A 230,686-nucleotide genomic window follows, 5' to 3' on the forward strand; every position below is an offset into this window, starting at 1 on the left:
ATCGCGTACTACCACGAGGGGCTGCGCGTGCTGGACGTCTCCATTCCGCCCCAGCCGAAGGAGATTGCCCACTTCAACACCTTCCGTGAGGACGACCCGGAGCGCACCGACAGCCTGCTCGAGGGCGCCATCGGCATCCGCGTGCCGGGCGACGGCCACGTGTACGTCGTGGACATCGCGCGCGGGCTGCTCATCTTCAACGAGCCCTGAGTCCTGGCTGCCGCCGGAAGAACGACGCCTGTCGGAGCTGACCGTGCACGCGGAGGTGTCCTTCAAAAAGCAGGAAGCATGACCAGACCTGAGGACTGCCTTCGTAGAGCACCTGTCGACCCGCTCGGGCGCGACACAGGCAAGCAGAACCTCCCCCTCATGACAGGAGCAGAATCCGTGCGTGTCACCTCCTCCCTCGCATGCATCACCCGCTGGCTCATCCTGGGGCTGAGCCTCTTCGGCGCGAAGGCCTTCGCGGGCTACGTCTCCGCTCCGGATGGCTACATCCTGCTCGGCATCGAAACGTCGAACCGCTACTACGTGGCGGGCGGGGCGCGCTTCTTCATCCCGCCCGCGCAGCACAGCCTCTACTCGGGCCGCTCGTTGGTGCCCCTGCCCCAGGCCACCATCGACTCGTATACCGAGGTGCCCATGGACGGCACGCTCTTCCGTCAGATGGGGAGCGCCTCCATCTACGTCGTCGTCGGACAGCGGCCCTGGTGGATTCCCAACCCCACGGAGCTGGATGCCTGGGATGATTGGACGGTCGTCCACGACATCCCGAACAGCAACTGGTCCGACCGCTTCATCGATTTCACCTACGCCATGAGTCTCCTGGTCCAGGAGCGCACGACGAGTCAGGTCTATCTGTGGGTTGCCGGTGCCAAGTACCTTCTCACCGACCCTTCGGACATCGCCTATTTCGGTGGCTACAGCAGCGTGAAGACGGTTCCGCTGGGCACGATGGCGAGCATCTCGAGCGAGCCGTGGTGCGGCGCGGTCCTGCGTGAGCGCTCCAGCACCACCCTGTACGCGGTGGGGTACATCAGCAGCATCTCCGGCTTGCTCAAGAACGTTACGACCCATCCGACGCACGGGGTGGTTCCGGATGGGGCGCTCTCGGCGTTCCCCACCATGTCCGTCAGCTCCCTGGCCTGCATCTGGTAGCACGCAAGGGGGCTCCCCTTCCAATGCCGCCGTTCAGAGCCTCGTGTTGAAGCCTCCCTCGGGAAACGCCTGCTTCGCGAGGTCCTGCATCACCGGGAAGCCGTCCAGGAAGCCCGCCTCGGAGCCGGGGATGGGTTTGCCGCTCGCGTCATGGAAGGCGATCTCCCGACAACTGAAGCAGGCCACCGCATCCACCCACGTTGTGCCAATCCAGAAGCGGAAGGCGATGTCCGGGTTGAATCCACACTTCCTCGGAGGATAGGACACCGGGTCCTTGGCGGAGACCCAGATGTCCGCCAGGGCCCGGCGTTGCCTCGAGCTCAGCTCGGGACCTTCCTTGGAGAGGAGGAAGTAGCCGCTGCGAGGGATGGTGTCGTCGCTCGCGGGTCTCATGTCCCACTCCTGGTCCATGTCCGCGAGGAAGATTTGCACGCGGTCCGGGCGGCGGAAGAAGTCCTCCAGGGTGGGAGGGGTGGAGCGCCCCGCGGCGGTACATGCGGTGGCGGCCATGGAAGACAGGACGAGGGCGAGGATGGCGGTGCGCATTCACCCAGCCTACCCCTGACCGCGTCAGGGGCGCACGACCTCAATGTCGCGGATGTCTGTGATTTGTTGGAACGAGGCTTCCCGACAACTTCTGTAGACCGAGAAGTTCTCCAAGTGGGGGCGGAAAAATCGAGGGGAGATGGAGGCCCGGCGAGAGTGACTGCAAACGCACGCGGCCTGATGACGACCCATCTGGTGTCTCAACCATCCGGTGAGGTACAGGGTGCACCAGCCCGCGGCGGTTGCACTGACACAGGGTGAGCAACGGACCGCGACGAAGCGGGCCCGGAGTCTTCACCCCCTCTCCCCTGGAGGTTCTGATGTCCCCCGAGTCCCGTCCCCACCGCCGATTCTCCCGGCGCGCCCTTCTGCATGCCAGCGGCGTCGCGGCCGGCTTCGCCGCCTTCCGTGGGTCTGGAGCGCTGGCCAGCATCGCCCTCGCCGGCGAGGTCATCATCAACCCGTTCGCTGGGTACTCGACCTCGGATGGGTGGTGGGACCACATCAACCGTGGCTCCTTGGGCGGCATCGACTATGTGATGGGGGTTGGCACGCCGCTCCGGGCCTGCGCCTCGGGGCAACTCCTTATCAACTGGAACAACGGCACGGGCGGATACACCGCGACCGTCGTGATGGCCAACGGCATGAGGAGCCAGTACCTCCACTTGTCGGGCTTCAACGGGGGCGAGCGCCGGGTCCAGCAGGGCGAAATCGTCGGGTACTCCGGCGGTGCCGCTGGTGCGCCCGGCTCCGGGTCCTCGACGGGTCCTCACCTGCACTGGCACCTGGTGACCTCCGGCGGCACCCGGGTGAACCCGCTCGACTACATCGGCTCCAGCAGCGGTGGAATCGGTGGCGAGCCGCCGCTGGAGGACCGACGCCTCGGTCATCTCGGCACCGCGGGTGGCTGGGTCCACATGCTCAGCAACCTGGTCCTGCCGGGCAACACGACGTACGGGGCGTTCTCGCCGGGCGCCGGGCAGTCGCCGCGAGCCATGGCGAATGTCGATGGCGTGATGAAGCTGGTCTACGCCGACAGCAGCGGCTGGACCACGATGAGCAGCGGCCTGGCGATGGCCCCGGGGGCTCCGCTCACCGTGCTGAGGACCCCGGCCAATGCATCACCCCAGATCTTCACCCTCGAGGGCGGACGGCTCTGGCACACCTTCGACGGCGGCGGCTGGAGGAAGCTCCCGTCGTCCGTGACGGTGTCGGGCAACTGCACCTTCTCGATGACAGCCAACGGGACTGACGTTCATGGCCTGTTCAACGACAATGGTCGGCTGTTCCATGTCTGGGCTGACAGTTCCGGCTGGCACAAGGGCGACACCGGGGTGAACCTGCAGCCCGGCGCCGACCTGGTCGCGGTCATCCAGCCAGAGGGCAGCTTGCAGGGCCTGTCGCTGGAGTACGACCGGGTTCACCACATCTTCGGGGCGAGCGGGAAGTGGAACCGGATACCGACCCCGGCGGCCTTGCCGACCGGGACGCCGATTGCCGGTCGTGCTGGCCACGGCTGGCCGCAGCTGGTCGCCAACAACCAGGGGAGTATCACCCACGTCTGGGGCACCTCGTCGGGCTGGAAGTGCGTGCCGACCGGAAGGACGGTGAACCCGGGACGGAGGATCAGCCTGGTCGAGGATGTCGCCTCAACCCCGTTGGTCGGCCTGACTCTCTGAGTCGCTCAGCCGGACAGGGCGCCATCGCTGTCGAGGATTCATGACTCTAAATCAGGCTGCGAAGAAATGGACGAAACGCAGAATCTTCAAAACCATCTGGTTCAGCCTGGCCATGGTTTTTTGTGGCTGGAACTGGTGGACCTTTCAATCAAGGGGGCTCCCGGACAACACCTTTGACAGCTCCGAAGGGGTTACGGTGACTCCGTCCAGCGACATGATCACCTTCCAGGCCGATAGCTCAGGCACGAAGCCGGAAGTCATTTTTTTCCAGGGTGGCCTGGCCGACCCCAAGGCGTATGCGCCGCTTTGCAGGCAACTGGCCAGAAACGGTTATACCTGTCACTTGATGAAGATGGACTGGAGGATGCCGCAATATGACTACAGAAAGACGTTGAAGTTGGTCGATCTGAAAGCGGGTCGCTATGTAGTGGGCGGGCATTCACAGGGTGCGAAAATGGCGGCGCAGATTGTATATGAACGCCCGGATTTGTTTAAAGGCTTGTTCCTGATGGGCACCTCCCATCCGCGGGACATTGACTTGTCTTCGCTGACCACTCCGGCGATGAAGATCTACGCCGAGAATGACGGCCTGGCGAGCGTTCCCGAAGTCATGGGAAACAAAGACAAGCTCCCTCGTGGTGCCAGGATGGTTTTGATAAAAGGTGGCAACCACTCACAGTTTGGCTACCTCGGAAGGCTGTTCATGGACAGCGGTGCGGCTATTTCCCTGGAAGAACAGCAGCAACAGACATTGAGCCATGTTCTTGAATTTCTAAACGGACTTCCAGGCGGCGTGTAGCACCTGTGAGAGCCCCGCATTGGAGCGAGCGGATCGCCAGCTGCCTGACAGCTCCATGCGAGGTGGAGCTGAAGCTCCGAAGAACGGCATCTTCATTTCGCCCGACGGGTGCGAGTCTTTCCCGGCTGTTTCTTCTGGGGCGTCCTCCGCGGCGTGGACCGCTTGCCAACACCGAGCGGGCGGGTCTGCTGGGGGGAGGCTGGCTTTGCTCCGGGCAGCACCTCGAAATTCTCCTCGAAGAACCTTCGGACGAAGGTCATTGCGTTCATCAGCGAGTCCACGGGTCCCATACCAAAGATCGGTCTGAAGCGAGGTTTGGTGTAGCCCTCGATCATCACCGGGCAATACCAGAGCCCCCGCTCGGGGTAGTGCACCGGGCGGCCCACCACGAGCCTCGAGATACGCTGCTTGCCTGAGGGGGTAAGATACTCCCAGCAATCCTCAGCAATCGGGTCCTCAATGCGCCTCAGTTTCGGACGCCAGTTCTCATCCTTCTCAGGCATGGATCGTGACTTCATGGCTCCCTGGGAGGACCAAAGTAGGCCCGGCAGAATACGAGGCATGCGGCCTTGCCCGCGTAGCACGAGCCAAAGCAAAGGGCCTTGAGCTTCTGCTGTCGCTTCGTCCCTCCTGGAAGGTTCTCGCAGAACTCCTCCATCTTATGACTGCCTGCCTGGCATGCCTGGATGCATGCGAAGGACTTCCATGGGTCCGCTGTGGTCTCGGCCTCCCCAGGCGCAGGGGCAGGCAGCGGCTCCAAACAGGCTTCCGGGTTCAGCGCGCAGAACGACGCCACATGCCCCTCGGTTGGCGGTGGCAGAACAGGGCCAGAGACAGGGGCCGCTTGGTAAAGCTCCCCTCGGCGTCCGCCGCCGGTACGCCCACCCGCGCGCTCCTCCACCTGTCCCTCCCCAGCCACACCTCGCCAGGGCTCACGCTGCGGAGGGGCTCCCACGGGCTTCCTTGGACGAGGCGCGACCGGGACAGCTTCCGAGAGTTTATGAAGCAGGGCGAATGGACCCAGCTGGGTTCGCTTTGGAGTTCGTCCGGATGCACGCCGGGCCGCCCTACGCCAACTCTCCCAGGAGGACAGTCTCCTCCTGGGAGAGCTCGAAGCATCGCGGAAGGCCGCTCCTCATTCAGGAGCGCTCTCCACCCTCCGCGATTGACTGCACAAGCCCTCTGTTAGAGCCCGTACTTCGACAGGTCCGGCGAATTCAGATGGTTGATCTTCGAGAGCGCGGTAGCGCTCGGGGCGGGCCAGCGCCACCCGCTGAACACGGCCGTCAGGTTGGTGTTCGCCGCGAGGCTGGTCGCGACGATGAAGTTGTCCACCGTCTGCGACGTGGTGCTGGCGTTGGGCTGGGCGTCCGCGTACTTCCACACCAGGTTGATGAACTGCCGGTCCGGGTGTGCGTTGGCCAGCCTCATCACGAAGGACGCGAACAGGTCCGCGCCGCCGTAGACGTTCGGGATGCCCTGGTCCTGGGCCAGGGTGTTCTGCCAGGTCAGGCTGGTGTTCGCCAGGTACGTGTCCACCAAATCGTAGACATTCTGCTTGAGGGTGGGGAAGGGCAGGCTCCCGAAGGGGGCGCCGTCCACATTCACTGCGTCCATCGAGTAGAAGCGCATGGCGACCGCGTACCCGGTGACGACGCTGCCGCCGTTGCCCCTCTTCGAGCCGTCGGCGTTGGTGAGCTGGTCCTTGTAGGCAAGCTCCGAGTCGAAGAGCCAGAAGTTGCGGCCCAGCTCATAGAAGACGGCCTGGTCGAAGGTGGGCCGGGGATACGTCGTCGGGTTGGCGAGCGAGTCGCGGACACCCTTGTAGAGGGCCTCGTACGTCGCGCTGGACAGCTCGATGCCGGTGCTGCCCAGGCGCCCACAGGCCGCGCCGCAGTTGGGCTCGATGACGGTGAAGGTGAGGCGGCTCTGGTAGAGGTTGCCGGGAGAGGGCGTGCGGCCCGTCGTGTCCGCGTACCAGTCGTAGGCGGCATCCAGCACCTGGACAATCTTCGCCATCACCGCGGGGTTGTTGTCCGAGGAGGCCGAGGAGTTGTAGTGCCCGTTGGCCCGCGGGGTCTGGATGGCGACCTTGCGGCCGGCCCACGGGTAGAAGGTGCCGCTGGCGCGCGTCGCCCCAACTCCATCGGGCAGGTGCATGGAGACATAGCTGAGCGTCTCGGACTGAGTGGCGGGCAGGCCCAGGTTGTATGAGTACGCGCCCAGGCTCGCCGTGACGGGAGCGGTGCGAGGCTTGCGGCAGCGCCACAGGGACGAGGCGTTGTTGCCCTGGGGCGCGCCGGTCAGCTTCGCCTCGTAGCCGCTGCCTGCATAGGTCGAGCAGTAGCCGCCCAGGTTGGGCCCGTTCGGCAACTTGCTGGTGACGTTGCTCGGTGCCCAACACGCCCAGGTGTAGGCGTCATTCACGTTCGTCACCCGCGCCTGGGAGTTGGTGTTGCGCAGCGTGCAGGCGGTCTGCATCACCACGGGCGCCTCGTTGGGGTATCCGCGGCACATCCACCTGCTCGCCGCTCCCGGGCCCGTCTGCGGGCCATCGAGGAAGGGCGTCGCGGTCGAGTGTCTGTCGAGGCAGGCGGCCTCGAGGTTCGGGCTGCCGACGCGCGTCCCCACGGAGACGGCGGGGTTGTAACAGCCCCAGGTGTACGCGTCGTTGACGTTACTGGCTCGGGCAAAGGAGCTGGCGCCGTTCCGAATCTGGCAGGCGGTGTTCATGATGAGGGGCTGGTCGGAGTAGCCCGACTTGCGGCAGACCCAGTTGTACGAGGCATAGGAGCCAACCTGGGGGCCGTTCAGGGTGGGGTAGAAGCCCGAGCCCACCCGCTGCGTGCAATAGCCATTCAGGTCGGGATCCACCACCCTCGTCTCGGGCAAGGCGGTCGTCCGGAAGCAGCCCCACGTGTAGGCGTCATTGGCGTTGGTGGCGCGCCCCTCGACACCCGAGCCGAAGTTCTTGGTGCACGCGACGTTCATGTCCAGCGTGTAGGTCTGGGGCTTGCGGCAGATCCAGTTGTACGCCGCGTTCGTCGCGAGCTGCGGGCCCTTGAGGTGGGGCACATAGCCACTGCCCTTCGTCGCGCAGAAGGCCTCCAGGTTCGGCCCTCCCACGTTGTCGTCGGGCGCCCGGCTGAAGCACTCCCACGAAAACGCGTCGTCGGAGGCGCGGGCCCGCGCGTCCGCTCCGGGAGTGCCGCTGTTGCTCATGGTGCACGCGGTGGTCATGTTCAGGCCGGCCTCGTCGAACGACGGGTCCGAGGCGACCGTGTAGATGGTGTGCGCCTGGCCGTCCCGGTCCTGCAGCGGGAGCTGGAAGCTGAAGCCCCGGTTGCCGGGGATGCCCTGCGCCTGCGCCGCGGCACTGAACTCATTGGCCTGCACGGTGCCCAGCAGCGGCCCGTTGGCGCTGTCCAGGTAGAAGCGCACCTCGGCGGAGCCCGACGGGACGTTGGGGGAATAGGCCCAACCCCTCACGTACCCATCCGATGAAATGCTCTGCACCGTCCCCATGGGCGCCGCCGCCAGCGCGACCCCCGGTAGGAGCGCCAGTCCCGCGCACAGCGTCCCCAGACCCAACCGCACACGTAGCCTGGCAGGGACGCCCCGCAATGCGGGCGCCCGCCTCGTCTCAACTTGCTTCGTCATGATGGAACTTCCCCCTCTGATGAGCACCCGGAACAACCTGTCGGGTGTCATTCCATATGACACTGTGGGATGTGCTGAGTCTAGAATTTCACAGGGAGTATGAACGTGTGAGGACGTAGTCCGTTGGGGCATTTCCGACTTGGTGGGTAAGGCGCGACATCGGCGGTGCCGCTCATCGGTAGACCCGAGTCGCCGCGGCGCGTCCGCTGCTCAACGCTTCTTGTCTGACAGTTAAGTCAGTTTATTCATGTTTTGCTGCTTGTCGTACGGTCCTTGCGGCCCCGGTCGCCCGGAGCCAGGGCCTCCCTCCGCCCACCCCTGGCGTGGAGCGCCCGAGAAACCCTCGACCGCAAGGAGCACAAGCATGTCTGGCAAGTTCGTTTCACGCAGTCTGGCCCTGCTGGGAATCTGTGGGGGCCTGAGCGCTCTGGGAGGCTGTGACAGCGCCGAGCCAGCGCCCGTCGCCCTCGAATCGGTGGGGCAGGTGGAAAGCGCCGCCATCGTCGACACCATCACCGAAGGCACCTACGTCATCCGTTCGGTGATGACCAACAAGTGCATCGACATCGACTCGTCGAGCACGGCGGACGGCGCCAAGGTGCAGCAATGGGATTGCAATGGAACCAACGCACAGCGCTTCCGCGTCACGCCCACGTCCGGCGGCTACTTCAGCATCATCAACGTGAACAGCAACAAGGGGCTCGACATCAAGGAGGGCAGCACCGCGGCGAATGCGCTCGTCCACCAATGGGGCTACGGCGGTGGGACGAACCAGCAGTTCCGCTTCGTGAAGGAGGTGGGCAGCGAGTTCAGCATCCGCGCGCGCCACACGGACATGGCCATTGACGTGTACTGGGGCAACACGGCCAACGGCACGGAGTTGGTGCAGTACCCCTACGAGCAGCGGACGAACCAGCGCTGGACGTTCGACCGCATCGACGGAGGTGGCGGCACGGGACTGGCGGCCATCCTGAGCGAGTCCACGTTCAACGCCATGTTTCCGAACCGTAACCCCTTCTACACGTACAGCAGCCTCATCGCCGCCGCGAGCACCTTCCCGGCCTTCGCCAACACGGGCTCGCTGGAGACGCGCAAGCGCGAGGTGGCGGCCTTCTTCGCCAACACAGCCCACGAGACCGGGAACTACGTCTACATCGAGGAGATTGCTCGCGGCCCCTACTGTGGTTCCTGGGGCCCGCCGGGCTGCAACTGCGTCCCAGGCAAGCAGTACTACGGACGTGGGCCCATCCAGTTGTCCTGGAACGGCAACTACTGCGCGGCCGGAGCCGCGCTGAACCTGCCGCTGCACACGAATCCCGACCTGCTGGCCCAGGACGCGAACGCCTCCTGGCGCTCCGCCTTCTGGTTCTGGACCACTCAGGCTGGCGCCGGAACCATGACCGCGCACAGCGCCATGGTCAACGGGCACGGCTTCGGTGAGACCATCCGCACCATCAATGGCACGCTGGAGTGCAACGGTGGAAACCCGGGGCAGGTGCAGAGCCGCATCCAGAAATATCAGGACATCGCCAACATGCTCGGCGTGAGCCCTGGTGGCAACCTGGGCTGCTGAGGCCCGTCACCAGGCAGGGGACTGTTCGCCCTCCCTTCCCACACACGGAACGCCGGGCGGCCACCTGCGCCAGTCCGCCCGGCGTCGGCCCCACGCCCCGTCAGCCCACGCGTCCGGAGCCGGACAGCCCCTGCGAGCCGGTACCGAGCACGACTTCGTCCCCGGGCAGTCCGGACAATCCTCACCGTCGAGATGTTGTTGATGTTCAACTCGGCGCCTGGCTGTCCGTTCGTCCGGGACGGGGTAGGCTCGTTCGATGACTACCGTGGACGCCGCCGAATCGCTGCCCATCTGGGTCTTCGCCCTGTTGTTCGTGGTGCTCTTCCTGGTCATCGCGTTCTTCATTCCGATGCTGAGTGGCTGGAGTCAGTTGGTGGAGCGCTACCGCGCGGTGGGCTCCGCGCCCGTGCCCCTGAAGCACAATGTCGAGGGGCGGGTGGGTTTCATGAACTACGGCCACGGCCTCTCGGTGGGAGGAGATGAGCGGGGGCTCTATCTCGAGTCCACGCTCCTCTTCGGGCTCTTTCACGCCCCGGTGCGCATCCCCTGGGCGGAGATTCGCGCAAGGACGCAGGAGAGCTTTCTCTTCTCGCAGACCGACGTGTTCCAGGTGGGCTTCGACGGCGTCGAGATTCGCCTCCAGGCCTCCGCGACCGAAGCGCTCGAGTCCTACTTCCCGACCTCCCGCTGATTTCAGCGGCGAGGGGCGAACACGTCGAACGTCCGCTCGCGCCGCTACATGGCGCGGGGACGCCCTCTTCGCTCGGCGAGCGTCGCTCGAAGGCGAGGCGTCGCCAGCTCCACGAATGCGCGGACCTTCGCCGTGCGCGCGCTCGTCGCGGGGTAGACGAGGTGCACCGGTACGGGGGGCGGCGCGAGGTCGGCGAGGAGCACGACGAGCGCGCCGGAGCGGACAGCCTCGGCGACCTGATACGAGAGGACGCACGTCACGCCGACGCCGTCCGTCGTGGCGCCAATCGCGGCCTCCGCGAGGTTGACGCTCAGCACGGGCGTCACTCGCACCTGCCTGGCACGCTCCCCTTCCCGACGCGCGCCGAACGTCCACGTGTCGTTCGGTGTCACGCCAGTACAGACGATGCAGCGGTGCTCCGCGAGCGCCGCCGCCGAGGTCGGTCGCCCGTGCCGTGCGAGATACGCGGGGCTCGCGACGACGACGCGGCGCACGCTCCCCACGGTTGTCGCCATGAGCGCCGAGTCGGCGAGCTGGCCGATGCGTACGGCGACGTCGATGCCCTCCTCGACCACGCTGACGACACGGTCCAGCAGGAGCAGTCGCGCGCGCACCTGCCGGTTCGCGGCGAGGTATTCGCTCACGAGCGGACGCACATGAATCGAGCCGAACGAGTTGGGCGCCGTCACGGTGAGCAACCCCTGCGGCTCGGCCGCCGCCGCGCCCGCGAACTTCTCCGCGTCGTCGAGGTCCGCCAGCACGCGGCGCGCGACGACGAGGTAGCGCTCGCCCGCCTCCGTCAGCCGGAGCGAACGCGTCGTGCGGCGCAGGAGCGTCGTCCCCAGGCGCTGCTCCACCGAGGCGATGGCGCGGGTGACAGAGGCAGGAGAGCGTGAGAGCGCTCGCGCGGCGGCGGACAGGCTGCCCTGGTCGACGGCGACGATGAAGGCGCGGAGCGAATCGAGGCGGTCCATGATTCTTCCAGAATACGCAAAGATGGATTGCATCGACCACGCATTCTCATCGGCACGTCAAGTCGGCATGTTCCTGGGGTGGCGACGATGGGCGTCGCCTTTCGGACCTCAAGAGACGTCCAGAAGGGGATGGGAACGATGCGTGGCTTCTCGGAAATCGCCTTCACTCCCAAGGTGAAGGCCGCCCAGGAGAAGATGGGGAGTCGGCGCTCATACGCGCGCTTCGAACGCGGCCCGAGCACCCCCGACACACTCGGCGAGGACGAGGTGGGCTTCCTCGGCGAGCGCGACAGCTTCTACATGGCCAGCGTTGGCGAGTCGGGCTGGCCCTACATCCAGCATCGCGGTGGACCCAAGGGGTTCGTGCACGTCCTCGACGAGCGAACCCTCGCCTTCGCCGACCTGCGAGGCAACCGGCAGTACATCTCCGTCGGCAACGTCGAGAGCGACGAGCGTGTCGCGCTCATCTTCGTCGACTATCCCAACCGTGCACGGCTCAAGGTCCTGGCACGCGCCAGGACGGTGACGCGCACCGATGACCCGGAGACCTTCTCACGCGTCGCGGGGGACACCCCGGCCGAACGCATCTTCGTGCTGCGTGTCGAGGGGCTGGACTGGAACTGCCCCCAGCACATCACCCCTCGCTACACGGAGGACGAGGTGCGCGAGATGGTGAATCCCTTGATGGAGCAGCTCAAGTCCCTGGAGCGCGAGAACGCATTGCTCCGCGAACGGCAACCCGGCCCTCGACCCCCCGGAGTGGCGCGAGGGCCAGGTCGCTGAATCACCAAGGCGGGGAGGGTGCTTCAGCGGAGCCCCCGCGAGAGGTGTCCTGGGCTCAAGGGACCGCGGCGTCGGTGATGACGTAGCCCACCGAGCCACTGCAGGTGGTGGTGGCATAGCAGCCCACGCGAATCTCCGACTCGCCGGCACCTGTATCCGGAACGGTGTAGGTGAAGTTGGAGAGGCTCCCTCCGCAGGCATCGTCGTTGAAGGCGACCTGGGTGCTCGGGGTGGCGGGGCCGAAGAGGCGCACGAGGGTGTCGCCGACGCCTGATGCGCCCGCGACGCCGCACGTGCCGAGCTGGATGCGCTGGCCCGGGCGCAGGTAGAGCTTCCGGTTGAAGGTGTTGATGGTGGCGTTCTGCGTCTTGGTGGCGGTGAAGTTGAACGCGCCTGCGATGGTATAGGCCGCCGTTCCGTTGCAGGGGTTGTTGGCGAAGCAGCCGACGCGGACCTGGTAGGTGCCGGTGGTGGCGGCGGTGAACGTAATCTTGGAGAGCAGGCCGCAGCTGTCATCGTTCTGGGCGACCTGCGTGCCGGCGGGGCCGAACAGCTTCATGTTCGTGTCGCCGACGGCCGAGGCGCCCGCCACGCCGCACGTCCCCACGGTGAGCGTCTCCCCCGCGCGCAGGTAGATGGCCTGGTTCGCCGTGTTGACGGTGGCGTTGTTGGTTCCGCTGACCCTGAAGGGCAGGGTGTTGCCACGCGTCCCCGCGTACGGAACGGGGCACGACGTCGCCCGGGCGCAGGGATAGGCCGTGTTGGCGTCGTTGGCGCGCCGGTACTCACCGCCAGAGCGGGCGGCGAGCGCGGAGAAGAGCTGGTCGTCGCAAATCCAGTAGTTGGCGGTGGTGCAGGCCGGCGCGGCGGACGCGAGCGCCTCGAATTGTCCGGGCCACAGCTCCAGGTCGGTGGAGGACACCCAGTAGGAGGTGCTCGTCTTCACCAGGCTGGCATTGGCCTTCGTGAAGACCTTCCCATGCCAGCTCGCCAGGTTCGACGTCGTCCCGTTGGGGCCCGAGCACGCGCCGGTGCTCGAGTTCTCCTCGCCGTCCGTGGCGATGTAGAGATTGGTCGTGAAGCCCGGGTCCTGCACGGACAGGTCGTCGATGGCCCAGCACATCGCATCCGCCAGCGGCGTCACGCCCGTGCAGCCCTCGGGCGCCAGGGATTCGATGGCGGCCCTGGCCGTGGCGTAGTCCACATAGCCCACGGTGATTTTGTCGACGACCGAGCCCGCGAAGCTCCAGACGGCGACGTGCGTGCGGTCCAGGTCGTTGGGGTCGAAGAGTCTGTCCAACTCCAGCAGGGCCTGCTTCCGGGAGTCATAGCACCGGGTGTTGCCCGTACTGGCGCGGACCGTGGTCATCGAGCCCGAGCGGTCCATCAGGACCAGGCCGTAGCGGTTGGGGCCCAACCCCTGGACCTCCGGACCCGCGAAGGAACGCTCCGCCTGGACGAGCCGCGTGGGCGTCCGGGGACCGTCCCGGCTCACGTCGTCATTCACGCGCGCATCCGCCACGAGCGAGAGGGCCTGCCGAGTCTCTTCCGGGGCCGGAGTGGAGGACAGCTCGGTCCCCAGGTCGGGTCCACAGGCGATGAACGCCGGCATCACCAGGGCACACCACAGCATCTGCTTGAGAGAGCGATTCACGCGGGCTCCAATTGACGGGGTTGCTGGCAGATGAATCGTCTGACGCCCTGAAAGAGGGACATTTCATTTCAGGCGGTTGTTATTCAGGCCCGCGCGGAGAATTACCATCCAGGCGTGTGCCGCGCTTGCGTGCGCGAGTCACGAAGCGCTTGAGCAGGCTTCTCACCGTCTTGGGTGACAGTGATAACTCCTTGCCGACTTCCGTGAGGCTGCGTCCCTCGACGAAGTGGAGGATGGCGACAGTCATCGTCCGGGGAGACTCGCCCCGCGTGAGCATGGCGAGGTCCCTGGCCGCCTCGACGCGCGCCAGGTTGCCGGAATGCGAGGGCTCCATGTCCGGGTCGGGAGCAGGGGACGGGGACAGGGATGGGCCATGGCGCGCCCGCCGGAACCGCCGACGCAGTCGGTCGATGGCCAGACACGTCGTCACCTCATACAGCAAGGATGGCGTCTGGCGGGGGGCGTGTCGTGAGGCCAGGGCGACGAAGACGTCCTGTGCGACGTCGCGCGCCTCGTCCGCGTCGCGCAGGAGGAAGAAGGCTCGGCGGTAGATGGTGGCGCCATGCCGTTGGTACAGCGTCACGAGGTCGGGTGGCACTCCACGGGCAACGGTCCTTGTGGAGAGCAGCGAGCCCTTGCGCTGGACGGCCATGTCTTTCCCCCCGGACAGGATGGACGGATGCCAGACACGTAAGGGTTTCCCCTCGGGTCAGGTGGCCCATGTGAAAGGACTGGCGCGGTGGCGTCTCGCCGACGCATGTCCGCCCAAAGGCGAACGCGGAGGTGCCGGAGTCTTCGTTTCTTGCTTGATATCCCGTTGTACGAAATGTGTGCGCCACGAGTCAGGTGACTCCCGTGGTGCGACAAGGGCGGCGTCCCTCTGCGGCCAGGACTCCGTGGGAAGTCAATCGCCACCCATTGTGAATGAAAACACAGGCGGTCAGGCTGCGAGTGCAACCCGTTGACAGAGGTGAGCCATGCATCCCCCGCGTGCACCGCAGTCTCCGAAGTCCGCCCTCCTCGCTGGTGTGGCCTTGCTGCTGGGCCTGCTCGCGTGGAGTCCTCCCGCCCAGGCCCAGGCCCAGACGACGGGCTTCCTCGGCTATGCGACGTTCAGCCATCATGGCACGGAGCCGAGGTTCCAGAGCTTGTGCGAGTACACATACCCGCTCAAGTGCAACTGCCGTTGGGTCGGCGAGGGGCCCTGGTTCGACACCGTCGTCGGTTGTTCCAACACGAGCGAGCTGGATGCCAAGGCATCGGCGGGCATGGCCTGTTGGGACCTGTGCAGGAAGGTGGGCCAGTCACCTGGCGCGACAGGCGGCACCATCGCCCGCTTCACGCCGTCCTCTGCGCACCAAGGCGTCACCCTCGAAGGCGCGGGCACCATCTTCCAGGTGGAGCCGGGAAGCTACCTGGGCGTCCCAGCCTCGGGCGAGGGCACCGTGGGTCCCTTCCACGCGCTTGAGTCCGTGGGTGAGCAGCTCACCGCTATCACCGGTGCGGCGTGGAACTGGCTGGTGCCCGGCGATGAGCCCATCGTCTGGAGCGACCCCTCCTACACGGCGGCCTTCGTGCAATCCTTCCGGATCTCGGATGGCGGCCCGCCCGAGCCCATCGGCGAGTGCTTCTATTCCTTCGAGAAGTCCTGCGAGTTCGCTGACCCGCGGTGGGGTGACCGCCTCCGCATCTGCTCGAACCAGGACTATTACGACGCCTGGGTCGTGAGCGAGACGGCGTGCACGGCGATGCGCCACGAGGCCTGGTTTCAGAGCCTCCAGCCCTGGGGCACCTACAGCGTGACGCTCGGGGAGAATGCCCGCAGGGCTGCCTCTGGCCTCATCGTCTCGACGGCCGACGGGGGCTTCGTGGGCTACCTCCCGGGCTCCTCCTCCCCCTCCTTCATGGCCTCGGAATGGCAAGCCATTGCTGGAGCCATTTCCCACGCGACGCAGGGTGCTCCCGTCTGGCTCGCCGGCCCCATGGAGCCCTACGAGTACCAACCGTGACGTGACGCCGGAGCTCCCGGCCCAGGAGGGAGGTCAATCCCCGCCATCCCGGGAGCCCGGCGTGTCATGACAACACGCGAAGGGGCGGCGCAGGGCACGCACGCGTGTCCGCCTTCGTGTTCAGAGTGTGTCCATGCCGGGCAGGTCCCACCACCAGATGCCCGTGCCTTGCGCCGCGCCGACCGGCTCGGAGCGGGTGTCGACCAGTTGGAGCTGGGACGCGAAGGAGGCCGTGTCGCCGAAGGCGCTGTAGCGCGGCGTGGAGAGACTCCAGTCCAGATTGGACCGCACCCAGAGCCCGATATTGTCGATGTAGTGTGTCAGCTCGCGAGAGGCTGTCGGCCTGGCCGTGTCACGCAGCCGCAGGTAGAGCTCCATGATGTGGTTGCGGAGGGTGATGATCTTCTTGGCGGCCTCGTCCGGAGAGATGGCCGCCTTGGTGGCGAGCGCCTCCACGGTGTTGACCATCGCTCCCTTCTCGAGTTCCTTCTCCCGATCATAGGACAGCAAGTCATTGTCGATGGACAAGAGGGCGCAGCACGCCTGGGTGGCGGCCTTCACCGCCGGGGTTGCCAGCTCATGGTCGGAGAGCTGGTAGCCGTTGAGGTATGGGATGAGACTGAGATAGGACTTGGCTCCTGTCGTGTCCATCCGCAGCCGCAGGCTCTCCCGGAAACCCGGCCGGGCGCCGGCCTTTCCGAGCGAAACCTCGCAGGCGAAGCTGACGAGCATGTCGCGGGTGAGGGCGGCCCATCGGTCGAGTTCACCAGGGCTGCTCAGCGTCTCCATCTTCGTGCGGATCTCCAGCAGGGCGGCATCCCAGGAGCCGGTTTCCGGCTGCGCATAGTCGAGGGATTCAATCAGGTGCAACAGCGGCAGGATGAGGTTGCAGGCCCCGGCGGGGTCGTCATGCATCTGACCGCCATCGAAGAAGTGGTCGTCGAAGGCGTACTCCCACAGCCAGAGGTCCGCGACCGCGCGCAGTCGGTCCGGTATCGCCTCCGGCGAGGCCATGGCCAGCAAGGTCATCGGGCGGGCCCGCTCCATGGTCGACAGGTACTGTTCGGGGCACAGCTCGTACGCGCGGAACTTCCGGAAGGCCACTGGGTCGAGGTCCAGGGCACGCCGCGGATCGGTCGGTGCGATGGGGCAGACGAGGCTGTAGGGGTCGCTCACGGTCGAGGTCCTTTCCGGAGGGTCTGTGTGTTGTTCCGCGGGGTCATGGGCCCAAGGTTCCGGCTTCAGCCGGGAGCCTGAACGGCTTCGTGGATGACACGGCCTGTGAGCATTCAATGGTCCCGTCGGGTGATGAGCTGCGCTAGCGCCACGGCGTCGGCGGTTGCCGACGGGTTCGGGGCCGCGGCCGAGATGCACGCCAAGGCGTCGCGGAGCTGCCGGTCGGCTTCCTGGAGCGCGAATTCCCTGCCACCGGCGGCTTCTATCAGGGTGGCGAGGTGCGCAAGGGCGGCGGTGTCACCGTCGTGGGGCTGGCCGTAGAGCGCCTCCAGTGGGCCGGCGAATCGGGTGCCGGAGGTCAGCGCGGCGACCACCGGCAGCGACTTCTTCCGGCGGGCCAGGTCCGAGTACACCGGCTTGCCGGTCACGGTGGGGTCCCCCCAGATGTTCAAGACGTCGTCTGCGAACTGGAACGACAATCCCAGATGCATGCCGAACTCCGCCAGCAACGCACACCCACGGGCGTCAGCGCCACCGGCCAGGGCGCCGAGTTCGCAGGCGCACGCCAGCAGGGCGCCAGTCTTTCCCGCCGGCATGACCCTGCACTCGGCGAGGCTCACGTCCGTACGCTGCTCGAAGTCCAGGTCGGCGGACTGCCCGACACAAAGTTGCATCAGTGTCGTGGTGAGGATCTTGATGCGGGCCTGTTCGGCAAGCAGCTCACAGGCCAGCGCTTGCAGCGCATCTCCGGTCAGCAGTGCCGCACCAATCCCGAAGGTCATCCACGCCGCGGGTCGGTGCCGCCGAGTCGCATCACCATCCATGATGTCGTCATGCAGCAGCGTGAAGTCGTGCACCAATTCGACCGCGACCGCTTCACGCACCGCCGCCATGGGGGGACCGCCGACCGCGGACGACGCGGCCAGCACCAGGGCCGGGCGCAGCGCCTTGCCGCCGCTGGTTTCGGGTTCACCCGACGCGCTCCACCACCCGGCATGATATCCGGCGATGTGGCGCAAGGGCTCGGGGAGGACGTCGATGGCCGCATGGTGAGCCGGCCCGACTGCCTGCCGCGCATCGGAGAGAATCTGCTGCACCGTTCTGGGAGAGGAGGCGGGGAGGGTGGTCATCGGTCTCCTGGGGGGCTGGAATCTCCAGGTTCAGGGCCCGGGCCCAGGTGCGCCCGGAGCCATGCCTGCCTTTCCGACCCGGAGAGTCGATGGAGGCCGGAGGGCGAGGGCCCGTCGCGAGAGGCGCGCGACGCTTCGACGGCGGAATCCAGTCGATACATGGGCATCACCTCGCGGAGCGCATGACACGCGGTGCCGGGTCCTCAAACCTGGGGCGACGAGGCGGGTTGTGCAACGTTTGTCCGGGGGCGGAAGTGCCCCGGTACGAGCCCTCGTTGAGGGCGTCCGACACACGGCGCGGCCGGCCAGCCACACGGGGTGTCTCCAATGGACTCGGGGCGCTGTCGTTACGCTGGTTTACGCGGAGCAAGTGGGCTGGCCCGGGTGGTGCAATCGGGTGCGGCCATGAACGCCTTTCGCTCCGCCTCCCGCTCGTGTGCTCTCGCCGTGGTGTTGTGGGCGCTGCCATCGTTCGCGGACGAGCAGACGACCTTCCCGCCTCGCGCGGCCATTCCCGATGCGTTCCTGCGCAACGTCACGGACGTGGTCTGCGTCGAGTTCTCGAAGGACACGACGAACGAGGTGCCGGTCTACACACGAGGCCGTGACGGCTTCTCCTCCAGCGGTTTCCTCCGGAAGGAAGGGACGCGCCCCTTGAGCCTCACGCGGGAGGGAGGCGTCTTCGAGGGATACTGCTACCCGGCGGTCGAGCGCGTCGAGCTCGCGGGCTCTCCGGCGCAACCCGGGGCGGAGGTCTATGCCCGCGTCATCATCGACATCCGGAACGGGAAGCAGGTCTGGCTTCGAAAGGGCTCGCTGGACAGCCCCACGGCGGCGGTGGTCACCGTCGAGAGCCTGGGAACGCTGGACGCCTTCCAGGACCGGGGCGTCGAGTTCCAGGCCCTCCGCCACGGTGGCCAGGAGTTGGTGTTGCGCCAGGCCCCCGATGACTCAGCGGCCGTGGTGGACGGCATGCTCTTCGAGACGGTGGTCCTGGGACGGCGCGTGGGCGACTACGCGGAGGTCCTGGACTACGTGCCCGAGGAGGCCGGGCCCGTGGCGGTCGCCTCGCGTCGGCAAGGCTGGGTGCGCGTGGTGGACTCGAAGGGCTTGCTGCTCATCTGGCCTCTCTTCGTCGACTTCGAGGGGTGCTGAGCATGGGGTTCCAGGCGCGAGGAGGCGTGATGAAGCATGTCCTGTCGCTCTGTCTTTGGCTCGTGAGCATGGCGGTCCTGGCGTCCTCCTCCGAGCCACCCTTCGAGAAGGGCACGGTCCTGGTCGAGAGACCCGACGACCCCTTTTCGAATACGGGCTCTGTTCAGCGCATCAGCTGCGAGGGGCGCTTCTGTTTGTGGCGCGTGGTCGATGAATTGGGGGCGTGTACCCAGGGGTACTGCTCGAACAAGCTCATGGTCCTGTCGGACCTGCAGGGAAGGTTCGTGGGGGCGATGCACGGGCTCCACGGCTGGTCACCGAGCGTCTTGCGATTCATTGACGCGGAGCATGTCGAGGTTGTCACCCGGAGCAGAGACGAGCCCGCCACCGTCCCCGACGTTGGAATGGACCCGACCCGGGTCTACCGGCAGGTCTTGAAGGTTTCGCGGGATGGCTCGCGTTTCACCAAGGTTCCCAGCCAGGCGCCGACGTGGACGATGCCCGACGCTCGCCGTGAGGACGCGCGAGCTGTCTCGAATCCTCCCAAGCCGCGGCCGGTGAGTGACAAGCTCCTCGCTCAGGCTCGCGCCCGGTGTCTGTGTCCCGAGGGCGAGTGTCGCAAGGGCGCGCGCTTCACTCCGGTGGAGTACGTCTGCCAGGGCGCGGCGTGCATGCTGCTGCTCTCCGCGTTCGAGCCCTCACCTGACGGCCAGGATGCGTCCTCGGCGCCGGAGGGGAGCGTCGAGGGGCCGCTCTGTGGCGTCCTGGTGAAGGGAGGCGAGGTCCAATCGGTCCTGATCGACTCCTACCCGACCTATGTCGTCGTGTCCCCCGGGGCGTACGAAGTCATGGGTCCCGTGGGTGTCCGTGGCGCGACGGAGCTCATAAGGAAGCTCGACCGCGGCCGGCCGGGATACCTGATTTTCAGCGACACCGTGGGGGCGACCGTCGAGGGAATCAGGCCGTACCCCGTGAGGTTCGCACAGTCCGCCGAGGACGCGCTCTCGCTGGCGCCCACGGTCCAGGCCTACACACAGGCCCATGTCTCCTGGGGGCTTGCTGGCTGGAAGGACGCGGACGACCTGGCGTTCGCGTGGCGGCTGGCGCGCGTGGGCGAGGCGCTCGCCCTCCACGTCGAGGTGCATGACGACAAGGTGGTTGCTTTGGGGACGGGCACGGGCCTGCACTCGGACCACCTGGAGCTCACCGTGTGGCAGACAGGGGCTTCCGGTCCGCGCGCTGAGCTCAAGCTGGGGCTCCTGCTCGTGGCGGGAGGAACGGTCAAGGCGCGCGACTGGACGGGAAATGCCGACAAGGCCCTTCCTTCCATCCAGGGCACCTGGCGCAAGCGTCCTCGTGGCTACGAGATGACGCTCACGCTCTCGCTGGCGGACCTTGGCGTGTCGGAGCCGTTGCGCACCCTCGGCGTCGAGGTGGCGGTCTCGGACGCGGACGCGCGAGGCAAGCAGGAGACGCTGATGAAGCACGACGGGGTGCTGCACTTCTGGGAGGAGTACCCGCCGAGCGTCGCCGAGTACGACGGCCACGCCCCCATGGAGTGAGTGCTGCTCCTCCACCCGCTTCGCGCGGAGCGGCGGAAGGGATTCGAACGCTCGCCGCAGCGCCGTCGAGGGCATGAGACGCTCCTCCCCGAGCGCGACCCATGTGCGATTTCGAGACGGCGTGGCATGTGGCGCCAGCGGGCAAGACGGGTGCGGACCGTGTACTGGTGCGGTGCGACGCGGCGCAGGTGGACTCGGGACAGGGAGGGGAAACCACCGCAGTGGTCGCCGTCCCTGCCCTCGTCCTGGCACTTCAGGGGTTGCTCAGTCGGGAGCGAGGGTGCAGAAGATGCCCGAGGTCGCCCTGCCACAGCCGTCCGCGTGTCCATCCCCATTGACGTCGGCGAAGGTCACCGTCGAGCCATACGCCGCCTTGCCCCAGTTGAGCGAGTCCGAATAGTCGCTGGTCTGGACGTAGTGGTAGGCCTTGAAGGAACTCCCCGTGGAGAAGGCGCAAACGAGCCCCATGGCATTCCGCCCGCAGATGTCCGCCAGGTCATCGCCATTGATGTCGGCCAGGCTCAGCGAGCCATAGCGGGCCGCGGCGACGCTCCAGCCGTCCACATCGGAGAACTCGCTCGGGAGCGACCACGGCGTCGCGGGACCAAATCCGCTGCCCGTGGAGAGCGCGCAGAGCATCCCATTCGGGCCACGCCCACACACGTCTGCCATCGAATCGGAGTTCAGGTGCCCGAATCGGAGGGTCAGTCCTTGCTGCGGACGGTTCCATCCAAGCGCATCCGAGAACGAGGCCGTCTGCCAGTCCACGGCGGCCTGGAATCCGGTCCCTGTCGAAATGGCGCAGAGGATGCCCCGGATGGCTCGGCCACACAGGTCCGCCTTGCCGTCCCCGTTCACGTCCGCCAGCTGAATCGAGCCGTAATAGGTGCTGTCCAGCCCCCAGCCATCGGCGTCCGAGAAGTCCACCCCCGCCGACCACTTGCTGAGGTTGATGAAGCTTCCCTCGGGATGCTCGGGCGTCGCCACGGAGGACCCCACCGCGCACACGATGCCGGACGCCGCTCGCGCACACACGTCCGCCAGGCCATCCGCGTTGATGTCCCCAAACCGGAAGGTCGAGCCGTATCTGGCCGGCAGCCATTGCGGCTGTATCGCCGACAAGGCCGCGGGTGAAAGCCAGGTGGTGGCGGAATTGAAGCCCGTGCCCGTCGATTTGGCACAGACGAGACGCCCCGGAGTTCCACTCGGACCTCCATCCGTTGGCTTCCACCCACAGACGTCCGCGAAATCGTCCGTCGCGTTCAGTTGGGTGAAGCCAAGGGAGTCATAGGCGCTCGGTTCGACGCTCCAGCCGTTGGCATCCGTGAATTCGGAGGTCAGCCAGAAGCCGGGCGTGCCGAAATCCAGGGTGCCAGTCACCGTCGGAATCGCATCCAGGGGAACGAACGTGTACCCCCGCCGCCGCAGCTCCGGCACCAGGTACTGGGCCATCCGCAGCGCGTGTTCCTGACCGACGTTGAACTGGAGCCGGTCATGGAGCTGGATGATGCCGCGCCCTTGGTGCATGGCGTCCAGCTGGGTCAGCACCTCGTTGCCACACTCCACGGCCGTGCCCCCGAGCTGGAAGCACGACCAGTCATTGCCTCCCACGTCGAAGTAGATGGGGCCGGCGATGCGGTCGAGGGAAGGGTCGCTCCGAACCTGGCTGTAGACGCTCGCGCTCCAGCCGTTGTGAGGCGCCCGCAGCAGGTAGAACCCATCGTCAATCAGGGGGTCCAGGTAGGTCGTCTGCAGGTATTTGATCTGCGCGACACTGGCGCCCGGATAGGTGTCCAACGCCACATGGTCTTCCGTGTGGTTGGCGATCCGGTGTCCGGCGTTCACCAGCGACTGCAGCACACTCGCGGGATACTGCTCCGCGGTGGGGTCGCAATTGCTGGTGCCGGAGTGCGGCGAGGGAGAGCCTTGAATCCGGCACCCGTTGACGAAGAAGGTCGCCTTGACGCCCTGTTCTCTCAGGTACTCCGCGAGCGCCACGGTGTGCTCGTCCGGTCCGTCATCGTAGGTGAGCGACACGGTTCTCTCCGCGAGCGCCATGCCCTGCACGCCACACGTCCCGTTGCAGTTCTGGACGACCTCCTGGGCCCTCGTAAGCGCTGGTCCCGCCTCCCCAGGAGGAGCCTCCCCTTGCTTCGTGCATCCCACGGCAAACAGGCCCAACAGAACCGCTGCATTCCACTTCCGCATCGATGCTCTCCCACTGCGCGGGAGGCTCCGACAGCCTCCACGCATCCGCGCTGACTCCTCTCATACGTCGTCGAGGGGCCAGTCTGGCTGTAGCTCACGCACGGCCAGCCACGCGGCGGGAATGTCGCCCTCTGTACCGCTCTGGGTTGATGAGAAACCCCGAACCTGAAGCACGGTGACCGCCACGTCCATGTGCCCATCCCGGTCCCGGTCCGCCGAGAGCAAGGTGTCCACGGTGTAGTTGGCCGTCACTCGCACCGAGACTCGGGGCGCGAACCGTCCGCGTCACTCCGCCCCGCGTCGGTGGGCTCTGCGGAGGACTTTCCACCGCAGCTCGTGGCCCCGAGACCGACGAGTGTCGCTGCCAGGAGGAGGAGGACGGTTCTCATGGTGTCCGTGCTCTCCCGAGGTCCGGGAAGTCAAAGCGGCGTTGTCCTCCTCCAACAGCCCCTCCTGGAGAATGTCGCGAGGAAAAGGCACTTCCTCCCGGCACTCCTTCTCCACGCGTCGTCGCGCGGGGAAATGAGTGATGGCGTTGTTGTAGTCATTGAGACACGAAAAGTGTTTCTCAAGCAGGTATGGACGGAGCGCGACAGGATTGCGCAAGGGTTTGACCGCGAGAGGCTTGCTGTCGTCGACCGTCCAGCGACGGGTCCTGCCCGTTGCCGCCCCGCGCCATCGAGTGGGCGGGCACGAGCGACCCAGGGTGAATCGTCGACTGCCCGACACTTACTTGTCCTTTGGGGCATACCCGGAGTGTGTGCTTCTTCACTTCTTCATTACGGTGTCCTCGCCGTGCCGGCCGGCGCCAGTCCTTGGTCCCCGGCCGCCGTAAACGCAGCCGAGGAGAACCTGTCATGACGATGAGGAATTGGTGTCTCGCAGTCCTGGCGCCCGCGGTGCTTTCGTTCGGGTGCCTTGAGGGTCCCGCGGTAGACCCTTCGCAGAAGGCACCTGGGGAGGTGCTCGAAGGGACGGTGTCGCAGGACCTGGCGACCTTCACCGGCACCGTGGTGGACCCTAGCGGCCAGCCGATTGCCGGCGCCACGGTGGTCATCAACGGCATCAACCGGACCACGGACACGGCCGGCAAGTACTTCGTGTCCGTCACCAACACGAACGGCTACATCATCAGCGTGAGCAAGTCGGGCTTCGCGCCGGACACGGATTACCTGAGCGCGGGTCGGCTCAACATCACCCACGTCCTGCCGCGCGCCCCCATCAGGCAGTTCAGCGCGACGCAGAACATCGTCCTCGAGACGGGTGGCCTGGTGGTGAACATCCCCGCGGGCTCCCTGGTCAACGCCGCCGGTCAGCCGGTGACGGGAACGGTGCTTGTCTCCGCCGCCACCTACGGCCCGCGCGACATGCCCGGTGACTACACGGCGGTGAACCAGAACGGCCAGACGGTCGCGCTCGAGTCCGTGGGCGCCTTCTTCATCGGCGCGACCACCGCGGATGGCCAGGCGTTGAACCTGGCCAAGGACCGGACCGCCCAGGTTTCCCTCCGCGTCCCACAGGCGGCCGGAGGTGTCATGCCGGCCTGCGTGCTCACGGGCGCCTGCCGCGCCGCCGCGTGGCGGTTCGATGCCACCATCAACCGCTGGGTGGAGCAGCGCGCCAACTTCCGCCCGGACAGCTCCGGCAGCACCTTCACGCTCATCGGCGGGCCGGCGTCCACGCCCAGCTCGGTGGTTCCGTCCAACGGCGGCCTCGGCACCTGGAACATCGACCTGGAGTTCACCAACCCCGCCTGCACCATCGTCGAGTTCGTGGGCTTCCCCGCGAGCTGCTACGACATCAAGCTGAACCTCGCGCTGCAGAACGCGAGCAACACCTTCGTGCCCTTCACGGACACGGTGACGCCGAGCATCCCCTTCGTCGTCCTCTACAACAGTCGCCCGAACGTGGACCAGGAGGTGGGCATCGAGTTCCCGCTGGGTGCGCCCGCGTCCTGCGCCGCCACGCTGACCATCTTCTCCAGCCCCAGCCCGTCGAATCCCACCTACCCCATCTACACCCCGACGGGTGGCTTCACCCGGTTCAACTCGGGCGCGCCGTGGCCGTGGCTCCCCGGCCAGGCGGGCTTCCCCAAGTCGACCGCCACTCCGGCGAACGACATCACCCTGACGGACGTGGTGAACGGCACCCATCCGTGCAACTCGACGGTGACGTTCATCTACTAGCCAGCTGAGCTGGAAGCACCGGCGCGGCTCCACACGTGGAGCCGCGCCGGGACTCACCGAATCAAATCAGGTCGGCGTGGTGCAGGTGCAGGAGCTGGCGGGCGCGTAGCAGGCGTTGCTGCTGGCCGGGACGATGGAGTAGCAGTGCTGGCGTCCCGCCATCACCTCCGTGTCCGTGTACGTGGTGCCGGTGACGGTGGCGACCTTCGCCTTGCCGTACTGGCACGCGGCGAAGCCGTCGGACTTCATCACCCAGTACTCGGTGGCTCCGGCCACCGCGCTCCAGGACAGGGACGCCTGACCGACGCCCGGCGCCACCGTGAGGGCGGGCGCCGTGGTGGGGCCGCCCGCGCAGCCCGCGTTGATGCGGCCCGGCGAGGAGCAGGCGATGTTGTGGCGGGCGAAGGCGGCGTGGATGGCCGACATGTGCGGCGTGCCATCGACGATGTTGCCGTTGTCGTCGTCCGCGGCCAGCCACTGCATGTAGCCGTTCGTGGCGGCGCAGCCGCTCGACGTGCCGAGCGTGCAGTCACAGGCGTGCCAGTTACCGATGTTGCCGCTGCCCTGGTAGAACAGCTTGTTGCCCATGATGTTGGCCGTGTTGTCGTCGTAGCTGAACGGCGCGGCCCGCAGGTCACGCGCCACCAGGTCCCACGCCGCCTGACGGACGGGAGAGGCCGCGCAGTGGACCTGCCTGCCGCACGGGCCGCTACCACCACCGCACCGGCCACAGACGAAGTTCTGCGGCGTGGCGGGCGTGTTGGGCACCTGGGCCGCCCAGTCCGCGTCACGCACACCCGAGCAACGGCTGGCGCACCAGGGCGCACCCGTCTGGGCCTCGTTCACGTTGTAGCCCAGGCCGCCCGGCGTCATGCCGCAGCCCTGGTCGACGGTCTGGAAGAAGCCCTCGCCCACACACGACGTGGGCAGCCGGTAGATGGCCGCGATGTCCGCGTAGGCCTCGCTGGAGTTGCTCAGCGTGCCGGCCACGTCGTTGTCGTCCATGCCATGGCCCCACTCGTGGTCGAACACGGCGGCGATTTCACCCGTGTTCCGGCACCCGCCGCCGCTGCGGAAGAAGTTGACCGTCGAGCCCGTCCAATAGGCGTTGCAGGTGCTGACGATGTTCATGTTGGAGGTGAGCTGGCTGCCGAGCCACACGTTGGTGGGCAGCCAGCCTCGGGCAATCTGGGCAATCCGGTTCAGCTCGTAGAAGGAGCTGCGCGACGCGGCGGTGTTGCCGGCGGAGAAGCCCGGCGTGGTGCAGTCGTGCTGCCCGGTGACGCCGCCCAGGTCGATGGTCCCCGCCCCGGAGGCGGTGACGGGACCGCAGCCGTCCTGGATGCGGATGTACTTGCCGTTGAGCGTGGTGGTGGTGGTGCCCGTCGTGTAGTTGAAGACACCGGCGCTGTCCGTGAAGTTGTCCGGCGCCACGAAGCCGGTGTCGGCCCAGGGCATGGGCGTGTTGGCGAAGCTCACGCCGCACGTCGCCGTGGCGGTGCAGGAGTCCGTGTTGGTCAGCGGGTAGACGCCGCCCTTGATGTTCTGGTCGAAGTAGTGGTTGTCGTCCTCGAGCGCCAGCACCTCGCCGCGCGTGGCCTCGACGGTGACCTTCCAGCGCTCGTGCTCGCCCGGATTCTGGAAGCCGTAGCTCCACACGAGGCGGTGGCCGTAGGCCGCGCCGAAGCCCGCGCCCTGTCTGGCCACGGGGACGATTTCGAGCGTGGGCTGCTTCCAGAGCGTCGGCGGGCTCTCATAGATGCCGAGGCGCTCGAAGCCCGTCATCATCGCCTGCTCCGCGGCCAGGAGCGGCAGGGGAGAGATGTCCACGTTGGCCCAGGACTCGGTGCCCAGCAGGATGAGGTTGCCGTGGCTGATGGTGGCCGCCACGCGCCCGTAGCGGACGGGGATGCCCTTGAGCTGCTGGGGGATGGAGACCTGCCACAGCTGCTCGGAGATCTGCTCGATGCGCGGCTCTCCCAACTGGAGGACGTCCACCCCGAGCGCGGCCTGGTTGGACTCGATGAACCGGAGGAGCAGGTCTCCGACGACGGCTGCGTCCACCTTCGCGACGCCGCGCCCGAGCTGCTGGCGCACGCCGTCCAGCGTGATTTTGTTGCCCACGCCAGTGCCCGGGATGAGCGGGATGGCGCCCATGAGGTTGGCGGCCGTGCCCGTCTGGGCGTCGACGTAGACCTGGAAGCCTCGGCCGTTGCGCGCGAAGAAGTCCTCCCACGCGCCGGCGCTCGCGCGGCTCAGCTTCGGCAGCGCCTCCTCGAGCGACAGCTGTCCGCTGGGGATGGTGAGCTCGGGCTTGAAGAAGGCCTGGCTCGCCAGTGAACCCGGCGCGGATGGCGCTTCCGGCTTGAACGCCCACGCAGGCGCCGCCAGCAGCGCGGTAATACAGACGGCGGACTTCAAGACATGGTGCATGTAATGGCTCCCTCGGCAGTGATTGACTGTCTGGAACGAGGGATGACCGACGCCAGGGATGGCGCCAGAAATCCCCGAGTTCCTTATATTTTACACTTCACTCGGGGTGTGCCCTGGAGGGCGTGATGAGTGTCGGGCGGTGGACAGTTCCCGGTGGGTGGCCCGAGCCCACAGGTCCGGCTAACCTTGGAGGTCGCACTTCCCCGCCCATGGAGCTGGTCCGTCATGTCCGAGCAGAAGCCCCGCCTCACGCGTCCCGTGGAGAATGTCCGCGCCGAGCTGCTCGCGGATCCGGACACCCAGCGCATCGCCAAATCGGTGGGCATGGAGCTGGCGGCCTACGTGGAGCTGGTGCTCGACTACGCCACGCACCCGGAGAAGGAGCCGGTGCTGAAGGTCGTCCCGGACGAGGCGCTGAAGGCCGCCGGGTATGATCCGCCGACCCTCCAGGAGGTGGGGGAGTTCTTCAAGAGCGCCGCCCGAGGGGAGCTGGGCCTGGGGCCGCCGGCCTCCTACTCGACGGGCTTCGAGGCGAACCAGGCCGGCTCCCAGAACAAGCCCTCCCTGCGGGGCGACGAGAGTCAGCCCCGGGCCGAGGTCGATGGAGCCAAGGGCCAGGACCTCCTCAAGAACCTGCCCCAGGTGCCTGAGCTCTAGTCCGGCGGACGCAACTCTCGCGGTAGGTCCGCGATAATCAGGCAAACCTACATTTCACGAGGAAATCCCATGTCCGTCGGCGGCTCCAGTGGCGCGGGTGGTAGCAGCGGTGCGAACAGCGCGAGCAACTCCGCGAGCAACGCGGCCAGCAAGGCCGCTGACGCCGCGAGCAAGGCCGCCAGCAGCATCAGCAACGCGCTGGGCGGGATTGGCAAGGCACTGGGGGGCCTGGGTGGACTGGCCAAGGGGATTGGCGACGCGCTCGGCAAGGTCTCCGAGGCGCTGGGCAAGGTCTCCGGCCTCCTGGACAAGGGGCTCAGCGCCCTCACCGGGCCGCTGAAGGACATGATCGGCAAGGCGCTGGACTCCCTGCCGTTCGGCATTGGCCAGCTGGCGAAGCCGTTCGCGGATAAGTTCATCGACAACGGATTGGCCATGGTGGCCGGTGGCCCGCTGGCGGGCGTGAGCAGCATGCTCGGCCAGGCGCAGAACGTGGGGAAGCTGGCGGACACCGTGGAGACGGTCCGCAATGCCGCCACCACCGCGGGTGACATCGCGCAGGGCAAGTTCAACGCCCAGCAGCTCGCCGCCTTCGCGCAGTCGCAGCTGGTGCGCGGTCAGTAGGAATTGCCGGGAGCCCGCGAGGCTCTCCGTGCATCCGCCCCGGTGTTCCATGCTTCTGGCATGGGACCCGGGGCTTTTTCGTGGGATGGCGCCTACGAAATCACTCCCCGCTTCAGGGCTGCGGCAATCAGCGGGCGAACAGCCTGGAGCTTCAGCTTCTCCGCTGAATCGATATCGCCCAGGCTGAAGCCAAGGCAGACGGCCCGCCACGTCGATTCAGGTCTAATGTATTGATAATAGGAGTCGGTCCCACCCAGGACGGGGACGGTTTCATAGTGTTGAAGCTCCTTCTTGTCGAAGAAGGAGGGAATCGTGGACGGCCACTTGATGTCCGGTGGAGGCGACACGGTGCCCAGGAAGAACCACAGCTCGGGGAGGTTGGCGGCGCTCAGCTTCCACCGATGCTTCTCGGCTTGAAGATAGACCATGCAGGCCGCGAACGTGAGCATGCCAGTCTCGGGTGTGTCTTCAGGGCGCTGATAACACATCCAGGTGTGGTTCTTCTTGAGCACCAGGGCATTGGGGGACCAGGAGTACTCTTCGAGCGTCGGAAAGTCCTGGCCCTCATCACGAAGCGCCAGCTGGAAGTCCTGCCCCAGCTTGTTGAGGTCTTCGAGCAGTTGCTGCATCGCCGTATAGAGCGCCGCCGCGCTCTCCGTGACGTTCTTCATGTCGTCTCCTTCCGCTGGGCTCGGTATCGCCAGACGTCGTCAACCGCTGTGGGCCCAGGGGCCGCGAGGCTCTTGAAATAGCCACTTCGTGGTTTTTGATAGGTCCAGCATGCGTCAGGAACCTCGCCGACTTTCTGCCAGTAGGGAGGGCGAATCGCCGCTGCGTAACGCCAGCCGAGACCTTCCTGGGCGACTTCGCCGACCCGCCATCCACGGAAGCGGGATACGGCTGCTTGCCGCAGGTAGGCCAGGAGGTCCTCGGCGATGAGGCATGCGGGATGCTGCCCCTGTTGCACTTCGTTCTCGAGGATGGGCACCAATGCTGACCACGGCAGCCAGTAGATGGGCGGTGCGCGCAGGCCCAGCTTCAAAATCTCCTCCGTCGAACTCGTCACATCGTCAACGGGCACCGAGAGGTGTGCCGTGATGTAGAGCAGCGCTACGACTTCGACGCGGCCAGGTTGGTGGCGATGGTAGAAGTCGACCGTCGACCGCCACTGGCGAGCGAGCTGGTCCACGGGCTCGGCTTCGCCTTCCGGATTGAGCATCGTGGCCCCGGACTTCCCAGACCTGAGTTTGGCCTCGACGATGACGGCGGTCCGGTTGAACTCGAGCAGGAGATCTGGCTCAACCCAGCCCTTCTGTTTGACGGTGTCTTCCATTCGAGGCCAGAAGTGCATGTCTGTCAGCTCGGGGAGGCTGGCCCAGAGTGTCTTCAACTCGTGCGCCGGTCCGTTGCCGGGTTGCGCCTGTGAGAGCCATTCGCGCATGACTCGCGGTGACAGATAGCGCAGGTGACCGAAGACACTCCCAGTCAGTGGGTCCTCTCGGTCGATGCAATCCAGCTTCCCGTGAAGCGCTGCCTTGATCATGACTTCGCTCCCGTCTCGGGCGCCACGTCGCGCAGGGACATCAGCAGCACCCGGTCCCAGGATGGTTCCACGGAAGAAGCCGCCGCGAGCAGCGCGAGCGCGATGCCCGCCGTGCCCTCCAGCAAGCCAGGACGGGCCACCCACGACGGTGCACCCTGGTCGTCCTGGCTCCAGAAGGCATAGCCCCCGAGGCCCCGCTCCGGCTGTCGTTGCCGCAGGGTGTGTTCCAGCCACTGTCTCGCCGTGGAGGCGAAGACCTCTTCTCCCGTGGCTTGATAGAAGCGGTTGTAGATGTGGAGCAGCCCGGACGCCCCATGGCACAGCGGCGCGTCCTTCACGCCCGAGTCCTCCATCGGGCACCGTGTGGCCTCGCGCGCCAGCTCCAGCGCCTCGGCTTCCCAGTCAGGCTCGCGGACCGCGCGGGCCGCGGTGAACAGCGCGAGCGCCACGCCAGGGTCTCCGTAGCACCACGCGGCGCGGGTGGGCTTCGGAGTCTGGCCGGGGATGACCGCGTGGGGAAACCGACGGCCGACGTGGGGCAGGCGCTGCGCCATCACCCAGGACCAGGCGCCCCGCAGCAGGCGTCGCGCCTCTGGCTCCGCCACCCCGGCTCGGACGGCGCCCGCCAGCACGACGATGATTCCCGGCACGCCATGCGCCACGCCCAGGTCGTAGCGTCCCTCCGGCTGCTCTCGCTGCTGGGCCTCGGGCAGCCAGCGCGGCAACGTCTTCCAGGTGAGCCCTTCCGGACGCGTCTCGGCCGATTCCGACAGCCGAGCCACCACGTCCTCCAGGCAGCGCCGTGCGTCCGCGCGAGGCAGCCGCTCCAGGGCATAGACCCCCAGCCCCACCAGCCCGGCGATGAGGTCTTGGGGCGCCGTCCAGGGCGACATTGCCAGCCGCTGCGCGAGCGCCGCGTCCACGTCCTCCAGCGCGTCGCCTTCTTCCTCCGCGCCGCCGCCGTGCAAGTGCTCCACGGCCCAGGCCACGCCGCTGACGCCGGAGTGCAGCGCCATCCCCATGGGACGGGAGGCCACCGCCTCCATGGCGTCGTCCAGGAGCCCTCGCGCCAGGGCGGCGTGGTGCTCGGAGGGTTGCACACGGTCCAACCACGTGAAGAGCAGCGCCAGGCCCGTGTCTCCCGAGGCCAGTGACGCATCGGGTGCGCGGTGCGGAAGAACGTCCTCCAGTGCCCGAGCCAGCGCCTGGGCGGCCTGAAGTGTCTGTTCGCGAAGCGCCCCGTCCACGAGGGGTCGCCAGAGCGGAGCGCCGTTCATGGACTGTTTCTACGACGGCTCGGTCTTGTTGGGCACCACGAGTGGACCGAGTCCCGGTCACCTCGGCGCCCGCGGGACGGGGTGCCCAGCCAACGACCTGGCCGGCCGGGCACCCACGACCTTCGGAATGAACCTCACGGTGCGGCCTGACGGCGAAGCACGTCGGACGGCGACGTCACGCACCGTGACAGGGACGGGCGACTACGGAATGACTTCCCCGGCCTGCTCCGGCGCGGTGTCGATCACGCCACACTTGCCCGAGGGGAAGTTGGTGTAGGGGTTGGACGTGCCGGTGCCGCCGACAACGCCATCCAGAACCTGGAGCGCCCCCTCATCCATGGAGCGCAGCGTCTCGCGGTGAAGGGTGAGCTTGCGCTTCGCGGCGACCGTCTTCTTCGGCTCGTTCACAAGAACTCCTGATCAGTGAAGGGTGACGATACGGCTTTCACGTCACGAGACATGACGCGGTGCGGAATCCGCCGCGGTGGACGAACCGCCGCGATGGACAGCCTCGAATAATACCTCAATTAATGATTTCAAGAACAGGTGGGTCATCTTGGAGTGGATGGATTGACGGCGGGTGAGCGCATCCACTATCCCGAGACTCGCGACTCAGTCCGTCACCTTGAGACATTCTTGCCCGACGACGCCCGCCCCCCCTCCGTGCGGAAGGCCCCCTTCCGTCATGACGGCTTCCTCGCCATCCGCACCCCGCTGCTGCCGCTGGACGTGCTGGTGGAGTGGGCGCGAGGCCTGCGGGCGCCGGGAGCCCGTCCGGAGGAGCGCGAGGCGGCGTTGGCGGAGGACCGCGTGCTGCTGCGTCAACGGCTGCGCGAGCACGTGGAGGACCCGCTGGTCCGCGAGGCATTGTTCATCGCCTCGCCCTCATTGACAGACAGCCTCCCGACATGGCTGGAGGCGCCGGAGTCCGAGTCAGGGCAGAAGGTGGAGCACACGCTGGTGCGCTACCTGTCGCGCATGGCCGGGCGGGCCACGCCCTTTGGCCTGTTCGCGGGCCATGCGGTGGGCGGCATGGGGGAGACGGCGGCGCTGCGCATCCAGGGGCGCTCCGGCGTGCGGCGACACACCCGGCTGGACATGGACTACGTGGGCGCGCTGGTGGCGCACGTCAGCCAGACGCCGGAGGTGCTGCCCGCGCTCCACTACGTGCCCAACTCCAGCTTGTATCGGGCCGGCGGTCAGCTTCGCTACCTGGAGTCGCGGCTGCGCGGCCGGGAGCGCTCGTACCACCTGGTGGCGGTGGAGCCGGAAGCCCACCTGGAGCGCACCCTGGAGCTGGCCCGTGGCGGCGCCACGCTGGCCGCGCTGGCCGCCGCGCTGGTGGAGTCCGAGGGAGTGTCCGAAGAGGAGGCGCTCGAGTACTCGCGAAGCCTGGTGGAGACCCAGCTGCTGGTGAGCACCTGGGCGCCCGTCGTCACCGGACCCGAGCCGCTGGCGTCGTTGCTGGAGGCGGCCCGAGCCACCCCCGCGCTGGCGGCCGTGAGCGAGCGGCTGGCCGAGGTGGCCGCCACGCTGGCGGACCTGGACGCGCGGCCGGTGGGCCTGCCGACCGGTGCCTACCGCGAGCTGGCGCGGACGCTGGAGGCGCTGCCGGTGCCGGTGGAGCTGTCGCGCCTGTTCCAGGTGGACATGTTCCGCCCCGCGCACGAGGTGCGGCTACCTCGCCAGGTGCTGGACGAGGTGGCGCGCGGAGTGACGCTGCTCCAGCGCATCTCCCCCTCGGCGGGAGACGCGCCGCCCCTGGCCCGCTTCCGCCAGCGACTGATGGAGCGGTACGAGGGGCGCCCGGTGCCGCTGCTGGAGGCGCTGGATGAGGAGAGCGGCGTCGGCTTCATGACGTCGAGGGCACCCGGCGCGGGCACCGGGCCGTTGCTGGCCGGCTTCCACTTCCCGGTGAAGGGAGGGCAGGACGGCGCCCGGTGGGAAGCGCGGTGGACCCACCTGCTCCACCGGCTGGAGTCCGTGCGCCGCGCGGGCGCGCTGGAGCTGTCGCTGGACGAGGCGGACCTCCAAGCGCTGGAAGCGCCCCGCCCGGCGCGGCTGCCGGAGGCCTTTGGCGTGGTGGGCACGGTGCTGGCGGACTCCCGGGAGGCGGTGGATGCGGGCCGCTTCCGCTTCCTGCTGGAGAACGTGCATGGCCCTTCCGGGGCGCTGTACCTGGGGCGCTTCTGCCATGGGGACGCGGCGCTGGAGGCGGCGGTGCTGCGCTACCTGCGAGCAGAGGAGGCGCTGCGTCCAGACTGCCTCTTCGCGGAGGTGGTGCACCTGCCCGAAGGCCGCGTGGGCAACATCCTCTGCCGGCCCGCGCTGCGCGAGCACGACCTGGTCTTCCTGGGCCGCTCGGGATTGCCAGAGGCGTCCCAGGTCAAGGTGACGGACCTGTGGGTGTCCGTGGAGGAGGGCCGCATCGTGCTGCGCTCGGGCCGGGCGGGGCGCGAGGTGGTGCCGCGGCTGACGAACGCGCACAACTTCGACGCTCGCGGCCTGGGGGCCTACCGCTTCCTGGGCGCGCTCCAGTCGCAGGGCGTGGAGGGCTTGCAGTTCCACTGGGGACCGCTGGCGGATGCGCCCTTCCTGCCGCGCGTGGTGCACGGGCGACTGGTGCTGTCCGCCGCCAGGTGGCGGGTGCGCGGCGACACGTTGAAGGCGTGGGGCGCTGCCCGCGGCGCGGCCCGCTTCGAGGCGGTGCGGCGCTTTCGCGAGGAGGCGCGCCTGCCGAGATGGGTGTGCCTGAGCGACTCGGACAACCAGCTCCCGGTGGACCTGGACAATGTGCTGAGCGTCGAGTCCCTGGTGCAGGTGGTGAAGGCGCGCCCGCACGCGACGCTGGAGGAGCTGCTGCCCGGCCCCGAGGACGTGTGCATCGAGGGTGAGGCGGGGCGCTACACGCACGAGGTGGTCATCCCGTTCCTCCGCCAGGCGCCGGAGGCTCGGGGACCCGCGACGAGTACGGACGCGCCCACGAGGACCCGAGCCTCCGAGCCGGCCATGGCGCGCGGCTTCCCGCCTGGCTCGGAGTGGCTGTACGTGAAGCTGTATGGCGGCACCGGCACGCTGGACCGGCTGCTGCGCACCACGCTGGGCGAGGCCGTGCGCGCGGCGGTGGCGAGCGGCGAGGTGGACCGCTGGTTCTTCCTCCGCTACCACGACCCCGAGCCGCACCTCCGGCTGCGCTTCCACGGAAGTCCGAGGCGCTTGGACACGGAGGTGTGGCCGCTCCTGCGCGACGCGTGCGCGAGCGCCCTGGCCTCGGGCGAGGCGTGGCGGCTGCAACTCGACACGTACGAGCGCGAGGTGGAGCGCTACGGCGGCCCCGCTGGCATGGAGGCCTGCGAGGCCGTCTTCCAGGCGGACAGCGAGGCGGTCCTCTCCCTGCTCGGGGCCTACCCGGGAGACGCCGGCGCGGACGTCCGGTGGCGTCTGGCGGTGAAGGGCCTGGACGCGCTGCTCGAGGACCTGGGCCTGGGGCTGGACGTGAAGCTGGAGGTGATGGAGCGGCTGCGGCGCGATTTCGCCGCGGAGTTCAAGGTGAAGCGGCCCTTCGAGGACCAGCTGGGCGCCCGGTTCCGCAAGGAGGGCCGCGCGCTGGAGGCGCTGCTCCAGGCGACGCCCGAGGCGCAGGGCCCCTGGCAGCCGGGCCTCTTCGCCCTGCGGCGCCGGAGCGAGCAGCTGCGGCCCGTCGTCGAGCGACTGCGACAGGCGCAAGCCGAAGGCCGGCTCACCGCGCCAGTGGCGGTGCTGGCGGACAGCCTCCTGCACATGCACGTCAACCGGCTGTTGCCCGCCGACCAGCGCGCCCAGGAGCTCATCCTTTATGACTTCCTGGCTCGCCTGTATCGTTCACGCCGGGCCCGGACGATGAAGACATGAGCGACGCGCAACCGCCCTCGCAGAAGCTGTTCCGTCAGGAGGCGCTGGAGCACCATGCCCGTCCGGAAGCCCGGGGCTCGCTCCTGCGCATCATGCCGGGCTGGACGAACGCGGTCTGGTGGCTGGTGGTGTCGCTCGTCGTGGTGGGCGGCGTGGGCCTGGCGCTGGTGGACATCAACGACTACGCGCGCGGCCCGGTGCTGGTGCGCATCAAGGGCATGGAGGAGGTCACCGCCACCGCCGGAGGCCGCGTCAGCCGCGTGCTGGTGCGCCGGGGTGAGCACGTGCGCGCGGGCCAGCCCCTGGTGGAGCTGTACGCGGGCGACGAGACGGCGGACCGGGAGCGGGTGGAAGAGGAGTTCCGCTCGCAGCTGGCCACGTGGCTGCTGGAGCCGCTCAACACGGGCACGAGGCAGGCCATGGCCGGACTGCGGGCCGAGCTGGAGCTGAGCGAGGCCCGGATGGGTGAGCGCGTGTTGAAGGCGCCTCGGGACGGACAGGTGGGCGAGGTGCGCGTGCGGGAGCAGCAGTTCCTGGCGCCCGGCGAAATCGTCGTGTCGCTGGTGCGCGAAGGCGCCGAGGCGTGGGCCGTGGCCCTGCTGCCCGGCCAGTACCGCCCCATGTTGCGTCCGGGGCAGCCCCTGCGCCTGGAGCTGACGGGCTTCCCCTATGCGTGGCAGTCGCTCCAGGTGGCCTCCATCAGCGACGAGCTGGTGGGCCCCGCGGAGGTGCGCCGCTACCTGGGCCCCGGCCTGGGAGACGCCGTCACCGTGGACGACGGCCCGGTGGTGCTGGTGGAGGCGCGCCTGCCCCGGGAGACCTTCGTGTCGGATGGAGAGACGTACGCGTACCACCCCGGAATGGCGGGCGAGGCCTGGGTGAAGGTGCGCGCGCGCAATGGCTGGTTGACGCTGCTGCCGGTGCTGGAGCTGCTCGGGAAGCGCCGTGACTGAGCCCACCCCTCCGCCTTCGTGGTCCGAGCGCTTCCCCGCCTTGCAGCGACTGGGGGCCCGCTTCGGCCGCCGCCGCATCCCCGTCGTCGCGCAGATGGCGGCCACCGACTGTGGCGCCGCGTGCCTGGCCATGGTGCTGGGCTACTGGGGCCGCCACGTGAAGCTGGACGAGGTGCACGCCGCCGCGGGCCTCACCATTCGCGGCATCTCCGCCCGCGCCATCCTGGAGGCGGGCCGCCGCTTCGACCTGGTGGGCCGCGCGGCGCAGGTGGACATGGACCAGCTCCATTTGCTGGAGCCGGGCGCGGTGCTGCACTGGGAGTTCCGGCACTTCGTCGTCTTCGAGCGCCTGTCGCGCACGGGCGTGGAGGTGGTGGACCCCGCCTTCGGCCGGCGCCTCGTCCCGCTGGAGCAGTTCCGCAAGTCCTTCACCGGGGTGGCGCTGCTCTTCGAGCCCTCGGAGACGTTCGAGACGGCGGCTCCCCGCCGGGGCCCCAACCGCTACCTGCGCCTGTTGTTGGAGGAGCGGCCCGTGCTGCTGCGCGTGGCGGTGATGTCGCTGTTGCTCCAGTTGTTCGCCCTGGCGCTGCCGTCCCTGACCGGCGCGGTCGTGGACCGGGTGGTGCCCAGCGGCGACGTGCCGCTCCTGGCCACGCTGGGCGCGGGGATGGCGGCGCTGGTGGGCTTCCAGTTCCTGTCATCGCTGGTGCGCGCGCACCTCTTGCTGCAGCTGCGCACGCACCTGGACGCGCGGCTGACGCTGGGCTTCCTGGACCACCTGGTGCACCTGCCGTTCTCCTTCTTCCAGCTGCGCTCGGCGGGCGACCTGATGAACCGCCTGAACAGCAACGCCACGGTGCGCGAGCTGCTGACGGCGGGCACGTTGTCCGGGCTCCTGGATGGCAGCCTGGTCCTGCTCTACCTGGGGCTGCTGTTCGCCGGCAGCGCGAAGATGGGCGCGCTGGTGACGGTGCTGGCCCTGTTGCAGGGCGCGGTGTTCCTCTTCTCCAGCCGGCGTCAACGCGAGCTGATGGCGCGGAACCTGGAGGTGAACGCCTCGGCGCAGAACTACGAGGTGGAGCTCTTCACGGGTGTCCAGACGCTGAAGGCGATGGGGCTGGAGGACCGCGCGGTGCAGAACTGGTCCAACCTCTACGTGGACGTGCTCAACGTGTCGCTGGAGCGGGGCCGGGTGTCGGCGCTCACCGACTCGCTCACCGCGACGCTGCGGATGGCCTCGCCCCTGGTGGTGATGGGGCTGGGGGCGCTGCTCGTCATGGAGGGGCAGCTGACCTTGGGGCAGATGCTGGCCCTCAACGCCTTGGCGGCCGGCTTCCTGCTGCCTGTCTCCAACCTGGTGACGACGGCCTTCCAGCTCCAGCTGGTGGGCAGCTACCTGGCGCGCGTGGACGACGTGCTGGAGGCGACCGCCGAACAGCCGCCGGGAGCCCTGCGCCGCAGCCACAGGCTGGAGGGGCGCATCCAGGTGGAGGGCGTGTCGTTCCGTTACGGCCCCCACTCGCCGCTGGTGGTGCGGGACGTGTCGGTCACCATCGAACCGGGCCAGTTCGTGGCCATCGTCGGCGCGTCCGGCGCGGGCAAGTCCAGCCTGGCGCACCTGCTGCTGGGGCTGTACCTGCCCAGCTCCGGCACCATCCGCTACGACGGGGTGCCGCTTCAGGACTTGGAGCTCAAGGAGCTGCGGCGGCAGATGGGCGCGGTGCTGCAGAGCCCCTCGTTGTTCAAGGGCGACGTGCGCCGCAACATCGCCTATTCGGACCCGCTGCTGCCGCTGGAGGCCGTGCAGGACGCGGCGCGGCGTGCCCAGGTGCATGACGACATCGTCGCCATGCCCATGGGCTACGAGACGGTGCTGAGCGAGATGGGCTCCTCGCTGTCCGGCGGTCAGCGGCAGCGACTGGCGCTGGCGCGCGCCCTGGCCTCCAACCCCGCCGTCCTCCTGCTGGACGAGGCCACCAACGCGCTGGATGCCCGCACGGAGCGGGCGGTGCAGGACGCCTTGTCGGAGCTTCGCTGCACGCGGGTGGTCATCGCCCACCGGCTGAGCACGGTGCGCGAGGCGGACCTCATCCTGGTGATGAAGAGCGGCCAGCTGGTGGAGCAGGGCACGCACGCGGCGCTGATGGAGAAGGGCGGGGACTACTTCGATTTGGTGTCCGCGCAGGACGGTCCGCGGAAGGCGGCGGGGTAGGGCGATGCGCTTCGCACCGGACGTCATCATGGACCTCACGCCCCTGCCTGAAGGCACGGGCGACGTGCCCTTCACGGAGCTGCTGCACGGGCTCTTGCGCGAGGGCTTCGCGCCCGAGGGCTCGAGGCGCCTGCTGGAGGAGGTTCAGGCGCGGCTGGGCCCTCGGCTCTTGCGCCCCGAGGGCGTGGACGACGGCGGCTTCCTGGTCGAGGCGCCGGTGCTCTTCCCCGCGCAGGACGCGTGGTGGTGGGTGCTCCAGCGGGGCGAGGAGCGCTGGAGTACGCGACTGGCGGTGGAGGAGGTGGCGGTGGTGGCGGACTTCCTGCGCGCCACGGCCCTCGCCTCCACGCTGGACGAGGTGCGCGAGGCGTGGCCCTTCGACGAGGCGGGCTGGCGCGATACGCTCTTCGCCGCCGAGCCGCACCCCACGCCCTGGCGGGAGCCCTCCGTGCCGGGCATCTACCGGCGCGAGCACGCCAGCGTGGTCATCCGCTCGCGGACGACGTCGGTGTTGGTGGATCCGATTCCGCTCCAGCGGCGGATGAACCTCATCGGTCAGGCGCCGGGCAACCTGGCTCCGGGGATGCTGGGCGCGGTGGCCATCACCCATGGCCACGTGGACCACTGGCACGTGCCGTCCCTGCTGTCACACCTGACCGACGCGACGGTGCCGGTGCTGGTGCCACGGGTGCCTCGCACCAGCCTGCTGACGATGCAGGACTTCTCCCGGGTGCTGGCCTCGTGCGGCCAGCGCGCGCTCGCGCCCGCGTGGGGCGAGACGGTGTACGTGGGCGACATTCGCGTGGACGTGCTGCCCTTCTACGGGGAACAACCCGCGCCGGAGGGGCCGCCGCTCGGCGAGGGACTGCGCAGCTGGGGCAACTGCTACCGCTTCACGACCGAGGACTTCAGTTGCCTGCTGCTGGTGGACAGCGGGACGGACCCTGACGGACGCATGGAGGCGGTGGTGGAGCGCTCGCGCCAGGCGCTGGGACCGGTGGACGTGGTGCTGTCGTGTCAGCGCGAGTTCCTCTCACCCTTCTTCGGCGGGCTGAGCCACTACTGGGCCGCGCTGCCGTGGGCGCGGTTGCGCGCGCTGTATGCGGACCTCCAGGCCGGGCGGCTGCGCAGCGCCACCGCGGGTCCCGCTGGCGTGGCCTCGGTGTGCGCCGCCGCGGGGGCGCGCTGGTTCCTGCCGTATGCCAACGGCTTCGAGGGCGTGGGACGCGCCATCCGCGACGTGGGCTGGGGACTGGGAGAGCCGTCCGAGGCGGCCTGTGGCGCGGCGGTGCGTGAACACCTGGCGGCGCTCGGCGCAGGCACCCGGGTGCTGGACTGGAGCCCGGGAGACGTGGCGCGCTTCGAGCGCGGCGAGCTGCGGCTGGACGTCACACGCTGAAGGGAGTGCGCACAGGGCACCGCGCTCGGCATTGGCACGGGAACCCGGGAGACGTGGCGCGCTTCGAGCGCGGCGCGCTCAGGGCACGGTGGTGGCGCGGCCTTGTGGGCGGGAGCCGGGCTGGAGGTACACCTCCGCGACCAGCCCGCTGGCCAGCCGGCCTCGCAGCGCGTCGGGGACCTGGAGCAGGGCCTCCGCCTTCTGGTGGCGCGAGGCGGGATCCACCTCGGGCGACAGCCGGTCCACCGTGGCCGTCAGCTCCACGCCCACCGTGCTCAACAGCACCCGCACGGTGTCTCCGGGACGCAGCCCGGGGGCAAGCCGCTCCGGCACGGCGAAGCGCAGCCGCAGTTGTTCACTCACCACCCGCAGCACCGGCGTGTCCCGGGTGACGCGCATGCCGGGCGTCAGGTACTGCTCGGTGACGAAGCCGGTGAACGGCGCCTTCAACCGCGCCAGGCCCACGTCCCGCTCGGCCTGCGCCATTCGGGCCCTCGACGTGCCCAGCTGCGCCTCCGCCAGGAGGAGGTCCGCTTCCGCCATGGCCACGTCGTTGCGTGCGGTCTCCTCCGCTTGGGCGGCGGTGAAGTCACGGATGCGCTGCTCGCGCTCCAGGCGCTGTCGGGCCTGGGCTAGGACAACGACGGCACGCTGCGCGATGGCCTCGGACGCTCGCGCGGTACACTGACGCGCGGCCAGCTCCAGCCGCATGGGCTCGGAGTCCACCGAGGCGACCAGCTCGCCCGCCACCACCCGCTGGCCCACGTGAGCCTTCACCTCGCTCAGCCGGCCCTCCACCTCGGCCACCAGGTCCAGCACCTGACTGGCCACCACCACGCCTAGCAGCGGCCTTGGCGCCGACAGCACCTGTTCCGTGGGAGCCGGCGCGGGTGCCTGCGCCAGTGCGCGCCCCGCTGTCGCCAGCATCAGCCCCGTGAGGGCTCCCGACCACGCCCATCTCCGCCGGTACATCACTGCTTGCCTGGAGCCCATGCCGTTCACCGCAGTGTAGCTCAGGAGGTGGGCCTCGACACGTGGGCGGCAGGTGCCCGGAGGACAGGCTGGCGAGCGACGAGTCGAGGCGCACTCCCTGGCGTCAGGCCGCGCGCGGGGCCTCGGTGGACAGCCCGAGGGCTGCCGACCGGGACGGCTTCGCGGCTCGCCGTTCGTTCAATGACTTGCGCGCGGGTGTCTCAATCCCAGCTCACCGCGTCCGTCAGTGATTTCACAGGGTCCGGGTGCGCGGCCCCACGGTGGGCTGCACCGTCTTCGTGGGGGCGTTGTCGATGCCATCGATGGCGAGCGACACGCCGCCCATCACACCCTCCAGCTGCGGCAGCTCGGCGGATTCGAGCGTGCGCAGGGTCTCCTTCTTCAAGGTGGGCTTCTTCGAGGGTCGGGTGCTCATGGCTGGGCGCTCCTGGTCCGAGATGAGTGTTCGCACACCGCACGCCCCACGGGTCGCACGGAACATCCGAGCCTAGGTCACGCAAAACAACAGCCTCAAGAAATAACTGCACCATTGCTGTATTACGGAGCCCGAGGGTTCCCTCTCCGAAACCACAGCGGTCCGCGACATGCCTCCCCGACCTCCTCCCTCGACTGAAGCGCGTGAGAACCTGGTGGGGCGGACTCGCCCCGAGCGCATGTCTCCCTTCGTCGCCGCGGACTTCTTCGTGCTTCGCACCCCGTTGCTGCCCTTCGACGCCCTCACGTCGTGGAGCGAGGGACTGGAGGGCCCGGAGGCCGTGCCGCGCGAGCTGGAGGCGGCGCTCCAGCGAGACACGTCGCGACTGCGCGCGCGGCTGCGCCAGTGGGTGGAAGCGCCGCTCATCCAGGAGTCGCTCTTCATCGCGTCCCCGGCGCTGGTGGAGAGCCTGCACTACTGGCTGGAGGACGCCGACTCCGAGCAGGGTCGGAAGGTCGAGCGGACCCTCGTGCGGTACTTCGCGCGGATGGCGGGACGCAGCACGCCCTTCGGGCTGTTCGCGGGGCTCTCCATGGGACGGCCGGGAGCCGTGACACGGCTGCGCCTCGCGCCGCGTGAGGAGTTGCGCCGCCACACCCGCCTGGACATGGACTACGTCTGCGCGCTCGTGGAGAAGGTGCAGCAGGAGCCCGGGGTTCGCGGCCAGCTCTCGTACGTGCCCAACTCCAGCCTGTATCTCGCCGCGGGGCGGCTGCGTTACACGGAGATGCGGCACACCGGACGCGAGCGCACCTACCACCTGGTGGCCGTGGAGCCCTCGCCGTATCTGGACGCCACGCTGGCGCGGGCCCGAAGTGGCGCGTCATTGGATGCGCTGGCGGAAGCGCTCACCGTGGATGACGCCGACGTCGGATTGGAAGACGCGCGAGCCTTCATCGTGGAGCTCATCGAGTCCCAGGTCCTCGTGCCCACCTGGGCTCCGCCGCTCACCGGCCCCGAGCCCATTCCCGCGCTGCTGGCGTCGTCCGAAGGACTGTCCGCGCTGGAGCCCACGCGCGCGAAGCTGGCCAGCGCACACGAGGCGCTGGGTCGTATCGACGCCGCGCCTCCTGGTGTCCCTGTCGAGTCCTATCGGGAGGTGGCGCGGATGCTCGAGGGCTTGCCGGTGCCCGCGGAGCTGCCGCGCCTCTTCCAGGTGGACATGCTCCGCCCCGCCGAGGGGGCCACGCTCTCTGCTCGTGTGGTGGAGGCGTGCCAGGAAGCCGTCGAGGTGCTCCACCGCATCTCGGTGGACAGCGGCGTGACCTCACCGCTCGCGCGTTTCCAGCAACGCTTCGTGGCGCGGTACGAGACGCGCGCCGTGCCGTTGCTGGAGGCGCTCGACGAGGAGACCGGCATCGGCTTCACGGCGGACGGCGGCACGGGCGGTGGCACCGGCCCGCTGCTCCAGGGCTTCGCCTTCCCGCTGCTCCATGATGGCGACTGGCGTTTCCCTGGCGGGGCGCACTGGCGCCATCTGTTGACCCGGCTGGAGTCCTGCTGGCGTGAGAAGTCTCAAGAGCTGGCCCTCACGAAAGATGACCTCCGCGCGCTGGAGTCCAAGGACACGCCGCCGCTGCCGGAGGCCTTCTCCATCGTGGCGACGGTGGTGGGTGCCAGCACCGAGCAGGTGGACAACGGTACCTTCCGAATCGTCCTGGAGAGCCTCTCGGGTCCCTCCGGCGCGGTGATGGTGGGACGGTTCTGCCACGCGGACCCGGCGTTGGAAGCGGCGACGCGCGACTACCTGCGCGCCGAGGAGGCCCTGAGACCCGAGGCCATCTTCGCGGAGGTGGTCCACCTGCCACAGGGGCGCATGGGCAACGTCATCTGTCGCCCCGCGCTGCGCGAGCACGACATCGTCTTCCTGGGACAGTCCGGTGTGACTCCGGAGCATCGGCTCGAGCTGTCGGACCTGTGGCTCTCCGTCGAGCAGGGCCGACTGGTGCTCCGCTCGCGCAAGCTGGGGCGCGAGGTCATTCCCCGGATGACCCATGCCCACAACTACTTCTCCCTTGGGCTCGGCGCGTATCGCTTCCTGGGGCAGCTTCAGCAGCAGGGAGTCCAGGGCCTGTCCTTCTCCTGGGGGCCGCTGGCGCAGGCGACGTTCCTCCCTCGGGTGACGTATGGCCGCGTGGTGCTGGCGCTGGCGCGCTGGCGAGTGGAGTCGGACGTACTCAAGACGTGGGGCGCGGCGCGGGGTTCCGCGCGCTACCTGGCGCTCCAGCACTTCCGGAAGCAGGCCCGGCTGCCTCGCTGGGTCTGTCTCCAGGATGGCGACAACCAGCTCCCCATCGACCTGGACAACGTGTTGAGCGTGGACACGTTCGTCCAGCTCGCGCGCAATCGTCCCGCGGGCGTGACGCTGGAGGAGCTGTATCCCACGCCCGACGGGCTCTGCGTCACGGGGCCGGACGGGCACTACATGCACGAGGTGGTGCTCCCGTTCCGTCGACGCGAGCCCCTGGCGAGGACGCCTCATGCGCCCGCCGTCCCCACCGCGTCCGTGCCGCGCACCTTTCCACCCGGCTCCGAGTGGCTCTACGCGAAGCTCTACACCGGCACCGCCACCGCGGACCGACTGCTCACGCTCACCCTCGCTCCGGTCCTCCGGCGGCTCACCGAGACGGGCGCGGTCTCGCACGGGTTCTTCCTGCGCTACGGCGACCCGGACTGGCACCTGCGCTTGCGGCTGCATGGCGCTCCGGAGCGGCTGTATGCGGAGGCGCTGCCCATGTTGCAGACGGCGTGCGCGAGCGCGCTGGCCTCGGGTGAGGGGTGGAAGCTCCAGCTCGACACCTACGAGCGCGAGGTGGAGCGCTACGGTGGCCCCGCTGGAATCGCTCTGTCCGAACAGCTCTTCGCGGTGGACAGCGAGGCCGTGCTGTCTTTGCTGGAGGCACACCCTGGAGACGAGGGTGCCAGTCTGCGCTGGAGACTGGCGTTGCTGGGCATGGACACGCTGCTGGACGCGCTTGGCCTGTCGTTGGAGCAGAAGCTGGCTGTGGCGAGTCGCTGCCGCAAGAGCTTCGGCGCCGAGTTCCATGTCAACGCGCGCTTCGAGTCCCAGTTGGGGCAGCGCTTCCGCGAGGAGCGGCGGGAGTTGGAGCGGATGCTCGACGCAGCTCCAGCCGACGAGGGCCCCTGGAAGGCGGGGCTCGCCATCCTGGCGCGGCGCGGAGCCCGGCTGCGGCCCATCGCGGAGCAGCTCCAAGAGGCCGAACGGGAGGGCCGGCTCACGCTCCCCGTGGCCGGACTGGCCGAGAGCTTCCTGCACATGCACGCCAACCGGCTGCTGGCGAGCGACCAGCGCGCGCAGGAGCTCATCCTCCATGACTTCCTGGAGCGGCTCTATCGCTCGCGGCTGGCGAGGACCCTCAAGAGCGGCGCATGAGGTCGACGCGAGGGGCAGTCGTCGACTCGCTTCACTCAGGCCGGAAGCTCTCACCGACGCCGGGCCTGCGCTTCGGGTGGGGCGGTTCCCCATAGTCTGTGGGGAGTGGCGGGGCACCACCCCCGAAGTGCTTGCGGATGTGGTCGTCGAAGAAGGTGACGGTAATGGCCCCGAGGACGAGCACGACGGACAGCAGGATGAAGATGATTTTCAACGTCTTTTCATGACTCCTCGGAACAGAGCGCAGTCGAGTGACGACGTCGACGGACATGATTCCAGGGCCGTCCTTCAGAGTGTACGGGAAGGAGTGACCTTCCCAGCCCTGAGATGACGCTCCACTCGCCCCCGCGTTATCCTGTCGTTCCCCACACGTACTCCGCTCGGGTGGTGCGGGAGCGCATGCCCTGGAGTCGGCCGCTGACCGGACCGCCGCGACGCTCGGCTCGGGTGCGCATGCGAGGACGGGCCCCTCGTCCATCGCGGCGGCCACCTCGGCGCCTCCAGGGCTGGGACCAGGCCAGACTGTCCCGCGAAGCGTGCGCGCGCCCATGGAAGCCCGCCTCGGGTTCGACTTCTCCAACCAGGGCGAGGGGCTGCGCGGTATCTACAAGCCTGGCGGCGGCAACGACTGGGCTGATGCCCAGACGCGCGAGGGCTACCTCATCTGGATTCCCAGCCTGCGGTTCGCGCAGAGCCTCCGGGGCAAGGTCAGCTCGGGCTCCATCAGCCATGAGCTGTGGCGGGACGTGAAGTCAGCGGTGAAGGCCGCGGTGGAGTTCGTCGTCGGTGGCGCCGCCTTCATCGCGGGACTGCCGCACGGCGCGCTCGAGTCGGTGTCGGACCTGCTGACGGGACTGGTGGACCTGGGGGAACTGGTCTGGAAGGTGGTGAAGAGCCTCTTCACCGGACGGCCCTGGTGCCGGACGTGGGGCCCACCCAGTGGTCATTGGACCCCACCGGGTGGGACGGCTGGGTGCTCACGCTCTCACAGGAGGACAAACCCTTCGAGCGCGTGGAGCTCCCGGCCGCGCGTCAGGTGCTCTGGACGGAGCAGCTGACGGCGGCCGACGGCCTGGCTCAGGGCGACGACGAGTAGCAGACCTCCAGGCCCGGCCGATTGGCGACGGTCGTGCTCTCACTGCTGTAGAAGATGGAGAGCGCGGAGACAGCCGTCGCGGCGGTGTCGAGGAGGAAGCCGTTGTTCACGAGGCTTCCGGTGACCCAGTCGTTGACCAGTCCCGTGACATTCACGTTCCGCGTCGACAGGGCGGCAGGCGGGATGGTGGCTCGCACCGTGGGGTTGAACTGCTGATTGAAGCTGTTGAAGGTCACAATGAATTCGTCCCAGGCGGCAGTGGCTGCATGCACCGTGACGGCGTTGAGTTGCGCCACGGCGAACAGCTTGAGCGTGGCGGAGTCGACGGTGATGTTGGCCGGAAGCGAGCTGAGGTCGAACTTCAGGAGCGCCTCTTGCCGGGAGAGGGGGAGGAGGGGATTCAGGTTGTCCACGTTCAACTGCAGGGACCCGAAGTTCGTATTCGGAGCCAGCGAGGCAATCGTGGTGTCAGCCACCGTCCCGTTGACGCCGCGTCGGAACGTCACGCAGGTGATGGTGGACAGGGATTGATTCGAGGCGTGCTCCTCGGTGCTCGTGTCAGCGGGCCCTGTTCCGCAGGCCGACAGGAGTGGAAGGGACAGCAGGAGCAGCCAGGCAGCGGGGGAAGTGTCGGTGAGAACGTCTCGGTGAGAACGCATGGTCTTCCTCTCGGGTGACGTCCGGGAAGTCCTGAGTGCCGTATGGTTTTGGATGGCCGGAACGTCGAAGCCATCATCGACGTGTCAACTCACCGGCAATACTGTCGACAAGGACCATGGCTGTGTCCCTGAAATGACAGATGTCTTTCCCCGCAAGTCTTTGTCGATGAGCTGCCCGTGCGGGCTCGAGCGAAGCCCGCAGCGCCGCCCGAACAGGCCCGTTACAGCCAGCCCGGGTTGAACCCTCCCTCGGGGAACGCCTGCTTCGCGATGTCTTGCATTACCGGAAAGCCGTCCAGGAAGCCGGCATCGGGGATGGGATTGTTCTTGTCGTCCAGGAACATGAGCTGCCGGCAACTGAAGCAGGCCACCACGTCCACCCACTTCGTCCCAATCCAGAAGCGGAAGGCGATGTCTGGGTTGAAGCCACACTTCCTCGGCGGATAGGGCACGAAATCCTTGGGCGAGACCCAGATTTCCGCCAGGGCCCGGCGTTTTCTCCGGCTCAGCTCGGGGCCTTCCTTGGGAAAGACGAAGTAGCCGTTGCGAGGAGCGGCTTCGTCATACTCAATCCCCTGCCCCATCATGTCCGCGATGAAGATCTGCACCCGGTCCGGGCGGCGGAAGAAGTCCTCCGGCGTGGGTGGGTCGGAGCGCCCGGCAGTGGCGCTACAGGACGTAAAGGCCGTGGCGAACATGAGGAGGGCAAGGAGCGCGGGTCGCATTTTCCCAGACTACCCTGAACTCTTTCGGAGCCTCCTGGGTCCTGGGCTACTCTCGCTGGCTCCAACGACAATGGGGGTCGGCATGATGAAGAGCGGTTGGCTTCGATGGATCTCGGTGCTGAGCCTGGGGGCCCTGTGCTTCACGGGAAATGCCCTGGCGCAGACTCCCGTCACGGCCTCACCGGAGGCCCTCCGCGCCGAGCGCCGGGTGCGCCTGGTGAAGCTGTGGGGTGACGTCCGGTTCCGCCATCCTCGGGCCTTCTCCATGCCCACCGAGTGGGATGCCGCCTTCGTCTCCGCGCTGCCCAAGGTGGAGGCGGCGCGGGACGCGGAGTCCTATGCCGCCGCGGTCCAGGGCATGCTCGCGACCCTGGGAGACCCGGCCACGCGGGTGGAGCGTTTGAATCCACCCCCCGTCTCCGGCCAGGCCCCCACGCTTCGCGCGCTCAAGAGCTGGGAGAAGGACGTCCTCGTGCTCGACCTGCGCAACCTCCTGGGGGAGCAGGGGTATGCCTCGATGCAGGAACTGGAGGCGACGCTGGACGCGGACGCGGCGAAGGCTCGCGCGGTGGTGTTGGACCTCCGCATGCGCGGCCTCCAGCGCTACGGGCTCTCGTGGGTGGTGCCGCGGTTGTTGCCCCACTTCATCGACGGCGAGCTGAGTGTCCCCGGTCTGCGCGAGCCTCGCCACGCTGGCCTGCGGCCACAGGATGGCATGCAGAGCTTCTACCGCTCCGAGTTCAGGGTGCCCGCAGCGGAGGTCATCACGGGCACTCCGGGCAAGAAGCCCGCGCTGCTCATCTTCCTGGTCGACGGAGACTCCGTCCTCGACCTGCCCGTGCTGGCGCTGCGCGCTCGCGGCAAGGCGCTCCTGGTGACCGAAGGCCCGGTCGATGACGGCGCCATGAACAACCAGGACTCCATTCCGCTGGGCGAGGGATACCGCGCCCTGATGAGCATGGACGAGCCGGTGCTGTCCTTGGAGGCGGACGTGAGCCGCCCCGCGCGGGTTCGAATGGAGGGCCCGGATGAAGGCATGCGCCAGGCGCTCCTGCTGGCCTCCCGCCCTCCCAAGCCCAAGGCCTCGGCCGCGCTCCCTCGCCCCACGCCGGTCTGGCGCCCGGAGCCGAGCTACCAGGACTCACTCAATCCCTCTCGTGAGCTGCGGATATTGGCCGGGGCCAAGCTGTGGACGGTGGTGCGCTTCTTCTTCGCCTACCCGGAGTTGATGGACCGGCCCTGGGAGTCCCGATTGCCGGTGCTGCTCGAGAAGCTGGAGGCGGCGAAGGACTCGACGGCGTATGTGCTCGCGTTGGCCGAGGCGACCACCTGGCTCCAGGACGCCCATACGAGGGTGCGAGGCCATCCGGAGCTCCATCGGTTCTACGGCGTCCTCCCGCCTGTCGGGGTGACGGACCTGGACGGCAAGGCGGTGGTGGTGGAGGTGTACGATGCGGCGTCCGCGCCGGGGCTCAGGCCGGGCGACATCATCGAGAAGGTCGACGGTGAGCCCATCGACGCACGGGCGCGCCGGTTCGCCCCCTACGTGGCGGCCTCGCTGGCCAGCTACCACAGGGACCTGACCCTGCTGCTCGCGCTCGGGGGCTCGGAGGGTTCCACCGCCGTCCTCACCGTGCGCGGTGCCCAGGGGCCGAAGGAGGCGAAGGTCATCCGCACGCCCCGGTGGAAGCTGCCTCCTCCGACGGCGGCGTCCTACCAGGTGCTGGAGGGGAACATCGGCTTCGTGGACCTGGGGAGGCTGGAGGTCGAGCAGGTGCCCCAGATGTTCGAGGCGCTCAAGGACACGCGCGGCATCGTGTTCGACCTACGCGACTACCCACGCGGCACGATGTGGGCGCTCGGGCCCTACTTCGACGTGAAGGGCTCACGTCCCTATGCCTGGTATGAGCGCCCCTACGTGGGAGGACCGGACAGCGGCTGGGTGAAGCACGTCGATGCGCTGGCGGAGACGGACGTCCCCAGGTATCGCGGCCGCACGGTGACGTTGATTGACTCACGCACCATCAGCCAGGCCGAGCACACCGGGCTGATGCTGAAGGCCGCCGCGGACACCGTCTTCGTGGGCAGCGCCACCGCGGGCACCAATGGCGACGTCACCCAGGCGGTGCTGCCCGGAGGCGTCACCTTCTTTTTCACCGGCCAGCAGGTGCGCCACGGGGATGGTCGGCAACTGCAGCGCAAGGGGCTGGAGCCCGACGTGAAGCTGCGGCCAACGGTGGCGGGACTCCAGGCGGGCCGCGATGAGCTGCTGGAGCGCGCCGTCCAGCTCCTGCGCGAGGAGCCCGCCCAGAAACCCGCGGCCTCGACTCGCTGAATCAATGACAGACGTCTTCTCCCCGTGTCAGCTCCGGGCGGCGGCATGCCGCGTGGCCCAGTCGAGGGCGAGGTCCGCGACGGCCTCCCAGCCGGGCTGGGCCACGGTGTAGTGCGAGCGGCCCTTGCGCTCCACGTACTCTGTCACCGCCTTCGACTTCGCGTAGCGCTTCACGTTCTCCCGCTGGATTTTCGCCGGGAGGATGATGTCCGAGTCACCCGAGAGGAACAGCAGCGGCGCACGCTCATCGTTCTTCAGATTCACGGTGACCTGCGAGTGCGGCGTCAGGTTGGCGAGGGCACCCTGGAACAGCGCGCGGCCCGAGCCCGGCACGTACTGCGTGCGGTACACCTCGTCCGACTCCTCCTGCGTCAGCGTGTTGGTGAAGGCGTAGTGGAACTGTTCGGGCGTCATCGGCGCGGGGCGGTTGACGTTGGCGGGGTTGAGCAGCGTGGACGCCGTCGACTTGATGGTGGTGAAGGGCAGCGTGTAGACGCCCTTCACGGGCGCCGAGTGGATGGCGACGCCGGCCGCGCCCACGCCCCTGTCGAGCAGCATCTGCACGAAGGCGCCGCCGAAGGAGTGGCCCATGAGGATGGGCGGGGTGGGCAGCGCGCGGATGATGCGCTCGTAGTGGTCGACGATGGCCTTCACGCCCAGGTTCTCCAGCGGTTTCGGGTCCTTCTGGAGCGCCTCCACGCCGACTTCGAGGCCGGGCCACGACGGGGCGATGACGCGGTAGCCGGCCTTCGTGAAGCGGTCAATCCACCCCTGCCAGCTGCGAGGCGTCATCCACATGCCGTGGACGAGGACGATGGTGTCGGGCTGGGTCTGGGTCTTCTGGACGAGGGCGCCTCCATAGGAAATATGAGAATTCAAGATAAACTTGTCTTCACCCAGCAGGAAGGGCGACAGCCGCTTCGCCCACCCCTGGGCCAGTTGAACCCGTGGGGTGTCGAAGTCGACATGCCCCGGAGCGGGTGAAACACAGACCCTGATTTTGCTCAGAGTGCGGGCGTCGAGCCTGACGCCTGGGATGAAACACCTGTGAACAGTGGCCCCCAGGCGCCCGAAGGGGGGCTGGATGTTACTCCGAGTGAATACGGCCCGAGCGGGGACGAGAGGGCGGGCACAGTGAACCCCCCTCTGCCCCTCCGCACCGGCCCATTCCCTCGCTGGGCCGCCCTCTGTGTGATCGCTCCCAGAAGGCTCCCAGCTTCGGTGGAAATCCCGTATAGGGCCTGCTCGCAACGTGCGCGGCACGCGAGCGCCCCAGAGGGGGGATATCAGCCCCGGGGACTGCTCTGGAGGATTGGATGGAGTTGTCGAGTCTCGAGTCGAATTTCTGGGCAGTCGCACCGAGTGTCATCGGCGCCGTGGGATTGCTCTTCTCTGCGTTCTTCTACTTCCGGGTCAAGGCACTCCCCGACGGCGACGCGACGATGAACCGCATCGCGGGCTACATCCGCGAAGGCGCGATGGCGTTCCTCGTCCGTGAGTACAAAGTGCTCGCGGTGTACTGCGCGGTCATCGCGGTGTTCATCGGCTGGGCCCTCGGCGGTCTGGCGAGCGCGAGCTTCGTGGTGGGCGCGTTCCTGTCGCTGCTCGCGGGCTACATCGGCATGAAGGCCGCGACGTTCGCGAACGTGCGCACCGCGCAGGCCGCGCGCACCGGCTCGAAGCCCAACGCGCTCCTGGTCGCCCTGGATGGCGGCGCGGTGATGGGGCTCGCCGTCGCTGGCCTGGGCCTGATTGGCATGGGCGGCGTCTACTACTTCTTCAAGGGCCACGCGCAGCTGTCGCCCATCCTCCACTCGTTCGCCGTGGGAGCCAGCTCCATCGCGCTCTTCGCGCGCGTGGGCGGCGGCATCTACACCAAGGCCGCGGACGTCGGCTCCGACATCGCCGGCAAGGTCATCGAGAACATCCCCGAGGATGACCCGCGCAACCCCGGCGTCATCGCCGACAACGTGGGCGACAACGTGGGCGACGTGGCCGGCATGGGCGCGGACATCTACGAGTCCATGGTGGCCGCCATCGTCGCCGCCATGGCGATTGCCCTGACGGCCAATGCCACGGAGCTCTCCCGCCTCGTCGTGGACCCCTCGGCGACGGGTGGCGCGAAGGTGGCCGGCGTGGTGCTCCCGCTGGTGCTCTCCGCGGTGGGTCTCATCGTCAGCCTGCTGAGCATCTTCATCGCGCGCGCGCTCAAGAAGATGAACCCCGCGCAGGTGCTGCGCAGCGCCCTCATCATGCCCCCCGTCATCCTGGTGGGCCTGTCGTTCGTGATGATGAACCTGTTCGGCCTCTCCCAGAACATCACGGTGGCCCTGGCCGCGGGCGCCTTCGGTGGCGCCATCATCGGCCTCGTCACGGACTACTACACGTCCTCCACGCCGGTGCAGCGCATCGCCGAGGCGTCCATCACGGGCGCCGGCACCAACCTCATCCGCGGCCTCGCCGTCGGCATGGAGAGCGTGGGCATCTCCATGGCCACCATCGCCGCGGTGGCCTACATCGCTGACCAGGCGCTCGGCCTGTACGGCATCGCGCTGTCCGCGGTGGGCATGCTGGGTGGCACCGCCGTCGTGATGACGGTGGACGCCTACGGCCCCATCTCCGACAACGCGGGTGGCATCTCCGAGATGTCCGGCCTGGGTCCCGAGGTTCGCGCCATCACCGACGAGCTGGACGCGGTGGGCAACACCACGGCGGCCATCGGCAAGGGCTTCGCCATCGGCTCGGCGACGCTCACCGTCATCGCGCTCTTCTCGGCGTTCAACCTGGAGGTCAACCACACGCGCGTCGCGGCCGGTCTGCCGGAGATGAGCCTGCTGCTGACCGACCCGAAGGTCATCGTGGGCATGCTGCTCGGCTCCATCCTGCCGTTCATGGTGGGCGCCTCCACGATGCTCGCCGTCGGTCGCGCGGCGGGTGCCATCGTCGAGGAGATTGGCCGTCAGTTCCGCGAGATTCCCGGCCTGATGGAGCTCAAGGCGGACCCCGACCCCAAGAAGATCGTCGACATCGCGACCAAGAGCGCGCTGCGCGAGATGATCTTCCCGGGCCTCATCGCCGTCGTCGCCCCTCCGCTGGTGGGCTACGTGCTGGGGCCCAGCGCGCTGGCGGGCCTGCTGGCCGGTGCGCTCGTCGTCGGTGCCACCATGGCCCTCTACATGGCCAACGCGGGCGGCGCCTGGGACAACGCCAAGAAGTACATCGAGAAGGGCAAGCTGCCCGGCCACGCGAAGGGCTCGCACGTCCACAAGGCCGCCGTCGTCGGCGACATGGTGGGCGACCCGTTCAAGGACACCTCCGGTCCGGGCGTTGCCATCCTCATCAAGGTCATGAGCGTCGTCTCGCTGCTCGTGGCCTCCCTCATCGCGCTCCGGTAGGTCCGCGCGGGGGAAATGCGGCGCCTCGAAGTCGAGGCGCCGCATCGCGAGATGTAAGACAGTCAACACCTTTCCAGGACATATCAGACAGGCCGCCGGGAGTGGCGCGTGAGCACGTGATAGGCTTCACGGTGTTCCGCTGTCAGAGAGGTGTCCCATGGTCCTGGAGCTCTCCCAGCAGCAGATTCAACTCCTCCATGCCTGTCTGGCTGAGAGCATCGAGGAGCTGCGCGACGAAGTCCTCCACACAGACATGCGCGAGCTGCGCGACGAGCTGAGGGAGAAGCTCCACGGGCTGCAGGCCCTCCAGCGTCAGGTGGATGTCTTGAAGCAGCGCGAGCAGCCCTCCGTCTGACGGGAAGCGGCCCGCGCTGCCTTGGGGGTGCGGGCTTCAGGGCTGGAGCGACACGCCCGCCTCGTTCTGGCGCCGCAGCTCGTTCACGGCCTGCACCGCCTTGACGAGCATGATGACGATGTAGACGCGGATGATGAGGCCGAAGACCTGGGGCCTGCCGCCCTGGCCGACGGTGTCCATCAGCGTGATGAGCGTGTCCCCGACATACAGGACGATGGCGAGGATGGGGGCCACGCGGGTGCCGCGATAGGTGAAGAAGCCGAGCACCGCCGTCACGGCGCCGAAGAGGACGGAGCCAATCCCCATGCCCAGCGCTTCCAGCGCCTCGTTGGGAATCACCAGGGCGATGACGCCCACCAGGGTGTTGAGGCCCGCCAGGAAGTAGAGCAGGTACGCGGCGGACTTGATTCGCTGCTCGGGATCCGTGCTGGAGCCGGGCAGGGGCACCCCATCCCGCTTCACCGCCAGGTCCACTTGGAGCACGCCCGACTGGATTTGGACGTTCAGCGTGCTTCCGTCAGGGAGCCTGAAGTCCACCCCCTTCTTGAGCTCGGACTGACCGCCGTCCGTGGTCCCCACGACCTTGCCATCGAGGGTGACGGTGAACTTCTTCCAGAACAGTCCCCATGACAGCTCCAGGCGCTGAGGCCCTCCCGCCTCCAACGCCAGCTTCTTCGAACCCATGTGAATTCCCCACCTCTGACCCGGACCGGGTCGCGAGGGCGAGGCTAGCTGTCCAGACAGGAGCGATGCAAAGCAGGGGACCCGGCCATGACGCTCAGCTCCGGGCCACCCACCCCCCGCCGATGATGAGCAGCATCGCCAGGTGGAACCAGCCCAGGTTGCGCGCGAGCAGCGCCCAGCCCTCGCCCGAGCCAGGCGCGGTGCCCTGACGGATGGCCGCCAGCTCCTGGTAGCCCAGCACCAGCCCCACGAGCCCGGGGACGAAGCCGAGGAAGCCCGCGGTGGCGAAGAAGAGCGCCAGCGTCGCGCGTTGAGAGGGTTTCTCTCCCAACGCCACCGTGTGACAGCGCAGACAGAGCATGCGCTGCACCTGCCACCTTCGGCATCCCTCGCACAGGAAGGTGCCACAGCGGCTGCAGGTCCCATCAGCGGGGCGCTCGGGATGCAGGGGACATGAAGCAGCGAGCGTCGCGTCCATGCCCCTCTGTCTACCATGTCCCCAGACGCTCAGACCGCCGTCCAGCCGCCGTCGACGTCGAGCACCATGCCGGTGGCGTAGGCGCACGTCGCCAGGAAGTACGCGGCGTCCGCCATGTCGCGAGGGACACCGGGGCGCTTCAGGGGGACGTGGCTGGCGAGCGTGTCGAGGAACGCGCCCACTTGAGAGGCGGGCACGCCACCAGCAGGTCCACGCGGGGCACGGAGTCGAGCAGTCGCTGGACCTGCGCCTCGTCACCGACGTTCGTCACCCCCCCCGAGCGCCATGCCCGATTCGCGAGAGGGCTTCGTCCATGCGGCCCTTGTTGCGCCCCGCGATGACGACCTCGGCGCCTTCACTGGCGTAGCGCTCGGCGATGGCCAGTCCAATGCCAGTGCTGCCTCCAGTGATGATTGCAAGCTTCCCATCCAATGTGCCCATGGCTGCCCCCAGAAGTGAGGCCGACAGGAAAGCACGCCGGGTCGATGCGGGCCCTTGCCGTCCTCGGTGAAATGACGTGCTGCGACGTTGTTGTCGGAGCCCGGCGGGCTGGGGGGATGGGTCAGGCCCGGTGTGACACGGAGAGTGGAATCCGGTGTATTATAGGTCTCCCGGTTCGTGCCCCAGACATCCGAAGCCGCTCTTCGCGCCACCCAAAGGTCACCCGCTCCATGGATTCCTCCTCCTCGCCCAAGAACTCTCAGCGCGCCGTGGTGTGGTCCACGATGAAGTCGTACGTGAACGAGGCCGTGTCGACGGCGAAGGCGCGGCTCAACGAGCACGTTCCTCAGCTCGGCGCGCTGGAGCAGAAGTATCGGCGGTTCTGGTTCTCGCGCATCTACCACCACAACTTCTGGCTGGATGCGGAGTCGCGCTCGGGGCCGGGCTCGACGCTGAAGGCGACGGAGTCCATCCGCCGGGAGCTGCCTGAAGTTCTCCGCAAGGCGAGCGCCCGGACGATGCTGGACGTCCCCTGTGGCGACTTCAACTGGATGAAACACGTGGAGCTGGAGCTGGACCAGTACATCGGCGCGGACATCGTCCCGGACCTCATCGCGCTCAACCAGCAGCAGCATGGCAACGAGCGCCGCCAGTTCATGGTCCGCGACCTCATCCAGGATGACCTGCCGAAGGTGGACGTGGTCATGGTGCGGGACTTGTTCATCCACCTGTCGTATCGGAACATCTTCCGGGCGTTGACCAACCTCCGACGCAGCGGCACCACGCACCTGCTCGCGACGACCCACGTGGGACTGAGCCGCAACGAGGACATCGTCACCGGCATGTGGCGTCCCGTGAACCTGCGGCTGGCGCCGTTCAACTTCCCCGAGCCCCTCCATCTGGTGGAGGACCCGCACAAGGGCCGCCACATGGGCCTGTGGCGGCTCGAGGACCTGGAGCTGGGTCAGACCACCGGCTCCTGACGCGGTCAGGTCGCGCGCGAGTCCTGGACGCGGAGCGCCATCGGGAGCGGGGCCTGGAGCTGAAAGGGCTCGCCCGAGCGAGGGTGCACGAAGGCGAGGGACTCCGCGTGCAGCAGGTAGCCCCCGTCTCCAGGCAGGCCGGGGTTCTCGGCCAGTGGCAGGCCTCCCGCGGCGAAGAGCGGGTCTCCCACGAGCGGATGGCCGATGAAGGCGAGGTGGATGCGAATCTGCTCGGAGCGTCCCGTGTGGATGTCCACCTCGAAGAGGGTGTGCTCGGTGCGCCGCTCCAACACCCGGGCCGTGCTGTGTGAGGGTTTGCCGCGCGCGGTGGCGCCATGCACCTCGCCCAGCAGCGGATGGGGCACCAGTCCGATGGGCGCGCGGATGTCGTAGGTCTCCTGGGCGGCGAGTCCCTGGGCGAGCGCGCGGTAGCGCTTGTGCACGCGGCCCTCGCGCCAGTCGCTCGCCAGTCGCGCGGCGGCGTCACGGGTGCGGGTGAAGAGCACCAGGCCCGACGTTGCGCGTCCCAGGCGGTGCATGGGGACCGCCTCGGGCCATCGCGCCTGGACGAAGGAGAGCAGGGTGTTCTTGAGGAAGCCTCCCGAGGGCAGCGTCGGCAGGCCACTCGGCTTCACCACGACGACCAGCTCCGCGTCCTCGTACACCACGTCGAAGGACTGCGGGGTATCCGCCTCCTCCCAGGGTGGGCGGTGCCAGCACAGCCATTGCCCCGCCCTCAGCGGCTCCGAGCCATCGGCCGTGACGTCGTCGAGGCGCACCTCGCCCCGGGCGAAGCGAGCCCGCCATTCCTCCTCTGACGAGTGGCGATACTTGTCCGTCAGATGTGCGAGCGCGCTGCTGCCCGGTCGGCTCCCGAGCTTCTCGCGGTACACATAGCCATCGTTGAGCAGCACGCGCACACCCTACACCTCACGGGCTCGTGGAGGGAGGCGCTTCACCAGGCGCACCAGCCCCGTGACAGCTCCATGGGCTCACGTCGCGCTCCAGCTTGATTGTATGCGCTTCGCTCCACCCACCGATTGGCCGGGCCCAGGTCCCATCGACCTTGAACTGCATGACCGCCCGCATGCCTCCTCGGGCCTCGAGTGGTGGTACGTCAACGCCCACTTCGCCGTGGAGGACGGGCGCCCCTTCTCAGTCTTCGCCGCCTTCTTCCGCCACCCCTGGTCCCAGCGTGGGAAACCCAAGACGTGGGCTCACTCGGTGGTCTGGGGACTCACCGACGTGGTGGGCCGGCGCTACCACGCCACCTCCCTCCTGGACCCTCGCACTCCGGAGCTCGTGCTGAGGTGGTTGGACTCCCATCCAGAGAGCCGCGAAGGCATCGCACGGCGCGCCCTGCGCGAGATACTGCGGCGTGGTCACGTCCCCCTGCCGGATCAGCTCGCCTCCCATTCGGCACATGCGAGTGAGGACCGCCTGGAGCTGGAGCTGGAGGGCAATCGCCTCCGACGGGGACAGGGCGGCCGGTACGAGGTCGTCCTGGTGGACAGGACGCGGGACGTCCAGGTCCAGCTCCACTTCCAGCCCGAGAAGCCACCCATCCGCCACGCCGATGACGGCGTCGTGCACGGCCACGAAGGCGAGGAGATGTTCTACTACTTCATCCCGCGCTGCCGTGTCGAAGGCACGCTCCACGTCGAAGGCCGCGCGTGGAAGACTCGCAAGGGCACGGGGTGGTACGACCACGAGTTCGGCGCGGCCGGCCGGAGCGAGGAAGACGGCGCGCGAGGCTCATCGCTCTCTGCCTGGAGCTGGCTGTCGGGTCAGCTCGACAACGGCGTCGACCTGTCTGGGTTCACGATGTTCGGGCAGGCCCCACCCCACCGGCCCCTGGGACAGCGGCTGCTCCGAATCGACCCGCGCGGTGGACGCAGGGAGACGCTGGACTTCCAACTCCAACCCACCGCTCACTGGACCAGCCTGGGCACGTTCAGCGAGCACCCGGTGTCCTGGGCGCTGGACGCCCCCGACTTCGCCCTGCATCTCCATATCGAGGCGGAGCTGCCCGGGCAGGAGGTCATCACCCTGCTCTCGCTCCCTTCCTTCTGGGAGGGCCGGGTCCGGCTGAGCGGCACGATGGAAGGGCAACCCGTCCAGGGGCTGGGGTTCGTCGAGCGGAGCCGGTTCGACCGCTTCGACGCCATGGATGCGTTCTTCGCCTCCGTGGGGAGGGAGACGCGCAGACAGGTCGACCTCATGCTGCCGCGCAGGCTCGACACGGCGCGGGCCGAGAAGCTCATCGCCAGCAGGGAGCGTCGGGAGCTCCTGGAGGACGTCGACGTCTCGCGGTACGAGCGCGCGGTCGTCGCGCCCATCCGGGACATGATTGACCGGGGCGGCAAGGCCTGGCGCTCCTACGCGCTGGTCGCCGCGGTGGAGCTGCTGGGAGGAGACGCCGAGCGCTACCGGGAGCAGCTCGCCTATCCGGAGGTCCTCCAGGCGGGCTCGTTGATCATCGATGACGTGGAGGATGACTCGGAGCGGCGGCGTGGCGGACCGGCGTGCCACACGGTGTACGGAAGGTCGCTGGCCATCAACGCGGGCTCCCTGTGCATGTTCCTCATCGAGGACATCGCCTCCAGACCCTGGCTGACCGGTGAGCAGAGCGCGCGCATCTTCCAGCTCTACTTCGAGGCCCTGCGTGCCGCGCATGCCGGGCAGGCGCTCGACATCCAGGGGCTCGACGACCTGCTGCCGGAGGCGGTGGAGCGAGGCGACGGCTCCCAGCTCGAAAGGGAGCTGTTGGCGGTGGCCCGCATGAAGACCGCGGCACCTCCCGCCGCGCTCGCGAGAATCGCCGGCGTCTACAGCAATGCCCCCGAGGACCGGGTGCACGCGCTCGCCACGCTCTATGAGAGCTATGGAGTGTCCTTTCAAATCATCGACGACGTGCTGGACCTGCGGGGCTTCGAGGACGAGACGAAGCACCGGGGCGAGGACGTGACGAGCGGCAAGGTGACGCTGCCCATCGCCAAGGCGCTGTCGCGGCTGGAAATCGACGACCGTCGCTGGCTCCAGCAGACGCTGGCGGCGCGCTCGAGCGACCCGGGAACCTTGGCCTCGCTCACACGGAAGCTCGAAGCCTGTGGCGCGCTGTCTGCCTGTGTACAGCAGGCCCGTGAGCGAGTGGAGGCGGCCTGGACGGTGTTGGATGCGCTGTTCCCGGACTCCTTCACCAAGCTGCACCTGCGAGCCTTCGGCTGGTACGTGCTGGAGCGTCAGCGCTGACGTCCGCCGAGGCCAGAATCCGTGCCGCTGGGTGCCTTTCGCGAGCCCGTGTCCCAGGTTCGTTGGAGGAGGAGTCCATGGCCCGTTCCACCAAACAGCCCAGCGCGCCCTTGCCCCCCGGCACGCCCGCGCCAACCCTCGATGCCCGGGTGTCCCCGGACCAGAAGGTCTCGCTCGAGGACTTCCACGGCGCCCCGCTGGTGCTGGTGTTCTACCCAGCCGATTGGAGCCCCGTGTGCAGCGACGAGCTGGCGCTCTTCAACGAGCTGCTGCCGGAGTTCGAGCGCCACGGGGCGAAGGTGATGGGCATCTCCTGCGATGGCGTGTGGTGCCATCAGGCCTTCGCCAAGGAGCGCGGTCTCCGGATGATGCTGGCCTCCGACTTCCATCCCAAGGGAGCGCTCTCGCGCGCCTACCGCGTCTATGACGAAGAGGCCGGCGTCTCCGAGCGCGCCCTCTTCGTCATCGACTCCGATGGGAAGATCTTCTGGAGCTACGTCTCACCCGTGGAGGTCAACCCGGGAGCGGACGGGGTGCTGGATGCACTGGAGCGTCTCGCCGGAGCGTCCGGCTCCGAGGCAGTGGGTGGACAGCCCCAGCAGGAGGCGAACCCATGAGCAGGCTGCGAATCCCCGTGGGTTCCTTGGACCACATCCTGGGCCCCGCTGACGCCCCCGTCGTGCTGGTGGAGTACGGCGACTTCGAGTGTCCCTTCTGCGGACAGGCCTATTGGGAGATGAAGAAGGTGCTGGCCACCCTGGGCGGCCAGCTGCGCTACGTCTTCCGTCACTTCCCTCTCTCCCAGGCGCACCCCTTCGCGATGCAAGCCGCCGAGGCCTCCGAGGCCGCCGACGTGCAAGGCAAGTTCTGGGAGATGTACAGCCTGCTCTACGAGAACCAGCAGGCGCTCGACACCGAGTCGCTGCTGGCCTACGCGCGGACGTTGGACCTCGACATGGAGCGCTTCGCCAGGGACCTCTCCGAGCATCGCTTCCTCGACCGCATCCGCCGGGACTTCATGGGCGGGGTGCGCAGCGGCGTCAACGGCACCCCGGGCTTCTTCATCAACCGGGCGCGCTACCAGGGAGACTTCAGCGCGCCCGCGCTCATCACCGTTCTTCAGGGCGGGGGCGTCGAGACGTCCGGCGCCTTTCATGACTGAGCGCGGCGCCTCCGTGGCGTGAGGCTCACGGGGGCGCTACTCGGCGATGAGCAGCACTTCGCGGCTCGTCTGGTTCGTGGAGAGCGCGTACTGGTAGTCCCGCGCTCTCACGGTGACCTTTCGCTTGTGGCGCTGGAGCAGCCGCTTCAGCTCCTCGATGGAGGGGACTCCATCCGAGCGATAGGACACGACGAGGATGCTGTCCTTCCACCGCTCGAACACCGCCTCGAAGGCGGAGCCGATGCGCGAAGGCTGGGTCCACGGCGTCTCCACGCGCCGGTAGGGTTTGTGTTTGTAGCGGTCATCGAACCGCTTCGGCCAATCCCTGTACTCCGTCAGCCCCTCGAGGAAGTGATAGAAGCCCAGATAGTCGACGCCGACGCCCTTGGCTGAAACATACGGCGGGTCGAGATACGCCAGGTCAGCCCGGGCTTCGAGCAACACCGCGTCTCCACACGTCGCGAGATTCGCTCGGCCGTTGTCGAAGACGGCGTCACTGGCGACAGCGGCTTGCTTCGCGAGGTGGTCCGCGAAGGACCTGTCCCACGTCGCCTTGTTGCCGAAGGAGCGCTCGACGGTCGCCTCTCGCATGTAGAGGTTGGCGCGGTGGAAGAGGTTGTACGGGCGCTTCGCGATGCAGGCCTGGAACACCGCGTGGTACGCGAGGGCCCGCTGGTAGCCGTCCGGCAGCTCCACCAGGTTCTGCGCCACGACGTCGAGGAGCTGGTTCTCCTCGTCCGGGTAGTAGATGCCGCCGAAGGTCCGCGCGATGAAGTCCTCGTAGGTCCGCTTCCGTCGCACGAGGAGCGACGCCATGTCGGAGTGCTCCAGCCGCGTCGAGGGGTTCTCGATGAGCGCCTTGCCGATGAGGTGATTGGAGCGAAGACAGTCGTTGTAGTGGACCTGCTTGCCGTGCACCTTGAAGAGATAGGAGACGGAGCCCGTGCCGCCGAAGAGGTCGACCACCGAGTCGAACTCCAAGGGCCGGAGCTGCTCCCAGAGCCAGCCCAGGACCTTGAGCTTGCTGCCCTGATACCGGGTCGCCGGGAAGTTCTCGATGCCGGTCAACCTCCCTCCAGCGGGGCGGGCTTTGTCGTCTCCGTGGTCGGCACCTGGTTCGCGGGAGCGACGGCGGGCTCGGACTCCGTGGCCTCCGGCGGCTCGTGTCCGCGCAGGGCGATGGCGGGCAGGGAGACGGTCAGCACGCCCACGTCCAGGAACCCATGGAACCCCTCGTCGTCCAGCGCGGGGAGCATGCGGATTCCAGGGGGAGTCTCCGCGTGAATCGCGACCTGGGGACCCGGGGTGATGCCCATGACGTTGCAGTCCATCTCCCCATCCTGCTCCAGGTCGCAGCCCCACCGTCGGCCCTGCGCGTAGCCCACCTCCAGGACCTTCAAGTCCCGGGCGTTCTCGAGCAGGTGCTGCGACATGGGGACGAAGTCGTCGCTCCAGTCCGCGTCACCCAGTCGGGTATGGGCATTGCCGGCGAGCACCAGGAACACATCCTTGGGCCGCGAGGCGCGCGGGTTCAACACCTTGCGGGCCATGTGGGCATCACGAGCCTTCCCATGGTTCATGTCCGTGTCCATGGCCACCACGAAGACAGCGTGCCCGGCGGCGCTCAGCGCGCGGGCCCGGTCGATGAGGTCCATCACCGCGCGGCTGCCTCGGCCGTCCTGCTGCAGCTTGCGCCAGAAGTTTCCCTGCAGCAGCGCATCCTGGTCCGCGGGCTTCCCCGCGCTGGCGAGATAGGTGTTGATGCGCTCCTGCTCCTTCTCTGGAATGGCGAGTGCCAGCGTGACGCCGAGCCCCGTCAGGGCGGCCTCGCACGCCAGGTCTCCCACGGTGGTGGGAATCTCGCGAGTACCGAGCTGCTCGCCGATGAGCACCGTCAGCCCTGGCTTCAGCATCGCCTGGAAGCCGAGGACCTTCCGGTCGCACGGCTCCTGCACCTCTTGCTTCCAGCGCTTGAGGTAGAAGGTCGGGTCCCTGGCGAAGGAGTCGTCGCGCGTGAGGCGCAGCGAGCCGGTGAGCGTCTCCAGCGAGGGGCGTGATTCCAGGCGCAGGGTGAGGGCCTGCTCCAGCTCCAGGTCGCGGGTGCCCTGGACGGCGCCCTCCATCTCCATCCACGGTGCGTTGTCCCGCTCGCGTTGGGCGAGCTCCACGGGGGCGCCTCGCCTCACGAAGCTCTGCTCGAAGCGCTCCATCAGCATGAAGCGCGAGTTGAGCTCCCCCGACGCCTCGGGCTTGATTTCGACATCGTTGCCGAAGGACACGCGCTTCATGCGGAAGATTCGGACGACGGAGGCGCGCTCGGAGAGCAGCTCACCGGCCACCAGATATCGCGTGGCGTCGCCGTCGCTCCGCCAGCCCCAGGAGCTGTTGCCAATCTGCGCGGTCCGCCACTCGGTCAGCAGATACTTCGGGTCCTCGAGGGGCTTGAGCACCCAGCCCTGTTCCTTCATGAGCCTGGTGGCCTCGGCCAGGGCCTTCTCCACGGGCATCATGAAGATGTGCTCGTAGCGGGGCGTCTCCGGTGCGGGGGCCGCGGGAGGTGGAGCCGCCACCACCGCGCCCTCCGGAGGCCGGGCGGTTGTCGCACAACCTGCGAGAAGCACAGCGAGACCGACCAGGGCTCGACACATTGAAGGGCTCACTTCTCTTGAAGTCCGACAAGCGGGGCTGAAACGCCCGACCGCCCGAAGAATATCGGGAGGTGACGGCGAGCGCATTTCCTGGATGACGGTCCAACCCTGGAGGGTCCCTCACACACCTTCGCGTTGACAGTGCGAAGGCTGAATCCGAGAGTCATTCGTCATGAAGAAGAAGCACCGTCGCATCGTGGTCGACGACCGCGTCTTCGCCTGGATGAGCGACTGGTCCTACGTGAAGGGAGTGCGCGTCGTGGCGTTGCGCGCCTGGTTCCAGACCGGGGATGAGCGGCCGGTGGGCCCGGTGCTGTCGGTGAAGCTCGTGGGCCGGGGCGGAGGCATGGTCGATTGCTCGGCCGCCACGCCCAAGGACGCCCGCGCCGCCATCCTGCTCGCCGTGGGCCTTGGATGGTCTCCGGAAGGCCGTGGCACGTTCTGGATTCATCCCAGCCAGGGCCTCGCGCTCGAGCACCTGGACGTCATTGCTCCGGACTGAGGTGCCGGGCGACTCGCCGCTGTCGCTCCCATGGCCGGTGACGGGTCGTGCGGCCGAGCCGGCGGGTCGTTATCCAGACGCCCTACTTTCAGGGCAGGAGGAAGCGTCCATGAGCGGCACCTCGTCACGACCCGTCGAGAAAAGCGGAACCTTCAAGCTGGGCGGCGACCTGCCCATCCACCGCCTGGGCTACGGCGCCATGCAGCTCACCGGCCCCGGTATCTGGGGCCCTCCGAAAGACAGGGCGGAGGCCGTGCGCGTCCTGCGCCGCGCCGTCGAGCTGGGGGTGGACTTCATCGACACCGCCGACTCCTACGGCCCCTATGTCAGCGAGGAGATCATCGCCGAGGCGCTGCACCCCTACGCCAAGGGCGTCGTCGTGGCGACCAAGGCGGGGCTTGTGCGCACCGGCCCCAATGAGTGGCACCCGGTGGGCGCGCCGAAGTACCTGCGCCAGGAGCTGGAGCTGTCCTTGCGCCGCCTGAAGCTGGAGCGCATCGACCTGTACCAGCTCCACCGCATCGACCCGAAGGTCCCCGTGGAGGAGTCGCTGGGTGAGCTGAAGGCGCTCCAGAAGGAAGGGAAGATTCACCACATCGGCCTGTCGGAGGTCTCCGTCGAGGACATCGAGCGGGCCCGCAAAGTCGTGGACGTGGTGTCGGTGCAGAACCGCTACAACCTCACGGACCGCGTGCACGAGAAGGTGCTCGACTACTGCGAGCGGGAGAAGCTGGGCTTCATCCCCTGGTTCCCGTTGGCCACGGGCGGGCTGGCGAAGCCTGGTGGCGCGCTCGACGCGGTGGCGCGCAAGCACCAGTCCACGCCCGCGCAGATTGCCCTCGCGTGGCTGCTGGCCCGCTCGCCGGTGATGCTGCCGATTCCGGGCACCTCGTCCGTGAAGCACCTGGAGGAGAACCTCGCGGGCGCGGAGGTGAAGCTCGGCAAGGAGGAGCTGGCCGCCGTGGATGCGCAGGCGTCCGGACGCTGACGCGGCGAAAGCCTGAGACGGCGAACCCCGGACGCCGGGCACCCACGACAGGGGCCGGCCTCCGGGGCGCCATCAGCTCCTGCCCTGGCTCAAGGCAGGGTCCAGATGCCCCAGTTCAAGAAGAAGCTCCGGATGGACGAGCGCAAGCTGTTGGTCTGCGGCGTCCCTTGGGTCGTTCCGTAGGTCCAGACGGCGGCATGTCCATTGGGGCCATACGGGCACCGGGCCTGCCCATGGATGGCGATGGAGTGACCATTGGCCACCGATGCGGACCCGAAGTACGGGTAGGGTGACGTCGCCCGCGTGTAGCCATACGCGTCGACACGGCCTGTGCTGCCGATGTTGGACATCACCGACATGCCACTGATTTGATTGAAGGAGCCTCCCTGGCTGGCGAAGGGGCTCAACAAGACATTGCCGTCAACGCGGTAGATGCCCTGCTCCTGCGCGGTGGCGGTGCTGCCGCCGCTCGTGTAGGCGACGAACGTGGAGCCACTGACTCGCCCCTGGTGGTCGAACCGGGCCGCGCAGGTGGAGACGCAGGGGACGATTCGGGCGATGGGGAAGGGGACATAGACGACGTGGCCCCAGGGCCAGGTGATGATGACCTCCCAGTAGTAGTAGTAGACCCACTTCGTGCAGTTGAGCTTGAGCGTGACCTGGCTGATGCCCGACACGTTGCCAGCGATGCCCGTCCCATTGAGGCCCACGGCCGTCAGGGCGTGCTTGGCGCCCGGCCCGTTCCAGCCATTCAGGAGGCCCGAGCCATTCCAGCTGTTGATGCCATACCCCAGGTTGCTCGGGTTCTGGGAGTAGACGGCCTGCCACACACAGGTGCAGGGGCCGCTGAGCATGAACTTGGACATGGTGTGGGCGTAGACGAGCGCCTGGCCGAGCAGTCGGGGGTTCTTCTCCTTCACCTGCTCGACGAGGTCGAACTCCTTGTCGGGATGGGACGCCTCGATTTCAGTGATGAGCGCGTCCAGCTCTTCGCTCACGTGGACCACGTCCGAGTTGGCCCCCGCGCCGGCGGACACCGCCAGCGTGCACTCCTTGTCACCATTCTCTCCACAGTCGAGGTTGACGTTGATGGGCTGGGTGGCGATGGGCTCGCCCTTCGGGTCGTTGGGGTCCTCCAGGACGAGCCGCTGCGTCCAGCCCGTCTCCCAGGGAGTCATCAGGGCCTTGCTCAGCTTTACCTCCGATTCCTCTCCGGGCTTGGGCGTCACCTCCGCGCTGTCATTCGCGCTGTCCTTGCCGTCATAGGAGACGAGCTTCGCGGAGTTGGGGAGCGGCTGCGTCTTGGACCACAGGATGCCCACCCGCAGGCCCCCTTCATCCAGCGTCAGGCTGGTGATGGTCGCGACCGGCTCCTCCGCTGTTCCCGCATCGGGCTCGGCGGCCCGCGCTGACGGAACCAGCAGCAGCCCTCCGAGTGCGACCAGGGACAGGGACAGCGAACGCAAGGGGAGCGAGACGAGGCCGAGGAGGCCTCGTACGGAACGATATGACATGGGGAAACTCCTTACGAGACAGGAGACGCGGTCGACAGGGTTGGCGCCCGCGAATGTCTGTTTAAGCAGATCCCATGCCGGTTGGTGTGGAGTGTCTGTTTTGTCGGGGCTGACAGGAGGGCTGCCGTGCTGTGTCTGGCTTTGGACGGGTTCTTGTGGCCTGTCCTGTCACGAAACCGCCCGGGTTGTGGCGCGCGACGCTACTTGGGCTGGCCCGCACCGGAGTCTGAAGAGAGACGCCGTGGGCGAGGTCTCACCCACGGCAAACCCTTACGTCAATCTCACGGCGTGCCGAAGTCCTGCGTCCAGTAGTGCCGGTAGGTGCTGCCAGGGGCATTGAAGTAGCCGATGTGGTTGCTCGTACCAACGTGGCCGGAGGCTCCTCTAGAGCCGGCCAATCCCTTAACTCCATGACACATCAAGACTAGTCGTCGTGGAGCCAGTAGAGGCGGTTGTTGCTCGTGAGCGCGCGCGCCAGAAACTCACGGAGCGACGCGGCCACGGGCGTCACGGCCGGGTATGTGCCGTGGTACGCATCCAACAGGGGATAGGGGGGCGGCAGGGCCACGTCCACCAAGATGAAATCCGAGTCCTGACAGTCCACCAGCGTCCACCAGGACGCGGGGCCCATGGAGTCATCGTCGAGGCCGCGCATCCGAACGCGAGCGCGCTGTAGCTCTCCGAGGGAGAGGAGGCTGTAGCGCGCGTTGGGCAGCGGCTCGAACAGCTCCGCGCCATTGCACCGCGAGTAGAAGGCGCGCAGCTCGGCCCCGAGTTGCCAGCCCGCGCGCGATTCGAACGCGGCAATCTCCGCCTCGGTCGCGGGAGGGTGCGGGTAGTGCTCGCGCACCACGGTGGCCAGAAGCTGTTCCAGGGTCGGCGTCATGGGCTAGTCGCTGTAGGGGAGGTTGGGCCCTGGGGTGGACCACCGACTCCCTCGCGTGTAGCACTGCGGATAGGCGCTGTTGAAGAGCGTGTGGACAGGGTCCGGCACGGGCAGGATGTTGTTTGGGTCGGTGGGGTGCCCTCCGTGGCCGAGGTCGCGAATGTGGTGGCCCGGCCAGTTGCGGCCGGCTGTGCTGGGCCATGCGCCGAACTCCTCAATCCAGTGGGCCCGGAACGCGTCCCGCGCGTTGTCCCAGATGCCTCTACCGCGCCGGGGGTCGACGGTCGCGTAGTCGCAGCAGCAGTGAGTGAGCGGGTAGCGGGTGCCACCCTCCGCCGGGAGGAACATGAATCGCCCGACCCAGTCGCCCTTGAGGTCAGCGAGCCAGATGCAGCCCATCGGCACGCGGCCCTCGGATGCGCACTGGTGCTGGCAGCGCCCCAGTTGCCTGGCGTTGCACTGCCACGGGCCGTAGTAGATGGTCGTGGTTACCCGGCCGCCGTCGGGGCTCGGCACCGCCGGCCCGACCCATTTCGTAGTGGCGGGGGGCATGCCGACTGCGCCTACCGTGGCCGAGCCGCACGCGGCGAGGACCGACACGGTCAACGCGACGACGAGCAAACGATACTCGGAGAGGGCAAACACGCAAAAGCGGATAGCACCGCCACCGCGCCACACGCAAGGCACGCGGTGGGGCTCTCTTGGCACTGCTGCGTTAGGCGTATGAGGGGAGCGCAAGAGCGTCGAGCCCGTCGCTGCCCGCGCATACCCGAACCCTGGAAGGGCAGTAGTGTCAGGAGGCTGGGAAAGGACTTGCTCAGCTCCATGCCTCTGAAGACAGACGGACGGGTGACGCCTCCGCGTCCCCATGGGTTCGAGTTCGCCCCCGGTACGTAAGTGCGAGGTCATGGGGCGCGAGTCTCGCGCCCGCATGCCTCGGGGGGCAGCGGCGGCTCGTGGAGACGCCGCCGCCTCACCTCACGGCGTGCCGAAGTCCTGGGTCCAGTAGTGCCGGTAGGTGCTGCCGGGGGCATTGAAGTAGCCGATGCCGATGTGCACGAGCAGCGGGTTCATGATGTTGGTGCAGTGCCCGCTGCTGGTCATCCAGCCGTTGACGACCGCGGCCGGCGTCGCATACCCGGCCGCGACGTTCTCCGCGGCGCGGCGGTAGGTGTAGCCCGTGGCCGTGATGCGCTGCCACGGCGTGGAGCCATTCGAGCCGGTGTGGCTCATGAAGTTGTTGGTGCCCATGTCCTTCGAGTGTCTGCGCGCCGCACACCGCAGACTGGCGTGGTGCGTGAGCGCGGGAGCGGGGGCCTGCGTCACCCCACCACAGACCGCGCCCGCGGCCCGGCGCTGGTTGACGAGCACCAGCACCTGGTCCTCGAACGCCGCCCACGCCGGGTCCCAGGTCGCTACGTCGTCACACACCGCGCTGGCCGTGACGTTTCCGGAGGCAGTGCCTCCTGTCTCCGTGCGGACCGCGGGCACCAGCGCGCCTTCTTCCTCCGACGCGGACACGGGCGTCTCGGGACCACCACAGCCGCCGAGCAACGCGGCACCCAGCAGCAACACGGGAATGGAGCGGGAATCCATGTTGAATCCTTTCTCAACCAGATGTGTGGCCGCCTCGCGAAAGGCGGTCCCCTCATCCTGGCGAGGCTCGCCGCGATGTCGAGAGGGAAACCTGCGCCCGCCTGCTCGCGCGTGGGGCCGTGCACCCACTCCGATGCAAATGTTACCGCGACACCGTGGGGCTCCCGGCCCAATTCCTCACACGCCACCCACGGCGCCTGGGACGAACGCAATGTTCCGCTGCTCCTGGCTCGGCACTCGCCTGCTCGCACAGCGTCCTGCCGCCCATGGCTCCGGAGGCTCCGGAAGACGAATCCTCCAGGCGACTTCGCCGACAGGTGAGACCCGGGCCCTCGGCGGGGGTGGTATGGGGTACGCTGTAGGCGTCTCTCTCAGTGAAGGCACGCCACCATGACCGCGCAGCTCCGCGACACCGTCGAATACCGCAAGCACGCCTTCGAGCTCGCGGGGGTCCGTGGCTCGGGCTTGTTCGAGCCATCCGCCCACGCGCTGGCTCCCGGGGCCATGTCGACGGCCTGCCAGCGAGGCTTCCTCTGCCTCTACCGCGTCACGGACAAGAAGCTCCAGTTGGAGGAGCTGCGCATCGGCCTGTCGGCCCAGGAGGAGCAGGCCGTCCAGGAGGGCCGGGGCACGCCGCTGTTCGGCCAGCTCCCCGCCTACATCAGCGAGACGCACGAGCGGGTCGTCTACACCCGCCTGCGCGCGCCCGTGGCCTTCACCGGGGGGCTGCTGGTGGTGGACGGCTTCACCCGAGGGGTGCCCATCCACGACGGGCTCCACCCCGCCTGGAGCCGCAAGCGCATCCAGGAGCTCCTCTTCGAAGGCGGGAAGCTGGTGGAGGAGCGGGACTGCGGCGAGGTGATGACGCGGGTGCGCGAGCGGGTGCGCGAGAAGTCCCTTCAGCTGGAGCTCGCGACCCACCGGGCGCAGCTGGCGGAGTGGCTCACGGACGCGTTCCGCCTGGACTACGGCCTGGCGGCGGCGGGGGCACCGCGCGGAGGATGAACTGGGGGAGCAGCTCCTCGCGGAACTTCCTCCACAGGGCCACGTGGTTGTAGTTGCCCGCGGTGAACATCACCACGAGGTCCAGCTCGGGGACCACCATCACCAGCTGTCCGCCGTTGCCGCTGGCCTCGTACTCCGAATACACGCGGTCGCCCACTCGCACCTCGTGACGCCACCACGCATAGCCATAGGTCCTGCCGGGCTCCATCTTCGCGTGGAGCGCCGTGGAGCGGTCCACCCAGCGCTGGCTGACGACGCGCCGCTCGTTCCACACGCCTCCGGACAAGTAGAGCTGCCCCAGCTTCAGCGCGTCGCGGGGCCGCATGAAGATGCCGCCTCCCAGGTACTGCTCACCTGACGGCATCAGGTCCAGGTGGTAGCCGCGCAGTTGGAGCGGCTCGGCGACGTTCTTGGCGAAGAAGTCCGGTATCCAGGTGCGCGTGGCCTTGCTCAGCACCCCGCCCAGCAGGTTGATGTTGGCCGAGCAGTACACGCCCTTCTCGCCCGGCGCGCGCACCATCGGCAAATCCAAGGTGTACTTGTACCAATCGGGCACCGTGTCATCGAGGCGCTCCTCGTTCCCTGGCGAAGCCTCGTCGTCATCGTCACACGCGAGGCCCGTCGACATGGTCATCAGATGTTCGACGGTGAGCTTGCGCTTGCGCGCGTCCAGGTGGGCGAGCTTCCCCTTGTACTCGGGAAACAGGGAGACCACGGGCGTGTCGACGGTGAAGGGCGCGCCCTGGTCCAGGGCAATGCCAATCAAGAGGGGTGCATGTGTCTTGGACGCGGAGCGCAGGTCATGGGGCCGCTCCTTGTCGAAGCCCTGGAAATACTCCTCGAGCACCAGCTTCCCACGGCGCGCGATGAGCAGTCCCTGGATGGCGGGCGCCGAATCAGGCCCGGGCTGCTGGTCCAGGATGCGCTGTACGAGCTCGCGCAGGGGCTCGACGTCCATGCCGACGTCGCCGGGCGAGGCCGTCGTCCAGCCGTCCCGCTCCGCGATGGGCTTTTCATACACATACGCGCCCGTCGCGGGGATGCGCGGATACAGGCCCACGGCCTGGTCGCGCTCGCGCGGCGTGAAGTCGAAGGTGGCGTCCAGCGGCGGGTAGAACAGGGACAGCCGCCGGGTCTCGGCATCGAAGCGCCCCTCCAGGCGAGTCGTCCCCTTCGTGGCGACGAGCTGGACGCGGCCGTCCTGGACGCTGACGCGAAACAGCAGCCCGTTGCCGAAGTTGCGCTCCGGATTGCGGATGAATGCGCTCAGCGTGCCGTCGGCCTGCTTCTGGACGACCAGGTACAGCGAGAAGCGGTCCTCCAGCGGCGCCACCTGTCCGCGCCAGACGTGGGCCTGGAGGGCACGCAGCTCCACCGGGGTGGCGAACTTCATGCCGCTGGTGAGCACGCGCGGCTGAATCCAGTGCCCCACGATGCGCGCGCCGTCGGCGGAGACTGTCCCGCGCAGCTCACCCTGGCCGCCGGGAAGGACGAAGGAGACGGTCCTTCCCTCATGGCGCACCGGCACGTCGAAGCCCGCGATGCGCGCGCGCCAGGACTGCTCCCCGCGCGTCAGCGTGAGCTCGCCTCGGACCTGCGGCCCCAGGACCCGCTCACTTCCCCACGTGCCCACCAGGGACTCAGCCGGGTCGGCTGGCGCGGGCGCCGCACCCGTGAGCCACGGGAGCGATGCGAGGAGGAGCCAGAGTGTCGCGGGAGTCCTGGTAATCAAGTTACGGATGGAGGCCATGCCGCGAGGCAACCTAACATGGCGTGGGAAGGGGCTTGATATTGGTTGCCTGGGGGCTCTGGGGCGCTGGTAGCGTGCCGCGCATGGCGAGCAAGAAGAAGTCCACGTCGAGTGAATCCCCCGTGGCGGCCCCGTGGAGCCAGGTCGGCAAGTTCCTGGGAACGGAGTGGCCGTCGTTCGTTGAAAAGCACTCGGCTGGAAAGAAGCCGTGGTCGCGCGGTGCGTCCATCGGCGATGCGTTCGCGTCCTGGGGACAGCCCCTGCCCAAGGACTTGACCCAGCTGTTGAAGCCGCTCGAGGAGCGGGAGCCCCCGCGGCTCGCGGAGCTCACGCTCGGCTCGGATGCTCCACGGACGACGCCCGGCAACCTCATGGAGCAGCGCATCGTCGCGGCCCAGGGCTACCGGCCGCTCTGGAAGGAGCTCACGGGCGGCTTCGTGGAGATTGGCGCCACGTCCTCGGGTGACCTCTGGCTGTATGCCCGCGAGCCCCAGCGTGGAAAGGCTCGCGCCCAAATCTATCTCTTCAATCATGAGACGGATGGAATCGAGACGCCGCAGGCCGAGGACCTCGACGCCCTCGTCTTCCGCGCCGCGCTCGTGCGCGCTCAAGCGCTGGGTGAGGTCGACGCGGAGACGTTCCAGGCGGCCCGGCGGAAGCTGGACAAGTGCGTCGGACTCCTGGGCTTCGAGGAGACCCTGGCGGAGGTGAATCCCTACGTGGCCAAGGAGGAGCCGGCCTACAAGAACGACCTCCGGGCTGGCTGGTTGGTGACGTTGCTCACCGAAGAGGGGGCCTCCGACGCGGAGCTGCGCGGGGCCTTCGACGTCGAGATGAACCCGCCGCTCACTGAGGAGCGGCTGGCCACGAGCGCGGAGCGCTTCAAGACGTATCCGCCCGCGGCCTTCTACTTCTGCATGGCGAGCTTCTTCGCCGGTGACGAGGCGCGGCTCACGCAGGCCCTGGAGCTGTGTCGGCTGAGTGATGCCCCCCTGGTGAAGGACCTGGTCGCGTTGATGGAGGAGCTTCGCGCGGGCCGCAAGCAGCTGGGCGTCATCTCAGACGTCCAGGCCCTGCGGCAGCGGGTGATGGGACTGGCGTTGTGGGACGCGGAGGCGCGTGAGCGGGCAAGGCAGAAGGCGGCCGAGGAGGCGGAGGTGAAGGCCGCGAGCGCCGCGCGAGAGGGAACGCTCGACGCGCTCGCCTGGGAGGCGGTGAAGGACCCCGCGCTCGGCGCCGCCGTCCAGAAGGCCTATGCGGAGGACCCGTCCATGGCGCCCACCGTCACCCTCTTGTCGACGTGGAAGGACGAGGAGGGTTATCGCGACGAAGGGGTCATCCAGGAGCTCATCGCTCGAGGGGACCGCCGCGCCACGCCGCTGCTCATCGGACGGGTCCGGTTCGCGGAAGGTGCCGAGGGCATCATCGCGCTGGAGGTGCTCGCGGAGTGGGCCGAGCCTCGCGCCGTGGAGCTCGTCCGTGACGAGGCGTTCGCCGAGGACCGCTTCCACCTCAAGCGCCACCCGTACATCCGCCTCATCCAGTCCCTGGGAGACAGGGCGAACACGAAGCACCTGCTGGCGCTCCTGCGCATGCTGCCGCCGAAGGATGGCGACTCGGAGCGCAACCGGATGCTCGGCGCGCTCGTCTTCGCGCTGGGCGAGCTGGGGGACCCGGCGGTGGGTGACACGCTCTTGCGGTATCTGGAGCGGAAGGGGGACGACAAGGGCAAGGAGGCACCCATCTCCTTCTCGGAGGCCGTTCGCTACGCGCTGGGGGCCGTGGGAGAGACCCGCGCGCTGGCGCCCCTGCTGGCCTCCTACGAGGAGACGCCGTGGAAGCTCTCCGACTCACCCGCGACGTGCTTCGCGCTCGGTCGGCTCGCCGGGGGCGCGGACCCCGCGTCGCGCGAGAAGGCGCTCGGGTTGCTCGAGAGCAATCGCTTCTCGAAGGGCTTCTCCATCGACCTCGACAAGAAGAAGGTCCCGAACACCCTCGCCAGGCTCTTCCGCGATGTGGGAGGACTGACGGTGGCGGCGTCGGGCCAGGTGATGCTGGAGGTCTCCCTGGCCCAGCTCACCGAGGGCGCTCGGCGCGAGGAGGCGCTGGCGAACCTGCGCGAGCTGGTGACGGGCGTGCTGACGAGGTGGGAGGAGCGCTCCTCCAATTATTGGACGGGCTACGAGGGGTACGCGCTCCTGGCCTGGACGCTGCTGGCGCTGCGGGCACACCCGGAGCTGGGCCGCGAGCTGGCGCGCCCGTTCGTCACCTCCGACGTGCCGCTGGTGCGCCTGCTGGCGAAGCAAGTCGTCGGCGCATAGCCCGGAGCCGGGCCCCTCTACGGAGGGGCCTACTTCGGCCCCTCGCGGAAGATGGCGCCCGCGAGGGTGGCCGCCACCGTCACACCGGCGAACGCCACGAGCGCCGCGGAGACGAGCGCGAACAGCATGGGCAGCCCCGCGCCGAAGTGCACGACGGCGACCCAGCCCACCCCCGCCGCGACGACCATGCGCGCGGTGCCGGCGAGCACCGGCCAGAAGACGCGCGCCACGCCCTGGGCGGCGAAGCCCAGCACGAAGCCCAGCCCCAGCAGGCCGTAGAACGGCGCGACGATGCGCAGGTACGTCACGCCCGGCGCCAGCACCGCCTCGTCCTTGGTGAAGAAGTGCAGCCAGGCATTGGGCGCCACGGCGGCGAGCAGGCCGATGGAGCCCGCCACCGCGAAGCCCATCCAGGCGCCCACCCACGCCGTGCGCCGGACGCGCTCCAGGTTGCCCGCGCCCGCGTTGGTGCCCACCATGGTCAGCACCGCCGTGCCCAGGCCGAAGAGCAGCGGCACGAGCAGGTAGTCGAGTCGGGCGGCGATTCCATAGCCCGCCAGCGCCTCCACCCCGAACAGGCCCACCGCGCCCGTGACGATGATGACCGTCAGGTTGGGCTGCACCGCGCTCAGCGCCGTCGGCAGCCCCACGCGCAGGATGTCGCGAATCAGGCGCGCCTCCAGGCGCACCGGCGCCAGGCGCAGCGAGGAGCGGCCCGACGCCAGGTGTCGCAGCAGCCAGAGCGCGGCGCCCACGTAGAACAGCACCATGGCGAGCCCCGCGCCCGCGATGCCCAGCGGGGGCAGCGGCCCGGCGCCGAAGATGAGCACGGGGGAGATGACCACCAGGATGCCCGCGCCCGCCAGCGTCACCGTCGCGGGCAGCTTCACGTTGCCCGCGCCGCGCAGCCCGGCCGCCAGCAGGTTGACAATCCAGAAGGGGATGGCGCCCGCGAAGAGATAGTTCGAGTACTGGACCGCCGCGTCCAGCGCGCCCCCCGCGCCTCCCAGCGTCCGGTAGAGCGCGGGGCCGAGCAGCCACGCGAGCAGGGTGGAGGCCAGCCCCAGCCCGAGCCCCATCACCACCGCGTGCCAAACCAGCGCGTCGGCGTCCTCCCGCCGATTCGCGCCCACCGCCCGGGCGACCGCGGAGGCCACCCCGCTGCCGATGCCGCCGTTGGACATCATCGTCATCAGCATGAAGATGGGGAACACCAGCGACACCCCGGCCAGCGCGTCCGTGCCGAGGAAGCTCACGTACCAGGTCTCCACCACCCCGACGAACGCCTGCGCCACCAGCACCACCGTGGTGGGCACCGCCAGCTTCAGCAGCGTCGAGGGGATGGGGCCGTGCAACAGCGCCTCCCGGATGCCGCTCGCTCCCTGAGGGCTCGTCCCGCGCTCGCTGCTGGCCTCGGTGCTCGAGGGGACCGCGCTCTTCACCTGCATGGTTCTCAGCTCCCGCGTGACTTATGATGAGTGTAATATGGTGAGGCGGGGACGCGCGGTGAAAAACGCGAGGGGGCTCAAGTCAGCACGAAATCCTTGTCCGGGAGAAGGGGAGGGGGGAGCGGCTCTCCGGCCAGGTCCATGACTGAGCGCTCGATGGCGCGCGTCATCGCATCCAGGGGCAAGTCGTTGGGCTCGGTGCCGAAGGGGTCCTCCAGCTCCGCCGTCACCGTGTCGAGCGCGATGAAGGTGTAGGAGACAAAGACCGACACCAGCGGCGCGGACCAGCCCAGGCTGCCGGCCAGGGCGAAGGGCAGCAGCAGGATGTAGATGTACACCGTGCGGTGAAGCATCACACTGTAGACGTAGGGAATGGGCGTGCCGGCGATGCGCTCACAGCCGCCGAGCACCTCCGAGAGCCGGTCCAGGTTGTCGTCGAACGAGGCCACGAGCAGCTCGCCCAGGCGGCCCTGGTGTCGCAGGCGGGCGACCCACTCGGCCAGGCCCAGGACGACTCGCGCGGGGCGGTGCTCCGCGGCCACCACGCGCTCGCGCACGCCGGAGTCCAGCGTCTCCAGTGGCACCGAGGTGCCGCGGAGCTGGTGGTTCAGCGACACGGCCAGGGCGCGGAGCAGGTCCGTCACCTCGCGGCGCTCCTCCAAGGACAGGGCGGGCGAGGGGAGGGTGAGGGCCTGACGCGTGAAGGAGCGCGAGACAATCAGCAGCGAGCCCCATAGCTTGCGGGCCTCCCAGAAGCGGTCATACGCGGTGCTGTTGCGGAAGCCCAAGAAGATGGCCAGCGCCACGCCCAGCAGGCCCAGCGGGCCTTCCTTCAGGTTGAAGGCGTGGGGGCCCGTGGCCACCGCCAGGCAGGCGAGCAGCAGGAAGAAGCCCAGTCGGGGAAGGATGCGCGGGGCCACCGAGCCGCGCCAGACGAACAGCATGCGAAGCCAGTGCATTCGCGGACGGACAATCATGCGGCCCACTAATCACGGCTGGTGGCGCGCGTCGAGGAGGGCGCGGGTCAGGGACCTGCCTTCCAACGAGGGTCCGCCAGGAGCGGCGCGTAGTGGGGAAGCGCCGCGAGGAGCTTCTCCGAGAGACGGGTCGCGAGGTCGGGCCGCGCCTTCTCGAGGTCTCCAATCGTCACCAGGAGCGCCGAGGCGAAGTCACTCTCCACCGCGTGGGCGCCTCTCAGCTCGTGCAGACAGCGCTCGAAGCTCTCGGCTGCTTCAGCGTGGAACCCTCGAAACACGAGCTTCCTCAGGCAGTCCTTGGCGAGTCGCCGGGCGCGTCCCTTGTTCGTGATGACGATTTCAAAGGCCTCCCGGGCCAGGCCGTAGCCCGCCAGCCAAATCGCGAGGAACTCATCGAGGAGCGACCTCTCCTCCGCCTTCAGGTGGGGCCGCAGTTGTCTCCACACCACCATGGCGTCGTCCACGCGGGCCTTGGGCGACAGGGGCACCACGACAGGTGAGAAGTGAGTGCCACCGTCCGGCTTGCCCAGCAGGCGGAAGAGGAGTTCTTCGACGTGCTGACGGGAGGGCTCGGACTTCCTGGCCTTGAGCCCCTGGCGCAGCTCCGCGAGCTGGGTCTCCAACCCCTCCCGGCTCTTGGGCTGCGAGGAGACCAGGGCCTTCAGGAGGGCATCGGGTGACTTCGACTTCGCGGAGGACTTCGCGGCGGGGCGCTTCTTCGCGGGCGCGGGGACCTCCTCGACGCCGCCGAGTCGCAGGGTCTTCAGGTGCTTGAAGCGCTTTTCGTGCCGGTGGAAGGCCTCGAGCTGCTCGGTGGTGTCGGCGGGCACCGTCAGCGCGAGCACCTCCAGTTGTCGCAGCAGCTTCGAGGTCGACAGCGCCTCCGCGGCCGACATCACGCCCGCGTCCAGTTCGGCGCCTTCCACATCGAGTTCCACCAACGATGGGAAGCACGTGGGGCTGAAGAACGCATGGACCACTTCCCAGTCGAGTGCCACGCCCGCTTCATTGGGTCCGACGGCGACCTTCAGCGTCTTGACGGAGGGAAAGTCGACCTTGCCTTCCCACAGGCCCACGCAGGCTTCGCCTTCCAGCTCCAGCGCCTCCACGTGGGGATGCGCCAGTCGAGACAGGCCGAGGTGGGCGCGCACCGTCAAGGACCTCAGGGAGGGCGTCGCCGAGGCGAAGGCCTTGAGCTGGGCCTTCGTCACGGTGCGTGGCTCCTGCTCGGGGACGACGGGGGAGAACCGGGTCTGGAGAATCGACAAGGACTGGAGCTTCGGCAGCGAGGTGCCTTGCAGCCACGGCCAGAAGTGCTCCCAGTGCGCGGGCTCGGCCAGCACCACGGTGAGCGACTGGAGCTGGGCGCCGTCGATGTCCGGCGGTGACTTCACCGTGGCCTTCGAGAACTCAAGCCGCCGCGACCGGGGATTCTTCAGGGTCATTCCGACAGGGTAGACCGGGGGACCGCCAGGTACACCTCCGAGTGGAGCTTCAGGACCGCGCCTGCCCCACCATGACGCCTCCGGAAATCACCAGGGCGATGCCGATGAAGACGAGCACCAGCTCCTTGCGCGTCTTGTGCTCCTTGAGGAGGTAGACGCCGCCGAGCGTGGAGATGGTGACGCCCATCTGCGAGACGGTGAACCCGGTGGTGACGCCGACCCGCTCGTCCGCGAGCAGCAGCGCCAGGTTGCCCGTGGCCCAGATGAGGCCGGGGACGATGTTCAGCCAGGTCTTCTTCACGAAGGGCCGGCCCTCTCCGCGGAGCGCCAGCAGGAAGGCGCCTGTCACCAGCCCGAGGGCCTGGGGGAAGATGGCGTCCCAGCCGTTGATGCCGAACCACTTGGGGATGATGACGTAGGCCACCAGCCCCGCGCCGCAGAGCAGCAGGGGCCCGATGCTGGCGAGCCGGGTGGACTGATGGGACGTGTCCCGGTGCTCCTTGAACGACGTCATCGCGACGCCGAGCATCACGATGACGAGCCCCGAGAAGCCGAGCGCCATCTTCGCGGCGGTCCTCCATTCGTGGAAGACGAAGACGCCAATCAGAGACGTGCCCAGCAATTGAAGACAGACGATGGCCGGCATGGCCGTCGACACGCCGAGCAGGGTGAAGGAGCGAAACTGGTTCGTCTGCCCCAGCGCGCAGCACGCTCCGGAGGCGAAGCCCGCCAGCACCACGGTGCGCGAGAGGTGGGGGGAGATGAAGCACATCGCGACCAGCGCCAGCACCAGCGCGCCGAGGGTGCTCCCCATGACCTGCTGCTTGGGCAGCCCGCCCACCTTCGCGACGAGCAAGGGCTGGAGGCCCCAACACAGGGGCGGGATGAGCACGACCCAGTTCTCCAGGCTCATCCGCGTCCCTCGACCCCGTGGCCGTCACCCCGCCCTGGTCGAATCTAGGACCGGAGGGCCGGACGGGAAGCAGACGGAAGGGAGGTGCCGGTGTGCCGCGCCTGACAGGAGCCCGCCCCGATGCGAAGCCTCGTGCCGACGGGCGAACGACGCGCGGGGCACCACGCCTCGCTGATGGCGGAGTCCCTTCGTGCTTGTCACACGCCTTGGCGCCTACTTGCTGTCGAGCGTGAAGACGCCGTCCCAGTCCTCGGGCGGCGGCGTCACGAGCAGGGCGTCGCACCGCGCGGCGAAGCGTTGGGAGGGAGGGTCCTCGGGTGAGGCGAGGAACGCCGCGCGGGCCTCGGTGAAGCGTTGGGCCCGGTACAGCGCGAGGCCCTCGGCGAAGCGGGCGAGGTGCGGCGCGGGCGTCGTGCCCGCCGTGCCCACGAGCTCGAACACGCGGACGGGCTGCTGCTTGCCCTTGACGCGCAGCAGGTCCAGCTCACGGGCCAGCACCACGCCGTGCGCGGCGAGCAGCGTGTCCTCGGCGACCAGTGTCCGGGTGCCGTAGACCTTGGCCGCGCCCTCCAGCCGTGAGGCGAGGTTCACCGTGTCGCCGATGACGGTGTAGTCCTGGGCCGCGCTGGAGCCCAGGTTGCCCGCCACTGCGTGGCCCGTGTTGATGCCGATGCGGCAGTCGAGCCGGGGCAAGCCGCGCGCCTCGAATATCGGAGACAGGCGGTCCACCACCGCGAGCAGGTCCAGCGCGGTGAGGCACGCGCGCGCCGCGTGGTCCTCCAGCGGAAGCGGCGCGTTCCAGAAGCACATGATGGCGTCGCCGATGAACTTGTCGAGCGTGGCCCCATGCTGTGTCAGCACACCCGTCGCCTGCTCGAAGTAGGTGTTGAGCAGCGCGACCAGCTCCTCCGGGCTGAGCTGCTCGCTCATCGAGGTGAATCCCACCAGGTCACTGAAGAGGACCGTGAGCAGCTTCCGCTCGCCACCCGGCGCCGCCTTCTCCGGGTTCTTGAGCAACTCGTCCACCACCTGCGGCGCCAGGTAGCGCTTGAAGAGGCCCTTGATCTGGTCCCGCTGTCGCAGGCCGCTGACCATCTCGTTGAAGGACTGTGCCACCCGGCCCACCTCGTCGGTGCCTCGAACGGGCACCTCGACGGTGAGGTCTCCCAGTCGCACCCGCCCGGCCGCCGCCTCCAGCTCCACCAGCGGCGAGGCCAGCCCGCGCGCGAGGAAGAAGGCCGCCGCCAGCGCGAACAGCGTGATGCCCACCGCCGTGGGCACCAGCCAGTCCCGGAAGCGCTGGAGGATGGGCGTGATCTCCTCGTAGAAGTCCCGCAGGACGAACACCCGTCCCAGCGGGGTCTTGTCCACGCCTTCAAGCGTCTCCTCGCGCACCAGGTAGAGCTTCTCGCCGAGGTACACTTCGCGCACCTGTCCGGCCTCCAGTTCCGGACCGGCTAGCAGCGCCTCCAGGGGGAGCTGGGAGGCCATGGCCCCATCCTCCGCGCGCACGGCGAAGCGGGCGCTGGTGTCCGCCATCGGGTCCAGCAGCACGTCCTTCACCCACTGACCGGACAGCACCACCCCCACCACCACCCGCTTCGCGCGCGACGTGTCATAGGCGGGCTGTGCATGGACGAGCAGCAAGTCCCCTTCGCGCAGTTCGCCCGGACGAATGAAGGTGAAGGGCAGGGCGCGAAGCTGCGCGGGAGACCACAGCGCCGACGTGGGCCCCTTGCTCAGCGCCGCGTTCAGCAGGGGCAGCTCCAGGGGCTCGTTGCTCAGCGTCGCGTCCTGCAGGGGCAGCTCCATGGGCCTGTTGCTCAGCGCCGCGTCCAGCACGGGCGGCTCCATGGGCCCGTTGCTCGGTTTCTTCAAATCATCCGCGCGCGTGTAGACGAGCCTCCTGCTGGCGTTGAAGAAGGCCCACGGCAGCTCGCCGCCGAACGCGTCGATGGTCGCGGAGGAGATGACGTCGCGCGCATCGCGGATGCTGTCGGCCTCCGCCGTCTCATCCCCGAGCCCGGCCTCCGCGTCTTGGGGGTTGACCGAGAGGGACATCTCCCTGAAGGAGTGGGCCTTCGTCCGCGACTCGGCCAGGTCGCGAATGTGCACCTGGCTGGTGTGGGCGCGACTCTGGAAGACCACCAGCGTGCGCTCCAGGTCGCTGGCGATCTTCTCCTCCGCGGCAGTGTGCACCGCGAGCGTGGTGAGCACGAGCGCCGCGACGAGCGAAGTGCCTGCGAGCGCCATGAAGGCGAGAACGAGCTTCCGGGTCAGCGTCACCGGGGACGAGGATAGCCGCGCACGGGTGCTTCCCGCGAGCCTACGGGCTCTTGCCCGAGTAATCAGGCCGAGGGCCGTACTTCTTGCCGTGCTTGTCCGGGTGGGTGTCGTCCGCGCGCGTCTCGGTCAGCTCGAGCGTGGCCGTGGCGGTGCCGCCCGACTCCACGATGACCTCCGCGCGGACGATGTCGCTCTTCTCGTCCCGCCGGTGCATGGCGAAGAGCGGATGGCGTCCGGGCGGCACGCCGCGCAGCTCGAAGCGCCCGTCCTTGTCCGTCACCGCGAACGCGCGGTTGGGCACCACCACCACCGTCGCCACCATCTGCTCGTGGATGTCGCAGTACACGTCGATGATGCCCGTCTTCTTGAATGTCTCCACGTACGTCTCGCCGGGCCGGCTCTTTCCCGCGTCGAACCTGCGCGCCACCGAGCGCGAGAAGACGTTGTGCAGCACCACGTCCCGGTTGGAGAACTCCACCTTCTGTCCCGCGACGATGGGCAGCACCGAGGGGAAGAACTTCTTGTCCCGCTGGCTCATCTTCGCCACCTCGGCGGGCGGCTCCTCCGTGTAGCCGGTGAGGTAGACGACCACTCCGGAGCGGTCGGCCTTGGGCCCGGGCTTGCCGTCCGAACCGATGACGAAGATGCGCACCTCGCCGCGCACGCTGCCCGGCTCGGCGCTCGCGAGGGGCGCGGTCAACAGCAGCGACAGGAGGAGCAGCTTCACAGTGCGACCGCCCATATGAGCCTCGGCATGAAGCGCGGGGTTTCGTCGTAGAGGCCCGTCAGCCCGACGAAGGTGCCCGCGGTGATCCACATGCGCCCGAACGTCCAGGCCACGCTCGGACCGACGAAGAGGTGCGGGTCTGCGTCCAGGTCCTTCAGCCCGAACTCACCGAAGGACTCGAAGGACAGCCGCAGCTCGTCCGGGATGACGGGATAGGAGACGCCCGCGGAGTACGTCCCGCGGATGCGCACCGGAGCGTCGCCCCCGCGCAGCCCGGGGATGCCCACCTGAGCCCCCAGGTCCAGCGCGACGCGCAGCCCGCTGTCCCACTGGTAGGAGCCGACCAGGTCCACGTCTACGCCCGAGGGATTCGCCTCCCGGATGGACTGGTGCCAGACGGCGCGGATGAGCGGCTGGAAGGCGCTGTCATCGCCTCGGGGAAAGAGGCGGTAGCGGAAGTCGGCCTCGAAGGAGTCCAGCTCCGTGACGTCCCGGGTGGCGCGCACCTGGAAGGGGATGGCGAGCTCCAGGTGCTGGCTCAATCCGATGACGGGCCCCCACCATATCCAGTAGACGGAAGGGCGGTCCGGGAACGCGGGAGCGCGGCTGCGAGCCCACAGCCACTGCTCCAGCTCGACATCTCCCTTGGGCACGATGTCGGTGTCGAACGTCCAGATGAAAGGGCGTCGGCCGGCCAGGGCAGGCTCGGCCCAGGTCACCCCGAGGATGCATGCCACCAGCGCCATCCAGCGGACTGCTCGCATTCGCGCTCCCCACCCCGGGCGACGGGGTGCTCATGCTGGTGCCTAGCACACCACGCCCGGGGGTGGGACCGACAGGGGGTTACAGCCGGTCGCTGATGCGCTGCTGCAACAGCCAGTCGTAGAGCTCCAGGGTGGCGTAGGCGGTGTCCCACGTCGCCCCGTTGTGCCCGCCGTTGGGATAGATGGTGACGCGCATCTTGCTGAGGCCCTCGCCGCACTTCGTGTCGAGGTGCGTCTTGAGGTTCGTCGCGCGGCCCGGCGTGTCCTGGCCGCCGTGGAAGGCCCAGATGGGCAGCGGCTTCAGATTGCAGACGTTCGCGTCGTTCTGGGGCGTGGAGGTGAACGAGATGGGGACGATGGCCGCCACCTTGTTGGTGTAGTTCATTCCCACCTCGATGCTCGTGTTGCCGCCGCCGCTCAGGCCGGTAAGGTAGATGCGGTCCGGGTCCACGCGGTAGTCCTTCTTGGCGTCTTCGATCAACGCGAGCAGCGCGGTCGCGGAGAACCAGCCGTTGCCATTGTTGGTGAACGGGAGGCGCTGAGTGGGTGAGATGACGATGGCCTTCATCGCGGCGCGGAAGCTGGGGGAGGAGAATTGTTTGGCCAGGCCCTCCGGGGGGTTCAGCACCGCGGTGCGGTCGACGGTGAGCGTGGCGCCTACCACGCCGTGCAGCGCGATGATGAGCGGCCAGCGGGTGGCGCGGTCATCGTTGTACTGCTCGGGCAGGAAGAGGGCGTAGTCGTAGCGGACGTTGCGGACCAGCGTCTGCTGCCCGGCGGCGCATGTGGTGGGGCCGGTGGGCGCGGCGGCGGGCTTGCCCATGAGCTTCAGCTCGCGCAGTCGGCAGTGGGGTTGGTCCTTGCAGACCACCCGGATTTGGGTGGCGGCGACGGGCGTGGTGAAGGTGAGCGTCTTCTGCGTGGTGTTGAGCGGGTTGCCCTCCACCGCGGTGCCGGGAATGGTCTTCCAACAGCCGCCATTCCAGGCCTGCAGCTCGAAGGCGGACATCGCGTTGGTCGCGGTCGCCGAGTTGCCCAGGTGAAGCTCCGCGCTGAGCACCTCGTAGGCGCCCTGGAGGTCCACGTCGAGGTAATTATGCGTCTGGAATTGATAGGCGGACTCCCACCGGTTGGCGAGGTTTCCGTCCACGGCGTTCGACGCGAAGAAGCTCCCGTTGACGGAGCCTGCGGAAGCGGGCTTGTCGAGCGCCACGTTGGTGAGTACGTCCGGCGCCGCTGTCACCGTCACGCTCACCTCGTCGGAGGCCGTGGCCCCGTCGTCGTCCGTGGCGGTGAGCCGGAAGACGAAGACACCGGCGGACAGCCCCGCCACGCTCAGGCTGGCGGTGGTGGTTCCGCTCAACGTCGCCGAGGGACCGCTCACCTGCGTCCAGGCGAGCGACGTCACCGTTCCGTCCGCGTCCGTCGCTTCGCCGACCAGCGTCACGCTGGTGGTGGGCAGCGTCAGCGACCGGTCCAGCCCCGCGTTGGCGACGGGCGGAATGTTCACCTGGGGCGAGCGAGGCGTGCCGAAGACCCACAGCTCCTTCACCCGGCAGTTGTCCGCCAGCGGGTCCCTGCAGGAGAAGCGCACCTTCTTCGCCGTCACCGTCTGGGGGAAGGTGATGGACACCGCGACGCTCGTGTTGCCCGTCTGATTGGCTCCGGGGAGGGACTTCCAGCCTGTCCCGTCGTCGTAGAACATCTCGTAGCTCTGGATGGCCCGGGCGTCCCGGAAGCCGGTGTAGAGCTCCATGCGCACCAGGTCGAACGTCCCCTGGAGGTCGATGTCGAGCAGGCGTGTCTGGTTGTAGATGCCGGGGCACCAACGAGAGGTATCGGCGTTGATGTTCCCATCCACCGCGTACTCCGGAAGGAATTCATCCTGGGTGGAGCTGGCCGTGGCGGGCTTGTTCAGGGTGACGTTGATGAGCTCGTCGACTCCGGCGCGCTGCTGCGCGGGCTGGAGGGCGCGCTCGCCGCCCTCCGGTGCTCCGCAGCTCACGAGCACGCTCGCCACCAACAAACTGATGAGGGATTGAAGCCGTCGCAAGAGGTCCTCCTCGGGATGGTGAAGCGGACATCTTGCATCAGCTGTATGCCTCCCAGGCTGAAAATTGCGTTGCTTCTGTGGGTTTTCGAGGTGGGCGAAGCTTTGTCTATGCCGATGACCCATGCAGGCTGCCCATTCCATTCCCGTAGGCCCGGCTCCTTGAGCGCCCAGACGTCGCGTGCAATCATTGCCGGGAGGCTTGGTGCAAGAAACCATGCATGACGTCTTCGAAGAGCATCTGGATGAGGCGGACTTCCTGTGGGAACAGTGGTTTGGAAAATTGGCGGCATTGAAGCCTGAGGAGAATTACCGACTGGGGGCGGAGAGCTACATCGAGATTCCTGACGAGTCTCAGGACTTCCATGTCCCCCAAGGCGTCATGGACAATCTGCTTCCATACGAGACGCTGCCCAAGTGGTAGCGAGCCCCCCGCTCCTGCTCCCGAGGCATTCATGCACTACATCTTTCGCTCGGATGGACGCCGCTATCCGATGGTCTCGCTCCGCACCCCGTTACCTCGGACATATTGGCTGGATGGAGATCGACTCGACTTTCCCGTCCCCCCCCTGGAACTCGAGCTTGCCGCCGAGCGTTCGTTTCAATGGGTAGACTTCTTCATGGCCACCTCCATTCCACTCTTCTCCCCGCGGATGCGCGCCGCCCTGGAGGGCTGCGGGGTGGACAACATCGACTACTATCCGGCTCGCGTTCGCAATACCCGAACGGAAGAGGTCCGGGACTATCATGCGGCCAATGTCATCGGCCTGGCGGAGTGCGTCGACCGCGTGCGGTCTGCATTTGAGCCGTTCGATGAAGAGTCCATCCTGATTGACAGCTTCGAGCGGCTCGCCCTGGATGAGGGGAAGTCCTATGGGCTGAGGCTGTTCCGAGCGGCCGAGCACAGTCTGCTATTATTGGTTGCTGACTCCGTCAAGAAGCGACTGGAGGCGCATGGTTTGGGTGGGTTGATGTTCATCAAGCCCGAGGAATGGGATGGACTGTTGACCTGATGCGAACTGGCCCGCGTACTTGCGTCGGTGCCTCAGTCAACAGGGCGGCGGCCCTGGGCCACGAAGCCCAGCATGAGGATGGAGGCGGACGGTGTGCTGTAGAAGCGGCGGTATCCCGCGCGGACCTGCTCCAGCTCCTCGGGAGAGATGAGCCCTGCTTCCATCGCCGGGCGCAGACGCTCCGGGTCCAGTTGCCGGCGGAACGCGTCCAGCCCCAGCGCGTCGCTGTGGTACGCGATGACCTCCAGGCGGACGTCCGTGAAACCCGCGGCGGTGAGCAGCCGCACGAGCTGACGTCCGATGAAGCGATTGCCACCGCGCTGGAGCTGAAGCCGCTCCGCCTTGCGGTGGATGGACTCCAGCTCGGGAAGTGACGGCTCCGCCACGCCCCACAGCCCCGCGTCCAGCTCGCTGACCACCAGCCGCCCTCCAGGACGCAGCAACCGGAGCGCCTCTCGCGCCGCGAGCAGGGGCTCCTCCAGGTGTTGAAACACGAAGCGCGCCAGCGCCAGGTCGAAACGTGCGTCGGGAAGTCCCGAGTCCAGGACGGAAGCCCGGTGCACCCGCGCGCGTGCACCCAGGCGCGCCTCCGCGAGCAGACACATTCCCGGGTCCAGCTCCACGACATGCACCGCGCCGGAGGGCACCAGCTCCAGCAGCTTCTCCGCGACGAACCCGGGCCCGCCCCCCAACTCCACCACCGTCATGCGCTCCGTCAGCCCCAGGGAGAGAAGGAGTCGTCGCTCCTCCGGCCAGCTCAGCTCCACCTGGGACTTCAGCCTCGCCAGCTCCACTTCGAGCCCTCCCAGGGTCTCCTCCGGACGATACGAGCCGCTCATCCCGCATCCCAATGGCGCGCCCGCATCGGAAGTCCACCCGAGGGACGCAGCGTCACCAGCGCCTCCGGCTCCACGCGATGTCCTTCCACGTGCTGGAGCTGGAAGCGCTGGACGACCATGGCCAGGACGAGCCGAGCCTCCATCATCGCGAAGTTGCGACCGATGCAGACACGCGGGCCTCCGCTGAAGGGCAGATACGCATACGGATGCCGCTCCGAAGCCCGGTGGTCGCGGAAGCGCTCCGGGTCGAAGGTCTCCGGCTCGCTCCAGTAATCCGGATGGCGATGGAGCAGGTAGGGGCTGACGATGACCAGGGTGCCGGCGGGGACGTGATAGCCGCCCACACAGTCGTCCTGGCGGCAGAGGCGCGACATCAACCAGACCGGCGGGTACAGACGCATCGCCTCCTGGAGCACCTGTCCACTGAACTCGAGCGCCCGCACCCGCTCCGCCAGCACGGGCCTCTTGCCCAGCAGCGCGCTCGCCTCCTCGCGAACGCAGAGCCGTATCTTCGGATGCAGGCCGAGCAGGTGCAGGCTCCAGGTGAGCGCCTTGGCCGTCGTCTCGTGGCCCGCCATCAGGAAGGTGAAGATCTGCTCGCGCAGGACTCGCTCCCCCGCGGGCCCGTCGAGCTGACTTGGGTGCGCGTCCAGGAGCAGCGCCAGCAGGTCCGTGCCTCCGCCCGTCTCGCGGCGCCGCGAGAGGATGCGCTGGACGAGCGTGTCGATGAGCTGGCTCGCCTCGCGGAACTGTCGCAGGCCCACCGTGTCCTCGGCGTCGAAGCGGGACATGAAGGCGTTGAGGCGCTGCACCGCCCCGGCGAAGTCCGTCGTGGCGTCCTCCAGGTCACTCCCGAAGAGACAGCGGGTGACGATGCGCAGCGTGAGGTGCCCCAGCTCACGCTCCACGTCGAAGGGGACTCCCGTGCGCGCCGGGTCCTCCCAGCGGCGCAGCATGTCCTCGGTGCACTCCGCCATCACCTGGACCCACGGCTCGATGCGGCTGTGCTCGAAGGCGGGGCGGGCCACGCGGCGCTGCTCGGCCCAGGGCTCATCCTCGGTCGTCATCAAGCCCTGGCCCAGCATGGGCAGGAGCATCATCAAGTCGGGCGTGCCCTGCTTGACGTAGTTGCGCGCGTGGCTCTGGAGGACGTGCTGCGCATGGAGGGGATGGTTCACCACCACGGTGGACCAGCCTCCCGCCGTGTAGCGGAAGACGCTCCCGTACTTGCTGGCACTGTCGAGGAGGAAGCGCAGCGGCTGCGCGCGCAGCACTCCCAGGTCCGGCGCATCCGCGACCAGCGGAGGCAGGGGCAGGTTGAGGTCCGCCAGGCTCATGGCATCACCCGGGCCGCGTGCTCACGGTCCTGGAAGAGGGGATGTCGCGCCGCGCGGTACGACGCGGAGAACACGCCCTGGAGCTTGCGGTACTCCCGCATGAACTCCTCCCGAGGCATCCGCGTCCGCGTCACCGCGTGCTGCAGGTCGAAGTGCTCCCAGTGGGGCCGGCCATTCGGCTGTCGCTCCAGGATGTGCTCGAAGGACTCGCACGCGGGCGTGCCTGGCAGCGGCGTGAGCAGGGTGAAGGACGGGTAGTCGACGCCGTGCTCCCGGATGAACGTCGTCAGCTGGTCGAACTCCCGAGGCGTGTACTCCGGCTTGACGATGAAGCTGGCGAAGACGTGGATGCCCAGCTCCCGGGCCGCCTGGAGTCCCTGCAGAATCTGCTCACGCGCCTGCCGCTTGTTGTAGTCCTTCAGCTCGTGGTCGAGCACCGCCTCCAACCCGAAGAACACCCGCCGCAGGCCGATGTCCCGCCACCGGCGCATCAAGTCCAAGTCCCTCAGGAAGGAGTCGATGCGGCAGTACGCGAAGTACTCCTTCTCCAGCCGCGCGGCTTCAAGCTGCTCGGCCATGGCCCACATGCGGCGCGGGTTGACGAAGGGCTCGTCGTCCACGAGGAAGACATGGCGCTCGGGGATGGTCGCCAGCTCCGCCACGACGCGCTCGACGTCGCGCTTGTAGTAGCGGCCGTCCATGATCTTCCACAGCGAGCAGAAGTTGCACCGGAAGGGACAGCCCACCGTGGTGCGCAGCAGCGCGATGGGCTTCATCCAGTCGATGAAGTAGCTCGCCCGGTCCTCGGGCACGAGGCTCCGGTCCGGGAAGGGCAGCGCGTCGATGTCCAGCTTGGGGGCCTCGCCTCCGAAGCGGAACGTGGCTCCTCCGTCGCGTGCCCAGGCGCCTGGGATTCCCCCGAGGCCGTCGCCCGCCTCCAGCGCCTGGAGGATGCGCCGGAAGGGACGAACGCCCTCGCCGCTCACGACGCAGTCCACCTGGGGCTCGAAGAAGTCCTCCGGCATCAGCGTGGCATGGTGTCCCCCGACCACCGTGCGGACCCGGGGCAACAACGCCTTGGCCTGACGACACAGGTCCAGCATCCGGAGCACGTGCATGGAGTACCCGGTGACGCCCACCACGTCGGGCTCGAAGCTCCACAGGGTCAGCGTCAGGTCATGCGGATGCAGGCGCAGGTCCAACAGCCGCACCTCATGGCCGTCCTGGCGGGCCCCAGCGGCCAGGTATTCGAGCGCGAGCGGCTCCGCGATGGCGCCCAGGTCTCCCCAGCCGATGAGCTCCCTGCGCGCGTTGGGATAGAGCAACAGGACCTTCATGTGCCGTCCTCCTTCGCTCGGGTTCCGAGCGCGAACTCACCCACCGCGCCCTCGGCCAGCGGGGCGATTCCACTGGCCCGCGCGAACAGCTCCGAGTCGCCGCCGCCCAGCGCGCACGGCGCCAGGTCCATGGCGGTCGCCGCCAGATAGAGCGTCTGGAACAACACCCCCACGTTCTTGAGGATGAGCGCGTAGCCCATGGCCTGGTACTTCCAGAAGACGCGCGGGAAGCGGGCCGTGATGACGACGAGCACCTGCGGCCGTCCCTCCCGCGCGAGCGTGTGCCACGCGCCCTCCAGCAGTTGCTCCACCGGGCGCGTGCGCGGCGTCAGCTTGCACAGCTCGTGCTGCCCGGAGCGGTACTGATACAGGCCGGACTCCAACCCCGTGCAGCGGTCGACGACCAGGTACAGCTCCAGCTCGTACAGCGCGCCGCCTCCGGGGTAGGGACGCTCTCCCAGCTCGCCATGGTCCGTGGTGAGGACCCGCCGCGTGCGCGCCGCCCGGTACAGCAGCTCGCCGAGCTGGTGGATGCTGAGGGGAGGCTCGCCATACGTGCGCAGGGAGCGGCGTCGCTCCAACACCTCGGTGAAGGGCGGGTCCTCCAACGCGAGCCGCTCCAGGTCGGGCCGGGGAAGCGGCACCACCGCCTCGCTCATCCGAGGCTTCAGCAGGGGCGGGGGCTCCATCCGCTGCTCGAAGCGATACGTGGCGCCGTAAGGGCTCGGCAGTCGCCCCAGCCGGCTGTGCCCATGGAACAGCAGGTCCTCCGGCTCCCAGAGCGCGAGCGTGGCGTCCTCTTCCTCGGAGACGTGCACCGCCTTCGCGTCCAGGAGCATCCCGAGGAGGAGGTCCACGGCCTTCACCGGCAGCGTGGCGAAGCGCTCCGTCAGCTCGGCCAGGGAGCGCGGACAGGCCAGCTCCGGAAGCAGCGCCCCCACGCGGGCGTCATGCAGCAGCAGCCTCGCGTGGGAGGCAGGCACGTCCACCACCAGCTGGTGGTCCTCGCGGCGCACGCACGCGAGCCGTGAGAGGACATACTTCGCCGCGCGCCTCCGGGGCTCCGAGTGGCCGGGGGCCGTGCTCGGCAGCAGCGTCGCCAGCGGCGCTTCCTCCAGCAACAGGGTGCGGCACAGGAAGTCATGCCGTGCGAGGGATTGGAGCAGGTGGTCCAGCAGGAGGCGCGCGGCGGGCCCGTCATGCGGCTCCGCGACGTCGAGCAGCGCTTGTTCGGTGCCGCCTGTCTCCAGGCGCTGGAGCGCGGCGAGGGCGCCGAGAGACAGCCCCCCGAACTCCATGCCGAAGCGAGGATGGGCGACGACGCGCCGTCCATCCTCGAGCGCGTGGACCTGGATGCCGGGCGTGAGCCCGAAGGATTCATGGAGGCGCATCGCGTCCGCTCCTCAGAAGAAGATGCCGGTGGGGTTGAGCTGCTCCTCCCGAAGCGGCTGCTGGACCCAGCCCAGCCGCGCGGGCACGTCGTAGAGCCGGCCCGGCCCGAAGCGCTTCCAGAAGTGGCGCAGGCCAGGAACCATCACCTTGACCACGGGCAGCCCCACGTCGGGCTGCGTCTGGTCCACGACGAGCGTCTCCATGCCGGCGCGTCGAGCGAGCGCGACACACCGCTCCACATCCACCCGCAGGTCTCCCGAGGACAGGTCCGGGAGCGTGCGCAGGGGCCGCGCGGCGACGCTCGGGTCCGGGCGCAGGTACGGCTGGTTCTCCACCGTCGCCGTCTGCCACCAGCGCACGGCCTCGCGCTCCGGGAACCAGTAGAGCGTCCGGCCCTCCGCGTCCCGGTGCTGCACGGCGGGGAGGAACTGGTTTACCTCCGTGAGCGCCCGCAGCAGCGCGACGCGCGCGTCCAGGTGCGCGCCGAAGCCGACGACGATGTCCTCCACGGGCGCGTCCCGTCGCCGTGACACCGCCGCGAAGGTGGGGATGCCCAGGTCCGCGGTGACGTCCAGCACCCACAGCTCCCGCTGGAGCCGCCGGTAGTGCTCCCGCAGCGCGTGCACATACGGCAGGTCCACGCTGTCCAGGTCCACGGCGGGCCGCTGCGTCCGCGAGTACCACCACAGCGCCACCGAGTCGCGCTCCACCAGCTCCAGGAAGCCCTGGAGGATGGCCTCCTCCAGCGTGTTGCCCGCCGCGCAGCCATTGGAGTCGCTGGTGCAGAAGAACCACTTGCTCAGGTCCGGATGACCGAAGGAGCAGTACGCGCTCGGCACGTGGCGGAAGCGCTCGTGCGTGAGGGACCACGCGCTCGTCCAGTGGACGCGCCGGTCCGGGTCGAAGACCTCCGGGACGTGGTGGAAGCCGGAGGGATGCTCCGCGTTCCACTCCGCGCGCCGGGCGTACTGCGTGGGGCTGAAGTTCATCAGCGCGTTGGGGTGGACAGCCTCATCCCGCAGCTCGTGGAGGCTCGCCACCCGGCTCCACTCCTCGCCCCGGTAGACGCCGGAGTAGCGCTCGATGGCCTCGCACAGCGCGCTCACCTTCGCCTGGGCGTCCGTCGTGCCCTTGCCCCCGCTGCGGCCCCTCAGGTTCAGCAGGACGAAGCGCAGGTCCTGCTGCATCAGCGCGAAGTTGTGGCCCGCCGCATAGCTGTGCACCAGCCCCGCGCCGTCGTCCGCCCCCAATGGCTCCAGGTTGCGCACCACGCCGGTGATGGCGCTGACGTGCTTCTCCAGGCGCGCCAGGGTCTCCTCGGCGGACTGGGTGCGGTGGCCTCCGTCGCCGTCGAACCGCTTCGGGCAGGGCCTGGGAATGACGGGCAGGGGCGCTCGCGGCGCGGCCTCCTCGCCCGAGCACACCAGGCACTGCGGCCTGCGCACCAGCGCGTGTCGCTCCAGCTCCAGCGTCGTCAGGTCCAGCGTGACGAGCTGCTCCACGAGAGGATGCTCGGAGCCGAGCACGAGCGCCTTGGCCACCTCCAGCGCCGCCAACTGGAAGGCCGTGCCCGTGGTCGCCGGCAGGCTCGCGGCGGGCAGCACCAGGGGATGGACCCGGCCCTGCTCCCGCTCCAGGAAGGACTCGAGCTGGCGGTTGGAGCGCAAGCGCTGCGCGAGGCAGGCCCAGCAGGCCGTCGTGGCGGGACGGAAGACGGGGCCCAGCCAGAGCGTGCCGCCGACGGGCCTCGCCAGCATCCAGGGCCGCCGCGCCGCGAGCGCCTGTCGGTTGACCGCGTCGAGCGCCGGGTGCAGGTAGTCGTCGCAGAGCACCAGCTGGAAGCCCGCCTCGCCCTCGGTGCGAAGTCCCTGCGCGCGCAGGGCTTGCACCTGGCGCTCCTCCCACGCGCCCCCCAGCGACAGGATGGACACGGGCGTCTGGAGGCGGTCGGCGACGGTGGCCATGTCGATGCCGAGCGCGTGCCAGAAGGGCGCCTCCTCCAGTGCGCCGGTGCCGCCCTCGAGGATGCAGCCCTGCTCCGCGGCGACCTCCAGCGCGTGGGAGACCTCCACCAGCGACAGGCGCGAGGAGAGCGCCTGGAAGACCTCCGGCAGCGAGTGTCGTCCATCCAGCAGGGGCACGAGCAGGGGGAAGGCGCGGCCTCGCAGGAGCAGGTAATCCTTCTCGTGGAGCAGCAGCACCGTCGAATCGTCGACGCGCTCCACGCGGCAATGGCTCTTCCAGACAGGTCTCGACAACATTCGTGACTCCTGGGACATGAAGCGTGGGCACCGCTGGCGCGGAGGGACCGGAGGCCCGGTGGCGCGCGCCGCCGCCGAGCTCCGGCGATACGAGCGACACTCAGGTGCAGGTGCAGCACGGACAGCAGCAGCAGCAGACCGAGACATCCTTGGCCGCGGCGCCCGCCGTGCCACCCGGAGTCACGGTGGGCTGCGGCGGAATGAACAGGGTGATGTCTCCGTCCTTGTTGCGGTCCCAGCTCTTGAGCTGCTCGTCGTAGCCCGTGGCCGTCGCGCCGCTGTACGCCTCGGTGAAGGCCACCGACTTGGGAATGGTGTCGAAGCCGTAGACCTTCAAGAGGTCCGGGTCCTGCTCAATCTGAGCTTTCTTGCCAGGATTCGCCCAGACATCCTGGATGAGTTTTGAGTACGCCGTGCGGAAGTCCGCCATGGTCAGCCCTTTCTGCGAGTGGTGAGCGGCCCTGGATGAAGACGCCAGTACGCGAAGACACGCTCGACAGGGCCGTCATGCCGCTGTGCACGGCGCGCGCCAGAGGGGCGCGGATATTCGCTCGCGAGTCCTGACGCGAGGATGCGCTGGGGCGGGTGTCGAGACTGCCGTCCCGATGCTTGCGCACCGCAAGCATTTGCTTGTCACGGGGACGCTGGCGCACGCGGTCTCATCTGGGTCGCGAGTGAAAGGAGAGGATCTGTTGAGATGTCTGCTTGGTTGAGGTTTTGCAGACCGGTGCGCCCCGCTTCCCCCTCACCCTTGTTTGAGTTTGGAGCGGACGAATGCCGACGAGTCGAACCGACGCGTTTCTTCCGGTCATTGGTGAATCCATGTCCGGGCTGATTCAGGTCCTGCGAGTCTTCACGCAGCAAGAGGACACCATCCTCATCAGCGGGCCCACCGGCTCCGGAAAGTCGAGGCTGGCGCGGTGGAGCCATGAGCACTCGGGGCGGAAGGCGGGTGCCTTTGAAGTGTTGGATTTGATGACAGTGCCGGAGGAGCTGCAGATGGGGGCGCTCTTCGGCTGGAGGAAGGGGGCCTTCACGGGAGCGGTGCAGAACAGCCAGGGCTGCCTGGCGCTCGCCAAGGGCGGCACGTTGTTCATCGACGAAATCGACAAGCTCTCCCTGCGCGCGCAGGCGGGGCTGCTGCACGTGCTGGAGGAGCGGACGTACCGGGTGCTGGGCGAGGGCACGCTGCACCGCGCGGACGTCCGCTTCATCGTGGGGACGAACGTGGACCTCCACGAGGCGGTGGTGGCGGGGCGCTTCCGGGAGGACCTCTACTACCGGGTCAACGTCCTCCCCATCCAGATTCCGCCGCTGGACGCGCGCCGGGACGAAATCATCCCCTGGGCGCAATACATGCTCAGCCGGAGGCACCAGGAGCGGGAGAGGGAAGGCCGGGCGCTCCTGTCCCCCGATGCGCAGGCCCAGCTGCTGGGTCGGAGCTGGCCGGGCAATTTGAGGCAGCTCGACAACATCATCCGCCGTGCGTACTCCCTGTCGGTGATGTCCCAGGGAGACGACGAGCTCCTGCTGCGGGACACGCATGTGATGCAGGCGCTGGGCTACGAGGAGTCGCCCACGTCGCGCTCGCTCATCGAGGCGCTGCGCGTGGCGTCCGCGTGCTTCGTCATGGAGGCCCAGCGCGCCGCCGTGCCGTGGGATTTGGACCTGGCGGATGCCTTCCGCGGCTTCGTGCTCGGCACCGCCGTGCGGCAGGTGGGGCGCGAGGAGGCCTTCCTGCTGCTGGGCCGCAAGCGGCTGTTGAAGAATCGCAATCACTACAAGGCCCTCGAGCGGGAGCTGAAGAAGGTGGATGCGCTCGTGGAGGCGGTGGGTCAGTCCCCCTCGCCCTTCACGGACCTGGTGGACCTGACGCTCGGGAAGGTCTGAGTGAGCACCGAGCGAGAGGTGTCGAGCGCGTACGGGTCCTTCGAGGCGCTCTGGCGACAGCGCCAGGGCGCCCTGCTGCGGGTCTGCGAGCGGACGATGGGGGACTCGGACGCGGCGAGGGAGGCCTTGAGTCGCACGGCGATACGGGTGTGGCTCCAGTGGTCCCGGTGCTCCCAGGTGGACTGGCCCTGGGCGCTGCTGCGCCGGGTGGCCATCAACGTCTGCATCGACCTGCAGCGGGAGCGGCGGCGCCAGGCGTGGCGGTGGACGCCGCTCGAAGAGGAGCTGGGAGAAGGCGCGGACCTGGAGGCGGCCGGGCCTGGTGAAGAGCAGGAGGAGGAGCGGTTGCAGGCGTTGTTGTTGGAGTTGCTGGAGTCACTGCCGCCGCAGCTGCGGGCCTGCGCGCGCCTGGCCTTCGTCGAGCAGCAGGACTACGCGGATATCGCGGTGGCGCTCCGGCTGACGCCCGCGAACGTGCGCAAAATCGTGGAGCGCTCCCGCAAGCGGCTCGTCCAGCCGCTGGCCCGGGCGGGGGTGATTCGCGACGAGGCCAGCTTCCATCGCTGGCTGTCGGGGCGGCGCAAGCGGACGTCGGGCTGATGTCCTTCGGGCCGGCCCTCCTCCGTGAAGATGAGAGGGGGGCCGACCCGGCTTCAGACGAAGCCGTCGCTCACTTGCGCGCGGCGGCGATGGCGCCGGTGACGGTGGTGACCAGGGGCGCGATGAGCGCGGGCGCGGTGGTGACCAGGTGGTGGAGCACGTCCGTCCAGCCCTTGTCGGCGGCGGGCATGACGGCGGGCTCGTAGCCCTTGCTGGCGGCGGAGACGGCGCCGCCGATGGTGTTCACCAGGGGGCCGAGCAGCTGGGGCGCGGTGGAGGCGAGCGACGAGAGCACGTCCGTCCAGCCCTTGTCGGCGGCGGGCTGGTAGCCCTTGCTGGCGGCGGAGACGGCGCCGCCGATGGTGTTCACCAGGGGCCCGATGAGGGAGGGCGCGGTGGTGATGAGGTGCTGGAACACATCCGACCAGCCCTTGTCGGCGGCGGACGCGACGTCGGGCTGGTAGCCCTTGCTGGCGGCGGAGACGGCGCCGCCGATGGTGTTCACCAGGGGCCCGATGAGGGAGGGCGCGGTGGTGATGAGGTGCTGGAACACGTCCGACCAGCCCTTGTCGGCGGCGGACACGGCGGCGGGCTGGTAGCCCTTGTTGGCGGCGGAGACGGCGCCGCCGATGGTGTTCACCAGGGGCCCGATGAGCGCGGGCGCGGTGGTGATGAGGTGCTGGAACACGTCCGTCCAGCCCTTGTCGGCGGCGCCGGCCGTCGGGACGCTGGCGGGAGTGCCCAGCAGGGGGCCCATGAGCTGCGAGAGGCCCGCCAGGTTCGGCATCTGTGGATACGACGTCATCGTTTTGACTCCTTCATTCGACATGGGGACTGCGGGAGCCGTGGGCGAGCCCAGCCCGAACGGCAGGCTGACCGGGACCACGGTTTTCGGCGCTGCGCCGAAATCGGTGTTGAGGAAGACGGAGCGGGTGCTCACCCAGGTGGTGTCGGGCGTCACCAGCAGCTCGGGCGTCTGCTGGAAGCCCAGGCTCGATATCCGCGCGGCGGACTGCTGGAGGCACTCCGAATAGGAGACGTTCGGCGTCGCCCCGAGCACCTGCCCCAGGGCGAAGGTGAACACCGACAGGTTCTTGGTGAGCTGCGTGCCCGCGGCGGCCGTCTGCTCGGCGGTGCAGGCCGTCAACAGCGTGCAGTTGGCCTGGGGCGGCTCGGACGCCACCTGCGCGTCATACGCCTTGGTGACGGGCACTCCGGTGATGAGCTGCACGGGCCTGCCAAAGCCCCGGAAGGGAATCTCCCCGGAGCGCTCGTCGGAGCTGCGGTGCAGCCACGAGCGCTGGTGCGCCTTCGTGGCGGGCTGGAACGCCTTCTCCCCCGTGGTGGCGCCGAAGTCGCGCGGGTCGATGTATGCCTTCACCTTGGCCAGCTCGATGCGGCGGGTGGCGCCCAGTTGATGCAGCTTCCGGGCGAAGTCCGACGCGATGAACAGGTCCTTCTCCATGCCGCCGGAGTGGCACGCGTCCAGGACGGTGGTCATCACTCCCTCGGGGAGCTGCTGGGTCAGCTTGGAGAAGTCCTGGTCGAAGAAGAAGTCGTCGTAGAGCACCAGGCTCTCCCGCCAGACCTCGTCTATCTGCACCCGGTAGCCATGCCCGGAGAAGAAGAAGACCAGCGCGTCGTCCTCCGTGGCGCCGTCCATCAGCCAGGTCAGCGACTCCTTGATGTTGCTCAGCGTGGCGTCGGCGTCCAGCCGGACCTGGATGTCCTTGGGGGAGAACCCATACTGGGTGCCCAGCAGGCTCACCATCAGGTTGGCGTCGTTGAGACAGCTGGAGAGCTGATTGATTTGGGGGCGGTAGTTGTTGATGCCCGCGACGACGGCCTTGCGGTTGCGAATCCGCGTGCGTGGCTCGGAGGAGCCGCGCTTCGTCGTCACCTCCTTGGGCATGGCGGGAGGACTCGCGGGGGGCTTCGGGCTCGGGTCCGTGCCGCTCGGAATGGAAGAACTCATGGCGTGCTTCGCCTCCTGGGGCGCTCCAGTGGCACCGCTGAAGCGCGGTGGGTGGCGCGCCCTGAGAACGAGCCCGGGCTTTTTGAAGTGACACGTCCCCGACTCGTCTGCCCCACCCCGAGGGGCTGTCACGAGCCCGGCTCACGCACCGTCATGAGAGGTGAAGTCAAAGGCGATTCGCAAAGGAGGACGCCATGCCGAAGTATTGTCGGGAGAAGTTCGAGAACACCACCACGGGGGCGGAGGTCTGGGTTTGCTGGCAACAGGACAAGCATGTCCACGACGCCACGCTCATCACGACGATTGCCCAGTGGCTGGGCACGAATCAGGGAGGGTCCTGGCAGGTGCGGGTCAATACCTACCAGAGCAATCAGTCCTCACCGGGGTTGAATGATTTGTCGTATCCCGCGTGAGGGCCCCGGGGTGGAGGGAGGACTCTCTCTCTCCGCTCCCTCCGCCCCGGGTCTGGCTCGCGGGAGATTTCTGGCGGAAGGCTGCTTTCGACGTCGGGACTCGCTGTTTAGTGTGCGGCCGACATGAACCTTCCCGCCTGTCGTTCTTCCGTCGTCGCAGCGGCTGGGGCCTCGCGCCCTGCCTGGGCGTGTCAGCGCGCACCCTCCCGCCTCCGGCTCTCGGTGCTGGTCGCCCTGGTGGCGATGGGGGCCACGGGTTGGGGGTGCTCCTCGGATGAAGGCCCGTCGCCTGGCCCCGCCGGAGACGCGGGCTCGCGCCCGGATGCTGGAGTGCCGCCGCCGGACGCCGGCCCGCAAGAGCCGACTCCGGATGCCGGTGAAGAGCCGGTGACTGCCTTCACCCTGACAGGGCCGTCCGAGCTGTCGGTGGGCTTCGCTCCAGGGAACGCGAAGCGCTTCTCCGTCCAGGTGGTGCGGGAGGGCTCGTTCACGGGCCCGGTCGTGCTCTCCCTGGAGGGTCTGCCTACCCACGTCGGGGCGGACGCCCTGTCGCTGTCCGTGCCGGAGGGGGAGAACGTTGGCGGGTTCGTGCTCCACGTGCAGGAGGCCGCGGCCTATGGACGCTTTCCCATTCGCGTGGTGGGGGAGGGCCAGGGCGAGCGCGTCGAGCTGCCGGTGATGGTGGAGGTCCAACCGGGCCAGGGCGCGCTGGATGTCTCGTTGGGCTCGGCGGGGCTCGCGCTCCCCGCGCTGGGACAGGGACCGCTCAGGGTGAGCATCAACGCCATGGCGGTACAGCCGGATGGGACGTGGGTTCTCGCGGGCTCCACCGGCTCGACGGGCTCGAGGGACGTGCTGGTGGCGCGCCTGCTGCCGGACGGAACCCCGGACGTCTCCTTTGGTACCCAGGGCACTCGCGTCATCGACGTCTGCGGCGGTGATGACTACGTCGACGCCGTCACCGTGCTCTCGGATGGGCGCATCGTGCTCGCTGGAGGTGCCATCTCCGACACGAACAGCTGCACGGCGCGCAACTACCAGAGCCTGCTGCTCGTGCGGCTCACCGACACGGGGGCCCTGGACACCACCTTCGGGACGAATGGGGTGCGGACCTTCCAGCTCTCCGCGGGCAACGCCGCGCTGCACGCCCTCGCCGTGGACTCGAGGGACCGCATCGTGGGCGCGGGGACCGTACAGAACACGGACCGGGACCAGGTCCTCGTCCGCCTGTTGCCGACGGGGCAGCTCGACACCACGTTCAGCGGGGACGGCCTGGCGTGGGAGGACATCGGCGGGGACGACGAGGGCTTGGGCGTCGTCGCGCTTCTGGACGACGCGCTCCTGTTGGCGGGCACCACGGCGTCTCACGTGCATGGCCTGACGCTCCGGCGCTATCAGGTCAACGGTGAGAGAGACCGCACCTTCAATTACGCCCCTCCCGCCCATTCCACACCCAAGCTCACGCCGAGGACGCTGCACCTGCTGGAGGGTGGCAAGCTGCTGGTGGGCACGCGCGCCGTGTTCAGCTCGGGAGCCTCCGACACCGCGGCGGGGCTGCTCCTGGTCGGCACGACGGGCGCGTTGGAGACCTCCTTCGGCACGCTGGGCTCTCGCTACTTCGTGTCGGTGGAGGGCCAGCTGCGGGATGTGCTCGTGGGCACGGGGCTGCTGCCGGGCGGCGAAATCGCGCTGTCTACGGTGGTTCGGGACGCGGCGGGCGAGCCCGGCCTGGGCCTCATCCACGTCTCCGCGGACGGGCAGCGTGAGCTGCGCAAGCACCGCTCGGAGCTGCCCGGGAGCGAGCGGCCCACCGTCTCGCGGCTCGACGCGGAGGGCTTCTTCCGGGTGGCGGGCCTGCACACCGCGCCGGGACAGGCCGTGGAGACCCCGTTCGTGGCGCGCTTCTGGCCCTACTGACCTGACCCGCCCCGCCTTCCCGCCTCAGGGGCTGTCGAGCAGGCGGGAAGGTGGACCCGGGCCGCGTTGACTCGCCTGGGGACGCCTCCGAGAATGCGCGCTCCCCAGGCCCCGTGGAGCCCCGCTTGAACCTGCTGTCCCGCGTGAAGAAGAGCCTCCGGCACCGGGCGGCCCACCAGGCCTCCCAGCCCCTGTCCAAGCTGCTCAGCCTCACCGGCTTCGGCCGCTATGGGCCCGGGCCCCAGCTCAAGAGCCCGGAGCCGCTGCGGCAGGCGGGCATCCCCTACGAGACGTTCCGCTTCGATGTGGCCGGGCTGGAGCGCTTCTGGAACGAGCTGCAGGCGGACAGCGCCGTCCTCCGGCACTACTGCTCGCTCCAGCCCTACTGGGAGAAGCGCTCGCAGTACCACTACTCGTGGACGCAGCTGGCGCCGCTGCTGGCGCGAGAGGACGCTGTCTATGTCGACATCGCCTCCACGCTGAACAGCCCCTATCTGGAGGTCATCCGCGCGCTGGCGAAGACGCGCAACGTGTTCGTCCAGGACCTGGTGTTCGCGCCCGGCATCAACGGCCACGAGATTGGTGGCTCGGCCGCGGAGCTGCCGCTGGGCAATGCCTCCGTGGATGCGATGACGCTGCACTGCTCCTTCGAGCACTTCGAGGGCGGCGCTGACACGGGCTTCATCCGGGAGGCGGCGCGGGTGCTGCGGCCCGGTGGCAGGGTCTGCATCGTCCCGCTGTACCTGGGCGAGTATGCCTTCACGATGTGCGACCCCGCGTGGGGCTATGACATCCGCCGCGAGGCCGAGCCCGTCATCCACCTCTTCCCGGGCTGGGGAGAGCGGCACGGGCGCTTCTATGGCGTGGACACGCTGAAGCAGCGCGTCCTGGAGCCCGCGCACGCCGCGGGGCTTGCGTCCCGCGTCATCCACTTCGAGAACATCCTCGAGCTGCACCCCACCTGCTACACGCACTTCGGCCTGGTGCTGGAGAAGCCCGCCGTCGGGTGAGGCTCGCCGCGCGAGGTGGTTTCTGTGGAGTTTCTTGCGGCACCCCCACCCCTGGCGGCGGTGTCACAAGCCCCGGAGACGCGTCGTCTCGGAGGTGTGCGTTCGGGACTCCCCGGCGCACATTCTCCAACGACTCGAGTGTACCGTGCCCTTTAAGTTCCTGAAGCAGCCGAAGACGCCTCCTGACTCCAAGCTTTGTGGTTTCTACGCCCTGTATCACTTCACCAACGGCGGGCTGACCCGGGACGACTTCATCCAGAAGGCAACGCAACACTACGAGACGGCGCTCGGGCTGCAGCACAAGGAAGCAGAGGAGATGGTCATGGATGGCAATGACCCCTCCGTCCTGGGGCTGTATGGTTTGACGCAGAGCCAGGAGTCCGTGCTCGAGACGCGAGGCGTGGGAGTGATTGCCGACACCACCCGCGGCCACTTCTTCACCGTCCGCCAGGAGAACGGCACCTGGGTCAGCTACGACAGCTTCAACCATGACGCGCCGAAGGCCTACCTCACCTTCGACGCGCTCAAGAAGGCGGAGATTGGCGACAGTCAAATCTGGGTCTGAGGTCCGGCGGGGACAGCCACGGTGGGGCGTGCGAGATTGGAGCCTTTGACGAGGTCTCCGAATTGCGCGCTCGAATCCATCCGTGGAGTGCCGTGCTGTCCCTGGCCGTCGTAGTCCTGGCGTGTGCTCACCGCCCGTCCGCTCCCGAGCCCTCCTCTCCCTTGGGGTGCGCGGCGGCGGGGACGCTGTGCTGGGACTTCGAGGAAGGGCGGCTGCCCACCGGCTGGATGCCGCACCGTGACGAGTTTGACGGGCGGCTCGTCGTGGACGACACCCGTGCGCGCGGCGGCAGGTATGCGCTGCATGCCAGCCAGCTGGTGGGTGGCCGCGAGGGCGAGCAGGGGGGACCGAAGAAGACGGTGCGCTATGTGCTGCCCGACGACTTCGGTCCCGTGCTGTGGGGACGTGTCTTCGTCTACACGACGCCCGCGCGCCCGGCCTCGCACGCGGGGCTCTTCAACGCGCGGTATCCCCGGCCCGGGAGCGAGGACGGCGCGTTCGAAGCGCTCGATTGGTACGAGGTGGCCACGTATCAGGAGAAGTACATGGCCATCTGGCACCCCCCGGAGCCGCCTGGCTTCCCCGAGTGGGTGCAGGTCTCCGACACGCCGCTCGTGCTGGACCGCTGGGTGTGTCTGGAGTGGCTCTTCGACGCGGCCAACGGTGACGCCCCGGAGGCCGCCGAGCCTCGGGTCTGGCTGGACGGTGTCGAGCTGGCGTGGCCCCGGAAGTTCGTCTTCTCCGACCCGCCCACCCAGACACCGCCGAAGCGGGAGAAGGCCCGGCACTTCACGGTGCTGGAGGCGGGCGTCTTCCTCTACCAGGGGCTCTCCGTGCCCACCGACTGGTGGCTCGACGACCTGGCCGTCGGTGGGCAGCGGGTGGGGTGTTCCTCCCCGTGAAGGGACTCAGGCCCCGCCCGACGCGGCGTGAATCCTCAGCACATACAAGAAGTCCTTGATGGCGCGGCCCCGGCCCACGACCACGCCCTCGCGCAGGATGACGGTCTCCTCCAGCCCGTCCTGGAAGTGCGCCAGCGGCGCGGGGTCCTCCTGGCGATGGAAGGAGACCGGCCCTTCTCCGAGGACCTCCCAGAACCGTCGACGCGTGACGTCTTGCGGCTCGGAGCCGCCTGGGAGCTCGGTGCGAAGCGTGCCCGTGGCGAGGTCGAACAGGCGGGTGCGCTGGTCATTGGCCTGGGTGACCAGGACGTCCTTCCCCACGGACACGGCGAAGGGGAGCTTGGGGTGGGGCAGCTCATACCGGAGCGTGCCCGTCTGGACGTCGTAGAGGCGCACGCGCCTGTCGACGCCACACGCGGCCACGAGCGAGCCATCCTCGGAGAGCCCTACCGCGACGACTTCTTCGTTGCTGACCTGGATGAGCCGCAGCGAGCCCGTGGTCAGGTCGTAGACCTCCAGCTCTCCGGAGGTGCGTCCCACGGCGATGCGGGGGACACGGGTCGCCGCCGCGTACGCGGGCTGGGGGTCCAGCTGGGTGCGGGTGGTCAGGACATTCTTGCCGCCCTGCACCTCGTACACCCACACGCGGGCGTCCTCGGTATAGCCACACACGACGTGGGCGCCGTCGGGGGTGAAGGTCACCAGCGAGACGGACCCCTTCGCGCCGCGCAGCGTGTGCAGCAGGGCGCCGTCGGAGACGCGCCAGACTCGCACGCACCCATGCTCGAGCGCCGCCGCCACGAGCTGTCCGTCCGGAGAGAAGGCCACGGGCTGGGGCTCGGAGAAGCCCTTCGGCGTGGTGTTCGGCTCCAGCGGCTTGGCGAACAGCGTCTTCGCCGGAGTCAGGGTCTTCACGTCGAGCAACCGGACCCCGCGCCGCGAGGGCTTCTCCATCATGAGATGGATGCCATAGGCGGCCAGGGTCCCATCGGGGCTGAAGCGCCACGGCTGCATGGGCGTCTCGTCGAGGTCGGGAGGCAGCGTGCGAACGCCTCCCCGCGTGTCGATGACGAGCCACGCATCGTACCGCTGGGCGACGGCGAGCGCGCCCTCCGCCTGGCCCCAGAGCTGTCGCATGCGATGCGGCTCCGCCAGGAGGACCGGTGGCGCCGAAGCGTAGAGGTCGCTCACCAGCAGGCCGCCGTCGACCGCTGTCAGCGCGAAGCGCTTGCCGTCGGGTGAGAAGGCCGCGCCGCGCTGATGGCCGTCGGAGGCATAGGGCCTGGACCACAGGACGGTGCCGTCACGCACCTCCAGGACCTCCAGCCTGTTGTACGCCAGCAGGCCCAGCCGGCTGGTGCCGAGCCAGGCCACCTGCGAGTAGCGCCCGTTGCCGCGCGTGCCCGGGAGCCGGGTCCACGTGCGGGTGTCCGCCACGGCGATGCCCTCGAACACCGCCCAGGAAATCCACTCGCCATCCGGGCTGAACTCCACCGTGTCGACGTAGCCGTCGGAGTCGATGCTCGTCACCTGCGTCCACGTCGCGGTGTCCCAGATGCGCAGGGTGGAGTCGGAGGCGCCGCTCGCGAGCCAGCGTCCGGACGGGTGGAAGGACAGGCTCAGCACCGACTGCTCATGGCCCTCCAGCGTCTTCACCTTGCCGCCGGAGTCCACGTCGAACACGTGCACGAGCCACCCCAGGTTGCCGGTGGCGAGCAGGCGTCCATCCGGACTGAAGGCGACCGACGTCACCTGTCCCTCCTGTCCTGGAAACGCCTTGAGGAGTGCCCCGGTCGCCACGTCCCAGATGCGGGCGTCGTGGTCCCTGGAGCCCGAGGCCAGCCTGGTGCCGTCCGCGCTCCAGGCGATTCCGCGCACCTCCCCTTCATGGCCCGCCATCACCTGGACGCACTCGCCCGTGGCCACGTCCCAGACGCGCACGTTGTCGCCGTCGGCCCAGGAGCCGGTGGCGAGCCTGGTCCCCGCTGGGTTGTAGGCCGCGCACAGCACCTGGGCGTCGTGCCAGTAGAAGGAGTCCGCGCTCTCCAGGGCGCCGCGCAGGGGCAGCAGGGACTCCACCCAGGGCGCGGCGCCGTCCACCTCCCGCTGCCGTCGCCAGTGCTCCGCGAGCTTGAACAGGTGGGCGTCTGGCGCGCTCCAGGGGCTGGGGCCCTTGGGCTCGAAGTGGGCGGCGGCGTCGGGCGCGTCGTGCCAGCGCAGGCGGTTGTAGAGGCTCTGGAAGAGGGCCTCGGGGTGCGCTTGGAGGAAGGTGGCGTCGAGCTCGACGGCCTTGCGCAGGATGCGCAGCGTGCGCGGGCTCACGGCGGGGCCGACCTCCTTGAGCACGAGGGCGTCCGGAGGTGTGCGCGCGAGCACCTCGTCCAGGGTGGCGAGCAGCGCCGCCACGCCCTGGGTGCTCACGAGGTCTTCGAGGATGGAAAGCTCGGTGAGGGACTGAAGGTCGTAGGTCATCGGGGGTGAGACTCTCTCACGACCTCCAGCCCCAGTTGGAGCCGGTTCAGGCGTTCTTTCGTCCGCGAGCGCGCGGGGCCTTCGTCTCGGCCTCGCCGCCGGTGGGGCCTGGCGCGTCCTTCATGGCCAGGACGGCCTGGACGATGTGCTCGGCGTCGATGCCGGCCGCGCTCAGAAGCTCCTCGGGCTTGCCGGAGCCGGGCAGCTCGCGCACTGCCAGGCGCTTCACGCGAGGCAGCGGCCCGGCATCGTCGGAGAAGGCCTCGAGCACCGCGTCCGCGAGCCCGCCCTCGGCCCAGTGGTCCTCGACGACGAGGAGCCGTCCCTGGGTCTCCTTCGCGGCCTGCCGCAGCGTCTTCACGTCCACGGGCTTCACCGAGTACAGGTCGATGACGCGCACGGAGACCCCCGACTCCTGGAGCCGCGCGTGGGCCTCCAGCGCTTCATGCAGGGTGATGCCCGCGGCGACAATCGTCACCACGTCCTGGTCCGAGCGTCGGAGCACCTTGCACCCGCCAAGGGGGAACTTCTCCGTGGCGGAGTAGAGGATGGGCGTCTTCGCGCGCGTGGTGCGCAGGTAGCTGATGCCGGGCAGGTCCACCAGTTGGGCCATCAGCGCCGCTGTCTGATTGGCATCGCTCGGGTACAGCACGGTGCTGCCCGCGACGGCGCGCATCATCGCCAGGTCCTCGAGTCCCATCTGCGAGGGGCCGTCCTCGCCGATGGAGCAGCCCGCGTGGCTGCCGCACACGTGCAGCGTCGCGTTGGAGACGGCCGCCATGCGAATCTGGTCATAAGCGCGCGAGAGGAAGGCCGCGAAGGTGCTGATGAAGACGCGCTTGCCCAGCACCGCCATGCCCACGCCGCTGGACACCATGTTCTGCTCGGCGATGTACATCTCGAAGTAGCGCTGGGGATGGGCCTTCTTCAGCTCCTCCGAGTACGTCGAGTTGGACACCTCCGCGTCCAGCGCGACGAGGTCCGGGTGCGCGTCACCCAGCGCCTTCAGGACGTCGCCGTAGACCTTGCGGGTGGCCACCTTCTCGTCGGTGGGGTAGCGGGGCAGCGCGAGCGGCGTGGACCGCTCCTGGGGCGCGGGGCGGGTGGCCTCCGGCTTCTTCACCTCGATGCGCAGGTCGCGCTCGCCGCCCAGCCCTTGGATGGCCTCGCGCGCCTGGTCCTCGGACAGGGGCTTGCCGTGCCAGCCTTCCTTGTTCGCGATGGCCGGGTAGCCGTGGCCCTTCTCCGTCTTGAAGACGAGGCAGGTCGGCTTGCCCTTCGTCGCGAGGGCCTCCGCCAGCGCGCGGTCGATGGCGCCCAGGTCATGCCCGTCCACCGCCAGCGCGTGCCAGCCGAAGGCGCGGGCGCGGGCGACATAGGCCTCGTCGTTCCAGCCCAGCTCCGTCGGGCCGCTCTGGCCCAGGCGGTTCATGTCGATGAGGGCGCAGAGGGTGTCGAGCTCGTAGTGCGACGCCTTGTCGAACGCCTCCCAGACCGAGCCTTCGGCCGTCTCGCTGTCGCCCATCATCACGTAGGTGCGGAAGGGCCGCTGGTCCAGCCGCGCCATCAGCGCCATGCCCACGCCAATGGCGAGCCCCTGGCCGAGCGAGCCGGTGGCCACGTCCACGAGCGGCAGCACGTGCGGATTGGGGTGTCCCTCTAACCGGCTGCCGAGCTTGCGCAGCGTCAGCAGCTCCGCGTCGTCGATGGCGCCCGCCGCCTTGAACGCCGCATAGAGGACCGGGCAGGCGTGGCCCTTGGAGAGCACGAAGCGGTCGTTGTCGGGAGACTTCGGTTGCTGGAAGTCGAAGCGCAGGTACTTCTGGAACAGCACGGCGACGATGTCCGCCGCGGACATGGAGGAGCTGGGATGTCCCGAACCCGCCGCCGTCGTCGCTCGAATGCTGTCGACTCGAAGCTGCGCCGCGAGCTCTGCCAGTGTGTCTGCCATCGTCTCTCTCCAGGCTGTAGGGGACCTCCGTAGGGTGTTGACGGTGGAGTCCCCGGTGAAGCGGAGGTCCTCTCTTCGGGGAGCAACCCGGCGGGGGAGCCCCGGGACGCGGGCCTGCTCACGGCCTGGAGGACGTGGGCACATTGAGGACCAGGGGAGGGGTGTCCCATGGACAATCCACTGCGTCAGCTCGCGGAGTTCGGCCAGGCCGTCTGGGTGGACAACCTCCAGCGGAGCTACATCACCCAGGGCACGCTCAAGAAGCTCATCGACGAGGACGGGCTGCGGGGCCTCACCTCCAATCCCACCATCTTCCAGAAGGCGGTGTCGGGCAGCGAGGACTACGCGGACCTGTTCGCGGAGGCGCGCGCCAAGGGGCTCTCCGCGGATGAAGTCTACGAGCACCTCGCCGTGCGCGACGTCCAGGGTGCCGCCGACATCCTCCGGCCCGTCTATGACTCGCTGAAGGGGAAGGATGGCTTCGCGTCGCTCGAAGTGTCCCCCCGGCTCGCGAACCAGACGCAGGCCACGCTCGAGGAGGCCCGGCGCCTGTGGAAGACGCTCGCGCGGCCGAACGTGATGATCAAGGTCCCCGGCACGGAGGCCGGGGTGCCCGCCTTCCAGCAGCTCATCACGGAGGGCATCAACATCAACGTGACGCTGCTCTTCAGTCAGGAGCGCTACCGGCAGATCGCCGACGCGTACCTGAGCGGGCTGGAGAAGTTCGCCAAGGCCGGTGGTGACTTGAGCACGGTGGCCAGCGTGGCCTCGTTCTTCGTCAGCCGCATCGACGTGGCGGCGGACAAGGAGATCGAGCAGCGGCTCAAGGCGGGCGCCTCCGCCGAGCAGCGCAAGACGCTGGAGGCCCTGAGCGGCAAGGTGGCCATCGCCAACGCGAAGCTCGCCTATCGCATCTACCAGGAGGTCTTCAGCGGCGCGCGCTGGAAGGCGCTCGCGGCGAAGGGAGCTCGCGTGCAGCGCGTGCTGTGGGCGAGCACCAGCACGAAGAACCCGAAGCTGCGGGACGTGCTCTACGTGGAGGAACTCATCGGGCCCGACACCGTCAACACCATGCCCCCGGCGACCATCGACGCCTTCCGGGAGCACGGCAAGGTGCGCACCAGCCTGGTGGAGGACGTCGCGGGCGCCAAGGAGACGATGCGCCAGCTGGAGGCGAGCGGTGTCTCGATGAAGTCCGTCACCGAGCGACTGGCGGTGGACGGCGTCAAGCTCTTCGAGGACTCGTTCGACGCGCTGCTGGGGGCAGTGGGGGCGCAGCTGAAGAAGAAGTAGGCGCCAGCGCCTCGAAGGCCTTCCGGTGGGATGTGCCCTGGAGATAGTCCCATGCCTCGGCGTCCGTCAGCCGGCCTTCCGTCTGGGCCAGCAGCTCCAGCAGCAGCTTCACCAATGGTCCCTCGTCGCGAGGGGCGGTGTCCTTCGACGTCTTTCTCAGGGCGCGCTGGATGGCGAGGGCCACCTGCGCGGCATGTTCCTCCGAGGCACTGGCCACCCGCGCGAGCGTCGTGGACCAGCGCTTGAGGTTGATGAGCCCCGTGGGGCGCAGCTCGCGCAGCAGCTCTCCGAGCTCCTCGGCGGTGAGCCTCCCCGTGGCGAGCGCGGAGATGGCGGCGTCCACACTCACGCCGTGCTCACCGGGCTCCTTCGTCGCCAGACCCATGCCGAGCACCAGTCGGGCGATGGGGCCCAGTCGCAGCCAGGGGTGAAGCAACTGCTCGTAGGTGACGACGTTGCTCCAGTTGGCCTCGCTCCAGTCGATGTTCATGGCCAGCTCCTCCGCGCGGCTGGCGAAGAAGTCCTCCAAGCCCGAGGGCCAGAGCGTCGCCGCCCAGCGCGGGTAGGGCTTGCCGCCACCTCCTCGCCCCTTGACGAGCATCAGGCCCGGAATGTCCTGAGGCGGGAGCTTCTTGGATGAGCCAGGTTTGGGCGTCGTCGAGAGGAACAGGTCGTGGAACGTGTACTCGCCGGAGCGTCGCGCCTTGACGGCGAACGTGTGCTCCGACGCGGGTGTGTCACCTCGATGCCTCCGCGCCAACGAGACGCTCACGTCCTCCGCGGCAGGTGCGCTCTTGCTCAGCCCCAGGGCCCAGGCGACGAGCTTGAGTGCGCTGCTTCGCGAGCGGATCGGCTGCTTCAGCGGCTCCAGGGCCTTCGGGTCTTGCACGGGGGCGAGCCGACACAGGGCGAGGCACAGGTCCGAGAGCGGGGGCTCATCCGCCTCGGGCGCGCGTGAGAGCAGCCGCGCCACCAGCGCCTCCGGGGCCAGCCATCCGCCCTCGTGGGTGGGCATGGACAGCAGGCCTTCTTCGCGTCCTGTGTCCAGGGCTCGGGCGAGGTCGGAGATGCGCTCGCTCAGCAGCGGCAGGAGCACCTCGTGTCCGGGAGTGAAGACGGGCTCGGGAAGCTCGCTCAGCGTGGAGTGGGCCTCGCCTGGAGTCGCGAGCCATGCGAGCGCGAGGCCCGCGAGGCGAACCGACAGCGATTCTCCGTAGGGCTTCGCGCTCAGCTTCCGGGCGCGCTTCGCCAGGGCGGAGGTCCGCCGCGCGAAGTCGTCGGGGCGCTGTCGTCCCAGTCGCGCCACGCCATCCAGCACGCGCTCGACGTCCATCGGGTTGCCCGCGTCCTCGATGCACGCGGAGAGCGCGGAGATCAGCTCATCGAGGCTCGCGATGGGTGTCACCGCGAAGCGCGCGTCCGTGGGAGGTGCCGGCGCGCGAGGCTCCGCGGAGGGCTCCTTCCCGGTGGGTGCCTTGGGCGGCTTCGTGGCGGTGGGAGGTGTGCTCGCACCGAGCCACGCCTGGACCTGCTTCTTCAGTGAAGCCGCCACGCCCTCCACTCGCTCCTCGACGGCCGCGCGCAGGGTCGCGTCGGGCGTCTTCGCCAGGGACTCCAGCGCCTTCAGCACGGCCTTCTGTACGTCCACGGCCTCGTGCGCGAATCCGGAGGCCAGGGCCACGGTGATTCGTTCGCGAGACGCGCCGGACTCCCGCTCCGCGAGCGCCTTGAGGAGCTTCACCGCCTGCTGCGCGGTCGCCTTGTGTCGAGCCAGCAGCACGGGCTCCAGCGCGGGCAGGACGGAGTCCACGGGCAAGGGCGCGCGAGCTTCCAGCGCGGTGACGACGTCGAGCGCGAGGCTGACCGTCGCGGGGATGGAGCTGCCCAGCAGGCGCAGATAGCGGTCCGCGTGTCGCGCCAGTTCCTCGGGGGTGGGCTCCAGTCGTTCGTGGAAGCGGGAGAACCAGCCCGCGCGAAACGCCGCGAAGTCTCGCTCCAGCGCGCCCAGTGTGGCGTCCAGCAGGCGCCCTCGCTCCAGCGTGCCCTGACGCATGTGTCGCAAGAAGGCGGAGGCCCAGGTCTTGTCCTCCTGGTGGGTGTACTTGTCCTTCGCCGCGAGGCTCAGCTCTCCGTTGCCTTCGAGCTCGAACAGGCGCCACACCTCGTGCTCCAGCAGTTGCGGGTCCGTGTCGAAGGGGTGCGGCTTGAAGCGCGTGTCCACGAAGAGCATGCCCGTGATGTAGTTGTCGTGGGTGGGGCGATGGGACAGCCCCTTGCTCATGAGCATGCGCGCCACCCAGAAGTACGACGGGGCGAGCGCGACGAGCCGCTCGGCCGCGTCGTCGAGCCAGTCCGGTCTCAGCTTCGCGGCCAGGTCGGCGGCCTCCTCGGGAAGGGCACCCAGGAGGATGGGCTTCCAGTCCGAGGGCGGGAGGGTGAAGAAACACAGCATGGCCAGCACGCGGACGCGCTCGCGCCGAAGCGCATGTCCCTTGGGGGAGTCCGGCCAGTCCTCGCCCCGGAGCGCCTTGTCCCGCTTGAGTACCTCGGGGCCAAGCCGCCTTCGCTGCGCCGGAGTCAGTCCCTCCAGCAGTGTGGCGCACGCGGCGGTGCTGGGCTCGGCGAGCAGCGCATCGAGGGGCGAGGTCGTCATGAGGCGTCGGGGTCCTCGGCGCGCTGGGCGTGCAGCTGCGCCGCGAGAAGGTGTTTGCAGGGGCCGCGCTCCAAGGCGTGGCGGGAGAACCAGGGGCAGCCACAGCGCAGCGGCTCGCCGTCCGCGTCGAGCACGGCGTGGTAGGTGACGTCCGCGCCGCGCACCCAAAAGGCGCTCGGAGTGGAAGCGTCTGGCTCCAACGCACCGGCCTCCAGCAGCGCGCGGGCGTCGGAGAGGCGGGGCGCGAGGGCCTCCACCTGCTCCAGGTCGAAGGGCAGCTCCCGGTGGAAGAAGGCGGCCGTCTGCGAGTCGAAGCCCACCAGGCCCCTGACGCCGAGGACCTGGAGGCCGTGCCACACGAGGTCCTCGGGCGCGGACAGCTTGCTCGCCAGCGCGCGGGGCTCCAGCACGGCCTCCCAGCGCAGCTCCGCGCGCAGCGTGGACAGCACCTGCTCCACGGCGGGGCGCTGCGCCAGGGCCGACAGCGTCTGTCCCTCGCCGGAGAAGCCGCGCCACACCTCGCCGGACAGCGCGAGCGTGAAGCGCAGGGCGCCCAGGTCGAGCACGAAGGCGCTGGCCTGGCCCCGAGGGTCCGCGTGCAGGACGAGTCGCTTCGCGAAGGGGACCAGGTCCTCCAGCACGCGCAAGCGCTCCAGTCCGGTGAGGCGCATCGCGCCCGTCGCCGCCGTCGAGCTCAGTCGCACCGAGCGCCCCTGGGGCACCAGGTAGTGGGGAAGCCTGCCGGTGCGTGCCCGAGGAAGGCCGCGCAGGAAGCGCAGGGCCTCCGTGGCGGGCAGCTCCGCGAAGGGCGTGAGGCGGGACAGGTAGGCCTGCACCTCGGCGAAGCCCTTGAGCCAGCGAAGTGGCAGCGGCACCTTGCGCTCCACCACCCGCGCCTCGCCGCGCTGGAGCGCCACTTCCGCGTGGCCCACGGACAGCGAGAGCGGCTCCTCCGCGCGCACGGTGGCCAGCGCCGCGCGCATCGGCGCGTTGAAGTCCACGTTGGTGGTGCCGAACGCCGCGACGTCACCTTCGTAGGCCTCTGGTGTGAGGTCCACGCGCGCATACGTGCTGGCGCAGCTGGAGAACCCCTCGAAGCGGAGCATGCCGCGTCCACACGTCACCACCGGGTCTGCCTCGAGCAGGATGCGGTTCAGCATGGCGGGAGGGACGAAGAAGCGCGTCCCCACCACGCGGGAGAGGGCGCGCAGGGACAGGGCCGTCAGTCGGGGCTGAAGCAGGCGCCCCTCGAAGAAGTACGGCCGGGGCGCGCCGCCCCCGGAGGTCATGAGGCGCAGCGCCTGTCCGCGCTCCACGGCCACGAGCTCCGAGGGGCCGCTGTACTGGTAGGTGTGGCTCAGGGCCGTCACGTCGTCACCTCGTTGGGACGGGAGTGACGCTAGCGTGACGCCACTCCATGTCCAGCGACCTCTGGTTCGCTTGGAGGGTGCGTGGGGTGGAACCGGATGGCATGGTGGTCGCCGACATGACCCGACTCGCCGTGACGTTGCTCGTCTGCTGTGTCCCCTGGGTGGTCTTCGCGCAGGCTCCCGTGAAGGAGCAGTGGGTCGTCAACACGGACCTCTGGGGCAACCCGCTCTATCAGGCCATGACGCTGGAGCGGACCGGCAAGCGGATGGGGGGCGAGCTCGACGGCGACGTGCTGGAGGGCGAGCGGGCGGGGCAGGACGTCCGCTTCACTGTCACGGACTCGAACAAGGTGCTCTCCACCTTCACGGGCAAGGTGAGCGGGGACACGATGAAGGGCACCGCGGACATGCCCGACACCAACAACGCGCAGTCGAGGGTGAAGCACGCCTTCACCGCCCGGCGGATTGCCGAGCGGCCCTCGGGCCCTCCGCGCCGCCACGAGTTCAAGCCCACCACGTGGTCCAACGAGTTCTCCGCGACGCGAGAGCCCGTGCTGACGCTCTGGTCGGGTGACACGCTGAAGACGACCACGCTCGACTCGGGAGGCGTGGATGAGCAGGGCGTCACGCGGGCGCTCTTCGGCAACCCGCAGACGGGGCCGTTCTTCATCGGAGATGCTCGGCCCGGGGACATGCTGGTCATCCACCTGAAGCGTCTGCGATTGAATCGGCGCTCGGCGGACAGCCTCGACAGCATCGTCGGCAGGGCGATGACGCCCGTGCTCGCGGCGAAGGCGACGGGGCTCGGCAAGAACGTGCGCTGGACGCTGGACTGGGAGAAGGGCGTCGCGCGTCCGGAGACGCCGACGGAGCGACTGAAGGACTTCACGGTGCCGCTGCGGCCCATGCTGGGAGGACTGGCGGTGGCGCCGGGCTTCGGGATGCCGGCCATCTCCACGGGAGACACGGGGCGCTTCGGAGGGAACATGGACTTCAACGAGGTGGTGGAGGGCAACACCGTCTATCTGCCTGTCTCCCAGCCGGGGGGCCTGCTCTATGTGGGCGATGCCCATGCCGCGCAGGGTGACGGCGAGACGTCGCAGTACGCGCTGGAGACCTCGATGGAGGTGGAGCTGACGGTGGACGTCGTGCGTGGCAAGGCGCCGTCGATGCCCCGGGTGGAGTCGCCCACGCACCTCATGGTGCTCGGGCAGGCGGGCTCACTGGATGATGCGCTGCGCCTGGCGACCAGTGGCATGACGCAGTGGCTGGAGCAGGACTACGGGCTGACGCTCTCGGAGAGCGCGCAGGTCATGGGGACGAGCGTGCAGTACGTCGTCGCCAACCTCGCGGGACGAAGCGTCGGGCTGGTCGCGAAGCTGGACAAGTCGCGACTGGCGAAGCTCCGCCCCACTGAGAAGTAGCGCGGCGCCATCATCGCAAGCGCGCGAGGAGTGACGCCTTGAGTGCTCAAGGCACCGCGCGCCCGCCTATCGCTGGGAAGCGCTCATAGGCACGGAGGAGCGCATCGAGGTGGGCGGGGTTGTCGAGATCGAGCGGTGCCTCCGTGAGCTGCACGAGCCAGCCTCCTGTCGCCGTGCGCCGAGCTCGTGAGAGCAGCTCGGCGTCGCGAGTGGGGTCTGGAAACCCGATGGCGTGAGCGGCGGCTGGCGACCAGTAGTTGATCCACCCCAGGTAGTACGGAATCACAGGTGAGCCGATTTTCACGGCGAACTTGAGCGCCGGGAGGCCCCGGGGCGGAATCCCCGGCTTGTGCACGGGGTCGATTGTCTGCTGTGAGATCTCCACCCCCGCACGGAAGGGCGTCGCATGTCCCCAGAATGCCTGTGCACCCTCCGCCACGCCCTCAAGCACATTCACGGAGACCCCGAGCACGGTCTCGTCGAGCGGCAATCTGGCATGGACGTCCAGCAGCGGTTGGCCACCCGGCGCCTGGCTCGCGAGGATCTGCAACCCATAGATCGTCACGGGGAAGCGTTCGTCGCCATTGCATACCAGCGGGAATCTCCCCTTCCTCGTCTCTTCCGTGAGCCAGGCGTCGCGCTGAGGCAATGGGAGAGGCTGCCCTTCCTTGGAGAGCTTCCACTCCAGCCGTAAACCGGGAAACGCCCGTTCCATCCCCTGGACGATGGTGAGCGAGCGGCCATCGTTGTCCACCAGCGCGGGTGCATAGACGATGATGCCGAGGGTGTTGCGCCGAGTCATCGCTTGCACCCCGTGACGACGATCGTGAGTTCGCGCGCCTCGACCTTCAGCGCATCCTTGTGCTCTTCGGTGCTCACTCCCACGACGAAACCATACCCACAGGACACCGCGATGGCGTGCTCTTCCCGCAGTTCCACCACTTGATTCTCGACCACCTGCTCCTTGAGGAAGTCACTGTAGGTGTCGAACTGGTCGGTCTTGATCTCCCACAACACGCGCGCGCCGACTTGCAGGGCGTCGAAGTGCTTGGTGTCAACGAACACGTCCATCCCAGGGTAGCGGTTGGGTGGAAACCTGTCGGCGCACTGGTCATGCGCGTCGTCTCCACCGCGATGCTTGACCGGGATGGCCTTGCACCTGGGGTGGCGCTCGCGCTCCAGGGGCTCGGTCGGCACCGAGGGGAACCAGTCCTGCCCTGATGGTTCCAGCTTGGGACTCCGATTCGCGGCGAGGTCACTCGGAGCGGCCTTCGTTTGGGCCACAGGCTCCACCTCTTCCGGACTGCTTCCGCTCAGCTCATACGCCTCCAGTGCTTCCTGGATGACGAGCCCCACCACCACCGCGCCCACGACGACCACCGCGCCCACGACGATTTTGGGAGCAGCCAGGACGCAGAGGCCGAATCCCAGGACGACCGTGCCCGTGGAGGCAACAGCGCACCTGCCCGTCGGGTCGTTGAAACGGATCCGGTCATGGTTGATGGCCGGATAGCACCGCTCCGCCAGCACGGGCCAAGGCTGGGAAGCCTCGCGGACTGCGCACCGTCCTCCGTCCGTCCACGGCAACCCGGCCGCTCGCTGGAGGTTGGCGAACCGTGGGCTTCGGGAGGAGTGTCTTCTCGGGAGCGGTGTCGACGTGGCGCACGCCGCGAGGAAGAGCAGAAGTGCGGCGCAGGTATGGAGTCGCAGGGTTACGTCCTTTCGAGCCCGCGAGCTTATCTCCAGATGCTCCCATCCCACGTCCGCAGGACGTGCAGGGTGGAGCCATTCACCTGCTCATCCCAGGTCAGCACGGGGCGGTCCTCCGCGCTCCAGCTCAGCCGGGGATTGAGCGCCACCGAGTCGGGCGAGTCGACCTCGTTCAGCTCCCCACCCATGGCCAGCCACCGCTGTCCATCCCAGCGCGCCGCGCGCAGCACGACGTTGGGGAGGTGCACGCTGCGGTGCTTGAGCCACGCGACGATGGGATAGCCCCGTGCATCCACGGAGAGGGTGAACGTGTTGACGGCACTCAACGGAGGCCCGCCCAACCGCACGTCCACCGGGCCCACTCCCTCGCCGAGCATGTGGAACACCGTGGTCTGGAGCTCGGGGGCGGCGCGCTTCACATAGACGCGGTAGACGTCCTCCGCGTAGTTCGAGTTCACCTCCACGCTCTCGCCAGTGTCGCCAATCCACGCGACGACGCAGCCGTCGAAGCCCTGGTCCGAGTAGTACGCCTGAAGGACCTGCGGCGTCAGGTAGCTCCTGAGCAGCCGGCAGTAGGGAAGGTTCGAGCCCGCGTCCTGGATGACCTGCAACGTCAGCCCGACGCGAGGCGGCAGCGCGGCGAGCGCCCTGGACGCTGTCTGGAGCGTCGTGCCGTCGCCCTGCTCCTGGCCGTCGCCGCCACCGCCCGAGGTACAGCCCGCGAACAAACCCGCACACAGCACCATCGTCATACAGCCCCGGTACAGACTCCCTGGCATGAAAGCCCTGTCGCTCATCTGGCCACTCCCGTGGGTATTGGGTGGCTCAAAAGCTAGACATGGCCTGTGCGCGCATCAGGCAGGGCCGGCCGTGGATGTTCAACGGCCGACCCTGGATGGAACTGCTCACCCGCGAGCCTCGTCAGGGAAAGAAGGGCGAGCGGTCACACGAGAGGCTTCCTCCCGCGCGGTACAACATGTCCTGGTAGACGATGGTGTTGTTGATGGGGAAGGCGCTCGTCACGGACGCCACCGTGGCGCCGCCGCGCACCAGCCGGAAGGTCGGCGTGCCCTGCTGGAGCGGAACTCGGAACGACTGGATTCCCGCCGCCACGTTCGTGCGCTGCACGCTGCCCGCCAGCTCGATTTCCAGCGTCGCGGGCGCCGTCAGGAACGCGAGCAGCTCGATTTCGTTCGCCGCGGGTGCGCCATTCACCAGCCGGTAGACGGCGCTCTGCTTCGTCAGGTCCGGCGCCGCGCTCGTCGAGTGCTGCCGATGGAAGTAATACAACCCGTCCCGGACGATGGGCGGCTGCACGCCTGTCTTGAACCACGCGGTGTAATACGCCGTCAGGTCGAAGGCGGCCCACTGCGTGCCAGAGGACGGGGAGAACTCCGTCGCCTCCGAATAGTCATTCCAGGTGATGAGCTGCACCCAGTCCGCGCCGCCCTGGATGGCCGCGCTCCACAGGGCCCGGAGCGCCTGCGAGTTGTTCGCCTCCGTGTAGACGAGGTCCTTGGGCCGAGAGTCCTGCATGGCCACCGGCGCCATCCACTGGAGCCCCATGCCGTGCGCCGTGCCGGGGTTGGCCTGCTGTCCCGCCGCCCCGGAGAGCGTCCGACTGCCCCAGGTGGACGTGCCGTGCAGCGGCACCACCGCCTTGAGCGCGTTGGTCTGCGCCACCCACGGGTTGACGTACACGGGCCACAGCGCCGAGGAGATTCCGCGCGCCTGGAGGGCCTGGACGACGGAGGCCCACCACTGCGGCGTGCGCTTGTCGGCGTAGTACGGCGCGAGCAGCAGGCGCCCATCGTCCAGGTGATACACCGCCGGGTGCGAGGCCACCGAGGCGATGGAGTTCACGAACGCCGTCAGCGCCTCCGCGTCGGTGCCGGAGTAGGTGGACGTCAGGTCCGGCATGAGGACGATGCGGAACCCGCTGTCCACGTTGCTCGCGGCCTGCAGCAGCTTCAGCAGCCGGTTCCAGTGCGTGCCGGTGTGGTTGAGGATGTCGTAGGTGAAGCCGTCCAGGCCCAGCGCCGAGGCGCGGCGCACCTCCAGCTCGAAGTTCGCCAGCTCGTAGTCCACGCCAGCCGCGCGAGGCGCCTGGGGCAGGGGCCGCTGCTTGAGCAGACCGCCGCAGTACGCGAACTTGGAGTTCTCCCCGGTGGGCACCAGGTAGTGCCGCGCGTAGTAGTCGACCGACGGCTCCCGGTTGTCGAGGGAGAGCGGGTAGGGCGAGAAGTAGTGTGCGAAGACCTTCTTCGGTGACGCGCGCAGCGTGCTCAGGGCCGGCAGGTTCAGCGGCCAGCACGGCGTCGCGGGCGCGGCGGCGACGTCCGCGGTCAGCTCCAAATCGAAGCTCAGGTCCGACGAGTTGAGCGTGGACTGGTGCACCTCCACCGCGAGCACGTTGGTGCCCGAGGTGAGCAGGGTGGTGGGCACCGAGGCGCTGTGCCAGGTCAGCTCGGCGCTGTCGGCGATGACCGTGCTCGCCAGCGTCGACGCCGTCACCGTTCCCGAGGGCAGGTTGCTGCGAAGGACCTCCTGCCCGTTCAGGTAGACGATGGCGCCGTCGTCACGCAGCAGCCGCAGCACCACGTTGCTCACCCGAGAGGCTTCCGCGACGGTGAACGTCCTGCGCAGCCAGGTCGTCACGTAGCGTGACGACGTGCTGGGACCGTAGGAGACGACCGTGGCCTCGTCGCCGTCGCCGTAGCCGAGCTGCGCGGGGCCCTGCTTCCACGCCGTGTCCGCGTAGCCCACCGCCGTCCAGCCCGCGCCCGGGTCCACGCCGGTGTCGCGATATCTCCACACACTGCCCGGCGCGACGAGCGTGCTGACCTGGAGGCCCGCCTCCGTGGTCGTCGAAGGGGGTGGGGCCTCCTCGGGCCGCGGGGCGGGGCCGCAGGCTCCAAGGAGGGGCATGAACAAGGCAAGCCAGACTGCTCGACGAGGGGGTGTTGAGAGCATGTTGGTGTTGTCTTCCAGGGGGTGTGTAAAAACCGGAAGACTTCCAACTCACTGATAACAAGAGAGCCTCTGGCTTGTCCCCAGAATGTCCAGAGGCCGCCCGCTAGGGCATCGAGTCCTTGTCCATGAGGTTGTAGACCTCCTGCACGTCGCGCAGCAGCTGGGGGAAATCCAGCTCCAAGTCACGGAGCAGGCCGGTGCGCATGTCGAACACCCAGCCGTGCACGGTGGGGAAGCCTCTCTCCAGATACGTGCGCTGCACGGCGGCCGTCTTGACGATGCTGATGCACTGCTCGACGACGTTCAGCTCCACCAGTCGGGCGTAGCGGGCCTCGGGGTCCGTGAGCGCGTCCAGCTCCGCCTTGTGGAGCCGGTAGACGTCCCGCACGTTGCGCAGCCACGGGTTGAGGATGCCCAAATCCCTGGGCTGCATGGCGGCCTTCACGCCCTGACAGCCGTAGTGGCCGCAGACGATGATGCGCTTCACCGACAAGTGGCGGACCGCGTAGTTGATGACCGACATCACGTTCAGGTCGACGTTGTTGACCAGGTTCGCGACGTTGCGGTGGACGAAGACGTCCCCGGGCTCCACGCCCATGATTTCGTTGGCGGGCACCCGGCTGTCGGAGCAGCCGATGTAGAGGTACTCGGGGTTGTGTTCCGAGGACAGCCGCTCGAAGTACTGGGGGTCGTCCTTCGTCTTGGCGGCGGACCAGCGACGGTTGTTCTCGAAAATCTGTTCGTAGGAGGGCACGGACCGGTGGCATGCCCGGCCCGGCGCCCCCGCGTCAACGGGGGAATGCCGGTTCAGGTGCGCGGAGGACACGCTTCAGCGGGCGAGCTGGATGGGCCTGGCGGCCAACAGCCGCAGTTGCCGCATGTCGACGAGGATGTCGTACGCGCGAGCCTCCGGCAGGACGGGGCCCGCCGCGAAGCGATAGAGGGCCTGTGGGGAGCGCTCGTGGGGGAAGCGCTCCCGGACGACGGTGGCGAGCAGCTCCTTGGCCACCCACTCGGTGTCGACGGACACGGAGCCGAACTCGTCCAGGTAGCGCTGGGACGCGGACGAGTCGCCCTGCCGCGCGGTGAGGACGAAGACGCGCGGCTTGCTCCCGGGGACGATGGCGGCGGCCCCCTGTCGCATCAGCTCCAGCTCCCGGCCCTGGGGCTGCGCGAACAGCTCCACCGATTGCTGGTGCGCGAGCAGGGCGCTCACCGCGACGAAGCCGCCCAGCACCGCCACGGCCACGCGAGGCCCTCGCGTGGGCCACGACTCCCCCAGCTTCAGCACGGCGGCGAAGAAGAACACGCTCCACACGCCGGTGAGGGCATAGAGCGTGCGGTATGTGGGCCACCGCTCGCTGGCGAGCAGGCTGGCGCAGTACGCGACGCCCGACAGGCCCACCAGCGCCATCACCCACGTCCCCACGCCCACGCGTCCCGTGCGCCGTCCCTCGACGACGAGCCCCAGCGCGAGCACCGTCAGCGTCACACCCACCATGGGCCAGTAGCCCCACGAGGGCGCGGCGTCCGTGTCGTTGAGCGCGGTCAGCGCCAGCGCATTGGGCAGCACCTGGGTGACGAACCAGCCCGCCTTGTCCAGGAAGTGCCGCTCCAGCACCATGCGCGGCGACGGCGTGAAGACCCCCAAGAAGAACGTCAGCCGGGTGACGCCATACGCGAGCCCCAGTCCGCCGCCCACGACGAGCAGGTGGCTCGCGAGCCAGCGCGCGGACGCGCGGAGGTCGTCGAACCGCCGCGTCACCAGCGCCGCCGCGAGCAGCACCGCGTAGAACGGACCGCTCGCCTGATAGATGAGCGTCGACGCGGCCAGGGCCACCACCGCGCCCACGCACCAGGGCCAGCGCCGCGTCCCGCGCTCCGGGGGCCGCAGCCCCTTTCGCGCCAGGGCGAACGCTCCCACGCTCAAGAGCAGCGCCACCGCCTGGGGCCAGCAGATGCTCCAACTGGCGACCACCTGCGCGGAGGGAATCACGGTGAGGAAGGCGGCGAGCAGGGCCGCGGAAGCTCTCCGCCACCCCTCGGCCCGGAACAGGAAGTAGAGCGCGAGCGACAGCAGGGCCAGGCCCAGCACGCCCAGGGCCCTCAGGCCGCCCAGGCCCGCCACGCCGTCCGTCTCGCGCGTGGAGCGCTCCAGGAGCCAGCCATACAGAGGACGGCCCATGGCGCCGCACACCCGCAGAATCTTCCCGGGCTCCTCGCGGGCCTCCCGCTGAATCGCGTAGTCGTCGCGCAGGCCATAGCTCAGCGAGATGGCGCTGCCATAGACGACCCAGGGAAGCAGGAAGAGCAGGGCGGCCGTACCCAGTGCTCGGAAGGCACCTGTCGTGATGCGTGTCTGCAGGGGGAACCTCTGAAGGCTCACGAGCCTAGCAGAGTCGTATGACGCGTCTCGGTATGCGTGAAGTCTCACGGAAAAGTGAAACGCTCCACAACGACTTCACCGCCCGGCCGCCCAGGCCCATGCGGCGTGTCCATCCGGACGAATCAGCAGCCCGCCGAGGCCGTGGAGCGGTGTGGCGTCGTCGGAATTGTCGAGCTCCAGCACTTCCATCCGGGGTGTCCAGCCCGGCGCGGGCTCCCACCGGGTGGGTGCATGGGGGCCTCCCTTCGCGTGCAGCCACAGCCAATGTCCCGGGTGCAGGGCGGAGTAGAGCGGGCGCGTGCTTCCGTCGGAGAGCCGCAGGTCCCAGTTGGGAAGCCTCCGGCCCGACCAACCCGGCAGCGGGGGCAGGGCCTGGAGGGGCGAAGGCACGGGCGCGTCCGGGTAGGCGACGTCGAGTCCGCCGAGGTGCTCGGCGAGCGGGCGATTCACGGTGGGGTTGCGCAGCAGGCCGTTCATCAGCTCGCGCAGCGCGAGCGTCTCTGGCGTGAAGCCCATGAGCGCGGACTGGGCCTCCGTGTTGCGCAGCAGCGCGTGGCCCACGCGGTGGCGCTCGTGGTGGTAGGTGTCCAGCAGCGTGTCCGGCGCGCCCTCGCGCAGCACGGCGGCCAGCTTCCAGCCCAGGTTCAGCGCGTCCTGGAGTCCCACGTTGAGGCCCTGGCCGCCGGCCGGGTAGTGCATGTGCGCGGCGTCACCGGCGAGCAGCACGCGCCCCTGCCGGTAGGTTTCCGCCAGCCGCGTCTCGTTGCCGAAGCGCGACATCCACCGGGGCTCGCGCATCCCGAAGTCGGAGCCCGCCACGTGGGCGAGGCTCGCGCGCAGCTCGTCCAGGGTGAGCGGCTCCTTCAGCGGCGTGTGCTCGCGTCGGGCGTCGGTGACGACGGCCCGGTGCAGACCCTCCCCGATGGGGGCGATGAGGGCGTTGCCCCGTGCGTTGGTGATGACGAGGAAGGGGGTCGCCGGTGGAAGCTCCAACACGGCGTCTCCCAGCATCGACGTCCGCGTGGTGTCCGTGCCGGGAAAGCCGATGCCGGCGAGCCCACGGACCGCGCTGCGCGCTCCATCCGCGCCCACCACGTACCGCGCTCGGCACTGGAAGGGGCCACCCTCCGCGCTCCCCGTGAGCTCCACGCCCTCCGCGTCCTGGCGCAGGGCCTCCACCGCGTGGCCGCGCCGGAGGTCGACGCCCAGCTCCCGCGCCCGCTCCTCCAGCAGCGCCTCCGTGATGACCTGCGGGAGGAACAGCGTGAAGCGGAAGGACGTGTCCAGGACGGAGAAGTCCAGCCGGGTGTCCAGCAGCCCGAAGTGCCCGGCGGGCAGCGGCCTCCCCCGGCTCAAGAAGCGCGCCTCCAGCCCGCGCAGCGCGAGGACCTCCAGGGAGCGCGGATGCATCGTCAGGGCGCGAGACTCCCGCACGGGCGCGCTCCGACGCTCCAGGAGCCGCACCCGCACGCCCCTCAGGGCCAGCTCACACGCGAGCATCAACCCGGTGGGGCCTCCACCGACCACGGCCACTTCGACGACTTCCTTCATGGGACGCTCCGGACAGGCAATCTAACGTTGTTAGATTTCAACTAACGGCGTTAGATTCCGGCGTCAAGTCAAGTCAAGGCGAGGTCCCCGGGCGCATGCGTATCCAGCGAGAGCAGGTGGTGCGGGCGGCGTGGACGTTGGTGGATGAGGTGGGCGCGGAGGGGCTGACGATGCGCTTGTTGGCGCAGGCGCTCGCCGTCCAGGCGCCGTCGCTCTACTGGCACTTCCCGAGCAAGCAGGTGTTGTTGGAGACGATGGCGGACGCGCTCCTGGAGGACGTGGCGCGCACGCGTCCACCGGGGGACGGCTGGGAGCCGGTGGTGAAGGGCGTGGCGGAGGAGCTGCGGCGCGCGTTCCTGCGCCACCGGGACGGAGCTCGGGTGTTCGCCGGGACGTTCGTGGTGTCGGAGAACACGTTCCGGGTGAGCGAGCTGCTCATGGAGGCGCTGGGGCTGCTGGGCCTGCCGCCGAAGGAGGCGGGCTGGGCCACCTTCGCGTTGCTCGACTACGTGCTCGGGTTCACCATCGAGGAGCAGGCCTTCGGGGCTCAGCAGGGCGAGGGGCCTCCGGCGGCCGAGCGGATGCGGACGCTCGCCATGTCGCGCTTTCCCCACGTGGCCCGGGCGGTGGACGCGCTGGTCGACTCCGACTTCGACGCGCGCTTTGTTTTCGGGCTGGAGGTGTTCCTCGCGGGACTGAAGAGCCGGCGCGCGCCGAAGGCACGGTGAGTCCAAGCCAGGTTTCCGCAAGGCATTGGACAGCGACCCTGGACCGCGGAGCACCTGGGTGCGCGTGTCTCGAAACGGGAGGGATTGGCAGGTGACGTCAGGTGATGGGCCGCGTCTGCTCGTGCACGCCTGAAAGTCAGACTATTGGAAGCAGTCCTTGACGTCGCCCCGTCACGCACACACCTCCATCAGAGTGGAAGTGCTCGCGTGAAATTCGAGTCCCGGCTGCCTGCTCACAATGTGACCATCGAGGGCTGGGTGGTGGAGTGGCTCGCCCTGCACTGGCAGATGCCCGCGGCCTCCATCGACACCCGACGTCCCCTCGTCGAGCAGGGGCTGGACTCCATGGGCGCCATCTCCCTGGCCCATGACCTGGAGCAATGGCTGGGCTTGCCGCTCACCCTGTCCTTCCTCTGGGAGCAGCGCACCATCGAAGCCCTGGCGCGCGCGCTGGCCTCCCCCGAGGCCCTGTTCGCCCTGTCTTCTCCGAACGAGTCCGGCGAGGCGCTCGTGTCCTCCTCCGGAGCGTCGCCGCCCGCCTCCTCGGGCCAGCAGCGGCTCTGGCGTCTCGACACCCTCCAACCGGGCAGTGCTCGCTTCCACGTCCATTTTGGTCTGCGATTCGACGGTCCCCTGGATGTCGAATCGCTGAGACTCAGCCTCCAAGAAATCGTGCGACGCCACGAGTCGTTCCGGACGACGTTCCGCGAGCAGGACGGCCTGCTGACGCAAAGGGTTGCATCGCCGCTCCGGTGGGAGCTGCCTGTCGTGGACCTGCGCGCGGAGCTGGAGGGTGACGCGGAGCAGGCGCTGTGCTCCGCGTCCTTCCGGACACTCTTCGAGGCGCAGGGCCGCACGCCGTTCGACCTCCAGAAGGGGCCGCTGATTCGCACGGCCCTGGTGGTGCTGGCGGACCAGACGCATGTGCTGTTGGTGACGCAGCACCGGCTCATCACGGATGGGGCGTCGCTCGGGGTGTTCAGTCGGGAGCTGGCGTCCCTGTATCGCGTCTTCCAGGCGGGGGTGCCGTCGCCGCTGGCCTCGCCTTTACGTCAGTGGGTGGACGTGGCGCGCTGGCAGCGGACGTGGCTGGACAGCGAGGCGGCGGCGCGACAGCGCGAGTACTGGAGCGCGCGGCTGGAGGGGGTGCCGGCCCTGACGCTGACGTCGAGAAGGCCCGGGGTGGAGGACCCGCGGCCGGGGGGCCTGGTCTGCTTCGAGGTGCCCGTGGCCCTGACGTCGGCGTGGAAGGCGCTGGCGAGCGGGGAGGGCGCCACGTTGTTCACCGCACTCTCGGCCGCCTTCGCCGCGCTGCTGCGTCGGCATGCGGGGCAGGAGGACCTGTTGCTGGGCACGGTGGTGGCCAACCGGGGGCGGCGCGAGCTGCGCGACGTGGTGGGCTGTCTGGCCAACACCGTGGCGCTGCGATGTGACCTGACGGGCAACCCCTCGTTCCGGGAGCTGCTGGCGCGCCACCGCGTCCGCACCACGGAGGACTTGAGTCATCAGGAGCTGCCGTTCGACGAGGTGGTGCGACAGGTCCGCGATGCGCGGGGAGCGCCTCCGACGGTGCAGGTGGCGTGCGTGTTCGAGAACGCGGCCGCCTTCGAGCTGGCCATCCCCGGCTTGTGCTGCACGCTGCTGGCGGACACGCCGGATGCGTCGGTGCCTGGGACGGCCCGCCACGAGCTGACGCTGCTCTTGCGCGAGGACCTGGGGAGCCTGCGCGGCGCCTTCGAGTACGCGGCGGACGTGTTCCAGCCCGCCGAAGTCGAGCGGCTCGCGGCGAGCTTCCGCCGACTGCTGGGGCGCGTGGTGGAGACGCCCGATGCGCGGCTGGACGAGCTGACGCCTCCGGAGCTCGCCGCGACGTCGGGCTGACTCAGGCGCTGGTGTCCGAAGGTGGTGTCCCCGCGGACTGGACCTCGGGCACGGCCTCTTCCAGGGCCAGCCGGGCCTCGTCGAAGTCCCGGAGGGCCGAGTCCACGAGCGCTCCCAGCCGCTCGGTGGGCTCCTGCTGTGAGCGTGTCTCCAGCTCCTCGCAGGTCTTGGAGAGACGGGCCGCGCCGAACAGGGCCGCGCTCGAGCGCAGGCTGTGCGCGTGTCGCGTCAGCGCCTCCGCGTCCTGCTCCTCCAGGGCGAGGCGGAACGACGCCAGGTGCTTGTCGGCGTTGCGCAGGAAGTCGCGCACCAGGGTGGTCAGCTCGCTCCGGTCGGAGCCGGTGAGCAGCTCCAACCGCTGGAAGGCCGCCGTGTCGAAGGCGACGGCTGGGGGCGCTGGAGGGGGTTGGAAGCGAGGTGCCTCCGCCGCGTTCTCCAGCGCGGCAACGAGCAGCCCCACTTCCACGGGCTTGGTCACGAAGTCGTTCATCCCCGCCTGGAGACACAGCTCCTGGTCGCCCTGGATGACACTCGCCGTCATCGCGATGATGCGAGGGTTTCCATAGCGCCGTGCATCCGCGCGGATGCGCCGCGTGGCCTCCAGGCCATCCATCTGGGGCATGTGGACGTCCATGAAGACGACGTCATAGGACTGGCGCTCCAGCGCGCCCAGGGACTCCTCGCCATTGCCCGCGACGTCTGCGTCGTAGCCCAGCTTCTTGAACAGGCGCAGGCCGACCTTCTGGTTGATGGGGTTGTCCTCCACCAGGAGGATTCGCAGCGGCAGGCGCTGGCCCAGGGTGACGTCCAGCTCGGCCACGGGCCGGGTGGGCACCACCTGACCTTTCCGGAGGATGACCTCGAGCGTGAAGGTGGAGCCGACCCCCACGGTGCTCTGGACGCGGATGGTGCCGCCCATCATCTCCGCCAGCCGCAGGCTGATGGCGAGCCCCAGGCCCGTGCCGCCGTAGTGGCGGCTCGTCGACGCGTCCACCTGGCTGAAGGAGCGGAAGAGGCGGTTCATCCGCTCGGCGGGGATGCCGATGCCCGTGTCCTGGATGGTGATGCGCAAGGGCCAGCTCCGGGCCTCGGCGTCGGGGCCCGCGTCACCGCGCGAGACGTGGACGGAGACGCCGCCCTCGTGGGTGAACTTGAGCGCGTTGCCCACCAGGTTGACGATGACCTGGCGCAGCCGCGTCTTGTCGCCGAGCAGCGCGTCGTGCACGTCCGCATCCACCGAGTGGCGCAGGGTGAGCCCCCGGGTGGCCGCCTGCGGGCCCAGGAGCCCCAGGCACTCCTTGAGGTTCTGGCGCAGCGAGAAGGACTGGCTGTCCAGCTCGAAGGCGCCGGCTTCAATCTTGGAGAAGTCGAGCAGGTCATTGATGAGGTGCAAGAGCGCGTCGCCGCTGGTGTGGATGACGTCGACGCACTCCTGCTGCTCCTCGGTGAGCGACGTCTCGCGCAGGAGCTGGGCCATGCCGAGCACGCCATTCATGGGCGTGCGAATCTCGTGGCTCATGTTGGCCAGGAAGCTGGACTTGGCGGCGTTGGCGGCGTCGGCCTCCGCGCGCGCGGCGTCCAGGGCCACGTTCTTCTCGCCCATGGCGGAGAGCGCGTCCTGGGCCTCGGTGACGTCCAGGAAGGCCCACAGCCGGCCGCGCGCGGAGCCCCGGCGCGCGGGCACGCAGGAGACGGACAGCGTCTGGTGCGGAGCCTCGAAGCGCCAGAGCATGTTGCGCAGCTCGGGCTGGCTGCCGTCGAACATGCGCGCCATCCGCTCCTCGATTTGCGAGCGGTTCGTCGCGCGCTCACGCAGCGTGGCCATGGCGCGGGACATGAGGTGGGCGGGCACCTGTCCGTCCGGAAGCCCCAGCAGCGTGGCGCCCGGCTTGTTCACCCACGTCTCCACGCGGTTCTGTTCCAGGAAGACGAGGCCGCAGGGCACCGCGTCGGTGATGGCGTCCACGCGCGCGCGCAGCGTCTCCGTCGCACCTTCCAAATCACACTCGCGCGCGGCGGTGAGCAGCAGGCCGGCCAGGGCTCGCAGCGCGGCGTGCTCGGCGTGCGTGAAGGGTGAGGTGCCGTGGCGCAGGAGGAGCAGGGCGCCCTTGCGGTCATCGACGGAGTGCCACGGCAGCACCGCCATCGCCCCGCGCAGCGGCTCCGGGAGCCCGGTGGCCTGAGGGCCCGGCTCGAAGAAGCACCACTGTGTCTCGCTCAGCACGCCCCGAAAGAGGACCTCACCCAGGTGGGCCAGCCGGGGGCGCGCGGCGGGAGTACCCGCAAGCTCGAACACCGTGACAGCGTCGATGCGGCGCAGGCTGACGGCCACGTCCGCGCGACAGGCCTGACGCACCACCTCCAGCACCCGCGCGAGCTGTCCGCCGTCCCGGACGGACAGGGCCTGCACCGCGGCGACCATCAGCTCCGTCACCGAAGAATCCACGGAGGACGGTACGGAAGTCCCCGGTGGGTCGGACGCATCCTTCTGCGACAGGCTCACGAAGCGGCGAGTGCCTGGGCGATGAGCGCGTTGACCTCGTTCGGCGCGGTGAGGTGCGGCAGGTGGCCCTGGTTGGGGACGTAGTGAATCTGTCCCTTGGGGAGGCTCTTCGCCAGGTACTCGCCCACGTGGTTGGGGACGGCGAAGTCGTGGAGCGGCTGGACGACCCAGGACGGGACGCTCAGCCGGGTGACCTGCTCGCGGAAGTCGGACTCGAAGATGATGCGAATCACGCCGATGGCGATGTCGGGACGCAGGGCGATGAGGGATTCGGAGAAGTCCTTGACCACCTCGGGCGTGGCGGAGGGCCCCACCGCGGCCTGCGCGAAACCGCTGGCCCAGGCGTCGAAGTGCTTCTCGATGGTCTCGTAGAGCGCGTCGATGCCCGGCCGGTCGAAGCCGCCCAGGTAGTCGGGGGCATTGAGGTAGCGCGGGGACGCGCTGATGAAGACCATGCCGCGGAAGAGCTCTGGACGCAGCAGCCCCGCGAGCAGGCCAATCATCCCGCTCATGGAGTGGCCCACGTAGAACACGTTGCGCGCCTGGACGGCCTCCAGCACTTCAATCAGGTCCAGCGCGTAGCTCTCCAGGCCCGCATAACGATGCGGACTGTAGGCCTCCAGGTCGGAGCCCTGCGCGCCGACATGGTCGAACAGGACGATGCGGTGCGTGTCTTCGAACGCCCGCACCTGATTGCGCCAGGCTGTCTGGTTGGTGCCGAAGCCGTGGGCGAACACGAGCACGTCATCGCCCCGGCCGACGACCTGCACATTGTTTCGAGAGAGGACCGTCTTGGACATGGCCAGGCCAGTGTAACCCAGGCATCCCGCCCACGCGGACCGTGCCCGCATGCCCTCCGGTCGACCACTCAACGAAAGCGTCGCGCGGACCCACCCTGTGTCGTGGGAACCCCCGAGTGGCTCCAGGTCAGGAAACGTGGGGCGACTCCGCTAGGGCCAAGCTCGGACGGGCCATGCCGGACATTGGCCGCGTCGGCCCCGGCACAGACGGACGCGCCATTGTTCGCGTCCGCCCACCATGGTGCCGGTCGGGTTGAGAGGGATTCGGCGGGCGATGACAACCGGCGCGGGAGGGGCGCGTTCATGGGGTTGGCAATCGTCCTGACGATGGTGGGCATGATGTTGTCGGTCACTCCGGTGGTACCCGAGGCGCGTAGACCTGGAACCACGGAGTGGAAGCTGAGTCAGCCCGCCACGGGGGCCCAGCTGGAGGGGTACGCCGGAGCGACCAGCGTGCAGCGGGGTGAGTCCATCGACATCCACGTCCGGACGGACGGCGCGCGCACGGTGAGCTGGGAGCTGTACCGCATGGGCTATTACGGGGGCACGGGCTCCCGGAAGATGGCGTCGGGAGACCCCGTCACCATCGGTCCCCAGCCCACGCCGGGGGTGGACCGGACGACGGGCCTCATCGAATGCCGCTGGCCCGTAAGCTTCACCGTCCCAACGCAGGCGAGCTGGCCCAGCGGTGTCTACCTGCTCAAGCTGCGGCGCGACGACGGGCCCCAGTCCTACGTCATCTTCGTCATCCGCGCGGACGAGCGGAAGAACACGGGCGTCGTCCAGATTCCGTTCACCACCTTCCAGGCCTACAACGCGTGGGGCGGCGAGAGCCTCTACACCGACTCCCTGGGGCTGTCCGGAGGCCACGCGAAGGTCGTCTCGTTCGACCGGCCCTACGTGGATGGCAACGGCGCGGGCGAGTACTTCTACGCCACGCACCACTTCGTGCTGTGGGCGGAGTCGAAGGGCTACGAGCTGTCCTACGTCACCAACGTCGACGTGGACCGGGACGCATCGCTGCTGCTGGGACAGCGGCTGTTCATCTCCGTGGGACATGACGAGTACTGGTCCCGCCCGGCCCGGACGGCGGTGGATGCGGCGCTGGCGTCGGGGGTGAACCTGGCGTTCCTCGGCAGTGACACGAGCTGCTGGCTCATCCGCCTGGAGTCCGCGAGTGGGGGCGCGTCGCGGCGCAAGCAGGTCTGTTACAAAGACGAGGCCCGCGCGGAGGATCCGCTGGCTGGCACGCCGCTCGTCACCGTCCGCTGGCGCAACGCGCTGCTCGGTGAGCCGGAGAACGGACTGGTGGGGGTGATGTCCGACGCGTGGGGAATCATTCCCCAGCCGTATGTCGTGCACACGCCTGACGCGTGGCCCTTCGCCGGCACGGGGCTCGCGCGGGGCGACTCGATTCCCTCCGTCGTGGGCTATGAAATCGACCGCGCATGGACGAACGGTGCGGGTCCGCCAGGCTTCATCTCGCTGGCGCAGTCTCCGGCCATCAGCAACAGGGGCGAGCCCAACTGGCACACCTCGGGCCTGTACACCGTGCCCTCCGGCGCGTTCGTCTTCTCCAGTGGTGGCATCTCCTGGTCTCAAGGGCTGTCGCATCCCCAGTTCGCGGACCTCCGCGTGCAGCGCATCACCGACAACGTGATGCGCAAGGCGGGCCTGGTGCCCACGCTCGACGGGGATACGTTCGGCGCGGGGAACCCTCGGCCGGTGGACCGCACGGGCCAGTCCGCGGGCGTCTCCACGTTCGCCGGGAGCGCGTTCCAGGAGGGCCTGGTGAATGGCCCCGCGACGCAGGCGCGCTTCCGCAGGCCCGTGGGCGTGGCGGTGGACGGCACGGGTACGGTGTTCATCGCGGACACGGGCAACCACGTGGTGCGACGCATCGCCAATGACGAGGCGCGCACCGTCACCACCATCGCCGGCACGGGCTCGCCGGGCGTGGGTGAGGGGCCGGGTGCGACGACGGCGCTGCGCTCGCCGGAGTCCATCGCCATCGCCCCGGACGGCACGCTCTACGTGGCCGACACGGGCAACCACCGCATCGTCCGCATTGCCCGGGGAGGAAGCTGGACGGTGAGCACCTTCGCCGGAGCGAAGGACGGCCGACAGGGCAAGGCCGACGGCGTGGGCACGGCCGCGCGCTTCCAGACGCCTGGCAGCGCGACGTTCGCGGGCGCGGACCTGTACGTGACGGACACCTTCAACCACCGGCTCGCGCGCATCTCTCCCGAAGGGAAGGTGAGCACGGTGATTGGCACCCGGGGCTCCGGCAGCACCAACGGCCCCGCCACCCAGGCCCGCTTCCATCGGCCGACGGCGGTGGCCTTCGGCGGGGGCGCGCTGTGGGTGGTGGACACGGGCAACCGGCTCATCCGCCGGGTGGCCATGGATGCCAGCTTCACCACGTCCACCGTGGCTGGCTCCGTCACGGGTGGTTTCGCCGATGGCGCGGGCGGCGCGGCGCTGTTCCTGCCCATGCTGGGCGCGGCGTACGTGGACGGGCGGCTGCTGCTGACGGACACGGGCAACGAGCGCATCCGCGCGCTCGTCGGAGAACAGGTGCGCACGTATGCGGGGACGGGGGCGCATGGCGCGCGCGACGGCGCGGCCGAGAAGGCGACGTTCAGCCTGCCCACGGGCATCGCCGCGCTGCCAGGGGGAGACGTGCTCGTCGTGGACCAGGGCGCGTCGACGGTGCGCAGGGTGCTAGCGCCGTCGAGCGGTGGAGGGCCGCGCCCCGTGCCGCGCATCACCGGAGGCCCCTTCGCTGGAGCCGCCGCGCCGCTGGACGTGTTCCTCGATGCGACGACGAGCACGACGACGGAGCCGGGGAGCTGGATTCAGCGCTTCCGGTGGGACCTGGGCGATGGCACGACGTCCGACGCGGCGTACCTGGAGCACCGTTACACGGGCGTGGGCCGCTACACCGTCACTCTCACCGCGACGGATGCCAAGGGGGTGAGTGCGTCCACCACCCAGGTCATCCGCGTGGGCGTGTCCTCGGAGGGCACGCCCTGAGACAAGGCGGCCTCACAGCGCCATGGGCTCGAGCTGGGCGACGAAGTGCGCCAGCCCCGGGACGGGCGACTCCTGGACCAGCTTCAGTCCGTAGCGGATGGAGGCGCGTCGCCGATGCACCGCGTGGAGGGTCTCCGCCACGTACGTCATGTGATGATTCGTATAGGCGCGCCGGGGCACGGCGAGGCGGTACAGCTCCAGGCGCGGGAGCTTCCGGGCGCCGGTGTCGGAGTCCGTCTCCTCGAAGGCCAGGGCGCCGAGCCCGATGCCTCGGATGGCGCCCTCCCGATAGACCTCCACGCTGAGCACGTCCGCCGGATAGCAGCGCTGGGGAATGTGCGGCAGGAAGCTGCCCGCGTCGATGAACACGGCGTGCCCGCCGACGGGACAGATGATGGGGATTCCCGCCTCGGCCAGCAGGTCTCCCAGGTAGCGCACCTGGGCGACGCGGTGGGCGAGATACTCCTCGTCGACCATCTCCCGCAGCCCCTGGGCCAGCGCCTCCAGGTCTCTTCCGGCGAGCCCGCCATAGCTCAGGTATCCCTCGAACAGGATGGTCCTGGGCGCGAGCTGGAAGTACAGCGCCTCGGTGCGCAGGGCCACCAGTCCGCCGATGTTCACCAGCGGGTCCTTCTTGCAACTGACGATGATGGCGTCAGCGCAGTCCATCATCTGTCGGAGGATTCGCGCACAGCTCCAGTCCTGGTACGCGGCCTCGCGTTGCTGGATGAAGTACGCGTTCTCCGCCATGCGCGCGGCGTCCAGGAACAGGGGGATGCCGTGCTTGCGGGCGATGCGGGCACAGCCCTGGAGGTTCTCCAGGCTGACGGGCTGGCCACCGCCGGAGTTGTTGGTGACGGTGACCATGATGAGCGGGACTCGCTCCCGAGGATGCTGGGACAGCGTCTCCTCCAGCTTCTTCAAGTCGACGTTGCCCTTGAAGGGCGCCTCCAGCTCCGGATGGAAGGCCTCTTCGACGATGCAGTTCACCGGCGAGGCCCGAGCCTGGAAGATGTGGGCCCGCGTGGTGTCGAAGGGCATGTTCATGGGGATGATGTCCCCTTCCCGAGCCAGGGAGCTGAAGACGACGTTCTCCGCGGCGCGGCCCTGGTGCATGGGGATGACGTGGTCGAAGCCGAGCAGCTCCTGGACGGTCTCCTTGAGCGTGTAGAAGCTGTCGGCGCCCGCATAGGCCTCGTCGCCATTCATCAGCGCCGCCCACTGCGCCTTGCTCATGGCGCCGGTGCCGGAGTCCGTCAGGAGGTCCAGGTACACGTCCCGGCTCTTGAGCCTGAACATGTTGTAGTGGCTTTCCCTCAAGGCGCTCTCGCGCAGGGCGCGTGACGGCAGGGAGAGCGGCTCCACCATCCTGATGCGGAACGGCTCGGGCATGACGTGAGGCTTCATCGCGGGCGACTCACTGGTGGAGGTTGGAATTCCCGTGAAAGCAAAGATGGGGTGCCTCGGGGCTCGTGGACATCGAACCCAGGGACAGGGATGAGAGGGGACGGGCCCGCATGTCTTTGTGGGGTGCGGGTGGGGGTGGTCGCGGACGTGTCTGTATTTGAGAGGGATTTGCTCGGGCCCGAGGCGTCGACCTGTCGACAATCGTCCCGGGGGCACTGTGTCCGATATGCGTCGGGCGATGCGTGCGGGCCGACTCGGTCCGACGCGGCCTTGGACCTGGCACTAGGGTCCTCGGCCGTGGAGACAGGGGATGCGGGTCAAGAACGGAGACACACGGGAGGAGGGCTCCAGAAGGTGGGGTCCTGGTTCCGTGCGGGCGCATGGAAGAGCGCGGTGGCGCGCGTCGCCTTCGTGAGCCTGGCGTGGTGGGCCCTGTGTGACGGGGACCCGAAGAGCTTCGCCTTCGGCCTTCCCGTGGTCGTGACTGTGTCGGTGGTGAGCTTCCTCTTGAGTCCGCCCCGGGGCTACGGGTGGCGACTCACGGAGGTCATCCGCTTCGCCGGCTTCTTCCTCGCGGGCTCCGTCCATGGGGGCTTCGACGTGGCGCGCCGCGCGCTGGCGCCGAGCCTGCCCATCTCTCCGGTGTTCGTCCGCTATCGGATGCGCCTGCCCGAGGGCGCGCCCCAGACGGTCTTCCGAATCACCCTCAGCCTGATGCCGGGCACGCTGGGCGCGGACGTGCTCGGGGAGGAGCTGGTGGTGCATGCACTCGTGGACCGGGGCGCGGGCACCCACCACGAGCTGGAGCATCTGGAGTGGCGCGTGTCGCGACTCTTCGGACTCGGACTGCCGCCGCCGTCGGAGCCCGTCCATGCATGAGCTGCGCACGGGCCTGGCCTGCTTCCTGCTCTTGAACATCCTCGCGGGCATGGTGCGAGTCGTGCGCGGGCCCACGCTCACGGACCGCTTCATCGTGGCGCAGCTCTTCGGGACGACGGGCGTGGGCGTCCTCGTGCTGCTCGCGGCGGACGCGGGCAGGGACGCGCTGCGGGACGTGGCGCTCGTGTTCGCGCTGCTGGCGCCCGTCACGGTGGTGGCCTTCGTGCGCTTCGCGGTGGGGAGTGACGCGGACGGCGCCAGCTCCGGTTCGCGCCAGGAGCCGAAGCCATGAGTCCCCTCGAGCTGCTCTCCGCCGCGTTCCTCTTCGCTGGCGCCGCCTTCTGTCTGGCGGGCACGGTGGGCGTGCTGCGCTTCCCGGACGTGTACTGCCGGCTGCATGCGCTCACCAAGGTCGACAACCTGGGCCTGGGGCTGGTGGTGGTGGGGCTGGCGCTGCAGTCCAGCTCGTGGGCGACGGCGCTCAAGCTGTTCCTCGTCTGGCTCTTCGTCCTCATCTCCAGCGCCTTCACCTGTCAGCTCATCGCGCGCGCCGCGCTTCGCAGGGGGGCCGTGCCCTGGGGAGGGCGGCGGGAGCCATGATGGACGGGCTGCTGGATGGATGCCTCGCGCTGTGTCTGCCCGTGCTGGCCTACCTGGTGCTGAGGACTGAGTCGCTGTCCCAGTCGGTGGTGCTCTTCGTCGCCTTCGGCCTCCTGTCCGCGCTGGGCTGGGCGCGGCTGGAGGCCCCGGACATCGCCCTGGTGGAGGCCGCGGTGGGCACGGGCCTCACCGGCGCGCTGCTGATGCACACGTTGAGCTGGACGGAGGAGACGCCGCCCGATGTCCGCGCGCGCGCCCGGCGCAGGCCCTGGTCGCTCTTGGCCATGGCCGCGTTGACGCTCCTGCTCGGGTGGGCGGTGCTCGCGCTGCCGGCCGACAGCCCGGGGCTGGGGCTGGAGGTGGACGCCCGGCGGGAGGACAGCGGTGTGCAGCACCCCGTCACGGCGGTGCTGCTGAACTTCCGGGGCTACGACACGCTGCTGGAAATCGCGGTGCTGCTGGTGGCCGCGCTGGGGGCACGGGCGGTGAATCCGCGCAGCGAGCGCGCCTCTTCCGAGGCCGCGAAGGACCCGCTGACGGGCGAGCTGTTCCGGGTGATGACGCCCGCGCTGTTGCTGGTGGCGGGGTACCTGGTGTGGGTGGGTGACCACGGGCCCGGCGGGGCCTTCCAGGCGGGCGCCATCCTCGCGGGAGGTGGGGTGGTGGCGATTCTCACGAGCCGGATGGGAACGCCGCGCATGACGTCGCTCCGGGTGCGCTGGGCGCTGCTCACCGGGCCGTTGATGTTCATCGGCGTGGCGGTGGCGCCGCTGTTCTCCGGAGGGCGGCTCCTGGAGTTCCCGAAGAAGTACTCCGGGACGCTCATCTTCGTGGTGGAGATGGCGCTGACCGTCACCATCGCCATGGTGCTGCTGATGTTCTTTCCGGGGACGCGTCCGCCCAGGGCGGGGCCAGGGGGCGAGCGATGAATCCGTGGGTCGTCTACGCCCTGTCGGGGATGGCGCTGTTCAGCGTGGGGCTGGTGGGCCTCTTCTCGCACCAGCACGTGGTGAAGCGCATCCTCGCCTCGAACATCGCCGGCTCCGGGGTGCTGCTCGTCCTGGTCGCCCTGGCGCGGCGCGCGCCCACGGGCACGCCGGACCCCGTGCCCCACGCGCTGGTGCTCACGGGCATCGTCGTGTCGGTGAGCTCCACGGCGCTGGGCGTGGCCCTGGCGCGCCGCATGGCCCGGCTCCAGGCCGAATCGACCCACACCCCCGAGCATGAGCCCCGCTCCGACGGGGAAGGTCCATGACGAACGCGGCGGCCTTGATGGCGTTGCCGGTCATCCTCCCCCTGCTGGGCGCCGTGCTGGCGCTGCTGGTGGGGCGCCCGGGTGTGCGCCTGGTCGCGGGCGTGGCGTCGGTGGCCACGCTCACGGCGTCCGCGGTGCTCGCGTGGGAGGTCGCCACGCAAGGGGTGCTGCGCCAGTCCATTGGCGGATGGGGCGCTCCTTTGGGCATCGAGTGGCGCGCGGACGGGCTCGCCGCGCTGATGCTGCTGACCATCGCGTTGGTGGGGCCCCTCATCAGCGTCCACGCGCTGGACCACCTGCCGGACCGCGAGGACCGGGAGTTCCTCCCGCTGTGGCTGTTCGTCTGGTGCGCGCTCAACGCGCTGGTGCTGTCGGACGATGCCTTCAACCTCTACGTCACGCTGGAGCTGACGACGCTGGGGGCCGTCGCGCTCATCGCGGTGCGCAGGGACTTGCCGGGGCTCGACGCGGGCCTGCGCTACCTGCTCTTCGCGCTGCCGGGCTCGCTCTGCTACCTGCTGGGCATCGCGCTCTTGTACGGCGCCCATGCCACGTTGGACGTGGGGACGCTCGCCCAGCGCGTGCAGCCGGGGCCGGTGACGTGGGTGGCGGCGGGCCTGGTGACGGTGGGGCTGTGTCTCAAGACGCCGCTGTTCCCGCTCCACGTCTGGTTGCCGCCGACGTACACGGGCGCGCCCACGCCCGTCACGGCGCTCTTGTCGGCGCTCATCTCGAAGGGCTCCTTCTACGTGCTGCTGCGGCTGTGGCTGGAGGTCTTCGCGCCCGTCCTCGACGCGGAGGTGGGGCAGCTTTTGGGCGTGCTCGGCGCGGCGGCGGTGTTGTGGGGCTCGTTCCTGGCGCTGAACCAGACGCAGCTCAAGCGCGTCGTCGCCTATTCGAGCGTCGCGCAGATTGGCTACATGTTCCTCGTCTTCCCCATGGCGACGAGCGGGGCCCGCGCGGGAGCCATCTACCTGGTCATCTCCCATGCCGCCGCGAAGGCGTCCATGTTCGTCGCGGTGGGGAACATCCACCAGGCGGTGGGCATCACCGCGCTGGGCGGCGTGCAGGGGCTGGCCTACCGGATGCCCTTCACGTTCCTCGCCATGGCGCTGGGAGGCATCAGCCTGATTGGCATTCCGCCCAGTGGAGGGTTCATCGCGAAGTGGCTCCTGCTGAATGAGGCCATCGGCACGCGGCAGTGGTGGTGGGGGCTGGTGCTGCTCGTCGGCAGCCTGATGGCGGCGGCGTATGTCTTCCGCATCCTCCGGGGCTCGTTCCTGCCGCTCCCTCCCGGGGTGACGGTGCGCTCCATTCCCCTGGGCAACGAGCTGGCGCCGCTGGCGCTGGCGCTCATCGCGCTGGTGCTGGGGCTGGTGCCCTGGTTCCCGTTGGACTTGCTGGCCATCGGGGCGTCGAGATGATGAACACCTGGCTGCCGCTGTCCGTGCTGCTCAGCTCGCTGTTGCCGGGGCTCATCATCTTCCTGCTCGCCGAGGAGCAGCGGCGCACGCGCACGTTGCTCAACCTCCTGGCGGCCGTCACCAAGCTGCTGCTCACGGGGGTCATGGCGTGGGGCGTGTTCCAGGGGCGCCAGTACGAGACGCGGCTGACGTTCTTCCCCAAGGCGGACCTGGTGCTGAGGGCGGACTCGTTCAGCCTGCTCTTCATCACCCTGTCCGCCGTGCTGTGGTTCGTGACGACCATCTACGCGGTGGGCTACCTGGAGGGCACGGACCACCGCAGTCGGTTCTTCGGCTTCTTCTCGCTGTGTGTCGCGTCGACGATGGGCATCGCCCTCGCGGGCAACCTGCTCACCTTCTTCCTGTTCTACGAGATGCTCACGCTGTCCACCTACCCGCTGGTCATCCACCGGGGGACGCCGGAGGCGCTGCGCGCGGGCAACGTCTACCTGCGCTACACGCTGAGCGGGGCCACGCTGCTGCTGGCGGGGGTGGCGCTGCTCTACTCGCTGGCGGGCGCGGTGGAGTTCACCGAGCGAGGCGCGCTGGGCGCCGTGGCGGCGCACCGCACCGAGCTGGTGGTGGCCTTCGTGCTGTTGATAGGGGGGCTCGGGGTGAAGACGGCGCTGGTGCCGCTGCATGGCTGGTTGCCGGTGGCGATGGTGGCGCCCGCTCCGGTCAGCGCGCTGCTGCACGCCGTCGCGGTGGTGAAGGCGGGCGCCTTCGGCATCACCCGCATCATCTATGACGTGTATGGCGTCTACCTGGTGCACGACCTGGGGGTGATGCAGCCTCTGGCCCTCGTCGCCGCCGTCACCATCCTCTACGGCTCGGTGCGCGCGCTCCAGCAGAGCGACTTGAAGAAGCGGCTGGCCTACTCCACGGTGAGCCAGGTCGCGTACATCGTGCTGGGCGTCTCCATCTTCGGGACGGCGTCCACCATCGGTGGGCTGGTGCACCTGGTGCATCAGGGCGTGATGAAAATCACCCTGTTCTTCTGCGCGGGGAACTACTCGGAAGAGCTGCACGTGCACCGCGTGAGCGAGCTGCGCGGCGTGGGGCGCCGGATGCCCCTGACGACAGCGGCCTTCACCGTCGGCGCCCTGGGGATGATTGGCATTCCCCCTGTCGCCGGGTTCATCTCCAAGTGGTACCTGGGCATTGGCGCGCTGGAGGCGCACGAGCCCTGGCTGGTGGTGGTGCTGCTGACGAGCAGCCTGCTCAACGCGGGCTATTTCCTGCCCATCGTCTACTCCGCGTGGTTCCAGGCGCCGCGCGAGGCATGGAAGCCGAGCACCCGGAGGTGGGAGATTGGCTTGTTGTTGCTCTTGCCCACGGTGGCCACGGCCGTGCTGTCGCTCGCCGCGGGCCTCTTCGCCGGGGCGGAGCTGAGCCCGCTGGGCTGGACGCGGCTGCTCACCGAGCGGGAGTTCCGTCCATGAGGGCCGATGAATGGGCCTCGCTCGCGGTCATCGCGACCCTGCTCGTGCCGCTGGTCCTGACGGGGGCGGTGATGCTGCCCCTCACCCGGCGCCTGGGCATGGCGCTGGCGCCGTGGGCCGCGCTCCCGGCGCTCGGATTGGGCCTGGGCACCGGGGCGACCGTCCACTGGAAGTCGGTGCTCCTGGGGATGCAGCTGTATGCGCCGGACGAGGTGACGCGGACGTACCTGCTCTTCACCGGGATTCTGTGGCTCTTCTCCGGCCTGTTCGCGCGAGGGTATCTGCGTGAGGACGCGCACCTCGCCTCGTTCTGGGGCTTCTTCCTGGCGACGCTGACAGGGAACGTGGGCGCGGTGCTCGCGCGGGATGTGGCGAGCTTCTATCTGTTCTTCGCGATGATGACGTTCTGCGCGTACGGGCTCGTCGTCCACGAGCGCACCGAGGCGGCGGCTCGGGCGGGCCGCGTCTACATCATCATGGCCCTGGTGGGAGAGGTGCTGCTGCTGGCGGCGTTCTTCCTGCTGGTGGGGACGCGCGTCAACCTGTCGTTCGACGAGGTGCCGCGCGTGGTGGCGGAGTCGTCCCACCGCGTTGTCCTCTGCGTGCTCATCCTCCTCGGCTTCGGCGTCAAGGTGGGCGCCATCCTCCTGCACATGTGGCTGCCCCTGGCGCACCCTGTCGCGCCCGCGCCGGGCAGCGCCGTGCTCAGTGGCACCATCATCAAGGTGGGCGTGCTGGGCTGGCTGCGCTTCCTGCCGCTGGGACACGCGAGCCTGCCCACGCTGAGCACGGTGTGCGTCGCGGCGGGGCTGACGGCCGCGTTCTACGGCGTCGCGGTGGGCCTCACGCAGCGAGAGGCGAAGACGGTGCTGGCCTACTCCAGCATCAGCCAGATGGGCTTCCTCACGCTCGCGGTGGGGCTGGCGCTGGGGGCGCCGGAGGCGGCTCCCGTGCTCATCGGCGCGGTGCTCGTCTATGCTGTGCACCACGCGTTGGCGAAGGGGTTGCTGTTCCTGGGCACGGGCCTCCTGCCCGCGACGGGGCGGCGGGGCTGGCGGAGCGTGCTCGTGCTGGTGGGGCTGACGTGGTGCGCGCTGGAGGTCGCGGGGGCACCCCTGACGAGCGGGGCGCTGGCGAAGCTCTCATTGAAGTCCGCGGAGGCCGCCGCGCACGCCTCGGAGGCGCTGCCGATGCTGCTGTCCCTGGCGGCCGTGGGCAGCACGCTCATCATGGCGCGCTTCCTGGAGTGCACCGTGCCCAAGGCTTCCGAGCAAGGGAAGGGCGGCGCGGGAGGAATGCTGCTCGCGTGGATGCTGCTGCTGGCCGTGGACACGCTGCTGCTCTTCTGGCCACCGGTGGGGCGCGACGAGCTGCCGCACCTGCTCGAGGCGAAGAACCTGCTCTCCGCGGCGTGGCCCGTCCTGGTGGGTGTGCTGGTGGGCGCCGTCGTGTGGCGTTCGCGGCGGTGGCGCTCCTGGCGCGTGCCCGAGGTCCCGGCTGGGGACGTGCTGTGGCCAATGATGCGGGTGCTGTGGCCGGGCTGGCGTCTGTTGACGACGGGGGCGGACCGCGAGGAGGCCGAGAAGGCGAAGACCGCCGCGCGCGTTCAGGGCTGGTTCGAGCGGTTCCGGCGAGCCTCACTCGACGAGGTCGAGAACGCCGAAGCGGGGCTGAGCCGGCTGAGCCACGTGGGCCTCGCGCTGCTGTTGTTCCTGGGCGTCTTCATCCTGCTGTTGGTCCGGTAGTCGCGCCGTCACGCGCTCCTCCGCTCCTTGCGCGGCTCGGCGATGGACAGGACGGGGCGCAGCCGGGCGGCCTCGGCGAGGTGCCAGTCGCGGCGGGACTCGTCCAGGCCCGCGAGCTGGGTGTGAGCGTCGGAGGCCTCCCACGGCATGCCGTGGAGCTTCGCGGTGCGCAGGGCGGCCTCGAAGCCGCGCCGCGCGGACCCGGGCCTTCCCTCGGCCAGGGCCAGTCTGCCTCGGAAGAGGTGTGCGGCTGGCAGGCCGAGCGCGCAGCTCCGGGCACCTTTCTCCATCGCGCGGCGGAGTCGATGGGCGCGCTGCCTCAGGTGCTCCGCGTCCTTGTCGCCGCGAGCCCGCGCCTCGCGCCAGAGCTCCAGGAAGGTCTCCGCCAGTCCGGTGTAGGAATACACCGTCGTGATGCTCAGCGCGCTGTCCAGGATGGCTGACGTCTGCTGCTCCGCCAGCACCCGCGCGCTCGTGGCCTCTCCAGCGCGCAGCAAGGCCAGGGCGATGAGGCCGGTGATGGAGGGGTCGTGGTACGTCTCCGGGTTCAGGGACGTCGCCTGGAGTCCCTCCAGTGCTGCCTCGTGGTGCCCCGCGAGCATCATGAGGATGGCCCTGTCCTCTCGGACCCATTTGAGCGTCTGAGGGTCCTCCCGCCTGCGGCCCGACGCCTCCAGCTCCAGTGAGCGCTCCATGGCCTCGCCTGTTCGTCCCTGGAGCAGGTACACGTGAAACAGCAGGATGGTGGCCTCGTCCGCCAGTCGTTGATTCCCCAGCCGCGTGAAGCCGGTGATGCTCTCCGTGAGCGACTCCTCGCACTCGTGGAGGCGCGCCGCGTTCATCAAATACATGGACAACGACAGCCGCGAGAGGGCGACGGCCTGTCGGTTGTTCGCCTGATGCGCGAGCCTGAGGCTGGCCTGTCCGTAGGCGGTGGCCGCCCGGTGGAAGGGAGTCGTGCCCAGCACGGCTGTCAGCGAGGCGTAGGCGCGCGCCCGCAGGCTCGCGGAGCCAGACTTGTCGGCGAAGCGGGCCATCTGGAAGGAGTAGTAGCCGACGCCGCGCCAGTTCGCGGCATAGACGGCGAGCAGGGAGAGGTCCGCGCAGGTCTCCGTCAGGTCCACCATCTCCTCGAAGCGCGTTCCGATGCGCATCATCCGTCGCAGGCCCGGCACCCAGCCGAGCAGTTGCCGCAGGGCGGCCAACGCCGTCTCCAGGGCGCGCGCGGCGGGGCGCGTGGGCACCGGGTGTCCCATCAGCGTCATGGCCGCGAGGAGGTGTTGCCGCGCCTCCGCCTGGCGGCCCATCCACCGCAAGGCCCGTCCCAGCTTTCGCTCCCAGCGCGCGCGACGCGACGCGGGCACGCGCTCGGGCCCGGACTCATCCAGCTCCAGCGCCCTGGTGAAGAAGGCCACCGCCTCGCTGGGCGCATGCGTCGCCATCGCCTGCTCTCCGGAGCTCTCCAGCGCGTCCAGGGCCTTGGTCCGCACGCCCGCGCGCAGCCAGTGGTGCGCCAGTCGTGGATGGTGGGGCGTCAGCTCCGTCGCATGACGTTGCTCGTACCAGCGGGCGACGGCCTCATGGAGCTGCCGCCGCTGCGAGAACAGGAGCAGGTTGTAGGCCACCTCCTGGGTGATGACGTGCTTGAAGAGGTAGCTCAGCTCCGGGGCGCTCTCCAGGGGCAGGGCCAGGTCCTTCTCCTTCAGGCTGAGCAGGTGCGAGCCCAGCTGGGGGCGCTCGTCCGGGAGGGGATGGACGTCCCGCAGCAGCGCGCAGGTGAAGGCGCGTCCGATGACGCTCGCGGCCTTCAGCGTGAGCTGCTGCACGGGGGTCAGCCGGTCGATGCGGCTGGTGATGAGTCCTTCCAGCGTGGAGGGCAGGCCCATGGACTCCAGGTCTCCCGCCTCCGGGGTGAGGCGGCACTCTCCTCGCTCGACGAAGAGCAGGCCGTGGTCTCTCAAGGCATGGGCCAGCTCCTCGCTGTAGAACGGGTGCCCCTCCGCCTTGCTTTGGATGAAGGCGGCGACTTCAGGCTGAAGGCGGGCCACCCCGAGCCGGGCGCAGACGAGGGCTTCGACCTCCTCCCCCGACATGGGGCCCAGGCGAAGGCCCTGGGTCGCCCCTTGCCGGCGCAGCGCTTCGAGCCCGGGCGGCTCCACCGGCAGTGGACGCAGGCTCACCACGAGCAGCCAGTCCGGGAGGTCTCGCGAGAGGCGCCGCAACAACTCCCATGACGCGGAGTCCAGCCAGTGGCCATCCTCCATCAGCAGCACGCAGGGCCCGGCCTCTCCCAGCAGCATCATCATCAGGGCCTGGGTGGTGTCCGCGCGTGCCTCGTCGCGAAGCTGCTCCGTACGGTCCGTCTCCGGCAGCTCCAGCAGGAGGACGGGGTTGAGGAGCGGCGCGAGGGCGGCGTTGCCGGGCAGGCGGGCCCTCACCGCGGTGCGACGGGCTTCGAGTGAGGCGCCCTCGGGCAGCCCGAGCAGCGCGGAGAAGATGGTGCGCCAGGCGAAGTAGACCGTGTTGCCCTCCGCCGCGTCCGCGCTCCCCGACAGCACGCGCAGCCCGCGCGCCTTCGCCCCGTCCGCCGTGTAGAGGAGCAGGCGCGACTTGCCCAGGCCCGCCTCGCCTTCGAGGAGGAGGACCCCACCCTTGCGCTGGGTGGGATTCTCCAGGAAGGCGTCGAGGGTGGCCCGCTCGCGCAGCCGTCCCACGACGGGATGCACCCCGCGGTGGCCTCGCGTCTCGTCGAGGCTCCCGGGCCGGAACCGACGCACGGGCTCCGCCACGCCCTTCACCTTCACGGGAGGCAGTCGCTCGGTCCACAGCCGCTCGCCCACGGCCTGGGCGGTGGGCTCGTCGAGGAGGATGTCGTCGCGCGCCTCCTGCATCAGCCGCGCGGCCAGGTTCACCGTCCTGCCCATCAGCGCGTATTCGTAGCGGACGGCGCCGCCCCGCAGGCCACAGCACACCCGTCCCGTCGCGATGCCGACGGACGCCTTGAGCCCCAGTGCCTGGATCGAGCCCCGCGCCTGGATGGCCGCCTTCACCGCGCGCGTCGCGTCGTCTTCGTGCGCGCACGTGGGCAGGCCGAAGCCCGACACCAGCACCAGGCCCTTGTCGTCCACCAGGAGCTGGTTGACGCTGCCTCCCTGCGTGTAGACGGCCTCCTGGAGCGCGCGCACCGCGTCCGACAGCCGGGGCAGCAGCGCCTCCGAGGCCCCCTCCGGCAGTCCATCCAGGCGGAGGAAGAGGACCGTCACCCGGCGCAGCTCGGCGAGCCACTTCCGGTCATGGACCTCCAGCGCCGCCAGCAACACCCGCGACACGAAGGGCCGCAGCGCCGCCACCGCGTCTTCTCCGAGCGAGGCCTGGGGCAGGGGCCAGGGCTCGGGCGCGCGCAGCGACAGGACGCGGGCGATGCCCGAGGGCGACACCTCTCCCCGCGCCTCCGCGCCCAGCAGGTGCCAGAGCGGAGCAGACACCCGCACCTCCCCCGGCGAGGTGACGTGCTCCACCTCGCGCAGCTGCGTGAAGGGCGCTCCACGCACCAAGGCCTGCCACCGCCCCTGGAGGCCTCCGGCCATGACGGCCTGCACCTCGCCAGCGCCCAGGGCCACCCGGAGGGCCAGCGCGTGTTCCAGGAAGAAGGGCTCGCGCATCGCCTGTTGCAACGCCAGTCCACACGCCACCGCGCGCCGCGCCGCCTGGGTGAGCGTGGTCTCTTCTTCCCTCGGCGGCCACAGCGCGAGCAGCGCGTCCCCGGGGAAGTGGAGGATGTCCCCACCATGTGCGGTGACGACCTCCACCAGCGGGGTGAAGAGCCGCTCCAGCAGCCGCGACAGCTCCTCCGCGCCCGCGGAGCCCTGCTGGGCCAGCCGCTCCGTCAGGGGGGTAAAGCCAGACACATCCGCGAGCAGCACCACCGAGGCGAAGCACTCCGACTCGGGGGCCTCGGGACGGCGCGCTCCGCGACGTGCCAGCAGGGCCGGCACGCAAGGCAAGAGCTGCTGGGCGGTATCCATTCAACCTCGCGCTGAATCCTGACGCCACACTACAGGGGGCCGCGCGAGGTTTTTGAAAAGAATGCCTGCTCACCCGGTGCACGGATGAGCAGGCGTTGGGGACCTCAGGCGCGCTCCACCTTCAGGCGCGCGGGCAGTCCATTGAGCTGGACTTCCTCCTCCTGCCCGGTGAGGCCCTCTGGACCCACTTGGACGGAGACGGCCAGCGTCTCCCGGGCAATCAGCTCCCGGCCCTCTTCCGTGACGCGCTTCACCCGCGCGTCGCCGTCCACCCAGAGGCGGATGCGGTCCGTGTAGCCCAGCTCCATGTCCTTGCGAGCACCCTGCACCCGCGCCAGCAGCTCGCGCACCAGGCCCTCGTCGACGAGCGCCTCCGTCAGCTCGGTGTGGAGCACCACCACGCCCGCGCCCGTGCCCGCCGCCGCGTAGCCGGGGTTGGCCTCCACCAGCGTCTCCAGGTCGTCACCGGAGAACACCAGCGTCTCGCCCGCGAGGGTGATGGCCACCTGGCCCGTCTGGAGCAGCTCCCGGTGCAGGGCGCGGCCGTCGCCGGTGTCGAACGCCTTGCGCACCGGCGCCAGCTTGGGGCCGAGCCGGCCGCCCACCGCGCGCAGGTTGGGGCGCACGCGGAAGCGCACCACGTCCGCGTCCGGGCTGCCCGGCTCCACGAAGCGCACCTCGTGCACGTTCAGCTCCTCGGCGAGCAGGTCCTTGTACACGGCCAGCCGGTCCGTCATCTCCTTGCGCGCGAGGATGATGTCCGCGCGGGACAAGGGCTGGCGCACCTTGAGCTTGTTGTCCGTGCGCACCTTGAGCCCGGGAGACACCAGCTCGCGCAGGGCGGCCATGTCCACCGCCAGCTCCTCGTCGATGAGGCTGACGTCGGCGCGAGGGAAGGAGGCCAGGTGCACGCTCTCCGGCTGCGTCTGGGGCCAGGCCTTGCGCACCAGGTTGCCCCACATCTCGTCGGCGAAGAACGGGACGAAGGGCGCGGCCATCGCGGTGATGGTGGTGAGCGCCTCGTAGAGCGTGAAGTACGCGTCGTACTTGTCCTGCTCGAAGCCCGGCTTCCAGAAGCGCTCGCGGCTGCGGCGCAGGTACCAGTTGGACAGCGCGTCCACCAGCGCCACCATCCGCTGGGCCGCATCGTACACCTGATAGGTGTCCAGCGCCTTCTCCACGTGGCGCAGCGCGAGCTGCACCTCGGACAGAATCCAGCGGTCCAGCATCGGCCGGGCCTTCACCTCGCGCCAGCCCTGGCTCTTGCGCACGGCCTCCCAGGGGGCCTCGCTCGCGTCCGGGTTGCCCCGCGCGGGGTTGAAGCCGTCGATGTTCGCGTAGATGGTGAAGAACGAGTAGACGTTGCGCAGCTTGACCTGGAAGTCCTTCTGCGAAAGCCGCACGTTCGCCAGCGAGTGGCGCGTGTTGGACCAGGTGGGGCTCGCCGCGTAGAAGAACCAGCGGAACGCATCCGCGCCCGGGGCCTTGGCGGCGGGGTCCTTCACCGTCACGCGCTCGGACGGCGCCAGTCGAGGCACCTCCACCGGCATGACGCCCGCGCCCTTCGCGGACGGCGCCACGCCGAGTGTCTGGAGCTCCGCGGGCGCCAGCAGCACCACGCGGCGCTTGAGCTTCTTGTGCGCCTTCACCGTCGCGGTGACGAAGACCTCCGGTCGGTCCGGACGGAACAACCGCACCGTGGCGCCTTCCTGCAGGTCCAGGCCCTCCAGGTCCTCGCGGGCGATGAGCGCCACGCCCGCCTCGGCCGGCGCGCCCGCCTCCGTGGCGGACAGCACCGCGAAGTCCATGCGCACTTCGTCGAGGATGATTTCGGGCGGCGTGTAGTTGCCCTTGGACTTGGACTCCTTGCGGCCCTCCTTGTCGGAGACGTGGCCCAGGACGATGCAGCTCTTGTACGGGTGCGGCCACTCGCGCTGGGGCGTCAATCCCAGCCGGGCCTGCGTCTCCTCGTCGAAGACGAGCGTGCTCACCATCAAGAGCGAGTAGAACCAGCCACGCGTCTGGTCGATGGCCTCGGAGATGAAGTCGGCGGGGAAGGCGCGGTTGAACAGCTCATGCGAGCCGGGCGCGTGAGGGAAGCCCCACTGCGCGAAGGGCATGCAGCCGGAGTCGAACCACACGTCCACCACTTCGGGCACGCGGTTGAAGCGGCCCGGGGAGCCCGGCTTCTCGTACGTCACCTTGTCAATCCAGGGCTTGTGGACGATGAGGTGCTTCGCGTTGGACTCGTGGGGCTTGCCCTTGAGGAACACCGCGAGCTCCGCCTCCACGGCGGCCAGGTTGCTGCCGGGCTTGTCACGCAGGGCCTGGAGTGAAGGCACGGCCTCCACTTCGCCCGTCTCGGAGTGGATCCACAACGGCAGCGCCGTGCCCCAGTAGCGCTCGCGCGACAGGGCCCAGTCCACGTTGTTGGCCAGGAAGTCGCCGAAGCGGCCTTCCTTGATGTGCTCGGGCACCCAGTTGACGGCCCGGTTGTTCTCGATGGCGCGGTCCTTCACCGCGGTGGTGCGGATGTACCAGGCGGGGCGCGCGTACTGGATGAGCGGGTCGTCATCCGCGCGCCAGCAGAAGGGGTACTCGTGCTTGTACTGCTCGGTGACGAGCAGGAGCCCGCGCTCCTTGAGGTTGCGCTGGATGTCCTTGTCCGCGTCCTTCACGAAGCGGCCGGCGACGAGGGGGACTTCCTCGGAGAAGGTGCCGTCCGGCTTGACGGCGCAGAACAGCTCCATCGCCTCCGGTTGGAGGAAGCGCGTGCGGTCCTTGCGGTAGGCGTCGTAGTCGTCCTCGCCGAAGGCGGGGGCGATGTGGACGATGCCGGTGCCCGTGTTGAGCGTGACGAAGTCCGCGCTCAGCACGCGCCAGGCGCGGGTGTCGTCGCCGCCGTCGCGCAGCTTCAGCCGCGTGTCGCCTTCGCGGGCGAAGTACGTGTCGAAGGGCGGCAGGTAGCGCTGGCCCACGAGGGCGCTGCCCTTCTGGGTGGCGAGGATGGGCAGGTCCTTCTTGAGCTTCTTGGCCAGCTCCTCGCGCAGCGCGGCGGCGATGATGAGCTTGCGGTCACCGGCGTCCACGGTGACGTAGTCCACGCTCGGGTTGACGGCCGCGTACATGTTGGACGGCAGCGTCCACGGGGTGGTCGTCCACACGAGCAGCGAGGTGTCGGGCGCGTCGCGCAGGGGGAAGGTGACGTAGACGCTGGGGTCGTCCACCGTCTTGTAGCCCAGGCCCACTTCGGCGGAGCTGAGCGCGGTGCCGCCCTGGGGCCACCACCACACCACCTTGTGGCCCTGATAGAGCAGGCCCTTCTTGTGCAGCTCGGCGAGCGCCCACCACACGCTCTCCACGAAGCCTCGGTGGTAGGTGACGTAGGCCTCGTTGAGGTCCACCCAGAAGCCGATGCGCTCGGTGAGGCGCTCCCACTCGCCGGTGTAGCGAAAGACGGACTCGATGCAGCGCTCGGTGAAGGGCTCGACGCCGTAGCGCTCGATTTCGGCCTTGCCGTGGATGCGCAGCTCCTTCTCCACCTCCACCTCCACGGGCAGGCCGTGGGTGTCCCAGCCGGCCTTGCGGGGGACGTAGTGGCCACGCATCGTCTGGTAGCGGGGGAACAGGTCCTTGATGACGCGGGTGAGGACGTGTCCGTTGTGGGGCAGGCCGTTGGCGGTGGGCGGGCCCTCGTAGAAGACGAAGCTCTTGGCGCCTTCGCGTGCCTGGAGTGAGCGCTCGAAGATGCGGCGGTCCTTCCAGAAGGCGAGGATGCGACGCTCCTCGGCCGGGAAGTCCATCTCCGCGGGCACGGCGTCGAACAGGGGGGCGGGCGCTGACTCAGGCATGGTGCGGTGCTTGATAGCACCGCGAGCCTGGGAGGGAAGGGCCCCGAGGGGGTGGGTGCTCAGTCCCAGGGGAAGTAGGGCTCCAGGGTGCCCTTCGAGGTCCACCAGGCGGGGAGCTTGGCTGTCAGGACGAGTCCCACCTCACGGCCATGCCGGGTGCGCCCGGGCATGCCGGGGCCGGTGCCGCCCGGCTCGGAGAGGGGGATGCCGAAGCGCAGGCCCACCGAGCCGAAGACGAACGTCACGAAGGGCGCCAGGTGCAGGCCGGTGGTGGGGAGGTGCTCGCGGGTGCCGGTCTCGTGCATCAGCCCGAGTTCGAGGCCTCCCAAGAAGAGAAAGCCCTGGATGCCCGCGTTGAGGCGGGCGTAGCCCTCCGTCATCCACTGGGCCTGGGCGAAGACGCCCAGGGCGGTGGTGTCGTCGAGGACGTTGAAGGTGGTCTCCATGCCCAGCCCCAGCTCCGTCTGTCCCGCGCGGCGCGACACGCTGAGCAGCGGGCCCACCGTGAGCCAGCGCTCGTTGTGCTGCATGTAGGGCTGAGCCCGCGCGGACAGGGGGACTCCGAGCAACACCAGGAGGAGGAGAGGGAGGCGCGGGGGCATGGGGGTGTGGAGTTGCAACGGGTGTACCTCGGAGGCTCAGCCTGGGGCAGGGATGGGCGAGGTGCAACGGATTGCACGGTGAGCAGCGGGTGGCACGGGTGCACAGCGGGTCACCATGGCCCGAGGGGTTGGGGCGACCCTGCTGTCAGCCTTGGGTGTCACCCTCGTTGTCGTGGCCCCAGTGTGCTCCGAGCCTGGGCTGCCTCGACGGAGAGCGTGCCGCATGAGACTGCCTTGCGTTGTTGTGCTGTTGCTCGTGTCGCTGCTGACGGGGTGTGCCACGGCGCGCGGTGTGCGCCTGGAGATAGAAGATGGCGAAGTCATCGCGTTCACCCCTCGCGCCGCGGACTCCGCGCCTGTCGCGTTGGATGAAGACGAGTTCAGGAGGGCCGTGGCGTCGGTGCGGCTAGGAGTCCGTCCTCCCGTGAATGCCCCGGAGGCCGCTCGCCGCCTCTTCGCCATGGAGGCGCGAGGAGGTGTGTACCGCTTCGATGTGAGCACCCGCCGCATGACGCCGCTGGAGTCAGGTGCTCACCTGGAGGTGGAACCCACGGAGGCGGAGCGGGCCGACCCCGCCAACATCGTGCGCGTGAGCGGGCACAAGGGGCCTCATCCCAAGGAGTACCACCAACCCGCGGAGCTCACGGAATTGGCTCGGCAGCTCCGCACGGACGGCTCTCGGTTGAACAAGCTTGTGACTCGACGAGAATGAAGCAAGGTTCATCATGATGCCCAAGAGCTACGTCCGGTTGACTGACGACGTTGCCGCGCCAGGGCGCTGGCACCTCCGGAGTCCCACTGATTCGACGGGACAGGATGTGGACCCCTGGTGCTTCACGAATGGGGCACCTGTTCCCGAGCCAGGTCGTCTGCGGCTCCCTGTGGCTCGCGCTGGAAAGGCGCTCGACTTCACCTTGACGGGCCTTGCCATTCCGGTGGTTCACGTTCGGGTCGCTGCTGTTTTCCTGGAGCATGCGCCTGGAGGCGTTCAGGTCTTCCCGGTGGAGATTCAGGGGCAGCCCGATCAGTACTGCATCCTGGTCGCCACCCAGACGATACGATGCATCGACGACAAGGCCTGCCGGGAGGTGGAGCCATGGCTTCCGGAAGATGGGCGACCTGAGAAGACCGGGGAGTATCGCGACGTGGATGGGCTGCGAATCGACGTCGCGAAGGTCGGCGATGCGCAGGTATTTCGTACCTGGGGGTGGACGGTCGCGCTCATCGTTTCCGATACGCTCAAGGAGGCGCTGGCGCGAGCAGGGACCACCGGAATGTCGTTCGTGGAAGTGTAGGGGCTGCGCACTCGGGCTCAGCGCGGTGCCCGGACGAAGAGTCGCCGCGCGGTGCGCAGCAGGAGGTCCTTGTAGCGTCGCTGCGCATAGCCGCGCTCGAGCGTCAGGTGCTCCCAGTTGCGTACCGACAGCAGCGTCCAGAGCAGGTCGGTGGCCTCGCCCGGTGTGAAGTCGGGTGAGAGGGTGCCATCGGCGCGGAGCGCCTCGACAGCGGCGGCGCAGCCTTCGCGCATGTCTTCCATTCGCTTGCGCCAGGCCTCGGCGGCCTCTTCGTCGGTGTCGCCCATGGCCATCAGCGCCTTGGCCACGCCACGAATCTCCGGAATGTAGTCGGCCCAGGCTCCGACATAGGCGTCCAGGCGCTCGACGCCGCTCCTGGCCGTGCGACTGGGGACAAGCCGCGCGCGCACGTCCTTCAACTCGTCCAGATAGAGCGTGGTGGCGATCAACAGCGCCGCCCGCGTGCCGAAATGCAGATAGACGGCCTGCCGGCTGAGCCCGGCCTCCCGCGCGATGTCACTCATCCGCACCGCCTGGCCCTTGCTGGTCTCCAACAGATGCAGAGCAGCCGCGAGGATGCGGGTCCGCGTCTCGGGCGATTCACTTGACATGATGTAAAGTCGCGAATAATCAATGCCGAGTCAATTGACACGGTGTCAAGCGAGGACGGCGATGCAGAACAGATGGACGAAGACGGTTCTCTTGGTCGCGGGCGTCATTGGGAGCCTGATTGGTGCGCCCCTGCTGTTCATCCCCAAGGTCTTCCATGGCTGGAGCGGCATCGACCTGGGCGGTCAGGTCAGCCTGCTGAGCGAGGTGCGCGCTCCGGGCGGGGCGTTGCTGGCCTGTGGACTGCTCATCATGGCCGGCGCGGTCTGGACTCGAATGACCTTCACCTCGCTGGTGGTGTCGACGACGCTCTACTTGTCCTATGGCGTGTCGCGAATCTTGAGCCTGGCCCTGGACGGCGCGCCCGCGCCCGAGCTGGTCGCGGCGATGGTCGCCGAGTTGGTGATCGGCGCCATCTGCGCGGCGCTGCTGCTCTCAGCTCCGGGACTTGCGACGCGGCAACAAGTCCCTCGGGACGCCTCACCTACGCTCGAGTAGAAGCCCGGCTCGGCACCGGGCGCTTCACGCGAACCGACCGTCGAGCTTCGTGAGCTGGCTCGTGAAGCCTTCGGTCTGCATCTTCGTGAACTCATCGCTGTGCATCGCGTCCGTCGTGACCACCATCCGAACGCTGTCGCCGTTCGGAAAGAAGCCCACGGCAATCCTGCTCTCGTAGGTCGCGACTCCCGGAATGAAGTCGATGACATTCGTGAGGACGAGCCGCGAGTGTGGCACCACCTCGGTGAAGCTGGAGCGGGTTGCGTGGGAAGTCGGCTGGCCCGCCGCCTTCATCGCCGCAATCATCTCCGGAGAGTCGGCGATCATCTCGTACCGAAGCGTCCCTCCAGCACGAGGGTCGAGTTCCTGGACCTCGGCGCGGAAGCCCTGTGGCCCCCACCACGACTCAAAGCCCTCTTTCGTGGTCCAGAGCTCCCAGATGTCCTGGATGCTCGCCCGGTACGTGCGCTCGATGACGACCTTCGCGCTACCGCGTGACGTGTTCTCGTGGCTCATTCCCGCGTACCTCTCTCTTTGACTCGACGAGTCTGTTGTTTCTTCTTCTCGAGCGCGGCTTCGAAGCGTTCGAGTCGCGCCTCCCACAACTGCCGGTACTGGGTCAGCCACCCGTCGAGCTCGCGGAAGGGCTCCGGCCTCAAGGCGTAGAGGCGACGTTGCCCATCCGGTCGCATCGAGACGAAGCCCGACTCGGAGAGGATGCGCAGATGCCGCGAGACACCGGACTGGTGGATTCCGGCCTTCTCGACGACGTCACTGACCTGCTGCTCGCCCTCGCGAAGGGTCTGGATGATGAGCCGGCGCGTTGGGTCCGCGAGCACCTGGAAGACGTCGGTCTGCATATTCGTGCATATACACACTGGTGCATATGTTCGTCAACCCAGTGCGTCCGGCACAGGCCGCGCGCAGCGAGGGCTCGTTCGCGAAGCATGCTGGCGGAGGAAGGCTCCACTGCCGCCAGCGCGGTCTTGCGTCACATCGTGGGCGCCGGACTCCTTCTGGTGCCATGACCGACCACGGACCCGACGCGAGCGCCTCGGAAGGAATCAGCGCTCCAGTCCCTGTCTTCCTGCAGCGCAAGCTCCATGACTTCGAAACGCGGATGCGGCGCTGGGAGTCTCCTCGACACATCCTCGACGGACTGACACCCGGGCCGGGGGCCATCCTGCTCAACGGCAACGACTATCTCTGCCTGGCGAAACACCCCCGGCTTGCCCAGGCCGCGATGGAGGCCCTCTCACGGGAAGGCCTGGGGGTGATGATGTCGAGCGTGTTCCAGCGAGGAGCACATCCGAGACATCTGCTGGAGCGGCGACTCGCCGCGCTGCTTCGCGCGGAGTCAGGCATCCTGTGCCAGTCCGGCTACAGCGCGAACGTGGGCCTGCTGGAGTGTCTGGCGGATGAGCAGGTGCCCGTCTACATCGACCGGATGGCGCACATGTCCCTCTGGAGGGGAATCCAGAGCGCGGGCGCCACCGCAGTGCCCTTTCGGCACAACAACGTCGATGACCTGCGGCGGCGCATCACTCGCATCGGGCCCGGCGTCATCGTGGTGGACTCGGTCTACAGCACGAATGGTTCCGTCTGCCCGCTCACGGACGTGGCGGAGCTCGCCTCGCGACACGGATGCGTGCTGCTGGTGGACGAGTCCCACTCCCTGGGCACGCACGGCCCCCGCGGCGCGGGACTGGTGGTGGAGCAGGGGTTGCTGGAGCACGTTCACTTCCGGACCGCGAGCCTGTCCAAGGCCTTCGCTGGCCGGGCTGGCTTCATCGCCTGCATGAGCGGCTTCGAGCGCTACTTCGAGATGACCTCGGGCCCCGCCATCTTCAGTTCCACCGTGCTGCCCCACGACATCGCGGCGCTGCTGGCGGCGCTGGACCTCATCCGCGACGCGGACGCACGCCGTCTGCGACTGCACGCGAATGCCGCATACCTGCGCTGGCACCTGGAGGAGCTGGGCTATGACCTGGACGGCGGCGCGGCGCAGATTCTCGCCCTGCAATCCGGTCTGGAGGTGCAAACGTTGCTCCTCAAGGACGCGCTGGAGGCGCGCGGCATCTTCGGCTCGGTGTTCTGCGACCCGGCCACGCCCGTGAGGCACTCGCTCGTGCGCCTCTCCGTCCACAGCGAGCTGACGCGAGAGGACCTGGACCACGTCGTCGACGCGTGCCGGGAACTCCGTGACGAGGTGGGCCTGTCGAGCTGGGCCTCCACGCGTCGCCACGAGGCGCGGCACCCATCGGCCTGAAACGCCTCGCCGTGAACAGCCGCGCTTCGGCGAGCGCCGTCGAGGCCGCCTGCGCTAGGTTGGGCGCGAATGGGAACCAAGGAGCAGGACGCCCGGGAGCGCATCCTCCGGGCGACCATCATCTGCCTCGAACGGGATGGCCTGGACGCCACGGGCATCCGGGAGATTGCCCGCGAGGCGCAGGTGAACAGCGCGGCCATCAGCTACTATTTCCGTAGCAAGGAGCGGCTGCTGGCCCAGGCGCTCGAGGCGACGCTGGAGCAGGCCTTCGGGCATGTGCTGGTGGACTTCGAGCGGCTGCGCGCCGAAGGCCTGGGCATCCGCGAGGCGTTCGAGACGCTGTTGGAGGATGTCATCGGCAACGTGGGACGCTACCCGCGCATCGCCCATGCGCACCTGCACGACGCGCTCGTGCATCAGCGCTACGACGGCGCGGCCATCCGGGAGCTCAACGCGTTCCTGGAGGCGTTGTCGGGCAAGCTCGCGCCGGACACCGCGCACCTGACGGAAGAGCGGCGCCGGATGGCCCTCACGCAAATCTGGTCCTCCGTGTCGCTGATGTCGATGATGCCGCGCGTGTTCGACCAGCTCATCCTCCTGGACTTCCGCACGCTGGAGACGCGGCGCGCGTGGGTGAAGCAGTCCTCGCGGCTGCTCTTCCCCGCCTGAGTGCCTGCGGCGCGGAGCGTCAACTCCAGTGCAGTGGATGATTTCCCATCCACCTGGAGGCGTCAGACTGGAAGTCCTGATGACTGTTCATCCGTGGGCTGTCTAGCTCCGCGTGGGAATTGATGTTCCGGCTGGTCCGACACTTCTCGAAAGTAGCGATTTCCCTCGTCACGGCTCGCGGGCTCGACTGAGCGGGTGCTCCCAGGGGGGAGTGTCTGTCATTCGTGACTCGCGGGAGGACCGCATGCGTCTTGTGTCGAAGTGGCTAGCCTGCCTCGTGCTGTGTAGCAGCGCGCTGGCATGGGCACTCCAGCCCTCACAATCGAGCTCGTTGGCGAGCCAGGCGTTCTTCAAGCCCGAGCTGTACCTGCCTGTCTCCAATGTCTCCTTGGAGGATGCACGCTCGAAGCTGAAGGGCGCGGGGCCGGGCGTCTGGGAGGACTTCTTCGCGCGCAACGGGCGCGACTTCCATGTGTACCTGGACCCGCTCACGGGCTCGCCCACCGCCATCCAGGGCGCCATTCCGCTCATCCCCGGCAAGGGCGTGGGCAACACGGTGAGCCTGTCCACGCTGCAGCAGCAGCTCGGCCGCTCCACGGGAGAGGTGGACGCCGCGGTCGTCGCGGACGTGCTCTTCAAGTTCCTCCAGGACAACCAGGCCGCGCTGGGCGTGGACCTGCTGCAACTGGGCGGGCCCCGCGTCACGAAGGTGACCGACGTGCTCTGGCATGTGCGGGTGCCGCAGGAGGTGGAGGGCATCCCCGTGCGCCATGGCCAGCTCGTGGCCACCATCAATCACGGCAACCTGGTGCTGCTGGGCACCGAGGCGTGGAGCAACGTCACCGCGTCCACGCGGCCCACGCTGAGCCCCGAGCAGGCGCTGACGGCGGGCGGTGAGCGCTTCGGCCTGCTGGAGACGCCGGGCTCGCTGTGGCAGCCGCCCACGCTGGAAATCGCACCGATGGCGCGCGCGGAGGCGGGCTTCGGTGAGGGCTACCGCCACCAGCTCGTCTGGACGTATGGCTTCCAGAACCCCGGGGAGACGGAGCGCTGGAAGGTGACGGTGGACGCGCACTCCGGCGAGGTGCTGGCCCTGGAGGACGACAACCACTACCTGGACGCCACCATCAAGGGCGGCATCTACCCGCTGAGCAACACCGAAATCTGCCCGGCCAACACGACGTGCGGGACGATGCAGGTCGACTCGCCCATGCCCTGGGCGAACACGGGCCTGGCGGCGCCCAACAACTTCACGGACGGCGCCGGCGTCTTCAACTACAGCTCCGGCAACGTCACCACGACGCTGGCCGGCAAGTACGTGCGCGTCAGTGACACCTGCGGCTCGCCGAGCACCACCTCGGCCACCGGCAACATCCAGCTGGGTGGCACCAACGGCCAGCATGACTGCGCCACGGGCGGCGGCGGCGCGGGCAACACGCCGGCTTCGCGCTCGGCCTTCTACGAGCTGAACCGCATCGCGGAGCTGGGGCGCGGCTGGCTGCCGGGCAACACGTGGCTGCAGGGGCAGCTCACCGCCAACGTCAACATCAACAGCACGTGCAACGCCTTCTGGAACGGCTCCACCGTCAACTTCTACCGCAGCGGCGGAGGCTGCCGGAACACGGGCGAAATCGCCGCCGTGTTCGACCACGAGTGGGGCCACGGCATGGACGACTTCGACTCCGGCGGCGCGCTCTCCAACTCCAGCGAGGCGTACGCGGACATCGCGTCCATCTACCGGTTGCAGGCCTCGTGCGTGGGCTATGGCTTCTTCGCGACCATGGACCTGGGCTGCGGCAAGACGCCGGACGGCACGGGCTACAACCAGAACGAGGCGCAGGCGGGCGGCACGTGGTGCAACGCGCGCTGCTCGGGCGTGCGCGACGCGGACTACCTGGCGCACGTCAACCAGACGCCGGCCACGCCGCAGAACTTCGTGTGCTCGCGCTGCTCCTCCGGCACGGGCCCCTGTGGTCGTCAGGTGCACTGCGCCGCCGCGCCGGTGCGTCAGGCCGCGTGGGACCTGGTCGCCCGCGACCTGCAGGCGCCGCCGTTCAACTACGACTCCAACACCGCCTTCATCATCGGCAACAAGATTTTCTACCAGGGCAGCGGCAACGTGGGCTCGTGGCACGCCTGCAACTGCTCGGCGGGCACGTCCGACGGTTGCGGCGCGAGCCATGGCTACATGCAGTGGCTGGCGGCGGATGACGACAACGGCAACCTGAACGACGGCACGCCGCACATGACGGCCATCCACGCGGCCTTCAACCGTCACGGCATCGCCTGCTCCACGCCCGCCCCCACCAACGGCGGCTGCGCGACGGGCCCGAAGACGGCGCCCACCGCGACGGCGAGCCCCAGCGACGGCCAGGTGGCGCTGAGCTGGAGCGCGGTGCCCAGCGCGAGCGAGTACTGGGTGATGAAGACGGACGGCTATGCCGGCTGTGACTTCGGCAAGGTGCGCGTCGCCACCGTCTCCGGCACCACGTACACGGACGCGGAGGTCGCCAACGGGCGGCAGTATTGCTACTCCGTCGTCCCCGCCAGCTCCACCGCCTGCTACGGCCCCGCCGCCGCGTGTGTCTGCGCGACGGCCGGCGGCCCCTGCACGCCTCCGGGCACCGCCACGCTCTCCACGCCCGCGGATGGCGCGGCGAACGTCGCGCTGGCCCCCGTGCTCGACTGGGCGGACGTGTCGGGCGCCACCACCTATGAAGTGCAGGTGGCGACGGACGCGGCGTTCGGCACCGTGGTGCGCTCGGCCACGGCGCTCACCAGCAGCACCTGGACGGTGTCTCCCGCGCTGACGGCCAACACGCCGTACTTCTGGCGCGTGCGCGCGGTGAGCGGCTGCGGCACCAGCGCGTACAGCACCGCCTTCCGCTTCACCACGGCGGACACCACCTGCCAGCCCGCCGCGGCCCCCACGCTGTCCACCCCGGCGGACGGGGCGACGAATGTCGCGCTGGCCCCGGCGCTCGACTGGGGCGACGTCACGGGCGCCACCGCGTACGAGGTGCAGGTGGCCACGGACACGGGCTTCTCCAACGTGGTGCGCTCGGCCAACGCGCTCTCCAGCAGCGCGTGGACGGTGTCCTCCACGCTGACGGCCAACACGCGGTACTACTGGCGGGCCCGCGCGGTGGATGCCTGCGGCGCCGGCAACTACAGCTCGGGCTTCAACTTCACCACCCAGGCGGGCGGTGGCACCTGCACGTCTCCGGCGGTGGCCACGTATGACGCCACGCTCCGCACGCCTGTCTGCGGGAATGGCTGCGGCTGCGACACCGGCACGCTCGTCAACAGCCGGGGCAGCCAGTTCCTGGCGGCGGAGCCCAACACGCCCAACACGCTCGACGGCTGCCCGGATGGCCCCTTCGGCTTCTTCCACTACGACGAGAGCATCGACCGCGTCGTGCTCAAGAGCGTGGACGGGGGGCCCATCACCCCGGGCAAGCAGGTCAAGGTGGACGTGACGGTGTGGTGCTACGACGCCACGGACCGGCTGAACCTGTACTACGCCCCCGCCGTGTCCGGCTTCCCCACATGGACCTCGCTTGCCTCCGGCCTGACGTGCACGGGCAGCGGCGCGCGGACCTTCAGCCACACCTTCACGGTGGGCGGAAACGTGGGCCAGCATGTCGTCCGGGCGCAGTTCGTGGAAGCCTCCAGCCCGGCGTCGAGCTGCACCTTCGGCCTCTACGACGACAATGACGACGTCGTCTTCGGCGTGGCGGCGTCCGTCGCGTCCGGCCCGGTCCGGCCTCAACCCACCCAGGGACGCACGCGCGCCGCGCGCTAATCCCTACCGTCCAGGCCGCCAGCCCTGTCGCGCCGCATGCGTCAGGGCTGGCGGTGTCGTCCTTTCCCACCCAGCCCTCCAGGGTCATGCCCTCCAGGGCGACGCCGCCAACGTCTGAAGTCAGGTCATGGCGAGCCGCGTCAGGCTTTGTGTGGTGCGGGTACAGCATCTGTGTTCATTTGAATGCATGGCGGTATGCGGGGTGTGGCTGATTCGTTCCTGGGTCCAGGTAGAATTTCACTTTGCAGGCAATTCACTTCCTGCTGACCAGGAGCGCGCATGCAACAGCTTCCAGCCCCGGCGTTCATCTTCAATCTCAGCACCGGATACTTCGCCCCCCGGTGCCTCTACCTCATCGCGCAGCTCGGGGTGGCGGATGTCCTGGGCAATACACCCATGAGCAGCGAGGAGCTGGCGCGGGCGACGGGGGCGCACGGTGACTCGCTCCATCGGATGATGCGGCTGTTGGCGGCGCATGGCGTGTTCGAGCGACGCGGGGGCGGCTGGGCCCACAACGACTACTCCGAGCACTTGAAGGCCAGTCACCCGCAGTCGCTGAAGTCGCTGGTGATGATGTTCGGAGACGACATCAACTGGCGCTCGGCCGGGGCGCTGGGCGTGTCAGCGCGGACGGGCCAGACAGCCTGTGACTCCGTGACGCCGGGTGGACTCTGGCCGTACCTCCAGGCCCATCCGGAGGACGCGCGGGTCTTCGACGCGGCGATGACGGGCAAGTCGCACATGGCCATCGCGGCGGTGCTCCAGGCGATGGAGTTCCACCGCTACGAGCACATCGCGGACATCGCCGGAGGCCGGGGCCACATCCTGTCAGCGGTGCTCGATGCCACGCCCCGCTCCCACGGCACGCTGTTCGACCTGCCGCATGTGGTGGAGAACTCCCAGCCGCATCCGCGCATGAAGACGCAGGCGGGAGACTTCTTCGTGGGGCCGCTGCCGCGCGCCGACGCGTACATCCTGAGCAACATCATCCACGACTGGGCGGACCCGCAGGCCATCTCCCTCCTCCGGCAGATTCGCCAGGTGGCGCCGGCCCACGCGGAGCTGCTGGTGCTGGAGATGATGCTGCCCGAGGGCCCGGAGCTGCACCCCGCACTGGTGATGGACCTGGTCATGCTGTCGCTCGCGGGCGGGCGCGAGCGCACGCAAGTCCAATACGATGCCCTGTTCGCCGAGGGTGGCTTCAAGCTGGACCGCATCATCCCCACCCACAGCCCCTACTCCATCCTGGTGGGCAAGGTGGCCTGAGGCCAAGCCCGCTATTTCGTTGAAGATGTTACTGTGTGACAAGAGGCGACCCGGGGCGCCGCGCGCGAGTCGCGCGGAGCGCTCGCGCGAATCGCGTTAGGCTTCAGGGCTCCTTCCCCTCGGGAGCCGCACCATGATTCGGAGCCTCTCCGTCCTGTGCCTCATCGCTTGTTTCACCTCGGCGTGCTCGGGTGACTCACCCGAAGACGAGGGGCCCGACGACACCCAGACGGACGCGGGCTCGGGGGATGGCGGCACCCTGGGCGCGTGTGAGCCGTTCGGCCGCTTCGGCGTGCCCGGCAACACGCTGACGCTGCCGGGGCCCAGCGCGAACGGGGAGCTGTACATCCCGGACGTGCAGTCGCGCTATCCGTCCACGAACTGGAGCACGCTGGACAGGCTCTACATCCCCGCGGGGAGATACACGCTCATCAACCTGGGCAACCTGCCCAACCGCCCGGCGAGCCGCCCGCTGGTCATCACCAACACGGGGGGCCAGGTGGTCATCCGCCCCAACCCGGGCAGCACCCAGGGCTACATCTGGTCCATGAGCGGGGGCTCCAACTGGGTGCTCACCGGCCGGTATGACCCGGACTCCGGCACCGGCCACGTGGACTTCCCGGGCCACCGCTGCGGCGCGTATGCGACGTCGCGCGACCGCTACGGCATCCTCAGTGACGACATCTTCCTGAGCGGCGGCCACATGGGGCTGGGCATCGGCGGCGCGCACAGCTTCGAGCTGGAGTACCTGGAAATCACCCGCGCGGGCTTCGCGGGCCTGCGCATCACCCGCGCCGCCAACGGCGACGGCACGGTGCCGCCCCTCAACGATATCAAGCTGCACGACCTCTACATCCACGACACCGCCAGCGAGGCCATCTACTTCGGCTCCACGCAGGGCGCGCCCACGCCGCTGGGCTCCAACCTGAAGGTCTACAACAACCGGCTGGTGCGCACGGGCACCGAGTCCCTCCAGGTCCAGAACCTGGGCGACGGCACGGAGGTGCACCACAACGTCTTCGCGTTCGGCGCCATCGACTGGCGCGCGGCCTTCCAGACCTACCAGGACCACAACTCCCAGGCGCAGGTGCGCGGCGGCACCATCCGCTTCCACCACAACGTCTTCGTCGGCGGAGCGGGCGCGCTGCTCAACTTCTTCGCGCAGGCGGAGGCCGGGGACCTCCCGCTCAACGTGGAGTTCACCGACAACTACTTCGCCGACACGCTGTCACTGGGCATCTGGTTCGGTGGCACGTCCGGCGCGGGGGCGAAGTTCAACTGGGAGCGCAACGCGTTCCGAGGGTTGAACTTCGGCTACCAGGGCGTCTATCCGACGGCCACGGACCCGGGCGTCGTGCTCAGCAAGGCGGGGACGATTACCGCGCCCATCACCTTGAAGGAGAACCGGTGGGAGGGCAGTCGCAGGCTCATCTCCGGCCTGACGGGTGGCAGCGGCACGGTGGGCTCGGTGACGGCCACCGGCAACGTGAATGGCGATGTCACGGCGCTCACGTTCGTCAACACGGGCCTGCCCGCCGGCACCACGACGCGCCAGCTCGAGCGCTGGACGGCCAAGGCCACCCTGGCGCCTGGCTCACCGGACATGACGTACGCGGCGGGGGCCCTGGTGATGCACGACGGGCAGCTCTACCGGGCGAAGGCCCAGAACACCAACAAGCCCCCACCAGCCAACACCGCCCAGTGGGAGCACCTGCCCCTGCCCGTGGATGACCTGCGCACCGCGCCCGGCACCGAGTGGTCCCAACGCGGCGTGGGCCTCCTCGACGTCGCGCCATAGCGTGGCTTGAACCATCCGGGCGGAATCAGGCAGCTCCGCTCGGGTGGTTGTCATGGAAGTTTTCAGCAATGGCTGACACGTGATGTTGAGCCGTCTGCTTTCTCAACCTGTTTCTCCTTTTTTCCCATTTTCTGAGATAGCAGCGCTCAAGGGCGAGAGTCCTCGCCGAGCAGCTCATCGGGAGATTGGAATGACATTGAAGGTCTTCAGTCAGGGTGTTTCACGTTGGATTGTATCCGTCTCATTGTTGGCGCTGGGGGGCTGCGGTCCGCAGGAGTCCGAGGCCCCAGCGAGCGGCTCGGAGACGGTGCCCGCGGTGGTGGGCGAGGCCCGGCAGTCGGTGTCCTCGGTGAGCCACCGGGCGAGCACGACGGCGTGGGTGAAGGGCGCCACGTCGCTGACCCTCAACAAGCCGGCGGGCACCGTCGCGGGTGACGTGCTGCTGGCGCGCCTCAGCAACCGCAACAACGTGGCGGCGGTGGCGACGCCTCCCGCGGGCTGGACGTTCCTGCGCTCGGACCAGAGTGCGTCCCAAATCAAGGCGTGGGTCTTCTACAAGGTCGCCGGGGCATCGGAGCCGGCGAGCTATGCGTTCACCTTCGACGCCTCCTACTACCTCGCCGGCAGCATCTCCGCGTTCTCCGGCGCGAATCCCACCAACCCCATCGATGCGCACAGCGGCCAGAAGAACGGCAACCTGGCCACCATGGACAGCCCGGCCATCACCACGACCTCGGCCAACGGGCTGGCGGTGTGGTTCGGCACGCAGCTGTGGGCGGGCGCCACGTGCCCCACCAATCCGCTGACGCCTCCCACGGGCTTCACCGAGGCCTTCGAGGCGTGCTTGCAGTCGTCGGACCGGGGCATCCTCTTCGACATGGCGTGGAAGGAGCTGGGGGCGGCGGGTGCGCAGCCCGCGTTCAACGGCGTGTCCACGCTGCCCAACACCAACACCGCCCAGGCGGTGGCGCTCCGGGCCGCGGACGCGCCCACGTGCACCGTGGGTGACACCTTCGCTCCGGCGTGGACGCTGATGGGCAACGTGTCTGCGCCGCTCATCGTCGAGCCCTCGGGCCTGGCCGCCAGCCGCGTCACCCCGGGCGCCATCTACGCCCACAACGAGGACGTCAACGACATCGTCGCCATCAGCACCGCCAACGCGGCGACGCTGGGCTCGTTCAAGGTGGCCGGCGTGACGCCGCAGGATTGGGAGGACGTGGCCACCGGGCCGTGCCCCACCGGCTTCTGCATCTACATGGGAGACATCGGCCGCTCGAGCGCGAGCCTGCCCATCCCGCCGAATACGTTCTACGTCTACCGCATCCCCGAGCCGAACATCGGCGCGGGCCAGACGAGCGGAGATTTGACGTCGGAGCAGTTCCCCTTCGTGTACCCGGATGGCGGCAAGGACGCCGAGGCCATCATGGTCCACCCCGTCACCGCCGACATCTACATCATCACCAAGTCCGGCTCGGGGTTGAGCAAGGTGTACAAGATGCCCAAGCCGCTGCCGGCGCCGGGCGTGCAGTCCACGCTCATCTTCGTGTCCAACCTCCAGCTGCCCGTGGTCCCGGACCAGCCGAACTGGTCCTACACCACGTCCGCGAACATCCACCCGTGCTCCAACCGCTTCATCCTGCGCACGTACAAGACTGTCTATGAGTTCCGCGCGGCGCCGGGGGCGGCCTTCGAGACGGCCTTCGCGGCGGCGCCCGTCACCCTGACGGACACCGTGGAAGGGCAGGGCGAGGCCATCGAGTACGACCCGAGCGGTGGGAGCTATTACACGATGAGCGAGAGCCCCTCGCCCTTCAAGCTCAAGCGCGTCCTGCGCCAGTAGACAGTTGAAGTCAGGTGTCCCCGGAGCGCGCTTCGTCAGGGGACACCGGACTCGCCGGAGGCGTGGCTCGTCAGGTGACAGATGACGACATCAGGGCGTCTGGCGCACCTGACTCACGAGCCAGGTCTGTGCGTCGGGGCGGCTCCAGAACTCATCCCAGCCGCTGTGCGTGCTTCCCGGCATCACGGTGACCTGGAACTCGCCGGTGTAGCCGGGGCACTGGCGGACCTGCGTCAGCAGGCCGTCGGTGGGGTTGGTCCACTTCCAGGCGTTGAACACGCCGTCGCCCACGTTGCCCGCGGCCCAGAGGGGGAAGTCCTCGAGGATGCAGACAGGGTTGGCCAGGGGCGTGGTGATGGCCACCGGCATGCCGCCGGCGTAGGTGCTCCGGTACTTCAGGAGCTGGTCATTCACTCCCGAGCCGCCCCAGGACAGGCCCGTCATCGTCACGCGGTCCGGGTCGATGTTGTAGAGGCTGATGGCCTGCAGCACCAGGGCGTGGATGACGTCTTGGTTGAAGTAGCTGTCATGCGGCGCTCCGATAGCGGGTGCGTGAGGCGCGATGACGACGGCGGGGTAGGTGTTGACCAGGGGCTTGCCGGGGATGAGCTGGCGGATGAAGCCCTCCGGGTTGGCGAGCACCTGGGTGTGGTCCGGGCTGAGCGTGCTGCCGCCCCGGCCGTGCAGCGAGAGGACCAGGGGATACTTCTTCGTGGGAAGCGCGCCGTACTCGATGGGGAGGAAGACAGCGGTGTCGTAGATGCCGCCGCGAGGCCAGACGTGAATCCTGCCCGCGCGCGGGTCCACCGGCGCGGTGCTCGGGTGCACCGTGACGCTCACGGTGTCCGACGCGGCGGAGCCGCCGTTGTCCGTGGCGGTGAAGCGGAAGATGTACGTGCCTTGCGTCAGGCCGCTGACGCTCACGGTCCGCGTCGTCGCTCCCGTCAGCGTGGCCGGCGTGGGACCGAAGGCCTGCTGCCAGAGATAGCTGGAGATGGTGCCGTCCGTGTCACTCGCCGTGCCCGTGAGCTGGAGTGAGCTGGTGGGCAGGACGACGGCGGTGTCGTGGCCCGCGAAGGCGGTGGGCGGCTGGTTGGCGAGGGTGACACCCCGCACCTCCAGCTCCCGCACCCGGCACAGGCCGTCGCCGCCCGACGCGCGCTTGCACAGGAGGCGCACGTAGCGCGTCTCCACGGGCTGGGCGAGCTGCAGCGTCCAGGTGGGCAGGGTGTTGTTGTTGACGGAGGTGCCAGCGAGGGTCTGGAAGCTGTCCGTGGCGGCCAGCCGATGTTGGAGCTCGAAGTCGAGCATCTGCTGCCCCACGGTGGTGTCGCGACCGGAGTGCAGCGTGAAGCCGTCGATGCGATGCACCGCTTGCAGGTCCACCTCCAGCCACTCAGGCGTCGTCGCCCCGGGAGGCGCGGCGGAGGCCCACCGGTCCTCGGTGTTCAGGATGCCGTTGAACGCCTTGGCATGCCCATACATCAAGGGTGCGCCGTTGGCGTGCACCGAGGACGCCGATGAGGCCTTTCCGACCGCGACATTCGAAGACTGCGCCCACGCGGGCAGGGCGAACAGGGACAGGACCGCTGCGAGGAGGTGTCGGGGTTTCCAATACATGGGAGGCCTTTCGAGAAAGGGCTCCCAGGATTGAATGGGGTAGTCATGGCGCTAAGGGGAATCTTCAATGCCTTGTTTTTGCAAGGGATTGTCGTGCCACTCCATTGCAAATGTACTTGCGGGGCATAAGACTCCCTCAAGTTCAGGCATTGAAGCCGCCATCCACATCCAGGGTGGCGCCGGTGACGAAGGAGGCGCCGGGGCTGGCGAGGAAGGCGACGGCGGCGGCGATCTCCTCGGGCTGTCCGTAGCGGCCGAGCGCGGTGCCCGCCATCTGCGCCGGGGCGCTGGCGCCGGTGGCCGGGTTCATGTCGGTGTCGATGGGGCCGGGCTGGATGAGGTTGACGGTGATGCCACGGGGGCCCAGGTCGCGAGCCCAACCTCGGGTGTACGCGGCGATGGCGGCCTTGGTGGCGGCATAGTCACCCAGTCCCGCGAAGGGCGCATGGCTGGCGATGCCGGAGCCGATGGAGATGATGCGTCCGCCTTCGCGCAGCAGCGGCACGGCGGAGCGGACGGCGGCGACGACTCCGTGGACGTTGACGGAGAACTGGTGGTCGAGCGCCTCGAGGTCACTGGACGGGTCTCCGACGACGCCGGTGTGGAAGATGCCCGCGTTGTTGACGAGCACGTCCAGGCGGCCGAAGCGCCGGGCGACCTCGTTGACCAGGGCCTCCACTTGTTGAGGGTTGGCCTGGTCGGCCTTCAGCGCCTCGGCGCGGACTCCGCGCGCCTTCAACTCCTCGACGAGGGCCAGGGCCTTTGATTCGGAGGAGCCGTAGCTAATGGCGATGGCCGCGCCTTCGTCCGCCAGGGCTCGGGCGATGGCCGCGCCCAGGCCGCGTGAGCCTCCGGTGATGAGTGCCACCCTGCCTTCGAGGTTCTTCCGTGTGCTCGTCATGACGTGTCTCCGGTGTGGGGTTGCGATGAGGAAAGAGTAGGGACCTCGCCTCGGCGGAGAAACGCCGTGCTCGGGACAGGACTGTTTCCAATCGAGTAATAATCGCGGGGAGCCCGGGACTCCCCCCGTCGGGCTCGCTCGAGGATGACTCCATGGATCAGCTCACCGCGATGCGGGTGTTCGCCCGAGTGGTCGAAGCCGGCACCTTCACCCGGGCCGCCGACACGCTGAAGATGCCCAAGCCGTCGGTGACGAAGCTGGTGCAGGGGCTGGAGGAGCACCTTCAAGTGAAGCTGCTCCAGCGCACCACGCGGCGGGTGACGGTGACGCCCGAGGGCGCGGCGTATTACGAGCGCACGGCGCGGCTGCTGGCGGACCTGGAGGATATCGAAGCGGATGTGTCGAAAGCGCAGACGCGTCCCCGAGGGCGGCTGCGAGTGGACGCGGGGTCCTCGGTGTCCAACTTCCTGCTCATCCCCGCGCTGCCGGCGTTCCGGGCGAAGTATCCGGACATCCAGTTGGAGCTGGGGGTGAGTGACCGCTCGGTGGACCTGGTGGGAGACGGCGTGGACTGTTCGATTCGCGGGGGTGTGCTGCCGGACCAGTCATTGGTGGCGCGGCGCATCGGCGAGCTGGAGTTCCTGTCGTGCGCCACGCCCGAGTACCTGAAGCGCAAGGGCACGCCCGTGCACCCCTCGGACCTCCAGGAGGGTCACGACATCGTGAGCTACTTCTCCACGAGGACGGGGCGGCTCATTCCGTTGTCCTTCCTCCCTCGGGAGGGAGAGCGCATCGACGTGATGGGGCGCTCCAGCGTGGCCGTCAACGAGAGCACCGCGCACTTGTCGGCGGTGCTGGCGGGGCTGGGCGTGTCGCAGCTTCCCGCCTTCGTGGTCCGGCCGCATCTCGCCAGCGGGGCGCTGGTTCAAGTCCTGGACGCATGGCAGGGGGCGCCGTTCCCGCTCTACATCGTCTATCCGCAGAACCGGCACATGAGCGCCAAGCTCCGCGCGTTCGTGGACTGGGCGGTGGAGCTGTTCGCGCCGTACCGGCCCAAGCGTGACGTCATGGAGCTGGCGGCCCGGCGGTGAGCTTTCCGAGGGCACGCCACACCTCCGCGTCCGCTCGTCGGACTGGAGGTCCGGCGCTATCGCCTGGCCGGCTTCTTCCGAGCGGAGGGCCTCTTCACCGCGGGCTTCCGGGCGGCGGTCTTCTTCACCGTCGCCTTCTTCGCCGCCGTCTTTCGCGTGGAGGCCTTCTTCGTCGCTGACGTCCGCGTCGCGGTCTTCTTCGCAGGGGCCTTCCGCGTCGCGGTCTTCTTCGCGGGAGTCGAGGCTCCGCCGGTCAGCGCCTTCGTCCATCGCTGGATGTAGTCCGCGCGCGTCGTCGCGTCGGGGAGTCCTTCCGCGTGAAGGGCGACAGTGACGCCTCTCGCGGCCGGGAGGACGCGGAGCTGCGCGGTCCTCGGGCGCGGCCAGTCGATGCGATTCAGTCGGATGCGGAGCAGCGTCGGAGGCCTCGCCCGAATCGCGACGACGTCCGTTCCGTCCTTGAGCGTGGTGAGGTCACCCTCCTTGAGCGACGCCTGCGCGGGTGAAAGCCATCGCCCCAGGCCCTTCGCATCCGCCCAGTTCCGCCACGCCTCCTCGGCCGTCAGGTCGAAGGTGCGTCGGGCTCCGGCCCCATACGTTCCATCCGCTGCAAGTCCGGTCGGCATGTGCTTCCTCCTGGGGGCAGACCATGGAGACGCCGGAGCGTCCAGGCAACCAGGAAGTGACAACCCTCGCGCGGCCCGTGTCCGCCATGGTGTAGACGGTCTGCGTGCGCTCCACTCCGCCCCTCGCCACGCTGCTCCAGGATGAGACCCGCCGCTATGTGCGGAGCTATCGCTCGGCTTCCCTGTGCGCGGGGCTGACGTCGCGCGGCGAGCACCACGTCCAGTCGTTCCGAGGGAAGGGCGCACCGGCTCCCGACAACGCCCTGTTCTCCCTCGGCGGTCTCACCCAGGTCTTCACCGGCGCGCTGCTCGCCCTCCTGGTGGAGCAAGGCAAGGCACGACTCGACATGCCGCTCGCCGAGGTGATTCCCCGCTCGCTCCTCCCCGATGCGGACGCGGGCCGAATCACCCTGGAGCAGCTCGCCACGCACACCTCCGGGATGCCCCACCTGCCGCCCAACCTGGATGCGGCCCCGCGCAATCCCGAAGACCCGTTCGGCCACTATTCCGCCAACCTCTTCGGAGACTTCCTCCGCACCTGGCACCCCCAGCTCCCGCCACCGCGCCCCGTCTCCGAGTCCCTGCTCGGCATGGGCGTCCTGGGCCATGCGCTCTCACGCCGCGCCGGGCTCAACTACGGACACGCGCTCCGCGATGGACTCTTCACGCCCCTGAAGCTCAGCGACACCTCGGCGCGCGTGACGGACGAACTGGCACCGCGCCTCGTCTCCGGCCACACCGCGCGCGGCCGGCCCGTGCCCGCCTGGACCTTCCCCGCGCTTCCTGGCGCGGGCGCGCTCCACTCCACCGTGCCCGACCTGCTGCGCTTCCTCGACGCGAGCCTCGGCCGCGCCGACGAGTCCCTCTCACGCCCCTTGAAGCTGACATGGCTCCCTCGCACCGAGGGCGGCTCCGTGCGCATGGGGCTCGGTTGGTCCATCTCCCAGCTTCGTGGACACCCCGTGGCGTGGTGCTCGTCGGTGATGGGTGGCTACGTCGGCTTCCTCGGCCTCGCGCCCTCCGCGGACGCGGGAGTCGTCCTGCTCTCCAACCACGGCTGGTCCCTGCTCGCCGCGCTCCGGGGCCGCGTGCCCCTGGAGGCCCCTGGCTTCGCGCTCCTCTCCCGACTGCTCACGGAGACAACCCCTTAGTAGCTCAGGAAATGCTGATTTATCGGCTTGAGCCGGTAGAACACGAACAGGCACGCTGGAGCGCATGACACCTGCTCCCGTGCTCCGGACTGGCCGCCGCTCTGATTCGTGCCCGCTGGCCGTGGTTCTCCTCATGGCCGCGCTCGCCGCGTGTGGACCCGAAGCTCCTCGCGACGAAGGCGAGCCGCTGGCCCGAAGCGAGGACTCGTTGCCAGCGGGGGGTTGGGGGACGCTGATGGCGAGCGGTGGCGCGCCCATCCGGAGCATCACCCGTCGCTCGGATGGACTCCTGATTGGCGGCGCGAGCGCGGGGACGCGCATCGACGTCTGGACGAGCGCCAACGGTGGCGCGAGCTGGTCGCCCCATGGCTCCGTCGCGAACAACCCCGCGGTGCAGTTCGGCGACGTGACGATGCGAGCCATCCCGGGGACCCGCATCATCTTCTGCGCGTTCCGCGAGTACGCCGGTGGCCAGTACCGCATCACCATCACCCGGAGCGACAACGACGGAGACCAGTGGGTCTACGACAGCACCGTCATCGGTCCCGTCGCCCGTTTCGTCGGAGCGCCCTTCCTCTTCCAGCGCGCGAATGGAGACCTGCAGGTCTATTACGACTCCGAGCCGCTCGCCGCGCAGCGCGGCTATCCGGGCCACCAGTGGATTGCCATGCAGGGACGTGCGGGAAGCTCGGGGCCGTGGACGGCGTATGGCGTCGTCGCCGTGGCGTGGGACAAGCGCGCCGGAGCGCTGAACCGAGAGGGCATGCCCACCGTCGTGCAGCTCGGGGGAGACCGGCTGATGGTCGTCGTGGAGGGAGTGGAGGCCTTCGCCACCGGAGGCGCGCGCGCCAATGTCATCAACGCCGTGCAGTCGTGGGACGGCGGCAGGACGTGGGACGAGTCCCTGCGGCGCACCGTCTATCGCTCCCGCGTCGACCCGGGCTCCGGCCGTCGCTACAACGCCTATGTCCCGTATGCCATCCGCGTGGGCAACGGCCCCGTTGGCGTCGCCTTCTGCACCGACGAGGACAAGGCGGGACCGCCCGACCTGTCGAGTGCCCCCGTGGACCAGCGCAACTGCCACGTCGGCTTCGTCAGCACGACGGCCAACTTCGAGACGTGGTCGGCTCCGAGCCCCGTGTGGACGGCGACGTCCCGCAACTACACGCCGGGCCTCTACGAGCGCGCCCCCAACGACGTCATCGTGGTGATTGACGCGCTCGGTGGAAACCGCGTGCTCCAGCGGTAGGCACGCGCACCGAGGCCAGCCCTGCTCACGGGAGGAAGGGCTGGTTCTCCGCGAAGTACTCGAGCGTGTCCGCGTGGGTGAGCGCGAGCCAGGGGTGGGTGAGCGCCATGGCCAGCGCCTTGACCGCTCGGCGGCGGGCAGGCAGGAGGGCGAACCTGGGCTGGACACACCCACCGCCCCTGGACGAAAAGGTTGCGGCGCTGATTCAAGCGCCGTGGCAGCCTACGCCCCCCAAATCCCATGGTTGAGTACGATCCGCATCGTTGGTGGAGTTACTTCCACTACCTCAAGGGCTCGATGGTCCGCGAAATCGTGGCCCGAGTCATGGTCTGCGTCCTGTGGGCTCTGGGCGTCACCATCTTCCATTCCCATGTCCGCTCGGTGGCGATTCCCCCCACGGTGCACACGCTGGCGGGAATCTCCCTGAGCCTCCTGCTCGTCTTCCGCACCAACTCCTCCTATGACCGCTTCTGGGAGGGGCGGAAGCTGTGGGGCGGCATCGTCAACGAGACGCGCAACCTGGCGCGTGCCTCGGGCGTCTTCCTCAAGTCCGAGCCCGCCCTCTACGCCGCGCTGCTGCGGTGGACGGCCGCCTTCCCCTTCGCGTCCGCGTCGTTCCTGCGAACCAAGGCGGAGCTGGGGCCGCTGGCCCAGGAGCTGCCGCCGGAGGAGGTGGCGGAGGTGGTGAGCAGCCAGCACGCGCCGTTCGCCGTGGCGCGCAAGCTCAGCGCGCTGCTCGACACCGGTCGTCGCCAGGGCCTGTATTCCGAGTACGTGCAGATGCAGCTGGACCAGGACGTCCACCTGCTCGTCGACTACATCGGCGGCTGTGAGCGCATCCGCAAGACGCCCATCCCCTTCGCGTATGTGATGCACCTGCGCCGGGCGCTGCTCGTCTTCTGCTACACGCTGCCCTTCGCGCTGGTGGAGTCCTTCGGCGGACTGACGGTGCTCGCCACGTTCATCGTCGCGTACATCTTCTTCGGCATCGAGGAGATTGGCGTCGAGATTGAAGACCCCTTCGGCCATGACGACAACGACCTGCCGCTGGATGCCATCTGCAACACCATCCATGCCAACCTGAGGGTGCTGCTGCCCGAGGAGACGCAGTCGCGCCAGGCGCCCCCGGCCGCCTGAGCAGGACTTCAGCGGCCGGACACGGAGGGCTCGGGCGGCACGTCGTAGACGCACAGCCACAGCCCGTCCTCCGGTTTGCAGCGCGCTCCGGGAATCTTCTGGAGCCAGCTCACCCGGATGGGGATGACCAGGTAGACCGTCTCGGGGTCCAGCTTGCCCGCGGCGATTTCGGCGTCCATGCCCAGGCAGTACGTCTGCGCCTTCGCATCGTCGATGCGCGCGACATAGCCGCTGTTGAAGGTGAGGCCCAGCCGGTACGCGCGGTAGGCCCAGCGGTGGAAGTCCATGGGGCCCGCGCGACAGCCCCAGCCCGAGCCGTCATGCATCTGCGGCGGATACAGCGCCAGGTGCTTGCGGCCCTTCGCCGCCTCGGTGAGCGCGGGGGATGGGCGCGCGTTCCAATGGCCTCCGCCACCTTCGGCCTTCCGCCCCTGGCCGAGGTTGAGGTCCAGCGCCTGGATGAGCAGCAGCAGCCCCGCCAGCGTGGGCGCGAGTGACGGGCGCACCAGCCTGGGAATCGCGAGCGCGGCGCCCACGAGCAGCAGGTAGTGCAGGGGCCAGACGAAGCGGCCCGAGGAGCGGAAGGCCTCCGCCCACTTGAGCACGGGGCGATAGAGCGCGGACAGGTCGGCGACCTGCTCTCCCTGGAAGGTGACGCGCCACGAGAGGGCGAAGAAGGCCAGCCCCAGGGCCACGACGGTGACGGGCACCCAGCGCCGCCACAGCGCGAGGATGCGCCGGGGCTGGCGTGCCATGAGCCCGAGCACCAGCGCGAACGCGATGAGGCCCCCCGCGCCCAGGTAGCCGAAGCCCTCGTTCTGGGCTCCTCGCTTGGGAAGGGGAGGCAGGAACCGGGACCAGCTGAACTCCCCATGGCCCCCGCCGTTGAAGAGCGTGGTCAGGTCCGCGGAGAACTCGCCGAAGGCCTCGGCTCTCACGGGCGTGCTGGTGCCCAGGTAGCCGAAGGCGAAGAAGAGTCCGAGCACGGACGCGAAGCAGGCCACCGCCGCGAGCGCGGGCCAGGCGAAGGGGAGCTTTTGCTCCAGCGCTGTCCGCGCGCACAGGGCCAGCGCGAGCGGCAAGGTCATGGCGGCGATGACGGGGTGGATGCCCGCCGCGAAGACGCAGAGCGCGAGGCCGATGCCCAGGGCCTGCTTCGCGTCGCGCGCGTCGCGCTGGGGCATCAGGTGGAGCCCCACCAGCAGCACGAGCAGCCAGTGGGCGCAGAGGGCCTCGTGCGCGAACCACATCCGCGAGTGCAGCACGGGCGACAGCACCAGCAGGCCACCGACGCACCACTGGTGCTGTGTGGAGGCGCCCAGCCGCCGCGCCACCCATGCCGCCGAGGCGCCCTGCAGCATGAGGCACAGGCACATCCACGGACCGATGTACTGGAAGTCCGTGGGCAGCATGAAGGAGAAGGGCCGCAAGAGCAGGCCCACCCACGGGAGCGAGTCCGTGTAGCCGAGCGAGGTCCCCAGCGGATGGAGGTAGTTGGGCGTGGCCCCCAGCGGGAAGCCGAGCGGCGTCTCGCGGAAGAAGAGCCACCCCAAGAGGTGCTGGCTGAAGTCGTCCCGGATGAGCCAGCCGATGCGCCAGGGCGCCAGCGCGCCGGGCCCGAAGGTCGCCAGGAACGCGAGCAGGCCGACGAGCGCCGCTCCCAGCGGTCCCGCCTGGGCCGTGCCCCACCGCGTGAGGGCGTCCCGGACGCGACGGCCGCGCTCCAGCGCGGTGCGCGGCGCCGACGGGGGCTCCAACTGGGAGGGAAGGGGGGCGCTCTGGTCCGACATTCGTCGGTGCTTGAGCACGGGACTTCCCGCGCCGTCAAGGCGCCGTGAGGGCTCGGAGGGAGGGCTCGGTCCGGGGCTCGCGGAGCCGACGCCCCGCCCGGCTCAGAGTCCCGCGAGCCGCGCCAGGACGCGCGCGGTGTCCTTCTCCAGGAAGTCGACCAGCTCCGGCGCGCGCGAGTGGCGGATGAGCGGCGCGTTCTGCCCCGCCCACAGCGACAGGAGGTCCTCCCGTCCCTGCCGGGCCGCCGCCTGTCGCAGCGGCTGGGTGAGCCAGTTCTGCACGGGGTAGGGCGGGATGGCCTGCTCGTGTGGCGTCAGCTCCCGCAGGAAGCGGTTCTTGATGCCTCGCGCGTAGCGGCCGGAGAAGACGCGCGTGAGCACCGTGGCGCGCGCGGACTCCTGGCGCAGCGCCTGGCGATAGGCGTCACTGGCATTGGACTCCTCGCACGCGAGGAAGGCCGTGCCCACCTGGACGCCCTCGGCTCCCAAGGCCAGGGCCGTGGCCACCGACCTGCCGTCGGCGATGCCCCCCGACGCGATGACGGGCGTGCGCACCCGGTCAACCAACTGAGGCACCAGCGCCGTCGTCGCGGGGGACTCCTCGGCGGGCCTCAAGAATGACGCCCGGTGTCCTCCCGCCTCGCTGCCCGAGGCGACGATGAGGTCCACGCCCGCCCGCTCCAGCGCGAGCCCCTCGTCCACGTTCGTCGCCGTCCCCGCGGTGATGATGCCGGCGGTCCGGCAGGACTCCAGGATTCGCGCCGAGGGGATGCCGAAGATGAAGCTGAACACCGGCGGCTTCAGCGCGAGCACCGCCTCCACCTGCGCGTCGTAGTCCTGGGAGAAGGCGCTGGGGTACGTGGGCAGGGGGAGTCCCAGCTCGTCGTACCAGGGCTTGAGCCGGGCGACGCCCGCCTGGAACTCCTCCGGCGTGGGGCGCAGCTCGCGTTCCCCCTCCAGCGGTACCCACAGGTTGATGGCGAACGGGCGCGAGGTGAGCCCCCGCAGCTCCCGGACGGTGTCCTCCAACTGCGCCGCGCTCAGGTGGTGCGCGCCGAACGAGCCGAGCCCGCCCGCCTCCGACACCGCCGCCGCCAGCCGCGTCGTCGACATCCCTCCGCCGAACGGCCCCTGTACCAGGGGGAGCCGGGTTCCAAGCATCCGTGCCACACGCGTCTCAGTCCACATGGGAAGGCCCTCGTGCCGTCGTGCCGGGCCTGTCCTAGCGGCGAGGGGCCCACCTCGCGACCCGATATCCGGGCAGGCGGCGCTCGCGGGTGACAGTGTGGAGAAGCCCTGCTTGTGGCGGCCTTCCTCGTCACCCGGCAACCAGCGCTTGCCCCTGACGGGGGTGGGTGCAACCCTTCCGCGCCGCTCCACTTTCAGGGAATCGACGATGATTGCACCAGGCCCCACGCTCCAGACGGCGCGCCTCATCCTGCGCCCCACGGCCCGGGAGGACTTCGAGGGCTTCGTGGCCCTGATGGCCGACCCCGAGTCCTCGCGCCACATCGGCGGCCTCCAGCCCCGCTCCGTCGTCTGGCGGGCCATGTGCTCCATGGCGGGGAGCTGGACGCTGCAGGGGTTCGGCATGTTCTCCGTGCTGGAGCGCTCCACGGGCAGGTGGGTGGGCCGGGTGGGCCCCTGGCAGCCGGAGGGGTGGCCGGGCACGGAGGTCGGCTGGGCCCTGCTGCGGGACGCCTGGGGCAAGGGCTACGCCACCGAGGCCGCCTCGGCCGCCATGGACTGGGCCTGCGACCACCTGGGCTGGACGGACATCATCCACTCCATCGCCCCGGACAATGTGGGCTCCCAGGAGGTGGCCCGCCGCCTGGGCGCCACCCTGCGCGGCCCTGGCAAGCTCCCCGCACCCATGGAAAGCACCATCGTGGAGCTGTGGGGGCAGGGCCGGGACGCGTGGCGGGCCCGCCGCGCTTCGTCCAATGGCTGACCCCGGGCGGGATTCCGGGGCAAGGAAGGGGCCCTGGTGTTATGTCCGCCGGTGGGCTAGTCCTCGCCCCTGGGACGTGTCTTCCCGCTTGCTCCCTTTCTCATGGGGCAAGGGGGCGATTAGATTCGAAGTGTCGCACGGAGAGGCACGGACCGTGCGCGAGTGTCAGAGGGGCGGGCCGCCCGCCGTACGCGTCGACCCACCCCATGCCGTAACTCAGTGACCTGCCCACCCTTGGGGCAGCAGGTCCTTCCACCCTTTCGCAGGAGCGTCACATTCTTAGGGATCAAAGAGGCAACCGCGGCGGGAGCCGCGACCAGAGAACCAATCGCCGCATCCGCGCCCGTGAAGTCCGGGTGGTCGGCTCCGATGGCTCACAGCTCGGAGTCATGCCGCTCGAGGCCGCGCTCGACAAGGCCCGCTCGGAAGGTCTCGACCTCGTCGAGGTCAGCCCGATGGCCCAGCCGCCAGTCTGCAAGATCATGGACTACGGCAAGTTCAAGTACGAGGAGAAGAAGAAGGCCGCCGAAGCCAAGCGCGCCCAGCTCATCGTGCACCTCAAGGAAGTGAAGCTCCGTCCCAAGACGGAGGACCACGACTACGAGTTCAAGGTCCGCAACACCCGCGGCTTCATCGAAGATGGCAACAAGGCGAAGGTGGTCATCCAGTTCCGCGGGCGTGAAATCACGCACAAGGAGCAGGGCACCGCCATCCTCGACGACGTGGCGAAGGACCTGAAGGACGTCGCGGTGGTGGAGCAGGCCCCGCGGATGGAAGGGCGCCTGATGTTCATGATTCTCGCGCCCACGCCGAAGATCGCCCAGCGCGCTCGCGAGCAGGCCCGCGCCGCGGCAGGCCCCAAGCGGCCCTCCGCCCCCACGTCTCCGGACAAGGCCGCCGCGCCCGCCACGGGTAGCGCGCCGGAAGAGGACGCCAGCCCCGCCGCGCCTCCGCCCGCGGACTCGACGGGCCCGACGCCCTGAGACCCACACCCCCCGCACGCGGTGGACAGCCTCCACCGCGTGGGGGGCCTCTCGGGGCCTCACCCCTCTCAGCCTCTCTGGAATGAGGTGATGGGGGAGCACGACAGCGGTCCTCTCACGAGGCCGCTGCCAGGCGAGCCACCAGGGGCTTGCTCTCGTGAGCGTGGCTTCGCGGACGGTTGAGACGCCTCGGCTGATCTCCCCGTCCCGGGTCGGTGTACGCTGATAGATTGGAAGACCTGGAAATCGAACCAGCCCATGCAGCAGAAGCTCGCCGCCGACATGTCGACGACCGCCGTCCATACGAAGGGCAAGTCCGCGCAGTCCCCGCGGAGCGTGCCGGCCTTGACGGTCGTGTCGCATCCTCATCCTCAGCGCATCGGTGAGCGGCTGTTGCTGGAGGTCCTCGCGAGCGTGGGGAGGACGGCGGCGCTGTCGCGCAACGCGCCGGACTTCTCCCGTCCAGGAGGGCTCTTGGCGCTGCCCCTGGGAGACCCCTTCCTGAGTCGGACGCCGGTGCTCTTCGAGCCGGGCTCCCATGGCGGCCTGCGCCTGCTGGTGCCCGAGGACGGCACCCAGGTCTGCGTGGCCGGGGAGTCCGTGGCCGGGGGCCGGGAGTTCACCCACGAGGAGCTGGTGGCGGGCGTGCCGCTGGTGCTGGCCGATCGCGTGGTGCTGCTGCTGCACCTGGCCTCCTCGGGTGGGGACGTGCTCACCAAGGACCTGGGGCTCGTGGGCCAGGGCGAGGGAATCCGGCAGCTTCGCGAGGACATCCTGCGGGTGGCGGACCTCCAGGTGCCGGTGCTCATCCGGGGCGAGACGGGCACGGGCAAGGAGCTGGTGGCGCGCGCCATCCATGACAACGGCCCGCGTCGCGCGGGGCCCTTCGTCAGCGTCAACCTGGGCGCGCTCTCCAAGGAGCTGGTGGCCGCGGAGCTGTTCGGCGCGCAGCGGGGCGCGTACACGGGCGCCAGTAGAGATCGCGAGGGCTTCTTCCGCGCCGCGCACGGCGGCACCCTGTTCCTGGACGAGGTGGGCGAGGCGCCCCCCGAGGTGCAGGCGGCGCTCCTGCGCGTGCTGGAGACGGGCGAGGTGTACCCGGTGGGCGGCCACACGCCGGTGCCCGTGGACGTGCGGCTCGTCGCCGCCACGGACTCGAATCTGGAGGCGCGCATCGAGGAGCGCCTGTTCAAGGCGCCGCTGCTGCACCGGCTGGCGGGCTTCGAGCTGCGGGTGCCCGCCTTGCGCGAGCGGCGCGAGGACATCGGCCTGTTGTTCCTCCACTTCGCCCGCCAGGAGCTGGAGACGACGGGCGAGACGTGGCGGCTGGCCTCCACGGACCCGCGCGCGCAGCCCTGGCTTCCCGCGGCCGTCGCCGTCCGGCTGGTGCGCTACGCCTGGCCCGGCAACGTCCGGCAGCTTCGCAACGTCACGCGGCAGCTCGTCATCGGCAGCCGGGGCCTGCCGGGCCTGCGCATCGACTCACGGCTGGAGCAGACGCTGGACGCGGAGTCGCTGCCCGTGCCGGGCAAGGTGCTGGCCGGGCCCACCCCGGGCGTGCCCGACGCCGCCGAAGCGAAGTCCTCCCGGCGCAAGCCGTCCGAGGTCGACGAGAACGAGCTGCTGGAGGCGCTGCGCGCCTGCTCGTGGGACTTGAAGGCCACCGCGGACTACCTGGGCATTCCGCGCCCCTCCGTCTACGTCCTCATCGACAAGAGCTCGCTCATCCGCACCGCCCGGGACTTGAGCCCGGAGGAAATCACCCGCTGCTTCCAGGAGTGCGAGGGTGACCTGGACAAGATGGTGCAGCGGCTGGAGGTCTCCCGCCGCGCCCTGCAGCGCCGCGTGCGTGAGCTGGGCCTGTCCGACGCGTGAGTGGACGCGTCAGCCTCCGGGCATGACACGTCGTTGACGCGTCCATTCTCTTCCAACGCCGCGTGTCCTCGAGGCGCTTCCGAGGGAGCCGGATGTCGGCGCGCGCTGGTACGGTGCCTGCAGTCTATTGCCACAGACAGTCAGTCCAACCCCCAGAAGGAGCCACGGCCCATGGCCAATATCGTCATCAGGATTCAGTCCACAGGACCCTCCCCGGCAGAGGCCCGCGTCCGTCACGGCGACGAGGTGACGTTCACCCTGGATGAAGTCGTGTCCGCCGAGGTGAAGTTCCCCGACGCGACCTGCCTCTCGGCGCCCGGCCCGTTCTTCCTGAGCAACAGCTCCCTGGCCGCGTCCAACAGCGCGAACAGCGTGACGCTGACGTGCTCCGTGGGTAACTACCCGTTCGAGGTGATTCTGCCCGACGCGAAGCACGGCCCGGGCAACCAGTACGAGACGAAGAAGGGCGGTCTGGACGTGACGACCGACCCGCCGGAAGAAACCAGGAAGTAGTCGCCGCGCCTCAGGGCGGGGGAGGGTGGGCCGACAGCTCCGAGTCGGAGGTGGGCCTGCCCTTCCAGCCTGGCGCGAGGTGGGGGTTGCGTGAGAGCGCGGCCTCCGCGTCCTCGCGGGCCTGGACGCGCCATGCCTGCTGTTGCTCGGAGGGCGCGTTGTCGGCCAGCGCGAGCCGCAGCCCCGCGCGCAGCAGCAGGGCCCGCGCCCACGCCGGCCGCGCCGCCACGATTCGCGCGACGTGCTCCAGCCCCCGCGTCAGCATGGGCGTCGCGTCCTCTCCCTGCGCCTGCTTCCAGCGTCCCCACGCGAGCTGAAGCTCTCCGGCCGCCAGCACGTACTCGTGCCGCCTGGGCGCCAGCTCCACCGCGCGCGCGAGCGCCTCCGCGGCCTGGTGGAAGTCCTCGTCCTTCGCGGTGCCTCGCCGGGCCTTGTCGCGGGCGTGCACGTCCAGCACGCCGCCCTGGTAGCGCCACGCGTAGGCCAGCTTCGGGTTGAGCTCGCGTGCGCGCGCGAGCGCCTCTTCCGCCTGGGTCAAGTCCTTGCCCACGTCGCGCCCGCGCGCCAGCGCGTGGGTGGCCCACAGCACGTGCACCCGCGCCAGGTTGGTCCACAGGTCCGCGTCGCCCGGGAGCAGCTCCAGCGCGCGGCGGTAGTCCTCCTTCGCCGCCTTGAGGCTCGGGCCCGGGTCTTCGCCTCGCGCGACGAGGAAGCCCGCGCGCACCGCCTCCACCTCGCCCAGGTTGTTGTAGGCGAAGGCCTGCTGCGGGGCCACGGTGCGCGCCTGCTCGAAGGCCTTGCGCGCCTCGGTCAACAGCGCCCCCACGTCCTTCCCGTTCTCCCAGCGCTGCTCGGCCTGCCACAGGAGCGCGGCGCCCTGGCCGTTGTGGAGCTGCGGCAGCTTGGGGTTGATGTCCCGGCCCTGGCGGTAGAGCGCCAGCGCCCGCTCCAGGTCCGGCTCCGGGTCCTGCCCGTGCTCCTGTCGCCAGCGCGCCAGCTGCTCGGCGACGTCAGCGCCCTGGAAGCAGGCCATGACATTGCGCGGGTTGAGCGTGAGCGCGCGCTCGATGGCCTCCATCGCCCGCGTCAAATCTCCCGAGGCGTCCGGGGCGCTGGGGATGGCCGCCCGCGCGCGGTAGGAGTTGCCGAGATTTATCCAGGCGTCCGCCTGGTTCTCCCTCACGCGGATGGCGGCGAGGTACGCGTCGATGGCCTTTCCCTGGTGGCCGAGCGAATCCTCCCCGTGCTCGCTCTCGTAGTCGGCCCACACCTGGTGCGTCAGGCCTAGATTCGCGTGGAAGGCATAGTCGCGCTCCTCGGGGCCCAGGCGCTCCAGGGCCTCGATGGAGAGGCCGAGCTGCTCGCGCGGGTCCTGCGACAGCCGCTGGCGGTGACGGGCCCACAGCCGGTGGATGATGGCCAGCTCCAGCGTGACGCGGTCGCTCGGGGGCGCCAGCTTCAGCGCGGCCTGGGCCGAGTCGATGGCCTTGCCGAACAGCGTCTCCACGTCGTCGGTGTTCTGGTTGGAGTGCTGCTCGCCCAGGCGGCGGTACAGCCGGGAGCGCACGATGAGCGAGCGGTGGTGGTCCGGCGCGGCGGTGAGCGCGTAGTCCAGCGTCTCCAGGCCCCGCTGGTAGGGCGGCAGCACGTTGCCCGCGCCGTACAGCTCCATCACCAGCGCGGCCAGCTCCAGGCGTCCCAGGGCGTAGTGCCCGTCGGGCTGGCTCTCCGCGGTGGCGATGGCCGCCGCGTACGCGCGCCGCCCTGCCTCCAGGTCCGCCTGCGAGCCGACGCCGTCCCCCTGGTGCCAGCGCCCCATGGCGCGGGCCATGTACACGTCTCCGCGCAGCAGGGGCGCCTCGTAGAACCAGGGCTGGGTGTTGCTCATCGCCTCCAGGTGCGCCAGCGCCTCCTCGTGGCGCCCCTCGTGGAAGGCGAACAGGGCCTTCACGTACAGCGGCGGCGCGGGGACGTCCGGCCCCTCGGCCTGACGCAGGTAGGCCAGCGCCGGGTCCCGGTAGCGCTGCTCCAGCTCGCGGCGGCGCAGCTCGCGCTGCTCGGGGCTGCGGCGCTCGAAGTCCAGCAGCAGCTTCTCGCGGTACTGGTCACCCAGCACCAGCGCCAGCGCCCAGGCCGCGCGGGGCTCGCGGTAGCCGTGCTCCCACGCGGACTCGAGCTTCCGACGCGCGCCCTCCACGTCACCCAACGCCAGCAGCGCGCGGCCCAGGGCGTAGTGGCCGGGGCCCACCGCGTGCTCTCCCGCCTCCTTCACCTCCACCTCCAGCGCGTCCATGCTGGCGCGCAGGGCCGCGCGGTCCTCGCGCGTGTCGTGCAGGCGCGAGAGGAACGAGTAGCGCGCCGCGGCCTCGATGCGCTCCACCCGCTCGGTGAAGCTGCGCGTGAGCCGCTCGCGCTCGGCCACCTCGCTGCGCGCCAGCACCGCCTGCCCCAGCGCCAGCGCCACCACTGTCAGCGCCGCGAGGCCCGCGCCCAGCGCCACGCGGTGCTTGCGCGCCTTCTTGCGCAGCCGGTAGCCCAGGCCCCGCCGCGCCTGCACCGGCTCTCCGCCGAGGAAGCGCTCCAAATCATCAGCCAGCGCCCGCGCCGAGTCGTAGCGGGCCGAGCGGTCCTTCTCCAGGCACTTGAGGACGACGGCCTCCAGGTCCTGGGGGATGTCCCGGTCCAACGCGCGTGGAGGGCGCGGCTCCTCCGTCTGGAGCCGGGTGATGATGTCGTGCTCGTTGGCGCCGTGGAACGGCGTCTGCCCGGTGAGCAGCAGGTAGAGCGTGGCGCCCAGGCCGTAGACGTCCACGCGCCGGTCCAACCGCGCAGTGTCTCCCTTGGCCTGCTCGGGGGCCATGTACTGCGGCGTGCCCATCACCACGCCGTGCAGGCCGCCCTCCTCGCGCCAGTCCCTGGCCAGACCGAAGTCCATGACGAAGGGCGCGAAGTCGCCGTCCTCCGTGCGCTCCACCAGGATGTTGCCGGGCTTGATATCGCGATGCACGAGTCCGGCGCGATGCGCGGCGTGCACACCCTCGGCGGCCTGACGCAGCACGAGCACCTTCTGCTCCGGCGTCAGCGACGGCGCGAGCTGGCCCAACGACTGGCCGGCCACGTAGCGCATGGCGATGTAGCCGCGCCCCTGCACCTCGCCGACCTCGTACACCTCGCACACCCGCTCGTGGCGCACGCGGGCCTGGGCGCGGGCCTCGGAGAGGAAGCGGCGCGCCAGCTCCGGGTCTCCGCCCTTCACGAACTTGAGCGCGACGTTGCGGCGCAGCAGCGGGTCATAGGCGAGGAACACCTGCCCCATGCCGCCCTGACCCAGGAAGCGCACGGGCTGGTAGCGGTCCCAGTCCGGCACGGGGAAGGACGGGTCCGCGCTCGGGTCCTCCGAAGTGGCGGAGGCGGCCGGCGGGGCCACCACGGGGGTGTCCGGGTCCAGCGTGGCGGCCTCCAGCGGGCCCGGGCCACCACTGGCGCCTCCGCCCAGCTCCCGCGAGACCTCCTCGCGCAGCTCGCTCAGCGTGTGCTCGCCCAGGCGCCCCTGCTCTCGCAAGAGCTCCAGGGGGCTGCGTCCCAGGTCGAGCGCCTCCTCGCGCAGGGCGGCAGCCTCCTCGGTGGAGACGAGCCCTTCGTCCAGCGCGAGGAGCAGCTCCTCCTCATACGTCTCCTGCTTCTTCCCCGCGATGTCCACGGCCCCCAGCATACGGGGTTGCGCGGCCATGCGGGGAGACCCGCCGGGAGGCCCACGAGTCCCCGGGGGAGGGGACTGGGGGAAGGGATGTGGACCTCCCGGCGGAAACCTTCGAGCTACCGGCGCTGCTTGCGGCGCAGGCGCAGGCCCAGCAGGGCGAGCAGGGGCAGCCAGGACGTCGCGGGGGCCGCGCTGCAGCCTCCGCCGGCGAAGGCGCGCGTGTTCAGCACCGTCCACCGGTACTCGGCGGGCGTACCGTCCACGTTGCCGGCGTCGTCGGTGGCGCGCACCCGCAGGGTGTGCTCACCGTCGCTGACGTCGTAGGTGTCCCGGCAGGCGACGAAGGGCCCGCCGTCCAGGCTGCACTCGTACCTCACGCCATCCTCGTTGGAGGCGTAACCGAAGGGGGCCTCCGGGTCGCCGGTGCGCGTCGGCGGGTTGCGGTTGAAGGACGTGTCGGGCGCCTGGGTGTCGATGCGGAACGTGTCGACGTTGGAGGGCGCGCTGGTGAGGCCCGTATCCGTGTCCGTGGCGTTGGCGACCACCCGGTGCGTCCCGTCCGACATCGGCGTGGTGGGCGTGCAGGTCCAGGCGCCCGTGGCGTTGGCGGTGGCGATGCACAGCACCGTGTCACCCTCGCGCACCGTCACCGTGGCGTTCGGCACGGAGGTGCCGGAGATGGCAGGGGTGGACGTGTTCAGCAGGGAGCCATTCGCGGGGCCGGTGATGACGGGCGCGGCAGGCGGCGTCCCGGCCACGGTGAACGTCACCGGAGCCGAAGGCGTGCTGGTGTTGCCCGCGCCGTCCGTGGCGGTGGCGGTGATGGTGTGCGGGCCGTCCGTCATCGGCGTGGCGGGCGAGCAGCTCCAGTTGCCCGTGGCGTCGGCGGTGGCGGTGCACAGCACCGTGCCACCCTCGCTCACCACCACCGTGGCGCCCGGCTCGGACGTACCGCTCAGGGGCGGCGTCGAGTCGTTCGTGGTGGAGCCATTGGTGGGGCCGGTGATGACCGGCGCGGCCGGCCCGGTGGCGATGGTGATGTTCACCGGAGGAGCCGTCTCCGTGGCGCCCACCTCGGTGGAGGTGAGGACCACCGAGTGCGGACCCTCGGGGATGTTGCCCAGGTCGCACGTCCAGTTGCCGTTGTTGTCGACGACGGCGGTGCACGCCGGGGTGGGGCTGCCGTCGACGTAGACGTTGATGGTGGAGCCCGGAGAGCCGGTGCCACCGATGACGGGGTTCGACACGCCGCCCGGAGCCGGGTCCGTCAGCACGGGGATGAGCTGGCAGATGGACAGCGAGTCCGCGCGGTAGGCCACCGCGGTCTCCGTGTTGTTGTTCGCGGCGCAGTCGGTGTCGATGAGCGCCAGGCGCACGTCACCGGACGTCGCGTCGAAGTCGCGGCGCAGCGGGAAGCCCAGCTCCATGGCGGCGTCACGGGTGGTGGACGCGGGGCCCCCCGCCGGGACGTTGCCGAGCGAGAAGCGCTGAACGCCCGCGCCCGTGGTGTGGTTGAAGCCGAAGATGCCCGGATACCAGCTGCTGGCGCCCGAGTAGCTCACCGCTCCAGAGACGTAGCCGATGCGGTAGCGGCCCGGCACGGTCAGCGACGCCTGGGTGTCGCCCGCGGCCAGGTCCGGCGCGGAGAGGCTCGCCACCTGGGTGCACTGGCTGTTGCCCTGCCGGGTGAAGAACGCGCGCACGTTGGTGTTCTGGCAGCCGTGGCCCGCCTCGATGGTGCAGGTGGCCGAGCAGCCGTCGTTCGCCGCCGTGTTGCCGTCGTCACAGGCCTCCGAGGAAGCCTTGATGCCGTCGCCGCACGTCACGGCGCAGACGGACGGATTCCCGGTGCAGCCATGGCCCGCTTCAATCGCGCAGGTGGACGAGCAGCCGTCGTTGTTGGCGGTGTTGCCGTCGTCGCACAGCTCCCCGTTGTCCAGCATCGCGTTGCCGCACACGTTGGCGGTGACGCAGACGTCCGTGTGGGGGTTGCAGGTGCCGCTCTCGCAGACGCCGGAGGCGCTGCAGGGCTGGCCGTTCGCCCAGAGGCAGCGCGGCGAGCAGGCGTCGCCGCTGTTCAGGTTGCCGTCGTCACACACCTCGGAGCCGGCGACGACGCCGTCGCCGCAGGTGGTGGCGCAGGTGGAGGGCGCGCCGGAGCAGGAGTAGCCCGGCTCACGGCCGCAGATGCCGGAGCAGCCGTCGCCGTTCGTCGTGTTGCCGTCGTCGCACGTCTCGCCCGCGTTGATGACGCCGTTGCCGCAGGTGTTGAAGCAGACGTTGCCAGGAGGCGGGCAGCTGTAGCCGGGCTCCACGGCGCACGCGGCGCAACCGTCGCCGGCCGTCGCGTTGCCGTCGTCACACGCCTCGGCGCCGGCGGTGATGCCGTCGCCGCAGAGCGTGGCGCAAGTGGAGGGCGCGCCGGAGCAGGAGTAGCCCGTCTCCACGCCGCAGCCCTGCGAGCAGCCATCGCCGTTCGTCGTGTTGCCGTCGTCGCACGTCTCGTTGGTGTTCACCGTGCCGTTGCCACACGTCTGGGCGCACACGGAAGCCCCGTTGGAGGGCCTGCTGCACGAGTAGCCAGGCTCCACGCGGCACTCGGTGGCGCAGCCGTCACCCGAGTTCAGGTTGCCGTCGTCGCACTGCTCACCCGGGTTCACCTGGCCGTTGCCGCACGTCTGCACGCAGGGCTGGCCCACGGTGGGGCAGGAGTAGCCCAGCTCCAGGGTGCAGGCGTTGGAGCAGCCGTCACCCAGGTTGATGTTTCCGTCGTCGCACAGCTCGCCCGCGTCCAGCCGCGCGTTGCCGCACAGCGGGGCGCAGTTGGACGGCTGGCCGACGCACTCGTAGCCGCTCTCGATGCGGCAGGCGTTGGAGCAGCCGTCGCCGGACAGGCCGTTGCCGTCATCGCACAGCTCGCCCGGGTCGACCGCGCCGTTGCCGCAGGTGGTGACGCACGCCTGGCCCGGGGTGGGGCACGCGTGGCCGGGCTCGACGCGGCAGGACGCGTTGCAGCCGTCGCCCGCGGTGAGGTTGCCGTCGTCGCACTGCTCGCCCGAGTTGAGCAGGCCGTTGCCGCACGTCGCCGAGCAGGAGCTGGGCGTACCCGCGCAGCCATAGCCGGGCTCGATGCCGCAGCTCGCGCTGCAGCCGTCGTTGTTGTTGGTGTTGCCGTCGTCGCACTCCTCACGCAGCGACACCGCGCCGTCGCCGCAGCGGTCGTCGTAGGCGTCCACGAAGAGGTAGCGGAAGGCGTTGGGCGTCGAAGCCGCGTTCTCGTTGCACAGCTCGATGCGGTTGAGGCCCGTGCGCCAGGCCGCCGTCGTGCCGAACTCCCGGATGATGTTCTTCTGCCAGGCGTTGCCCGCGGGCTCGCTCACGGTGGTGGGCGTGAAGCCCACGCCGTTGACGGACGCGCTGTCGAACTCGTTGTCGTTGAACGTGGCCAGCCGCATGCGGAACTGGGCGACGTTCGTCGTCGAGGGGATGATGAAGTCCTGGTACACGCACACGGGCGCGCCCAGGGGAGCCGCCATGAAGCGGGCCGTGGTGACTTCCTGCGGCCAGTCAACGGCGTTGCGCACGCCCGTGGCGGCGCCCGTCGTGCCACCCGTGTAGAACCAATGCGGATCCGCGCCGGTCTCCAGGCGGCGGTTGTTCTGGTCCACGCCGGTGTTGAAGAACGCGAGGCCCGCCCTCACGCAGCGGCTGGGCGTTCCCGCGCAGGCGAAGCCGGGCTCCACCTCGCACAGGCGGCTGCAACCGTCGCCCTCGGTGCGGTTGCCGTCGTCGCAGATCTCCTGGTCGAAGTTCGGATACTGGCGGTTGTTGAACGCGCCGTTTCCGCACAGCGACAAGTCACACGTGGCGGTGCAGCCGTTGGCGCCGGCGGCGGTGTCGCCGTCGTCACAGGCCTCGCCCGGGTTGACGACAAGGTTGCCGCACAGCGTGGCGAGCGAGCACGCCCGGCCAGGGACGTGACAGAGGTAGCCGGCCTCGATGGCGCCAGTGGCGGAACAGCCGTCACCGTTGACCGTGTTGCCGTCGTCACACTGCTCGCCGGGCTGGATGCGGCCGTCGCCGACGACGGGAGCGGCCAGCCGGGACAGCGCGGCCTCCTCGACGGGAGCAGGCGTCGGGGTGTTCTGCTCGCAGCCGGTGAGGACGGTGAAGAGCGCGAGCGCGAGCGCGGTGGACAGACCCGGGCGCCAGGACTTGGCGGGCTCCGGACAGAGGGGGTCGGGGATTCGTGGGTTCATGAGTGTCTGCCTCACTTCTCAATGGTGTCGGTGGGAGCGCCCTGCTTCGTCTCGACGCCCTCGGCGTCACCGACGATGCGGAACTCCACGCGGCGGTTCTTGGCGCGGCCGGGCTTGGTGGTGTTCTCGGCGATGGGCTTGGCGGGGCCGAAGCCCTGCGAATCCAGCCGCTCGCGGCCGAGGCCCTTGCCCACCAGGTACTTCACCACCGCTTCGGCGCGGCGCTGGGACAGGTCCAGATTGTAGTCGGCCTTGCCCGTGTTGTCGGTGTGGCCCTCGACGCGCAGCTTCTCGATTTCAGGGTGCGACGCGAGGATGGACGCCACGCTGTCGAGCAGCTTGTGGCTGCGCGCGCTGATGACATCCTGGTTGTTCTCGAAGAAGACGGACTCGAGGATGCGAATCTGGCCCTCTCCAATGTTCGCCAGCTGCTTCTGCTTGCAGCCGTGGTTCTTCTCCGTGCCCGGCTCGTCGGGGCAGTTGTCCAGGCGGTCCACGAGGCCGTCGCCGTCGCGGTCCTTGTCCGGGCAGCCGCGGTTCTCCTTCGGGCCCGCCTCGTTCATGCAGGCGTCGCGCGCGTCGGCCACGCCGTCCTGGTCGTTGTCCGGGTCCGGGCAGCCGTTGGCGTCCTCGAAGCCGTCCAGGTCCTCCGGCGCGTTGGGGCAGGCGTCCTTGGAGTCGGCCAGGCCGTCGCCGTCCGTGTCCGGGTCATCCGGGCAGCCGTCGGCGTCCTCGAAGCCGTTGATGTTCTCCGCGTTCGCGGGGCAGCGGTCCGCCAGGTTCATCAGACCGTCCTTGTCGTCATCCGTGTCAGCGCAGCCGTTGAGCTCGGCGAGTCCCGGCGCCGTCGGGCAGCGGTCCGCCACGTTCTTCACGCCGTCCCCATCCGCGTCCAGGTCCGGACAGCGGGCCGCGTCGTGGGGCTGGCCCGCGACACATGACGCCACCGGCATGTCACCAGCGCCGAAGTTGACGCCACCCAGCACGCGGAACTCCGGGGTGCCCGGCGTCTTGCCGAAGCCCGGGCCGCCCATGATGTAGAGCTCGGCGCCGTTCTTCGGCAGCGTGCGCAGGCCGAGCAGCACCTCGAGCGACTCGGGCGCGTCGGCGAAGGGCAGCGTGCCGCGCACGACGAGCTCCTCGCGCAGGCCGAAGAGGTTCGCGGTGAGGTTCACACCGCCGTTGAGCTCCACGCCCATCTCGTCGCGCAGCGGGTCCGCGCCGGGGGAGAGGGCGTACGTCTTGGTCCGCACCAGCGCGCCCACGTCGGCGCCCACGCGCCAGGTGTCGCCCAGCTTCTTGCCGAGGCCGACGCGCGGGGTGAAGACGAAGCCGTCATCCTTCGTGAGCACTTCCTCGCTGCCAAAGGGCAGCGCGGCGCCCAGGTGCAGGCCCAGGTCCAGCGGCCCGCCGCGCGCCTCCGACATCAGGCCCGCGCGCGCCTGCAGCCAGGGCGTGCCCAGCGCGAAGGTGCCCGGCTTCTCATAGCCAAGCGCGCGCGTCTCGGGGCCCCACTGCGTGACGACGGGCACCTGCGCGCCCACTTCCAACCAGTCCGTCACCGCATAGGCGCCGGTGAAGTGCACCGACACGCGGTTGGAGACGACGGTGCCCTGCACCTCGTCGTTGCGCAGCAGCACCAGGGGCTGGTGCTCGTAGTGCGCCGTGAGGCCGAGGCGGAACGTTCCGTCCGGCAGCAGGTCGCCGGTGGACAGCACGAGGCTGTCCTTCGCGCCGGGGTTGAGCTGCAACCGCTCCAGCTCGATGCTCGGGATTCGCTGGGCCTGCGCCTGGGTGGAAAGCGCGCAGAGAACGGCGAGTCCTCCGAGCAGGGGATGACGACTTCTTGGGTTCAAGGGTTCCTCCACATCCGCGCGGCTCATCAGGAGCGCGCGCGACCTTCAGCCACCAAATGTGTGCGAGCGCACATTTGCACGCGCCGGGCCAGGGCGTCGTGAGGAGTCGGCCGAGCGTGGAGGGTCTCCCCTGACGTGTCAGGGCACGTCCGGACGCGCGCGAGCGTGCCGTTGACGTGTCAGGTCAGGAGGGGCGGGTGAAGACAGACCCCTCCCGGACCCATGTGGAGTCCGGGAGGGAGGGGAGCATTTCTAGCGCAGCGGCAGGTCGAGCCAGGACGGGCCGCCGAGCGCCAGCGGCGCGCCGGTGGTGTTGGCGTCGAAGTAGAGCGGGTCCTCGGTGTCGACGACGAGCGCGAGCTGGCGCCAGGCCGGGACGTCGTACGCGGTGGCGGGGAACACCAGGTTCAAGTCGAGCGGCGCGCCGGGCGTGGCGCCCTGCCAGCTCAGGGGCACGTGGGTGATGAGCCCGCCGAAGTCGCCGGCCAGGTCATAGAGGTAGGCGACCACGGTGCCCGACGCCTTCGTGGGGGTGATGCGCAGCCGCAGCGTGGCCACGCCGCGGATGGAGATGGCGCGCGTGGAGAGGGCGGAGGTCCACACGCCCGCGTTCAGGCGGTTGACGCCCGGCAGCCAGACGATGGGAGGAATGCCCGTGAGCGCCTGGAGCCCGTTGGTGAGCAGCGCGACGCCCGCGTCGGCGGTGGTGTCGAAGCCGCTGATGAGGGTGCGCGAGGACGTCGCGGAGGAGCCTCCCAGCGTGCCGGTGCCGTCGAGCAGGCGGATGGCGCCCAGCGCGTGGCGCTGCGTGCCCGAGGACACGTCGGCCCAGGACGTGTAGCCCTCCACGTCGCCGTCGTAGGTGCGCAGGACGACGGGGGCCTCGTTGCCGATGCCCGTGTTGATGCCGGCCACGTACTGGTCCATCCAGCGGTGCAAGCTCGTCCACACGTGGTTGTCCAGGCCGAGCAGGCCGGTGGCCTCGACGACGGCGTGGTCTCCCGGGGCGAGCTCCAGGCGCTTGGGGCCGGTGAGCTGGCCGAAGAACTCGGAGAGCTGGTTGGGGGGGAACAGGCTGTCGCCATACGCGTTGGCGATGAGGATGGCGGGCGCGTTCACGTTGATGCGGCTCACGTAGGTGGAGGCCGAGCGGATGCGGCCCCAGGCCTTGATGCCCTCGATGTCGCGGTTGGCGAAGTAGTTGTCGATGGTGGTGCGCAGCTCGGGGCTGGGCCTGCCCAAGAGGCGCGAGGCGATATCCAGCAGGGCCACCGCCTGCGGCCTGCGGGTGTCACCGCCGTACAGCGAGGCCACCAGGTCCGTCCAGCCGGAGAGCGCGGCCACGGCCTTCACGCGCGAATCGAAGGCGGAGGCGATGAGGGAGATGCCGGCGCCGTACGACACGCCCGCCAGGCCGATGCGCGCGCTGTTCGTGGGCGTGTTCGCCACCAGCCAGTCGATGACGCGCGACGTGTCGGCGATGTCCGCGGGCCCGCCGGTGTCGATGCCACCGCTCGAGGCCCAGAAGCCCCGGGGCGTGTACGACAGGGCCACGTAGCCCTTCTGCGCCAGCGCCTTGGCCTGGGCCAGGTACTCCAAATCATTGAGTCCCCAGCTCGCGATGAAGACGACGGCGGGGTGGGGGCCGGGCGTCGTCGGCGCGATGAAGTTGGCCTTCAGCACCACGCCGTTGCCGACGGGGATGTCGACGAACTGGAAGCCCGTGGTCGGCACCGCCGCGAACACGGCGCGCGCGACAGGGGAGGGATGTGGGACGGCGGCGGTTCCGGCGAAGGGGAGCAACAACGCCAGGAGGAGGGACGGCAGTCGGAGCAACCGGGGGGCAAGACGCTGCGCCATGGGGCACCTCGGGACTGCTGGCTAGAGGGGGCGCCCACCGTATCGATAGATTGATTCGTCAATCAAGGCTTGTCGCGGATGGCCTGTTAAGCAGATTTCAACGTCCCGGGAGGGAGTAGCGGCCCTCCTTGTGGAGTTCGCGGCTGATGCCGTGGAGGAGGTCCTGGGCGCGAATCTCCTGGGGCGCGCGGACGACGGCCCTGAGGCAGGCGTGGCGGAGCACGTTGATGATGGCGCCGCCGGACAGCTCGTGTTCGCGGGCCAGGCGGTGCAGGTCCACGTCGGGCGCGAGGGGGAAGGGCTTGTCGCGGAAGCACGCCTCCCAGAGCCGCAGGCGCTGCGTGGGGCCTGGCATGGGGAAGTGGATCATCGACTGGAAGCGACGCGCGAAGGCCTCATCGAAGTGGCTTCGCTGGTTGCTGGCGAGCAGGGCGATGCCAGGGAAGTCCTCGATGCGCTGGAGCAGGTAGGAGATCTGCTGGTTGGCGGCGTGGTCATTGGCGTTGCGCGACTCGGTGCGCTTGCCGAAGAGGGAGTCGGCCTCGTCGAAGAAGAGAATCCAGCGATGGAGCTGCGCGTGGTCGAAGAGGCTGGCGAGGTTCTTCTCCGTCTCGCCGATGTACTTGGACACGACCTTCGAGAGGTCGACGCGGAAGACGGGCAGGCCGGTGGCCTTGCCCAGCAGCGTGGCGGTGAGCGTCTTGCCGGTGCCGGGAGGGCCGTGGAAGAGGCTGCGGTAGCCGGGCTTGAGCTGCTTGCGCAGGCCCCAGGTCTCCATCAGCGTCTCCTGGTGGCGCGCCCAGGTGATGATGTCCTCCAGGTCCTCGCGCAGCGGGCCGTCGAGCACCAGGTCATCCCAGTCCTGGAGCGTGGTGATGCGCTGGGCGGGGAACTCCGGGCCGAACGGTGGCTGGTAGGTGCCTCCGGTGGTGAGGCGCTCCAGGTACTCCGGCGTGAGCTGGAGCGCGGCGGACAGGGGCGGCTCGTCCGGGGTGCGGCGCTCCAGTCGCAGCACGCGGCGCGCGAGGAGCGGGTGCTCGGGATGGAAGAGGCGGTGATGGGACAGCCGCGCGGAGAGGTCTTCTCCGGCGAGGAGGAACAGCGCTGTTTCTCCCGTGGGGAGGAAGCCGCCATGGGAGCTGCCCACCAAGCCGCCGAACTCGGTGAAGCGGCGGTCCAGGGCCTGGTTGCGGATGAAGAGTGGGTCCAGGACCGCGGGCTGGATGTGGGGCAGGTACGCGAGGACGAGGAGCAGTCGTTCCGCGGGCTGGAGCTTCAGCTCGCGGATGACGTCGGAGTAGGGCGTGGCCTGCTCGGGGAGGCAGGGCGGGGGGCGGGCTTCGAGGAGGTCGTCGTGGGGCAGCTCACCGGCGTGTTGTTTGAGGCGGAGGTCCAGCAACTGGCTGAACCAGGAGACCTCGGCGCGGATGAACGCGGCGTTCGTGGTGGGCGTGGAGGTGTCCATGGCGCTACCAGGAGACATAGAGGGGCTGAGGCATCCACGGATGCGTGAGGATGGAGACGTTCCAGGGGACCTGGTCGATGAGCACGTCGAGCGTCTTGCGCTGCACCTGGAGCTTCCAGCGGTCGTCGAGCTGCTCCAGTCGGCCTTCGCGTTGGAGGAAGGTCTCTCGCAGGCCGGAGATGGACGTGTTGGCGATGATGGTCCAATTGGTGATGAGGGCCTTGAGGAGCCGGTCGCAGAGGGACTGCTCGCGCTCGGTCAGCTCGATGCCGCTGGGGACGGGGGTGGGGATGGAGAGGCCGCAGAAAATCTTGTTGAGGACGAGCAGCGGCTCGGGCGCGGAGGTGCGGCCGTCGACGAGGTACTGGAGCAGGTGCACCGCGCGGGTGGCGGGCTCGGGGTCCAGGTGTGTCTTTCCCGCGTCGTCCACGCGTGACAGGCCCAGCTCCCGGAAGAGGTGGGGGATGAAGGGACTGACGAGCACCAGTCCCGCGTTGTCGATGTAGATGGGCGCCCCACCGTTCTTCTCGTCCCCGAGTCGGAAGGAGGTCCGACGTGATTCCTTCGAGGGGCGGGAGCGGGAGGTGGTGGAGCGGCGCGAGTCGACGCGGGTGGTCGTGGTCCACGCGGTGACGAGGGCGTCTCGTCGCTGACGGAGCAGGGCGCCGAGGCGCGGGACGGCTTCGTGTTGCGCGAGTTCGATGGCGCGCTCGAGGAGGCGCTCGGCGGTGCTGCGCGAGTCTCGGTGGCTGGGCTGGGCGGTGTGGAGGCGCGCGGAGAAGTGCTCGAAGAAGGCGGACACGAGCTGTTCCAGCGTGAGGCTTCCGCCGGGGCGCTCGCCGAGCAGCTCCAGGACGAAGCGCCAGAAGGCGGACCGCTCCGTCAGCGCGGGTGTGCCAGAGGGCGCGACTTCCTGCCACGCGGCGACGAGCACTTCGGTGGCGGAGAGGAGCGCGGCGTGGACGTGTGGCGCGAGCACGGCGCTGAAGCGCGCGAGCACGGAGTCCGGCAGGTTCCGGGCCCAGTGTTCCTGGAGCCGTTTGCGGTGGGCATGTCGGCGGACGAAGCCGCGGAGCACTTCTGGCGATTCATCCAGGAGTGACTGGAGCAGGCGCAGCAGCGCATCGTCAGAGAGGCCTGCGTAGCGGTCCGCGCTCTCCGCGAGCAGGAAGGAGAAGAGGGCCTCGCGGGCCTCGTGCCCTTGAAGGTTCGTGGGCTGTGTGTCGGGAGCAGGTGCCTCGTCGGAGCCGAAGCTGGAGCGCGGTTCTGGCGAGCGACTGTTGTCTGGTTGGATTGAGGCGTTGCGCGGAGGCGGGGTGTTGTGGGCCGGTGTGGTGGTGGCGGTTGGCAGCGGCTCATGAGTGAGGACAGTAGGGGCGCTGTGCTCGTGTGAGGCGGCGGCGGTTGGTGGCGGCTCACGAGTGATGACAATAGGGGCGCTGTGTCCGTGAGCGGTGGCTGGCAGCGGCTCACGAGTGAGGACCGTAGGAGCGCTGTGTTCGTGTGATGAGGCCGTGGCTGGCAGCGGCTCACGCGCGAGGACAGCAGGGGCGCTGCGTTCGTGTGCTGCGGTGGTGGCTGGCTGCGGCTCACCCGTGAGGGCAGTAGATGTGCTGCGTTCGTGTGAGGCGGCGGAGGGGAGCGTGGCCGCAGGGACCAGGCCCGAGCCTTGATGTCGTGGCGCAGAGGCAATCGCATCCGGAGCCGTTGGTTGCTGAAGGCGCGAGCCCTGACGGGAGTCTGTGCGCGGAGACTCCTTCCCTTGGAATGGGGGCTCAGTGGCCGCTGGAGTGCCGGCTTCCGATTGAGAGTCCGCTGGTCGCGAAGAGGCCTCGCGAGGATGCTCGCGACCTATGGATGGTGAATGTTCGGCCGAGACAATGTCGGGCCGCTTCGGATGAAGGGAGGCGCTGTCCACGTCCGCCGAGCGTGAATGCCCGAGGCTCGCCGAGGGTGGCTGTTCGACTGACTGCTTCGTGTGAGTGGAGCCTTCGTCTACCGCTGGTGGACGAGAACGTTCAAGGCCCGCTGAGGACGGCTTCTCAACATGGGCGTCGTCGGACTGCTTCGTGTGAGCGAAGCCTTCGTCTACCGCTGGCGAACGTGAACGTCCGAGGTGCGCTGAGAACGGCTGTTCAACCTGGACGTCGTGGGACTGCTTCGCGTGAGCGGAGATGTCGTCTACTGCTGGAGAGCGAGAACGTTCGAGGCCCGCTCCGGGCGGCTGCCTGACGTGGACAGGGTCGGACTGCGTCGGATGAGCGGAGTCTTCGTCTACGGCTCGCGAACGCAAGCGCCCGACGCTCTCAGAGGGCGGTTGCTCGACTCGGACGGTGTTGGGTTGCTCCTGATGCGTGGAGCCTTCGTCGGGTGCTGGCGAACGTGAACGCTCGATAGTCGTGGCAGGGGACTGTTCGGCTTGCGCGGTGTCGGACTGCTTCGGATGAGCGGAGCCGTCGTGCACCGCTGCCGAACGTGAACGCCCGAGACTTGCAATGGGTGGCTGTTCGACCTGGTCAGTGGTGGGGCGCTCTGGGTGAGCGGAGGCTTCGGCCACTTTTTGCGAACGTGAATGACCGAGGCCCAAGGACAGGGACTGTTCGGCCAGCACAGCATCGAGCCGCTCCGGATGAGCGGAGGAGGCATTCACCTCCGACGTTCGTGGAAGTCCGTGACTCGTGGAGGAGGGCTCGGCATTGCGTGTGCCCTCCGTCGGTGATGTGAGTGCCGAGGTTGCGTCGGACGCTGGAGAGTTTTCGAGGCGGGTCGGAGGGAACTCGGTTCGAGTCGTCGACCCCTCCGTCTGAGGATCAAGTGCCGCGTCTGTATCGGGCGCGCGCGCTTGTCCGGGACGTACGAGTGACGAATCGATGGCCGATGTGCTCGCCCGCTCCGGCGAGGTGACCGCCGTCGTTGCTTCGTGAGTGAGAGGAGGCTTGTGACTCGCGGATCGTGAGTCGGTCTCGGTGTCCACCCGCCGAGACTGAACGTGCTCCGCCTCCATTTCCTGCGTGCGCGCAGGCTCCATCGTCACGGTGGATGACGCGACCACCGAGTCCACCTGCCGTGGAGGAAGGTGCTCTGCATCTCCTTCGCGCGTGCGTGATGTCGCTTGCGAGGCCACTGTGTCCGCGCGCCGAGGAGGACTGTGTCCCTCCTCGGTGAGGACCCCGGACGTTGCCCCCGTCAGTGCCGCGTCCGCGGAAGTGTCCGAGCGCGCGAACACCTCCATCTCTTCAACACGAGGGTCGCTCTCGGATGCTGCCTCTGCGCGGGCAATGTTCCCCAGTGCCAGGGGCAACAACGGCTCGTCCTCATCAAACACGGGCCGCACCGTGCGGCCATCACGAACGACACCACCCATCCCTCGCGCCCCAAGTTCATCGAGCGCGCCACGGAACGCCTGAACCTGCTTCGCGGGCAACTGCCCCTCGGCCTCCCAGGCCATGCCGGTCCGGAGCAGGAACCCATGGACCTCTCCCGGAATCACCGAACCAAACAGTCGCTTCAACAACCGACTGAAAGAGCCCTGTGCCAGCGGAGCCGTCTCCCCCAGCAGCAACAACTCGTGAAATACCTCCTGCCGAGCCCCTGCCCTGCCGTGTGGAAGGACTCGTTCTGGCAAGGTGTTCAGCGCCCGCAGCAACGCCTTCAGCGTGCCCGATTCACGGGGACGCAGCAGGTCCATCGCCCGCTCAATCAGCTCCGGATCGCTCTGTTCGACCAGGGCCGTCCTCAACACCTCCACGTCGCGCAGCGCGAGAAGGAAGTGTCGAGTGTCCTCCGGAAATGAAACCAGGAGCGCCGCCAGCAAATCCGCCACCGTGGGCCCCGCCTGCCCTCCGAACCGGAGCTGACTCATCAGCGTCGACTTGATCGCATGCGCCTCCCACCGAGACAGGTCCGACTCAGGAGCGCTCCGAGCCTCCGCGAATGCCCCCGCACGAGGCGCCGCCAGCTCCTCCAGGTCCACGGGCCTCCCATCCAGAAGCGTGGAGATCAGCCGCGCGAAGAACAGCGGCTTGTCCTCCGCCCGAGCTACGAACACCGGCAGCGCCGAGCGCAGCGGACTCCCTTCATCTCCAGAAGGAGGCATCAACCGCACGAGCAGCTTCGCCAGCGTCTCCTCCGAAATCCTCCGCACCGCGCGCACCAGCCGCGTCAGCGAACCTCCCGACTGTTCCCACGCAAGCGCTCGTCGCTGAAGCGAGCGAGGCAGCTCCGGCAGCGTCGCAACGACGCGCTCCGCCGTCAGCTCCGGCATGCGCACGAGCGTGCCCCACGGCAACACGCCATGCTGAAGGTAGTAGCGAAGCGCCTCCGTCAGCTCGTAGCGAGCCGATGCCGTCTCCGGCACCGTCAGCTCCTCCGCGTCGTGCTCCTCCATCTCCGCGACATCCGCCACGGGAGCAGGCAGCTCCCTCACCAGTTCCCCGATGACGAAGGACAGCGAGGCCAGTACCGGGTGCCGCTTGCGCACCTGCTCCAAGCCGATGCCCAGCGTGGTGAGCAGCTCCGAATACTCCAGACCCTGGCTCTCGGCGATGCCTTCCAGGAGCTGCTTCAACGCGCTCTTGCGGTTGAACTGAGAGCCCGCCTCCTTCACCAGATACGTCAGCGTCAGCAACCAGAGCAGCCGCGACAGGCCGCGGTCGCTCAGCGGCACGACGGGCTTGACCCGATGGAGCGCCTGGAGGCTGACGATGTAATCGATGAGGAGCGCCGCGTGCTTCGGCTCCAGGAGCGTGATGAGCCGCTCCAGGGAGCGCTGGTCCAACTGGAGCACCAGTCTGTCCAACACCTCGCCCATCGAGGCATGCTTGCCCACCAGTCGAACCAGTCCCTGGGGGTCGCTCATCGCCACCTGAGCGAAGAGGGCTCCGAACGAGAACCCCGCGCCACCGGGAGCCCAGTACGGCAACGTTCCGTGCAGCAGGTAGTGCTCCAGCAGCTCCAGCCGCATCTCCGCTTCCGTCCGAGGCTGTTCCCCCGAAGGCGGCGCCACACGCCGAGCGTGCACCGCCTGCTCCACGACCTCGCGCAGCCGAGCGGTGAGCCGCTCCTCCACCACCTGCTCGAAGTTGTCGAGCGGCACCGTCCCCAGGTCCACATCCAGCCGGTCGATGCGCAGGTGCAGGCCCGGCACATCCACCGCGTCGAACACCTGCTCGATGATGGCCAGCAGTCGCCGCCGATTGAAGTCGCTCAGCCGAGGCTGAAGCTCGAGCGCCTGGGCCTCCGATTCCAACTCGACATGAAGCGTCTGCTTCCGGATGTGGTGCCGCGAGCCCGTCATGCGGGAGCCACTTCGGACTCGCGGGCCGCCACTTCCAGGAAGTCCCGCAGTCGAGCCGATGCCGTGGACAACCCCTCCGAGTCCTCCTGCCGAAGCGCGTTCCTCCAGGCCCAGTAGAGCCGCTCGAAGCGGGCCATGCGCGACGGGCCGAGGAACAAACAGTCCGTCACCACGAGCGCGGGAGCGTTGCTCCGGATGACCTCACGCGCGAAGGTCTGGAACTCCGAGTCACTCCACTGTCGGGTGGCGGTGGAGATGACGGCCGTCACCGTGAAGCTGTAGGCGAACGAGTCCTCGTCGTCGCGGCGAGCGGACCGCAGCAGCACGTGCTCCACGATGTAGAGCTGCGAGCGCTGACGGTTGAGTGTGCCCACCTGCTCGGCCAGCGCGTGCGCGCGGGCCACGGCGCTCCCGGTGTCCGGGAACTTCCCCGCCAGATGCCACCCGCTCTCGGAAGGCGCCTTGCACACCAGCGCCACGGAGGACTCGCCCGGCAAGGTTCCCACGCGGAAGTTCTCCAGCGAGCCCGCGGCGCCGAGAAACGCACCGCTCACGGCCTGTGCCCGCAGCGGCGAGGCCGAGGGGCTCTCGGGAGCGGGCAGGGACACGACGGGTGTGAAGCGCTCCTCGATGGTGTCCACATGGCGAGCCAGCGCGCGTCCCTCCGGCGCGGGCGCACCCGACTCCGAGAGGTCGAGTCCGTGTTCGTCCAGCGTGTCGATGAGCGGCCGTGCATCCGCCTCGTGCATCCCAAGCTGGATGCGGCTCTTGATGGCCATGCCGGCGACATTCCCGGGGCCCGGTCGCGCCAGGAAGTCGACGCCGCGTCCGCGTCCATGGGTGCTCTGGACCAGGTGATGGAGCAGCGCGAGCTTCGCTTCCATCAACCGCTCGGACTGCAGTGCCTTGGGGCGTCCCTCCCAGGCCACGTTCGCCACCGCGTCGTCCTCGAGCCCCTCCGCGCAGAGCGCGAGCAGCACGTCGAGGAACCGGTTGCGACGCTCGGTGACGGGGTCCTGGCTGGCGACCAGCTCCTTCAATCCTCGCGCATAGCCCGACGAGCCCTCACCAGGCGCTTCCCGCTTGAGCAGCGCCTCCACATCAGGGACCGAGTCGGCGAGTGACTGCGAGAAGTACGTGTGCCGCAGCTCCGAGTCGCTGGAGAACAAGTCCCTGACGTGTGAGAGCTGCGCGAAGAAGTCCGCGAGGAGCTGCTCGAAGGCGAGCAGGTAGCCCTTGAGCTGCCGAGCCTGTCCCTGGCGTGCCAGGGGCGCTCCCTCGGGGAGCCCCGCCGAGCCGATGCCGTAGACCATCGGATACTGCGTCTGGATGGAGGTGTAGCCGCGGAAGTCCTGGCGCTGACCTCGGGGCATGGCGAGGTACTCCTCGTACTGTGGCGCGAGGGGCTGCGTGCGGCGCTGCTCGGCCCACAGGCGCTCCAACTCCCGGCGCACTCGCGCGGGCTGGGGCTTCACCTCGACGCCGTTGCGGAACAGGCGGATGGAGAACCCGCCGCGCTTCGTGTCCACCGCCGTGTCCAGGACGAGCACCTGATTCATCGCGACGGGAAGCGAGCCGTCCGGCCCCACCACCACCGCGTCGTTCGCGCGGAGACTCACGTTGCGGACGCTGGTGACGCCCGGCGTCTGGACCATCGCTCGGGTCAAGTCCTGCAGCGCGATGGAGGTCGCCTTGGGCTGAAGCTCCGCGTCGGCGATGAAGCCATCGTGGAGCAGCGGTCCCTCGAAGATGGCGTCTGTCGTCAGTCCCGCGTCGAGCAGGGACTTCAGTGACTCGCGACGAGGCTCCGGCGCGAGGAGGTTCCCGATGCGGAAGAACAGGCCGGCGAGGATGTTCTCGGGCGTGCGGCTCTCGTCGATGCTCGCGTCGGCGGAGACGATGGCCTCCACGTTCTCCAACACGGTGATGTCCCGGAGGTCCTCGCACAGTCCACGGTGCCGGTTGTAGACGCGACGGACGGCGTCGGTGATGGACTCCGGGGCGCGCTCGTCGGTGGCGCAGTCGTCCCGGCCCGGCGCGTAGATGGCCAGGTCATAGAGGCCCTGCACCGCGCCGGACATGACGGGCGTGAGCCAGACGTTGCCGACAGCGGGCACCCGGTCGATGAGGAGCTTGCGATAGTCGCGCTCCGTCAGCGGGTTGCACGGGAGGATGTCGAGCGCGGGGAAGAGGCCTTGTCGTTCCGGGTCGATGAGGCCCGTCACCGGGTCCAGCAGCAAGTCAGCGAGCGGGAACGAGGCCCGGTAGGACAGCTCCGTCAGCGCGTAGCAGAGCTGCTCCAGCGTGGTGACGCCCGGGTCATGCTCGTTGTAGTCCGTCCAGATGTCGCCTGCGAGCTGCTGGAGGAGCGCGGTGCCCTGCTCCTTGAGGGCCACGTAGTTCAGGCCCACGTTCTCGGGGGGCTCGGCGGTGACGGTGACGGGCTCTGCCATGAAGGGCTCCACGAAGAAGACGAGGCTCAGTAGCCATCCGCCAGCGGCTCGGCGACGGGCGCGCCGGCGGCTTGCAGCTCGTGCCGCGTGGCGGAGGTGAGGAAGTACCAGTCGGATTCCAGTGCCTCGGGCGGCGGCGTGTGCCCCAGCTCCAGCGACAGCAGCGCCTGGACATAGGGCCGCGTCTGGATGAAGTCGGAGATGTCGGCCTCGGACGCGTACTGTCCCTGCCGCGTGGCGCGCGACGCGTCGTGGTACCAGGGCGACAGGTACTCCACCAGCTCGCGGTCCAGCCGGTCGATGCTCGCGCCGACGTCCTCTCCCACGCGGAAGTCCACCAGGGCCTTCACCGTGACGTGCACGTAGATGGGATTGACGACGCGAATCCTGGCGAAGGGACTGGCGCGCTCCTCGAGATAGCGCTGGATGCGCTCCAGCATGTCCGAGGTGACTTGCGGCACCGTGGCGTCCGCGGACGTCGTCCCATCCCGTCCGGGCACCACGACGACGAGCACCGCGCCGGGGACACCGGCCTGGAGTGGCGTGTGCGCTGGCAGGGCCTTCACCTTCCAGATGGAGGGGAAGCGCTCCAGCACCAGGCGCTCGTAGTCCCACGCGAGCACGGCGCGCTCCTTGTGGCGCAGCCGCTCGGAGGCGCGGGCCTCGAAGGTGCGCGGCGTCTCCGGCGGACGTCCACCGAAGGACGGCATCGGCTGGGAGATGCCGCCGATGTCGGGCAGCTCCTGCACGGACAGGGTGATGCTCCCGGCCGGCACGGGCGTCTCCACGTCCACGCCGGGCTCCTGCCGCGTGGCCAGCAAGGCGTGCGGGGTGACCTGGAGCGTCCGGGGAAACGCCTCCGCGTCGTCCGCCACCGAGGCCCGCATCCACTGAAGCTCCGACTCAGCGCCCGAGGGAATCAGCGTGCTCCCCTGGGAGCTGAAGGCCGGGAGGCTCAGCGCGAGGATGCCCGTGCCCTGCAATCCTCCGGTCGAATCGAAGAGGACCTGTGACGGCGCGAGCGAGCTCCAGCCCGCCGCCGTGAGCAAGTCCCACCGCACGACGGGCGGCGCTCCCTCGCCCATGAAGGTGCCGCTCAACTGGAACAGCAGCGTGAGCGTCTGCGCCGTCTCCAGCCCCGTGAAGCCGAGGTACAGGTTGGCCGGCGCCTTGAATCGCGGCAGCAGCGACAGGGGGCGCCGCGCCTCCGGCGCCACCTGCTTGAAACCCTCGAAGGGCAGCAGGTGGAAGAAGCGGACGTCATCCAGTGTGCAGTGCGCCGAGTAGTGGATGCTCAGCTTCTGGAGCTGGGGCAGCCACGGAGGATTGGGATACTTCAGGTCCTTGGGAGGCGGCGGCGGGCTTTGGACGAGCGGGTCCGGCAGCTCGGCCAGCACCGCGCTCAGGACGTTGACCGTGTAGAGCGAATCACCGAAGGCATACGACGGCGCGGCCAGTCGCAGCTCCAGCGCGCTGGCGGCGGGGTCGTAGTAGTCGGGCGGCGTGCTGGGGCTGATGTCGAACTGCTCCAACATCGTGTCCTTGCACAGCTCGCCCTTCGCGGAGGGCGTGGAGTTGGCGCAGTCGTCCTTCGTGCGGAAGAGGTATCCGCGCACCGTGTCCCAGGACTCCACCTCTTCTGGCAGCGTCACCGGGGAGAGCGGCGACATGAGCGGTTGCAGCATCCAGGAGCCCGGCTGGAGCACGCGCAGGTCCGCGAGGAAGCTCTGGTTGTCGAAGAGGTCGGCCGTGGGCTTGCCGTCCGGTCCCACCACATAGTCACGGTAGTAACCGTGAAACCCATCCTTGTTGGAGGGCAGGTTGAACCAGTCCAGCGAGAGCCGCAGGGTCTCGGGCCGCTTGACGAACAGCTCGGTGTGGCGGATTCGCACGTAGGAGCCGACGACGGGCTCCGAGCCGAACAGGGGCCAGGGGACACTCGGGTCCACGCCTCCCTGCGTGTTCTCCACGCTCACGCCCGACAGGTCCGACACCCGCACGCGCAGCTCCAGCGTGGAGAAGTCCACCGCGTCCAGCAGCGACACGGGATGCACTTCGACGCCGCCCTTCAGCGTGACGGGCTCGGGCTTGAGGAAGGCCCGGAGCATGGGCAGGTCCGGAGCGGGGGCGGTACCATTGGGCACCACCGAGGGCGCGGAGGGTGTCAGCTCGAACCAGAGGCCGAAGCCCCGTGGCTCGGCGTCGCCCACGGGCGGCGGGAGGACGGGCTCGTAGCGCTCCACCGTCAGCCAGCCCTCGGCGGTGGAGACCTGGAGCGTGAAGGCCTCGCGCAGCACCTGTCGCAGCACGCTCTGCGTGTCCAGGCCCGTCGCCGAGGCGAGCGCCGTCAGCAGGGTGCCCAGTCGCTTCGCGGAGGCCGGCGCGAGCGGTACCTCCAGCGTCACCACGCGTGTGCCACCCGTCAGCAGCAGGTACCGGGAGGCGAGCGCGAAGCCGAGCGTCGCGGACGCGGTGACGGTGGTGGGCGTCACGCCCGCGCGCACCGCGCCGAAGGTGGCCCAGCCGGGAAGCCGCTCGTCGTCGGAGGACTCCGCGTCGGTCCGCGCCGGCTCCAGCGGCATCTCCGACGTGAGCACCTGCCGGACGACGGTGAGCGCGTCCTCCTCGTCCGCGAGCGGAGAGGCCAGCGGCAGCAGCGGCCCGCGCAGCACGCGCAGCGCCAGGCGCCGGGCCACCGTGGCCGGAGTGACACCCACCGAGGTGTCCGAGGCGAAGAGGATGTCCTGCCCATCCGGACGCTTGCCGGCCGGAAACAGGGTGCCCCGAGGAACGAGCGCTTCGCGCACCTCCTCGTCCTCGGCCAGGGTGAAGGTGAGGTACGTGCTGTCGGGGAGCGCGGCGCGGTGCCTCAGGCGCAGCACGTCGCGGTGATAGAAGCCGGCGTACCGGCCCGACACCGTGTTGACGGTGTCCTGCGCGGTGCGGAAGAGCTGCACGAAGGACAGGTAGAGCGCCAGGTTCGGCGGATGGTTCCCCGTCGCCAGCGCCGCGGGCATCAGGGTCCCCGTGAGGCCCTGGAGTCGGGACAGCGCATCGAGGAACGGGTCGAGCAGCGGCTCCAGCTTCGCCGCCGCCGCGCGCGCCCGCGCTTCCTTGGAGGCGCCCTTATAGCTGGCGCCGTCCGCGGCGAGCTCCTCCAGGCCCCAGAGGGGCAGCATGCCCTCCGTGTCCAGCCGCACCGCCCGCCCGAGCGCCTGGGGCAGCCCCGCGCCCTTCGCCGCGCTCACCAGCGCGCGCAGCGCCCCGGACAGCGGCCCCTCGACGGCGCTGACCAGTCCCTGCCCGAGCAGCCGGGACAGCTCTCCCTGCGCGCCCAGGCCCGCGCCTCGCAACCAGAGGTCGAAGCGACGGGCCAAGCCGAGGATGAGCTGGAATGCATCCGACAGCGTGGAGAAGGACCGCTCGAAGTTCCGCGCCGCGTCCACCTCGCGCACGGTGACGAGGAAGCGGTCCTCCACCGCGCTCGCATCCAGCGCGTCGATGGAGGCGAGCACCATCACCGGGTCCGCGAGGAAGAACTCCGACCAGTCACCGTCGCGGGTGTTCTTCAAGTCGTAGAAGTAGATGAGCGCGCCGAAGCGGGGCGCGAAGTCGAGCAGCTCCTCCCGCGTGCGCCCGTCCACCGGCGCATGGCCCGCTTCCAGGGCCCGCAGCCAGCGTCCCAGCTGGCTGGGCGCGTCGTTGATGGCGACCTTCGTTTCGCGCGGGGCCATGGGCTAGGGCCCCTGCACCGGGATGCTGCCCTCCTGGAGATAGAAGGGGTAGACGAGGTTGCTGCGCGTGTTCGTCTGCGTGACGATGTACGAGACGGTGATGGACAACATCCCGTCCACCGACGCGTCCCGCTGCACCGTCACCGCATCCACGGCGATGCGTGGCTCCCAGTAGAGGATGGCCTGCTGGACGTAGTCCTGAATCTGCCGCGTCAGCGTGGTGTTGATGCTGCGGAAGACCATCTGCCGCAGCTCGCAGCCGTAGTTGGGGAGCATGACGCGCTCGCCCAGCGAGGTGGACAGCAGCACCCAGAGGCTCTCGCGGATGTCCTGGTCATCGCTGACCATGAGGACGCCGCCGGTGCGCCGGGAGAAGGTGGGTGGGAAGCTCCACCCGGTACCGAGGAAGGAGGGGGGCGTGGTCTCCATGTCGGCTCACCCTCCAATCATCACCGTGGGAAACCCCACGAGGATGGTGCCGCCGTGGGCCGTCTTGTCCCCGAGCCGCGCTGCGGGAAGGCCCATCACCTTCACCGTCGTGGATCCCTTCACGACTGCGTCCGGCGGCCCCACGCAGATGGCCACGTCGCCGACCTTCGCGGCGGGCAGTCCGCCGATGAGCACCGTGGGCGCGCCGGGGCCGGCGATGGGACCTCCGACATGAGGCACCTGCACGGGGCCCACGGGGGTTGTCATGGGGCACTGATGGAAGTCCGTGACGCGGGCGGCGGGAGGCATGGGGCGCACCTTTCGGGGACAGCGCTCAGTTGATTTTCACCAGCGAGCCGCGGACGGTGAGGATTCCACCGGACTTCACCTCGGTCTGGGTATTGCCGCTGGCGGAGAAGCTCACGGACGCCTTGTTCGCCACCTGCTTGCCGCTCACGGAGACATTGCCCGTGGCTTCCAGCGTCAGGTTGGCGCCGGCCTTCACCGCGACGTTTCCCTTCGCGGTGATCTTCACGTCCTTGGCACTGTCCAGGGCGATGCCGCCCTTGGACAGGGACACGGTGTTGCCGTTGCTGTCTTGAATCGAGATGGCGCCGGACGTGTCGTCCAGCTTCACGATGTGATTGCCGGGCGTCTTGATGACGATGACCTTCTTCTCGTCATCGAATGACAGCTCCAGCTTGGAGCGGGTGACGACGGCCTTGCGCGTGTTCTTCTCGTCGGGGGGATACGCCGGCGCGCGCTGCTTGCTGTACACGGAGCCGAGGATGACCGCGTGGCGCGGGTCCTCGTTCATGAAGCCCACCACCACCTCGTCGCCGACCTCCGGGTAGAACAGCGCGCCCACGCCGCTGGACGCGTAGAACGTCCCCAGCCGCGCCCACACGCCCTTGCTCGGCTCCTGGAGCAGCGGCAGGCCCACCAGCACTCGCAGCTCGCCGCCGGGGTCCTTGGCCACCTGCTTCACCACGCCCGTCTGCAGCCCTTTTATCGGCGGAAGCTGTCCGGCCGCGTCCGGCGCCGCGATGTCCGGGTTCTCCACGGTGAACCAGCGCGGCGACAGGCCGAAGTCCGCCATCGTCATCCAGCGCCCGTCCTCGATGTGGTGGTGCACGGCGCTGATGAAGGCGGCGCCGTTGAAGCGCGGCCCCACGCCCCCCAGCTCCAGCATCTTCCCCACCTGCGCCAGCGCGCTGCCGTGGAAGCGCACCGAGCCGCGAATCTTCGACAGCTTGGACATCAGCAGCTCCGCGGAGGCCCAGTCCTGGAGGTCCGAGGGCTGCAACTCCGCGCCCGTCTGGAGCGCGAACTTCTTCGCGCCGAACACCTGCGCGAGCTGCGCGGAGGTGACGTTGCCCTGCTCCTTCACGGAGACACCGCGCGGGCCGGACTCGATGAGCTTCTGCGCGCCCGCGTCCCAGGTGTAGCCCTTGATGGAGGACGCATCGAGCTGGGTGGTGGCGTCCATCTCCACCTGGAGGTCCAGGATGGAGCGGCCATAGGTGACGTTCAGCACGGGCGCCTGGGAGGTGTCGGGCGGAGCCACCTTCACCTTGCCGGCGTCCGCCATGACGACCAGGCCGTTGAGCTGTGCCCGAGTCACCATCAAATCCCAGTCGGTGGCGTAGTACTGGACGATTTCGTCGTGCACGCCCGTCGTGGCGGTGACGTCGCCGGACAGCCCGTTGCGCGACAGCAGCGTCTGGATGAGCGCGCTGTCCTTCACCTTCTCGAAGAAGCCGCTCTTGCGCTCCAGCGTCATCTTCAGCGCCGCGTCGGTCAGCTCCACCACGAGCTTGGACCCGGAGGACTGGTCGATTTCCAGGCCCTGCCGGCACACGACGCCCTGGAAGATGCGCGTGTTCTCCCCGTCGTAGCCAGCGGAGATGACCACCTTGGCCCCGGGGATGAAGGTGTCCTTGCTGCTGATGGGGAACAGGCCCGTGGACGCGCTGCCGTCGAACAGCACCAGCTTCGCGCGCGGCAGCTTGTTGACGCCCAGCCACGTGTCCACGCTGATGACCTGATACGTCTTCGGGATGACGGCGCCGTTCGACTCGATGGTGAACGTCGCCAGCGCCCCCTCGTTCTTCTCCGGATGGGGCGTGGTCATGCCTGGGTCTCCTTCAGCGGCGGAAACAGCAGCTGCGAGCCCACGGTGAGCCGCCGGAAGTCCGACAGCCCGTTGACCTTCGCCACCTGGAGATACAGCGTGCTGGTGCCGTAGATGCGGAAGCACATCAGGGGCAGCGTGTCTCCCGCCTGCACCGTGCGCACGTGCGTCAGGTCCGGCGAGCTCATCCGCGCCTTGAGCGCCAGCTCCACCTCGTCGTTGTAGCCAAGGAACGTCCCCTTGGCCCGCGCGCGCAGCGGCGTGCCATCCGGCTTGAACAGCGTGTACGTCATGCTCAGCTTGGACAGCCGGCACTTGAACAGGAAGGTGCCCCACGACAGCTTCAGGTAGTTGGGGCTGTGGATGTTCCCGTTGTAGGTGAAGACCAGGTTCTTGAACTTGCTCACCTGCTCGGCGATGCCGTCGTCGGTGAAGGGCATCAGTCCCGGCAGGGGGCTGGGCACGACTCCGGTGCCGTCGAACACCAGCTCCAGCTCCACCGTGTCCGCGGGAATCCGGTTGAAGTCCGGCGAGCCCCCGGGGCTGCCCTGCGTCTGATTGTCGTTGTACTTGACGCAGTACGTCTGCGAATACGACGCCGGGTTGATGTACACGCTGTAGCGGCCGACCTCCGACGTGAAGTCAGACTTCTGGTAGGCGATGACGTTCATCTTCTCGAGGCTGCCGGAGAACCCCATCGCTACCGCTCCTGTCGCGTCTTCAAGACTTGGAGGACGCGGCGCACGCAGTCGTCCACCACCTTCTGGTGCTTCTGCTTCTCGTCATCGCAGCCGCAGTCGCCCACGGGCGTGCTGGGCGTCTCCGGAATCGCCTCGCCGGAGCCGCCCCGCACGCTCATCTGGATGCCGACCTCGTTGACTTCCAGGGGCATGGCGCGCGCCTCACATCAGCCGGGACGTGAGCTGGGCCAGCTTGACGGCGACCGATGCCGGGCTGCCCAGGTTCACGCGCTCGAAGTAGTTGTAGGACAGCTCCAGCGACTCCGTGAGGATGCGGTTCTCCGTGGAGCTCATCGGCGACACCTCCCAGCGCAATGGCCAGGCGTTGATGAAGCCCCACGCCACCAGCGGCAGGCCATCCTCGTTGAGCAGCAACACGAGGATGTTCTGCGGCAACAGCGGCAATGACAGCCCCGAGCCCACGCTCTGTCCGAACCACTCCGCCAGGAACGAGTCCCGCGTCACCACGCCCCGCTTGAGCACCAGGTTGGAGTACTTGGCGGCCTTGGGCAGCTTGTGCGTGAAGCGATTCTCGCCCCCTTCCGTGACGTCCTCGGTGTCCCAGCGGGCCTCGATGCCCGAGATCTCCTGGAACGAGGCGTCCAAATCGCTCGCCGCCGCGAGCAGCGTCGCGGAGCCGAGGACGGAGACGCTGAAGTAGAACGCGCCGGGCGGATAGTAGGGTTCGGACATGGCGATGGATGGGATTACGCCGGCGCGGCGACGACGAGCGTCTCGAAGGCGACCTCGAGCGTCTCCACGGCGACCTCGTTGCCTTCCGACTTGAGGTCCGTGCCGGAGAGCTTCGTGGGCCACGCGTTGTTCAGGGTCCACGTCATCTTCGGCGCACCCTGCTCATCCAGCAGACTGATGATGACCGTCCGCCGGGCAATCGTGTTCATCTTGATTTCGTTGTACCAATCCCAGAAGCGGGCATCGTTGATGAAGATGCCCTTGCGCATCTTCACGTTGCCCACCTTGCCCAGGCCCGGCATCTTGATGGGAAAGAAGCTGGGGTTGTTGCCGTGCCGGTACTCGATGACCTGCGTCTCCGTCTCCAGGCCATCCACTTCCTGGAAGCTGACGGACGTGTCGTCCCCCAGCTGGACGGAGAAATAGAATTTCGGCAACGGCCAGATATCGTTTTGGACTTCACCTGCCATGGCGGCTCCTCTTTGAACTCTTGAAGGGTGGAATCAGTCGTCGAAGTCCGGGCGGCGCTACGCGCTGGCGCCTTCCATCTTCTGCTTGAAGGTCAGCTCGATGAACTCCGCGGGGCGGATCATCTGCAGGGTGACCTGGACGACCATGTAGCCCTCCAGCACGTCCTGCGCCGTCATGGTGCTGCCCAGGCCGCACTCCACGCTGAACGCATCCGACGCGGTGGCGCCCAACAGGCCTCCCTGGGACCACAGCCCCTGGAGGAAGCTGGACACCATGGAGTTGACGGAGGCCCAGGTGTTGCCGTCGTTGGCGGCGAAGACGAAGCGGTCCAACGCGGCCTTGATGGACTGCTCGGCGTAGGTGAGGGTGCGGCGCACCTGGATGTAGCGCCAGTCATTGCTGTTGCCGTCGAGCGTGCGCGCGCCCCAGACGACGGAGCCCCGGCCCACGAACTCGCGCACGGCGTTGACGGCCTTGCCGTCCACCGGGACGTTGAGGTCCGACTGCTGCTCGTTGTTGAGCTTGAACGTGGTGCTGGTGACGCCGGTGAGGCTGACGTTGGCCGGCGCGTTCCACACGCCCCGGTTGGCGTCGTTCCAGGTGTAGATGCCCGCCATGGCGCCGCTGGACGGCAGCACGTCGTCCTTGCGGGTGCTGATGCGCAGCATGTCCGTCAAGAGCGGCAGCGCGGCGGTGAGGTTCTGGTTCAGCGCCTGGATGTCCTCGGGCGCCGTCACCGTGCCAATCTTGGCGATGTCCGCGTCCACCGCCGTCTTGCGCGTGGGCGCGTTGGTGTAGAGGTTGGCGCTCTCCAGCAGCAGGATGGACTTGAGCGTCGCCTCCGTCTTGATGTTGGTGTAGTCGAAGTCGCTCACCTGCTGCACCGAGGTGTGCAGGAAGGGGAAGTAGGTCATCCCGTAGTTGAGGAACTTGCTGCCCAGCACGCCCCGGTAGTCGGAGATGACGGTGGACAGGGTGGTCTGGGTGACGGTGGCGGAGCCATACACGTCCAGCACCGCCACGCGGTCCTGCAGCGCGCCGCACTGGGAGAGCATGGCGGTGGCCACCGTCCCGTAGTCCGCCAGCGTCGTCAGGTTCACCGCGTCCGGCACCACGAGCATGGTGGGGCCCACCTGCTCGGCGATGACCGCCAGGCCGCCGACGAGCGTGGCCGCATCCAGCGTGCTCGTGTAGTCGCCGACGGAGACGATGTACGCGGTGCCGCCACCATTGGCGTAGAACAGGCGCAGGCTGTTGAAGAGGACGTACTTGGTTCCCACCACGGGGACCAGGTCGTAGTACTTCCAGCCGGGCGTGGAGCCGGCGCTGTCATACACCTTGAAGTCGTAGTCGCCCGACTTCTGCTTGGGCAGGTCGGTGACCTCGGTGAGGTCGAACGTCGGGTCCGGGGCCCCGCCGAAAATCTGCTCGTAGTCCGCCAGCGACTTGATGAGGACGGGCTTGTTGGGAATGGGCTTGCCGCTGAGCGTCGCCGTCTGGGTGTAGCCGATGAACGCGGGCACCGCCGTCTGGATGCCGACGACGGAGGGCGGGAAGGCGTCCAACTCGGTGACATAGACGCCGGGGGTTTTACGGGCTGTCCTGATGGGCATCGGGTCCTCTCTTCGCTTCGTGGGTGGGGCTTCGGGGGTCAGAGGTTCAGGTAGATGTCCGAGTAGTCCCGCCGCTCGAGCGGCGACGGCGGGGGCGCTCGGGGGATGCCCGAGGGACGGGTGCCTCGCGGGACACCGGGAACCGGGCCCACGCGCGGCAGCACCAACGCGGGCGAGGCCACCGGGACGTTGGACATCAGCGTGCTCTCGAAGGCGCCCTCGGTCCGGGTCCCCTTGAGCTCGAAGAGCTGGTCGGGGACCTCCTGGAGCGGCAGCTCCCGGTCCGCGACGAAGAGATAGGCGTCACCCGCTCCGGCGACGGTGACGGGCACCGGGCCGGAGAAGGTGACGGGCTGGGGCGAGCCCACATCGAGCAGCCGCAGCACGTCGTAGTCGACGCCCCGGGGCGGCACGACGTAGTAGCACCAGCGGGTGCTCCGTCGTTCGAAGCGCAGCTCCGCCCGCAGTGGGACGATGCGCGTCTTCTCCGCGCCCAGGTGCAGGTCGCACAAGGGATACAGGCCCGTGTCGTCCGGGCTCGGCTTGGACAGCACCAGGTCGATGAAGGCCAGCGGCGTCGGGTACGCCTGGGTGTAGAGGATGATGCTCTCGACGAGCGTCGCGCCGGCGGCGTCCAACTGGCGGACGGTGTAGAGCCCTTCGGGCAGGGCGGCCAGGTCCAGATAGAGGACGCTGCCCACGCGCTCCTCGCGGCCCTGGAGTCCGCGCGCCGCGCGCACCTCCTCGCAAGTGATTCGCGAGGGAGCCTGCTTCTGGGTCAGGGCCACCGGGATGCTGCACGGCCTGCAGAGGACCTCGGCGCCGGAGATGTCCAGCAGGACGACCTCGTCCGTCCCCGGCAGGAGCGGCACCTGCACCTGCACCTGCACCACGCGCTGCTGGCTGGCCTCCGTGATTTGCTCGCCCGGGTTGAGCAGGACGGGCAAGGACGCGGTGCCCGCGCAGTGACGCTCCTGGTCCGCGGGCGAGGGCGCCTCTCCGGTGAAGTGGGCCTGGAGGTTGTTGAAGTAGAGGTTGACCTCCGTGGGCTGGAAGTCGCTGGGCAGGTCCGTGAAGTTGACGAAGAGGGGTGTGTCGGGGACGAGCACGAAGGACAGCCACGTCCACTGGCCCACCTTCTCGCGGCGCTCCATCGCCTTGAGCAGCTGCGCACGGCGGTTGTAGTCGTAGAGGACGGAGAAGGCGGTGCCCTCGTCGCGGAAGAGCAGGCCCAGGTCCTTGAGCTGCGCCGCCGTCGCCGCGGTGGGCCGGCAGAGCAGGGCCGGGCAGCGGCCCTCCGAGCGATTGAAGTAGGTGTGCCGCAGGTCCACGCTCAGCAGTCGCTCGAAGGTGTAACGACGGGGCAGCGACTCCCCGTCGAGCGGCTCTTGCGTGGCGAAGTCCTCGAGAGCACGGGGCCGCGCCCCTGGCCGCACCCGCAGGGGCCCCCGGAGGGCTCGCTCGTTGGCGCGTCGGAAGCGGTTCATGGAAGGAGCGCCTCGGGGTGGCCGGGCGCCTCGACGCCCTTGGCCGCGGGCACCTGGGCCTGCTGGGCCTCGCCCCGGTAGGGAATCATCCGGACCTTGTAGAAGACGGACGGCAGGTACTTCACACCCGCCAGCCCCATCAGGTGGTTGAGGCCCAGGAGGTCCAGGTCGACGAACTCGAAGGTGAGCTTGTCGATGTCCGGGTCCAACCCCGGCAGGCTCTGCTGGGTGAACCACGGCGTCTGCTGGAAGAAGCTGATGACGTGGGAGATGGCCTCCAGCCCCACCGGGTACGCCTGGTCCTCGAAGTTGGCGTACAGCAGGACGAAGAGGTCGATGAAGAGCGGCGGCGCGATGATTCCGTACGTGTCCGCGGACACGGGGACGTTGCGGTTGTACGTGCTGACGACCGTCTCATGACGGATGTTCGCCAGGTACATCACCACCGCGTCGCGCGCGGGGGCCGCGGGGTTGCCCTGGTTGTCCGTCAGGTTGGAGAGCACCACCCAGGGCTCCTGCCGGGGCGTCGCCTCCGCGTTCCGGATGAACTCATCCAGACGCCTGCGGATCAGCTCCAATGTGCCTCCCAGCTTGCCCAAGACAAGACTCCGCCGAGCACGCCCGTCGGGCGTGTCTGTGATTGATGTGGATGGTGAGACCCGGAGGGCCGCCGGGGTTTTCGCGAGCGGAGATCGCACCACCGACCATCCGCCACAGCCGCTGAATGATTCATCTGAAGTGTTGATTCAGGTGATGGTCTGACAGTAACAGGGAAAGCCCGTGTGTCAATGGGGGTGGGTTTGTCTGACTTGGCGGGGAGGATGTCTGTTGAAACCTCTCGCGTCTGTATTTGTCGACACGGGGGAGGGAGGATTCCGGCGGGGTGTCGCGCGGCGGCTTTCGCACGTCGGACGTCCTGCTCCCGAGGGACGCGGGGCGCTCAGGGCTTGGCGCCGGGGTCACCTGGAGGGTTCGCGGCGGGGGACGTCCCGGACAGCGGGCCTGGGGTGGGGAGGCCCGAGTCGACAGGAGGAACCGCCGCGGCACCGCGCGGGCCGGATTTTCGGCCTCGGGCGCGATTTCGGACGGGGGAGGCCGGGTGGACCCCAGGCGAGCTGGCCGGGGACGTAGGGCCTGGAAACGAATGAGTCCGCCTTTCTGACGAAAGGCGGACTCGGTGTGAGTCAGCGACCCCGGTGAGGGAGTCGGTGTGGAGGCTTAGAGAGAGGCGGCGTCCAGGCCGGCGTCGGCCATCAGCAGGGCCAGCTCGGCCTTGAGCTTGTCCTTGGCGCGAATCTCCAGCTGACGGGCGCGCTCGCGGGAGAAGCCGAAGTGCTCGCCCAGCTCGCTGAGCGTCATCTCGGAGTCACCCATCACCCGGTTCTCGATGATGAAGCGCTCGCGCGGGTCCAGGCGGCGCAGGGCGCGCTGCACGAGGTCCCGGGTGAGGCCCGCCTGCTGGCGGTCGGCCACCTCGTCCTCGTGGGACGCGGCGGAGGACTCCACGAAGTCCAGGTGCGTGGCGTCGCCGTCCTCGCCGACGGGCGCGTCGAGCGACAGGTCACGGCCGCCCATGCGCTGCTCCATTTCGCGCACCTCGGAGGCCTTCACGTTCAGCCTGCGGGCAATCTCCTCCGCGTTGACGATGCTCGCGTCACCGGCGCCCATGCGCTCCAGCTCGCGGCGGGTGCGCGCCAGGCTGAAGAACAGCCGGCGCTGCGCCTGCGTCGTGCCCAGCTTCACCAGGCTCCAGTTGCGGAGGATGCAGTTCTGGATGTACGCGCGAATCCACCACACCGCGTAGGAGATGAGGCGGATGCCCTTGTCCGGGTCGAACTTCTGCACGGCCTTCATCAGGCCGATGTTCGCCTCCTGGATGAGGTCCGACATCTTCAGGCCGTACGAGCGGTACTCGTAGGACACCTTCACCACGAAGCGCAGGTTGGCCGTGACGAGCTGGTGGCCCGCCATCAGGTCGCCCTTGCGGAAGCGGCGCGACAGCTCCTGCTCCTGAGGCTGGGTGAGCAGGGGGTACTTGTTGATCTCCGAGAGGTACGTGGAGAGGGAGTCCGGGGAGGAGAAGTTGGAGGTTTCCTGCATGGCGTCTCTCGGGGAAGGGGGCCGGTGGGAGCCGCGCGTCGGCGGCACGGGAGGGGTCCTTCGCAATGCATGTGCCACGGCACTTCCCAAGCGTTCCCCAGTGAATGCGCGGGTTTGCATCAGGGGGGGAGGGTGCTTAAGGGCGGTACTCTGTCGTTTTTACAGGGGGGTGATCCGAAGACTCTTCCGACTGTTTCACGGCCGACAGTGGGAGAGGGTGGGGTGGCCGAGGGCATGCAGGCGAGCGAGGTGGCGGTTGTGCGACACGCCTCCGCGGTTCGCCGTGCCATCGCCACCTTGGGGGGATGGAGAACCTGTTCCAGCTCTTCGCGGTGTCGGCGGTGGTGATGGGGGTGTCGCAGACCATCGCCCGCGAGCGCATCTTCGCGTCGCTGCGCGCGCGGCTGGGCGGGAAGGACACGTGGTGGGGGTATCTGGTGTCGTGTCCCTACTGCGTGTCGCACTACGTGGCCTTCATGCTGGTGCCGCTCACGGGGACGTACGCCATTGACGTGGTGGTGGGCGGCTGGCCGGGGTGGGTGCTGAGCTGGGTGTTGTCCTCGCTGCTCATCACCGTCATCGCCGCCTTCTACCGGGTCATCTTCTGGTTCGTGGATGAGAGCCAGGGCCTGGTGAAGCGGCGGCAGCGGACGGAGGAGGAGGAGATCGCGACGAAGCGGCTGGTGAGGAAGCAGGTGGAGCAGCAGGTCGCCGCCGACGAGGACTCAGCGCCGCCGTCGCCGCACTGAGGCGCGGCGCGGGACTACCCGTGGCCCCGGGCAGCATGAGAAGAAGGTGCCCGTCTGGCGTCGGAGGTAGGGGACGCGCTCGCGGACGTGGATCGGCTGCCGCCGTGACGACCCGGAGGCACCAGGGGCTTGATGACGGACGACTCGAAGCGGATGGACGGGATGGCACGCGGGTGGCGCACCTGGGGGTGGCCGGTGCTCCTGGTATTGCTGCCCGCGGGGTTCTTCCTCCGGGCGTTGGTCAGTGGCGGAGTCTTCATTGCCGGGGACACGCTGCGCGTCTTCTATCCGACGCGAGCCTTCTGGGCCGCGAGGGTGTCCGCGCTCGAGCTGCCGGAGTGGTTCCCGTATGACGGCTTCGGTCAGTCCTTCGTGGGCGCCATCAACGTGGGAGCGTTCCATCCCACGTCACTGCTTCACCTGGTGCTGCCGCTCGGCGCCGCGGGGACCGTGACCTTCCTGAGCTGCTATCTGCTGGCGCTGGTCGGCACGTACGCCCTGATGCGGGAGTACCAGGTCCCTCGGGCCGGAGCGCTCTTCTCGGCCATGACCTTCGCGTTCTGCGGCTACCTGGTCGCCATCACCAACAACTCCACCTACCTGCTGTCCGCCAGCGCGGTGCCCGCGGCGCTCTGGGCGGCGGTCCGCTTCATGCGGGCCCCTTCGGTCGGGAGGCTGGCCGCGGGCGCGGCGTTGCTGGCGCTGGTCGTCGCGGGAGGTGATGCGCAGGGCTTCGCCATGGTGAACGCGCTTGTCGTGCTCGTGGCTTGCGTGGAGCCAGCGGCGGGGACCTGGCGTCGGCGCATGGTGACGTGCACGTTGCTGGTCGCCACGGGTGGGTTGTTGTCCGCGCCGCAGTTGTTTCCCGCCGCGGCGCTCGCGGGGTCCGGAGAGCCCGGGGCCCGTTCGCTCGTGGAGGCCCAACGCTTCTCGCTGGCCCCACTTCGCTTGTGGGAGCTGTTCATGGGGCCCTTCCTCGCGGATATCGAGGGGCTGCGTGGCATCCCGGAGGAGGTGGTACGCAACCTTGTCCCGTCTGGCGGCTTCGGTCGGGTCTGGGTCGATTCCGTCTATGTGGGGACGCCCGCGTGTGTCCTCGCGCTGGCGGCGCTCATCACCTCCGCAAGGCATCCTCGGGCCTGGGTTCTCGCGGGTGTCTGGTTCCTGCTGCTGGCCCTCAGCCTGGGAGACGCGCTGCCTGTCTATGGCTGGGTCTATCAATTGCTGCCGCCCTGGCGCCCCTTCCGCTATCCGGAGAAGCTGGTTCCGTGGGTCTCGCTCGGGCTCGCGGTGGCGGCGGGATTGGGCTGGAGAGCGTGTCTGGAAGAAGGGCGCGGTCGCCGAGCTGTCGCGTGGGCTGGAGGCGGGGTGGCGCTGGTGGGTGGGGCGGTGGCGGTGGGAGAGGCCCTGTTCGGTGCGTGGAGTCGCCACGGGCTCGTCTCCCAGTGGCCTCGGGTGCCCGCCGGGGTGGCGGAAGGGCTGTCAGGCAACGTGGTGCGGGTGGGTGTGCTGACGGCGGTGCTCGCGGCCGCGTGTGGATTGCTCGCCCTGCTCCTGAGGGGACGAGGGCTGCGCGAAGGACTGCTGGTGACACTCCAGTTCGGTGCGTTGTGGTGGGGCAGCGAGCCGTTCTACGTACTCGCGCCCGCGGAGCTGTTGGATGTGCCGCCGCCGTTCGTTGAACCCATCCGTCGCGCGGCTCCTCCCGATGAGCCCGTGCGGGTGTCGATGGCGGTTCGCACCCTCGGCTCCTGGAGCGTGCCCGGCTATGACTTCAACGAGCGCATGGCGCTCCGGCTGCTGACGACGTTCCAGCCAGACACGATGGTGTTGTGGGGGCTGGAGAGCGCGAACGGCTATCTGCCCGGAGAGAGTGCTCGGGTGCGCCAGCTGCGTCACGACCTGCCGCGCTGGTATGGCCAGCTCGCGCCGCGTCTGGGCACGCCGTTCTCCGTGCATGATACGGGGACACTCACAGCGGCGGCCTTGCCGCCATCCACGCGCATCATTGCCCAGGACTCGTTGTTCGGGACGTCGCTGGTGGAGCATCCCGACGCCTTGCCGCGCGCATACGTTGCCCGGCCCCGGTGCGTGGGTGGGCTGGGGCAGGCCCTGGACCTCATGCGGGCGCCCGAACTTCCACCCTCCGACGTCGTTATCGTGGAGTGCGCCGGCCCGCTGCCGGAGGCCTCCGAGCGGCTGAAGGGCTCCGTGCGAGTGGAGCGCCCCTCACCCGAGCACCTGCTCGCGGAGGTGGAGACTTCCGAATCCGCCGTGCTCGTCATCAATGACGCCTACCAGCCGGGATGGACGGCGACGGTCGACGGTCGCGAGGTGCCCATCCTTCCCGCGAACGTCGCGGTCCGCGCGGTGGCGGTGCCAGCGGGCCAGCACCGGGTGGAGTTCGTCTACCGGACTCCAGGGCTTCGCGCGGGGCTCATCGTCGGCATCGGGACGCTGCTGGCGCTGTGTCTGCTGGGCGTTGCACGGCGGCGTCCGCTCCGTTAGCCCGCTCTTGTTCCTAGGGCTGGGCTTGGAGTGGCTTCAACAGCCCTGCTTGGTCCAGTTGCTCGCGGACCGTCTCAGCCAACGCCACATGCTCCGGGTTGCTGACCGTGAAGCGCTCGGGCGTGAGGATGATGAGGGTGCCCTTGTCCTCTACCTGCTCGATACGCACCGGAGCAGGAAGGGGAGGCACAGTGCCTCGATTCCGTGAGAGGTATGTCCCCCATCCCACGAACGTGCCGGGATCCGCGAATTCCGATACGGAATCCCGATGATTGTCGGACGTGAAGACTCCCCATGCGGGTTCCCAGGCCAGCACCATCGCGCTCATCACTTGAGTGAGCACAGGCGTCGAAAGGAGTCGTCCCGAGGCATCTCCCATTGCTGGAGGGGTCCACACACAGAGGTCCGCTGTCTCAGGCGATGGAGAACCACAAGAGAAGTTGACCACGCTGCTCGCGTTCGACTCCCCATTCCACGCAGCGAAGAAGAGCTCTCCATCCGCTGACCGATACTTCTTCTTTGCGAACAAGCCGAGAAGGGTTTCAGCACGCGGCACGAACTCGCCCTTGATGGCGGCGTCCCGAGATGCGGCCTGCTCAAACCATCGTGCAAGGCTTTGATCCACGGAGGACAGGCTCTGAAATAGAAGCTCTGCTCTCCGAGAGTACGCTTCGAGCGGCTCGGGTCGCCCAGGCCAATACACGCCTGAATAGTAGGTCTCGGTCATTCAGTGGGGCCCCTCAGTTTGGCGGTGTGTGGACGACTGAGATTCTTCCCAGGCCATTTCGCCTGAAGAGAACGCGCACGTAGTCCGCGACCCTGCTCTCCGCGAAGTGCCACTCGATGGGGAATCCACGGGAGACACGCTGTTGACTCTTGGCCTGCTTGATCATGCCCATGAACCCCTCGAACCACCCACCTTGCTCAACAGCCTGCCCTAGAAATTTCTCATAGCCTGGACCTTTGGCCTCCAGCCGCAGAGGCAATCTGGGACTGATACCTTCGTGCAGGTTCCTCCATGTGCTCCTTTGCGGGCCGCCACCTCCCGGGCCCCTTGGGTGGCCCTCCTTGCTTCGCCCCAGTGCTCGCTCGCTGGAGGATGATGGCCGCACCGGCCCGCCACTCAGCACCGCCGCCGCGCGTCCCATCGGCACCGCGACGCGCCTCATGACGAGCGCGCCTTGGGCCGAGAGCGACAGCACCGGAACTTCAGCTGCTGCGAGCGTCGCACCTCGCAGCGTGCGAGTGGCCGCCGCAGCCGTGCCCCAGGTGGCGATGAGGTTCGTCACCAGTCTGGAGACGGCCTGCACCTGCTCGCCGCGCGTCAGGTACTGGAAGCGCTCCATGTAGTCAGGTGACGAGGCCAGCAGCGCCGCCACGGCGGCAGGCAGGCTGAAGGCTGGCGTTTCCGTCTGACAAGAAGGTGGGGCGCCGAGGGCGAGGTCCGCGCCGTCGACCCCACCGAACGACACGCCTGGCGCCCGTGCTCACACGCCTCCACGAGCGCCCTTTCCCAATCATTCTCGATGAATACGAGCCCTCCTTCCGTGATGGCGCACCGCGTCGAGGCGCGGCCCTGGAGCGGGCTCAGGACTCCGCGGGCGGGTCTCATCGTCATGGTTCTCCAGGGGAGCGTCGCCTCTGCCCGTCCCGAAACCGGGTGGGTTTCCGCCCGTGACGCAACTTCGAGGGGCCTCTGTGAGAAAATGACTGAAACGCCCAGCACCCCCATGGGCGGGAGCCCTTCATGAGCCCCATTGACCGCAACCGTCCCGCTTCCACGCCGCTCGCCTCGACGCAGACCTCGCGCACGGCCCTGAAGAACCCGCTGGGCGGACTGGTGGAGGCCGCGAAGAACGGCCTGAAGGAAGTCCCGCGCTTCCTGGAGCAGGGCAAGGATGTCTTCGAGTCCACGCACCTGAGCGAGATCAAGAAGCTGTTCGGCGGGGACTCGAAGCCGGACCGCGCGAGCGACGGCAAGCTCATGGGCGCCAAGGGGCAGACCTTCGCGCCGGGCACGCCGCTCAAGGACATCCCCGGCGTCACGCCGCAGAACAATCCGAACCCGTCGAAGACCATCCTCTACGTCAACGGCATCATGACGCCGGCGGCCAACCAGCTCAGCGAGATGAAGTCCATCGCCGAGAAGGCGGATGCGCGCGTCATCGGCATCCACAACGCGACGCAGGGAATCGTCGCGGACCTGGCCCAGTGCGTGGGCGACAAGCTGGACAAGGGCAAGAACCCCGCCGTGGACACGCTGGCGGACACCGTCTACAGCGAGCTGAAGGCGGGCCGCGACGTCCACCTGATGGGCTACAGCCAGGGCGGCCTCATCACCGCGCGCGCGCTGTTCGACGTCGAGCGCCGCCTGCGCATCGAGGACGGCATGTCCCCCGCGCAGGTCGAGAAGGCGATGAGCAAGCTGAGCGTGGAGACCTTCGGCGCCGCGTCCACCAAGTACCCGGACGGCCCGAAGTACGTGCACTACGTCAACAACGCGGACGCGGTCCCCACGCTCACCGGCCTGGGCGGCAGCTTCGACCCCATCGCCTTCGCCAAGGACGCCGGCAAGGGCGCCGTCGTGCACCGCTTCACCGACGGCAACCTCAACCTCATCGGCAACCACATGCTGGACACGATGTACATGAAGCACCGCGTGCCCTTCGATGAGGCCCGCGCCGGCAACTTCTAGTGTCCTGACGGAAGAATAGGGTCAGCGCCACGCCGGGGCACGGCCCTGCCCCGGCGGAGTCCCCAGTCGGGGCGGCGCTAACCCTCTGTTTCAAGGTTTTGGACGACCCGCTGCAGGAGCTCGCGCAGGAGTGCCTTCTCCTTCTGCGTGAAGCCCGCGGTCGCCTCGTCCTCTCCGAGCATCAGCGCCGCTTTCGCCTCGGGAAGCCGGGCGCGGGACTGGGAGGTGAGCGACGTGAGGCTCCCTCGCTTGTCCTCCGGGTTGGGCTCGCGCTGGATGACGCCGTCGCGCTCCATGCGCGCGAGCATCTCCGCCATGGTCGGCTGCTCCACGTGCGCCAGCTCCGCGAGCGTCTTCTGCGGCAGCGTCCCGCCATCCTCGAGCGCCACCAGCACGGGGAGCTGGCTCATGCCGAAGCCCAGGGGACGCAGGCGCGCCTCATGCACACGCATGAGCAGCCGTGACGCCCGGTTGATCCAATACGCCGACGTGGACTCGGGGTTCCAGGCGCGTGGCTTGCGTTCGGATTGCATAGGTCCCTTTGTATTATTAGTAAGGGGCCTATGCAAACTGGAAAGCGAATTGGAATCGTGGGCGGAGGGCCGGGCGGGCTGACGCTCGCGCGAGTCCTCTCGATGCGGGGTATCGGCTCCACCGTGTTCGAGCTGGACGAGCACCGGCTGTCACGTCCGCAGGGAGGCTCGCTGGACCTGCACGAGGACTCGGCCCTGGTCGCGCTGCGCCACGCCGGGCTCGAGGCGGGGTTCAAGGTGCTCGCGCGCTACGATGACCAGGGCGACGCGCTCTATGACCACCAGGGGACGCTGCGCTTCCAGTTGGGAGGAGACCCCAGTGGTGGCCGGCCCGAGATTGACCGCGAGCAGCTGCGCACGCTCCTGCTCGACAGCCTCCCCCCTGAGACGATTCGGTGGGGGAGCAAGGTGCGCGCGGTGGAGGCCCTGCCGGATGGTCGCTATCGCGTCGCGAATGAGCACGGCTCGCTCGGTGAGTTCGACCTCGTGGTGGGCGCGGACGGCGCGTGGTCCAAGGTGCGCCCGCTCGTGTCGAGTGTGGAGCCTCGCTACACGGGGGTGATGTTTGTCGAGCTGAGCATCGACGACGTGGATGCGCGGCATCCCGATGTCGCGGCGCTCATCCCGCGCGGCAAGGTCTCCGTGGTCGGTGACTGCCTGAGCCTCATCGCGCAGCGGAGCAGCAACGCGCACGTCCGCGTCTACCTCATGTTCCGTGTGGCCGAGGATTGGTTCCAGCAGGGCGGCGTGGACCTGTCCTCCCCCGAGTGTGCTCGCGCGGCGCTCACGGCGCGGTTCGTCGGGTGGGCGCCTTCACTGCTCCGGTTCATCGACGTGAGCAACGACACCATGGTCCCTCGCCCCATCATCGCGCTCCCGGTGGGGCATCGGTGGACGCACCGGCCGGGCGTGACGCTGCTGGGTGACGCGGCGCATGTCATGCCGCCGTTCTCCGGCGAGGGCGTGAACATGGCCATGCTGGATGCGGCGGAGCTGGCGCTGGGGCTCGCCGAGGACTCCGACTGGAGTCGCGCGGTGGCGACCTATGAAGCGCGCATGTTCACGCGGGCCGCGGAGGCGGCGGCGGGCGCGATGGAGGGGCTCGACTTCGTGTCGGAGCACGCGCTCGCGCACACGCTCGAACACTTCGAGGCGATTCAGCGGATGGCGGGTGCGCCGCATCCGTGAGCCGGAACACGACAGGACTGTGAGCTTCAGCGCGCGAGCTGGAGGCGAACCACGGCCGTGTCCTCGACGGGCCCTGTCAGGGTGAGGCGCAGCTCCCAGGGACCCGGCATGAAGAGGTCCAGCTCGGTCACCTCGAAGTCGCTCGTGCCCCGGCGGGTGATTCGCGCGGGACTGTCGAGCCCGTGGCCCATGGTGGGCATCCACGGCTGGATGGCCAGCACCGTGTCTGGGATTGCGCTGCCCGTGGCTGCTTCGGTGACCCGGAGGAGGAAGCGTTGAGGCCCTCGACGCAGCGGGACGGAGTCGGTCAGCACCTCGATTCGCAGGCGCCCCGAGGTGCTCGTCACGGACGTCACGGGTGTCGCCAGGACAGCGGCCTTCTCCATGGTTGGGGCCGTCGAGGTCGGAGTAGGCGCGGCGCTCAACAGCAGGCACAGCAACATCGTGCTCTTCATTCATCCTCCCAGGTGGACCTGATGTGCGGGAGCTTGTAGCGACGTGCACCTCGCCGACGCGCGCGGCAAGTTGCCACAGCGTGCTCGCGGTCTGTTTGCGCGAGGGTAGCGGACATGCGCATTCCCTCTTCGCGTCCCCCGCGAGGTGTCGCCTGTCCGCGCTCGTGGGCCTGGTGGTTCCTGGGCGTCTCGAGTCTCGCTGTGTTGCTCGTGCTCTGTGGTGCCATGCTGTCGGTGGCGAGGCTGGTGTTGTCGGAGGTGTCCTGGCTTCCCGCTGACACCGAGTGGATTCCCAATCCGTTGCCCTTCCACGGGCAACTTCCCCGGTTCGAGCTCCGGGACGTGGACGGGGCTTCGTTTGGAACACGCCAGCTCCGGGGGCGGGCGTATGTCCTCCAGTTCCTCGGGGAAGAACGGCGGTCTCGCGCCCAGGACCTCGTGGCGCGGTTGTCCTCGGTGGAGCATCGGTTGGAGGCCGAGCAGCTTCCCGTCCGGTTCGTCGTGGTGACGCCTCACTCTCTCGAAGACGTGAGCGGAAGCAGCCCCGTGTCCTGGCATGTGCTGGTGGAGGACCAGGAGTGGGAGGCAGAGGTCCTGACGCTGCTGAGAGAGCGTGCCCCCGAGCAGAGTACACAGGACCGTTTCTCGCTCCTGCGGTCCACGCTGTTGGTGGACCAGGCAGGCGGGCTTCGGGGCGTCTACGACCTGACCGGGCCCGCGCGTGCCGTGGAGGCGCTGGTGGCGGACGCGCGGCAGGTCTCCGTGAGTGGTCCGGTGCCGGCCGTCGCGGGGCTGCCCATGGACCATCCGCATGTGCTCGGCGTGGGTTGCGCGGGCGCGCAGAGGAGGTACTGACATGAATGAACCTGTCGTGGAACGCCCGCGCACGCTCTCCCGGAAGCGCCCCTGGCTCATCGTGGGGGTGCTGGCGCTCGTCGCCGCGCTCGCGCTCCCGCTGCTGCGTGAGTCACGCGCTCGGCTGCGGGCACGGGGGCTGCCTGTCTTCGGTGCCCTGCCGACTTTTCAACTGACGGACCAGACAGGCCGCCCGCTCTCGGATGTGGACCTGCGCGGCGCGGTCGTCGTCGCGGACTTCATCTTCACGCGGTGTCCCACGGTATGTCCGCTGCTCACGGCGAAGATGGCCCGTCTCCAGCGGCAGGCGCGTGAGGCGGGGCTGTCGGTGCGCTTCGTCTCGTTCAGCGTGGACCCGCGCTACGACACTCCGGAGCGGCTCGCCGCTTACGCGAAGACGCGGCATCTCGATACGAGCAACTGGTCGCTGCTGACGGGCCCGCTGGAGGACGTGGAGACCACCGTGCTGGAGGGCTTCCGCGTGATGATGGGGCGGGACGTGGATGCCGGGGAGGACGACTTCCTCAGCATCTTCCACGGCGAGCACTTCGTCCTCGTGGATGCGGACGGACGCATTCGTGGGTACTACCGCGTGCTGGATGACTCCGGAGGGCTGGAGTCGCTTGAGCGCGACCTGGAGGCCCTGGTGCATGCGGCGGAGTAGGGCCGACGCCTCGCGTTCCTGCCTAAGGCGACCCGAGGCCCGGCTCGGACAAGAGGCGCTCGTCCGTCAGCGTCTTCAGGAAGGCGATGATGGAGGCTGTCTCCGCATCGTCCAGGGAGATGCCGGGAGCGCCGCCGCGCTGGAACACGGGCTCCAGCGTGGAGGAGGGCACCATGTGGCGACGATAGTGCGCCAGGACGTCCTCCAGCGTGGCGAGCCGACCATCGTGCATGTACGGCGCGGTGACCGCCACGTTGCGCAGGGTGGGCGTCTTGTATCGCCCCAGGTCCTCGGCGCGCAGGGTGATGCGTCCGCGTCCCCGGGTGACGGCCTCGTCTCCACCGAAGGCGGTGTCCGGGTCCAGCCCGTTGTTGTGGAACGCGTTGTCGGTGAAGAGCTCCGTGTCGTGGCACGGAGTGCAGCGCTGTCGCACCAGCGCGAGGCCCAGCAGCTCCCTCGGCCCCAGCCAGGCGCCCGGCTCTCCGCGGCGCCAGCGGTCATAGCGGGAGTCCGCGGAGATGAGCGTCCGCTGGAACTGGGCCAGCGCCCGCAGCAGGTGGCTCAGCGTGAGGCTGTCGGCTCCCAGCGCCGACTCGAAGCGGGCAACCACCTCCGGGTCCGAGGACAGCCGGCTCATCAGCGCCGCGAAGTCGGTCTGCCCCATCTCGTCCGGATGGGACAGGGGGGCGAGCGACAGGGACTCCAGATTCTTCGCCCCGCCGTCCCAGAACAGCCCCTCCATCCAGGCCACGTTGACCAGGGTGGGGGTGTGGCGCACCAGCGCGTGTCCGCTCACGCCGCGCCGGGTGAGCGCGTCGCCATCGGTGAAGGCCCGGGCCTGCTCGTGGCAGGTGGCGCAGGAGACCTGCCCGGTCGACGACAGCTTGGGGGAGTGGAACAGCCATCGCCCCAGGGCCACCCCCTCGGAGGTGAGGGGATTGTCGGGCGGCGACGGGATGGCGGTGAAGCCCTCGGGGAGGGCCCGGGCGAACCCAGGGCCCTCACCCGGCTCGGCGGTGGAGGACGGTCCACCGCATGCGCCCAGCAGGAGCAGGGCCGCCCAGGTGCATGCGGCCCGTCCCACGAGCGCGGGGGGCTTCATCGGTCCGGGTTTTCCGCCGACACCCACGAGAACATCGTGGCGAATGCATCCGACAGCGTGGCACTCGCGCCGCCCTGGGTGGCGCCGATGGTGGGCGTGGTGCGCGGGCTGAGCGAGGCGAAGAGGACGGCCACGTCGCCGCGCAGGTTCAACGTCACCCGCTTCTGCGAATTGACGGTGACGGCGTTGGGGAAGGTGAAGCTCACCGTGCGGAAGTTGGCGTTGGTGCCGGTGTCCCAGGAGAAGGCGCCGCTCGTCCCGTCGGCCTTGGTGTACTGGCCATGCGTCTTCGTGAAGATGTAGCTGGTGAACCACATCCAGCTCGCCGAGGTCATGTTCCTGAGGATGTGCAGCTCGCCGGCCTGACGGCTCAGGTCGTCGTTATAGGCGGCGTCCACGCCGAGGCCGAAGCGGATGCCGGTATAGGTGCCGGCGGGAACGCCGGAGGCCAGGATGCGCTCGCGACGGTTGGCCGGCAGCGTCACCGGCGACGCCGTGCCCTCGACCTGCTGGGCCTTGATGAGCTCCATGAGGTGGTAGCTGCCCGTCAGCGCCGTCGTGGTGCCGTCCTGCTTGACGAGCACGACGTTCGACAGCCAGTAGCGCAGCTGGGTCAGGCTGAGGGTGTCGCCGCCCGAGGTGGTGTACTGCCGGTCCAGCTCGAAGGGCTGGTCACCGAAGACGAGGGGGAGGTTCAGCTCCAGCGAGCCGTCCATGGCGGCCAGCGTCCCCCTGAGCGCGGCCAGCTCCGAGCGCGTCTGCTCCAACTGGGCGAGTACGCCGGACCAGTCCTGCGAGGCCAGGAGTTGCCTGGCTTCAGCCAGGCTCTGTTTGACGGAGCTCAGCTCCGAGGCGAGGGCCTCCTTCTCCTGCGCGTCGGCGACCGCGTCCTGCTCGTGCCGGGCGACCTGCGTCTCGAGCGCGGAGACCTCCGTCTCCAGGGCCGACACCTGCTTTTCGAGCTGACCGCGCTGCTGCTCGGAGGCCTGGAACTGGGCGTCGGTGGCGTCGTCCCCACAAGCGGGAGTCAGCAGGAGGGTGAGCGTGGTCAGGGCGAGCGCTCGACCCAGGGGAAGCCATGCGGCGAAGTGAAGGTTCATTCCGGGGGTCCTCTCACTTCATGCCGCGCCATGCCGCGTGGCCATTTGTCGCGCGGCGATTTGTCACGGGCCGGGCTCGGCTCCGCACCGCGAGCCCGGTGAGGGTGGCGGGGGCTCAGCGGCCCGGGGGCTTGAGGTCCGCGGGCAGTCCGCCGCCCGTGGGAGGCCGCTCCAGGCTGGTGGGCTGTGTCAGGCCCTGTGCGGGCAGCACGCCCGAGTCGGGTGTCACGGCCGAGGGCGTCTTCGAGCCGCTGTCCGAGCACGCGCAGAGCGCGCACGCGGCGGCCAAGGCAATCAAGTGGCGAGTCATGGTGTGTCCTCCCGCCTCAGTACTTGACCCAGATTTCCGTGCCCGGATGAATCTCCGTCAGCGCGCCCGTGTCCTTGTCGGTCTCGATGAGGCCCTTCGTCACGGGGTTGGGGCTGTACGCGCGGTCGCCGGCCCAGACAATCTGGGCGTCGCTGAACACGGCGAAGTCGTGCACGTGCTCCTCCACGGTGTACTTGTTCCAGCCCGGCGTGCGCTTGGGGTAGACGAAGAGCGCGGGCGCGGGCTCCGCCTGCGGTGTGGTGCCAGCGTCCGTTCCACCATGGTCATGTCCACCCGACGTGCCCACCCACTCCACCGTCGTCTCGGCGCCCTGGGCATCCCGGCACGTCTGCGTGGTGGGGAAGTACACCGTGGTGAAGGGCGCATCCGGCAGGCGGGCGCGCAGCACCAGGCGGTGCGCATGCGTGTCGGCGGGGAGCACCTCGGCGGTGGAGCCCCGCGTCCACGTGACGGACGTCACGTTGTTGTTCGCGTCCTTCTCCACCACGGCCTTGCCGAAGGAGGAGTCGAAGGGCCGCACCGAGGTGACGCCCGCGGGAATCGAAATCTTGATGCGGTAGGTGTCCGCGCCGCTGCATCCATGTCCGACGGTGAACTGCGCCTCGTAGGACGTGCCGGCGACCGCGGGACCGGGGCCGGAGACGGCGATGTGGGCGTGGGCGGCGGTGCCGACCAGCAGGCTCGAGAATGCGAGCAGCGTCTTGAGAGTGGGCTTCAAGCGGGGCCTCCAGAAGGAATGACTGCGCCAGCACCTCGGCGTAGCAGACCGCTTGGAGCGCACCGATGCGGCCATTTGCCGCAGCACGGTGGGGCAGGCCCATCACTTGCGCCGGACAATCATCCGGAAGCCGGAGGGTGGTCCGCGACAATTCGCCGCACCCCTTTCGTTCACCACACGTCGTGTTCCCGCAGCAGGGCTCCCAGCGGCCGTGCCCCACTGCGGTGCGAATCGAAGAGCTTCGCGGCGAGCTGCCGCGTCGGGTGGGCCCAGCCGATGCGCTCGTGCCCCTCGTGCATCACCGGTGCGCAGTGGATGAGCGCCGAGCGCAGCTCCTCCTCGGAGGCGAACACCGGATGCTCCAGCGGCAGCGGGCTCTGCGTGGCGAGGAACACCTGCCGCCCCGCCAGCTCGCGCAGGCTCGCTTCCACCCAGCGCGGGTGCAGGCCGTTGGCGGGCTCGTCCAGGATGGCGAAGTCCTCGTTGACGTCCAGGTAGTACAAGAGCGACAGCAGCCGCTTCTGCCCGAAGCCCAGCTCCGCCTGCGTCAGCTCGCGCCCGTCGCGGCGGACGAAGTGGAAGGAGAACCCGCCGAACCCCACGCGCCCTCCGTTGTCGAACGAGCGCTTCTCCAACACCTCCACGCGCAGCCGTCCCGACTCCAGCCCCGCGAGGCTCACGAAGCGCGCGAGGAAGGAGCGCTCCAGCGCGTCGTGTCGCAGCTCCAGCGCCGCGACGAGGGGCTCCTGCTCCACGCGCTCCTTCAGCCACCCGGGCATCCAGCCGGGCAGGGCCATCAACCCCAGCGGGAACACCTCTCCGTCGCGCGCCTCCATGGCGTAGCGGATGGTGCCCAGGCGCTCGAACATCCCGAGCGACTCATCGAAGCGCTGCGGCGCCAGCAGGAACGTTCGCCTCAAGAGCTCCTTGAGCCGCTCCTTCATGCCCGCGTCGATGTACTGCGCCGTCATGAACAGCAGCGTCCACACCGAGCGGTCCAGGAGCGACCAGTGCATGGTGCGCGTCCACGCGGCCGCGCCGTCCACCTTGCAGTCGATGCCCTCCGCGTCCGCGCGCATGACGAGCCGCGCCGAGGGCGACGACAACAGCAGCTCCACCTCGATGAGCGGCTGGAGCCCGGTGTCGAGGGTGGGCGTGCGCAGCGGCAACAGGCCCGCGCCTTGCCTCGCGGTGGGCTCCGTGCGCTCGGGCACGCGCGTGTCGTTGCGCGCGTACACGTGCAGCTTCATGCCCGGGAAGGCCAGCTCATACTCCAGCGCGAAGCGCTCGTGGATGAGGCTGGCGAAGTCCGAGGCGAGGACGATGGAGAGCAGCTCCAGCAGCGTCGTCCGCCCGGTGCCGTTCTCTCCGAGCACCAGGTTGAGTGACGGCCCGGGGGTCAGCTCGGTGCCGGGAGCCACGCTCCGGAAGTGATGGACGGTGAGCCGAGTCAGCTTCATGCGGAGTCCTCACCCGGCAGCTTCGTCTTCCCGGGGTGCAACGGGAATACCTTGGTCGCCAGAGTGTCTGGTGGCTCGCCCGAATCGTTTGGTGCGCGGGGGGCTCGTCTATACACTCCGCCCGCCTTCGCACCCCCCATGCTTCTGTTCCGAAAGGATGATGTGAGGCCGATGAAGAACGTTGCCCTCGGATGTCTGCTCTCCGCGCTCGTGGTCCTGGTGGCCGCGCCCGCGTCCGCTCAGCTCGAGCTGCCCACCCCCAGCCCCTCCGCCAAGGTGGCGCAGGACGTGGGTGTCACCTCGATTTCCATCGACTATTCCAGCCCGGGTGTGAAGGGCCGGAAGGTCTGGGGTGACCTCGTCCCCTGGGACAAGCCCTGGCGCTCGGGTGCGAACTCGGCGACGAAAATCACCTTCAGCCACGACGTCACCTTCGGTGGCAAGGCCGTCCCCGCCGGCACCTACTCCATCGTCACCCTGCCCTCGCAGAAGGGCTGGAAGGTGATGCTGAACAAGGAGCTGGGGCTGTTCTCCTCGGCGGCGCAGTACTCGGCCGCCAACGACGTGGCCACCGTCGCCGCGACGACGGCCGCCATTCCCAGCCGTGAGCGGCTGACGTACGTCTTCAGCAACACCACCGAGGACAGCACCTCGCTGGACCTCGAGTGGGAGAAGCTGCGCGTCTCCGTCCCCATCAAGACGGACACGGCGACGTTCGCCAAGGCGAACATCGAGAAGACGGCGCAGCAGAGCGCCAGCGAGCACGCCCAGGCGGCGCGCTATGTGGCGGACTCCACCAAGGACTACGCCGCGGCGCTGAAGCTCGCGGACGCGTCCGTCGCCATCAACTCCAACTGGTACAACCAGTGGATTCGCGCGGATATCCTCGCGCGCGACGGCAAGTTCGCCGAGGCCCGCAAGGCGGCCCAGATTTCGTGGGACCTGGGCGAGAAGGACCCGAACTTCTTCTACAAGAACCAGGTCTCCAAGGCCCTGGCTGACTGGAAGAGCAAGTAGTCGTCCTGGCGCGAGTGGGGCCCCTTCAGCGTCGGGGGGCTCCGCTCACGAGCCGGCGGTAGAGCGCCTCATACCGGTCGATGGCCGGCTCCATCCTGAAGCGCTCGACGACGTCGGCCCGCGCTCGGACGGAGAACTCCTTCCAGCGTGCCGCGTCGCGCAGCAGGCCGAGCACGTGGCCCGCCATCGCGCGGACATCGCCCAGCGGGGCCAGCAGGCCCGTGGCGCCGTGACGGACGACCTCCGGAATGCCTCCGACGTCGCTTGCGACCACTGGGACGCCGCAGCTGAGCGCCTCCAGCGCCGCGAGGCCGAAGCTCTCCTGCTCGCTGGGGAGCAGGAACACGTCGGACGCGGCGAGCACCTCCATGAAGCGGTCCTGCTTGCCAGGGAAGGCCACGCGGTGCGAGAGGCCCAGCTCGCGCAGCATCCGCTCCGCTGGGGCGCGCTCGGGGCCGTCCCCCACCATCACCAGCCGACAGGGGAGCTGGCGGTGGACCTCCGCGAAGACGCCCACCACGTCGGTGATGCGTTTAACGGGGCGGAAGTTGGAGACGTGGATGAGGACGGGCTCGTGGTCGCCCAGGTCCGGGAAGAGGGCGCGGAGGTGCGCGCGCTCCCTCGCGGGGACATAGCGCTCCGTGTCCACGAAGTTGGCGATGACCTCGATGGGGAAGCTCTGTGGCAGGCTGAAGCCGCTCCACGTCGCGTCGCGGAGGAACGCCGACGGCGTCGTCACCGCGTCGCTGCGCAGGATGGAGAAGCGCGTCATCGGCAGGTAGCTGGGGTGCACGCCCACCAGCGTGGTGTCCGTGCCGTGCAGCGTGGTGACGATGCGCGGCCCGTGCTCGCCCAGCACCTCGCGCGCCATCCACGCCGCCGTGGCGTGCGGCACCGCGTAGTGCACGTGCAGCACGTCCAGCTTCTCGCTGTTGGCCACCTCAATCATCTTGGAGGCCAGCGCGATGGGGTACGTGCCGGAGCGCTGGAGCGCGGGGTAGTCGCTCTCGGTCACCTCGTGGAACGTCACGCCTCGGGGCAGCTTGTCCAACCGCGCGGGCGGCTCCCGGGAGATGAAGTGGACGCGGTGACCCCGCTCGGCCATTCCCAGGCCGATGCCGGTGGCGACCATGCCGCTGCCCCCGAAGGTCGAAAAGCAGGTGATGGCAATGGAGAGGGGCGGACTCATCGGCGGTGAGGAAAGAACAAGGGCTTCTCGAAGCTATTCCGCCGGAAATGCTCCACCGGGTCGACGAGCCCCAGCGTCTCCCGGACGACATAAGGCTCGCCGTGGGCGACGCCCACCTGGGCGCCATAGAACCTGTCCCGCGCCTCCAGCGAGGAGAGCGACAGCGGCGAGCCCACCAGCGTGGCGGGCGCATCCGGGCGGGGCTCCACCTGACTCGCGTAGCAGCGCACGGCCGCCGTCTTGCTCGCGTACACGGCCGACACGTCCACGACGAAGCTCGGCTCCGCGAGGTGGCGCAGGGGGTAGTAGAGCACCTGCCGAGGGGTGAATGGGGCGCCGGGCGGCTCGGTCTCGAACTTGCGCACTCCGGCAAAGAACAGCGCGCGAGTCACCAGCGCGCTGGCGGCCTCGTGGTCCGGGTGGCGCTCCTCCTCCCAGGGGACGAGGACCAGCTCCGGCCGCAGGCGGCGCAGCACCTCGACGATGCGGGCCACCGAGGACTCGCGGATGCGCTCGGACTCGCTGGCCTCGAAGCCGGCCCACGGGTTGAGCCAGCCATCCGGCAGGCCCAGGTTCTCCCGCACGGACAGGCCCAGCACGCGCGAGGCGGCCTCCGTCTCCGCCGCACGCGTCTCCAGCGTCCCGCGCGAGCTCTTCTCGCCGCGCGACAAATCAATGATGCCGGTGCGGTGGCCCAGGCTGGCGAGCTTCGCCATCAGCCCGCCGCAGAACAGCTCCACGTCATCGGGATGGGGACCGAAGGCGAGGGCCTCCAACCCGTACGCCACGCCGCTCGCGCTCATGGCGTCAAGTCCCGGAGGTCGCCGGAGAAGGGGACACACGCGTCGAGCACCTGGCGGGTGAAGGCCCGAGAGCCGAAGCGACACGCGTAGTAGGCCATGCCGTGGATGCGCTCCTGCGGAGCTCCGTCCGGGACGAGCATGGCGCGCAGCCGGTCCACGCGCTCGGTGGTGACCTCGTCGCGCAGCGCGAGCGCCCGGCCATAGCGGGCCGACAGGCGCGACACCGCGGCGCGCACGGTGCCCCGGGTGCGCTTGAGCGCGTCGAGCAGCTGCGGGTCGAGCTTGAGCATCGTCTCGCCCAGGCGGTCCAGCTCCGAGGAGAAGGCTCCAAAGAGGCGTGCCTCCAGCGTGCCCGCGGGCTCGTAGGGCTCCGCCGCGTCCCTCGTGGCCAGCCTCGTCAGCAGCGCGTCGCGGGGCTCGCCCACCTCGTCCGGCGTGAGGCCCAACTTGTGGAGAAGTCTGCGGGCGCGGTCGTCCAGCACGCGGAAGCGGGCGCGCGGCACCACCAGCGGCATGGGCAGGCCCGCGTGCTCGTAGAGGGGCGCGAGCTGCGCGAAGTAGGAGACCTCGCCCGGGCCGCCGACATAGGCCGCCGTGGGCAGCCAGGTGTCCTGCAGGAGCGGACGCAGGAGCGCGGAGGTGGTGAAGCGCAGCGGCTCTCGCTCCAGCCAGTCCAGCAGCTCCTTCGTCGTCACCGTGGCGCCGCGCGGGTGGCCCACCAGGCTCCACGTGTCGGGGCCCGCGGGGTCCATCCGGTAGCGCGCGCCCTCGATGCCGTCGGGCGAGTAGAAGCCGAGCGGTGAGCCGGGGCGGATGTGGACCTGCTCGGAGAAGCCCGCCTGCGTCAGCGCCTCCACGCGACGCGAGAGCGCCGTGGAGATGGCGGAGGCGTCCTGTATCGCGAGCCGGTGGATGGGCGCGGCGAAGGGCGCGAGGCGCGCGTCCCTCGGGTCGATGAAGACCAGGCCCTCATCGGCGAAGAGGGTGGCGAGCACCTGGGTGAACGCCTCCGCGAGCGTCGCGTCGGGCTGATAGGCGCGCGCGAGCAGCTCCAGATGTTCCGAGGACTGGGGCTCTCCGCCCAGCTCACAGCGCAGGGCTTCGAGGGCCTGGGTGACACCCGCGCCCAGCTTGCGGTGGGCGACGGGCGCACGCGAGGCGGCGGCCCCGGGAACGTCCAACGCCACGCGCTTCGCGGAGCCCCTGGGGCTCGCGACGAAGCAGTGGTCCACCTCCGGCAGGTCGTGGTCCTCGGTTTGAAGCCAGAAGACGGGAACACAGGGCCGCCCGGTTTCTTCCCGAAGCGCGCGCGCGGCGCTGATGGCGGCGGCGGCCTTGTAGAGCGTGAAGAGCGGACCGAGGAACAAGCCCATCTGTTGGCCCGTCACCACGGCGATGGTGCCAGGGCGGGCGAGCTCCTCCAGATGGCGCTCGCGCGCGGGGCTCGGCGCGAGGCGTGCGTTCTGGGCCGACACGACGTCGAGCAGGGCCGACGACATGGGGCGTGAGGCGGAGGCGGCCGCGGCCTCCGCGCGAGCGGCGCGGTGACGGAAGCGGTCGGGCAGGAAGGCGAGCGCGCGTGGGTCTCCCTTGAGCCACGCGGTGGGAAAGGAAGGCGTCACGGTGCGCGGTGATAACAGGTCGTTCCCTTGCCGGCACGGAGAAGGACCGTGACGCGTACGCGACGTGAGGCCGTGGCTGGCCGCGTCATGGTGATGAAGGCCAGGCGCGCGTGGGTGGAGACCTTGTTGTAGGGTCCGCCGCGGATGCGAACCCTGCTCTCCTTTGGCATGACGCTGGCCATGAGTCTTGGAATTGCGACTTCGGCCTTCGCCCAGGCACCTCGGCAACCCCACGCGGGGGAAATCGCGGCCGGACTCCGACGGCTCGGCGTGACGGGCAGCGTGCTCTACGTCGCGGCCCACCCGGACGACGAGAACACGCGCTTTCTCGCCTGGCTGGTCGGTGAACGCGGCCTGCGCGCGGGCTACCTGTCGCTCACGCGAGGTGACGGCGGACAGAACCTCATCGGCACCGAACAGGACGAGCTGCTCGGGCTCATCCGCACGTACGAGCTGCTGGCCGCGCGCCGCGTGGACGGCGCCGAGCAGTACTTCACCCGCGCGCGGGACTTCGGCTACACGAAGTCCGCCGACGAGGCGCTGCGCATCTGGGGTCACGACGCGGTGCTGGCCGACGTGGTGCTCGCCATCCGTCGCTTCCAGCCGGACCTCATCGTCACGCGCTTCAACACGAAGCCGCCCAACCACGGACACCACACCGCGTCCGCGCTGCTCGCCGCCGAGGCCTTCACCGCCGCCGCGGACCCCAAGCGCTTCCCGGAGCAGCTGGACCTGGTGAAGCCGTGGAAGGCGGACCGGCTGCTGAACAACGTCTCGACGTGGAGCCTCAAGCCCGACGCGGACATGTCCGGCTATCTCAAGGTGGATGTCGGCGGGTACG

Annotated in this window: 179 protein-coding genes and 1 pseudogene (1 of these 180 cut by a window edge); 77 read left to right on the forward strand and 103 right to left on the reverse strand. The window is 68.9% G+C overall.

The window, feature by feature from the left end:
* Positions 1-210: pseudogene (locus ACN469_RS36125) on the forward strand (LVIVD repeat-containing protein); the annotation flags it as partial.
* Between the two features lie 177 nt (positions 211-387).
* Entirely contained in the window at positions 388-1,158 is a 771-nt protein-coding gene (locus ACN469_RS36130; RefSeq protein ID WP_498775663.1) for a hypothetical protein, read from the forward strand.
* 33 nt (positions 1,159-1,191) lie between these two features.
* On the opposite strand, the gene ACN469_RS36135 is transcribed toward ACN469_RS36130, so the two are convergent.
* The gene (locus ACN469_RS36135) at positions 1,192-1,704 is read right to left on the reverse strand and encodes a hypothetical protein (RefSeq protein WP_498775665.1); all 513 of its coding nucleotides are present in this window, start codon (positions 1,702-1,704) and stop codon (positions 1,192-1,194) included.
* Between the two features lie 320 nt (positions 1,705-2,024).
* On the opposite strand from ACN469_RS36135, the gene ACN469_RS36140 reads away from it, so the two are divergent.
* Positions 2,025-3,383: a M23 family metallopeptidase gene (locus ACN469_RS36140; protein ID WP_498775667.1), complete on the forward strand. Its 1,359-nt coding sequence runs from the start codon at positions 2,025-2,027 to the stop codon at positions 3,381-3,383.
* A gap of 40 nt (positions 3,384-3,423) precedes the next feature.
* Complete coding sequence (locus tag ACN469_RS36145; protein WP_498775669.1) at positions 3,424-4,182, forward strand: alpha/beta hydrolase; 759 nt, start codon at positions 3,424-3,426, stop codon at positions 4,180-4,182.
* A gap of 92 nt (positions 4,183-4,274) precedes the next feature.
* Here ACN469_RS36145 and ACN469_RS36150 read toward each other — a convergent pair whose 3' ends face one another.
* Positions 4,275-4,685: a hypothetical protein gene (locus tag ACN469_RS36150; RefSeq protein WP_498775671.1), complete on the reverse strand. Its 411-nt coding sequence runs from the start codon at positions 4,683-4,685 to the stop codon at positions 4,275-4,277.
* A 682-nt stretch (positions 4,686-5,367) separates the two neighbouring features.
* Positions 5,368-7,842, reverse strand: a complete 2,475-nt coding sequence (locus tag ACN469_RS36155; protein ID WP_498775673.1) for a hypothetical protein — start codon at positions 7,840-7,842, stop codon at positions 5,368-5,370.
* Positions 7,843-8,206: 364 nt separating this feature from the next.
* Between ACN469_RS36155 and ACN469_RS36160 the strand changes: the two genes are divergently transcribed.
* Both ACN469_RS36160 and ACN469_RS36165 read left to right on the forward strand, forming a co-directional pair.
* Positions 8,207-9,415, forward strand: a complete 1,209-nt coding sequence (locus ACN469_RS36160) for a glycoside hydrolase family 19 protein (protein ID WP_498775675.1) — start codon at positions 8,207-8,209, stop codon at positions 9,413-9,415.
* 256 nt (positions 9,416-9,671) lie between these two features.
* Entirely contained in the window at positions 9,672-10,106 is a 435-nt protein-coding gene (locus ACN469_RS36165; RefSeq protein WP_498775676.1) for a hypothetical protein, read from the forward strand.
* A 44-nt stretch (positions 10,107-10,150) separates the two neighbouring features.
* Here the strand turns inward: ACN469_RS36165 and ACN469_RS36170 are convergent, their stop codons facing one another.
* A complete protein-coding gene (locus ACN469_RS36170) occupies positions 10,151-11,080 on the reverse strand; it encodes a LysR family transcriptional regulator (RefSeq protein WP_498775678.1) in 930 nt (309 codons plus the stop codon).
* A 138-nt stretch (positions 11,081-11,218) separates the two neighbouring features.
* Here ACN469_RS36170 and ACN469_RS36175 point away from each other — a divergent pair, with 138 nt between their 5' ends.
* Positions 11,219-11,863, forward strand: a complete 645-nt coding sequence (locus ACN469_RS36175) for a pyridoxamine 5'-phosphate oxidase family protein (protein ID WP_498775680.1) — start codon at positions 11,219-11,221, stop codon at positions 11,861-11,863.
* A 55-nt stretch (positions 11,864-11,918) separates the two neighbouring features.
* On the opposite strand, the gene ACN469_RS36180 is transcribed toward ACN469_RS36175, so the two are convergent.
* Together ACN469_RS36180 and ACN469_RS36185 are read right to left on the reverse strand one after the other, a co-directional pair.
* Complete coding sequence (locus tag ACN469_RS36180) at positions 11,919-13,517, reverse strand: vWA domain-containing protein (RefSeq protein ID WP_498775682.1); 1,599 nt, start codon at positions 13,515-13,517, stop codon at positions 11,919-11,921.
* 79 nt (positions 13,518-13,596) lie between these two features.
* Positions 13,597-14,100, reverse strand: coding sequence for an RNA polymerase sigma factor (locus ACN469_RS36185; RefSeq protein WP_498775684.1), 504 nt, complete (start codon positions 14,098-14,100; stop codon positions 13,597-13,599).
* Between the two features lie 394 nt (positions 14,101-14,494).
* Between ACN469_RS36185 and ACN469_RS36190 the strand changes: the two genes are divergently transcribed.
* Entirely contained in the window at positions 14,495-15,526 is a 1,032-nt protein-coding gene (locus tag ACN469_RS36190; protein ID WP_498775686.1) for a hypothetical protein, read from the forward strand.
* A 120-nt stretch (positions 15,527-15,646) separates the two neighbouring features.
* Here ACN469_RS36190 and ACN469_RS36195 read toward each other — a convergent pair whose 3' ends face one another.
* Together ACN469_RS36195 and ACN469_RS36200 are read right to left on the reverse strand one after the other, a co-directional pair.
* Positions 15,647-16,702 (reverse strand): terpene synthase family protein, encoded by a 1,056-nt coding sequence (locus ACN469_RS36195; RefSeq protein WP_498775688.1) that lies wholly within the window; start codon positions 16,700-16,702, stop codon positions 15,647-15,649.
* A 113-nt stretch (positions 16,703-16,815) separates the two neighbouring features.
* Positions 16,816-17,832, reverse strand: a complete 1,017-nt coding sequence (locus ACN469_RS36200; protein WP_498775690.1) for a polyprenyl synthetase family protein — start codon at positions 17,830-17,832, stop codon at positions 16,816-16,818.
* Positions 17,833-18,237: 405 nt separating this feature from the next.
* On the opposite strand from ACN469_RS36200, the gene ACN469_RS36205 reads away from it, so the two are divergent.
* The gene (locus ACN469_RS36205; RefSeq protein WP_498775692.1) at positions 18,238-18,987 is read left to right on the forward strand and encodes a hypothetical protein; all 750 of its coding nucleotides are present in this window, start codon (positions 18,238-18,240) and stop codon (positions 18,985-18,987) included.
* Between the two features lie 29 nt (positions 18,988-19,016).
* Positions 19,017-20,549: a DOMON domain-containing protein gene (locus ACN469_RS36210; protein ID WP_498775694.1), complete on the forward strand. Its 1,533-nt coding sequence runs from the start codon at positions 19,017-19,019 to the stop codon at positions 20,547-20,549.
* Between the two features lie 264 nt (positions 20,550-20,813).
* Here ACN469_RS36210 and ACN469_RS36215 read toward each other — a convergent pair whose 3' ends face one another.
* The gene (locus tag ACN469_RS36215) at positions 20,814-22,586 is read right to left on the reverse strand and encodes a polysaccharide deacetylase family protein (RefSeq protein ID WP_498775696.1); all 1,773 of its coding nucleotides are present in this window, start codon (positions 22,584-22,586) and stop codon (positions 20,814-20,816) included.
* A gap of 1,028 nt (positions 22,587-23,614) precedes the next feature.
* Here ACN469_RS36215 and ACN469_RS36220 point away from each other — a divergent pair.
* Positions 23,615-24,943 (forward strand): carboxypeptidase-like regulatory domain-containing protein, encoded by a 1,329-nt coding sequence (locus ACN469_RS36220; protein WP_498775698.1) that lies wholly within the window; start codon positions 23,615-23,617, stop codon positions 24,941-24,943.
* 66 nt (positions 24,944-25,009) lie between these two features.
* On the opposite strand, the gene ACN469_RS36225 is transcribed toward ACN469_RS36220, so the two are convergent.
* Complete coding sequence (locus tag ACN469_RS36225; protein WP_498775700.1) at positions 25,010-27,376, reverse strand: hypothetical protein; 2,367 nt, start codon at positions 27,374-27,376, stop codon at positions 25,010-25,012.
* 225 nt (positions 27,377-27,601) lie between these two features.
* Between ACN469_RS36225 and ACN469_RS36230 the strand changes: the two genes are divergently transcribed.
* Complete coding sequence (locus ACN469_RS36230; RefSeq protein WP_498775701.1) at positions 27,602-28,033, forward strand: hypothetical protein; 432 nt, start codon at positions 27,602-27,604, stop codon at positions 28,031-28,033.
* A gap of 69 nt (positions 28,034-28,102) precedes the next feature.
* A complete protein-coding gene (locus ACN469_RS36235) occupies positions 28,103-28,657 on the forward strand; it encodes a hypothetical protein (RefSeq protein ID WP_498775702.1) in 555 nt (184 codons plus the stop codon).
* 92 nt (positions 28,658-28,749) lie between these two features.
* Here ACN469_RS36235 and ACN469_RS36240 read toward each other — a convergent pair whose 3' ends face one another.
* From ACN469_RS36240 to ACN469_RS36255, 4 genes are all read right to left on the reverse strand, one after another.
* Positions 28,750-29,328 (reverse strand): hypothetical protein, encoded by a 579-nt coding sequence (locus tag ACN469_RS36240; protein ID WP_498775703.1) that lies wholly within the window; start codon positions 29,326-29,328, stop codon positions 28,750-28,752.
* Entirely contained in the window at positions 29,325-30,200 is an 876-nt protein-coding gene (locus tag ACN469_RS36245; RefSeq protein WP_498775705.1) for a hypothetical protein, read from the reverse strand. Before ACN469_RS36245 ends, ACN469_RS36240 begins: the two co-directional genes overlap by 4 nt.
* Positions 30,197-31,477, reverse strand: coding sequence for a lanthionine synthetase C family protein (locus ACN469_RS36250; RefSeq protein ID WP_498775707.1), 1,281 nt, complete (start codon positions 31,475-31,477; stop codon positions 30,197-30,199). The genes ACN469_RS36245 and ACN469_RS36250 overlap by 4 nt, the downstream gene beginning before the upstream one ends.
* Positions 31,478-31,678: 201 nt before the next feature.
* A complete protein-coding gene (locus ACN469_RS36255; protein WP_498775709.1) occupies positions 31,679-31,885 on the reverse strand; it encodes a hypothetical protein in 207 nt (68 codons plus the stop codon).
* 228 nt (positions 31,886-32,113) lie between these two features.
* Between ACN469_RS36255 and ACN469_RS36260 the strand changes: the two genes are divergently transcribed.
* The 4 genes from ACN469_RS36260 to ACN469_RS36275 are packed head-to-tail and all read left to right on the forward strand — an operon-like array spanning position 32,114 to position 39,932.
* A complete protein-coding gene (locus tag ACN469_RS36260) occupies positions 32,114-35,368 on the forward strand; it encodes a lantibiotic dehydratase (RefSeq protein WP_498775711.1) in 3,255 nt (1,084 codons plus the stop codon).
* The gene (locus ACN469_RS36265) at positions 35,365-36,321 is read left to right on the forward strand and encodes an efflux RND transporter periplasmic adaptor subunit (protein WP_498775713.1); all 957 of its coding nucleotides are present in this window, start codon (positions 35,365-35,367) and stop codon (positions 36,319-36,321) included. Before ACN469_RS36260 ends, ACN469_RS36265 begins: the two co-directional genes overlap by 4 nt.
* A complete protein-coding gene (locus ACN469_RS36270; RefSeq protein ID WP_498775715.1) occupies positions 36,314-38,533 on the forward strand; it encodes a peptidase domain-containing ABC transporter in 2,220 nt (739 codons plus the stop codon). Before ACN469_RS36265 ends, ACN469_RS36270 begins: the two co-directional genes overlap by 8 nt.
* Positions 38,534-38,537: 4 nt before the next feature.
* Positions 38,538-39,932: an MBL fold metallo-hydrolase gene (locus tag ACN469_RS36275; protein ID WP_498775717.1), complete on the forward strand. Its 1,395-nt coding sequence runs from the start codon at positions 38,538-38,540 to the stop codon at positions 39,930-39,932.
* Between the two features lie 78 nt (positions 39,933-40,010).
* Here the strand turns inward: ACN469_RS36275 and ACN469_RS36280 are convergent, their stop codons facing one another.
* Together ACN469_RS36280 and ACN469_RS36285 are read right to left on the reverse strand one after the other, a co-directional pair.
* Positions 40,011-40,925, reverse strand: a complete 915-nt coding sequence (locus ACN469_RS36280; protein WP_498775719.1) for an efflux RND transporter periplasmic adaptor subunit — start codon at positions 40,923-40,925, stop codon at positions 40,011-40,013.
* Between the two features lie 232 nt (positions 40,926-41,157).
* Positions 41,158-41,340, reverse strand: coding sequence for a hypothetical protein (locus ACN469_RS36285; protein ID WP_498775721.1), 183 nt, complete (start codon positions 41,338-41,340; stop codon positions 41,158-41,160).
* A gap of 238 nt (positions 41,341-41,578) precedes the next feature.
* Here ACN469_RS36285 and ACN469_RS36290 point away from each other — a divergent pair, with 238 nt between their 5' ends.
* Positions 41,579-44,794, forward strand: coding sequence for a lantibiotic dehydratase (locus ACN469_RS36290; RefSeq protein ID WP_498775723.1), 3,216 nt, complete (start codon positions 41,579-41,581; stop codon positions 44,792-44,794).
* Between the two features lie 31 nt (positions 44,795-44,825).
* Here the strand turns inward: ACN469_RS36290 and ACN469_RS36295 are convergent, their stop codons facing one another.
* Complete coding sequence (locus tag ACN469_RS36295) at positions 44,826-45,065, reverse strand: hypothetical protein (protein ID WP_498775725.1); 240 nt, start codon at positions 45,063-45,065, stop codon at positions 44,826-44,828.
* A gap of 277 nt (positions 45,066-45,342) precedes the next feature.
* On the opposite strand from ACN469_RS36295, the gene ACN469_RS36300 reads away from it, so the two are divergent.
* Positions 45,343-45,852, forward strand: a complete 510-nt coding sequence (locus tag ACN469_RS36300; protein ID WP_498775727.1) for a hypothetical protein — start codon at positions 45,343-45,345, stop codon at positions 45,850-45,852.
* A 19-nt stretch (positions 45,853-45,871) separates the two neighbouring features.
* On the opposite strand, the gene ACN469_RS36305 is transcribed toward ACN469_RS36300, so the two are convergent.
* Together ACN469_RS36305 and ACN469_RS36310 are read right to left on the reverse strand one after the other, a co-directional pair.
* Positions 45,872-46,549 carry a DNRLRE domain-containing protein gene (locus tag ACN469_RS36305; RefSeq protein ID WP_498775729.1) on the reverse strand — a complete coding sequence of 226 codons (678 nt, stop codon included), beginning with the start codon at positions 46,547-46,549 and terminating at the stop codon, positions 45,872-45,874.
* 221 nt (positions 46,550-46,770) lie between these two features.
* Positions 46,771-47,274: a hypothetical protein gene (locus tag ACN469_RS36310; RefSeq protein ID WP_498775731.1), complete on the reverse strand. Its 504-nt coding sequence runs from the start codon at positions 47,272-47,274 to the stop codon at positions 46,771-46,773.
* Between the two features lie 82 nt (positions 47,275-47,356).
* Between ACN469_RS36310 and ACN469_RS36315 the strand changes: the two genes are divergently transcribed.
* Positions 47,357-49,609 (forward strand): S41 family peptidase, encoded by a 2,253-nt coding sequence (locus tag ACN469_RS36315; RefSeq protein WP_498775733.1) that lies wholly within the window; start codon positions 47,357-47,359, stop codon positions 49,607-49,609.
* Between the two features lie 27 nt (positions 49,610-49,636).
* Here ACN469_RS36315 and ACN469_RS36320 read toward each other — a convergent pair whose 3' ends face one another.
* Positions 49,637-50,488 carry an alpha/beta hydrolase gene (locus ACN469_RS36320; RefSeq protein WP_498775735.1) on the reverse strand — a complete coding sequence of 284 codons (852 nt, stop codon included), beginning with the start codon at positions 50,486-50,488 and terminating at the stop codon, positions 49,637-49,639.
* Between the two features lie 437 nt (positions 50,489-50,925).
* On the opposite strand from ACN469_RS36320, the gene ACN469_RS36325 reads away from it, so the two are divergent.
* Entirely contained in the window at positions 50,926-53,004 is a 2,079-nt protein-coding gene (locus ACN469_RS36325) for a sodium-translocating pyrophosphatase (RefSeq protein WP_498775737.1), read from the forward strand.
* 157 nt (positions 53,005-53,161) lie between these two features.
* The gene (locus tag ACN469_RS36330) at positions 53,162-53,359 is read left to right on the forward strand and encodes a hypothetical protein (protein ID WP_498775739.1); all 198 of its coding nucleotides are present in this window, start codon (positions 53,162-53,164) and stop codon (positions 53,357-53,359) included.
* A gap of 36 nt (positions 53,360-53,395) precedes the next feature.
* On the opposite strand, the gene ACN469_RS36335 is transcribed toward ACN469_RS36330, so the two are convergent.
* From ACN469_RS36335 to ACN469_RS36350, 4 genes are all read right to left on the reverse strand, one after another.
* On the reverse strand, positions 53,396-54,043 hold the full coding sequence (locus tag ACN469_RS36335; protein WP_498775741.1) for a hypothetical protein: 648 nt from the start codon (positions 54,041-54,043) through the stop codon (positions 53,396-53,398).
* Between the two features lie 94 nt (positions 54,044-54,137).
* Entirely contained in the window at positions 54,138-54,404 is a 267-nt protein-coding gene (locus tag ACN469_RS36340) for a hypothetical protein (RefSeq protein ID WP_498775743.1), read from the reverse strand.
* A gap of 146 nt (positions 54,405-54,550) precedes the next feature.
* Positions 54,551-54,718 (reverse strand): SDR family oxidoreductase, encoded by a 168-nt coding sequence (locus ACN469_RS36345; protein ID WP_498775745.1) that lies wholly within the window; start codon positions 54,716-54,718, stop codon positions 54,551-54,553.
* A 70-nt stretch (positions 54,719-54,788) separates the two neighbouring features.
* Entirely contained in the window at positions 54,789-54,962 is a 174-nt protein-coding gene (locus ACN469_RS36350) for an SDR family NAD(P)-dependent oxidoreductase (RefSeq protein ID WP_498775747.1), read from the reverse strand.
* A gap of 230 nt (positions 54,963-55,192) precedes the next feature.
* On the opposite strand from ACN469_RS36350, the gene ACN469_RS36355 reads away from it, so the two are divergent.
* The gene (locus tag ACN469_RS36355) at positions 55,193-55,945 is read left to right on the forward strand and encodes a class I SAM-dependent methyltransferase (protein WP_498775749.1); all 753 of its coding nucleotides are present in this window, start codon (positions 55,193-55,195) and stop codon (positions 55,943-55,945) included.
* A gap of 5 nt (positions 55,946-55,950) precedes the next feature.
* On the opposite strand, the gene ACN469_RS36360 is transcribed toward ACN469_RS36355, so the two are convergent.
* A complete protein-coding gene (locus tag ACN469_RS36360; protein WP_498775751.1) occupies positions 55,951-56,865 on the reverse strand; it encodes an RluA family pseudouridine synthase in 915 nt (304 codons plus the stop codon).
* Positions 56,866-56,962: 97 nt separating this feature from the next.
* On the opposite strand from ACN469_RS36360, the gene ACN469_RS36365 reads away from it, so the two are divergent.
* The 3 genes from ACN469_RS36365 to ACN469_RS36375 all read left to right on the forward strand — a co-directional run bounded on the left by ACN469_RS36365 (position 56,963) and on the right by ACN469_RS36375 (position 60,359).
* The gene (locus ACN469_RS36365) at positions 56,963-59,197 is read left to right on the forward strand and encodes a polyprenyl synthetase family protein (protein ID WP_498775753.1); all 2,235 of its coding nucleotides are present in this window, start codon (positions 56,963-56,965) and stop codon (positions 59,195-59,197) included.
* A 77-nt stretch (positions 59,198-59,274) separates the two neighbouring features.
* Positions 59,275-59,814 (forward strand): redoxin domain-containing protein, encoded by a 540-nt coding sequence (locus ACN469_RS36370; protein WP_498775755.1) that lies wholly within the window; start codon positions 59,275-59,277, stop codon positions 59,812-59,814.
* Positions 59,811-60,359 (forward strand): DsbA family protein, encoded by a 549-nt coding sequence (locus ACN469_RS36375; RefSeq protein WP_498775757.1) that lies wholly within the window; start codon positions 59,811-59,813, stop codon positions 60,357-60,359. Before ACN469_RS36370 ends, ACN469_RS36375 begins: the two co-directional genes overlap by 4 nt.
* A gap of 36 nt (positions 60,360-60,395) precedes the next feature.
* On the opposite strand, the gene ACN469_RS36380 is transcribed toward ACN469_RS36375, so the two are convergent.
* Both ACN469_RS36380 and ACN469_RS36385 read right to left on the reverse strand, forming a co-directional pair.
* Complete coding sequence (locus tag ACN469_RS36380; protein WP_498775759.1) at positions 60,396-61,427, reverse strand: DNA adenine methylase; 1,032 nt, start codon at positions 61,425-61,427, stop codon at positions 60,396-60,398.
* Positions 61,424-62,929, reverse strand: coding sequence for a hypothetical protein (locus ACN469_RS36385; protein WP_498775761.1), 1,506 nt, complete (start codon positions 62,927-62,929; stop codon positions 61,424-61,426). The genes ACN469_RS36380 and ACN469_RS36385 overlap by 4 nt, the downstream gene beginning before the upstream one ends.
* A gap of 250 nt (positions 62,930-63,179) precedes the next feature.
* Here ACN469_RS36385 and ACN469_RS36390 point away from each other — a divergent pair, with 250 nt between their 5' ends.
* Together ACN469_RS36390 and ACN469_RS36395 are read left to right on the forward strand one after the other, a co-directional pair.
* Positions 63,180-63,509 (forward strand): hypothetical protein, encoded by a 330-nt coding sequence (locus tag ACN469_RS36390; RefSeq protein ID WP_498775763.1) that lies wholly within the window; start codon positions 63,180-63,182, stop codon positions 63,507-63,509.
* 109 nt (positions 63,510-63,618) lie between these two features.
* Positions 63,619-64,497 carry an aldo/keto reductase gene (locus tag ACN469_RS36395; RefSeq protein ID WP_498775765.1) on the forward strand — a complete coding sequence of 293 codons (879 nt, stop codon included), beginning with the start codon at positions 63,619-63,621 and terminating at the stop codon, positions 64,495-64,497.
* An 89-nt stretch (positions 64,498-64,586) separates the two neighbouring features.
* On the opposite strand, the gene ACN469_RS36400 is transcribed toward ACN469_RS36395, so the two are convergent.
* The 4 genes from ACN469_RS36400 to ACN469_RS36415 all read right to left on the reverse strand — a co-directional run bounded on the left by ACN469_RS36400 (position 64,587) and on the right by ACN469_RS36415 (position 68,493).
* Positions 64,587-66,011: a hypothetical protein gene (locus ACN469_RS36400; RefSeq protein ID WP_498775767.1), complete on the reverse strand. Its 1,425-nt coding sequence runs from the start codon at positions 66,009-66,011 to the stop codon at positions 64,587-64,589.
* Positions 66,012-66,435: 424 nt separating this feature from the next.
* On the reverse strand, positions 66,436-66,897 hold the full coding sequence (locus ACN469_RS36405) for an SMI1/KNR4 family protein (protein ID WP_498775769.1): 462 nt from the start codon (positions 66,895-66,897) through the stop codon (positions 66,436-66,438).
* A 3-nt stretch (positions 66,898-66,900) separates the two neighbouring features.
* Complete coding sequence (locus ACN469_RS36410; protein ID WP_498775771.1) at positions 66,901-67,449, reverse strand: hypothetical protein; 549 nt, start codon at positions 67,447-67,449, stop codon at positions 66,901-66,903.
* 426 nt (positions 67,450-67,875) lie between these two features.
* Entirely contained in the window at positions 67,876-68,493 is a 618-nt protein-coding gene (locus ACN469_RS36415) for a CAP domain-containing protein (RefSeq protein ID WP_498775773.1), read from the reverse strand.
* A gap of 390 nt (positions 68,494-68,883) precedes the next feature.
* Between ACN469_RS36415 and ACN469_RS36420 the strand changes: the two genes are divergently transcribed.
* Positions 68,884-69,498, forward strand: coding sequence for a hypothetical protein (locus ACN469_RS36420; protein WP_498775775.1), 615 nt, complete (start codon positions 68,884-68,886; stop codon positions 69,496-69,498).
* On the opposite strand, the gene ACN469_RS36425 is transcribed toward ACN469_RS36420, so the two are convergent.
* Positions 69,437-71,248 carry a serine hydrolase domain-containing protein gene (locus ACN469_RS36425; protein WP_498775777.1) on the reverse strand — a complete coding sequence of 604 codons (1,812 nt, stop codon included), beginning with the start codon at positions 71,246-71,248 and terminating at the stop codon, positions 69,437-69,439. The two genes, ACN469_RS36420 and ACN469_RS36425, sit on opposite strands and share 62 nt — an antisense overlap.
* An 83-nt stretch (positions 71,249-71,331) precedes the next feature.
* On the opposite strand from ACN469_RS36425, the gene ACN469_RS36430 reads away from it, so the two are divergent.
* Entirely contained in the window at positions 71,332-73,569 is a 2,238-nt protein-coding gene (locus ACN469_RS36430) for a HEAT repeat domain-containing protein (protein WP_498775779.1), read from the forward strand.
* Between the two features lie 29 nt (positions 73,570-73,598).
* Here ACN469_RS36430 and ACN469_RS36435 read toward each other — a convergent pair whose 3' ends face one another.
* The 8 genes from ACN469_RS36435 to ACN469_RS36470 all read right to left on the reverse strand — a co-directional run bounded on the left by ACN469_RS36435 (position 73,599) and on the right by ACN469_RS36470 (position 84,182).
* Positions 73,599-75,017, reverse strand: coding sequence for an MATE family efflux transporter (locus ACN469_RS36435; protein ID WP_498775780.1), 1,419 nt, complete (start codon positions 75,015-75,017; stop codon positions 73,599-73,601).
* A gap of 77 nt (positions 75,018-75,094) precedes the next feature.
* Positions 75,095-75,994, reverse strand: a complete 900-nt coding sequence (locus ACN469_RS36440) for a bestrophin family protein (protein WP_498775782.1) — start codon at positions 75,992-75,994, stop codon at positions 75,095-75,097.
* A gap of 47 nt (positions 75,995-76,041) precedes the next feature.
* The gene (locus ACN469_RS36445) at positions 76,042-77,439 is read right to left on the reverse strand and encodes a hypothetical protein (protein ID WP_498775784.1); all 1,398 of its coding nucleotides are present in this window, start codon (positions 77,437-77,439) and stop codon (positions 76,042-76,044) included.
* 49 nt (positions 77,440-77,488) lie between these two features.
* The gene (locus ACN469_RS36450) at positions 77,489-78,352 is read right to left on the reverse strand and encodes a GRP family sugar transporter (protein WP_498775786.1); all 864 of its coding nucleotides are present in this window, start codon (positions 78,350-78,352) and stop codon (positions 77,489-77,491) included.
* A 213-nt stretch (positions 78,353-78,565) separates the two neighbouring features.
* Positions 78,566-80,605, reverse strand: a complete 2,040-nt coding sequence (locus ACN469_RS36455; protein ID WP_498775788.1) for an adenylate/guanylate cyclase domain-containing protein — start codon at positions 80,603-80,605, stop codon at positions 78,566-78,568.
* 73 nt (positions 80,606-80,678) lie between these two features.
* Positions 80,679-81,380 (reverse strand): plastocyanin/azurin family copper-binding protein, encoded by a 702-nt coding sequence (locus ACN469_RS36460; protein WP_498775790.1) that lies wholly within the window; start codon positions 81,378-81,380, stop codon positions 80,679-80,681.
* The gene (locus tag ACN469_RS36465; RefSeq protein WP_498775792.1) at positions 81,362-82,129 is read right to left on the reverse strand and encodes a hypothetical protein; all 768 of its coding nucleotides are present in this window, start codon (positions 82,127-82,129) and stop codon (positions 81,362-81,364) included. The genes ACN469_RS36460 and ACN469_RS36465 overlap by 19 nt, the downstream gene beginning before the upstream one ends.
* A gap of 79 nt (positions 82,130-82,208) precedes the next feature.
* Complete coding sequence (locus tag ACN469_RS36470) at positions 82,209-84,182, reverse strand: discoidin domain-containing protein (RefSeq protein ID WP_498775794.1); 1,974 nt, start codon at positions 84,180-84,182, stop codon at positions 82,209-82,211.
* A 214-nt stretch (positions 84,183-84,396) separates the two neighbouring features.
* Between ACN469_RS36470 and ACN469_RS36475 the strand changes: the two genes are divergently transcribed.
* Both ACN469_RS36475 and ACN469_RS36480 read left to right on the forward strand, forming a co-directional pair.
* Positions 84,397-84,603: a hypothetical protein gene (locus ACN469_RS36475; protein WP_498775796.1), complete on the forward strand. Its 207-nt coding sequence runs from the start codon at positions 84,397-84,399 to the stop codon at positions 84,601-84,603.
* A gap of 31 nt (positions 84,604-84,634) precedes the next feature.
* Positions 84,635-85,192: an imm11 family protein gene (locus ACN469_RS36480; protein WP_498775798.1), complete on the forward strand. Its 558-nt coding sequence runs from the start codon at positions 84,635-84,637 to the stop codon at positions 85,190-85,192.
* A gap of 32 nt (positions 85,193-85,224) precedes the next feature.
* Here the strand turns inward: ACN469_RS36480 and ACN469_RS36485 are convergent, their stop codons facing one another.
* The 6 genes from ACN469_RS36485 to ACN469_RS36510 all read right to left on the reverse strand — a co-directional run bounded on the left by ACN469_RS36485 (position 85,225) and on the right by ACN469_RS36510 (position 92,788).
* Positions 85,225-86,031, reverse strand: coding sequence for a methyltransferase domain-containing protein (locus ACN469_RS36485; protein WP_498775800.1), 807 nt, complete (start codon positions 86,029-86,031; stop codon positions 85,225-85,227).
* Positions 86,028-87,368 (reverse strand): cytochrome P450, encoded by a 1,341-nt coding sequence (locus ACN469_RS36490; protein ID WP_498775802.1) that lies wholly within the window; start codon positions 87,366-87,368, stop codon positions 86,028-86,030. Before ACN469_RS36490 ends, ACN469_RS36485 begins: the two co-directional genes overlap by 4 nt.
* Complete coding sequence (locus ACN469_RS36495; protein ID WP_498775804.1) at positions 87,365-88,705, reverse strand: B12-binding domain-containing radical SAM protein; 1,341 nt, start codon at positions 88,703-88,705, stop codon at positions 87,365-87,367. The genes ACN469_RS36490 and ACN469_RS36495 overlap by 4 nt, the downstream gene beginning before the upstream one ends.
* Positions 88,702-90,096, reverse strand: coding sequence for a SagB family peptide dehydrogenase (locus tag ACN469_RS36500; RefSeq protein WP_498775806.1), 1,395 nt, complete (start codon positions 90,094-90,096; stop codon positions 88,702-88,704). The genes ACN469_RS36495 and ACN469_RS36500 overlap by 4 nt, the downstream gene beginning before the upstream one ends.
* A 12-nt stretch (positions 90,097-90,108) precedes the next feature.
* On the reverse strand, positions 90,109-92,358 hold the full coding sequence (locus tag ACN469_RS36505) for a TOMM precursor leader peptide-binding protein (protein WP_498775808.1): 2,250 nt from the start codon (positions 92,356-92,358) through the stop codon (positions 90,109-90,111).
* Positions 92,359-92,458: 100 nt separating this feature from the next.
* Positions 92,459-92,788: a hypothetical protein gene (locus ACN469_RS36510; protein WP_498775810.1), complete on the reverse strand. Its 330-nt coding sequence runs from the start codon at positions 92,786-92,788 to the stop codon at positions 92,459-92,461.
* A 344-nt stretch (positions 92,789-93,132) separates the two neighbouring features.
* On the opposite strand from ACN469_RS36510, the gene ACN469_RS36515 reads away from it, so the two are divergent.
* Both ACN469_RS36515 and ACN469_RS36520 read left to right on the forward strand, forming a co-directional pair.
* A complete protein-coding gene (locus tag ACN469_RS36515) occupies positions 93,133-94,248 on the forward strand; it encodes a sigma-54-dependent transcriptional regulator (protein WP_498775812.1) in 1,116 nt (371 codons plus the stop codon).
* Complete coding sequence (locus tag ACN469_RS36520) at positions 94,249-94,848, forward strand: RNA polymerase sigma factor (RefSeq protein ID WP_498775814.1); 600 nt, start codon at positions 94,249-94,251, stop codon at positions 94,846-94,848. It abuts the gene before it with no gap.
* Positions 94,849-94,918: 70 nt separating this feature from the next.
* Here ACN469_RS36520 and ACN469_RS36525 read toward each other — a convergent pair whose 3' ends face one another.
* On the reverse strand, positions 94,919-96,823 hold the full coding sequence (locus ACN469_RS36525; RefSeq protein WP_498775816.1) for a caspase family protein: 1,905 nt from the start codon (positions 96,821-96,823) through the stop codon (positions 94,919-94,921).
* Positions 96,824-97,017: 194 nt separating this feature from the next.
* On the opposite strand from ACN469_RS36525, the gene ACN469_RS36530 reads away from it, so the two are divergent.
* From ACN469_RS36530 to ACN469_RS36550, 5 genes are all read left to right on the forward strand, one after another.
* Complete coding sequence (locus tag ACN469_RS36530; RefSeq protein WP_498775818.1) at positions 97,018-97,236, forward strand: hypothetical protein; 219 nt, start codon at positions 97,018-97,020, stop codon at positions 97,234-97,236.
* Positions 97,237-97,623: 387 nt separating this feature from the next.
* Positions 97,624-99,153, forward strand: a complete 1,530-nt coding sequence (locus ACN469_RS36535) for a delta-60 repeat domain-containing protein (protein ID WP_498775820.1) — start codon at positions 97,624-97,626, stop codon at positions 99,151-99,153.
* Positions 99,154-99,278: 125 nt separating this feature from the next.
* Positions 99,279-100,163 (forward strand): class I SAM-dependent methyltransferase, encoded by an 885-nt coding sequence (locus ACN469_RS36540; protein ID WP_498775822.1) that lies wholly within the window; start codon positions 99,279-99,281, stop codon positions 100,161-100,163.
* Between the two features lie 145 nt (positions 100,164-100,308).
* On the forward strand, positions 100,309-100,728 hold the full coding sequence (locus tag ACN469_RS36545) for a hypothetical protein (protein ID WP_498775824.1): 420 nt from the start codon (positions 100,309-100,311) through the stop codon (positions 100,726-100,728).
* Between the two features lie 62 nt (positions 100,729-100,790).
* Complete coding sequence (locus ACN469_RS36550; RefSeq protein WP_498775826.1) at positions 100,791-101,630, forward strand: hypothetical protein; 840 nt, start codon at positions 100,791-100,793, stop codon at positions 101,628-101,630.
* Positions 101,631-101,636: 6 nt separating this feature from the next.
* Here ACN469_RS36550 and ACN469_RS36555 read toward each other — a convergent pair whose 3' ends face one another.
* Both ACN469_RS36555 and ACN469_RS36560 read right to left on the reverse strand, forming a co-directional pair.
* Positions 101,637-104,102 carry a WD40 repeat domain-containing protein gene (locus ACN469_RS36555; RefSeq protein WP_498775827.1) on the reverse strand — a complete coding sequence of 822 codons (2,466 nt, stop codon included), beginning with the start codon at positions 104,100-104,102 and terminating at the stop codon, positions 101,637-101,639.
* 46 nt (positions 104,103-104,148) lie between these two features.
* Entirely contained in the window at positions 104,149-106,053 is a 1,905-nt protein-coding gene (locus ACN469_RS36560; RefSeq protein WP_498775829.1) for a transketolase, read from the reverse strand.
* Between the two features lie 168 nt (positions 106,054-106,221).
* Here ACN469_RS36560 and tal point away from each other — a divergent pair, with 168 nt between their 5' ends.
* Positions 106,222-107,346, forward strand: a complete 1,125-nt coding sequence (tal, locus tag ACN469_RS36565; RefSeq protein ID WP_498775831.1) for a transaldolase — start codon at positions 106,222-106,224, stop codon at positions 107,344-107,346.
* Here the strand turns inward: tal and ACN469_RS36570 are convergent.
* Both ACN469_RS36570 and ACN469_RS36575 read right to left on the reverse strand, forming a co-directional pair.
* Complete coding sequence (locus tag ACN469_RS36570) at positions 107,279-109,999, reverse strand: DUF6493 family protein (RefSeq protein WP_498775833.1); 2,721 nt, start codon at positions 109,997-109,999, stop codon at positions 107,279-107,281. The genes tal and ACN469_RS36570 overlap by 68 nt on opposite strands.
* Positions 109,996-111,369, reverse strand: a complete 1,374-nt coding sequence (locus ACN469_RS36575; RefSeq protein WP_498775835.1) for an SWIM zinc finger family protein — start codon at positions 111,367-111,369, stop codon at positions 109,996-109,998. Before ACN469_RS36575 ends, ACN469_RS36570 begins: the two co-directional genes overlap by 4 nt.
* A 116-nt stretch (positions 111,370-111,485) precedes the next feature.
* Between ACN469_RS36575 and ACN469_RS36580 the strand changes: the two genes are divergently transcribed.
* On the forward strand, positions 111,486-112,793 hold the full coding sequence (locus tag ACN469_RS36580) for an acetamidase/formamidase family protein (RefSeq protein ID WP_498775837.1): 1,308 nt from the start codon (positions 111,486-111,488) through the stop codon (positions 112,791-112,793).
* A 46-nt stretch (positions 112,794-112,839) separates the two neighbouring features.
* Here the strand turns inward: ACN469_RS36580 and ACN469_RS36585 are convergent, their stop codons facing one another.
* The 7 genes from ACN469_RS36585 to ACN469_RS36615 all read right to left on the reverse strand — a co-directional run bounded on the left by ACN469_RS36585 (position 112,840) and on the right by ACN469_RS36615 (position 121,413).
* Positions 112,840-113,595, reverse strand: coding sequence for a DUF5953 family protein (locus ACN469_RS36585; protein WP_498775839.1), 756 nt, complete (start codon positions 113,593-113,595; stop codon positions 112,840-112,842).
* On the reverse strand, positions 113,592-114,323 hold the full coding sequence (locus ACN469_RS36590) for a DUF6310 domain-containing protein (RefSeq protein WP_498775840.1): 732 nt from the start codon (positions 114,321-114,323) through the stop codon (positions 113,592-113,594). Before ACN469_RS36590 ends, ACN469_RS36585 begins: the two co-directional genes overlap by 4 nt.
* A gap of 206 nt (positions 114,324-114,529) precedes the next feature.
* Complete coding sequence (locus ACN469_RS36595) at positions 114,530-115,300, reverse strand: hypothetical protein (protein ID WP_498775842.1); 771 nt, start codon at positions 115,298-115,300, stop codon at positions 114,530-114,532.
* Positions 115,301-115,424: 124 nt separating this feature from the next.
* The gene (locus ACN469_RS36600; RefSeq protein ID WP_498775844.1) at positions 115,425-117,431 is read right to left on the reverse strand and encodes a glycoside hydrolase family 71 protein; all 2,007 of its coding nucleotides are present in this window, start codon (positions 117,429-117,431) and stop codon (positions 115,425-115,427) included.
* Positions 117,432-117,579: 148 nt separating this feature from the next.
* Positions 117,580-118,230, reverse strand: a complete 651-nt coding sequence (locus ACN469_RS36605) for a carbonic anhydrase (RefSeq protein ID WP_498775846.1) — start codon at positions 118,228-118,230, stop codon at positions 117,580-117,582.
* A gap of 75 nt (positions 118,231-118,305) precedes the next feature.
* Positions 118,306-119,862 carry a hypothetical protein gene (locus ACN469_RS36610; protein ID WP_498775848.1) on the reverse strand — a complete coding sequence of 519 codons (1,557 nt, stop codon included), beginning with the start codon at positions 119,860-119,862 and terminating at the stop codon, positions 118,306-118,308.
* A 75-nt stretch (positions 119,863-119,937) separates the two neighbouring features.
* Positions 119,938-121,413, reverse strand: a complete 1,476-nt coding sequence (locus ACN469_RS36615) for an FAD-dependent monooxygenase (protein ID WP_498775850.1) — start codon at positions 121,411-121,413, stop codon at positions 119,938-119,940.
* 95 nt (positions 121,414-121,508) lie between these two features.
* Here ACN469_RS36615 and ACN469_RS36620 point away from each other — a divergent pair, with 95 nt between their 5' ends.
* Together ACN469_RS36620 and ACN469_RS36625 are read left to right on the forward strand one after the other, a co-directional pair.
* Positions 121,509-122,141: a TetR/AcrR family transcriptional regulator C-terminal domain-containing protein gene (locus tag ACN469_RS36620; RefSeq protein WP_498775852.1), complete on the forward strand. Its 633-nt coding sequence runs from the start codon at positions 121,509-121,511 to the stop codon at positions 122,139-122,141.
* Positions 122,142-122,348: 207 nt separating this feature from the next.
* On the forward strand, positions 122,349-124,022 hold the full coding sequence (locus ACN469_RS36625; protein ID WP_498775854.1) for a condensation domain-containing protein: 1,674 nt from the start codon (positions 122,349-122,351) through the stop codon (positions 124,020-124,022).
* A 1-nt stretch (position 124,023) separates the two neighbouring features.
* On the opposite strand, the gene ACN469_RS36630 is transcribed toward ACN469_RS36625, so the two are convergent.
* A complete protein-coding gene (locus tag ACN469_RS36630; RefSeq protein WP_498775856.1) occupies positions 124,024-126,456 on the reverse strand; it encodes an ATP-binding protein in 2,433 nt (810 codons plus the stop codon).
* Between the two features lie 65 nt (positions 126,457-126,521).
* Positions 126,522-127,325, reverse strand: coding sequence for an alpha/beta fold hydrolase (locus tag ACN469_RS36635; RefSeq protein ID WP_498775858.1), 804 nt, complete (start codon positions 127,323-127,325; stop codon positions 126,522-126,524).
* A gap of 303 nt (positions 127,326-127,628) precedes the next feature.
* Here ACN469_RS36635 and ACN469_RS36640 point away from each other — a divergent pair, with 303 nt between their 5' ends.
* Positions 127,629-130,361, forward strand: coding sequence for a N,N-dimethylformamidase beta subunit family domain-containing protein (locus ACN469_RS36640; RefSeq protein WP_498775860.1), 2,733 nt, complete (start codon positions 127,629-127,631; stop codon positions 130,359-130,361).
* Between the two features lie 12 nt (positions 130,362-130,373).
* On the opposite strand, the gene ACN469_RS36645 is transcribed toward ACN469_RS36640, so the two are convergent.
* Positions 130,374-131,768 (reverse strand): tryptophanase, encoded by a 1,395-nt coding sequence (locus ACN469_RS36645; protein WP_498775862.1) that lies wholly within the window; start codon positions 131,766-131,768, stop codon positions 130,374-130,376.
* Positions 131,769-132,122: 354 nt separating this feature from the next.
* On the opposite strand from ACN469_RS36645, the gene ACN469_RS36650 reads away from it, so the two are divergent.
* The 8 genes from ACN469_RS36650 to ACN469_RS36685 are packed head-to-tail and all read left to right on the forward strand — an operon-like array spanning position 132,123 to position 139,152.
* Positions 132,123-132,647 carry a Na+/H+ antiporter subunit E gene (locus ACN469_RS36650; RefSeq protein ID WP_498775864.1) on the forward strand — a complete coding sequence of 175 codons (525 nt, stop codon included), beginning with the start codon at positions 132,123-132,125 and terminating at the stop codon, positions 132,645-132,647.
* Positions 132,640-132,939, forward strand: a complete 300-nt coding sequence (locus ACN469_RS36655; RefSeq protein ID WP_498775866.1) for an MrpF/PhaF family protein — start codon at positions 132,640-132,642, stop codon at positions 132,937-132,939. Before ACN469_RS36650 ends, ACN469_RS36655 begins: the two co-directional genes overlap by 8 nt.
* Positions 132,936-133,247 (forward strand): monovalent cation/H(+) antiporter subunit G, encoded by a 312-nt coding sequence (gene mnhG, locus ACN469_RS36660; RefSeq protein WP_498775868.1) that lies wholly within the window; start codon positions 132,936-132,938, stop codon positions 133,245-133,247. The genes ACN469_RS36655 and mnhG overlap by 4 nt, the downstream gene beginning before the upstream one ends.
* A complete protein-coding gene (locus ACN469_RS36665) occupies positions 133,244-134,176 on the forward strand; it encodes a hydrogenase subunit MbhD domain-containing protein (RefSeq protein WP_498775869.1) in 933 nt (310 codons plus the stop codon). Before mnhG ends, ACN469_RS36665 begins: the two co-directional genes overlap by 4 nt.
* On the forward strand, positions 134,173-134,502 hold the full coding sequence (locus tag ACN469_RS36670) for an NADH-quinone oxidoreductase subunit K (RefSeq protein WP_498775871.1): 330 nt from the start codon (positions 134,173-134,175) through the stop codon (positions 134,500-134,502). Before ACN469_RS36665 ends, ACN469_RS36670 begins: the two co-directional genes overlap by 4 nt.
* Complete coding sequence (locus ACN469_RS36675) at positions 134,499-135,926, forward strand: complex I subunit 5 family protein (RefSeq protein ID WP_498775873.1); 1,428 nt, start codon at positions 134,499-134,501, stop codon at positions 135,924-135,926. The genes ACN469_RS36670 and ACN469_RS36675 overlap by 4 nt, the downstream gene beginning before the upstream one ends.
* Positions 135,923-137,407: a monovalent cation/H+ antiporter subunit D family protein gene (locus ACN469_RS36680; RefSeq protein WP_498775875.1), complete on the forward strand. Its 1,485-nt coding sequence runs from the start codon at positions 135,923-135,925 to the stop codon at positions 137,405-137,407. Before ACN469_RS36675 ends, ACN469_RS36680 begins: the two co-directional genes overlap by 4 nt.
* Positions 137,404-139,152: a complex I subunit 5 family protein gene (locus ACN469_RS36685; RefSeq protein ID WP_498775877.1), complete on the forward strand. Its 1,749-nt coding sequence runs from the start codon at positions 137,404-137,406 to the stop codon at positions 139,150-139,152. The genes ACN469_RS36680 and ACN469_RS36685 overlap by 4 nt, the downstream gene beginning before the upstream one ends.
* Positions 139,153-139,160: 8 nt before the next feature.
* Here ACN469_RS36685 and ACN469_RS36690 read toward each other — a convergent pair whose 3' ends face one another.
* From ACN469_RS36690 to ACN469_RS36700, 3 genes are all read right to left on the reverse strand, one after another.
* Complete coding sequence (locus ACN469_RS36690) at positions 139,161-143,177, reverse strand: AAA family ATPase (RefSeq protein ID WP_498775879.1); 4,017 nt, start codon at positions 143,175-143,177, stop codon at positions 139,161-139,163.
* Between the two features lie 104 nt (positions 143,178-143,281).
* On the reverse strand, positions 143,282-147,028 hold the full coding sequence (gene ileS, locus ACN469_RS36695; RefSeq protein WP_498775881.1) for an isoleucine--tRNA ligase: 3,747 nt from the start codon (positions 147,026-147,028) through the stop codon (positions 143,282-143,284).
* A gap of 59 nt (positions 147,029-147,087) precedes the next feature.
* A complete protein-coding gene (locus ACN469_RS36700) occupies positions 147,088-147,630 on the reverse strand; it encodes a hypothetical protein (protein WP_498775883.1) in 543 nt (180 codons plus the stop codon).
* Between the two features lie 223 nt (positions 147,631-147,853).
* Between ACN469_RS36700 and ACN469_RS36705 the strand changes: the two genes are divergently transcribed.
* Entirely contained in the window at positions 147,854-148,342 is a 489-nt protein-coding gene (locus ACN469_RS36705) for a hypothetical protein (RefSeq protein ID WP_498775885.1), read from the forward strand.
* A gap of 13 nt (positions 148,343-148,355) precedes the next feature.
* Complete coding sequence (locus ACN469_RS36710; protein ID WP_498775887.1) at positions 148,356-148,925, forward strand: imm11 family protein; 570 nt, start codon at positions 148,356-148,358, stop codon at positions 148,923-148,925.
* A 17-nt stretch (positions 148,926-148,942) separates the two neighbouring features.
* Here ACN469_RS36710 and ACN469_RS36715 read toward each other — a convergent pair whose 3' ends face one another.
* A complete protein-coding gene (locus tag ACN469_RS36715) occupies positions 148,943-149,536 on the reverse strand; it encodes a TetR/AcrR family transcriptional regulator (RefSeq protein ID WP_498775889.1) in 594 nt (197 codons plus the stop codon).
* Between the two features lie 61 nt (positions 149,537-149,597).
* Here ACN469_RS36715 and ACN469_RS36720 point away from each other — a divergent pair, with 61 nt between their 5' ends.
* Complete coding sequence (locus tag ACN469_RS36720; RefSeq protein WP_498775891.1) at positions 149,598-150,032, forward strand: DUF4345 domain-containing protein; 435 nt, start codon at positions 149,598-149,600, stop codon at positions 150,030-150,032.
* 24 nt (positions 150,033-150,056) lie between these two features.
* Here the strand turns inward: ACN469_RS36720 and ACN469_RS36725 are convergent, their stop codons facing one another.
* Together ACN469_RS36725 and ACN469_RS36730 are read right to left on the reverse strand one after the other, a co-directional pair.
* On the reverse strand, positions 150,057-150,548 hold the full coding sequence (locus ACN469_RS36725) for an SRPBCC family protein (RefSeq protein ID WP_498775893.1): 492 nt from the start codon (positions 150,546-150,548) through the stop codon (positions 150,057-150,059).
* Positions 150,545-150,892, reverse strand: coding sequence for an ArsR/SmtB family transcription factor (locus ACN469_RS36730; protein WP_498775895.1), 348 nt, complete (start codon positions 150,890-150,892; stop codon positions 150,545-150,547). Before ACN469_RS36730 ends, ACN469_RS36725 begins: the two co-directional genes overlap by 4 nt.
* Positions 150,893-151,056: 164 nt before the next feature.
* Between ACN469_RS36730 and cqsA the strand changes: the two genes are divergently transcribed.
* The 6 genes from cqsA (at position 151,057) to ACN469_RS36760 (ending at position 161,679) form a co-directional block, all read left to right on the forward strand.
* Entirely contained in the window at positions 151,057-152,301 is a 1,245-nt protein-coding gene (gene cqsA, locus ACN469_RS36735; protein WP_498775896.1) for an alpha-hydroxyketone-type quorum-sensing autoinducer synthase, read from the forward strand.
* Positions 152,302-152,370: 69 nt separating this feature from the next.
* A complete protein-coding gene (locus ACN469_RS36740; protein ID WP_498775898.1) occupies positions 152,371-152,970 on the forward strand; it encodes a TetR/AcrR family transcriptional regulator in 600 nt (199 codons plus the stop codon).
* A 244-nt stretch (positions 152,971-153,214) separates the two neighbouring features.
* Entirely contained in the window at positions 153,215-156,775 is a 3,561-nt protein-coding gene (locus tag ACN469_RS36745) for an endopeptidase (RefSeq protein ID WP_498775899.1), read from the forward strand.
* Between the two features lie 279 nt (positions 156,776-157,054).
* Entirely contained in the window at positions 157,055-158,041 is a 987-nt protein-coding gene (locus ACN469_RS36750; RefSeq protein ID WP_498775901.1) for a methyltransferase, read from the forward strand.
* Between the two features lie 133 nt (positions 158,042-158,174).
* Positions 158,175-159,839 carry a carbohydrate-binding protein gene (locus ACN469_RS36755; RefSeq protein ID WP_498775903.1) on the forward strand — a complete coding sequence of 555 codons (1,665 nt, stop codon included), beginning with the start codon at positions 158,175-158,177 and terminating at the stop codon, positions 159,837-159,839.
* Positions 159,840-160,029: 190 nt separating this feature from the next.
* Complete coding sequence (locus ACN469_RS36760) at positions 160,030-161,679, forward strand: cell wall anchor protein (RefSeq protein WP_498775905.1); 1,650 nt, start codon at positions 160,030-160,032, stop codon at positions 161,677-161,679.
* Between the two features lie 90 nt (positions 161,680-161,769).
* Here the strand turns inward: ACN469_RS36760 and ACN469_RS36765 are convergent, their stop codons facing one another.
* Positions 161,770-163,299, reverse strand: a complete 1,530-nt coding sequence (locus tag ACN469_RS36765; protein WP_498775907.1) for a PKD domain-containing protein — start codon at positions 163,297-163,299, stop codon at positions 161,770-161,772.
* A 142-nt stretch (positions 163,300-163,441) separates the two neighbouring features.
* Positions 163,442-164,200, reverse strand: coding sequence for an SDR family NAD(P)-dependent oxidoreductase (locus ACN469_RS36770; RefSeq protein WP_498775909.1), 759 nt, complete (start codon positions 164,198-164,200; stop codon positions 163,442-163,444).
* Between the two features lie 152 nt (positions 164,201-164,352).
* On the opposite strand from ACN469_RS36770, the gene ACN469_RS36775 reads away from it, so the two are divergent.
* Positions 164,353-165,291 carry a LysR family transcriptional regulator gene (locus ACN469_RS36775; RefSeq protein ID WP_498775911.1) on the forward strand — a complete coding sequence of 313 codons (939 nt, stop codon included), beginning with the start codon at positions 164,353-164,355 and terminating at the stop codon, positions 165,289-165,291.
* A 56-nt stretch (positions 165,292-165,347) separates the two neighbouring features.
* On the opposite strand, the gene ACN469_RS36780 is transcribed toward ACN469_RS36775, so the two are convergent.
* Positions 165,348-165,917, reverse strand: coding sequence for an SRPBCC family protein (locus ACN469_RS36780; protein ID WP_498775913.1), 570 nt, complete (start codon positions 165,915-165,917; stop codon positions 165,348-165,350).
* A gap of 104 nt (positions 165,918-166,021) precedes the next feature.
* Between ACN469_RS36780 and ACN469_RS36785 the strand changes: the two genes are divergently transcribed.
* From ACN469_RS36785 to ACN469_RS36795, 3 genes are all read left to right on the forward strand, one after another.
* Positions 166,022-167,068 carry a serine hydrolase domain-containing protein gene (locus tag ACN469_RS36785; protein ID WP_498775915.1) on the forward strand — a complete coding sequence of 349 codons (1,047 nt, stop codon included), beginning with the start codon at positions 166,022-166,024 and terminating at the stop codon, positions 167,066-167,068.
* Positions 167,069-167,201: 133 nt separating this feature from the next.
* On the forward strand, positions 167,202-168,317 hold the full coding sequence (locus ACN469_RS36790) for a sialidase family protein (RefSeq protein ID WP_498775916.1): 1,116 nt from the start codon (positions 167,202-167,204) through the stop codon (positions 168,315-168,317).
* A gap of 240 nt (positions 168,318-168,557) precedes the next feature.
* Positions 168,558-169,454 carry a bestrophin family protein gene (locus ACN469_RS36795; protein ID WP_498775917.1) on the forward strand — a complete coding sequence of 299 codons (897 nt, stop codon included), beginning with the start codon at positions 168,558-168,560 and terminating at the stop codon, positions 169,452-169,454.
* A gap of 8 nt (positions 169,455-169,462) precedes the next feature.
* Here the strand turns inward: ACN469_RS36795 and ACN469_RS36800 are convergent, their stop codons facing one another.
* Both ACN469_RS36800 and ACN469_RS36805 read right to left on the reverse strand, forming a co-directional pair.
* Positions 169,463-171,262: a DUF6311 domain-containing protein gene (locus tag ACN469_RS36800; RefSeq protein ID WP_498775919.1), complete on the reverse strand. Its 1,800-nt coding sequence runs from the start codon at positions 171,260-171,262 to the stop codon at positions 169,463-169,465.
* A gap of 84 nt (positions 171,263-171,346) precedes the next feature.
* Positions 171,347-172,432, reverse strand: coding sequence for an NAD(P)H-dependent flavin oxidoreductase (locus ACN469_RS36805; RefSeq protein WP_498775921.1), 1,086 nt, complete (start codon positions 172,430-172,432; stop codon positions 171,347-171,349).
* A gap of 208 nt (positions 172,433-172,640) precedes the next feature.
* Here ACN469_RS36805 and ACN469_RS36810 point away from each other — a divergent pair, with 208 nt between their 5' ends.
* The 4 genes from ACN469_RS36810 (at position 172,641) to ACN469_RS36825 (ending at position 176,566) form a co-directional block, all read left to right on the forward strand.
* The gene (locus ACN469_RS36810; RefSeq protein WP_498775923.1) at positions 172,641-173,195 is read left to right on the forward strand and encodes a GNAT family N-acetyltransferase; all 555 of its coding nucleotides are present in this window, start codon (positions 172,641-172,643) and stop codon (positions 173,193-173,195) included.
* A 275-nt stretch (positions 173,196-173,470) separates the two neighbouring features.
* Positions 173,471-174,178: a translation initiation factor IF-3 gene (infC, locus tag ACN469_RS36815; protein ID WP_163869228.1), complete on the forward strand. Its 708-nt coding sequence runs from the start codon at positions 173,471-173,473 to the stop codon at positions 174,176-174,178.
* 258 nt (positions 174,179-174,436) lie between these two features.
* Positions 174,437-176,053, forward strand: coding sequence for a sigma 54-interacting transcriptional regulator (locus tag ACN469_RS36820; RefSeq protein ID WP_498775925.1), 1,617 nt, complete (start codon positions 174,437-174,439; stop codon positions 176,051-176,053).
* A gap of 171 nt (positions 176,054-176,224) precedes the next feature.
* The gene (locus ACN469_RS36825; RefSeq protein WP_498775927.1) at positions 176,225-176,566 is read left to right on the forward strand and encodes a hypothetical protein; all 342 of its coding nucleotides are present in this window, start codon (positions 176,225-176,227) and stop codon (positions 176,564-176,566) included.
* A gap of 10 nt (positions 176,567-176,576) precedes the next feature.
* On the opposite strand, the gene ACN469_RS36830 is transcribed toward ACN469_RS36825, so the two are convergent.
* The 19 genes from ACN469_RS36830 to ACN469_RS36920 form a co-directional block, all read right to left on the reverse strand.
* Complete coding sequence (locus ACN469_RS36830; RefSeq protein WP_498775928.1) at positions 176,577-180,296, reverse strand: protein kinase domain-containing protein; 3,720 nt, start codon at positions 180,294-180,296, stop codon at positions 176,577-176,579.
* An 86-nt stretch (positions 180,297-180,382) separates the two neighbouring features.
* Positions 180,383-184,525: a DUF4215 domain-containing protein gene (locus tag ACN469_RS36835; RefSeq protein ID WP_498775929.1), complete on the reverse strand. Its 4,143-nt coding sequence runs from the start codon at positions 184,523-184,525 to the stop codon at positions 180,383-180,385.
* An 11-nt stretch (positions 184,526-184,536) separates the two neighbouring features.
* On the reverse strand, positions 184,537-186,381 hold the full coding sequence (locus tag ACN469_RS36840; protein WP_498775931.1) for an OmpA family protein: 1,845 nt from the start codon (positions 186,379-186,381) through the stop codon (positions 184,537-184,539).
* A gap of 252 nt (positions 186,382-186,633) precedes the next feature.
* Positions 186,634-188,241, reverse strand: coding sequence for a CocE/NonD family hydrolase (locus ACN469_RS36845; protein ID WP_498775932.1), 1,608 nt, complete (start codon positions 188,239-188,241; stop codon positions 186,634-186,636).
* A gap of 97 nt (positions 188,242-188,338) precedes the next feature.
* Entirely contained in the window at positions 188,339-189,706 is a 1,368-nt protein-coding gene (locus ACN469_RS36850) for an ATP-binding protein (RefSeq protein ID WP_498775934.1), read from the reverse strand.
* A 4-nt stretch (positions 189,707-189,710) separates the two neighbouring features.
* Positions 189,711-195,002, reverse strand: a complete 5,292-nt coding sequence (locus ACN469_RS36855; protein ID WP_498775936.1) for a contractile injection system tape measure protein — start codon at positions 195,000-195,002, stop codon at positions 189,711-189,713.
* Complete coding sequence (locus ACN469_RS36860; protein WP_498775938.1) at positions 194,999-197,455, reverse strand: baseplate wedge protein; 2,457 nt, start codon at positions 197,453-197,455, stop codon at positions 194,999-195,001. Before ACN469_RS36860 ends, ACN469_RS36855 begins: the two co-directional genes overlap by 4 nt.
* A 26-nt stretch (positions 197,456-197,481) precedes the next feature.
* Positions 197,482-201,189 carry a baseplate J/gp47 family protein gene (locus ACN469_RS36865; RefSeq protein WP_498775940.1) on the reverse strand — a complete coding sequence of 1,236 codons (3,708 nt, stop codon included), beginning with the start codon at positions 201,187-201,189 and terminating at the stop codon, positions 197,482-197,484.
* 3 nt (positions 201,190-201,192) lie between these two features.
* Positions 201,193-201,618, reverse strand: coding sequence for a GPW/gp25 family protein (locus tag ACN469_RS36870; RefSeq protein ID WP_498775942.1), 426 nt, complete (start codon positions 201,616-201,618; stop codon positions 201,193-201,195).
* A gap of 6 nt (positions 201,619-201,624) precedes the next feature.
* A complete protein-coding gene (locus ACN469_RS36875; RefSeq protein ID WP_498775944.1) occupies positions 201,625-201,927 on the reverse strand; it encodes a PAAR domain-containing protein in 303 nt (100 codons plus the stop codon).
* 25 nt (positions 201,928-201,952) lie between these two features.
* Positions 201,953-203,752: a type VI secretion system tip protein VgrG gene (gene vgrG, locus ACN469_RS36880; RefSeq protein ID WP_498775946.1), complete on the reverse strand. Its 1,800-nt coding sequence runs from the start codon at positions 203,750-203,752 to the stop codon at positions 201,953-201,955.
* Positions 203,749-204,450, reverse strand: a complete 702-nt coding sequence (locus ACN469_RS36885) for a CIS tube protein (RefSeq protein ID WP_498775947.1) — start codon at positions 204,448-204,450, stop codon at positions 203,749-203,751. Before ACN469_RS36885 ends, vgrG begins: the two co-directional genes overlap by 4 nt.
* Before the next feature lie 2 nt (positions 204,451-204,452).
* Positions 204,453-204,644, reverse strand: coding sequence for a DUF5908 family protein (locus ACN469_RS36890; protein WP_498775949.1), 192 nt, complete (start codon positions 204,642-204,644; stop codon positions 204,453-204,455).
* A 10-nt stretch (positions 204,645-204,654) separates the two neighbouring features.
* A complete protein-coding gene (locus tag ACN469_RS36895) occupies positions 204,655-205,185 on the reverse strand; it encodes a phage tail protein (protein WP_498775950.1) in 531 nt (176 codons plus the stop codon).
* A 14-nt stretch (positions 205,186-205,199) separates the two neighbouring features.
* Positions 205,200-205,655: a phage tail protein gene (locus tag ACN469_RS36900; protein ID WP_498775951.1), complete on the reverse strand. Its 456-nt coding sequence runs from the start codon at positions 205,653-205,655 to the stop codon at positions 205,200-205,202.
* Positions 205,656-205,712: 57 nt separating this feature from the next.
* Positions 205,713-207,269 (reverse strand): phage tail sheath family protein, encoded by a 1,557-nt coding sequence (locus tag ACN469_RS36905; protein ID WP_498775953.1) that lies wholly within the window; start codon positions 207,267-207,269, stop codon positions 205,713-205,715.
* Between the two features lie 38 nt (positions 207,270-207,307).
* On the reverse strand, positions 207,308-208,756 hold the full coding sequence (locus ACN469_RS36910; protein ID WP_498775955.1) for a hypothetical protein: 1,449 nt from the start codon (positions 208,754-208,756) through the stop codon (positions 207,308-207,310).
* On the reverse strand, positions 208,753-209,355 hold the full coding sequence (locus ACN469_RS36915; RefSeq protein ID WP_498775956.1) for a Pvc16 family protein: 603 nt from the start codon (positions 209,353-209,355) through the stop codon (positions 208,753-208,755). The genes ACN469_RS36910 and ACN469_RS36915 overlap by 4 nt, the downstream gene beginning before the upstream one ends.
* A 619-nt stretch (positions 209,356-209,974) precedes the next feature.
* Positions 209,975-210,856 (reverse strand): RNA polymerase factor sigma-32, encoded by an 882-nt coding sequence (locus ACN469_RS36920; protein WP_498775958.1) that lies wholly within the window; start codon positions 210,854-210,856, stop codon positions 209,975-209,977.
* 305 nt (positions 210,857-211,161) lie between these two features.
* On the opposite strand from ACN469_RS36920, the gene ACN469_RS36925 reads away from it, so the two are divergent.
* Entirely contained in the window at positions 211,162-211,605 is a 444-nt protein-coding gene (locus ACN469_RS36925) for a hypothetical protein (RefSeq protein ID WP_498775960.1), read from the forward strand.
* A gap of 132 nt (positions 211,606-211,737) precedes the next feature.
* Positions 211,738-214,113 (forward strand): YfhO family protein, encoded by a 2,376-nt coding sequence (locus ACN469_RS36930; protein ID WP_498775961.1) that lies wholly within the window; start codon positions 211,738-211,740, stop codon positions 214,111-214,113.
* A 13-nt stretch (positions 214,114-214,126) separates the two neighbouring features.
* Here ACN469_RS36930 and ACN469_RS36935 read toward each other — a convergent pair whose 3' ends face one another.
* Positions 214,127-214,840 (reverse strand): immunity 52 family protein, encoded by a 714-nt coding sequence (locus ACN469_RS36935; protein ID WP_498775962.1) that lies wholly within the window; start codon positions 214,838-214,840, stop codon positions 214,127-214,129.
* A 13-nt stretch (positions 214,841-214,853) separates the two neighbouring features.
* Positions 214,854-215,585, reverse strand: coding sequence for a hypothetical protein (locus ACN469_RS36940; RefSeq protein ID WP_498775963.1), 732 nt, complete (start codon positions 215,583-215,585; stop codon positions 214,854-214,856).
* Positions 215,586-215,860: 275 nt separating this feature from the next.
* Between ACN469_RS36940 and ACN469_RS36945 the strand changes: the two genes are divergently transcribed.
* On the forward strand, positions 215,861-216,808 hold the full coding sequence (locus ACN469_RS36945; RefSeq protein WP_498775965.1) for an alpha/beta fold hydrolase: 948 nt from the start codon (positions 215,861-215,863) through the stop codon (positions 216,806-216,808).
* 77 nt (positions 216,809-216,885) lie between these two features.
* Here ACN469_RS36945 and ACN469_RS36950 read toward each other — a convergent pair whose 3' ends face one another.
* On the reverse strand, positions 216,886-217,341 hold the full coding sequence (locus ACN469_RS36950; RefSeq protein WP_498775966.1) for a MarR family winged helix-turn-helix transcriptional regulator: 456 nt from the start codon (positions 217,339-217,341) through the stop codon (positions 216,886-216,888).
* A gap of 30 nt (positions 217,342-217,371) precedes the next feature.
* Here ACN469_RS36950 and ACN469_RS36955 point away from each other — a divergent pair, with 30 nt between their 5' ends.
* Positions 217,372-218,529, forward strand: coding sequence for an FAD-dependent oxidoreductase (locus tag ACN469_RS36955; RefSeq protein ID WP_498775968.1), 1,158 nt, complete (start codon positions 217,372-217,374; stop codon positions 218,527-218,529).
* Between the two features lie 26 nt (positions 218,530-218,555).
* Here the strand turns inward: ACN469_RS36955 and ACN469_RS36960 are convergent, their stop codons facing one another.
* Complete coding sequence (locus ACN469_RS36960) at positions 218,556-218,984, reverse strand: FixH family protein (RefSeq protein ID WP_498775970.1); 429 nt, start codon at positions 218,982-218,984, stop codon at positions 218,556-218,558.
* Positions 218,985-219,098: 114 nt separating this feature from the next.
* Here ACN469_RS36960 and ACN469_RS36965 point away from each other — a divergent pair, with 114 nt between their 5' ends.
* Positions 219,099-219,839, forward strand: a complete 741-nt coding sequence (locus ACN469_RS36965; RefSeq protein ID WP_498775972.1) for a hypothetical protein — start codon at positions 219,099-219,101, stop codon at positions 219,837-219,839.
* Position 219,840: 1 nt separating this feature from the next.
* A complete protein-coding gene (locus ACN469_RS36970; RefSeq protein WP_498775974.1) occupies positions 219,841-220,503 on the forward strand; it encodes an SCO family protein in 663 nt (220 codons plus the stop codon).
* 22 nt (positions 220,504-220,525) lie between these two features.
* Here ACN469_RS36970 and ACN469_RS36975 read toward each other — a convergent pair whose 3' ends face one another.
* From ACN469_RS36975 to ACN469_RS36995, 5 genes are all read right to left on the reverse strand, one after another.
* The gene (locus tag ACN469_RS36975; protein WP_498775976.1) at positions 220,526-221,605 is read right to left on the reverse strand and encodes a cytochrome-c peroxidase; all 1,080 of its coding nucleotides are present in this window, start codon (positions 221,603-221,605) and stop codon (positions 220,526-220,528) included.
* The gene (locus ACN469_RS36980; protein ID WP_498775978.1) at positions 221,602-222,705 is read right to left on the reverse strand and encodes an MbnP family protein; all 1,104 of its coding nucleotides are present in this window, start codon (positions 222,703-222,705) and stop codon (positions 221,602-221,604) included. The genes ACN469_RS36975 and ACN469_RS36980 overlap by 4 nt, the downstream gene beginning before the upstream one ends.
* Positions 222,706-222,820: 115 nt before the next feature.
* Positions 222,821-223,015: a hypothetical protein gene (locus ACN469_RS36985; RefSeq protein WP_498775980.1), complete on the reverse strand. Its 195-nt coding sequence runs from the start codon at positions 223,013-223,015 to the stop codon at positions 222,821-222,823.
* 16 nt (positions 223,016-223,031) lie between these two features.
* Positions 223,032-223,754 (reverse strand): YcnI family copper-binding membrane protein, encoded by a 723-nt coding sequence (locus ACN469_RS36990; RefSeq protein WP_498775982.1) that lies wholly within the window; start codon positions 223,752-223,754, stop codon positions 223,032-223,034.
* Positions 223,755-223,924: 170 nt separating this feature from the next.
* The gene (locus tag ACN469_RS36995) at positions 223,925-225,214 is read right to left on the reverse strand and encodes an AAA family ATPase (protein WP_498775984.1); all 1,290 of its coding nucleotides are present in this window, start codon (positions 225,212-225,214) and stop codon (positions 223,925-223,927) included.
* Positions 225,215-225,385: 171 nt separating this feature from the next.
* Here ACN469_RS36995 and ACN469_RS37000 point away from each other — a divergent pair, with 171 nt between their 5' ends.
* The gene (locus ACN469_RS37000) at positions 225,386-226,231 is read left to right on the forward strand and encodes a DUF2911 domain-containing protein (RefSeq protein WP_498775985.1); all 846 of its coding nucleotides are present in this window, start codon (positions 225,386-225,388) and stop codon (positions 226,229-226,231) included.
* A gap of 25 nt (positions 226,232-226,256) precedes the next feature.
* Here ACN469_RS37000 and bshA read toward each other — a convergent pair whose 3' ends face one another.
* The 3 genes from bshA to bshC are packed head-to-tail and all read right to left on the reverse strand — an operon-like array spanning position 226,257 to position 229,845.
* Positions 226,257-227,420 carry an N-acetyl-alpha-D-glucosaminyl L-malate synthase BshA gene (bshA, locus tag ACN469_RS37005; protein WP_498775986.1) on the reverse strand — a complete coding sequence of 388 codons (1,164 nt, stop codon included), beginning with the start codon at positions 227,418-227,420 and terminating at the stop codon, positions 226,257-226,259.
* Positions 227,417-228,223, reverse strand: a complete 807-nt coding sequence (gene bshB1, locus ACN469_RS37010; protein WP_498775988.1) for a bacillithiol biosynthesis deacetylase BshB1 — start codon at positions 228,221-228,223, stop codon at positions 227,417-227,419. The genes bshA and bshB1 overlap by 4 nt, the downstream gene beginning before the upstream one ends.
* Entirely contained in the window at positions 228,220-229,845 is a 1,626-nt protein-coding gene (bshC, locus tag ACN469_RS37015) for a bacillithiol biosynthesis cysteine-adding enzyme BshC (RefSeq protein WP_498775990.1), read from the reverse strand. The genes bshB1 and bshC overlap by 4 nt, the downstream gene beginning before the upstream one ends.
* A gap of 180 nt (positions 229,846-230,025) precedes the next feature.
* Between bshC and ACN469_RS37020 the strand changes: the two genes are divergently transcribed.
* A protein-coding gene (locus ACN469_RS37020; RefSeq protein WP_498775992.1) for a PIG-L family deacetylase crosses the window boundary here: on the forward strand, positions 230,026-230,686 show its start. It continues 1,790 nt past the right edge of the window; the window shows 661 of its 2,451 coding nt (coding positions 1-661); the start codon lies at positions 230,026-230,028; its stop codon lies off the right edge, out of view.

Source organism: Corallococcus terminator (assembly GCF_049194865.1).
In the GTDB taxonomy this organism is placed as follows: domain Bacteria; phylum Myxococcota; class Myxococcia; order Myxococcales; family Myxococcaceae; genus Myxococcus; species Myxococcus terminator_A.

Coding starts and splice junctions, on each gene's coding strand:
- ACN469_RS36290 (WP_498775723.1), top strand. CDS start 41,579: ATGTCTCCCTTCGTCGCCGCGGACTTCTTCGTGCTTCGCACCCCGTTG.
- ACN469_RS36165 (WP_498775676.1), top strand. CDS start 9,672: ATGACTACCGTGGACGCCGCCGAATCGCTGCCCATCTGGGTCTTCGCC.
- ACN469_RS36770 (WP_498775909.1), bottom strand. CDS start 164,200: ATGACGAGCACACGGAAGAACCTCGAAGGCAGGGTGGCACTCATCACC.
- ACN469_RS36435 (WP_498775780.1), bottom strand. CDS start 75,017: ATGCAGGTGAAGAGCGCGGTCCCCTCGAGCACCGAGGCCAGCAGCGAG.
- cqsA (WP_498775896.1), top strand. CDS start 151,057: ATGACCGACCACGGACCCGACGCGAGCGCCTCGGAAGGAATCAGCGCT.
- ACN469_RS36745 (WP_498775899.1), top strand. CDS start 153,215: ATGCGTCTTGTGTCGAAGTGGCTAGCCTGCCTCGTGCTGTGTAGCAGC.
- ACN469_RS36870 (WP_498775942.1), bottom strand. CDS start 201,618: ATGGAGACCACGCCCCCCTCCTTCCTCGGTACCGGGTGGAGCTTCCCA.
- ACN469_RS36325 (WP_498775737.1), top strand. CDS start 50,926: ATGGAGTTGTCGAGTCTCGAGTCGAATTTCTGGGCAGTCGCACCGAGT.
- ACN469_RS36340 (WP_498775743.1), bottom strand. CDS start 54,404: ATGCTCTGTCTGCGCTGTCACACGGTGGCGTTGGGAGAGAAACCCTCT.
- ACN469_RS36875 (WP_498775944.1), bottom strand. CDS start 201,927: ATGCCTCCCGCCGCCCGCGTCACGGACTTCCATCAGTGCCCCATGACA.
- ACN469_RS36515 (WP_498775812.1), top strand. CDS start 93,133: ATGCCGACGAGTCGAACCGACGCGTTTCTTCCGGTCATTGGTGAATCC.
- bshA (WP_498775986.1), bottom strand. CDS start 227,420: ATGAGTCCGCCCCTCTCCATTGCCATCACCTGCTTTTCGACCTTCGGG.
- ACN469_RS36390 (WP_498775763.1), top strand. CDS start 63,180: ATGAAGAAGAAGCACCGTCGCATCGTGGTCGACGACCGCGTCTTCGCC.
- ACN469_RS36275 (WP_498775717.1), top strand. CDS start 38,538: ATGCGCTTCGCACCGGACGTCATCATGGACCTCACGCCCCTGCCTGAA.
- bshB1 (WP_498775988.1), bottom strand. CDS start 228,223: ATGAGCGCGAGCGGCGTGGCGTACGGGTTGGAGGCCCTCGCCTTCGGT.
- ACN469_RS36405 (WP_498775769.1), bottom strand. CDS start 66,897: ATGACGCCGACCCTGGAACAGCTTCTGGCCACCGTGGTGCGCGAGCAC.
- ACN469_RS36810 (WP_498775923.1), top strand. CDS start 172,641: ATGATTGCACCAGGCCCCACGCTCCAGACGGCGCGCCTCATCCTGCGC.
- ACN469_RS36265 (WP_498775713.1), top strand. CDS start 35,365: ATGAGCGACGCGCAACCGCCCTCGCAGAAGCTGTTCCGTCAGGAGGCG.
- ACN469_RS36730 (WP_498775895.1), bottom strand. CDS start 150,892: ATGCAGACCGACGTCTTCCAGGTGCTCGCGGACCCAACGCGCCGGCTC.
- ACN469_RS36285 (WP_498775721.1), bottom strand. CDS start 41,340: ATGAGCACCCGACCCTCGAAGAAGCCCACCTTGAAGAAGGAGACCCTG.
- ACN469_RS36440 (WP_498775782.1), bottom strand. CDS start 75,994: ATGATTGTCCGTCCGCGAATGCACTGGCTTCGCATGCTGTTCGTCTGG.
- ACN469_RS36900 (WP_498775951.1), bottom strand. CDS start 205,655: ATGGCAGGTGAAGTCCAAAACGATATCTGGCCGTTGCCGAAATTCTAT.
- ACN469_RS36480 (WP_498775798.1), top strand. CDS start 84,635: ATGCACTACATCTTTCGCTCGGATGGACGCCGCTATCCGATGGTCTCG.
- ACN469_RS36670 (WP_498775871.1), top strand. CDS start 134,173: ATGAATCCGTGGGTCGTCTACGCCCTGTCGGGGATGGCGCTGTTCAGC.
- ACN469_RS36370 (WP_498775755.1), top strand. CDS start 59,275: ATGGCCCGTTCCACCAAACAGCCCAGCGCGCCCTTGCCCCCCGGCACG.
- ACN469_RS36960 (WP_498775970.1), bottom strand. CDS start 218,984: ATGAAGAGCACGATGTTGCTGTGCCTGCTGTTGAGCGCCGCGCCTACT.
- ACN469_RS36595 (WP_498775842.1), bottom strand. CDS start 115,300: ATGAGCGACAGGGCTTTCATGCCAGGGAGTCTGTACCGGGGCTGTATG.
- ACN469_RS36805 (WP_498775921.1), bottom strand. CDS start 172,432: ATGTGGACTGAGACGCGTGTGGCACGGATGCTTGGAACCCGGCTCCCC.
- ACN469_RS36555 (WP_498775827.1), bottom strand. CDS start 104,102: ATGACCTACGACCTTCAGTCCCTCACCGAGCTTTCCATCCTCGAAGAC.
- ACN469_RS36930 (WP_498775961.1), top strand. CDS start 211,738: ATGACGGACGACTCGAAGCGGATGGACGGGATGGCACGCGGGTGGCGC.
- ACN469_RS37000 (WP_498775985.1), top strand. CDS start 225,386: ATGAAGAACGTTGCCCTCGGATGTCTGCTCTCCGCGCTCGTGGTCCTG.
- ACN469_RS36135 (WP_498775665.1), bottom strand. CDS start 1,704: ATGCGCACCGCCATCCTCGCCCTCGTCCTGTCTTCCATGGCCGCCACC.
- ACN469_RS36205 (WP_498775692.1), top strand. CDS start 18,238: ATGAACGCCTTTCGCTCCGCCTCCCGCTCGTGTGCTCTCGCCGTGGTG.
- ACN469_RS36225 (WP_498775700.1), bottom strand. CDS start 27,376: ATGCACCATGTCTTGAAGTCCGCCGTCTGTATTACCGCGCTGCTGGCG.
- ACN469_RS36655 (WP_498775866.1), top strand. CDS start 132,640: ATGCATGAGCTGCGCACGGGCCTGGCCTGCTTCCTGCTCTTGAACATC.
- ACN469_RS36795 (WP_498775917.1), top strand. CDS start 168,558: ATGGTTGAGTACGATCCGCATCGTTGGTGGAGTTACTTCCACTACCTC.
- ACN469_RS36635 (WP_498775858.1), bottom strand. CDS start 127,325: ATGTCCAAGACGGTCCTCTCTCGAAACAATGTGCAGGTCGTCGGCCGG.
- ACN469_RS36500 (WP_498775806.1), bottom strand. CDS start 90,096: ATGCGCCTCCATGAATCCTTCGGGCTCACGCCCGGCATCCAGGTCCAC.
- ACN469_RS36210 (WP_498775694.1), top strand. CDS start 19,017: ATGAAGCATGTCCTGTCGCTCTGTCTTTGGCTCGTGAGCATGGCGGTC.
- ACN469_RS36560 (WP_498775829.1), bottom strand. CDS start 106,053: ATGGCAGACACACTGGCAGAGCTCGCGGCGCAGCTTCGAGTCGACAGC.
- ACN469_RS36975 (WP_498775976.1), bottom strand. CDS start 221,605: ATGAAGCCCCCCGCGCTCGTGGGACGGGCCGCATGCACCTGGGCGGCC.
- ACN469_RS36615 (WP_498775850.1), bottom strand. CDS start 121,413: ATGAAGGAAGTCGTCGAAGTGGCCGTGGTCGGTGGAGGCCCCACCGGG.
- ACN469_RS36920 (WP_498775958.1), bottom strand. CDS start 210,856: ATGCAGGAAACCTCCAACTTCTCCTCCCCGGACTCCCTCTCCACGTAC.
- mnhG (WP_498775868.1), top strand. CDS start 132,936: ATGAGTCCCCTCGAGCTGCTCTCCGCCGCGTTCCTCTTCGCTGGCGCC.
- ACN469_RS36455 (WP_498775788.1), bottom strand. CDS start 80,605: ATGGCGCTCGCAGGCACTTCGCTCGTCGCGGCGCTCGTGCTCACCACG.
- ACN469_RS36430 (WP_498775779.1), top strand. CDS start 71,332: ATGGCGAGCAAGAAGAAGTCCACGTCGAGTGAATCCCCCGTGGCGGCC.
- ACN469_RS36530 (WP_498775818.1), top strand. CDS start 97,018: ATGCCGAAGTATTGTCGGGAGAAGTTCGAGAACACCACCACGGGGGCG.
- ACN469_RS36410 (WP_498775771.1), bottom strand. CDS start 67,449: ATGCCCCCCGCCACTACGAAATGGGTCGGGCCGGCGGTGCCGAGCCCC.
- ACN469_RS36765 (WP_498775907.1), bottom strand. CDS start 163,299: ATGTATTGGAAACCCCGACACCTCCTCGCAGCGGTCCTGTCCCTGTTC.
- ACN469_RS36250 (WP_498775707.1), bottom strand. CDS start 31,477: ATGAACGGCGCTCCGCTCTGGCGACCCCTCGTGGACGGGGCGCTTCGC.
- ACN469_RS36330 (WP_498775739.1), top strand. CDS start 53,162: ATGGTCCTGGAGCTCTCCCAGCAGCAGATTCAACTCCTCCATGCCTGT.
- ACN469_RS36680 (WP_498775875.1), top strand. CDS start 135,923: ATGATGAACACCTGGCTGCCGCTGTCCGTGCTGCTCAGCTCGCTGTTG.
- ACN469_RS36525 (WP_498775816.1), bottom strand. CDS start 96,823: ATGAGTTCTTCCATTCCGAGCGGCACGGACCCGAGCCCGAAGCCCCCC.
- ACN469_RS36925 (WP_498775960.1), top strand. CDS start 211,162: ATGGAGAACCTGTTCCAGCTCTTCGCGGTGTCGGCGGTGGTGATGGGG.
- ACN469_RS36170 (WP_498775678.1), bottom strand. CDS start 11,080: ATGGACCGCCTCGATTCGCTCCGCGCCTTCATCGTCGCCGTCGACCAG.
- ACN469_RS36300 (WP_498775727.1), top strand. CDS start 45,343: ATGGAAGCCCGCCTCGGGTTCGACTTCTCCAACCAGGGCGAGGGGCTG.
- ACN469_RS36950 (WP_498775966.1), bottom strand. CDS start 217,341: ATGCAATCCGAACGCAAGCCACGCGCCTGGAACCCCGAGTCCACGTCG.
- ACN469_RS36335 (WP_498775741.1), bottom strand. CDS start 54,043: ATGGGTTCGAAGAAGCTGGCGTTGGAGGCGGGAGGGCCTCAGCGCCTG.
- ACN469_RS36490 (WP_498775802.1), bottom strand. CDS start 87,368: ATGAGCCTGGCGGACCTCAACCTGCCCCTGCCTCCGCTGGTCGCGGAT.
- ACN469_RS36510 (WP_498775810.1), bottom strand. CDS start 92,788: ATGGCGGACTTCCGCACGGCGTACTCAAAACTCATCCAGGATGTCTGG.
- ACN469_RS36775 (WP_498775911.1), top strand. CDS start 164,353: ATGGATCAGCTCACCGCGATGCGGGTGTTCGCCCGAGTGGTCGAAGCC.
- ACN469_RS36845 (WP_498775932.1), bottom strand. CDS start 188,241: ATGGCGCAGCGTCTTGCCCCCCGGTTGCTCCGACTGCCGTCCCTCCTC.
- ACN469_RS36835 (WP_498775929.1), bottom strand. CDS start 184,525: ATGAACCCACGAATCCCCGACCCCCTCTGTCCGGAGCCCGCCAAGTCC.
- ACN469_RS36970 (WP_498775974.1), top strand. CDS start 219,841: ATGAATGAACCTGTCGTGGAACGCCCGCGCACGCTCTCCCGGAAGCGC.
- ACN469_RS36465 (WP_498775792.1), bottom strand. CDS start 82,129: ATGCGAGCAGTCCGCTGGATGGCGCTGGTGGCATGCATCCTCGGGGTG.
- ACN469_RS36365 (WP_498775753.1), top strand. CDS start 56,963: ATGCGCTTCGCTCCACCCACCGATTGGCCGGGCCCAGGTCCCATCGAC.
- ACN469_RS36910 (WP_498775955.1), bottom strand. CDS start 208,756: ATGAACCGCTTCCGACGCGCCAACGAGCGAGCCCTCCGGGGGCCCCTG.
- ACN469_RS36865 (WP_498775940.1), bottom strand. CDS start 201,189: ATGGCCCCGCGCGAAACGAAGGTCGCCATCAACGACGCGCCCAGCCAG.
- ACN469_RS36820 (WP_498775925.1), top strand. CDS start 174,437: ATGCAGCAGAAGCTCGCCGCCGACATGTCGACGACCGCCGTCCATACG.
- ACN469_RS36460 (WP_498775790.1), bottom strand. CDS start 81,380: ATGGGCGGTCGCACTGTGAAGCTGCTCCTCCTGTCGCTGCTGTTGACC.
- ACN469_RS36995 (WP_498775984.1), bottom strand. CDS start 225,214: ATGAAGCTGACTCGGCTCACCGTCCATCACTTCCGGAGCGTGGCTCCC.
- ACN469_RS36860 (WP_498775938.1), bottom strand. CDS start 197,455: ATGGCAGAGCCCGTCACCGTCACCGCCGAGCCCCCCGAGAACGTGGGC.
- ACN469_RS36665 (WP_498775869.1), top strand. CDS start 133,244: ATGATGGACGGGCTGCTGGATGGATGCCTCGCGCTGTGTCTGCCCGTG.
- ACN469_RS36585 (WP_498775839.1), bottom strand. CDS start 113,595: ATGACTCGGCGCAACACCCTCGGCATCATCGTCTATGCACCCGCGCTG.
- ACN469_RS36850 (WP_498775934.1), bottom strand. CDS start 189,706: ATGGACACCTCCACGCCCACCACGAACGCCGCGTTCATCCGCGCCGAG.
- ACN469_RS36150 (WP_498775671.1), bottom strand. CDS start 4,685: ATGCCTGAGAAGGATGAGAACTGGCGTCCGAAACTGAGGCGCATTGAG.
- ACN469_RS36715 (WP_498775889.1), bottom strand. CDS start 149,536: ATGTCAAGTGAATCGCCCGAGACGCGGACCCGCATCCTCGCGGCTGCT.
- ACN469_RS36145 (WP_498775669.1), top strand. CDS start 3,424: ATGACTCTAAATCAGGCTGCGAAGAAATGGACGAAACGCAGAATCTTC.
- ACN469_RS36140 (WP_498775667.1), top strand. CDS start 2,025: ATGTCCCCCGAGTCCCGTCCCCACCGCCGATTCTCCCGGCGCGCCCTT.
- ACN469_RS36395 (WP_498775765.1), top strand. CDS start 63,619: ATGAGCGGCACCTCGTCACGACCCGTCGAGAAAAGCGGAACCTTCAAG.
- vgrG (WP_498775946.1), bottom strand. CDS start 203,752: ATGACCACGCCCCATCCGGAGAAGAACGAGGGGGCGCTGGCGACGTTC.
- ACN469_RS36420 (WP_498775775.1), top strand. CDS start 68,884: ATGACCGCGCAGCTCCGCGACACCGTCGAATACCGCAAGCACGCCTTC.
- ACN469_RS36895 (WP_498775950.1), bottom strand. CDS start 205,185: ATGTCCGAACCCTACTATCCGCCCGGCGCGTTCTACTTCAGCGTCTCC.
- ACN469_RS36825 (WP_498775927.1), top strand. CDS start 176,225: ATGGCCAATATCGTCATCAGGATTCAGTCCACAGGACCCTCCCCGGCA.
- ACN469_RS36355 (WP_498775749.1), top strand. CDS start 55,193: ATGGATTCCTCCTCCTCGCCCAAGAACTCTCAGCGCGCCGTGGTGTGG.
- ACN469_RS36580 (WP_498775837.1), top strand. CDS start 111,486: ATGACCCGACTCGCCGTGACGTTGCTCGTCTGCTGTGTCCCCTGGGTG.
- ACN469_RS36190 (WP_498775686.1), top strand. CDS start 14,495: ATGCATCCCCCGCGTGCACCGCAGTCTCCGAAGTCCGCCCTCCTCGCT.
- ACN469_RS36245 (WP_498775705.1), bottom strand. CDS start 30,200: ATGATCAAGGCAGCGCTTCACGGGAAGCTGGATTGCATCGACCGAGAG.
- ACN469_RS36295 (WP_498775725.1), bottom strand. CDS start 45,065: ATGTCCGTCGACGTCGTCACTCGACTGCGCTCTGTTCCGAGGAGTCAT.
- ACN469_RS36220 (WP_498775698.1), top strand. CDS start 23,615: ATGACGATGAGGAATTGGTGTCTCGCAGTCCTGGCGCCCGCGGTGCTT.
- ACN469_RS36750 (WP_498775901.1), top strand. CDS start 157,055: ATGCAACAGCTTCCAGCCCCGGCGTTCATCTTCAATCTCAGCACCGGA.
- ACN469_RS36445 (WP_498775784.1), bottom strand. CDS start 77,439: ATGACCCTGAAGAATCCCCGGTCGCGGCGGCTTGAGTTCTCGAAGGCC.
- ACN469_RS36690 (WP_498775879.1), bottom strand. CDS start 143,177: ATGGATACCGCCCAGCAGCTCTTGCCTTGCGTGCCGGCCCTGCTGGCA.
- ACN469_RS36645 (WP_498775862.1), bottom strand. CDS start 131,768: ATGAAGCCTCACGTCATGCCCGAGCCGTTCCGCATCAGGATGGTGGAG.
- ACN469_RS36175 (WP_498775680.1), top strand. CDS start 11,219: ATGCGTGGCTTCTCGGAAATCGCCTTCACTCCCAAGGTGAAGGCCGCC.
- ileS (WP_498775881.1), bottom strand. CDS start 147,028: ATGCCTGAGTCAGCGCCCGCCCCCCTGTTCGACGCCGTGCCCGCGGAG.
- ACN469_RS36570 (WP_498775833.1), bottom strand. CDS start 109,999: ATGACGACCTCGCCCCTCGATGCGCTGCTCGCCGAGCCCAGCACCGCC.
- ACN469_RS36790 (WP_498775916.1), top strand. CDS start 167,202: ATGGCCGCGCTCGCCGCGTGTGGACCCGAAGCTCCTCGCGACGAAGGC.
- ACN469_RS36160 (WP_498775675.1), top strand. CDS start 8,207: ATGTCTGGCAAGTTCGTTTCACGCAGTCTGGCCCTGCTGGGAATCTGT.
- ACN469_RS36375 (WP_498775757.1), top strand. CDS start 59,811: ATGAGCAGGCTGCGAATCCCCGTGGGTTCCTTGGACCACATCCTGGGC.
- ACN469_RS36705 (WP_498775885.1), top strand. CDS start 147,854: ATGAGACTGCCTTGCGTTGTTGTGCTGTTGCTCGTGTCGCTGCTGACG.
- ACN469_RS36985 (WP_498775980.1), bottom strand. CDS start 223,015: ATGACTCGCCACTTGATTGCCTTGGCCGCCGCGTGCGCGCTCTGCGCG.
- ACN469_RS36640 (WP_498775860.1), top strand. CDS start 127,629: ATGGGGTTGGCAATCGTCCTGACGATGGTGGGCATGATGTTGTCGGTC.
- ACN469_RS36945 (WP_498775965.1), top strand. CDS start 215,861: ATGAGCCCCATTGACCGCAACCGTCCCGCTTCCACGCCGCTCGCCTCG.
- ACN469_RS36830 (WP_498775928.1), bottom strand. CDS start 180,296: ATGGCCGCGCAACCCCGTATGCTGGGGGCCGTGGACATCGCGGGGAAG.
- ACN469_RS36310 (WP_498775731.1), bottom strand. CDS start 47,274: ATGCGACCCGCGCTCCTTGCCCTCCTCATGTTCGCCACGGCCTTTACG.
- ACN469_RS36965 (WP_498775972.1), top strand. CDS start 219,099: ATGCGCATTCCCTCTTCGCGTCCCCCGCGAGGTGTCGCCTGTCCGCGC.
- ACN469_RS36620 (WP_498775852.1), top strand. CDS start 121,509: ATGCGTATCCAGCGAGAGCAGGTGGTGCGGGCGGCGTGGACGTTGGTG.
- ACN469_RS36725 (WP_498775893.1), bottom strand. CDS start 150,548: ATGAGCCACGAGAACACGTCACGCGGTAGCGCGAAGGTCGTCATCGAG.
- ACN469_RS36350 (WP_498775747.1), bottom strand. CDS start 54,962: ATGGGCACATTGGATGGGAAGCTTGCAATCATCACTGGAGGCAGCACT.
- ACN469_RS36315 (WP_498775733.1), top strand. CDS start 47,357: ATGATGAAGAGCGGTTGGCTTCGATGGATCTCGGTGCTGAGCCTGGGG.
- ACN469_RS36740 (WP_498775898.1), top strand. CDS start 152,371: ATGGGAACCAAGGAGCAGGACGCCCGGGAGCGCATCCTCCGGGCGACC.
- ACN469_RS36415 (WP_498775773.1), bottom strand. CDS start 68,493: ATGGATTCCCGCTCCATTCCCGTGTTGCTGCTGGGTGCCGCGTTGCTC.
- ACN469_RS36755 (WP_498775903.1), top strand. CDS start 158,175: ATGATTCGGAGCCTCTCCGTCCTGTGCCTCATCGCTTGTTTCACCTCG.
- ACN469_RS36980 (WP_498775978.1), bottom strand. CDS start 222,705: ATGAACCTTCACTTCGCCGCATGGCTTCCCCTGGGTCGAGCGCTCGCC.
- ACN469_RS36155 (WP_498775673.1), bottom strand. CDS start 7,842: ATGACGAAGCAAGTTGAGACGAGGCGGGCGCCCGCATTGCGGGGCGTC.
- ACN469_RS36425 (WP_498775777.1), bottom strand. CDS start 71,248: ATGGCCTCCATCCGTAACTTGATTACCAGGACTCCCGCGACACTCTGG.
- tal (WP_498775831.1), top strand. CDS start 106,222: ATGGACAATCCACTGCGTCAGCTCGCGGAGTTCGGCCAGGCCGTCTGG.
- ACN469_RS36720 (WP_498775891.1), top strand. CDS start 149,598: ATGCAGAACAGATGGACGAAGACGGTTCTCTTGGTCGCGGGCGTCATT.
- ACN469_RS36905 (WP_498775953.1), bottom strand. CDS start 207,269: ATGCCCATCAGGACAGCCCGTAAAACCCCCGGCGTCTATGTCACCGAG.
- ACN469_RS36700 (WP_498775883.1), bottom strand. CDS start 147,630: ATGCCCCCGCGCCTCCCTCTCCTCCTCCTGGTGTTGCTCGGAGTCCCC.
- ACN469_RS36235 (WP_498775702.1), top strand. CDS start 28,103: ATGTCCGTCGGCGGCTCCAGTGGCGCGGGTGGTAGCAGCGGTGCGAAC.
- ACN469_RS36675 (WP_498775873.1), top strand. CDS start 134,499: ATGACGAACGCGGCGGCCTTGATGGCGTTGCCGGTCATCCTCCCCCTG.
- ACN469_RS36600 (WP_498775844.1), bottom strand. CDS start 117,431: ATGCCCCTCCTTGGAGCCTGCGGCCCCGCCCCGCGGCCCGAGGAGGCC.
- ACN469_RS36475 (WP_498775796.1), top strand. CDS start 84,397: ATGCATGACGTCTTCGAAGAGCATCTGGATGAGGCGGACTTCCTGTGG.
- ACN469_RS36855 (WP_498775936.1), bottom strand. CDS start 195,002: ATGACGGGCTCGCGGCACCACATCCGGAAGCAGACGCTTCATGTCGAG.
- ACN469_RS36885 (WP_498775947.1), bottom strand. CDS start 204,450: ATGGGGTTCTCCGGCAGCCTCGAGAAGATGAACGTCATCGCCTACCAG.
- ACN469_RS36710 (WP_498775887.1), top strand. CDS start 148,356: ATGATGCCCAAGAGCTACGTCCGGTTGACTGACGACGTTGCCGCGCCA.
- ACN469_RS36240 (WP_498775703.1), bottom strand. CDS start 29,328: ATGAAGAACGTCACGGAGAGCGCGGCGGCGCTCTATACGGCGATGCAG.
- ACN469_RS36280 (WP_498775719.1), bottom strand. CDS start 40,925: ATGGGCTCCAGGCAAGCAGTGATGTACCGGCGGAGATGGGCGTGGTCG.
- ACN469_RS36935 (WP_498775962.1), bottom strand. CDS start 214,840: ATGACCGAGACCTACTATTCAGGCGTGTATTGGCCTGGGCGACCCGAG.
- ACN469_RS36485 (WP_498775800.1), bottom strand. CDS start 86,031: ATGAGCGGCTCGTATCGTCCGGAGGAGACCCTGGGAGGGCTCGAAGTG.
- ACN469_RS36955 (WP_498775968.1), top strand. CDS start 217,372: ATGCAAACTGGAAAGCGAATTGGAATCGTGGGCGGAGGGCCGGGCGGG.
- ACN469_RS36200 (WP_498775690.1), bottom strand. CDS start 17,832: ATGACCACCCTCCCCGCCTCCTCTCCCAGAACGGTGCAGCAGATTCTC.
- ACN469_RS36305 (WP_498775729.1), bottom strand. CDS start 46,549: ATGCGTTCTCACCGAGACGTTCTCACCGACACTTCCCCCGCTGCCTGG.
- ACN469_RS36890 (WP_498775949.1), bottom strand. CDS start 204,644: ATGCCCCTGGAAGTCAACGAGGTCGGCATCCAGATGAGCGTGCGGGGC.
- ACN469_RS36685 (WP_498775877.1), top strand. CDS start 137,404: ATGAGGGCCGATGAATGGGCCTCGCTCGCGGTCATCGCGACCCTGCTC.
- ACN469_RS36230 (WP_498775701.1), top strand. CDS start 27,602: ATGTCCGAGCAGAAGCCCCGCCTCACGCGTCCCGTGGAGAATGTCCGC.
- ACN469_RS36505 (WP_498775808.1), bottom strand. CDS start 92,358: ATGTTGTCGAGACCTGTCTGGAAGAGCCATTGCCGCGTGGAGCGCGTC.
- ACN469_RS36495 (WP_498775804.1), bottom strand. CDS start 88,705: ATGAAGGTCCTGTTGCTCTATCCCAACGCGCGCAGGGAGCTCATCGGC.
- ACN469_RS36780 (WP_498775913.1), bottom strand. CDS start 165,917: ATGCCGACCGGACTTGCAGCGGATGGAACGTATGGGGCCGGAGCCCGA.
- ACN469_RS36760 (WP_498775905.1), top strand. CDS start 160,030: ATGACATTGAAGGTCTTCAGTCAGGGTGTTTCACGTTGGATTGTATCC.
- ACN469_RS36400 (WP_498775767.1), bottom strand. CDS start 66,011: ATGTCATATCGTTCCGTACGAGGCCTCCTCGGCCTCGTCTCGCTCCCC.
- ACN469_RS36450 (WP_498775786.1), bottom strand. CDS start 78,352: ATGAGCCTGGAGAACTGGGTCGTGCTCATCCCGCCCCTGTGTTGGGGC.